At 33.0% G+C, this 230686-nt stretch carries 186 protein-coding genes, 3 tRNA genes, 3 rRNA genes and 4 pseudogenes (2 of these 196 running past the window's edge); 103 read left to right on the forward strand and 93 right to left on the reverse strand.

Features of this window, described 5'->3' with window-relative positions; all coding sequences use genetic code 11:
- The 4 genes from NLG42_RS19800 to NLG42_RS19815 form a co-directional block, all read left to right on the forward strand.
- Positions 1-362, forward strand: partial view of an IS3 family transposase gene (locus NLG42_RS19800; RefSeq protein ID WP_257682052.1) — the final stretch only. The gene continues 511 nt to the left of window position 1, outside the view; 362 of the gene's 873 nt are visible here — the last part of the coding sequence; its start codon lies off the left edge, out of view; its stop codon occupies positions 360-362.
- A 747-nt stretch (positions 363-1109) separates the two neighbouring features.
- A complete protein-coding gene (locus tag NLG42_RS19805; RefSeq protein WP_257682053.1) occupies positions 1110-2123 on the forward strand; it encodes a PDDEXK nuclease domain-containing protein in 1014 nt (337 codons plus the stop codon).
- A 417-nt stretch (positions 2124-2540) separates the two neighbouring features.
- Positions 2541-3707: an IS3 family transposase gene (locus tag NLG42_RS19810; protein ID WP_257682054.1), complete on the forward strand. Its 1167-nt coding sequence runs from the start codon at positions 2541-2543 to the stop codon at positions 3705-3707.
- Between the two features lie 82 nt (positions 3708-3789).
- Positions 3790-4401: an IS3 family transposase gene (locus tag NLG42_RS19815; protein ID WP_257682055.1), complete on the forward strand. Its 612-nt coding sequence runs from the start codon at positions 3790-3792 to the stop codon at positions 4399-4401.
- A 349-nt stretch (positions 4402-4750) separates the two neighbouring features.
- On the opposite strand, the gene NLG42_RS19820 is transcribed toward NLG42_RS19815, so the two are convergent.
- The 3 genes from NLG42_RS19820 to NLG42_RS19830 form a co-directional block, all read right to left on the reverse strand.
- Positions 4751-5416 (reverse strand): IS6 family transposase, encoded by a 666-nt coding sequence (locus NLG42_RS19820; RefSeq protein WP_257682056.1) that lies wholly within the window; start codon positions 5414-5416, stop codon positions 4751-4753.
- A 185-nt stretch (positions 5417-5601) separates the two neighbouring features.
- The gene (locus NLG42_RS19825) at positions 5602-5811 is read right to left on the reverse strand and encodes a hypothetical protein (protein ID WP_257682057.1); all 210 of its coding nucleotides are present in this window, start codon (positions 5809-5811) and stop codon (positions 5602-5604) included.
- A gap of 13 nt (positions 5812-5824) precedes the next feature.
- A complete protein-coding gene (locus NLG42_RS19830; RefSeq protein ID WP_257682058.1) occupies positions 5825-6799 on the reverse strand; it encodes a hypothetical protein in 975 nt (324 codons plus the stop codon).
- Positions 6800-6970: 171 nt separating this feature from the next.
- Here NLG42_RS19830 and NLG42_RS19835 point away from each other — a divergent pair, with 171 nt between their 5' ends.
- The 4 genes from NLG42_RS19835 to NLG42_RS19850 all read left to right on the forward strand — a co-directional run bounded on the left by NLG42_RS19835 (position 6971) and on the right by NLG42_RS19850 (position 12282).
- Positions 6971-7969: a sensor histidine kinase gene (locus NLG42_RS19835; protein WP_257682059.1), complete on the forward strand. Its 999-nt coding sequence runs from the start codon at positions 6971-6973 to the stop codon at positions 7967-7969.
- Positions 7942-8649: a LytR/AlgR family response regulator transcription factor gene (locus NLG42_RS19840; RefSeq protein ID WP_257682060.1), complete on the forward strand. Its 708-nt coding sequence runs from the start codon at positions 7942-7944 to the stop codon at positions 8647-8649. The genes NLG42_RS19835 and NLG42_RS19840 overlap by 28 nt, the downstream gene beginning before the upstream one ends.
- Positions 8650-9049: 400 nt before the next feature.
- Positions 9050-10144 (forward strand): Fic family protein, encoded by a 1095-nt coding sequence (locus tag NLG42_RS19845; protein ID WP_257682061.1) that lies wholly within the window; start codon positions 9050-9052, stop codon positions 10142-10144.
- A gap of 827 nt (positions 10145-10971) precedes the next feature.
- On the forward strand, positions 10972-12282 hold the full coding sequence (locus NLG42_RS19850) for a site-specific integrase (protein WP_257682062.1): 1311 nt from the start codon (positions 10972-10974) through the stop codon (positions 12280-12282).
- 45 nt (positions 12283-12327) lie between these two features.
- Here the strand turns inward: NLG42_RS19850 and NLG42_RS19855 are convergent, their stop codons facing one another.
- From NLG42_RS19855 to mobA, 5 genes are all read right to left on the reverse strand, one after another.
- Positions 12328-12648 (reverse strand): hypothetical protein, encoded by a 321-nt coding sequence (locus tag NLG42_RS19855; RefSeq protein ID WP_257682063.1) that lies wholly within the window; start codon positions 12646-12648, stop codon positions 12328-12330.
- The gene (locus NLG42_RS19860; RefSeq protein WP_257682064.1) at positions 12635-12910 is read right to left on the reverse strand and encodes a helix-turn-helix domain-containing protein; all 276 of its coding nucleotides are present in this window, start codon (positions 12908-12910) and stop codon (positions 12635-12637) included. Before NLG42_RS19860 ends, NLG42_RS19855 begins: the two co-directional genes overlap by 14 nt.
- Before the next feature lie 200 nt (positions 12911-13110).
- Positions 13111-13431 carry a hypothetical protein gene (locus NLG42_RS19865; protein WP_257682065.1) on the reverse strand — a complete coding sequence of 107 codons (321 nt, stop codon included), beginning with the start codon at positions 13429-13431 and terminating at the stop codon, positions 13111-13113.
- Positions 13432-13474: 43 nt separating this feature from the next.
- Positions 13475-13900 carry a hypothetical protein gene (locus NLG42_RS19870; protein WP_257682066.1) on the reverse strand — a complete coding sequence of 142 codons (426 nt, stop codon included), beginning with the start codon at positions 13898-13900 and terminating at the stop codon, positions 13475-13477.
- A 244-nt stretch (positions 13901-14144) separates the two neighbouring features.
- A complete protein-coding gene (gene mobA, locus NLG42_RS19875; protein ID WP_257682067.1) occupies positions 14145-14576 on the reverse strand; it encodes a conjugal transfer protein MobA in 432 nt (143 codons plus the stop codon).
- Between the two features lie 232 nt (positions 14577-14808).
- Here mobA and NLG42_RS24530 point away from each other — a divergent pair, with 232 nt between their 5' ends.
- A complete protein-coding gene (locus NLG42_RS24530) occupies positions 14809-14964 on the forward strand; it encodes a DUF6922 domain-containing protein (protein WP_413614443.1) in 156 nt (51 codons plus the stop codon).
- A gap of 844 nt (positions 14965-15808) precedes the next feature.
- Here the strand turns inward: NLG42_RS24530 and NLG42_RS19880 are convergent.
- Entirely contained in the window at positions 15809-15964 is a 156-nt protein-coding gene (locus NLG42_RS19880) for a hypothetical protein (RefSeq protein WP_257682068.1), read from the reverse strand.
- 787 nt (positions 15965-16751) lie between these two features.
- Between NLG42_RS19880 and NLG42_RS19885 the strand changes: the two genes are divergently transcribed.
- Positions 16752-18269 (forward strand): MauE/DoxX family redox-associated membrane protein, encoded by a 1518-nt coding sequence (locus tag NLG42_RS19885; RefSeq protein WP_257682069.1) that lies wholly within the window; start codon positions 16752-16754, stop codon positions 18267-18269.
- A gap of 76 nt (positions 18270-18345) precedes the next feature.
- Positions 18346-18633, forward strand: coding sequence for a DUF6520 family protein (locus NLG42_RS19890; RefSeq protein ID WP_257682070.1), 288 nt, complete (start codon positions 18346-18348; stop codon positions 18631-18633).
- Positions 18634-18681: 48 nt separating this feature from the next.
- On the opposite strand, the gene NLG42_RS19895 is transcribed toward NLG42_RS19890, so the two are convergent.
- The 3 genes from NLG42_RS19895 to NLG42_RS19905 are packed head-to-tail and all read right to left on the reverse strand — an operon-like array spanning position 18682 to position 25618.
- Complete coding sequence (locus NLG42_RS19895) at positions 18682-21165, reverse strand: S9 family peptidase (protein ID WP_257682071.1); 2484 nt, start codon at positions 21163-21165, stop codon at positions 18682-18684.
- 1 nt (position 21166) lies between these two features.
- Entirely contained in the window at positions 21167-22588 is a 1422-nt protein-coding gene (locus tag NLG42_RS19900; protein WP_257682072.1) for a RagB/SusD family nutrient uptake outer membrane protein, read from the reverse strand.
- A 9-nt stretch (positions 22589-22597) separates the two neighbouring features.
- The gene (locus tag NLG42_RS19905; protein WP_257682073.1) at positions 22598-25618 is read right to left on the reverse strand and encodes a SusC/RagA family TonB-linked outer membrane protein; all 3021 of its coding nucleotides are present in this window, start codon (positions 25616-25618) and stop codon (positions 22598-22600) included.
- Positions 25619-26311: 693 nt separating this feature from the next.
- On the opposite strand from NLG42_RS19905, the gene NLG42_RS19910 reads away from it, so the two are divergent.
- From NLG42_RS19910 to NLG42_RS19950, 10 genes and pseudogenes are all read left to right on the forward strand, one after another.
- Complete coding sequence (locus tag NLG42_RS19910) at positions 26312-26749, forward strand: transcriptional regulator (RefSeq protein WP_257682074.1); 438 nt, start codon at positions 26312-26314, stop codon at positions 26747-26749.
- Between the two features lie 190 nt (positions 26750-26939).
- Positions 26940-27083: pseudogene (locus NLG42_RS24535) on the forward strand (DUF7829 domain-containing protein); the annotation flags it as partial.
- Between the two features lie 52 nt (positions 27084-27135).
- On the forward strand, positions 27136-27456 hold the full coding sequence (locus NLG42_RS19915) for a hypothetical protein (RefSeq protein WP_257682075.1): 321 nt from the start codon (positions 27136-27138) through the stop codon (positions 27454-27456).
- A complete protein-coding gene (locus NLG42_RS19920; RefSeq protein ID WP_257682076.1) occupies positions 27449-28408 on the forward strand; it encodes an MvdC/MvdD family ATP grasp protein in 960 nt (319 codons plus the stop codon). Before NLG42_RS19915 ends, NLG42_RS19920 begins: the two co-directional genes overlap by 8 nt.
- Entirely contained in the window at positions 28405-29157 is a 753-nt protein-coding gene (locus NLG42_RS19925; RefSeq protein ID WP_257682077.1) for a hypothetical protein, read from the forward strand. The genes NLG42_RS19920 and NLG42_RS19925 overlap by 4 nt, the downstream gene beginning before the upstream one ends.
- Before the next feature lie 40 nt (positions 29158-29197).
- A complete protein-coding gene (locus NLG42_RS19930; protein WP_257682078.1) occupies positions 29198-30841 on the forward strand; it encodes a DUF4209 domain-containing protein in 1644 nt (547 codons plus the stop codon).
- Between the two features lie 42 nt (positions 30842-30883).
- Positions 30884-32059, forward strand: coding sequence for a ComEC/Rec2 family competence protein (locus NLG42_RS19935; RefSeq protein ID WP_257682079.1), 1176 nt, complete (start codon positions 30884-30886; stop codon positions 32057-32059).
- A complete protein-coding gene (locus NLG42_RS19940) occupies positions 32056-37227 on the forward strand; it encodes a serine protease (RefSeq protein WP_257682080.1) in 5172 nt (1723 codons plus the stop codon). The genes NLG42_RS19935 and NLG42_RS19940 overlap by 4 nt, the downstream gene beginning before the upstream one ends.
- Complete coding sequence (locus NLG42_RS19945) at positions 37220-37477, forward strand: hypothetical protein (protein WP_257682081.1); 258 nt, start codon at positions 37220-37222, stop codon at positions 37475-37477. Before NLG42_RS19940 ends, NLG42_RS19945 begins: the two co-directional genes overlap by 8 nt.
- Positions 37470-37724, forward strand: coding sequence for a hypothetical protein (locus tag NLG42_RS19950; RefSeq protein WP_257682082.1), 255 nt, complete (start codon positions 37470-37472; stop codon positions 37722-37724). The genes NLG42_RS19945 and NLG42_RS19950 overlap by 8 nt, the downstream gene beginning before the upstream one ends.
- Before the next feature lie 211 nt (positions 37725-37935).
- Here NLG42_RS19950 and NLG42_RS19955 read toward each other — a convergent pair whose 3' ends face one another.
- Positions 37936-38991: a nucleotidyltransferase family protein gene (locus NLG42_RS19955; RefSeq protein ID WP_257682083.1), complete on the reverse strand. Its 1056-nt coding sequence runs from the start codon at positions 38989-38991 to the stop codon at positions 37936-37938.
- A gap of 2 nt (positions 38992-38993) precedes the next feature.
- A complete protein-coding gene (locus NLG42_RS19960) occupies positions 38994-39260 on the reverse strand; it encodes a hypothetical protein (RefSeq protein ID WP_257682084.1) in 267 nt (88 codons plus the stop codon).
- Positions 39261-39501: 241 nt separating this feature from the next.
- On the opposite strand from NLG42_RS19960, the pseudogene NLG42_RS19965 reads away from it, so the two are divergent.
- Positions 39502-40676, forward strand: a pseudogene (locus tag NLG42_RS19965) (IS3 family transposase).
- On the opposite strand, the gene NLG42_RS19970 reads toward NLG42_RS19965, so the two are convergent.
- Genes NLG42_RS19970 through NLG42_RS19980 form a run of 3 tightly spaced genes read right to left on the reverse strand, consistent with a single transcriptional unit; the run spans position 40654 to position 43271 of the window.
- The gene (locus NLG42_RS19970; protein WP_257682086.1) at positions 40654-41967 is read right to left on the reverse strand and encodes a ThiF family adenylyltransferase; all 1314 of its coding nucleotides are present in this window, start codon (positions 41965-41967) and stop codon (positions 40654-40656) included. The pseudogene NLG42_RS19965 and the gene NLG42_RS19970 overlap by 23 nt on opposite strands.
- Positions 41968-42948 carry a nucleotidyltransferase family protein gene (locus NLG42_RS19975; RefSeq protein ID WP_257682087.1) on the reverse strand — a complete coding sequence of 327 codons (981 nt, stop codon included), beginning with the start codon at positions 42946-42948 and terminating at the stop codon, positions 41968-41970.
- A gap of 8 nt (positions 42949-42956) precedes the next feature.
- Positions 42957-43271, reverse strand: a complete 315-nt coding sequence (locus NLG42_RS19980; RefSeq protein WP_257682088.1) for a DUF3892 domain-containing protein — start codon at positions 43269-43271, stop codon at positions 42957-42959.
- A gap of 108 nt (positions 43272-43379) precedes the next feature.
- Between NLG42_RS19980 and NLG42_RS19985 the strand changes: the two genes are divergently transcribed.
- The 12 genes from NLG42_RS19985 to NLG42_RS20035 all read left to right on the forward strand — a co-directional run bounded on the left by NLG42_RS19985 (position 43380) and on the right by NLG42_RS20035 (position 54364).
- Complete coding sequence (locus NLG42_RS19985) at positions 43380-43982, forward strand: hypothetical protein (protein ID WP_257682089.1); 603 nt, start codon at positions 43380-43382, stop codon at positions 43980-43982.
- A complete protein-coding gene (locus NLG42_RS19990; RefSeq protein ID WP_257682090.1) occupies positions 43972-44376 on the forward strand; it encodes a hypothetical protein in 405 nt (134 codons plus the stop codon). Before NLG42_RS19985 ends, NLG42_RS19990 begins: the two co-directional genes overlap by 11 nt.
- The gene (locus NLG42_RS19995; RefSeq protein ID WP_257682091.1) at positions 44363-45172 is read left to right on the forward strand and encodes an ImmA/IrrE family metallo-endopeptidase; all 810 of its coding nucleotides are present in this window, start codon (positions 44363-44365) and stop codon (positions 45170-45172) included. The genes NLG42_RS19990 and NLG42_RS19995 overlap by 14 nt, the downstream gene beginning before the upstream one ends.
- 89 nt (positions 45173-45261) lie before the next feature.
- Positions 45262-46020, forward strand: a complete 759-nt coding sequence (locus NLG42_RS20000) for a restriction endonuclease (RefSeq protein WP_257682092.1) — start codon at positions 45262-45264, stop codon at positions 46018-46020.
- Positions 46021-46737: 717 nt separating this feature from the next.
- On the forward strand, positions 46738-47034 hold the full coding sequence (locus NLG42_RS20005; protein WP_257682093.1) for a DnaB-like helicase C-terminal domain-containing protein: 297 nt from the start codon (positions 46738-46740) through the stop codon (positions 47032-47034).
- Positions 47035-47280: 246 nt separating this feature from the next.
- Positions 47281-47592, forward strand: a complete 312-nt coding sequence (locus NLG42_RS24540; RefSeq protein ID WP_413614448.1) for a DnaB-like helicase C-terminal domain-containing protein — start codon at positions 47281-47283, stop codon at positions 47590-47592.
- Positions 47593-47939: 347 nt separating this feature from the next.
- Positions 47940-48839 carry a helix-turn-helix transcriptional regulator gene (locus NLG42_RS20010; protein WP_257682094.1) on the forward strand — a complete coding sequence of 300 codons (900 nt, stop codon included), beginning with the start codon at positions 47940-47942 and terminating at the stop codon, positions 48837-48839.
- Positions 48839-49312 (forward strand): exonuclease domain-containing protein, encoded by a 474-nt coding sequence (locus tag NLG42_RS20015; RefSeq protein WP_257682095.1) that lies wholly within the window; start codon positions 48839-48841, stop codon positions 49310-49312. The genes NLG42_RS20010 and NLG42_RS20015 overlap by 1 nt, the downstream gene beginning before the upstream one ends.
- Before the next feature lie 24 nt (positions 49313-49336).
- Complete coding sequence (locus NLG42_RS20020) at positions 49337-51064, forward strand: DUF262 domain-containing protein (protein ID WP_257682096.1); 1728 nt, start codon at positions 49337-49339, stop codon at positions 51062-51064.
- A gap of 1 nt (position 51065) precedes the next feature.
- Positions 51066-53135, forward strand: a complete 2070-nt coding sequence (locus tag NLG42_RS20025) for a DUF262 domain-containing protein (RefSeq protein ID WP_257682097.1) — start codon at positions 51066-51068, stop codon at positions 53133-53135.
- A gap of 197 nt (positions 53136-53332) precedes the next feature.
- Positions 53333-53554 carry a hypothetical protein gene (locus tag NLG42_RS20030; RefSeq protein WP_257682098.1) on the forward strand — a complete coding sequence of 74 codons (222 nt, stop codon included), beginning with the start codon at positions 53333-53335 and terminating at the stop codon, positions 53552-53554.
- Positions 53555-53638: 84 nt separating this feature from the next.
- Positions 53639-54364: a hypothetical protein gene (locus NLG42_RS20035; RefSeq protein ID WP_257682099.1), complete on the forward strand. Its 726-nt coding sequence runs from the start codon at positions 53639-53641 to the stop codon at positions 54362-54364.
- Positions 54365-54451: 87 nt separating this feature from the next.
- Here the strand turns inward: NLG42_RS20035 and NLG42_RS20040 are convergent, their stop codons facing one another.
- Complete coding sequence (locus tag NLG42_RS20040; RefSeq protein WP_257682100.1) at positions 54452-54703, reverse strand: hypothetical protein; 252 nt, start codon at positions 54701-54703, stop codon at positions 54452-54454.
- Positions 54704-54766: 63 nt separating this feature from the next.
- A complete protein-coding gene (locus tag NLG42_RS20045; RefSeq protein ID WP_257682101.1) occupies positions 54767-54982 on the reverse strand; it encodes a hypothetical protein in 216 nt (71 codons plus the stop codon).
- 142 nt (positions 54983-55124) lie between these two features.
- On the opposite strand from NLG42_RS20045, the gene NLG42_RS20050 reads away from it, so the two are divergent.
- The gene (locus NLG42_RS20050) at positions 55125-56036 is read left to right on the forward strand and encodes a helix-turn-helix transcriptional regulator (protein WP_257682102.1); all 912 of its coding nucleotides are present in this window, start codon (positions 55125-55127) and stop codon (positions 56034-56036) included.
- 285 nt (positions 56037-56321) lie between these two features.
- On the opposite strand, the gene NLG42_RS20055 is transcribed toward NLG42_RS20050, so the two are convergent.
- The 14 genes from NLG42_RS20055 to NLG42_RS20120 form a co-directional block, all read right to left on the reverse strand.
- Positions 56322-57350 carry a hypothetical protein gene (locus tag NLG42_RS20055; protein WP_257682103.1) on the reverse strand — a complete coding sequence of 343 codons (1029 nt, stop codon included), beginning with the start codon at positions 57348-57350 and terminating at the stop codon, positions 56322-56324.
- Between the two features lie 12 nt (positions 57351-57362).
- Entirely contained in the window at positions 57363-57791 is a 429-nt protein-coding gene (locus NLG42_RS20060) for a hypothetical protein (protein WP_257682104.1), read from the reverse strand.
- 72 nt (positions 57792-57863) lie between these two features.
- Entirely contained in the window at positions 57864-58307 is a 444-nt protein-coding gene (locus tag NLG42_RS20065) for a hypothetical protein (protein WP_257682105.1), read from the reverse strand.
- Between the two features lie 196 nt (positions 58308-58503).
- Complete coding sequence (locus NLG42_RS20070) at positions 58504-59748, reverse strand: hypothetical protein (RefSeq protein ID WP_257682106.1); 1245 nt, start codon at positions 59746-59748, stop codon at positions 58504-58506.
- Between the two features lie 2 nt (positions 59749-59750).
- Positions 59751-60068 carry a CFI-box-CTERM domain-containing protein gene (locus tag NLG42_RS20075; protein ID WP_257682107.1) on the reverse strand — a complete coding sequence of 106 codons (318 nt, stop codon included), beginning with the start codon at positions 60066-60068 and terminating at the stop codon, positions 59751-59753.
- 19 nt (positions 60069-60087) lie between these two features.
- Positions 60088-61262, reverse strand: a protein-coding gene (locus tag NLG42_RS20080) for an IS3 family transposase (RefSeq protein WP_257682085.1) whose coding sequence is annotated in 2 segments (ribosomal slippage) — positions 60088-60992 and positions 60992-61262 — 1176 coding nt in all. Because the reading frame shifts where the segments join, the coding sequence is not laid out codon by codon here.
- 23 nt (positions 61263-61285) lie between these two features.
- Positions 61286-62260 (reverse strand): leucine-rich repeat domain-containing protein, encoded by a 975-nt coding sequence (locus NLG42_RS20085; RefSeq protein WP_257682108.1) that lies wholly within the window; start codon positions 62258-62260, stop codon positions 61286-61288.
- Between the two features lie 18 nt (positions 62261-62278).
- Positions 62279-62455, reverse strand: a complete 177-nt coding sequence (locus NLG42_RS20090) for a hypothetical protein (protein WP_257682109.1) — start codon at positions 62453-62455, stop codon at positions 62279-62281.
- A gap of 3 nt (positions 62456-62458) precedes the next feature.
- A complete protein-coding gene (locus NLG42_RS20095) occupies positions 62459-62809 on the reverse strand; it encodes a hypothetical protein (protein WP_257682110.1) in 351 nt (116 codons plus the stop codon).
- An 11-nt stretch (positions 62810-62820) separates the two neighbouring features.
- Positions 62821-63915 (reverse strand): SPFH domain-containing protein, encoded by a 1095-nt coding sequence (locus NLG42_RS20100; RefSeq protein ID WP_257682111.1) that lies wholly within the window; start codon positions 63913-63915, stop codon positions 62821-62823.
- Positions 63916-64165: 250 nt separating this feature from the next.
- A complete protein-coding gene (locus NLG42_RS20105; protein ID WP_257682112.1) occupies positions 64166-67192 on the reverse strand; it encodes a sensor histidine kinase in 3027 nt (1008 codons plus the stop codon).
- Positions 67170-67925, reverse strand: a complete 756-nt coding sequence (locus NLG42_RS20110) for a LytR/AlgR family response regulator transcription factor (RefSeq protein ID WP_257682113.1) — start codon at positions 67923-67925, stop codon at positions 67170-67172. Before NLG42_RS20110 ends, NLG42_RS20105 begins: the two co-directional genes overlap by 23 nt.
- A gap of 124 nt (positions 67926-68049) precedes the next feature.
- Positions 68050-68469: a hypothetical protein gene (locus NLG42_RS20115; protein WP_257682114.1), complete on the reverse strand. Its 420-nt coding sequence runs from the start codon at positions 68467-68469 to the stop codon at positions 68050-68052.
- A 39-nt stretch (positions 68470-68508) separates the two neighbouring features.
- On the reverse strand, positions 68509-69426 hold the full coding sequence (locus NLG42_RS20120) for an FtsZ/tubulin family protein (RefSeq protein WP_257682115.1): 918 nt from the start codon (positions 69424-69426) through the stop codon (positions 68509-68511).
- Between the two features lie 890 nt (positions 69427-70316).
- On the opposite strand from NLG42_RS20120, the gene NLG42_RS20125 reads away from it, so the two are divergent.
- The 29 genes from NLG42_RS20125 to NLG42_RS20265 all read left to right on the forward strand — a co-directional run bounded on the left by NLG42_RS20125 (position 70317) and on the right by NLG42_RS20265 (position 88778).
- On the forward strand, positions 70317-71099 hold the full coding sequence (locus tag NLG42_RS20125) for a hypothetical protein (protein ID WP_257682116.1): 783 nt from the start codon (positions 70317-70319) through the stop codon (positions 71097-71099).
- 76 nt (positions 71100-71175) lie between these two features.
- Entirely contained in the window at positions 71176-71472 is a 297-nt protein-coding gene (locus NLG42_RS20130) for a helix-turn-helix domain-containing protein (RefSeq protein ID WP_257682117.1), read from the forward strand.
- A gap of 10 nt (positions 71473-71482) precedes the next feature.
- Positions 71483-71806, forward strand: a complete 324-nt coding sequence (locus NLG42_RS20135) for a hypothetical protein (protein ID WP_257682118.1) — start codon at positions 71483-71485, stop codon at positions 71804-71806.
- Positions 71803-72993 carry a primase-helicase family protein gene (locus tag NLG42_RS20140; protein ID WP_257682119.1) on the forward strand — a complete coding sequence of 397 codons (1191 nt, stop codon included), beginning with the start codon at positions 71803-71805 and terminating at the stop codon, positions 72991-72993. Before NLG42_RS20135 ends, NLG42_RS20140 begins: the two co-directional genes overlap by 4 nt.
- A gap of 544 nt (positions 72994-73537) precedes the next feature.
- Positions 73538-73714, forward strand: a complete 177-nt coding sequence (locus NLG42_RS20145; protein ID WP_257682120.1) for a hypothetical protein — start codon at positions 73538-73540, stop codon at positions 73712-73714.
- 19 nt (positions 73715-73733) lie between these two features.
- Positions 73734-74138: an OsmC family protein gene (locus tag NLG42_RS20150; protein ID WP_257682121.1), complete on the forward strand. Its 405-nt coding sequence runs from the start codon at positions 73734-73736 to the stop codon at positions 74136-74138.
- A gap of 6 nt (positions 74139-74144) precedes the next feature.
- The gene (locus NLG42_RS20155) at positions 74145-74807 is read left to right on the forward strand and encodes a peroxiredoxin-like family protein (RefSeq protein WP_257682122.1); all 663 of its coding nucleotides are present in this window, start codon (positions 74145-74147) and stop codon (positions 74805-74807) included.
- Between the two features lie 22 nt (positions 74808-74829).
- The gene (locus tag NLG42_RS20160) at positions 74830-75588 is read left to right on the forward strand and encodes an SDR family oxidoreductase (protein ID WP_257682123.1); all 759 of its coding nucleotides are present in this window, start codon (positions 74830-74832) and stop codon (positions 75586-75588) included.
- 59 nt (positions 75589-75647) lie between these two features.
- A complete protein-coding gene (locus NLG42_RS20165; RefSeq protein ID WP_257682124.1) occupies positions 75648-76328 on the forward strand; it encodes a Crp/Fnr family transcriptional regulator in 681 nt (226 codons plus the stop codon).
- A 93-nt stretch (positions 76329-76421) separates the two neighbouring features.
- Positions 76422-77201 carry a DUF1223 domain-containing protein gene (locus NLG42_RS20170; protein ID WP_257682125.1) on the forward strand — a complete coding sequence of 260 codons (780 nt, stop codon included), beginning with the start codon at positions 76422-76424 and terminating at the stop codon, positions 77199-77201.
- 12 nt (positions 77202-77213) lie between these two features.
- Positions 77214-77828 (forward strand): peptide-methionine (S)-S-oxide reductase MsrA, encoded by a 615-nt coding sequence (msrA, locus tag NLG42_RS20175; RefSeq protein ID WP_257682126.1) that lies wholly within the window; start codon positions 77214-77216, stop codon positions 77826-77828.
- A gap of 79 nt (positions 77829-77907) precedes the next feature.
- Positions 77908-78375 carry a GNAT family N-acetyltransferase gene (locus NLG42_RS20180; protein ID WP_257682127.1) on the forward strand — a complete coding sequence of 156 codons (468 nt, stop codon included), beginning with the start codon at positions 77908-77910 and terminating at the stop codon, positions 78373-78375.
- A gap of 28 nt (positions 78376-78403) precedes the next feature.
- Positions 78404-78865: a GNAT family N-acetyltransferase gene (locus NLG42_RS20185; protein WP_257682128.1), complete on the forward strand. Its 462-nt coding sequence runs from the start codon at positions 78404-78406 to the stop codon at positions 78863-78865.
- Between the two features lie 40 nt (positions 78866-78905).
- The gene (locus tag NLG42_RS20190) at positions 78906-79592 is read left to right on the forward strand and encodes a phosphopantothenoylcysteine decarboxylase (RefSeq protein ID WP_257682129.1); all 687 of its coding nucleotides are present in this window, start codon (positions 78906-78908) and stop codon (positions 79590-79592) included.
- A gap of 182 nt (positions 79593-79774) precedes the next feature.
- Positions 79775-80146 (forward strand): hypothetical protein, encoded by a 372-nt coding sequence (locus tag NLG42_RS20195; RefSeq protein WP_257682130.1) that lies wholly within the window; start codon positions 79775-79777, stop codon positions 80144-80146.
- A gap of 112 nt (positions 80147-80258) precedes the next feature.
- Complete coding sequence (locus tag NLG42_RS20200; RefSeq protein ID WP_257682131.1) at positions 80259-81173, forward strand: patatin-like phospholipase family protein; 915 nt, start codon at positions 80259-80261, stop codon at positions 81171-81173.
- Between the two features lie 65 nt (positions 81174-81238).
- A complete protein-coding gene (locus tag NLG42_RS20205; protein ID WP_257682132.1) occupies positions 81239-81916 on the forward strand; it encodes a hypothetical protein in 678 nt (225 codons plus the stop codon).
- Between the two features lie 6 nt (positions 81917-81922).
- A complete protein-coding gene (locus NLG42_RS20210; RefSeq protein ID WP_257682133.1) occupies positions 81923-82792 on the forward strand; it encodes an RNA-binding domain-containing protein in 870 nt (289 codons plus the stop codon).
- Positions 82793-82840: 48 nt separating this feature from the next.
- Complete coding sequence (locus NLG42_RS20215) at positions 82841-83596, forward strand: helix-turn-helix domain-containing protein (protein ID WP_257682134.1); 756 nt, start codon at positions 82841-82843, stop codon at positions 83594-83596.
- A 97-nt stretch (positions 83597-83693) separates the two neighbouring features.
- Complete coding sequence (locus tag NLG42_RS20220; RefSeq protein ID WP_257682135.1) at positions 83694-84089, forward strand: VOC family protein; 396 nt, start codon at positions 83694-83696, stop codon at positions 84087-84089.
- Entirely contained in the window at positions 84079-84354 is a 276-nt protein-coding gene (locus NLG42_RS20225; RefSeq protein WP_257682136.1) for a helix-hairpin-helix domain-containing protein, read from the forward strand. Before NLG42_RS20220 ends, NLG42_RS20225 begins: the two co-directional genes overlap by 11 nt.
- A 184-nt stretch (positions 84355-84538) precedes the next feature.
- Positions 84539-85075 carry a carboxymuconolactone decarboxylase family protein gene (locus tag NLG42_RS20230; protein ID WP_257682137.1) on the forward strand — a complete coding sequence of 179 codons (537 nt, stop codon included), beginning with the start codon at positions 84539-84541 and terminating at the stop codon, positions 85073-85075.
- Between the two features lie 91 nt (positions 85076-85166).
- The gene (locus tag NLG42_RS20235; RefSeq protein WP_257682138.1) at positions 85167-85547 is read left to right on the forward strand and encodes a nuclear transport factor 2 family protein; all 381 of its coding nucleotides are present in this window, start codon (positions 85167-85169) and stop codon (positions 85545-85547) included.
- A complete protein-coding gene (locus NLG42_RS20240) occupies positions 85548-86429 on the forward strand; it encodes a helix-turn-helix transcriptional regulator (protein ID WP_257682139.1) in 882 nt (293 codons plus the stop codon).
- A gap of 101 nt (positions 86430-86530) precedes the next feature.
- Positions 86531-86968 (forward strand): YHS domain-containing (seleno)protein, encoded by a 438-nt coding sequence (locus NLG42_RS20245; RefSeq protein WP_257682140.1) that lies wholly within the window; start codon positions 86531-86533, stop codon positions 86966-86968.
- Between the two features lie 28 nt (positions 86969-86996).
- Positions 86997-87458 carry a YHS domain-containing (seleno)protein gene (locus NLG42_RS20250; RefSeq protein ID WP_257682141.1) on the forward strand — a complete coding sequence of 154 codons (462 nt, stop codon included), beginning with the start codon at positions 86997-86999 and terminating at the stop codon, positions 87456-87458.
- Between the two features lie 3 nt (positions 87459-87461).
- Positions 87462-87851: a DoxX family protein gene (locus tag NLG42_RS20255; protein ID WP_257682142.1), complete on the forward strand. Its 390-nt coding sequence runs from the start codon at positions 87462-87464 to the stop codon at positions 87849-87851.
- Between the two features lie 3 nt (positions 87852-87854).
- Positions 87855-88340 (forward strand): DinB family protein, encoded by a 486-nt coding sequence (locus NLG42_RS20260; protein ID WP_257682143.1) that lies wholly within the window; start codon positions 87855-87857, stop codon positions 88338-88340.
- 12 nt (positions 88341-88352) lie between these two features.
- On the forward strand, positions 88353-88778 hold the full coding sequence (locus tag NLG42_RS20265) for a VOC family protein (RefSeq protein WP_257682144.1): 426 nt from the start codon (positions 88353-88355) through the stop codon (positions 88776-88778).
- A 700-nt stretch (positions 88779-89478) separates the two neighbouring features.
- Here NLG42_RS20265 and NLG42_RS20270 read toward each other — a convergent pair.
- Positions 89479-90795, reverse strand: a complete 1317-nt coding sequence (locus NLG42_RS20270) for a phage integrase SAM-like domain-containing protein (RefSeq protein ID WP_257682145.1) — start codon at positions 90793-90795, stop codon at positions 89479-89481.
- Between the two features lie 491 nt (positions 90796-91286).
- Between NLG42_RS20270 and NLG42_RS20275 the strand changes: the two genes are divergently transcribed.
- Entirely contained in the window at positions 91287-92510 is a 1224-nt protein-coding gene (locus tag NLG42_RS20275; protein ID WP_257682146.1) for a site-specific integrase, read from the forward strand.
- An 83-nt stretch (positions 92511-92593) separates the two neighbouring features.
- On the forward strand, positions 92594-93601 hold the full coding sequence (locus NLG42_RS20280; protein WP_257682147.1) for a PDDEXK nuclease domain-containing protein: 1008 nt from the start codon (positions 92594-92596) through the stop codon (positions 93599-93601).
- Between the two features lie 252 nt (positions 93602-93853).
- On the opposite strand, the gene NLG42_RS20285 is transcribed toward NLG42_RS20280, so the two are convergent.
- The 4 genes from NLG42_RS20285 to NLG42_RS20300 form a co-directional block, all read right to left on the reverse strand.
- Complete coding sequence (locus tag NLG42_RS20285; protein WP_257682148.1) at positions 93854-94993, reverse strand: MBL fold metallo-hydrolase; 1140 nt, start codon at positions 94991-94993, stop codon at positions 93854-93856.
- Positions 94994-95118: 125 nt separating this feature from the next.
- Entirely contained in the window at positions 95119-96435 is a 1317-nt protein-coding gene (locus NLG42_RS20290) for a patatin-like phospholipase family protein (RefSeq protein ID WP_257682149.1), read from the reverse strand.
- Positions 96428-98692, reverse strand: a complete 2265-nt coding sequence (locus NLG42_RS20295; RefSeq protein ID WP_257682150.1) for a ThiF family adenylyltransferase — start codon at positions 98690-98692, stop codon at positions 96428-96430. Before NLG42_RS20295 ends, NLG42_RS20290 begins: the two co-directional genes overlap by 8 nt.
- Complete coding sequence (locus NLG42_RS20300; protein ID WP_257682151.1) at positions 98692-99855, reverse strand: ComEC/Rec2 family competence protein; 1164 nt, start codon at positions 99853-99855, stop codon at positions 98692-98694. Before NLG42_RS20300 ends, NLG42_RS20295 begins: the two co-directional genes overlap by 1 nt.
- Positions 99856-100589: 734 nt before the next feature.
- Between NLG42_RS20300 and NLG42_RS20305 the strand changes: the two genes are divergently transcribed.
- The 3 genes from NLG42_RS20305 (at position 100590) to NLG42_RS20315 (ending at position 101813) form a co-directional block, all read left to right on the forward strand.
- Entirely contained in the window at positions 100590-101030 is a 441-nt protein-coding gene (locus NLG42_RS20305; RefSeq protein WP_307774285.1) for a Crp/Fnr family transcriptional regulator, read from the forward strand.
- 181 nt (positions 101031-101211) lie between these two features.
- Entirely contained in the window at positions 101212-101463 is a 252-nt protein-coding gene (locus NLG42_RS20310; protein WP_257682152.1) for an SDR family NAD(P)-dependent oxidoreductase, read from the forward strand.
- 262 nt (positions 101464-101725) lie between these two features.
- Positions 101726-101813 (forward strand) — tRNA-Ser (locus NLG42_RS20315).
- A gap of 170 nt (positions 101814-101983) precedes the next feature.
- Here NLG42_RS20315 and NLG42_RS20320 read toward each other — a convergent pair.
- A complete protein-coding gene (locus tag NLG42_RS20320; protein WP_257682153.1) occupies positions 101984-102268 on the reverse strand; it encodes a helix-turn-helix domain-containing protein in 285 nt (94 codons plus the stop codon).
- 41 nt (positions 102269-102309) lie between these two features.
- Positions 102310-102735: a hypothetical protein gene (locus NLG42_RS20325; protein ID WP_257682154.1), complete on the reverse strand. Its 426-nt coding sequence runs from the start codon at positions 102733-102735 to the stop codon at positions 102310-102312.
- A gap of 645 nt (positions 102736-103380) precedes the next feature.
- Here NLG42_RS20325 and NLG42_RS20330 point away from each other — a divergent pair.
- From NLG42_RS20330 to NLG42_RS20345, 4 genes are all read left to right on the forward strand, one after another.
- Entirely contained in the window at positions 103381-103944 is a 564-nt protein-coding gene (locus NLG42_RS20330) for a helix-turn-helix domain-containing protein (RefSeq protein ID WP_257682155.1), read from the forward strand.
- Positions 103941-105089 (forward strand): tyrosine-type recombinase/integrase, encoded by a 1149-nt coding sequence (locus NLG42_RS20335; protein ID WP_257682156.1) that lies wholly within the window; start codon positions 103941-103943, stop codon positions 105087-105089. Before NLG42_RS20330 ends, NLG42_RS20335 begins: the two co-directional genes overlap by 4 nt.
- 349 nt (positions 105090-105438) lie before the next feature.
- Positions 105439-105843 carry a hypothetical protein gene (locus tag NLG42_RS20340; protein ID WP_257682157.1) on the forward strand — a complete coding sequence of 135 codons (405 nt, stop codon included), beginning with the start codon at positions 105439-105441 and terminating at the stop codon, positions 105841-105843.
- Positions 105844-105887: 44 nt separating this feature from the next.
- The gene (locus tag NLG42_RS20345) at positions 105888-106826 is read left to right on the forward strand and encodes a hypothetical protein (protein WP_257682158.1); all 939 of its coding nucleotides are present in this window, start codon (positions 105888-105890) and stop codon (positions 106824-106826) included.
- A gap of 274 nt (positions 106827-107100) precedes the next feature.
- Here NLG42_RS20345 and NLG42_RS20350 read toward each other — a convergent pair.
- The 7 genes and pseudogenes from NLG42_RS20350 to NLG42_RS20380 all read right to left on the reverse strand — a co-directional run bounded on the left by NLG42_RS20350 (position 107101) and on the right by NLG42_RS20380 (position 114577).
- Positions 107101-108275: pseudogene (locus tag NLG42_RS20350) on the reverse strand (IS3 family transposase).
- A gap of 40 nt (positions 108276-108315) precedes the next feature.
- The gene (locus NLG42_RS20355; RefSeq protein ID WP_257682159.1) at positions 108316-109053 is read right to left on the reverse strand and encodes an IS3 family transposase; all 738 of its coding nucleotides are present in this window, start codon (positions 109051-109053) and stop codon (positions 108316-108318) included.
- Positions 109050-109349, reverse strand: coding sequence for a transposase (locus NLG42_RS20360; protein WP_257682160.1), 300 nt, complete (start codon positions 109347-109349; stop codon positions 109050-109052). The genes NLG42_RS20355 and NLG42_RS20360 overlap by 4 nt, the downstream gene beginning before the upstream one ends.
- A 278-nt stretch (positions 109350-109627) precedes the next feature.
- Positions 109628-110566, reverse strand: coding sequence for a hypothetical protein (locus NLG42_RS20365; protein ID WP_257682161.1), 939 nt, complete (start codon positions 110564-110566; stop codon positions 109628-109630).
- Positions 110567-110577: 11 nt separating this feature from the next.
- Entirely contained in the window at positions 110578-112167 is a 1590-nt protein-coding gene (locus NLG42_RS20370) for an efflux MFS transporter permease (protein ID WP_257682162.1), read from the reverse strand.
- 1 nt (position 112168) lies between these two features.
- The gene (locus NLG42_RS20375; protein WP_257682163.1) at positions 112169-113233 is read right to left on the reverse strand and encodes an HlyD family secretion protein; all 1065 of its coding nucleotides are present in this window, start codon (positions 113231-113233) and stop codon (positions 112169-112171) included.
- A 3-nt stretch (positions 113234-113236) separates the two neighbouring features.
- Positions 113237-114577, reverse strand: coding sequence for a TolC family protein (locus tag NLG42_RS20380; protein ID WP_257682164.1), 1341 nt, complete (start codon positions 114575-114577; stop codon positions 113237-113239).
- A gap of 221 nt (positions 114578-114798) precedes the next feature.
- Between NLG42_RS20380 and NLG42_RS20385 the strand changes: the two genes are divergently transcribed.
- The 5 genes from NLG42_RS20385 (at position 114799) to NLG42_RS20405 (ending at position 119075) form a co-directional block, all read left to right on the forward strand.
- Positions 114799-115584, forward strand: coding sequence for an AraC family transcriptional regulator (locus tag NLG42_RS20385; RefSeq protein WP_257682165.1), 786 nt, complete (start codon positions 114799-114801; stop codon positions 115582-115584).
- 1 nt (position 115585) lies between these two features.
- The gene (locus tag NLG42_RS20390) at positions 115586-115933 is read left to right on the forward strand and encodes a DUF488 domain-containing protein (protein ID WP_257682166.1); all 348 of its coding nucleotides are present in this window, start codon (positions 115586-115588) and stop codon (positions 115931-115933) included.
- 111 nt (positions 115934-116044) lie between these two features.
- Positions 116045-117219, forward strand: a protein-coding gene (locus NLG42_RS20395; protein WP_257681532.1) for an IS3 family transposase whose coding sequence is annotated in 2 segments (ribosomal slippage) — positions 116045-116315 and positions 116315-117219 — 1176 coding nt in all. Because the reading frame shifts where the segments join, the coding sequence is not laid out codon by codon here.
- A 163-nt stretch (positions 117220-117382) separates the two neighbouring features.
- Positions 117383-117985 (forward strand): hypothetical protein, encoded by a 603-nt coding sequence (locus NLG42_RS20400; protein ID WP_257682167.1) that lies wholly within the window; start codon positions 117383-117385, stop codon positions 117983-117985.
- Positions 117986-118730: 745 nt separating this feature from the next.
- On the forward strand, positions 118731-119075 hold the full coding sequence (locus NLG42_RS20405; protein WP_257682168.1) for a helix-turn-helix domain-containing protein: 345 nt from the start codon (positions 118731-118733) through the stop codon (positions 119073-119075).
- A 336-nt stretch (positions 119076-119411) separates the two neighbouring features.
- Here NLG42_RS20405 and NLG42_RS20410 read toward each other — a convergent pair whose 3' ends face one another.
- Positions 119412-119735, reverse strand: coding sequence for a helix-turn-helix domain-containing protein (locus NLG42_RS20410; protein ID WP_257682169.1), 324 nt, complete (start codon positions 119733-119735; stop codon positions 119412-119414).
- Positions 119736-120135: 400 nt separating this feature from the next.
- Between NLG42_RS20410 and NLG42_RS20415 the strand changes: the two genes are divergently transcribed.
- Both NLG42_RS20415 and NLG42_RS20420 read left to right on the forward strand, forming a co-directional pair.
- Positions 120136-120924, forward strand: coding sequence for a hypothetical protein (locus tag NLG42_RS20415; RefSeq protein ID WP_257682170.1), 789 nt, complete (start codon positions 120136-120138; stop codon positions 120922-120924).
- Positions 120925-121053: 129 nt separating this feature from the next.
- On the forward strand, positions 121054-122217 hold the full coding sequence (locus tag NLG42_RS20420) for a hypothetical protein (RefSeq protein ID WP_257682171.1): 1164 nt from the start codon (positions 121054-121056) through the stop codon (positions 122215-122217).
- A gap of 154 nt (positions 122218-122371) precedes the next feature.
- On the opposite strand, the gene NLG42_RS20425 is transcribed toward NLG42_RS20420, so the two are convergent.
- Entirely contained in the window at positions 122372-123325 is a 954-nt protein-coding gene (locus NLG42_RS20425; protein WP_257682172.1) for a hypothetical protein, read from the reverse strand.
- Between the two features lie 138 nt (positions 123326-123463).
- Here NLG42_RS20425 and NLG42_RS20430 point away from each other — a divergent pair, with 138 nt between their 5' ends.
- Both NLG42_RS20430 and NLG42_RS20435 read left to right on the forward strand, forming a co-directional pair.
- Entirely contained in the window at positions 123464-124417 is a 954-nt protein-coding gene (locus NLG42_RS20430; RefSeq protein ID WP_194616991.1) for an AAA family ATPase, read from the forward strand.
- 6 nt (positions 124418-124423) lie between these two features.
- Complete coding sequence (locus NLG42_RS20435) at positions 124424-126907, forward strand: S8 family peptidase (protein ID WP_257682173.1); 2484 nt, start codon at positions 124424-124426, stop codon at positions 126905-126907.
- 206 nt (positions 126908-127113) lie between these two features.
- Here the strand turns inward: NLG42_RS20435 and NLG42_RS20440 are convergent, their stop codons facing one another.
- The 8 genes and pseudogenes from NLG42_RS20440 to NLG42_RS20475 all read right to left on the reverse strand — a co-directional run bounded on the left by NLG42_RS20440 (position 127114) and on the right by NLG42_RS20475 (position 135289).
- Entirely contained in the window at positions 127114-127407 is a 294-nt protein-coding gene (locus NLG42_RS20440) for a sigma factor-like helix-turn-helix DNA-binding protein (protein WP_307774320.1), read from the reverse strand.
- A 234-nt stretch (positions 127408-127641) separates the two neighbouring features.
- Positions 127642-128816 (reverse strand): annotated as a pseudogene (locus NLG42_RS20445) (IS3 family transposase).
- 23 nt (positions 128817-128839) lie between these two features.
- Positions 128840-129256, reverse strand: a complete 417-nt coding sequence (locus NLG42_RS20450; RefSeq protein ID WP_257682174.1) for an ATP cone domain-containing protein — start codon at positions 129254-129256, stop codon at positions 128840-128842.
- Between the two features lie 811 nt (positions 129257-130067).
- A 5S ribosomal RNA gene (rrf, locus tag NLG42_RS20455) occupies positions 130068-130177 on the reverse strand.
- A gap of 150 nt (positions 130178-130327) precedes the next feature.
- A 23S ribosomal RNA gene (locus NLG42_RS20460) occupies positions 130328-133211 on the reverse strand.
- 191 nt (positions 133212-133402) lie between these two features.
- Positions 133403-133476, reverse strand: a tRNA-Ala gene (locus NLG42_RS20465).
- A 99-nt stretch (positions 133477-133575) separates the two neighbouring features.
- Positions 133576-133649, reverse strand: a tRNA-Ile gene (locus NLG42_RS20470).
- A gap of 126 nt (positions 133650-133775) precedes the next feature.
- A 16S ribosomal RNA gene (locus NLG42_RS20475) occupies positions 133776-135289 on the reverse strand.
- The 16S, 23S and 5S rRNA genes sit together here with 2 tRNA genes alongside, the layout of an rRNA operon.
- A gap of 1178 nt (positions 135290-136467) precedes the next feature.
- Here NLG42_RS20475 and NLG42_RS20480 point away from each other — a divergent pair.
- Entirely contained in the window at positions 136468-140067 is a 3600-nt protein-coding gene (locus tag NLG42_RS20480) for a heparin lyase I family protein (protein ID WP_257682175.1), read from the forward strand.
- 178 nt (positions 140068-140245) lie between these two features.
- On the opposite strand, the gene NLG42_RS20485 is transcribed toward NLG42_RS20480, so the two are convergent.
- The 6 genes from NLG42_RS20485 to NLG42_RS20510 all read right to left on the reverse strand — a co-directional run bounded on the left by NLG42_RS20485 (position 140246) and on the right by NLG42_RS20510 (position 152175).
- On the reverse strand, positions 140246-142252 hold the full coding sequence (locus tag NLG42_RS20485) for a glycosyl hydrolase family 95 catalytic domain-containing protein (RefSeq protein WP_257682176.1): 2007 nt from the start codon (positions 142250-142252) through the stop codon (positions 140246-140248).
- Positions 142253-142378: 126 nt separating this feature from the next.
- Positions 142379-144505: a glycoside hydrolase family 97 protein gene (locus NLG42_RS20490; protein ID WP_257682177.1), complete on the reverse strand. Its 2127-nt coding sequence runs from the start codon at positions 144503-144505 to the stop codon at positions 142379-142381.
- A gap of 424 nt (positions 144506-144929) precedes the next feature.
- Entirely contained in the window at positions 144930-146429 is a 1500-nt protein-coding gene (locus NLG42_RS20495; protein ID WP_257682178.1) for a SusD/RagB family nutrient-binding outer membrane lipoprotein, read from the reverse strand.
- Between the two features lie 2 nt (positions 146430-146431).
- Complete coding sequence (locus NLG42_RS20500; protein WP_257682179.1) at positions 146432-149977, reverse strand: SusC/RagA family TonB-linked outer membrane protein; 3546 nt, start codon at positions 149975-149977, stop codon at positions 146432-146434.
- 285 nt (positions 149978-150262) lie between these two features.
- On the reverse strand, positions 150263-151438 hold the full coding sequence (locus tag NLG42_RS20505) for a FecR family protein (RefSeq protein WP_257682180.1): 1176 nt from the start codon (positions 151436-151438) through the stop codon (positions 150263-150265).
- Between the two features lie 200 nt (positions 151439-151638).
- On the reverse strand, positions 151639-152175 hold the full coding sequence (locus tag NLG42_RS20510) for a sigma-70 family RNA polymerase sigma factor (RefSeq protein ID WP_089056098.1): 537 nt from the start codon (positions 152173-152175) through the stop codon (positions 151639-151641).
- Positions 152176-152936: 761 nt separating this feature from the next.
- On the opposite strand from NLG42_RS20510, the gene NLG42_RS20515 reads away from it, so the two are divergent.
- From NLG42_RS20515 to NLG42_RS20535, 5 genes are all read left to right on the forward strand, one after another.
- Complete coding sequence (locus NLG42_RS20515) at positions 152937-159020, forward strand: MBG domain-containing protein (RefSeq protein WP_257682181.1); 6084 nt, start codon at positions 152937-152939, stop codon at positions 159018-159020.
- An 18-nt stretch (positions 159021-159038) separates the two neighbouring features.
- Entirely contained in the window at positions 159039-160361 is a 1323-nt protein-coding gene (locus NLG42_RS20520) for an OmpA family protein (protein WP_257682182.1), read from the forward strand.
- A 548-nt stretch (positions 160362-160909) separates the two neighbouring features.
- Positions 160910-161434, forward strand: a complete 525-nt coding sequence (ilvN, locus tag NLG42_RS20525; RefSeq protein ID WP_257682183.1) for an acetolactate synthase small subunit — start codon at positions 160910-160912, stop codon at positions 161432-161434.
- Between the two features lie 25 nt (positions 161435-161459).
- Positions 161460-162752: a threonine ammonia-lyase IlvA gene (gene ilvA, locus NLG42_RS20530; protein WP_257682184.1), complete on the forward strand. Its 1293-nt coding sequence runs from the start codon at positions 161460-161462 to the stop codon at positions 162750-162752.
- 94 nt (positions 162753-162846) lie between these two features.
- A complete protein-coding gene (locus NLG42_RS20535) occupies positions 162847-163350 on the forward strand; it encodes a GNAT family N-acetyltransferase (protein WP_099718901.1) in 504 nt (167 codons plus the stop codon).
- Between the two features lie 119 nt (positions 163351-163469).
- Here the strand turns inward: NLG42_RS20535 and NLG42_RS20540 are convergent, their stop codons facing one another.
- The 22 genes from NLG42_RS20540 to NLG42_RS20645 all read right to left on the reverse strand — a co-directional run bounded on the left by NLG42_RS20540 (position 163470) and on the right by NLG42_RS20645 (position 199734).
- Positions 163470-165293 (reverse strand): alkaline phosphatase, encoded by a 1824-nt coding sequence (locus tag NLG42_RS20540; RefSeq protein WP_257682185.1) that lies wholly within the window; start codon positions 165291-165293, stop codon positions 163470-163472.
- A gap of 239 nt (positions 165294-165532) precedes the next feature.
- Positions 165533-167068 carry a RagB/SusD family nutrient uptake outer membrane protein gene (locus NLG42_RS20545; RefSeq protein ID WP_089056103.1) on the reverse strand — a complete coding sequence of 512 codons (1536 nt, stop codon included), beginning with the start codon at positions 167066-167068 and terminating at the stop codon, positions 165533-165535.
- A 19-nt stretch (positions 167069-167087) separates the two neighbouring features.
- Positions 167088-170474, reverse strand: a complete 3387-nt coding sequence (locus tag NLG42_RS20550) for a SusC/RagA family TonB-linked outer membrane protein (protein WP_257682186.1) — start codon at positions 170472-170474, stop codon at positions 167088-167090.
- A gap of 83 nt (positions 170475-170557) precedes the next feature.
- A complete protein-coding gene (locus NLG42_RS20555; RefSeq protein WP_257682187.1) occupies positions 170558-171481 on the reverse strand; it encodes a FecR family protein in 924 nt (307 codons plus the stop codon).
- Between the two features lie 112 nt (positions 171482-171593).
- Positions 171594-172151, reverse strand: a complete 558-nt coding sequence (locus tag NLG42_RS20560; protein WP_257682188.1) for an RNA polymerase sigma-70 factor — start codon at positions 172149-172151, stop codon at positions 171594-171596.
- Between the two features lie 507 nt (positions 172152-172658).
- Positions 172659-173168, reverse strand: a complete 510-nt coding sequence (locus tag NLG42_RS20565; RefSeq protein ID WP_257682189.1) for a hypothetical protein — start codon at positions 173166-173168, stop codon at positions 172659-172661.
- Between the two features lie 61 nt (positions 173169-173229).
- Positions 173230-175314, reverse strand: coding sequence for a hypothetical protein (locus NLG42_RS20570; RefSeq protein ID WP_257682190.1), 2085 nt, complete (start codon positions 175312-175314; stop codon positions 173230-173232).
- 199 nt (positions 175315-175513) lie between these two features.
- On the reverse strand, positions 175514-176746 hold the full coding sequence (locus NLG42_RS20575; protein ID WP_257682191.1) for a gliding motility-associated C-terminal domain-containing protein: 1233 nt from the start codon (positions 176744-176746) through the stop codon (positions 175514-175516).
- Positions 176747-176850: 104 nt separating this feature from the next.
- A complete protein-coding gene (locus NLG42_RS20580) occupies positions 176851-180987 on the reverse strand; it encodes a beta strand repeat-containing protein (RefSeq protein ID WP_257682192.1) in 4137 nt (1378 codons plus the stop codon).
- A gap of 328 nt (positions 180988-181315) precedes the next feature.
- Positions 181316-183574 (reverse strand): OmpA family protein, encoded by a 2259-nt coding sequence (locus NLG42_RS20585; RefSeq protein ID WP_257682193.1) that lies wholly within the window; start codon positions 183572-183574, stop codon positions 181316-181318.
- Positions 183575-183596: 22 nt separating this feature from the next.
- On the reverse strand, positions 183597-184532 hold the full coding sequence (locus NLG42_RS20590) for a PorP/SprF family type IX secretion system membrane protein (RefSeq protein WP_257682194.1): 936 nt from the start codon (positions 184530-184532) through the stop codon (positions 183597-183599).
- A gap of 251 nt (positions 184533-184783) precedes the next feature.
- On the reverse strand, positions 184784-185788 hold the full coding sequence (locus NLG42_RS20595) for a helix-turn-helix domain-containing protein (protein ID WP_099718920.1): 1005 nt from the start codon (positions 185786-185788) through the stop codon (positions 184784-184786).
- An 8-nt stretch (positions 185789-185796) separates the two neighbouring features.
- Positions 185797-186780 carry a helix-turn-helix transcriptional regulator gene (locus NLG42_RS20600; RefSeq protein WP_099718921.1) on the reverse strand — a complete coding sequence of 328 codons (984 nt, stop codon included), beginning with the start codon at positions 186778-186780 and terminating at the stop codon, positions 185797-185799.
- A gap of 39 nt (positions 186781-186819) precedes the next feature.
- Positions 186820-187056 (reverse strand): hypothetical protein, encoded by a 237-nt coding sequence (locus NLG42_RS20605; RefSeq protein ID WP_099718923.1) that lies wholly within the window; start codon positions 187054-187056, stop codon positions 186820-186822.
- A 263-nt stretch (positions 187057-187319) separates the two neighbouring features.
- Positions 187320-188309, reverse strand: a complete 990-nt coding sequence (locus tag NLG42_RS20610) for a helix-turn-helix domain-containing protein (protein WP_158234865.1) — start codon at positions 188307-188309, stop codon at positions 187320-187322.
- A gap of 9 nt (positions 188310-188318) precedes the next feature.
- Complete coding sequence (locus NLG42_RS20615) at positions 188319-189299, reverse strand: helix-turn-helix transcriptional regulator (protein WP_257682195.1); 981 nt, start codon at positions 189297-189299, stop codon at positions 188319-188321.
- Between the two features lie 126 nt (positions 189300-189425).
- Complete coding sequence (locus tag NLG42_RS20620; RefSeq protein WP_257682196.1) at positions 189426-190448, reverse strand: META domain-containing protein; 1023 nt, start codon at positions 190446-190448, stop codon at positions 189426-189428.
- 229 nt (positions 190449-190677) lie between these two features.
- Positions 190678-192450 (reverse strand): mechanosensitive ion channel family protein, encoded by a 1773-nt coding sequence (locus NLG42_RS20625; protein WP_257682197.1) that lies wholly within the window; start codon positions 192448-192450, stop codon positions 190678-190680.
- Positions 192451-192914: 464 nt separating this feature from the next.
- Positions 192915-194339, reverse strand: a complete 1425-nt coding sequence (locus NLG42_RS20630) for a SusD/RagB family nutrient-binding outer membrane lipoprotein (RefSeq protein ID WP_257682198.1) — start codon at positions 194337-194339, stop codon at positions 192915-192917.
- Between the two features lie 12 nt (positions 194340-194351).
- A complete protein-coding gene (locus tag NLG42_RS20635; protein WP_257682199.1) occupies positions 194352-197540 on the reverse strand; it encodes a SusC/RagA family TonB-linked outer membrane protein in 3189 nt (1062 codons plus the stop codon).
- Positions 197541-198349: 809 nt separating this feature from the next.
- Positions 198350-199042 carry an SIMPL domain-containing protein gene (locus tag NLG42_RS20640; protein WP_257682200.1) on the reverse strand — a complete coding sequence of 231 codons (693 nt, stop codon included), beginning with the start codon at positions 199040-199042 and terminating at the stop codon, positions 198350-198352.
- Between the two features lie 53 nt (positions 199043-199095).
- A complete protein-coding gene (locus NLG42_RS20645) occupies positions 199096-199734 on the reverse strand; it encodes a rhomboid family intramembrane serine protease (protein WP_089054401.1) in 639 nt (212 codons plus the stop codon).
- A gap of 112 nt (positions 199735-199846) precedes the next feature.
- On the opposite strand from NLG42_RS20645, the gene NLG42_RS20650 reads away from it, so the two are divergent.
- Positions 199847-200722, forward strand: coding sequence for a lysophospholipid acyltransferase family protein (locus NLG42_RS20650; RefSeq protein ID WP_089056122.1), 876 nt, complete (start codon positions 199847-199849; stop codon positions 200720-200722).
- 82 nt (positions 200723-200804) lie between these two features.
- Here the strand turns inward: NLG42_RS20650 and glmM are convergent, their stop codons facing one another.
- Positions 200805-202193: a phosphoglucosamine mutase gene (glmM, locus tag NLG42_RS20655; protein ID WP_089056123.1), complete on the reverse strand. Its 1389-nt coding sequence runs from the start codon at positions 202191-202193 to the stop codon at positions 200805-200807.
- Positions 202194-202475: 282 nt separating this feature from the next.
- On the opposite strand from glmM, the gene NLG42_RS20660 reads away from it, so the two are divergent.
- From NLG42_RS20660 to NLG42_RS20700, 9 genes are all read left to right on the forward strand, one after another.
- Complete coding sequence (locus tag NLG42_RS20660) at positions 202476-203060, forward strand: acyl carrier protein phosphodiesterase (protein ID WP_257682201.1); 585 nt, start codon at positions 202476-202478, stop codon at positions 203058-203060.
- A gap of 34 nt (positions 203061-203094) precedes the next feature.
- Positions 203095-204774 (forward strand): gamma-glutamyltransferase, encoded by a 1680-nt coding sequence (gene ggt, locus NLG42_RS20665; protein WP_257682202.1) that lies wholly within the window; start codon positions 203095-203097, stop codon positions 204772-204774.
- 86 nt (positions 204775-204860) lie between these two features.
- Positions 204861-206645 (forward strand): chloride channel protein, encoded by a 1785-nt coding sequence (locus NLG42_RS20670; protein ID WP_089056126.1) that lies wholly within the window; start codon positions 204861-204863, stop codon positions 206643-206645.
- 160 nt (positions 206646-206805) lie between these two features.
- Positions 206806-209637 carry an excinuclease ABC subunit UvrA gene (gene uvrA, locus NLG42_RS20675; RefSeq protein WP_257682203.1) on the forward strand — a complete coding sequence of 944 codons (2832 nt, stop codon included), beginning with the start codon at positions 206806-206808 and terminating at the stop codon, positions 209635-209637.
- Between the two features lie 102 nt (positions 209638-209739).
- Positions 209740-210648, forward strand: coding sequence for a hypothetical protein (locus tag NLG42_RS20680; protein WP_257682204.1), 909 nt, complete (start codon positions 209740-209742; stop codon positions 210646-210648).
- Between the two features lie 238 nt (positions 210649-210886).
- The gene (locus NLG42_RS20685; RefSeq protein WP_257682205.1) at positions 210887-211021 is read left to right on the forward strand and encodes a hypothetical protein; all 135 of its coding nucleotides are present in this window, start codon (positions 210887-210889) and stop codon (positions 211019-211021) included.
- Positions 211022-211031: 10 nt separating this feature from the next.
- A complete protein-coding gene (locus tag NLG42_RS20690; RefSeq protein WP_068845660.1) occupies positions 211032-211760 on the forward strand; it encodes an LOG family protein in 729 nt (242 codons plus the stop codon).
- A gap of 216 nt (positions 211761-211976) precedes the next feature.
- A complete protein-coding gene (locus NLG42_RS20695) occupies positions 211977-214727 on the forward strand; it encodes a gluzincin family metallopeptidase (RefSeq protein ID WP_257682206.1) in 2751 nt (916 codons plus the stop codon).
- Positions 214728-214914: 187 nt separating this feature from the next.
- On the forward strand, positions 214915-217326 hold the full coding sequence (locus NLG42_RS20700; protein ID WP_089056130.1) for an alpha-ketoacid dehydrogenase subunit alpha/beta: 2412 nt from the start codon (positions 214915-214917) through the stop codon (positions 217324-217326).
- Between the two features lie 341 nt (positions 217327-217667).
- Here the strand turns inward: NLG42_RS20700 and kdsB are convergent, their stop codons facing one another.
- The gene (gene kdsB, locus NLG42_RS20705; protein ID WP_257682207.1) at positions 217668-218402 is read right to left on the reverse strand and encodes a 3-deoxy-manno-octulosonate cytidylyltransferase; all 735 of its coding nucleotides are present in this window, start codon (positions 218400-218402) and stop codon (positions 217668-217670) included.
- 129 nt (positions 218403-218531) lie between these two features.
- On the opposite strand from kdsB, the gene NLG42_RS20710 reads away from it, so the two are divergent.
- The gene (locus NLG42_RS20710) at positions 218532-219866 is read left to right on the forward strand and encodes a PQQ-binding-like beta-propeller repeat protein (protein ID WP_257682208.1); all 1335 of its coding nucleotides are present in this window, start codon (positions 218532-218534) and stop codon (positions 219864-219866) included.
- A 191-nt stretch (positions 219867-220057) separates the two neighbouring features.
- Here the strand turns inward: NLG42_RS20710 and ygiD are convergent, their stop codons facing one another.
- A complete protein-coding gene (gene ygiD, locus NLG42_RS20715; protein ID WP_257682209.1) occupies positions 220058-220888 on the reverse strand; it encodes a 4,5-DOPA-extradiol-dioxygenase in 831 nt (276 codons plus the stop codon).
- A gap of 114 nt (positions 220889-221002) precedes the next feature.
- Positions 221003-222412, reverse strand: coding sequence for an ATP-dependent DNA helicase (locus NLG42_RS20720; protein WP_089056134.1), 1410 nt, complete (start codon positions 222410-222412; stop codon positions 221003-221005).
- Positions 222413-222972: 560 nt separating this feature from the next.
- Between NLG42_RS20720 and NLG42_RS20725 the strand changes: the two genes are divergently transcribed.
- Complete coding sequence (locus NLG42_RS20725) at positions 222973-223794, forward strand: DUF3822 family protein (protein WP_257682210.1); 822 nt, start codon at positions 222973-222975, stop codon at positions 223792-223794.
- A complete protein-coding gene (locus NLG42_RS20730) occupies positions 223791-224396 on the forward strand; it encodes an RsmD family RNA methyltransferase (RefSeq protein WP_257682211.1) in 606 nt (201 codons plus the stop codon). The genes NLG42_RS20725 and NLG42_RS20730 overlap by 4 nt, the downstream gene beginning before the upstream one ends.
- Positions 224397-224447: 51 nt before the next feature.
- Here the strand turns inward: NLG42_RS20730 and NLG42_RS20735 are convergent, their stop codons facing one another.
- Positions 224448-226562 carry an outer membrane beta-barrel family protein gene (locus NLG42_RS20735; RefSeq protein ID WP_257682212.1) on the reverse strand — a complete coding sequence of 705 codons (2115 nt, stop codon included), beginning with the start codon at positions 226560-226562 and terminating at the stop codon, positions 224448-224450.
- 135 nt (positions 226563-226697) lie between these two features.
- On the opposite strand from NLG42_RS20735, the gene NLG42_RS20740 reads away from it, so the two are divergent.
- Together NLG42_RS20740 and NLG42_RS20745 are read left to right on the forward strand one after the other, a co-directional pair.
- Positions 226698-228056 (forward strand): sensor histidine kinase, encoded by a 1359-nt coding sequence (locus tag NLG42_RS20740; RefSeq protein ID WP_257682213.1) that lies wholly within the window; start codon positions 226698-226700, stop codon positions 228054-228056.
- 10 nt (positions 228057-228066) lie between these two features.
- Positions 228067-228756, forward strand: a complete 690-nt coding sequence (locus NLG42_RS20745; protein ID WP_089056139.1) for a response regulator transcription factor — start codon at positions 228067-228069, stop codon at positions 228754-228756.
- A 32-nt stretch (positions 228757-228788) separates the two neighbouring features.
- Here NLG42_RS20745 and NLG42_RS20750 read toward each other — a convergent pair whose 3' ends face one another.
- The 3 genes from NLG42_RS20750 to NLG42_RS20760 form a co-directional block, all read right to left on the reverse strand.
- Positions 228789-229331, reverse strand: a complete 543-nt coding sequence (locus tag NLG42_RS20750) for a hypothetical protein (RefSeq protein ID WP_089056140.1) — start codon at positions 229329-229331, stop codon at positions 228789-228791.
- A 90-nt stretch (positions 229332-229421) separates the two neighbouring features.
- A complete protein-coding gene (locus NLG42_RS20755; protein ID WP_257682214.1) occupies positions 229422-230339 on the reverse strand; it encodes a ketopantoate reductase family protein in 918 nt (305 codons plus the stop codon).
- A gap of 115 nt (positions 230340-230454) precedes the next feature.
- A protein-coding gene (locus NLG42_RS20760) for a cation:dicarboxylate symporter family transporter (protein ID WP_099718953.1) crosses the window boundary here: on the reverse strand, positions 230455-230686 show its final stretch. It continues 1019 nt past the right edge of the window; only the last 232 of its 1251 coding nucleotides appear in the window; its start codon lies beyond the right edge, outside the window; it ends in the stop codon at positions 230455-230457.

Consider the following 230686-nt stretch of genomic DNA (forward strand, 5'->3'; position numbering starts at 1 on the left):
CCAGCATCACCTCTTTAACGAAAGCTCTTTTAAATCGTCCTTTGCAGAACAATCAGGACCTACTCTTTCACTCAGACCAAGGAAAGCAATATGCCTGCCGTGAATTTATTGCTTTATTAGCCACAAATAAAATAACCCAAAGCATGAGCCGAAAAGGAAACTGCTATGATAACGCGATAGCAGAGAGCTTCTTCAAGACATTAAAGGTAGAACTGGTATACCAAAATAAATATAAGACTAAAGAGAAAGCAGAAAAATCAATAACCGATTATATCGAGAGCTTTTACAACACCTGCAGAAGACATTCTGCACTCGGAAACTTAACCATCGAAGAGTTTCAGAATCAGCAGGCAATTAAATAATAGCTTTTCTTATGATGCTAGAGTTAAACTGGGCGCACAATCGATGCATTTAGATTTAACAAGAACTGATAATACTGTATTAAAACAATTTGAAGGCTCAAGTTAGAAACATTACTAAAATGAAACAAAATCCAATAATGCTAATTACGTTTCCAGAAAATAACTTTTCATTTTTTAAGCGCACTAAATACATTTGAAGTACAATTAAGATACAATCTAAAGTTTTACTTTAGCTAGCATATAGCTATCTATTTGTGCAAATGGTACTTGCACACTCTGATGCCTACTATTACTAAGAAGAGAGAGAAACTTAATTGTCGTGACACTGTCACGACAAATTCCTTATCTGTAGATAGGTCTATATCTTTTATAATTCTTAAAAGATTATTTTCTTCGGCGTATCTTCCTATATCTATTTTCCAATTGTGCCGACATTGTCGGCATATTTTATTTTTCGTATTCTGTAGCAGTAGCTGAGAGTTTTTTTTACGACGTAAACAAAATTAATTTACCATAACAACTATGCATCTTTAAAAGCAAAAATATCAGTGATTGATTATAACAAGAATCTAGAACACTTCCAAAAGACATTCTGCTCTTGAATACTAAAATTTTAAATATTTAAAAATCCGTTATTTAACAAAAAACGCACTACATTCATTTAGTAACAACCCGTTTGATTTTATCTGTTTTTATTACTTTTTTGTATGTTTGCAAACTACAACTAACTTCCTTACTTAAAAAAAAATGCTTCAAAACCAATCTGTAATCCCCGATATAAAAGCAATAATAGCGACTTCAAGAGAGAATGCAATTAGGGCTGTTGATAATGAAAGAACCAAAATGTATTGGACTATCGGGAAACGCATTTTCGAGGAAGAACAACAGGGAAAAGATAGAGCGGATTATGGAGCTTACTTAATTAAGTATCTCGCAGAAGAATTACAACCCGAGTATGGCAGTGGATTTTCGGTCAGACAATTGGAGCGATATCGTCAGTTTTACCGGACTTTTCCAATTGCGTCCGCAGTGCGGACGCAATTGAGCTGGACACAGTATAAACTCTTATTATCAATTGATAACCAAGAAAAAAGAGAGTTCTATATTGCTGAAAGTGTAAAAAACAATTGGACGTCTCGACAATTGGAACGTCAAATAAACAGCAGTTTATATGAACGTCTTTTAGCAAGTAGTGATAAAGAAAGTGTGTTGGCAGTTGCTAAAAATGAAAAGTTGCCTTCAGATGCCCGAGAGATTATAAAAGACCCAATGTATTTGGAATTCTTAGGCTTAAAGCGTGAAGCTGCTTATTACGAAAAGGACCTAGAACAAGCCATTATAACGCATCTTCAAGAATTCTTATTAGAAATAGGAAATGGCTTTTCTTTTGTTGCAAGACAAAAAAGAATTCATATTGATGGAGATGAGTTTTTTGTAGATCTGGTATTTTATAATAGATTACTTCAATGCTTTGTTTTAATAGAAATTAAAACACATAAGCTTACTCACCAGGATATCGGTCAACTACAGATGTATGTTAATTATTATGACCGAATCGAGAAAAATGAAAATGAAAACCCTACAATTGGAATATTACTTTGTGCTAATAAAAATGACGGTGTAGTTAAATTCACATTGCCAGAAAGCAACAAAAGCATTATCGCAAGCCAGTATCATTTATATCTTCCAACCGAGCAGCAATTACTGGAAGAAGTCAATAAAGAATTGGCAAATTTTCAAGAGGATAGAAAGGAAATCTAAGAAAGAAATTGACATTTAATTTTTTGGCAGAATCGTGGCACTTCATATTTTACAAAAGTAAAAAATCAGTGCTGACAAAGAATGCGGCATCAGGGTTCGAAACTTCAAAACATCCTAGAAACAAAAAAAGGACTAATTTCTCATTGATGTTTTTTTAATCTATACTATCTACTTAACAATATTTATAAAACGCCGGAAAACCACAGAATCTCACCTAATAGAAAAACTACAAAATCGAATACTTTGGGGTTTGTGATTTGAAAAGCTACAAAGAATAATTATCTCAAACATCAAAACACAAAAAAGACTCTTCAAGAAAAGAAAGTGTATCAATTGCAATCTTCAAATACTGCCCAAACAGAAACTAATTTACTACATTGTATTTCAATTAGTTAAAACAATAACACGTACTCAATTATGGCAGAAAAACGCAAAAAATACGATTGCATTTTCAAAATAGATGCCGTAAAGTTAAGTTTTGAGAGAAGTAGTCTTAAAGAATTTGCAGATGAGCTCGGAATATCGCCTTGCCTTCTAACCAGTTGGCGCAAGACATATCAGAGATTTGATGCGGGAAGTTTTCTGGGATCCGGTTACGCGAGAATCCATCCTGAGGACATATTTACCTATGGACTTGAAAAAAAAGCCAAAGAATCAGCGCTCCGGTATGAGATTTTAAAAAATGCATCTCCGCATCTTTGTAGTGGAAAATTAGCGCTTTATCAATTCATTAAAAGTAATGAAAAAAAGTATTCAATAGCCAAAATGTGCAAAGTGCTTAACGTATGTAACGGAACATATATTAGATGGAAATATAAAGGGATTCCAAAAAAACAGCAGCAGATAGCTCTGTTAAAAGAAAATATTGCAGCAATATTTTTACGTTATAAGAAATATTGTGGAAGAGCTAAAATTATAAAGGAACTAAGTGCTCAAGGCTATACAATATCTCCCAGAATGGTCAATACATATATGAAACAATTGGGATTGCGCAAGATTGCAAAAAGAAAATTTAAAGTAACAACCGATTCCAAACATACTCATTATACTTCTCCAAATGTTCTAAATAGAGCCTTTACAGTAAATTCCCCCTCTAAAATCTGGGTATCTGATATTACCTATATTCAAACTAAAAAAGGCTTTTTATACCTTACAATAATTATGGACTTATATGACAGGAAAATAATTGGCTGGAGTTTAGGTACCCGCCTCTCTACCTTGAAAACTACTTTAGCTGCCTGGGAGATGGCTATAGGTAACCGTACAGTTTCAAAAGGATTAATTTTTCACTCCGACAGAGGTGTTCAATATGCCAACAAAGCATTTACGAGTAAACTCAATTCTTACGAGTGCATAAGAAGTATGAGCCGTAAGGGCAATAGTATAGACAATGCAGTTTGCGAGAGTTTTTTCAATTCATTAAAAAGGGAACTAATCTATCGAAAAAGCGAACTGATTAATCAAAAAATCATGAGAGGGGAGATTTTTGAATTTATCGAAAATTGGTATAACAAAAAAAGAATGCATTCTGCATTGAATTATAAAACAATAGAGCAGTTTAATGCAAACAGAGATATGAAATAGCCAGGGTAGTTTTTTAAATTAAATATAAAATTTACTGGCTCTTCAACAATAAAAATGACATAGCTTCTCATAAAATTTAAATATGACTAAGAGAAAAACTCCAGAAAAATACGATTTTTCTTTCAAAGAAAAAGCAGTGCTTTTAAGTTACGAGAGACACGGTACAAGTTTAGCAAAACTAGAAAAGGAACTGGGCTTGTATACAGCCGCATTGAGCACGTGGCGTCGCGAATACGCAAAATTCAATACTAGCGATACCTCAGAAAATAACTACGTTAAGGTGAATATCGAAAGACAAAAAATTCAGGAGTTTGAAAAAAAAACTAAAAAATCAGATCTAAAATTTAAAATTTTGCAAAGTGCCGGAAAATATCTTTATCAAGGGAGACACATGGTTTTTTGTTTCATGGCAAGCAACGAAAAATCATATTCTATTAGATTAATGTGCGAAGTTTTAGATATTCACAGATGTACTTATAGACGATGGAAGAACGGATATATTACAGAGAGGCAAAAAAGAAAAAGTCTACTACAGAAAGAAATAACATATATATTCTTTGCTTTTAAAGAGCGTTATGGATGTCCGCGAATTACAATAGAACTCCAAAATGCTGGATATAAAATATCATGCACTACAGTGTATGAGTATATGAAAGAATTAGGATTGTCCAGCAAAGTAAAAAAAAATAAATAGCTTTATAAATAACTATTGAATATTAAGTTAAAGTGCAAAAAAATAAATTTACTAATTTTATTTTCAGTTAGTTAAACAAACAAAACCATAATTATATACTCAAATATTTAATTATATTTGAGTATACAAATAAGAATTTTGCTAAGTATTATTAAAGTATGTAATGCAAACGATGATGAAACCAGATAAAGACACATTTTATAAAAACAAAACAGATAAAAAAAAATTACCGCACATTAACATTGAAGAATTAATAAATGATGATACATGGGATTTATTCTTTAAGTTAATTTCTAAGGTTCTGTCGCATCTGCCAGAATCAAATATAAGAATTTAACCAATTTTAAAATTAAACTGCTAATTTACAGAATGATTTAAACATAGTTATCCCTGGACTAACCATTTGATTCTTTCTCAACATATGCACAACTTCAATTCCGCTCAATGTTCGTCTAGCCGATTCAAAACTTTTAAAGCCTAATCCGTTTTGTATGCGCCACTTGATAAAACGATGATCCTGTTCTACAATATTGTTGAGATATTTACACTGCCGGATTTTTATCTTTGAGAACGAACGTTTGTTATAGACTTTTACAGCTGCAGTATTAGAACCGCTTTTATCAATGTTTATAACTTTTGGCCGGCAGTTATTACTAATTGCTTTAATTAGAAAAGACTGAGCGCTCATTCTCTGTCTTTTTCTTGTCAAAAGAAAGTCTACTGTATTGCCCAATTTATCTACTGCTCTATATAAATAACACCAAACACCTTTAACTTTGATATAGGTCTCATCTAATCTCCAGCTCACCCCCACTTTGCCCTTTCTCTTCTTCATCTCTAACTCAAGAAAAGGCGCAAACTTATAAACCCAACGTTGGATTGTGGCATGATCAACAGAAACTCCTCGCATTTTCATGATCTCCTCAACATCCCGATAACTAACTGTAAATCTTAATTTGAAATATACGGCCTGAAGAATTATGTGTTTTGGGTAACAATGACCTTTAGTATTCATTTTTTGTTAGTTTTGAAAAACCAAAGTTAAAAGTATTCCAAATGCGACAGAACCATAAATGTTAGTTATACAATTTTTCAAAACTGTAAAATAACTATTGAATAAGAAATATAAGGTTACATCATCGAAAACTTATAACAATTTGCAAATATCTACAAAAATATTTTTAACGCAATCCAAAACTCTTAATGTAGTAGTAAACATTTATATCCCATCATATTTAGATTCTGAACAACATTTTCCACATCAAATTCTTTTGCCTCAATACGTAAAATTTTATCACAATCTTCTAAATCAAAATTAATTTTATAATCAGGAAATAGCTTTTTTAAAACAGTAATAATATCATCTGCCTCCTCTTGACTTTCAACATTTGTTTTCAAAATTTCAACCATAGTTTTTATTTTTTTAAAAAGGATTATAAGATAATCCGATTCTAAAATAGCCTTGAGCATCTTCTTTTTGATCATATATATAGTCGGTTGTTTTTTCTCCCTTTTCGGTAATACGAATACTGACTATATTTGAAACTCCAACTTTTGCCATTGCAAATATTTTTGCTGAAATACGATGTTCATATGTAATTCCTGATTTTAAGTCCAACTGATTCAACTCATAAATCCCTTTTAAACTAGGTGAGTTAATATCTAAATAAAAATTTTCAGAGTTCAACTCGGTTCCAAAAGAAACTCTGCCGTTTTCAAAGACCTCTCTTCTAAATAATAATCGTTGCGGAAGCACAAAATCAATATCCCATTTTGAATTATCAAATTTATGATTATATGAGAAAAGTGGTGTAAATGGAATAATTGAAGAAGGATCAATCATGGCCATCGCTCCAACGGTTATTGTTGTATTTTGAGTTTTTTTAAGTACTAAATTTGCAGATATAAATCCTTTAACACGTTCAAAATTATCCTGATTGGCATCTACAGAAACTGTGGCATTATAAATAACTGGCTTTTTAAATAATGTGGAGATAAAAGTGGTGCTTAATGCTCCCGCAAAATAATGGATCTCTTGATTCTCTCTCGTGTATGAAGTAGAAGAATTAATGTTATAAATATCTCCAAAATCATACGTTTCATACTTATAACGTAAAGAAGCTGTTAAAACAAAACGTCTGGATTTAGATGCATAAAAAGGCATGTTAAATGCAACTTTTACTCGATTATGATTTTCAATTCTACCACTTTCAAATGGTTTTCCAAATAATTTAGAATCAAAATTAGTAGGTGTAATATTATCATATTGGACATCAAAAGTTCTCGTTGTTGGGAATTTATCCATAACCGCTTTTCCAAAAGTTTTCAAATCTGTTTTTTCCTGAGCTAACGACGACAAAAAAGTGATTAAAAATAAAAAAGTGATTTTTGCTTTCATATGAACATAATACGTTTAAAAAATTATCTGAAATTTTAAACAAAAGTATATAGCATGAATCTAATATAATGCATAAATTATACCAACGGCTTATAATTTATACCAATGGCGTTCGTATAAATTTTATCAGTAAACAATTGAAAATTATAATATTCCTTTATTTTTGTCGTTATGAAAATTCTCAAAATTTACCAAAATTTTTTACTTAGAAACCTCATTATAAACACAATAGTATTTGGGATTATTTTTGTTAGTGTTATTAATGAATCTAAAAGTTTGAATATTGGCTACCTTAATCTTCTAACTAAAATATGTTTAGGCTATTTTCTTTGCATTATATGTGTTACCTTTTTCAATCTTTTCATCATTAAACCTTTTTTCTTCAAAAAAAAATTTAAGGTCTTTATTGTACTTTTTGTGACTTATTGGGTAAGCTTTTATTTTTTAATGAGTTGGTACTTTCCAATCGCCGGTTTAGAAAAATTCAGAATTTTTCCAGTGATATCTCTTGTTGTAAATGGAATTGCGTTCTACTTCTTCCATCTTGTAATTACAAAAAAAATTACTCAATCAGATAAAGAAATTATCAATTTTCAATCTGAATTATCTTTTTTAAAGCTGCAGTTGAATCCTCATTTTTTACTTAATGCTATGAATAATTTATACGGTGAATCATTGACTGATCCTGATAAGTTACCCGAAAGAATTTTAAATCTTTCAGATATGCTGCGATACCAAATTGAAGCAACCAAAAAAGATTATGTACTAATTGTTGATGAAATAAACTTTCTCGAAAAATATATTCAATACAATACTTTTAGAAATGAACGTCTTGAGATTACTCAAAACTATGAAGGCAATTTCGATAAAATTGAAATTCCACCTTTATTCTTTTTACCTTTAGTAGAAAATGCTGTTAAATTTTCTGGTGAGACTTCTAATCCTTTTATAATCCTTGATTTAAATTTAAAAGGCCAAAATCTATCGTTCAGTTTAAAAAACAATTGCTTAGAGACAGACTCTAAACTTTCTAGTACGGGAATAGGTATTGAAAATCTAAAAAGACGCCTGGAAGTATACAGCTTAAAACACGAATTGTATTTTAGAAAAGATAAAAACACTTTTAGCATTAAACTGAATATATGGAACTTACCTACCGCTGTCTCATAATTGATGATGAAACGCCTGCACATAAGGCGTTGGTATCACATATTTCAAAAACTAAAAATTTAGAGCATGCAGGAAGTGCCTTTAACGGTATGGAAGCCCTAAAAATGCTTAATGAAAATAGTTATGAAATTATCTTTTTAGACATAAATATGCTTGTTATTTCTGGAATTGAATTGATGGAAATGCAACCTAACCGGCCAATTACAATTGTGACTACGGCTTATTCTGACTTTGCATTGTCAGCTTATCAAAATGATGCTATAGACTATCTGCTAAAACCTATTTCTTTTGAAAAGTTTTCAAAAGCTATTGAAAAAGCTAAAGCCTACTATTCTGGAATTAATTTAAAAAAAGAAGAAGATTCTAATAGCGGATTTTTTTCGTATCGCGTAAACGGTCAAATTACTGAAACGCTTTTGTTGGATATAATCTATATTGAAAGCCTGGGGAACTATATAAAACTTTATACAACAAAGGAAAGTTTACCTGTAGTTATTTACGGATCGTTGTCAAGCATTAGCATTGAATTAGATAAAGTTCAATTTATTCAAGTTCACCGCTCTTATATTGTGAATACAAATAAAATTAAATCTGTATCGACAAAATCGTTAGTAATGAGCAATAATGAAATTATTCCCATTGGCAGAAAATATCAAATTCTGCTCAATCGCATTTTATAATTCTTTAAAACTGGAATTGCCTCCTAATCTGCCACAAAAAACGATGGCGCTTTTTAAATAAATTACACTGGACTGAATACCTTTTTTACCGCAAAAAGTTAAGGCAGTTTATTTTATATTTTTATCCAAAAAAATATTTAAATTTAATTTTAAAATAGAATGGAGTTGATACCTTTTTTGCGACTAAACGCTTAGGCAGTGTTTAGTATTGTAATACAGTCTGCACTTATTTTTTAATGAATATCATTTCATCAAGCCTAGAGTTAGATTATTTATTAGATACGCTGTGGAGGTTAAAAACACAATCACCGCAAAAATGCGGTTTAAATTTAAAATAATCACCGCACATTTTGTAAATGCGGTAAATAAACAATAAATTTACCGCAAAATTGCGGTGAATATGTACATACATCAGAAAAAAGAATGGCCAGTTTTTAAATGGAATTCAGAAGAAATTACAGTCATACTAGGAAAAGTCAGATACCGCCAAGGAAAAATCCTTGGACAGATGAAAGCACTTGGTTTTAAACTTCAGGAAGAGACTATGCTGCAAACATTAACTTTGGATGTTATAAAGTCAAGCGAAATAGAGGGCAAATTGTTAAATCATGATCAAGTACGTTCATCAATTGCTAGAAGATTAGGAATTGATATCGCTGGTACCATTAAGGCTGAACGAGATGTTGAAGGTGTTGTTGAGATGATGCTTGATGCAACTCAAAACTATTCAAACGATTTAACAGAAGATAGAATATTTGGATGGCACGCTTCACTTTTTCCAACAGGAAGGAGTGGTATGTATAAAATCATCGTTGGAGATTGGCGTAAAAATCTTATGCAGGTTACTTCAGGTCCTATGGGAAGAGAGATAGTCCATTTCGAAGCGCCATTACCAGACGTAGTAGATCAAGAAATGCAGGGCTTTTTAAAATGGTTAAATAGTACAGCTGAAATTGATCCTGTTTTAAAAGCTGCAATTGGCCATTTATGGTTTGTTACAATACATCCTTTTGATGATGGAAACGGAAGAATAGCCAGAGCAGTCGCCGATATGCTTCTGGCCCGAGCAGATCAAAGCAGACAGCGCTTTTATTCAATGTCTGCACAAATTCAAAAAGAAAGAAACGAATATTATAACATTCTTGAATCAACACAAAAAGGAGATTTGGATATTACACCCTGGCTGGATTGGTTTTTAAACTGCTTATTTCGTTCAATGGAAAGCACAGATATTACAATTGAGAAAATACTAGAGCGAGGACAGTTCTGGGAATCTCATAGAGATAAAACTTTTAACGTACGTCAGCAAAAAATGCTGCAGGCTCTTTTAGATTCATTCTTTGGAAATCTAAATGTATCTAAGTGGGCAAAAATGACAAAAACGTCAACAGATACTGCTTTAAGAGATATCAAAGATCTAATCGAAAAGGACATTTTAATACAAGAGGGAGCTGGAAGAAATACCAGCTATAAATTAAAAAATCACAATTTTTGATCGAAATCAAAAACAAAAAATTCAGCAGTTTCATAGCAATACTTATTTTTATCCATCTTTACTAATATTTTTTTTGAGTTCACCTATTTGGAGTAGATATCTTTTTTGCTACAAAAAGTAAAGACTGCTAAAGTTGTTTATTTTTTAGAAGAAATATCTTTTTATCACAAATAGCTACGTAAGTATGCTCTAATAATTTTTAAAACCAAACACAACTTAATTAAGTTAAATCACATACAGATCATCTATCGGCGAAAAAGAATTTATTTGTGTGGCGTTGATACCTTTTTTACTACTCTAGAATAATGCTTTAATCTCTTAAACCTAAATATTCAATATTTTTGATATATTTGTAATACAAAAAAGAATAATACTACTGACTATCAATTCATTAGCATTTGATTTTTGTGCATGATTTAAAATTGAAATAGTATAATTGATTGGGTGCAGAATCGGTGCATTAGGTTCAAGACATTTATAAAAACGTAGCAAAGACGGGATCTCAACACATAAAGTTCGAATCCTGCTCTCCCCACAAAAAGGGTAAAAGAAGTAAAAAGGTCACTTTTTCAATCTTTTCAAAAACCCGCAAAAAACGTGGTAAAACCTGCAAATCCTAGGATTCGCAGGTTTTTTTCTTTTATACTGCTTTTCAAATTTTTTAAAACCGCTCAAAATCTTTATGGCAAAATCGTGGCAAAAAAGTCCATGAGAAAATTTTGCCACAGATTTTGGAAAAATCCCTTATAAACAAAGGGGTTAACGAGGTTAACGACTTGTTTTTTTGATGCTATAATTCTACATTTATTAATCTAAAAAACTGAATTATGTTAGAGAACAGTTTTGGGATGGCATTTTTTTTAAAAACCGCCCACAAAGGAAGTAAAATTAGAGCAGTTCACCTTAGAATAACCGTAGACGGAATTACTAAGGAAACATCAACGAAGCGAAAATGGGACATCGAGCGATGGGACCAAAAAACAGAACGTGCAGTAGGCACTAAAGAAGATGCTAAATCTTTAAATTATTTTTTGGATTCATTGACTTTTAAGATCCATGAAATCAAAACACAAATTCTTTACAGTGGAAAACCATTAACTACTGAAAAAGTTATGGATTACGTATTAGGAAGAGTAACACCAAGAGTTAAAGTGCTCGAAGAATTTCAAAAACACAATGACGAAATGAAGGCGCTTCTTGGAAAAGGATACGCTAAAGGAACCCTTGACAGATTTACAATTACTAAAAACCATTTAACGAACTTCATTAAATTCAAGTTTAAAAGAGATGATATTGAATTTTCGGACTTGAATCTTGAGTTCGTTAAAGACTTCGAGTTTTACCTCAGATCAGTTCCTGACTGCAGCAACAATACCACACTTAAATACATTGCTAATTTCAAAAAAATTGTAATTCGTGCTATTGATAATGAACTTATCACTAAGGATCCATTTAAAAATTTTAAGGGCCGAAAAACTAAAATGGTGAAGAAACCAATTTCGACACAGGAATTATACGAATTGGAAAGACATTATTTTACTACTGATAGACTTGATGTAGTCAGAGATGTTTTTGTCTTCCAGTGTTACACAGGTCTTGCTTACATAGATGCATATCAATTGAAGAAAACTGATATTAAAAAAGGGATTGATGGGAATTTATGGATAATGTCCCAAAGACAGAAAACGAATTCTACCACGAATGTCCCCCTGCTTCCTCAGGCGCTGAAGATAATTGAGAAATATAAGGAACATCCTCTGTGCATTCAACGTGGAACCGTACTGCCGGTTTCTTCAAATCAGAAAATGAATGAGTATCTTAAAGAGATTGCAATCTTATGCGGATTTCCTTTTACTTTAAATACACATATAGCACGTCGAACCTTTGGAAGTACAGTCACACTAAACAACAACGTTCCTATAAATGTGGTTAAGGAGCTACTCGGCCATGCCTCAGTTAAGCAGACTGAAGCATATGCCATAACTGAGCAGGCAACGATTGGACGTGAAATGTCAATTCTGAATAAAAAGCTGAATAAAACCGCAACAAAAATATCTAAACCAGACTTAGCGGTTCTCAGCAGATTAGAGAAAGAAATTGAAGTAATTAAAAAGAAGTATAATGTAACTTCATCTTAAAGTTTGAATTCAACTTACAATTAAGTGTAAAAAAAATAGGTTATCTCAGAATTCTTGAGATAACCTATTTTCATTTATTTCAACTTCACTTTTATAGCCTGGGTGATAGGATGGACTATAATTAATATAGCCTAACTCCTGAAGTTGTTTAAAATATTTATGATACGTGGGTAGTGTATTGATGTGCGAGAGTTTCATAAGTTTACTTCGGCTCACTTTAATCCTTTTCCTCTCCCCTTGCCTGCATCCCAAACTTAGAATTGCTGCTAAAAGGGCTAAATGCCAAACGTTGAGTTTTGGATCATCCAAATAAATGGATAAGTGATCTATGATTTGTTCTTCCCCGTTATTATTAGTTTGATTCATCTTTGAAAAGTTTTAGCAAATCTTCTTTATTGTAGTAGTACGATCCGAGAACCTTTTTAAATCGGACTTTCTGTGTCATTCTTAGATTCTGAACTGAACCGGCAGAAATATCTAATAGCTTTCTGACAGCTTTACTTTTTAACCACTCAGGATCTGACGATTCTTTTTGCTGAGAATTCATTTCTTTAAACATAGTCTGTATATTATCCAATAATAAAAGACCAAACTGCCTTAAATCTTCCTTTGTTACAATTTCTTCCATAACATTTCTTTATTTACGGTTCTACATGAAAATAAATGCTCCTCATTCTATATTTATTTTTAGTTAGCACATAAAAATGGTATACGTATTCATTCAAATCACGCATGCACTTATGATATGTCTTCGGTGCCATTATCTTTGCAATCTTTTGAATTTCGATGCTGTAGCTGTAGGCCTGAATTGCATCTATCATTTCTTTCTCAATCCAGAACTGAACAAGAGCAGCAAACTGCAATATTTGTACTTCCAATCTTAAAATCTTTTTCAATTGACTCAAAAAATACCGATAAAAGTTTTAAGCTTTCCTTTACTTTCCTATTAAATACTTTTACCCTGTATTTTATAATAATGTTAGTGGACAGTTCGAAGATCTTTTTTAAATATTCATTTCTATAATATTCAGGCCTCAAGGCTTTCCCTTTGCTGATTTTTGAATCAATTGTTTGCAGTCTTAAAAGTACAGCCTCTATTAATTGTTCTACTCTCATAACAAAAGAGAGCTTTCTTTCTTTCTTCATCATTGGTGAGTTTTTTACTTATTATTAATTTTTTCTCCTTTCCATTCTACCAGCTCTCCAGCCTTCTCTTACGCTCCTGCATTACTGCAATAAATTCATTTAAAAATTTAATCTGTTTTACCTTATAGACATAGCCTTTACATTCGGAGAACTGTCTGCTGATTGACTTAATTTTTGACTGTCCTCCGTCATCGCCGGCATATGTGAAATTATTTTCGAGGAAAAGCTGAAACTTACTTCTATTATTTTTTTCATCTGCATTATCAAAAAACAAAAGACCTTCATCCATTAAGATATAAAAGAGCTGGGCAAAGTTAATTTTACTGTAACAGGATTTACATTTTTCTTTTGAAAAAACAGATTGCACTTTGTTGTCCATGTCAGTTTCGCTGACTAGATTTTCTAATAATCGTAACCTTTCATCAAATTTCAATATAACATTAAAGAATTCTATTTGCCCACCCTTTTTCATTGCTTCTAAAATTTAGTCATCATTCCTTAAATATGAACTGTGTCGTTTATTTGTATTCCTTGTCAGGACATACAATGGATTTCTACACTAATGCCAAATAGCATTGATGTAATTAAAACACCAATCTCATTAAAGTAGTAAAGCGAATTTAAAAAGTAAAACAATATCTCAGCTTTTTATTGTTTTCAAAGGAATATAATGACTTTATTTGGCATTGTTAGAAAATATAAAACATTCGCAATTCCTACTCCTTCAGGTGCTTTTCTTCAAATTCCTCAGTAAGTGATATGATTTTTTGGGTTAAAACGGCAAATTCTGCGGTCTTTTTTTCCAGTTTGTACAGATATGCCGAAGCTTTCTTTTCGGAAAATTTTTGATATAAAATCTTTACCACTTGATTGTAATTTACCCCGACCGCTCTAAACTGGCTGTAGAAAGAGGTCAGGCGCATATAATAATCTGTTGTCGCCTTATCAATCTTCACTGTTTTTATCCCTTTTTGAAAAACACACGCTGTAATAAAGTGCGCCATTACATGCATTTCTGATGTTTCAAAAAGAGTGAGGAAGCGGGCATTTTCTTCATCATTAAGACTGATAGAATAGCGGTGGACTGCTGGATCTATTTTGGCAGGTCTGCCTCCTTTATTCCGATTCTTTTTTTCTTCATTTTCCATGATTAATTGTATTACTTAAAACCAATATATCTGATAATCGGCAATTAAACTCCAATTTGGAAGTGTTTGGAAGTAATTGGAAGCATTTGGTTTATTTGTTTCTGGCCCAGTATTAAACCTTTAATATGGGATATAAAAGACGGAGATTTAAGAGGTAGGAATTTGAAAAAGAAGCTTAAAAATCGTATTTTGACTATATGGCGGTAGTTAAAAAAATAGCAGAGTTCGTAATATGGATCGGGTCTTTTTTTGGGATTTCGATATAAATGCTATGGACTTTGAGAAAGCCTGCAAAACTATTATTGCCCGTATCATAGAACATGGGGGACAAGATGAAATCGTGCGTTTTTATGGACATGAAAAAGTTATCAGAACTATTCTTGACTAAATCTATTTCCTTCCGAATTATGCCATTGACCGTGCTTTAAAATTCTTTCCCGAACTCCAAAAAGAAGAAATGTATTGCTATCTCAACCGCAAAGACAAACCCTATCACTGGATTTAATTCTGCTTCTGAAATTCATTTAAATACGATATTTTTTTATTTATATTTTTATCCAAAGAAAATAAAAAAAAGAAACCGAAGGTAGGACGGGCTTATCAGTCTTGCAAAAAGACTTCGGCATAATGTCTTGCTCGTTCCTCGCAAGCCACCCTTCGGGACTTATTCCGATTCCTTTTGGCCTGTCTGTATCCCGTCCTTTGAGATTGCTTTATTTTTCTTTTTTCCGTTTTTCTGTTTTCTTTGGAAAAGATAATTTTGTTGGTATTGTGCAGGTTTCACTTCTCTTTTTAAAGTTTGCCTGAAATAAAATCGCAAAGTTTCCGGAAAAACCATAAAACCATAAAACTATAAAAGCATATTTACATTTTTATGCTTTTAAAAGCACTTATACAAATAGGTAAATTCCTGTAGGCTTGCACACTTGCATATCTGAATGCCTGCAGGCCAACATACTTGCCTGCTTGCATTCCTGCAAACTTGCATATTTGTATACTTGAATGCCTGCATTTCATCATGCTTACTTACTTGCACACCTGCATAATTTAATCCCTGCATCTGCCCATTCCTGCTTACTTTTACTCATCCAAACTTGATTCCTTGCTTTTTAGTACAACACATAAGTTAATTATAGCGTAAATATCTTCCCGCAGTCTACCGGTTTCACAAAAACTGCTGTATGATCAGGATGTGTTATAAGCCTCTATACTTTGCATATTTCTAAAATAAATTAACGAACCATTGCAAAAAGGGCATCAAGCCCTTTCATTAAATCTATCTCTAAAAATATTACCACAAAGGTAATGGCAAGTTGTGTTTTGAGCTGCTTGAAATACTTTCCGCAGCTCAAAACCACTTGCCCTGCAGGGGCAGGAAAAAACTCCAAAGTCGTTTTTTTAATTAGTTGTATCGAATGTTTTCAGTGCTAGCTTTCCTCTTTATAAGTTCACTTGATTTTTTTAGTATCGATATCATATTAAACATTTCTTTTAGGTTTACGACGTTTTTTATACTCTATAATTCTAAGGTTATTTTTAGGTATTAAAGCAAAAAACTATTGCTTTTCGCCGTAAGACCTGTATTTGCTAGCCTTTTTATATGTTTTAGCTTTTTTAGAGGGCCTGTAAAATGGATCGTTTTTTGCAAATTTTGGATCGTTTTTGTTAACAATCCTTCTACAATATTGTTCTAATTTAGCTTTACAAAACACTAAATATGTGATATTTATCTAATTTTTAGCAGTACAAGCTAGGGTAAATTAGTATGCACTCACGCCATGTCAATTATGATTTACAGATTTGCCCGGATTTATATTCTGCTATTTGGATATACATCCATAAGCAAAACATTCAATTTTGAAAATTTGCTATTCAACTATAGCCACTAATGGCATTTTAATCCTTTTTTGGCAACTGATTATCCTGATTTTGCAAGACTTGATAATTTGTTTTACAGAACTTTACATTGTAATTTCTCAATTGCATTATAATAAAATTTGGACAACGTTATAAGTAAAAAATGGATCGTTTTTTACATCAATCCTTTGGCAGCGTTTTTCTAATTTAGACATATAAAACACTTATAAAGTGGATATTATAAAAAACAAATCTATTAGGGTATTCGATATGCTTTAAGTCAGATTATGAAACATTGTAAACGTTAAAAGTAATGACATGAAAACATCAATATCTTTTAAAAACACTATAGCCGACATAATCTGCCTGCTTTATATCCTGCTTTTTGTATATGCGGCTGTAAGCAAACTCCTTGAATTTCAAAATTTCCGCGTTCAATTGGGACAGTCACCTTTATTAAGTGCGTTTGCCGGATATATTGCATGGATGCTACCAATTCTTGAATTATTCATTGTATTGCTTATCGTTTCAAAAAGGTGGAGAATTATAGGTCTTTTTGGAGCGTTGTTCATGATGGCTATGTTTACAGCATACATTTTCATAATTTTAAATTACAGCCCATTTGTCCCTTGTTCCTGTGGAGGAATTTTGGAGAAAATGGGATGGGAGGAACATTTCATTTTTAATTGTGTTTTCATGATGCTGGCCGCAGCAGGTATCCTGATACTGCGCCGGGATGTGCCAAAGGCACATTTTATTTCAAAACCTGCTGCACTGGCCAGTGCCTTTTCTGTGACGATATTTTTCAGCATTGGTATTGTTGCCCTGCTGTTTATGTTATCAGAAGACATAATCCATTATCGAAATAATTTTATACGTCGGTTTCCGCACCACTTGGCCAAACAGCTAAATAGCTTAGACTTGCAATACAATTCCTATTACCTGGCCGGAGCCGAAAACGGAAAAATTTATTTGGGAAATGTGACTACACCCTTGCGTTTAATCGCTATTGATTCTTCTTTAATAAAAAAAGAAATCATAACCATTACGGTCGATCGTAATAAAAATCTGCTCAAGTCGCCTCAGATTCGCGTTGTCGGAAATTCTTTTTATCTCTCAGAAGGCAGCTCGTCATTGATATTCAGTGGGAATATTTCTAATTGGCATGCCACACTTCAGGTGAAGGACGGCACTCGCTTTTCACTATTGGAACCCGTCGATTCAACATTTGCCGGAATGAGATACTTCCATCCCCAAACGGGAGAGAACGTTTTAGGAACAGTTCGTCTGGACGGAGCCAGAAGTCGATACTTAGCCGAGTCACTTTTACAAAAGCAAATCGACGGGATATTCGATACCGATGGAATGCTCCGCTATGACCGCACGACCAGATCATTCATCTACGTCCATCTATACAAAAATGAGATTCTAGTTTGCGATTCGGAAATGAAACTTCGGTTTAGGTCGAAAACTATTGATACGGTCGGCCGTGCCAGTATACGCTTGACTAAAACTAATAAAGAGAATATAAGAACATTTGCAAGCCGCCCATTGGTAGTAAATAAGACTGCTGCAGTCTTTAATGGATTGCTATTTGTCAATTCCCAATTACCTGGCCAATACGAAGACGACTTAATGTGGAAGGCCTCCAGTATCATTGATGTATATGACCTCAGCAACGGAGCGTATCGATCCAGTTTTTATATTGATAATGTACAACGAAAAAAACTCGACAGTTTCATAATTCGAAATGGTTGCTTGTACGCTATGATAGGAAATCATCTCGTGAGCTATTCGTTAAAGAAAAATTTGCGAGCCGAGTCAAAGAAAATATAATTCCTACAGGCCTGTAGCAGGGATAAGGCTGAAAACCTGTAAAAAAGAGTAAGCCATAATTATTAAATTAATCATTATGAAATCAACATTTTTTAAATCGATGCTGTTGCCAATCGCGACAGTAGTGCTTGGTGTTGGAGGAGCGTTTACCACGACTTCCATGAGTAGCACCAAAACCTTGGCCGATCAAATCGGATTTTATGAACTTGACGAGGAAAATCCTTGTGTGCAATCCTCTATGTGTCAAACGGTTGACAATGGACAGATCTGTTCCGCAATTGTCTCTGGAACAAATCACACGCTTAAGGGCAAAACCACGCCTAATGCCTTGACGTGTCCTGTTACGCTTTGGAGAAAGCCATAAGGCCTATGTGAAATGCAATGCAGTCCCATGAGAGGACTGCATTGTTTTTTATTGCGGGTACATCCATTCTGATTTTGGATTGTCCATCAAATAGCATCCGAACCAATCAATTATTTTTCGCGTTAAATCTTCTTGGTTTCCTCTTTGCAAAATGACATGGCCTTCTTTAGGATATACAAGTAAAATATTTTCCTTATTGAGGCGTCTAAGTGCCAGATAAAGCTCAAAAGATTGTGCAGGCGTCACCTGCGTATCCTGTTCGCCGGTAAACTGCAAAAGCGGTGTTTTAATATTCGCAGCATGAAAGACTGGAGAGTTCAGCAAATAACCTTCCTTATTCTCGAAGAATGGATACCCCATCCGTCTTTGGTCGCTTTCAAAACGCCAATAACTCACGTTAGCGAAATTTTTATCTTCCGAAAAATATGAACTCATATAATCCGAGATTCCCGCACCCGAAACTGCACAGCGAAAAATATCCGTCTGCGTGACAGTAAAATTGGCTTCATATCCGCCAAACGAGTGGCCTATAAGACCAATACGGGAACGATCAACAGGATATAAATCACAAACGGCCGACGTCGCTGCGATCACGCACTCAGAAGCTGAGAATCCGGGCTGCCCAACCCGATACACGATGTCGGGTAAGAAAACAAAATATCCTTGTGAGGCAAGAAGAGAAATATTAAATCCGTAGCTGTTATGTAAAGTCGGATTTACAAATTCGTGCAACTGCCGATTTTGCAATTCGTAAAGGTGCACCACCATCGGGTACTTTTTACCTTCTTCAAAACCAAACGGATAGAACAATACTCCTTTCAGTTTTTGGCCACGGACTTCATATTCCATCACAGTGCTTTTCCCCCACGCATATTTATAGGCAAACGGATTGCTTCGGTAAACTTCCGATCTAAGACCGTTCACAAAAGATTCCAACTTGGGAGATTGATCAAAGCGCTCTGTCAAGAATGAGAAATTGCATGTTTCCGTTCCGAAACGTATCCCCGAAACTTTAAACTTATCGAACAACAATTGCCTATACTTTCCTTTTTCTAGTATGCCAAAACCAGTATAAGAATAATCTTCGTTGCGTATTGTCAGAACTATTCGGTCTTTATCAACTACCGTGGAATCATCCATTAGTCGAAAAAACATGCCAGTTTCATTTCCGTTCGTTATACGTCTTACTGATTTGTCATTACAATTCACTTGCCAGATATCACGATCGTCTGTAAACAGTAACGAATGTCCATCAGTAGTCCAAGCCAAAAATGTCATATTAGAAATTTCGTCCTTGATCTGGGCACTTATATTAAAACGCGTTGAAGTATTTGGATCAATAACGATCCAATTCCCTTTATGCCTATAAGAGATTAGTGAACCTTTTGGGCTTGTCCTTATCTCGTTTGGAGATCCGGATAACTGCCTTTCGAGTAAAGTCTGCCGGCCATTCTCAAGGTTCAATATAAAGCAATCACGATCTGGATAGTTTTTTGGAGACGGTGCATTTTCTATTCCACTATAGCAAACTGCATAACGATAATCTGCCGTAAAAGTGGTGTTCGGCAATTCATTGGTGCCAATCGGCATAATGCGATCAGTTGCCGGTTTCCACTTTACCCATAGCAAGTTATCGCCCAGATCCTTTCTTCGTGAATACAAAAAATTGTCAGCAGCATTCCATATTTGTGCGGTTCCTAAGTCTTGTTTTCCCCTCGAATACTTTGTTACAGTGAAGAAAACACCCCCGCCGTCAGGTGATATTTTGAGATATTCGCCATAAGGAACATTAATAGTCAATTCCTTTTCTAATTTGGTGCTCTGGTACATCTTTCTTTTAACACAATCATAGAAGTAGACAGCATTTGTCACGTTGTTTTCTCGATGTAAAAAAGCAACCGACAAACCATTTATTTGCCAGCTGAAATGTTCAAAAGATCCAAATCCCTTCGTTATTTCGATTGATTCCATTTTCTCAGACAGCTTGCAGATTTCAACGGTACTTTTTCCATCGGTTCTGCAATAAGCAATATTGCGGATTGCTGGATCAAAGCAATAAGAGACGATATCCGTAAGCTCCTTAATGGCATTTCCATGAAGATCCCGAATATCAATAGAAAGCCTTTTGTCTGGATTTTCCATGACCAATACAATGTTTTTTAGGCTCTTAGTAATCTCATATCTCCGAATATTTGATTCTTCCCACACCGATCCTTTATCCAGATTGAGAACCTGAAATATTTTTCCATCCTTCAGGCAACAAAACATATGGTCACCAATAAAACGTCCATTTCGCCCGTTGGGAATCGCCATTTTCTTTTTTCCGTCAATTTGGCTAACAAACAACGTGTCTGATCCCGATTCGTATGACATGGAGTAAGATGCCCATTTTCCGCTGCCAGACAATCCTTGATTGCGTAATGTCCCAAAACTGGCATAATCCTTTTCGTTTAAAATGGTTCTTGCTACCTGCCCATAAATCATGCAGGTATGCAAAAAACATAAAAAACTAATCCAAGCTAAATTTTTCATATTAGTAGCCTGTATTCTGTGGTGCGAGAGAAGGATTCAATAGCAATTCGTTTTGTGGAATTGGCCATAAAGCATCGGTTGCATTCCAACCCGGTTTTTGAGCGGAAAGGGTCGAGTCGATTGCACCGAATCGTTTCAAATCGAAAAAGCGGTGACCGAATTCCGAAAAAAGTTCCAATCTGCGTTGCAATAAAATATCTTCCAATAGTCCCTGCTGTGTAGTTGCAAGACTCGGGCCTATTCCCGCCGCCAATCGAATCACGTCCAGATCTTCTCGTGCCCCAGTCAATTCTCCCATTCGCGCTCGTGCTTCCGCCCTTATTAAATAGACTTCTGATAAACGCAGCACTATAGAATACTCGATAGCAGGCGAACCGCTGACAACTTTGTATTTATATGGATGAAACCAAGAGGAATTTCCGTCAGAGATTTCGCGTATCCAATTGGCGCGTCGCAGATCTCCTGTCGGAAAAGCATTAAGCAGATCCTCGCTCAAAGCCGAAACTGGCGGCGGTCCTGTTTCAAAAACAAAAGTGGTTGCCTCGATGCTGTTCGCGCCATCATAACCTGGACTGAATTGCCAAATCGTAGCATGGCTTTCCTTTAGAAAAGTATTTTCAAGGTTGTTCTCGAAAACATATAAGCCGGTTTGACTCAGAACTGCCGAGGTCTCATTTGAAGCAATTTCATATTGCCCTGCATACAAAGCAATCCGCGACAGCAAGGCATGGGCGGCAAAACTGTTAGGTCGGGTGCGTTCGCCTGATACGTATTCTTGGGGAAGCAATAAGATTGCCTGCTCCAGATCGGCAGAACACTCTTCAAAAACTTCGGCCACAGTAATACGGGTAACTTGGCTGTTCACAAGATATTCCGTTGTCTTAACATAAGGAATCGGCCCGTAAATATTGGCCATGTAAAAATGAAGCAACGCCCTAACGAAAAGCGCTTCACCTTTCAGTTGTCTTTTGTCACCATCAGGCAACATTTGGGAACCATCTACGCCCTCGATTAAGGTATTTGCTGAATAGATCTGGCTGTAGGTATCGTTCCATAATGTCTTAATAGTATTGGTTGAAGCCAAAAGACTGTTGTCGTAAGCGAGCTGCAAATCCTCTCCGCTGCCATACAAAATCATTTCATCTGTATAAAGACCGAGCATTTGCGAAATCCCCGATGAATATCCCGTCAGCAGTCCTGCATCCCTCATTTTGGAATAAATAGCGGTCATTGCAGCATTGGCGGTTGCTTTTTCTTCAAATACATTCCCACTGTTCAGCTGAGAGGTCGGCGGGTCGACTTCCAGGAAATTATCACAGGAGTTCAAGAGCAACAACGATGCGCTTACAAGCAGCAGTGTAATGATAAAGGGCAAAAAGCGACTGGCTTTGCTCATCCCTCTTTTTATAAAAATTGTTTCCATACTAAAAGTTTAAAAGGTTAATTGAAGTCCAGTACTCCAGACTTTCATTGGAGGCAAGTAGCCTATGCTCATAAATTCAGGGTCGTTGCCTTTATATGGCGTGAACGTGAGTATATTTTGAGCTTCCACAAAAACTCGGCATGTCCCAAATTTGAACACGGATTGTGGGATTTCATAAGTAAGAGATAAGTTTTTCAATCGAATATAAGAAGCGTCAACTACAACACCGTCGCTCTCCACATATTGATTGTAGGCGGCTACTGCTGCACTGTTACTCGTTACCGCATACATCTGATGCGAAGTTATATCACCTGGTTCTTGCCAGTGCTCTGAAACCATCGTTGGCTGGTTTGAAATAATTCCAGGCATACCGAACATCAATTCCGGACTCAGATTTTTTTGTTTTACGAATTGGAACAGGAAATCCAGTGACCAACGCTTGTAACGGAACTGATTTAGCAAGCCTCCGAAATATTTTGGGTTCATGTCCAGCACTACTTTCCTATCATCAGTAGCGCTAATGATCCCGTCACCGTTCATATCTTCAAATGTGTAAAGGCCTGTTTCAGGATTAACGCCTAATAAATGATATGCTTTCCTGATATTAAGTGGCTGTCCGATTAAATATTGGCTTGCATAGGTACTGCCTTCAAGATCTGGGAACTTCAACAATTTGTTCTTTTGGAATGTTAGATTTAAACTTATCGTCCAGCTGAAATTTGCATTTTGGAAATTTGCAGCCCGAAGCGTAAATTCCCATCCTTTGTTCTGTACGCTGGCATTGAGGTTTGCATTCAAAGAAGAAAAGCCCGTAGTGCCCGGTTGGGGGATTCCTGTCAGTTGGTTATCCGACCTGTTATTGTAAAATGCCCCCGTTAAAAAAACACGGTCTTTCAAAAAGCCAAGCTCCAATGCCATTTCAAACTTTTTGTTGGTCTCCCATGCAAAGTCTGGATTAAACAAACGAGAAGGACTAAGCCCTATGACACCGTCATAGACTATTCCTGAGGTGGTGTAGGTATCCAAATATTGGTAGTCTCCAATCTGGTCGTTCCCGGTTATTCCGTAACTCGAACGAAATTTTCCAAAACTCAACCATTTGTTATCCTTTAGGAAATTTTCATTAGTGAAGATCCACGCGATGCCGGCAGCCGCAAAATTTGCGTATTGCTTTCCGGGTCCAAATCGGCTCGATCCGTCACGGCGGCCTGTCAAATTGAGGATATATTTTTGTTGAAAATTATAATTGATACGTCCAAAAAATGCTTGGTAGCGATACTCAGTATTTTCGCTCAACGTATTCAAGACTTCGTTGGCCGAGGAAATATTATGGATTAAGCTATTGCTCGGAAAACCTATTGCATATTGAACGAATTGCTGCCCTGACTGGCTTTGGAAAGTACCTCCGGCTAATAAGTTTAGATTTCCTCCTCCAATCACCTTTTCGTAACTAATCTGGGGTTCCACAATCCATGATTGCCTGTCAGCACGGCTCGCGATCAATGTTGATTGATCAGGTCCTATACCCAGTGATGGGTTGAACCGCGTAGAGGGTATGGTTGTTGTTTCGTTTGTATAGAGTGAAGTAAGACCGAAGTTAGATCGTACCTCCAGTCCCGGTAAAATAGCATACAAAAGCATGCCGCTCATAATCCAATCGTTCGTCTTGGACTCGTATTTGTCCTCGAGGTTTCGCAACGGGTTGGTAAAAGTGCCGTTCTCCCAATTCAATGATCCGTCCTGGTTGAACAGTGCGGGCGCGTTAGGAGCAACACGTACCGCATTACGCATAAGATCATCTTGTGGCTGGTTATTGTTTTGGGTAGTGTAGCCGATGGCAAAATTGGACTTAAACTTCTTGTTCTCTGATTGGTGCGTCACATTCAGCCTAAATCCAGCCTTGGTGTAATCGAAATCTCGTATATAGATACTTTCCTGTTTGTTGAAACTGCCGCTTGCCAAATATTGTGTATTGGTATTTCCGCCGCTAAAAGAAGCGTCTACATTGGTGAATTCTGCCGTATGCCCTGCGAGCGTTTCCTGCCAATTGGTGTATCTCGTTTGGTCATATTTGTTAAGGTCATATGCATTTGCAGGAATGTTTCCATTTCCATTGACATAAGCCTGCTGACGCATCGCAAGATATTCCTCGGTATGCATGAGCTTCATAAAGTTGGTTACGCTTCCCAATCCGCCGGCTATTTTTGCCATGAACTGTGATTTGCCTTCTTTTCCACGTTTGGTGGTAATCAGCACCACACCATTTGCTCCACGGGATCCGTATATGGACGTTGCATCCGCATCTTTCAAGACTTCGATACTGTCAATCTGTTCTGGATTAATACTGTTAAGTGGGCTTTGAGACGCGCCCAGTACGGCTCCGTTGGCTCCGGTGCCTATTGGGTCTGAACTGTAGGGCACACCGTCAATTACATACAAGGGGTTGTTGGCACCAAACCGAAGGCTGTTCTGTCCGCGAATTTTGATATCGAAACCGCTACCGGGTGTACCATTGCTTTGGGTGATGCTCACTCCAGCCATTCGGCCCTGCATGGCGGCTAAAACATTTGTTACGGGTTGTTGGTCTATTTCTTTGGAGGTAATACGCGCAATACTACCTGTTCTGTCTTTGTCTTTAACCGAATAATACCCGGCGTTTATAGTTACTTCTTGAAGTTGAGTACTGTCTTCTGCTAATATCACACCGATAGAAGTCTGGTTTCCGACTCTAATTTCCTGTGTGGCATAGCCTAAAAATGAAAAGACAATTATATCAGTAGAGTTAGCCGTAATTGAAAAATTGCCTTTTTTATCTGTTACGGTTGAGGTAGCAGTTCCTTTAATTATGACCGTTACACTCGGAAGTGGCCCTAAGGCATCGGAAACAGTGCCAGTAATTTGCTGTTGTAACTGCTTCGTATAGCTTCCAAACGTTAGTTCGGTGGCATAAATTGGATTTGAAAGCAGTATTGCAAAAATAAAAATACAAAGACAGGAAGGCCTGCCTTTGTTTAATGAAAGATTTTTCATAAATTTAGAAAGGATTAAAATTGAACTAAAGTTTGTTTTTCTCTTGCCTTCTATGCTAGTATCCGACCACGAGTTATAGAAGGCTTTTCTTGTTAATTAGTTTGTCATAGGCATAGTTTGGTTTTGGTTACTTAATAATTAATTAGCTGTTGTGTGGGTTTAAAATCTGCGCTCTTGCAGGTAATTGTAGATGGCAAAGCTGATAGTATAATTACCTGCCCTTCCCCGACTAACTCAGCGGGATACCAGTACGGCAAGGCATCATCAATGGAAATTATATGTTATACATAGGCGAATGGCTAAAGGTTAAATAAACCAATACGATTCTTTTTATTATACTGAAGTAGCTTGAAAAGTTGAGAAAAAAAGGCGCGGGTACTCAACATATCCGCTTCCGAGGTACTGCTAAGAACCTTTTCACACGAATAAGTGAGCCCACGCCCTTTTATAGAGGCGTGAGCATTTACACTTAGTCATCTCGCGTGATTAAAAATTAGCAGTTTTCGGAAACGAGACTCCAAGCGAATGCTTCATATATTTTTTAAGAAGTATCGCAAATTTACACAATGATTACTTAATACCAAATATTAAGTAATTCATTTAATTATTTCCAAATATAATAAAAAATATACACATCTACAGGTGGATGTGTGTATTTTTTAAAAAAAGCGGTTCTTTCATCTTTTATAAAACATGCAAGAGGAAGTAATAGAAATAATAATTTCACAATTAGATTTTTATTTAATTGAAAAAGTAAGAGATATGAGAGTTAATGCAGTACCTTATATTTCTCAAGTATCTTTGTCTCAAAAACTGGATTTATCAGAAGGATTTGTAAGCAAAGTCGAAAATCTTAAAGAAAGATCCAAGTATAATATTCGCCTTGTGAATAGGATAGTTAATGTGTTTAATCTAAACTCTTATTCAGATCTATTTCCTTCAGAAATTATAAAGAATGACATTGTACGAATGAGGATAAAAGTCTTCAAGAACATAAAATCTCAGGGAATCAATAGTGAGAAAGAAATTTTAAAGAAATCTTACCAGATAATTTCTATAAATCCATTGAGTGAAAAGGATGTGATACTTTGGAAATCTAATAAATTAGATTATTTAACTATTATAAAGTAATTTCATATAGTCTCATAATTTTAGGTGAGTTTAAAGATGCTACAGTGGCATCTTTTTTTATAACAGGTATTTATACGGTAGTCACTTCATCATTAAATGAATTATTTTGCAGTTTTATGATAAAGGTTATGGAAAACCGTAAAGTATTGTAAGAATGGTTTTCTAGGTTTGTTGCTAATTCAAAAAATATAGTGTGTGGGATTTGGTAATGGAGTCTGACAAAAATGGTACATTTCAAAAAAAATTAAGCACGCTGCACAGCAATGTATCTGACCAGAACTATGACTTTGATAAAGTATTTAGATATCTTTATTCAGAACTTGAATATTTATAATAAAAACTGCTAGAACATAGATTTACTTAATAATTTTAAAACTAAACTAATTATGAGGCCCTTAATATTGGATTACTCGGTAGAACGTACAGGAGAATATAAAGCACTATTCAAATATGACGAGTCACTTTCTTTGAATGTGATACACTCAAACAATACTGTTATCCCATTTATTGATTTTCATAATGACAGTGTTAATTTAACCACCATAACGAAAGTCCTCAATGAAAATAACATAGAGAATGATGGCTACAACCAGTCACTTCTGGAGATGACCACCAAAACCAGAGTAATACAGGAAGCAGACGACACGCCAAGCAATATCCTTGAACTGACGACAAAAACTATGGTAAGACAGGAAAGCGATGATTAAAGTTTTATTGATTACCAATAAAGCGGATGTAACCACCGATTTTGTAGTTAAGAGATTAGCGGAACAAAGTATACATTTCTACAGACTTAACACCGAAGATTTACTGACTAAGAATGCTTTAAGTTTTAATTTTAAAGAAGATCAATTTACATTATCTGATAAGGCCACGGGTTTAAAAATAGATCTTTTAGAAATTCGGTCGGTTTATTATAGAAGGCCGTTGTCACCAGATTTTAGTACCGAAAGCTTAACTAAAGGGGAACAGGCATTTATCTTAAATGAAATCACTTATTGGATTGAAGGTCTCTATAAAATACTAAAAAACGCCTTCTGGATCAGTCCAGTATTTGCGATTAGGGAAGCCGAGTCCAAAATATTTCAATTACAAACAGCACAAAAATTGGGTTTTAAAATCCCTGATAGCCTTATCACGAATAACCCGGAAGAGGCTTTGGAATTTATTGGAACAACTTCGAAAATTATCAAACCCATCAAAACGGGTTTGATTGATGATGAAATTGGAAGTAAAGTAATATTTACATCGGTTTTTAGTAGTTCCGATGATATAGAAAGAATTAGAGCATGCCCAACATATTTTCAGGATTTTGTTGATAAAGTTGCTGATGTAAGGGTAACAGTAGTAGGAAACAAAGTTTTTCCTGCTTCAATTCTTTCACAGGAGTTTGCTGAAACAAAGGTAGATTGGAGGAATGGTGAAAATCTGAAATTGAAGTATGAAAAAATCACTCTGCCAAAACCCCTAGAAGACTTATGTGTAAAGCTAACCCATAACCTAGGCCTTAATTTCGGTGCAATTGATTTTGTCAAAGATAAAAACAATGATTTTATCTTTTTGGAGATCAATCCAAATGGACAGTGGGCATGGATTGAAAGACAACTGGATTACAATATTTCTCAGGAAATCTGTACTCTACTTACTAACGAAATATGAAACGAATTCGAGAATTTTTCTGGCCTTTATTGGACAAGGTAGAACCCAAAACGTTGAAGATATATACCTTAGAAGACATCAATGTGAACAACGAGAATATTGATAAGGTGCTTGATCTTACGCAAAGGACATTTGATGAAGAATTGAGCAGAAGTTCTTCGGTAGAAACAAAATCATCTTTGTTTATCGGTACACTGAGTGTTGTTACTTCGGTAGTAATTGCCGTGACCACTGCATTAATCAATAAGAACGATTTCAGCATATCTCTATTATCAATTGTAGTTCTGTTATTTGTTCTTATTGTATATATGATAAGAACAATATGGTTTTCTATTAAAGTATTAGAGAGAAGAAGCTTCCATACAATGCATCATAATAATTATCTTTTGGGAGACGAAAAAATTGAGTTCAGTAAAAAGTTGATTGTTCAATTAATAAACAAAACCAATCAGAACACTGACACAGCAAATTCTAAAGTGAATAACATGGTTATGGCTCAGGAATATTTTAAAAGGGCAATAATTGTATTGTTATTATATTCGGGATTGCTGTTGATATTTTTTATTGAAAAGTCCTCTAAAGAATCTGCTAACACATATTCAAGAATCGTAACCGCTGCAAATTCAATTTATATAAATTGTAGTTTACTTTGGTTGACGCTGCTTTTGTTGATGGCATCTCTATTGCTTAACGTCATTTTATACAGAAAGCTTAAAAAAATAAAAAGTGCTGATGAGTCACAAATATAAATATTCTGACAGCATATCAATACAAAATAAATAATGACTTATGTCTGAAATCATTAATAAACACTTTCTAGAAGATTATGATTTGGGAACTATCAGGAATAAATCAAAATTTTTGCTTCACTCAGAAAGTTTAGACGAAATAGATCGACTAATTATCTCTTACATTGACGTGATTTCTGGACTTAGTCTACTTGATTCGAACAGTAGTTCCAATAGTATATCTGAACACCGACCTGGTCAGCAAACATTAAATGTTATCGCTACTTGGGGAAATGATATTGCAAATCCTTACATAAGGGGATTTTTGTTTGACATACTTCAATGTAATAAAATAAACAAATTCGCTAATGCCAAATTCGCAATTGACGCATATTTGAAGATTTGTGAGGTACGCGACAATTTGAGTTCTAAAAGAGATTATTATATAAGAATTATTAATATCCTTAAAGGATTAGGCAAAGGCAATAAAGCACTTATACCTATTTATTTTGAAGCAATTAAAAATGATGTACTTAGCGCGGAAATTTTAAAAGAATGTTATTCTATAACAGAACTCGTCAAAGAAATGACTGCACTAAATCTGGAACCAATCCAATATGAACCCTTTATTCTTAAGATAGAAAACAGTATTGGGTCTTTTCTCGCAAAATCGGAATTTAAACATTATCGCGAGTGTCACCAGGTGCTTGCAGTGCTGAAAGAAGAAAATTCGATTTTTCATCGTACAGAAATAGCACGTGGATATATTATGGAGGCAAACGAGTTTGATCTCAAGGAAAATGCTTCCCAACACATAATCGCTGAGCTTTACAAAAAGGGGCTTAGGATTTTCAAACTCTTAAATTTAAAAAATGCAGAAACAAAACTGCTGGCCAATAAATTACTTGATATACAGAAAAAAGCCGCCGTTCAACTCAGCAGAATGACTATAAACCTTCCTATTTCCACAAATGTGGAAACAATAGAGTTTCCTGACTTTGACAATATTTATCAGGCTGTTTACTGGTTGATTGGACTTGATCTTGCTTCAAAGTCGGAATCTGTTGAAGAGTTTGAAAAAAGCAAAAATACATTTATGCATTTGCAGTTTCTTAGCTCAACTATGACAGACTCACAAGGAAACACAGTCGGTATTAGTGAGGATAATGAAAAGCGTATATATAAGGATACTTCCATGAGAAGAGAAATCATTTGTAAAATGATTTTAAAACCTCTTTATGACAAGTTTTGTGACAATTTTGCTATTTCAGAATTGGAAGTCTATGAATTGATTTCACATAGTAAATTTATACCTAAAGACCGATTGGGAATCTACACTCATGGTCTCTATAATGGCTTTTGTGGCAACTTTGTAGTGGCGGTCCACTTACTACTTCCCCAAATAGAAAGTGGCATTAGATTCATACTGAATAATAGAGGCATTATAACAACAAAACTTGTAGATGAGGTCCAAACAGAAAATGGTCTAACCACTAACCTAAACAATTTAAAAAACATCTTACATGAAGACCTAATATTTGATCTTGAAGGACTTCTAAATGAACCATTCGGTGAAAATTTAAGAAATGATGTATCTCACGGACTATGTGGGATTTCTAGGTTAGGTTTAGCTCCTGGTTTTTATACATGGTGGCTTGCTTTAAAATTAAGTTTAGAAATTGAGCAGTACATGCTTGATAAATAATAAATCTAGTAGATATTAAATAATCGATGTTAAATAAAATCTATGAAAATATCCATATTCCCAGCTTTTAATGGCGACTCTATACTTTTGGAAACCGAAATTTCAACTATACTTATTGATGGAGGTTATGTTGACACATATAAAAAACACATTAAACCCAAACTTAAAGAATTAGGAATAAAAGACAAAAAAATATCTCACTTAATTGTAACACATATTGATAATGATCATATCTCTGGAATCATAAAGTTAATCGAAGAAAATAAATTCGATGAACTTATTGTAGTTGAAAATGTTTGGCATAATTCATTTCAACATATTGTAGATATTGACGATGGTCTTGTTTTTAAGGGCAAGGACATTTCCGAATTATCTATAAATTATCTTCTAAAGAAAGGTAATGATTCAAAAGATAAAAATATATCTGCAGTTCAGGGTTCAACATTAGCTTCCTTTTTAAAAAAATATAATCATAAATGGAACTCCGAATTTGACAATAAGGCTATTTCTGTTGATTCTAAATCCGAAATTATTAATAACGATTTGACTTTTAAAATCCTCTCTCCAAATAATGAAAAACTAAGAGAATTAAAGAAATACTGGAAAAAAGAATTATATATAAAAGGGTTTTCTTCCGATGAAAATCTATCCGATTTCAATGAAGACGCTTTTGAATACATTTTATCTTTAGAAAAAGAGAAAAGAAAACTTCGTAAAAAAAATGTATCCGGTTCTTTCGATATCGAAAAATTACTGAATGATCCATTTATTGAAGACGATGCAGTCACAAATGGTAGTTCAATATCATTCATCATTGAATATGAAAATTTGAAAATTCTTTTTCTAGCGGATTCTCATCCATCAATCATTATTGAGAATTTAAATAAACATTTTAAAAAAGAAGAATTTCCAATTAAATTTGACTTAATAAAAGTAGCTCATCATGGCTGTAAAAACAATACAAGTCCAGAACTGCTTAATTACATCGACTCAGAAAATTTTATCTTTTCTACAAATGGTTTAAGTCATAACCATCCCGATGAAGAAACTATTGCTAGAATAATATCTAGAAAAACAGTATTTAAAAGGAATTTATATTTTAACTACCCGATACAAGCAATTGCCTCTTTTAAAAAAGATGATTTAATGAAAGAATATAATTTTACAATAATTGAAAGTGTTGAAGATAAACCAATAGAAATTAATTTTAGCAAATGAATAGAATAATAAATCCTCAGCAAATTCAAAGTTCAACAGTAAAAATTATTTATAAAAAAGAACAGGGAACTGGCTTTTTTGTAACCAAAAGCATTATTATAACAGCATATCATACGCTTTTGGATATGGTAATTGATGAAGACAGCATACAAATAATCCTTAATGATTATTCTATACAAAAATGTAGAGTATTATCGATTGATGAAGACAATGATATCTGCCTTTTAAGTTGTGAATATGAAAACCAATATTATTTACCATTAAATAAAATACCCATAAGAATAAATGAAAATTGGGAGTCTTACGGTTTTCCCTATCAAGGTGAGCAAGAAGGATTGCGAATATATGGCACAATAAATCAATTAGTTGAAAATCAAAAATATGATTTTACTATTAATTGTCATGATATAAATACTGATTACAGTTATGATGGACTTTCCGGCTCTTCAGTTGTTTCCGGAAATAAAGTTATAGGTGTCATATTAAAACAGCTAGATGATAAAATCGGTGTTATTTCTATATCCAAAATTATTGATTTATTGCAAAAACAAAACATACCTATCCAATTTGAGGAATCTATAAATGAAATTCCCAAACAACTTGAAGATGACATCAAAAACATCATCTCAAATTATGATGTTATTAATCGATTGGATGAGAGTATTAAAGAAAGTGGAAATTGGATTTTACTGGAAGGGAATCCTGGAACAGGAAAAACTTTTAATGTAGCTTCTTACACTTCTGAGGAAGAAAATGTTATTTTAGGTAAATACTTTACCAAAGTTCCTAATGATGACAAACCTAAAAGTTTAAGAGTATCTAAAGAATATTTTTTAAATTGGTTTGAAGAAACAATATCGTTAACACTGACTGGTAATATTCCGCCAAGAAGCAATGAAACCTTCAATAAAAGAATAGAATTATTAGGCTATTTATTCATAGAATTAGGTTCATATCTAGATAGAATAGAGAAAACTGGAGTGTTTTTTATTGATGGTATAGATGAGATAACCTACATAGAAGATTTTTTAGGGATTATACCGGAAAATATTCCAAATAATATCAAAATAGTATTCTCTTGTACATCTAAAGAAATATTGCCTAGCAATATAAAAAATAAAATTGATCCAAAACAAAGCATTTTGGTTACACCACTCGATCAAGGTCAATGTGAGTTTTATATTCAAAGAAACCTGAAAGACAAAATTAATTATGAAAGCATCCAGAAAATCGCTTTAAAATCAGAAGGACATCCTTTATATTTAAGCTATTTAATAGATTTCATAAAACTATCGGATATTGCTGAAGATGATGACGAGTTAAATAAATGGATCGATAGCATCCCTGTTATTAGCGGTGATATTGTAAATTACTACAATACAATTTGGGACAAGATTTATGAAGACAAAAATAAGTTGTGGATCTGTCTATTATTATCACAATTAAGACAAGCTATAGAAAAAGATGATTTTTTTGAAATTCTTACACCTGAAATAAGAAGTAATTTTTATTCCATTTTTCCGAAAATTAGTTATTTAATAAAAGGTAATGAGTTACTCGAAATTTATCACAACTCATTCAAAGACTTTATTTTAAACAAAATTCCTTTATTAAAGAAAGATTGCAACGATTTAATTGTGGGTTTCTGTGAGAAACAACCAGACAATAAGTATTCTATAACCAACAACCTTTATCACTATTCATTATCAAACTTTCCCGAGAAAGCAGTCTGTAATTGCGACCAATTATGGGCAGATAAAATGTCTATTCATCATATAGAACCAGATTTGATTGTCGCAGATATTAAGACTATAATTGGATTATCAATTGAGTTAGGACAAACAACAGAAGTAATTAGGCTGTTATTACTACTTCAAAGAATAGACTTCAGATATAATAGTGTCTTTGTAGAATACGCCCATGAAATCACATTAGCATTAATTGCTAATAAAAAATATAATCAAGCGATAAAATATATTGTAAGAAGAGACACATTGCTTATTAGTATTACAGACGCTATCCATTTTTTACAACATTTTTATGAAAATGAGGCTTATGAAGAAATAGATATTTTGACCAACGCATTAGATAGTGAGTATAGAAAATTAATGGATGAAGGCTTAAAAGGTAAAGGGGTAAGTTCTTCAACTTTTATTGTACAGGCACAAACAATAATATTAGACAGTAATAACAATCTTAAAAACTCTCAAGAAGGTTTACATGACTATCTAAACAGATTAAGAAAATTTTCAAAATATTCAGATGATCCAAATAATCATATTGACAATGAAAATTATCAAACTATACAGTTTGTAAGAGATTATTGTTGCGCTTGGTATAACGCATATTTGTTGAGAAAATTCAATATTAATATGGATATCGAAGGGATGATAAAAGTTCCCGGAATAAAAATAAATGAGACCTGGACCGGAATCTATGCTATATCATTGTTAATCTATAAAAAAGAGATAAATAATTTCAATTTAAAAAATCTTTATTCTAATGATAATGAGAAAACATTAATAAAAGACATTGAATTGTTAATTGAAAATTATGGATATCAAAAGGAGGAAAATGTTATTAGAAATATAATTTTAGCACTACTAAACAACACAGTAAGGCCAGATATATTAAAACCAATTATTAGTGAATATTTGTCTTTCAATAAAGCACTTGATATCAAAAATGAGAACGGTGTTGATTTTGAACATTTAAAATATAATGATTTATGTTTACATCATAACTGTTTAGGTTTTTTAGATGAAGATAATGATTTGGAGATTTCGCATAAATTTTGGAATCATACAAGTTGGGAAAATGATTTAATTAAATTAATAGAGGAAATACATTTTTTTGAAGGGAAATTATACTATTATAAATCTGCTAATCTACTAAAAGAAAAATCAGGTTTAATTAAAACCAAATTAGAATTAATAATAAAAAGTATTGGTTTTACATTTGATTATAGAAGTCATTGGGAAAGAGCTTATCAAATACCGGAACAAGTTTTTGCATTAGTATATTGTAAATTAATTAATTTAGTTCATGAGTTTGATTATGAAAGGCTAGAACTATTTTTAGAGTCTGTGATAATTAAGTCAACAGATCAATTAGGTCTATATACTGAAGGTTATCGAAAGGTATTAAATGAAATTATCAAATCATTAATACTAATCGAATATGATAAAGTGAAAATTTTGCCATTGGTGGAATTATGGCAGGACCATATTCTGCATGGTGTTCAAAACAGATGGGAAAGAACAGAAGAATTATTAAAAATTAATGAAATATATGGCATACTAGGTTTTGAGGATAAATCAAATAATGTTTTTCAAGAAATGCTAAATACTTCTATGGGGCCAAGTTGGTATAAAGAATCACAACTTACTCCAATTAACACAACTTTAAAAATTTTAAAATCCAAGCCAAGTAATGATGTTATTCGAAATTTTGCTTCTCTTTTGGATTATGCTTCCGGGGAAATGACATTTCAGCGATATGTAAAACATAACAAGGAAGATTTTATTAGTTCGTTAATAATAAATGATAGACTAAATGAAGCATTGGAATACTATAAATTTGAAGTTTTGCCAAATCCAAAGGTTATAATAAGAAATGCTGAAGTAAGCAATTTTGACGCCCCAAGAATTGGCGACGGATATTCTTTAGGAGCCCGAAACATAACAGAACAAAGTGGAATTTTGAGTGTATTGGAAAATGCAACTATAAATCCATATTTAAAATGGTCTTTATGTGAAATTTTCACTGTAAATGATGATATTTTCAGATACATAATAGACTATGGTAGGGAAATTGCCAATACACTAAATGAAATAGAAAAACTAGAAGATGGAAATATTAATTCCATAAGCAATAGTATTTCAGATTTAGTAGCCTCAAATTTTATAGAAAATGATGATAGGAGGAATTTACTGTTAGAAATTGGCAAACATCTATCAATCTCTAATGTTAAGAGACTTCAAGAAGATTTGCTAAATCATAATATACAGTGGGGGTTAAATGAAGATATTGAAAATAAGGATTCTATTGGGAAACCCAAAGAAAAAGGTAGCATTGATTTATTTAATGATGAAGTAAATAATGATGAAGTATTTAATAAGAATAAATTATTAAAGGAAGGATTAGAAGCTTTTGAAAAAGAAAGGAAAAGTATTTGGTTTAATAACTGGTCAAATAGTACTGATAAAGCAAAAGACAATATAAAATTACTTTTAGAAAATGATAAATCAGTAATGATAAATCTGAAAGAAAATATCTTAAAATTTGATAATGAATATTGGGTTATATGTAAAGAATTGATTTGGTTTCTTGAAAGCAAATTAGATGATTCTCAAATTTCTGAAATATACGAAACTGTGAATAAGCATTTTCACTACATAGTAAGACCAGATGATGAAGTAAAAGAAAAATATACTTGGCTTAATAATGATTTTAATAATCAAAATCCTGATGAATTAGTGACCAATTTTATCATTTGGCATTTAAATCATCCTGATAGCTACATTAAAAATAGGACCTCGGCTATTTTAGAACAATTAGCTATTTATTATTCCTCAGTAATTAAAAATTTGATAGATACTTGCATCTCTAACAAACCTGAACTTTCAACAGAAATATCTAGTCAAATTCTAGTAGAAATATCAAATAAAAATCCCAATTTAATTATTGATTTTCTAAATAAAAATCTTGATATGTTGGATGAAATTTCTAAAATTGAGCATTTTACGATAAAGAAAAATTTAATTGATGTTGCTGTAAATTTGAATAATAAAGGATATAATCAATTGCATTTAAAAATTCAAAGTACGATCCCAAAATCAATTTTACTTACAGGTGAAGTATTCTTAGAGGAAGATTATTTAGATTTGATTCAATATGAAATTGACGACCTAAATGAGGAATTATTATTAGATGAAAAATTTTGTTTAAAGCTGAATAAATTTATTGATGATTATTGTAATTCTTTAAAAAAAGCGGAAGTAGCCAAATCTGATAAATATCTCATACGAAGTTTTTATAGTGAAGAGGATTTCTCCGGAAGATATCAGTATTTGTTAAGACACGCACTTAATAATGCCATATCACATAGAGTCGATGAAAATAATATTGAATTAATTAACGAAATAATTAATGACCGTTATGTTTGAGAGTAGAAAAGGTAATAGAGATTCAAGAGCTGACTTTGAGAGAGAATTGAATATTTTGGGAGAAAATTTGAGAAATGGGAAGATGTTTTTTACAGAAGGTACAAGAAAGAGCACACGAGATTTAACAAAAGTTAGATTTTCGCCCAATAAAAGGGTCAATCTAAATACAATAACTGAAATGGTCAGGACTCTTGCTATGAGTGTTAATTTTGACAGAGAAAAAATTAATACAAACATTGAAAATGAATAAAAATAGATATGGAATGCCTCCACCAAAAACGAGATATGAAATGGAGCATAATTTAAGTTTAGTAATTGAGGATTTTATCGGAAAAATAGAATCCGATAATGAGGATCTAATCAAAAATGCAATGTGGGCTACTCATCGTCATCTAAAGGATGTTAAAAAGACCCCCAATGGAAGAATAAACATGATTACTTACAATGAACAAATTAGACTCCAAGCAAACATGTTAGAATGGATGAAAAATATGTAAATTTTACATCATTATTAACATTTATTCTAATCACTTTAATCTTAACTTTGTTTGATATGGCTTTTTTAAGTTTTTATCTAGTAACAAATGAATATATAGAACTAATTAATATTTATTATAATATTGCGCGCTACATTAATTTTGGATGGAATCTTTCAATTCAAAATGCTAATTAATAAGCAATCGTTGGGATTGAAGTTTCCATAAAAAATTATATAGTTGACTCCAAACTAGGAAAATAATCTATGATGTTTCGTTTATCAACTCTCCAATCATCTAGCATTTTAAAACAAAAACGACTAATATTGCTCTTTTTTTCAAATGTAAGTGTATTAGAAATAACATTGTTTGAATTTGCTGTATCAACAATTCTTATAAATTCAATATTTCGTGCAATAAAATAAATTACATTGGTTAAATCCTTCTCAATTTTATTTGTAATTGGTTTTGAGTCAAAAGATCTTTTAGCTAACCATTCTAAAAAAATAGATTTAATTTTTAAATTATTTTCAACCTTCCAAATTTTAAGTAATCTTACAATTCTTTGCTCTCTGTAATTTAACTTTAGAGATAACATTTGCTTTTCATGATTTGTCTTTTTATATGTTGGTTTTTCAAAAAAACCAATTTTATTGACAAATAACTGAACGTCATTTTTTCCATTTTCAATTAAACGAGTTGGAATTATATCTATTCTTTTAACCTCGTTTCCGAGTTGGATTCCGATTCCAATAGAATGTTTTTGTTCTCTTATTTCTTTAATTTCTTTGATTTTTAATTCGTCAAAGATATAATCAGAAATAGTATCATATACACTAGCAATAGAGCCAAAATCTTTTTTAAAACAAAGTTGAATATCTACATCAGAGCCATAAATAGATGTGCCCTTAATAACTGAACCAGTAATTTTAGGCTTCAATGCCAACTCCGATTTAAATTTTGACTGAAAGTTTGATTTTAATTGTTCCGCTTTGTTCAAAAGTAAGGTATTGTCATCTTTGTAATGATTCAATGTTTTATGGAGATAATTTGGGACACTATTAAATTCCAAAAGGACTTTATTCATCTTGTTATCACGTATAGCACCTAAAATTAATCCTCCAGTTCCGCCAACTAAGGCACCCTTACCTGCGGCAACAAAAAGTTGACTCCAATCAAATTCGCTGTTTTGGTCATTACTATTGAGTTGTTTAAATGCATTAATAATTGCATTTCCTACTCCAAATATTAAAGCCCCATTTTGAGCATATTTTTTTCCTTTATTCATCTTTATATCTTTTCATCAATTTCAAATCCAACAGCCTTTGCATAAGCGTTCAAGTCTATGGCTGCTACTGTTCCAATAGACTGTTGCAAATATCTTGTGAGTTGAAGAAAAAAAGTGACTAAGGAATTTTCTTTTTCACTAAATGTTGTGCTACTAAAAGTCCTTTCAAGGTAGTAATTTGTTATACGTTCCTCAAAATTTGTGTTTGATATATTTTCCTCACCATCATAATTCACATAAAAGCTCCCATAGTCTACTGCACATCCCATTTCAATACTTTGTAATCCAGTTAAACTTTTTAAATGTGATTCAATAGTAATATTATTCTTTGCATAGGTATTAGTACTAGCTAATATACCTCCAACTATTTTTGTCAGTGCTCTAGGATTTTGAGGTATTCCAGCATTAATTATACCAACCGATGTTCTCTTTAATTTCCTTACACTTTCAATTTGGATGTGCTAACTTAGCATGGAGTTCTAGTTAAGAACTAAATCTTAACTTTAGACCATGAAAGAGAATCGTAAAACTTATGACCGCAATTTCAAAGAGAAAGCAGTCCAATTAAGTTATGAAAGAGATAATATCTCACAATTAGCCAAGGAACTTGGAATAACAGCACCTTTGCTTTACAAATGGCGTCAGGATTACCAAGAATTTGGAACAGGAAGTTTTCCTGGGAAAGGAAAATTAAAACTTAGCCCTGAACAGGAAAAAATCCATGAGCTTGAAAAAAAATTAAAAGAAACAGAATTAGAACGTGATATTCTAAAAAAGGCTATAAGCATCTTTTCCAAGGGAGGTCGATGATTTATCTTTTCATAAAAGACCATGAAAAAATATATTCGATTGAAAAGATGTGCAAAGTTTTAAAAATAAGTCCAAGCAGCTACTATAATTGGAAGCGACAGATTCTATCAGAAAGACAGAGGAAGACTGCTCTGATTAAAGAAGAAATTACGTCAATATACTTTAATGCTAAACAACGATATGGAAGCCCAAGAATTACTCTGGAACTCCAAAGCCAAGGATATCAGATATCCAGAATAACTGTAGCTAAATACATGAAGCAGTTAGGATTGTACAGCAAATTGAGTAAAAAATTCAAAGTAACAACCAATTCAAAACATAATCATTTTGTTGTGCCAAATATCCTGAAAAGAGAATTTACAGTAACCGAACCAGCAAAGGCTTGGGTTTCAGATATCACCTATATACAGACAAAGGATGGATTTTTATATTTGACCATCATTTTAGATTTATTTGACAGAAAGATAGTCGGCTGGAGTTTAAGCAATGGACTAAGCACTAAACAAACTACAATGACGGCTTGGAAAATGGCAGTTAAGAATAGAACAATTGCAAATGATTTAATATTCCATTCTGACCGAGGAATCCAATATGCCAATAAAAAATTTACTAATGTATTGGATTCTTATAAAAATATCACAAGAAGTATGAGCCGTAAAGGAGACTGCTGGGATAATGCGGTTGCTGAAAGTTTTTTCAAATCTTTAAAAACGGAATTGGTTTATGGAAGTAAATTAATTTCTAGAGAACAGATGGAACTTGAAATTTTTGAATACATCGAAATTTGGTATAATAAAAAAAGAAGACATTCGGCTTTGAACTATAAAACAATTGAAGAATTTAACAAACTAACTAATTATAAAAATGTAGCTTAACTTTTTCTCCAGTTTTTGTTTGCATATCCATAGTACTGTTCAATCCTTGTGCTATTTTTGAATCAACATGAAACAATATTGGATTAATTATTCCGACTTTAACAAAAGGAGATATTAAGAACAATTCATTTGATAAATCATCTACTTTATTACAAATTCCTGACAAAAATGAGTATTCTGATCTACATACATTTTCAGGCTCTTTAATATCATAATCAACTACATCAATGCTTGTACAGCCACATCTTGTCAATGTCTTGGCAACCATACTACCTATTGCGCCTATCCCAATAATAAGTATTTTGCTTTTAGTAATATTTTCGGTTAATCTACCTCTTCCAAAGAAATAATCATAAGAACAATTTTTAGTAATACCCCATACAATATCTTCATCAATAAATCCTCCTTTCCATACTTTGTCTACTTTATAAGACTCAATTGGAAATTTTCCGATTTCTAAAATAGCAACCTGCCAATGTATTTCTTTATCTGATATCCTATAACCTATTAAAAAAGGAATTGGTTTTCCATTCAGTTTCAAATTGGTTTTCTGTACACTATAGAGGAAATTATGAAGATTTTGATTAACTAAACCTTCTAGATCTTCCCAATTGCTTATTATAAATTTACCCATCTTAGCAGGAGGATTATCTAAAAAAACATATATACCAAGGTCTTTGTTGGGTAATTGTTTTATAAAACTACTCCATTTGCACTCTGTAATCTTTTTACTTGAATAATCTCTGAATTGTTGAATAACATTATTAAAAATAATCTTTTCATGATACAGTCCGTTATTTATTTTTGAATACTCGAAAAAACCAAATTGCTGATTGCTGAAAATATAATCGACTTCAGTAAACAAAAAAGAAAAATGATTGCCCTTAAATTCTTTAGGCTGTAAAATTAAATGTTCATAATGCTTGTCGCTATCTTTATTTAAGTAATATTTCCAGATCCACCTTTTTAGTGAATTAATATCTATCTCAATTTTTTTCTTTAAATCTGTCTGGTGAGAGGTGTGCCTGCATATAGCTCCGTCTCCCATCACATGACCATATTCTAAATAATCGCTGTTGGAAAAAGTAATAGATTCTGTATCCATTCTTTTTAATGGGTACTCAGGATAAATCTTAACATCAAAAAACAAGCAATCGTCTGTTGACTCAACTGGAACTTTAATTTTTCCAACTATATTAAATTCTAAATCTGAACTAAATGAGGTCTCAATTGAAATCCCATTTAGTTCAGAAAAAATTTGCTGGATTGTATTTAGTCTTTTGTCTATCATTTAACCGAATCTTTCATTTTTTGGTGGATTAGAATAGAATCCGTTTCCTTTGTTTTCATATTTGTTATCACTTTCTTCTTCCTTAAGAAATTTTGAATTTTCAGGGAAATACGTTTTGATATTTTCATCGTTATTCTCAATTCTTTCAAGCATATTCTTCATGTCATCAGACAGAGTCTGTCTCTCTGTTGTCGTTAAAGTATCAATTAAATCATTAGAACCATTTCCTGGATCTTTCAATGTAAAACTTTCGCCAGTAACTTCGTCTCGGATATATTGCAATACGGTTTCTAGCTTACTCCATAAATTCCCCGACACATCTTTATTGTCAAAAGCTTTAATTGTAATCAATTCTAAAAAGAAGGATTTCGCAGGGTTATTATACTTGGTATTCTTCCAGATTTTAAGCAGACGGATGATCTTTCTAATGGAATCTTTTTCTTTTGTTGCTCTATCTTTAATATTCTTGATTTGGGCCTGCACATTGGTTTTAATTCTCTCGCTGCCTTGGTCAAAGTTTCCATATTTGTAGTAAACGTAGAGATTAAGGTTTTCATCATCTTTGTATTGATCTTGATTTAATTCACGCCCTGGTACAACATCAATTTTTACAACATCCCCGTCTTCATCTGCAAAAAACTCAATTCCAATAGAAACTTTTTGTTTTCTGACATTTGCCTCATCTTTGAATTTCTCATATAAAAAATCAAAAACATCTTCGTACATCTGCTTTAATGTGCCATTAGAACCAAACGCATTTCTTTTAAAAGGGCATACCATATCAAAATCAAATTTGGTATTCATAGCAGTATTTTTTGCATAGGAACCAGAATTAAAAGGAGAGTAAATATTATTTTCATACTTCTGCTCTAAAGCCTCTTTAACTTCTTTGTTTTTGTCTTTGTGCTTATTTAAAAGCTCCTCCTCTTTGGTAATTTGATGCGTTTTAATTACCGAATCTAAATGTAAACTCTTATCCATATTTATAATTATTTAATTGCTTTCATTGATATTAAATTGTCTAAATTATCTTTTGTTGTAGCATTTGCATCGCTCCTTAAATATTCTTTTCCAGCACTCTGAACATATGTTACCTTAGATTTAATACTCCATCCAGGATAACCCCATACTACCGTCTTAATAATATTCCCTTTTTTTAGTAATGCTATGGTATCTCCCTCTGAAGTTTTAACGCCCATGCTGAAGGAATCTCCATCATTTACCGGATGCAACATTACATGTGTAATATTGTCACTCGAATCTTTCCAAACACCAGATATTAAATAGTTTGCTGACTTGCTCATAATTTATTTTTTAAGTTAAACCTCTCGTATACATTGTAATGCTATATAAAATTCATAAATTGCCATTGCTATGGAAATTTTTTCTAAAATTTAAGCATTACTATATAAATGAAGTCAGATAATAGAAAAGTTGCAACTTTTGATGAGAAATGCAGAGCACTTCAGGAGGTTTATACTTCGGAATTTTATGCTATTCTTTTCAAACACGCTATCATAAGGCTTAAGACTGTTTTTGCAATCAAATACAATCATCAAAAGGGATTTAGAGGTATTATGATTGAAGACATGATTAATGATACAATCGAAGCCTTCTTAAGAGAAGGGGGGCGGAACTGGTATCTTGATAAGTTTCCTGATTTCCGAAAGCAGATAATAAGTGCATTAGATAGTGTCATTTCAAACACATTAAACGCTGAGCTTGATAAAGCAAATGAAACATTTGAAATTATGGATAATGATGTCGAAATGTCTTTTGACGATTCCGATTACCAATCATTATTATCTATATGCCATGATGAATTAACAGCTATGGGAGCGACAGATGATGAATTATTATTGTTTGAACCATATATAATTAATGGTATGAAACGAAACGATTTGTCAGAGTTATTAGGCATCGGGATCGATGAACTGACAAATATTAAAAAGCGATTAGATCGCAAGTTACCATTTATAAAAGAAAAATTGAAAGTGTTGAATTATGAAAAATAACTTCATCAAAAAGATAGACGAGGCAATTATCTCCCAAATTATTGACGGAGATTCTAGTAGCTATAATGAAATTCTTAAAGAGGAAGGTTTCGATATTAATGATATTGAAAATTATGCTCTTAAAAATTTCCGTAAACATTCATTTCTCTTAAAAGGTTACATTAATAAGCAGAGAGACAACGATTTATTAGAAAAAGCTTCTGCATTACTACAAAGTGCAATCGAGAAAAATATTGACAAACCAATTAGTTATTTAAAATCTTTAATTGCAAATAATCAATTTCAGGTACAATATAGAAATTTAGATAATCTAGGAATTGATGAGATTAAAGAAATTATTAAAGATCAAAATTTATTAGAACTACTGGAACAATTGGAAAATGATCAGAAATAGTAGAGGTTCAAATAGAGCTAAAGCGCTATTGGAAGAAATTGGCTTCGATGAAATTACTGATATTCCTTTGGATATTTTTGTTGCCGGACTTGGAGCAACATTAATAGAACAAAAATTGCCAAGTTCGGACGGTAAAATTATCAGAGGTAATTCCAAAACATTAATAAAAGTAAACTCCAATATTCAGTTTGAAGAGAGAAAAAGGTTTACTGTCGCCCATGAAATCGGACATTTTTTACTACATGACAAACTAGATTTAGAAATTCACGATGAAACATCCAATACACTAAACTGGTTTAATAATGCAGAGCAGCAAGCAAAAAAAGGAATTCAGGAATGGGAAGCTAACGATTTTGCATCAGAGCTTTTAATGCCAGAAGATATAATCCGGAAAGCTGCATTTAAAAAAAAATTCTCTCCAGATTTAGTAAAAGAATTATCAGAAAGATTCAAAACCAGTTTAACCTCAATTATTTATAGATTATTATCATTAAATATCTATCCCTTATTTGTTGTTTTTATTAATAATGGTCAAGTTAAATATTGGAGTAAGTCAGATGGTTATTGGATAAAGATTAAAGAAATTACTAAATTATCTCCTCCTGAAGATTCTGTTGCTCAAGAATATATTGATGCTAAATATGATTTTTTATATTCAGGAAAAGATAAAGCGCAATCAATATATAAATCTACATGGTTCGAATTAAAAGATGATGAGGATGATAGCGATTTTTTCGAATATTGTATTCCATATAAGCAACTTAAAACTATAATAAGTGTAGTTTGGGAAGAATAAAGCATATTATTGTTTCTAATCTTTTGTACAATTAAATCTAAATATTACAAATTGTTTATTGGAATACACTTGTTCAAAACTAGATTGATATGATGCATAAAATGACTATATACGAAAATGAACCAAAAACATGGAAAGATTTACAAAACAAAGTTGCGGAGATTTTAACTGTATGTGGCTATCTGTGTGAAACAGAAAAAGACATAATTACTGTGAGGGAAAAAGTTAATGTTGATGTGTATGCAGAAATAAACAACCAAGTGTCTGGAAGCGTAATTATTTGTGAATGTAAATTCTGGAAAAAAAAAGTTCCAAAACATGTTGTGCACTCCTTTCGTACAGTTATAAATGACTACGGAGCCAATTATGGACTTATAATTTCAAAGATGGGCTTTCAGAGTGGGGCATTTAATGCAATTAAAAACACCAATGTTCAATTAGTCAATTGGACTGAATTTGAAAATACTTTCAGGGCAGAGTGGATCAGAAAAAAATTAATTGCCATTTCCAAGACGACAAAATCTTTATATGATTATGTTGGTGTCGGTTTTATGGTGTTCTTTAAAGAACAACTTTCAAAACTTCCTCAAGATGAACTTGAAAAATATCACTACTTGACGGAAAAATATTTTAACCCCGTTTTTGCCTCAGCAAATATTGATTACAAAAATGAAGAGACCAAAGAATTTGACATAGAAATGTTTGATAATTTTCTCCCTCATTATATGAGAGAATTAAATATTAATTTTTGTACTTCATATGAAAATTATTTTCTTCATTTAGAAAAAATCTGTACCGAAGGATTGGTCGAATTTGACAAATTATTTGAAGAAGAATTACGTCGATAAAATTAAAATTTCACAAACAATGGAAGGTGAAAGTTATTGTTTTTACACTCAAAGAGCTTACCCAGGTAGATAAAACTTAGTCCATTACCATTATAACTTCAATCAGGCTTAGAACCGTATCATGTAATATTTTTGATTTGTAAATATTTTATTTATAGTTTCAAAAAAATTTCAAAATTGGTATTAAGCGTTGGATCCCTGTCCATGACTGTTCAGTATTAAATTAATTAACTCTAGAATTTTCCCAAATTCTCTGAGTGCACCTATATGTGCCCTTTTTCTGAAGGCGCTGTGAAGACTCATAAACATTGGTTTAAAACAAGGGTTCTGGATGATACTGCTCTACAAATAATACAAACCATCACTTTAAATTTTATGGCTAAATAGCGGCACATGGATATTTTTAAATTAGAAAATCCAGTAAACAAAAGCATGTAACGTTTAGTTCTAAACTTTATTAATCTAAACTCTTCTTCTGACAAATCTTAAAAATCAATTTCTATAATAAACATAGCTATAACAATAAGAAATGCTCCAATAAAAATTATTTAAATCAAAAATTACCTACAACAGTTATAATAGGTTCATTTTCTCATAAGCTGTTTTTTTAATCAAAAAAAAACAATCTTATAGAAACTCTTTTTTATATTTCCTTGAAAATTGCGGGCTTTTTACGACACATATTGACATATCAAATTATTTTCTTTGCTTAAAAAAATGAATTTTATAGAAAGAACTACCTTAAGTTCATTTAGCGAAGAGTTAAAAAAAAGAAGAGAAAATATTTCAAAAAGTCACAATCAAATCGATGGAATTTTGACTGGTTTCTATGAACTCGATAATTATACAATGGGATTTAAATCTGGTGATTTAATCTTAATCGGAGGAGTACTTGGAATGGGTAAAACTTCTTTTTTATTGAACTTGATTAAAAAAATAGTTTTTGAGAAAAAATACAATGCCCTTTTTTTTCATTACAAATTAATAATCAACAAGTTATCTCTAGCGTTTTAAGTCAGCAATCAAATATAGCTCAGAATAATTTAAGTCCGTTACATTCAAATGAGATAGTAAACATTCCTTTATATTTAAATGATTTCCCGCACTCACAGTCTCAGACATTGAAGAAACTTTATCATTTCTCCCACCTGACTTTACCAACATTATTATGTTAGATTCCTTAGAATTATTAAGTATGAATAAAAATGATAAAGTTGGCAAAATTTTAAATAAACGAGAATTGACTAAAGTTGTTTTTAAATTAAAAGATTAGCGTTAAAATTAAATATACCAATTGTAGTACTTTCAAATCTTAAGTTAGCCCGGAAAGAAAATGGAGAAAAACTATTTAAACGACCAACGTTATTAGATTTAAGAACTTATGCACCGATAGATACTTTTGCTGATTTAATTTTACTTCTGTACAGACCAGAATATTATAAAATTGAAGAATGGGATGATGATGAAAACACATCTGCAAATGGCGAAGCTGAAATTATTATTGCTAAAAACAATTATGGAAAGCTTGCTAATATTAGAATAAAATGGAATGTTTTTAAAGATTCCATCTGAAGTTTAAAAATAAGCAGAACGAAGATTATTCATCAAATTAGCTAGCTTTCTTAACAAATCCAATCTTCAAAAAAGTACTTAATTAACAATATATCCGTCAACAAATCTACCTTTCTGACTTTTTTTACATCATCATTTAAATTCAGGTAGTTTTACTTTAAAATCTAGATAGCGGAATTGCGAGATTTGCAGGTAGTAAGAATACAAGATATAATTATCAAAAAAAGTACTGTTTTACGGAAAACCGTTTTTTACTCAGTATCTTGTTTCTTATTTTCACACCTGCATCACTCTGCCACAAAATGACAGACTAGTGGTTTACTTTTGAAAAATAAAACCAATCAATTATGTCCAAATTAATATATTTCAAAAGATACCTTTATATCATAGATCGCTTAAGAAGCCACAACTGTGACTTCAAAGATTTACAAAAGCATATTATTCGTAAATTAGAAAATGAAGACATTGACACTAATTTTGAATATTCTGTTCGAACTTTTGAACGTGACAAAAAGGATATTCTGGATATTTTCGGAATTGTAATTAATTACAACCGAAAAGACAAAACCTATAGTATTGATGAAGAAGAAATAGAAGATCAATCGGTTACACGAATAATGGATGCTTTTTCTATTCATCATGCCTTGCAAGAAGGAAACAAGTTGTCCCCTAGTGTTTTTCTAGAAAAGAGAAAATCATCCGGTACGGAAAACATTCACGGTATTATTCATGCCATACAGAATCTTTATATTACAAAATTCACACACCAGAAGCATTGGGATAACTTTAGCACTAATCGTGAAGTTTATCCTATTGCTATAAAAGAATCTCATCAGCGATGGTATTTAATTGCTTTAGATAAAAAAGATGATAAAGTGAAAACTTTCGGACTTGATAGAATTTCAAATTTAAATGTTACAGACACTAAGTTTAAGCCGATTAAATATAATGTGGAAAAAGAATTTCAGCACGCCTTCGGTGTAGAAACTTATTCTCCAGCGGAAAAAGTAGTTCTCGAATTTGTTAACAAGCAAGGAAATTACATTAAAACCTTTCCTCTTCACGAATCTCAAAAGATTATAAAAGAGAATGACGATACGCTACTTATAGAAATTTACATACATACAACCAATGATATTGTAATGGAACTATTGAAATACGGAGCAGATGTAAAAGTCATCTCTCCTGCTAGGCTTCAAAATGAAATGAAAAATAGAATTTTACAAATGACAAATCTTTATATTTAATGAACACATTTACTGCGATAGATTTTGAAACTGCCACAGGTTATAGAAATAGTATTTGTCAAATCGGATTAGTTAGAATTGAAAATGGAATAACTTCTAAAGAAATAAATTTACTAGTTCAACCACCCGGAAATTTCTATTGGAATCAATTTAGCGACATTCATGGAATCTCATCAAAGAAAACAATTAACGCTCCTAATTTTAATCAAATCTGGCAAATCATAAAGCCATATATAGAGAATCAAAATGTAGTGGCTCATAATGGTTTTGGATTTGATTTTCCTGTTCTTGAAAAAACACTTCAACATTTTAATTTACCAATTCCTAACTATAATAAAATCTGTACTTATAAAATTTACAAATCAAACTTATCTAACTTGTGCAAGCAACATAACATTCTGCTAAACCATCACGATGCACTGAGTGATGCTAAGGCTTGTGCGGAGTTGTATTTAAGAAGTCTCAAAAATTAAAACACAATATAATAACTAGTATCTATGATTAATTTAACGGAAAAACCAATAGCTGAGTTGTTGGGAATGAATTTTCTTATCCCATCTTACCAGAGAGGTTATAGATGGACAAAACAACAAGTTCAAGATTTATTGGATGATATTAATTCGTTCACTCCTCTACCAATTAGTAATTCAAACAATAAAACATGGTATTGTTTACAGCCTATCGTTGTAAAAGAATGTGATGAAGAAACGAAAAAGAGAAACAATCTATCTGGAGTTTGGTACGAAGTAATTGATGGTCAACAGAGATTAACAACAATTTTTCTTATCATTCACTATGCAAATGAAATGTGGGTTGGAAAACAAAAAATTAGCGAATTTAACTTGAAATATGAAACTAGAGATAAAAGTTTTGAATTTCTCAAAAATCAAAAAATAGATGATTTGAAAAACAGTGCTGTAATCAACAATTCAAATATTGATTTTCATCATATCTCAAATGCTTATGATACGATTCACAAATGGGTTCTTAATTACAAAAACAAATTCAAAGTCGAATTTGACAATAATAATTTTCAGTCAAAATTCAAATCCGATTCTAAAGTAATATGGTATGAGGTTGCTTCTGATAAAGATTCTATTGAAATATTTACTCGTATCAATATGGGTAAGATTCCGCTAACTAATGCCGAATTAATTAAAGCTCTTTTCTTAAATAGTTCAAACTTCAAAGATTCTAACAGTGAAACAATTAGATTAAAACAATTAGAAATCGCCTCAGAATGGGACAGAATTGAATATGCTCTACAAAACGATGAACTTTGGTATTTTATCAATAACTCTGAAAATGAATTACCTACAAGAATTGATTATATTTTTCAACTTATGGAAAGTATTGAAGGAGCCCAAAACACAAAAGATAAAAACTCCACTTTCCGTTTTTTTGCAGAAAAATTTAAAACAAAATCTAAAGATGAAATTGATGCAAACTGGAAAGAAATTAAAAGAATCTTTCAAACAATTGAAGAATGGTTCTATGATAGAGAATTGTATCACAAAATTGGTTATTTAATTGCAACAAATACAAACATCAAAGACTTACTAAAGGACGTTAAAAACAAGAAAAAAGATGAATTCAAAATTTTTGTAGACTCTGAAATCCATAAGAAAGTAAATATTGATTTAGCTAATTTGGAATACAAAAACGGATCTGTAAGAAATATTTTATTACTGCACAATATTCAGACAATGCTGAATTTTAAAAAGGAAACAAGCAGATTTCCTTTTAATAGATTTAAGGATAAAAAAATTGGTTGGGATATAGAACATATACATGCAATTGCTACAGAGGTCAAAGTAAAAAAAGAAGAGCAAATAAATTGGCTAAAGCTTAATTACATTGCAACAGATGCTGATGACGACGTGAATAAAAAAATTAAGGACATTTTACAGAATGAGGCACCGGTAGAAGAATTTGATGAGATAATCAACTATGTTTTAGGAGAAGAAGATAACAACATAAGGAATCTTTGTTTATTGGATAGCGGAACGAATCGTTCTTATAAAAATGATTCTTTTAAAGAGAAAAGACGAAAAATTATCGAAAACGAAAAGAATGGTGTATTCATTCCTATTTGCACAAAAAATGTCTTCATGAAATATTATTCTAAAGAACTTAAAGATTTAGAAGTATGGAATGAAACTGATAGAGGATCATATTTCACGGATATTGATACTATAATTTTCCCACACAAAAAACAAAGCTAACATGAGCAACAATACACTAGAAAACGGAATAGGCTTTTGGCAACTTATTTCTAAAAATAAAATTGAAATCCCAATAATTCAGCGTGACTACGCGCAAGGGCGAAATGATGATAAAACTAAAATAATTAGAAATGTTTTTCTATCAAGTCTGATTGATACCTTAGAAAATAAAAAGACTTTAGAACTAGATTTTGTTTACGGAAATGTCAACGAGAAGGTTTTACAGCCACTTGATGGACAACAACGATTAACTACACTTTTTTTACTGCATTGGTATCTTTATTTAAAAACAGATAAATCGACTGAAAACAAAAATGCTTTGCTAAAATTCACTTATGAAACACGCACTTCGTCTAGAGAATTTTGCGCTGAATTAGTTGAAAATCATGATGATTTAGGAGAAGGAAAAAAAATCAGCGAAAAAATATCTGATTCTAATTGGTTCTTCTTATCATGGAAAAAAGATCCGACAATTAAAGCAATGCTGACAATGCTCGATGCTATTGAAGAAAAATTAGAAGTGAAAAGTGAAGATGAAATGGCCGCTTTTTTCAAAAATCTTACTTCTGAAAATCCTCCTATAACGTTCCTGTTTAAAGAACTTAAAGATATTGGCTTAACAGATGACCTTTATATTAAAATGAATGCTCGAGGTGTGCCTTTAACTGATTTTGAAAATTTTAAAGCACGTTTTGAAAAACATATAGACGATAATAAATGGGAATTACAAGAATCCAATCTTCTCGAAAAAACTTCGCACAAGATAGACACTTCTTGGACTGACTTATTTTGGAAACATAGAGGCACTGATAATTTAATTGATGATGAATTTATTAAATTCATAGCTGGTATAGCAATTATAAACTACGCCAAGAACAAAGAGTTTTTAGAAAATGAAAAAGAATTTAGCGAGGTAAAAAAAATACTGCTTGAGAAAAACAAAAACACAACGGATGAAGCTGTAAAAACTGAAATAATAGAACGTAGCATTCAGCGTCTTTTTAATAATCCGAATGCTGTAAGTCCAAAAGATTTCCCTACAAAAAATGCTTTTGAATACTTAAAAAACTGTTTAGATATCTATTCTAAAAACAAAAACGATGAAACTTTCCCTTCGGATCTTAACCTTTGGGATTATTGCAAAAAAGGAACTGTTGATATAAGTAGCGACACTAAAACAGAAAATAATTTATTCATAGAGTTTGTTAAGAATGGTGAAACAACCTATAAACAAAGGGTTTTATTCTTTGCACAAACAGTATATTTATTAAATGCAGATACAATTAATCAAGAGTTTTTCTCTCATTGGATGAGAGTAGTACGAAATATAACGCACAACGCAACAATTGACAGTGCTTCTGGTTTTGTAGGTGCTGTAAATCTTGTGAATGAATTATCAAAAGGATGCTTAAATATCTATGAATATTTAGTTCAAAATAAAATCGAATCCACTTTTTCAAGAACAGAAACTGCTGAAGAAATTTTGAAATCTTCAATTATTACAAATCCTTTAAATAATAAAGTTTCTATTTTCTCTATTGAGGACACTAAGTTCTTTAGAGGGAAAATCAAATTTGCTTTGCATTGTGTCGATTTTGAAACCAATCAAAGTGCTTTTGACGAAAATAAATTAAATGCACTGCACAAGGTAATTAATGAACATTTAAATTTTGATGATGTATCAGCAAAATTCAGGTCTGCTATGTTTACAGTAAAAAACAATGATTTTTATGAATATTGGCGCAGTTGGAGTTATGGAACAGATACTCATAAAAGGTGTTTAATTGAGAACACTTCAGATTTAAAATGGAATTTTACGCAGGGTTATTATGGCGACTATTTAAAAGAATTATTATTAAAACTGATTGACAAATCTTTAGATGAAATTATAAATGAATATTCGTTTCCTGAACAGATGCCTAATTGGAAGCGCAGATTAATTAAAGAGCCTGTCTTACAAGAAAAGTATGCTGAATCGCGTTATTTTGGTATTTCAAACGACAATAAGGCCTTTCTTTTTTACAATAGAAAACGACCAAATAGCCGTCAAGATTGCAAAAAAATTGAATAGCCATAATATCTAAAAAGGGAAAATGCAACATTCATTGTATAACGTTCAAATTAAAAAGAGGCTTATCGCCTCTTTTTTTACAGCTATTTTTTTCTTACCGTCACGTTTTGACATACTAGCCTAATTTCTTTGCCTTATGGGAAAGCCGAAAACCAAATTAGAGTAGGCAAAACTTAAAGCAAAATACTATGTCACAAATGATTACCAAGGGAGAAGAATTAATTAGAATCAATCCTACTAACAACAACAAGATTGAATACTCAACAACATCTGCCAGGTCATGGCATGTAAGATATTCTGGATCTTCTTACGGTAATTTTCAAGATTTAACAGACAATGGCAAAGAAATCCTTGCTACTACTTCAAAAGGTCTTTACTATTCAACTACAAATGGAAGAAGCTGGCATAAAAGAAGCTAAAAATATCTTCTGACTAATACAAACGACGCACTTTGACAGTGTGTCGTTTTATTTTTACATTGTATTCAACTAACAAGTTTTCTTATGATTCTCAATTATGATGAGCTATTAATCTGCATTAAAAAGATAGAAAAACAAATCGCTACTCTTAAACTTAAACAGCGTAACCTTATTCATGGTCTAAATTTTTCAAAAACACGAGAAATATTTGCGCAACAGCAACTTTTAGAATTGCAAGTCTTAAATTATATAACTTATTATCAGGAAAAGATAAAGAACAATCATTTAGAGAGTAAAATTTACAGCAATAAATTAGGCACCTTAAAAGAAAACTATCGGTCGCAAACAAATGTTATTGACTTTTTTTTCTGTTTAAAAGAATTGACAGCAGAATACAATGAATTTCTAAAAGACCTGAAGCATTTTTATAAACTAAATAGATCCGAAGATGTAAAATCGATAAAAGAAAAAATCAAAAATCATATTTCGCTTATGGAGGAAATTTTTCTAGAATTATCTCGCATAATCCTTTTGCCAAATTTAAACATTGATGATAATCAAATTAAGGATTTTAATTCGTACAACATGTTTTTTCATGAATATTATAATTCGAAACTACTCCAACTCGAAAAAGAATTGCATTCAAAACAAACAGAATTAAAATCATTTAAAACGCTTCTGAATTTTAAGATAGTAAAATCAATTAGGAGAGAAATAAAAGCTATTAAAGCTGAACTTGAAACAATTCATTCTACCAAAAATAATTTAAAATTTATAGATCAGATCAAATGGGAATATATAATTACGTAGACTTATCTAAAATTGATATATTAAATACAAAAGAAACCATAACTGCAAAAGGTTTCAGTTTTAAAAACTGAAACCTATCTTAGTGGCTTATGCTCCTGCTCCTAGCGTTTGAATAATACCAACTGTCCAAATGATTGGTTTCCATAAGACAATAAAACCAATAATGGATAATATTGAAAAAACTGTCCAAAAAGAAAAGCCATAAGCCAAAGTAAAATCAGGGAAGTAGCTCAAAAGAAAATAATAAACCCCAAATGGAATTGCAAGAAAAGCTACAACTACCCAAACAATACATTTTATAAGAAATACGACAATATTTAATAAAACTTGAAATAACATAAATTTTGATTTTTTTATGACTTACGTCTGGTTAATATGAGTTAATTTAAAATAATTTGTATTTTATTTTTTAGAGTTATCGGATGAAGGTTCATCTTCTAAAGCAGTGATTAGGCCTGTTACTAATAGAGAAAGCCCGACGCCAATAACGCCTCCCGTTTGCGGATTTTTGCCCAAATGATTTGCAATTGCCATTCCTGCAGCGGCTCCTGATGTCAAAATGGTACTTAAACTACTAAAGTCCATTTCTTGATTCTGTTTTTTAAAAAGATTTTTCATAATGATTGGTTTTAAAAATTTATGCTGCAATAGTAGATCAGCGGACTGTCAAATTGTGTCAGCAATAAATTATTTTGAAACCAAATCGACTGACAAGTTTTGTCATTATAAAACAATAAGTTTGTGATATAAAACAAACGGTATGAAAAAAAATCAGAGTTTAAACCTAACGCAATTAAGAAGAATCAGTTTATTACTGGCCTATTTAAAACGAAATCCATACAAAACCAAAAAAGATATTTTAGATTATTTTGAAGACATTGAAAGAAGCTTCAACGAGCGCACTTTGTACAGACTTAATGAAACGCTGTCTAATAATTTCGGAATTGAAATTGTATTTGATTATGCCAATAATGGATATTTTTTTGATGAAGAAAATAGCACTAACCCAGAATCATTCTTGAGTTTATTAGAAATTTTGACTACAGCCGAACTTTTTTCTACGAATTTCAAAGAAAAAAACAATGCCTTGTCTTTTGTAGAATTTGAAAACAAAGCCGCAATAGAGCATATTCCTAATTTCAAAATTGTTTTGGATGCTATACAGCAACAATTGCCCATAACTTTCAGACACAATAGTTTTTATCATTTAAAAGAAGAAGATTACAACTTAAAACCGTATTTCCTGAAACAATACCAAAACCGCTGGTATGTTATTGGAGAAACTGACAAAGGTTATCGAACATTTGGAATTGATCGACTGAATGATATTACAGTTGACACTAAAAAATTTAAGCGAAAAACAGAAGAGGCCATTGATAAATTTAGAAATGTAATTGGTTTGAATTATATAGATCATAAAATGGAAAAAATAAAACTGTCTTTTCACATTTCACAAAAACCATATATAGTATCACTTCCTTTGCACCATTCTCAAAAGGAAATTAACGTCGATAATCAAAAGTCTTTTGATATTGAACTAAGCATTCATCCCAATTTTGAATTCCGTCAACAGGTTTTAAAATATGGGAGTTTGGTTAAGATTTTAGAACCAAAATGGCTTGCGCTAGAGATTAAAGAGGAATTGAAAAAGGGGTTTGAAGGGTATTTATGAAATTATAAAGTTTAAAATAATTAAATTGCGTGACCTTTTTTATATAAATCGACTTCCATTTTGCACTTTTGAGCCATCCTGTTGTCCAAGTTTTTTTTGAAACCAATTTTTATGTTTGGAGCATTTGCATTTCAGAATGTTTTTGTAAAAAAAATCAGGATGGTCTAAATGTTTTTTTTGTGAAACTTAAAAATTTCGCACTTCATACATAACTTCCATCCTAATTTATTTGTTTACTATTTTGATAAAATTGTTACTGCAGTATATAGTTTTACGCTAGCTTCCTTAATCTTCAATTACTATTAAAGCAAACAGAAACGATAGCAATACTGTAGGTACGACTAATAAATTCCACCATCCTAATATTGCCCAATACATGATTATTAAAAATGTACAGACAGCTAATAAAAGAAATAAAATAATTTTTTTATTTCTTTTTCTTATATTTTCTTTTTCAATTCTAACCAGATTTTGATAAGCAGAATTATTATTGATCTTTAAGTAAGCAATACTTGATTGATCTAATTTTTTACTTTCACTTATAAACTCTTTTGATGTTAAAGGTATAAAAGGAAAAAATTGTGTATTTTCTATAAGGAACAAAAATGCAGCATTTATATGTTGTTTATTAATTTCAGTAATAAATTTTTCTTTTGATAATTTTGAACCAAAGACACCATTTTTACCATATAATAAATCCTGAAGAATTTCCTTTTCACTTATCCTACTAACCGAAATAAAATATTTTTTTTCGATCCAGCTATTATAAGTTACAATTAGATTTTCTGATAGTTTAATTATAAACAAACATTTATAACATATTTCAAATGCTAATTGTCTGCTACTATAATATAAAGTCTCATTGTCCTCAGAATTCTTGACATTAACAGATAAATCATTTTTTAAAATGGCTAAATGCTTATTAATATTTGCTTCACCCCATTTTAGTGCTATACGAGCAACACTAATCTTTGCTAAGGCAACTGCTTCCTTTTTCGCATTTAGTTTTTTTATCAAAATATTACCTTTTATATCAGCATACAGGTTTCCAACTGCACCAAATGTCGCACCTACTGCTGAAGTGGCTATTCCTGCTGCTCCAACGATTGCAGATCCAGCTATTTCATATTCATCTTTAGCTTTTTCGAAAATTTTACCTGAGGAGTTGAAAAGATTATCTGAAAAGGCATAAAAATTTTCTTCAACGTTATCTACTCTTCCTTTTATCTTATTTATCTGTCTTTCAATAGACTTGACATCATTATCAAAAGATATAAGTGTACTATAATGTTTATTAAGTTCTTCTAAATCCATGTATTAATATAATTAACAATTAAATACACTAATACTTATACTACCAAAAATATCAATTTGCTTATTTAACGTTGAGAGTAATTCAGAACGAAATTTTATTTGTTCGGGTTCCATTATATTAATGTCATAGGACAAAACTCTATCTGTCAATTTATCAATTCCTAACTGTAGTTTTTCTAACTGCTTTTGTGCATTGTTAATTTTAGCTAGATTATTTTCGGCATTTTTCATATACATTTGAAAAGAGTACTCCATCTGCTTTAAATCTTTATATATACTGGCTAAGCTTACAGCTGTGTTAGCAATTGTTTCTAATCCCTTTTGAGAGGTTGTCAATACCAATTCTGCGTTGTTTTCTATAAACCTAATACCTCTTTCATATCTTTCTACTGAAGTTGATAAATCTTCAGATTTGTAAATTTCAATATTTTTGCTTTTCATTTCTTTTTAATTAGTTTTAGGATTAGACTTTGTATTTAAATCAAAATTATTATTTCAAACTGTCAATTCCTGTCATTGCATTTTTTTCAGTAAACTCTTAACCATTCTTTCAATCGCAACATCCGCCTTTTTCAAGTTAGCTAATGTCAATTTTAAATCGATATTATTGTTAAGAATGTTTACTGGATTGTTTAGCCAATCTTCCATTTTCCGTTTACCTTTAGATTGATTAATACACCGTAATGTAACAGAAACATTTTCCGGACAGTTGACAACCTTTGCGATTTGATCATCTGTTAATACAGCTTTATATTTAGAATATAGTTCTTCCGAAGAGCGCAAATGTTCATAATCGTAAGGATCTCCACCTCGGAGTGTTTTGCCCGTGTATACATCAATATAAAGCGCCAATCCATCTCCACCTCTAATTAACGCCTCCTTTTGCATTGACGCTTTGGTTTTTGTAAAAATTAAATCTATGGCTAAACGGCTATAAGATCTGTTAGGGTCTATCATGTGACTCTATCATTTAGATTTCTTATTATACAGATTTGATTTGCTAAAATAGCATAAACTTTTAATTATATTAAATGAAAAATTTAACATAATTAAAAGTTTTATTAGTAAAGAAATATAGAAAAATCTATACAAAACAACAGATTCAATGCATTTATAAAACTAAAAAAAACACAACGAAAATTGGTCTTTTATTCTAAAAGTCTTTTACAAAGATTAAGGCAGATGATTCCCAATTTTTTCTGGATGAACTAAATGAATTGTTAAATGATTCATAGACTAGGCCATATTCTGAATCCTCAAAACTTGTCCAATAGCTCTCCTCTTTTAAATCAATTAAATTACTTTTATAAATTAATATAAAATCAGATTTAGAAGGCAATCTCCAATTTTTACTATCATTTACAATATATTCAAGACTTTTTTGCCTTGAAATTTCAAGTGAATTAACTCGATCTGTAATAATAACATCTGAACATAAAATACCGTGCTCTTTTGTATCATCTAAATAAATTATAGTGCCTCCATCATAAGTTTTACCTACACTTAAATATGAATTTTCATCCGAAATAACATCATCAATCAATTCAAAATCAGACTCCAAAACCCACATCCAGCCATTATGCATTTGACTATCATTGTAAACATATAGAAAGCCATTTTTCCTGTCGCTATAGTTTACAATCATATCTTTTGATTCACTTTTGAAGTAATATGAGGTTTTGTCACTGCTATTTGGTTCAAAATAAAAATATACTTTTTCCACATTTAGCTTAGCCTTTGGTAATGTATCATTTGGATACGCAACAAATTGAACCTCTGCATCCTGATTTGCATCATTTACTTCTTCAACACCAGAAGCTAAAGAATCTGACGCTACAGTACTTTGATTATTAGTATTTATTCTATTGTGACTTTTTGTCGAAATGGAATAAAATCCTAAACCAATAATCAGTAATAGAAATCCAATTACTATAAGCTTCTTAACGTTTGATTGTGTACCATTTTCATTTATTATATATTCCGATTCAAGGATAAACATTAAGGCTATTAATGTTCCAACTCCATTAATAACATAAAAGTATATTGCAAATTTTTCTCCAAAAAGCCCCTCGTTGAAAGCTCCGCTTGAACTATAGTATCCAAATAACAAATAACCCGATATCCAATTTTTATAAATATCAATAAAAAAATACAATAACGATAAAACTGAACCAATCCCTGCATAATATCTTTTGGATTTGACCATCGAAAAACCAAGTAATGATATCCATAATGGCAGCGTTAATATTAGACAAAATATAATAAAAACAACAATTCCTATTGCTATTAGTGCTCCAATCGCACCGCCTCCGCTATCGGCTTTTGGTACTAACCGCCAATGCCCTTTTTCAAAAAAAGAACCTTTAACCCATATAGCATCATATTTTTGATTACTCATAATTATTTTTTTAAAAATCGAGATAAATAAACTAATGGATTAACAATGAAAATGTAACTTAACTTCCTTAAAACAAAACTTTTTTCAATCGATTTTGCAGCAATTGCGCCGTAATGATAATACCACGCGACAAAAGCTTCACCCCATTTTTTTTCTAATATCCAGTTGTCTCTAAAATGCCTTAATTCCATAACTAATGGATGATTGTAGCTTCCCATTGCTGCAGTTGCAATAAAACATCCAGAGTTACTTTTCTTTCCAGTTTCTTCTGTTTTATAATAACGATAAGTTGTACCGACTTTGGAAGTATGGATATGCAAACAAAAACTGGAGAAAAAGTTAAGCTACATTTTTATAATTAGTTAGTTTGTTAAATTCTTCAATTGTTTTATAGTTCAAAGCCGAATGTCTTCTTTTTTTATTATACCAAATTTCGATGTATTCAAAAATTTCAAGTTCCATCTGTTCTCTAGAAATTAATTTACTTCCATAAACCAATTCCGTTTTTAAAGATTTGAAAAAACTTTCAGCAACCGCATTATCCCAGCAGTCTCCTTTACGGCTCATACTTCTTGTGATATTTTTATAAGAATCCAATACATTAGTAAATTTTTTATTGGCATATTGGATTCCTCGGTCAGAATGGAATATTAAATCATTTGCAATTGTTCTATTCTTAACTGCCATTTTCCAAGCCGTCATTGTAGTTTGTTTAGTGCTTAGTCCATTGCTTAAACTCCAGCCGACTATCTTTCTGTCAAATAAATCTAAAATGATGGTCAAATATAAAAATCCATCCTTTGTCTGTATATAGGTGATATCTGAAACCCAAGCCTTTGCTGGTTCGGTTACTGTAAATTCTCTTTTCAGGATATTTGGCACAACAAAATGATTATGTTTTGAATTGGTTGTTACTTTGAATTTTTTACTCAATTTGCTGTACAATCCTAACTGCTTCATGTATTTAGCTACAGTTATTCTGGATATCTGATATCCTTGGCTTTGGAGTTCCAGAGTAATTCTTGGGCTTCCATATCGTTGTTTAGCATTAAAGTATATTGACGTAATTTCTTCTTTAATCAGAGCAGTCTTCCTCTGTCTTTCTGATAGAATCTGTCGCTTCCAATTATAGTAGCTGCTTGGACTTATTTTTAAAACTTTGCACATCTTTTCAATCGAATATATTTTTTCATGGTCTTTTATGAAAAGATAAATCATCGACCTCCCTTGGAAAAGATGCTTATAGCCTTTTTTAGAATATCACGTTCTAATTCTGTTTCTTTTAATTTTTTTTCAAGCTCATGGATTTTTTCCTGTTCAGGGCTAAGTTTTAATTTTCCTTTCCCAGGAAAACTTCCTGTTCCAAATTCTTGGTAATCCTGACGCCATTTGTAAAGCAAAGGTGCTGTTATTCCAAGTTCCTTGGCTAATTGTGAGATATTATCTCTTTCATAACTTAATTGGACTGCTTTCTCTTTGAAATTGCGGTCATAAGTTTTACGATTCTCTTTCATGGTCTAAAGTTAAGATTTAGTTCTTAACTAGAACTCCATGCTAAGTTAGCACATCCAGTATGTTCATTAAAAAAATGTTCAAATCCTTTAGCTCTTAATTCATTACTTAGTTCTAATTTTTTATCTAATATTAAGAAACAAACATTATTAAATATGCTAGTATTCATTGAATTCAAACAACTTTGGTCAAATTCTAAACAACCACTTAGGTTAATTTCCAGCTTCAATATATTATTTTCATAATTGTTCAAAGTATTAATAACATTTTCACTAAACTTCTGTAATTTTTTATTGTTTGAGAGATTTATCGATATTTCGTATTTAGGAATACGCTTAATGTCAACTGAAATATCTATTTTATTAAAATCTATATTATCTGGAAGATATTCCCTAAACGAGAATTGCGGAATTTCTTCTAAAACAACAAGTTCATTTTCTGATAAATCGACTTCTGGCGTCCTTAATTTTGACAAGAACTTAGTACTTCTTAACTTATTATTTTTCAAGCTAATTCCAATTTCCACTGATAGCTCTTTTTTAATACCAGCAAAATCGTCTAAATTTGTTATTTGATTGTTTGACAAATTTAACATCTGCAGTTTCGTAAACCTTTCAATTCCATTGAGATTGGCAATTTTATTATCATTTAAAAAAAGCCCTTTAATTTCACTCAATTCATTATCCGAAAACCAAGAAGTAATTTCATCCAAAGACCTTAATTCTCTATTTATTAAAGAAAGAGCACCACCATAATCAACGACAGTTTCTTCTTTTTTATATTTTAAATTACCAGATTTAGTAAAATGTGGCACTTCTGTTTTTTCTGTCTTCCGTTGTGATATTTGAGGTTTTGTTTTAATACTGCTTTCATTACTTGTTGTGTTAGCCTTTAGTATCTTTTGTATAGCGTTTCCACAAAATGCGCAAAACATTGAATTCTTTCCCTCTGGTAAATGATTTGATGCCCCACACGAAGGGCAATTTATTGCTTCTGACATTTTAATTATTTTCTTGGATTATTTTTTTTCTAAATCTGAAATTATAGCATTATTGATTTTTATTTCTTCAAAATTACCTTCTATTCTTTTTTGGTTTTCAATAGTCTCTGGCTTTTCCATCAAACTAGATGTTTCCATTAACAAAAAGTTATTCCTAACTTTAAGCTTTTCTATTTTAGATCTTTCGGATTCCATAATTTACTTTTTGGTGTTAATAAATTTCAACCTTTTAGCGATTAAATAAAATGATATTTCAATAAAAAGGATTAAAGCGAACCCTATTAAATAATAATTGTCTTTCCATTTTTCAGGACTTAATGTCGCTAAAACTGTAGAAATTATTCCTAATAACAGAAAAACAAAAGAAAGACTTACTTTGAATCCATTATTAATTTGGCTTGATGAAATTTTGTATAAAAACAACGTATTTGTAAGTAATACTGCATCAACCAACAAACAATTTAAAGGTAAATAATCAGAAAGAAGCACACCAAAAATTGTGTTTACAAAAAATAAGAGTAAACCAAAAATTAAAATAAGTTTAGTCATAATTCAAAGATTTATAATATGGGTGGCGGAGGCGGAGCTTGAGAAAACAAACTTGATAATTCAGGTACATTGGTAATCAAAGTCCAATTTTCTAATCCTTCTTTCCAAATCAATGATTGCTTAGTTACTTTGACATCTGCAATTAATTGTTTAATATTTTCTACCCCTAAAGGGCCATTTTGCTGATTATTAATCAAAACAAAATATGGTGTTGGCAATGGAGGAAAAGTCTGTGAAGTGCTTAAATAATTGGAAACATTTCCTAACTGGTTCCCAATTCCAGTACCTAATCCCAAGCCTAAACCTGCTCCCATTAAATTTCCTGCTCCACCTTGGTTCTTCGCTACGTTATCTAACACATCAAAGTTTCTATCTATTTGATATAACTCTTTACCTGCAATTTTAACTTTAGCAACGAGGTCTTTAGCTTCTTTAAGTTTTATAACGCTAGGATCATCTAAAGGTGTATTTATAGAAATAATATAGAAATTTACTATTTCAAGTCCAAAACGTCGAAACTCTTCGGTTATTTTTTCTTGACAATAAAGAGACAGCTCTTCTATGTAAATGTTAATCTCTAAAATGGAAATACTTTCTGAAATAAGTTTTTTAGAGATAAGACTGACTAGAGACGAAATAATTTTTCCTTTAAAATACTTCTGAATTTTATCAGCATCATAAGAAGGTAAATTACCAACTAAGCTTTCGATAAATAATCGGGGATTAACTACTTTAAAGCCGTATTGTCCAAATGCCCGAACAGGGATAATAATTCCATATTTTGGGTCCTCCAGCAATATTGGAGAGATCGTCCCCCATTTATTATCTAACTTGCTAATCAGATTGACGTACCAAACTTCGGCTTCAAAAGGAGAATTACTGCCAAAAGGAAGATTGATAATTTTGTTTAGCAGTGGAATATTTTCGGTTTTAATAGTGTGGGTTCCACTTTTAAATTCGTCTAATATTTCTCCACCTCTAATAAAAATGGCATGCTGGGAAGGATTTACAATTACTTGTGTGCCAATTCTCAAATCCTGGGATGGAAACTTCCATACAAATTCATCTTCTTGTGCTTGGTATTTTACTACGTCTATTATTGCCATCTAATAATTATATTGTAAATCAAACCTACAATAAATTAATATTGAAAAAATAAAGAGTTAGTTATCGTACTGATTACTCAATTTAACGTAAAAAGTTTTAATTTATATAAAAACAAAACCTCTCAATTTAGTTATTTTACGTCTTTACTTCCATAGTTAACGAGGGTATTGAGCAATAATAACTCATCAGCAAACAATCAATCAAACACTACTACTAAAACTAGGTTTAAATTTTTAGCCGATATTAATTTTAGTTTATCTTAAGTTTCAATACGACCGTGGTTCCTTCGTTTGAATTTGAAGAAATAGTTATTGGATTTGAATTGTCCTTTTGGAACAAAGCGATACGTTCTTTGGCAAGATCAATACCTTTAGAAATATGAAGTTTATTTAGATTTTCTGAAAACATACCTTTTCCGTTATCGACAATTTTACAAATTAAGTAATTGTCTTGTTGTGCAAAGGAAATAACTAATTTTGGATCTACAGAACGAGAATCAAAGGCATGAACAAATACATTTTCGACAAAAGGCTGAATTAGCATTGGAGGGATCTCAGTTTCAAATAAATCCAGTTGTTCATCAATATTCAACTCAAATACAACTTGATTCTTAAAACGCATATTTTCCAACTTAATGTAGGATTGTAAATATTCGATTTCATCTGCTAATGCTATTCTTTGTACAGCTGAGTTATTAAGCGTCTGGCGAATTATTTTCGAAAATTCACCCATATACATCAATGCATCATCGGTGTTATTATCGATAATATAATTTTGGATAGAATTCATGGCATTAAAGATAAAATGAGGATTCATCTGGCTTTGCAATGCTTCCATTTTGGTTTCAGCTAAACGTTTTTGAACTTCACCTTTTGCACGTTCCTGATTTTTGATTTCGCGAATGCGATTAATATAAATCAAATAAACACAGATACTAACTAAAGCAAAACAACCCAACAAAAACCACCAAGTTTTCCAGAAAGGCGGTGTTATTTGGATTTTTAAAATATCATTTGAAGATAGTACTCCAGAAAATAAATCTTTAGTCTCCAATCTTAATTTATAGTTACCATTAGGCAAATAGGTAAGATTAATGTTTTTATCTTTTGTCCATTTGCTCCAATTAGAATTTGTAGATCCTATAACTTTATAACGATATTCTAACTTATTTGGATATTGCGTGTTTTGAGGTTCAAAAGCAATTGATATTGTATTTTCATTATACGGGAGCACAATTTTATCTGAATCATAAGTCAACCATTTAAAACGCTTTAAATCAAATGTTTCAAAATTGACTTCAATACCTGTTATCTTTATTTTCCTTAGGATAGTTTTCGTTAAAAGATAGTTTTTAAAATCAAATTCAAAATAACCGTTTTGAGTTCCCATTGTCAAAACTGTGCCTTTAATATTTGAGTAAGTAAAAGCTTTAGCAAATAATCCCTGTTCTTCATCAATAAAACGAATGGTTCCGTTTTGATATATATTCAGTCCTTTTTCCGTCCCAATAAACAAGTAGTCTTTATAACATTCCAAAAATAAAATTGAATTACCAATGAATTGTTTACGATCAATTTTCTTTATTATTTTAAAGTTTTTTGAAGCATCAATAATAAAAACATCTCCAAATGAATTTGCAATTACAAGTTCTTTTTTATCATTTATTTTAGCTTGAACCAGTTCATTTTCTTTCCAAATATTATTGAAGTAATAAGAATAAAATTTACCGTTTTTATAATCATACAATCCATTGCTTGATGAAGCTATATAATATTTATCTCCTAATGGCAGAATGGCAAAAGCTTCTTTAGGATTGTTCAAATTATTTGCTTGATATTCCTTAAAAGATGTGTTGCTTCTAAAATTATCCACAGTACAAAATCTTCCATAGGCTATCTGAAAAAGGATTTTATTTCTCTTTTCAAAATCAAATGCACTTATAGAATAAGGATAATAGCCTATAATCACTCCATCATGGTTTATTTCAAACAAACCAATTGTTGAATTTACATAAATTATTGAATCAATAATTTTAAGTCCTTTCAATTCAAATGCTTCTAAATTAGTTTTTGAAAAGGACGAAAAATATTCATACTTCTTTAAATGTGAATTTGTTCGAAAATTATATTTAGCAAAAGAGAAAAATTCTGAATTGCTGATTTCTCTTTTGATTTTATTCTCATTTATGAAAATCAGTCCCGTCTTATGTAATACTAATTTTTGATTTTGAATATTTGCAATAGATACAACATCTAATTTTGATTTATTATAGAAAGATGCAGGATAGTATTTAATCTGTTCTTTTAAATCAATTTGAAACAATCCTTTATTTATTGTTCCAACAAACAGATTATCGGTCTGTGAATCATAATACAAACTCCAAACTTCCGAACTGTCAACTCCGAAAGTCTGATTGAGATTAACAATTCTGTCATTAATGATTTTATAGATTCCACCTGTCGAAAAATTGATTCCATTCCCTGCAACATAAGTTATACCTCTTTTATCAGTGGTTAAATTCCAAAAAACACTACTGCCAAAATGAATGTTTGAATCTTTATTTGATAAATAATCTTTTATACTAATTTTACTTATCGCCTTATTAACAATATCACTATGACATATAAAAAGGCTATCATTTTTCTTATGGATTGAAAATATATCCGGCTGTCTATGATTTATTAATTTTATGCTTTTTGTTGCTAAATCTATTCGCCAAAAACCATCATTAAAAGTACCAAAATAGATTTTAGAATTTATTTCTACAAAATCCATGATTTGAAATAAATTTCTGCAACCCTTAATTTTCTTGTTTAAAATGATTTTATGTGTCTTAATATCCAAAACAGAAATTCCGAATTCTGTTCCTATAAAAAGAAAATCTTTATGAATAAATAATCGTCTAATTTTATCATGAATGAGTCCGGTTTTTTGATTTATGATTTTAAACTTTTTGCCATCATAAAAAGTCAAACCGCCACCATGACTGCCAAACCACATATTATGATTACGATCTTCTACAATAGCCCAACAGCTATTGTGTGCCAAACCATCTGAAGTATAATAATTTTTTACTATTCCATTTTGAATAGCTGCTAATCCATTTGTTGTTCCAGCCCACAAAATACCACGACTATCCTTGAATATTGAATAAACGCTATTATTTGGCAATCCATCAATTGCCGAAAAATTCTTTGACTGAAATTGTTGCGAAAAAGCTGTCTCAATAAGAAAAAGCAGAATAAATAAGAACTTATTTTTTTTGGATGATAGCATTTATAAATTCTTCTTTTTTTCTAACAGATACAGGCAAAGTTTCTCCATTGCTGAGTTCTACAAGGAGTTCGTTCGTTTTATTAAATCGGGTTACATAGTTCAAATTAACCAGATATGATTTGTGGATTCTTTGAAAAATAGAACTTGGAAGTAGTTCTTCTATATATTTCAAGGTTTTGGAGAGAACAATATTTCTCCCGTCAAGACAAACAATTTTGCAGTAATTACTATCAGCTTCGCAATACAAAATTGCATTGGTTTTAAGCAACTCAAATCCATTTTCTGTTGGTAATGCAATCCTGTTGAATTCTGAACCTCCAGTGTCAATGTTCTCTAAAAGCAATCTTAGTTTTTCTTCTTGTGATGATTTATTTTGTTTTTCTTCATATTTTTTGATGGTCTCCAATAAATCAATATAATTAATTGGTTTTAACAAATAATCCAACGCACTGCACTTTATAGCATCTATAGCAAACTCCGAGTGTGCCGTAGTAAAAATAACTTCAAACTTTACTTTATTCAATTCTTTAAAAAGCTGAAAACCATTTTTATTTGGCATTTGTACATCAAGAAAAACTAATTCTGGATTAAACTTATCAATAGACACGATAGCATCATCAACGCTTTCGCATTTATCAAGAATTAAAAATTTTTCGGGAAAGTAACGAGTCAAAAGCTTTTCTAAAAACTCCCTGGCGTTGTATTCATCATCAATAATAATCGTCCTAATCATTTGATAAATGTAGAGATATTTTGATTAATTCTAAAGATCGAATTAGTAAACGTACTTGAATTTAATTTAATCGTTTTATGCAATTCGTTTATCTTGCAAATGTTAAAATCAGCAAAATGGCTCGTCAACTCCAGCTTTCTCCCAAAACTTTAATTTTTAAATTGCTCAATTCATACAACCTTCTAATTTCTTCATTTCTAGATCGTCTAATGATTTCATTGTACCACTCCTTAAGACTTATCATTCTTATATACAAATCCTTAATAACGGATTCATCGTCATAAAGATGTAAAAAAACTATAAAATGTACATCCAAGTCATCTTTAAATACAAGATATCCCCTATTTACCCTTCCTACAGATAAAAGAATTACTATTTTTATATCTTCATTAAAGATCTCAATCGACCAGAGACTAACTAGTACTTTCAAATTTTTATGTTCTCTCCGGCAAACCAAATATACCAAAGCATTAATAAATTCTGGACTTTGCAGCAACCAATGCAATGTTTGGTATTCTTTTCTTTCATAAAATAAATCATTCATAACTAAACTTATAACAATTTTGATAAAATTAATTTGCGTTTAAGAAGCAATAATGACTATTGAAATTTCATCATTATCTGCAAAATCTTTTTCGATCGAAAATGTTATTTCGATTTCATTTCCAGAATTTTGCAAAACAGCATGTCTGATTACAGCTATTTCATAAAGTGTAATTTCAGTATTGCTGCAGCGAATATATATGAAAGCATTCCTAACACCATAAATATCTTCTCTATCAGACAAAGCATTTTTTAAAGCTCCAAATATTGCTTTTCTTTCTCTTAATTTGCCTTGACCTTCACCATAACCAAAATAAACAGATTTGCCTTTTTTTATCTTTTCTAAAATATTTTTTACGCTACCAGCATCATTGCTTGAAGAATCCATAAAAGCTAACATCCTCATAAATTGGCTTATATACCAGTCTGTTCCAAATTCGTTTTTATAACAATGATTAGTATAATTCCTTTCTATTTTATTGTTATCAATTACCAATACAAAATCAGCTTGGCATCTTAGTCCGGCAATTGCTTCATCTATAACTATATGTCGATCATCGGGCACAAATTCATATAAACTATGCACGACGGCGATAACAAACTGTTGCTTTTCTTTTGCAATTTCTACCATCACAGGAGTTGCTCCTATTCCTGTTCCTCCGTTGAAACCAGCAATAAAAATCGCCAACTTAGAATTTTTATCAAATAATTGCGCTATTTGTTCCCTGCTTTCTATTGCAGAAAGTTTCCCAAGCTCCATATTTCCTCCAGTTCCCGAGCCATCTGTTGTTATTGCACCTATTTGCAATATTCGGCAGCTTTGATTTTTTTTCAAAGATGTAGCATCAGTATTGCAAAAAAGGTATTCAGCATTTTCAAGATTACTATTTGCAATGGTTTCCAAAATATTTTGAGAGAAGCCGCCTACTCCGATAATTTTTATTTCTTTTGTATCCATTTGTTTTAAACACATTTATGACTAAACGTTGAAAATTATTAAATTGAATTTATACAAAAAAAGGAAGTTCAACTGCCATAGGGTGTCGTCGAGAAAAAAAAAGGCAAAAAAGAAACTTTTATAAAATGTCGTTCAGAATCATTTTTTACATGTCAATATTTTAGAGCTATGATCTATAAATAATAAGGCAGGCTTCTCAAATTCCTTAACAAATATCCTAAAATCCGGCACTTGAACTCAGTTGTTAAAAACGCTAATTACTGTTTTATGGCTAACACTTAGCTATAATATGCTAAAAGAAAGACTATATATCCTTAATGAACGTTTTAAAGAGAACGGCTTTAACTCAAGGAATCATAACTAAAGTACATATATACCTTGAAAATAATACACCGTTTTTCGAAATTCTCCGACTATTTCTCGATTTTTTTTCCTACATTTACAGAGGTTAAAATAACCCAATAATTTTAAGAGTGCCCTATTAGTACCCTTCTTTTTTTGACATAACATAACACCCAGTGTTTACTGGTGCTTACGATACAGGTGGCGGAGCCTCTTTCTCCGCAACACTAAACCGTAAACGACTTATAAATAAGTGTTTACGGTTTTTTTATTCTCTTCTTGTCCGACGGTTGTCCCAATTTCAAAAAAAATATTCAGTTTTTAAATTCTTTTTCTATTATTGTCCGATAATGAATTATTCAGTCAAATAGTAAGCTTGATTAATTTTAGTTTTATAAAATTGAAAATCTAAAAGTTTATTTTTGGGTCGAAAAGAACAAAATAGACACAAAAACAATCTACATAAAAAATTAATAATGGATTACGAAGATATAGAGAACAGAAAATTTGCAAACAAATTTAAGCTCGAAGAATTAATACTTTCAAATATGGAAAATCTTGTTTTGCACAATGTTTTTATTGAAGATGAAATTTTTATTGACAATGTGAAAACTGATTCAATAGAATTTGATACTATGATAACATTAGGAGCAAAAGAGTATCATATAAATCCAGACATTTTAAAAGAAATATATACTTCCATTCTTTTTTTTGTTGAAGTTGTAGCAACGGACACGCAATTTGATTTAAATAAGATTTTAACCAATTTAGAAGGTAGAATTGATAATATTGAAAAAATAAAATACTTAGAAAAAAAGCACAAGGATTTATATTCGCAAGTTAAAAATGAGTCGGAATATCTTGTTTATGCTAAAATAAAAGAGTTTAATGGGTTTGCAAATTGGCAGGAATTAATCTTTGATTGTCTTAGTGGAGAAATTACTTTTATTGAAAAGTATTTAACATCAGATATTGAAATGTCAGATGCTCCCAAAGAGATTTTAAGTTTATGGGTAAAATATTATACCATAAAGGCACAAATAGATTTTTGTAAAGAGCAAATTAATAAACTAAAAGACACTAAACAGAAATCAAATTCTGTTGATACTTCATTACAGGTTTTTCTACTTGAGGAAATCATAAACATAAAAGACTGGAGCAGCATTAGTGCAACAAAAAAAGGCGAAATACTTAGTCATTTACTAGGTAAAAATAAAGACAACATTAAAAAGATTTATCTTGAGTTTGATAAAAAAAGTTCTGAAAATTCAGAAAAATTTTTAAACGACAGAAAACAAGCAGATGAAATTATAAAAAAGCTATTAGGGTAACCATCAGGGTTACCCTAATAGTTTTAACCCCATTCGACTAAATTAAGTTTGCCCTATAATTTAAAATTTATAGGATATGAAAAACGTAATACAACTTGAAAACATCGATGCAACAGAATTCAAAAATGAAATCATTGATGGCGTTCTTTTAGCATTAAAAAACAATGCTGGCTCATTGCAACTGAATGAGCAAACAGACCAACTTCTTACCAGAGAAGAAACTGCAAAACTCCTTTCGGTTAGTTTAGTTACTTTATGGGACTGGACTAAAAAAGATATTATTCCTGCCTATCGCATTGGAAATAAAGTTCGCTATAAAAAAAGTGAGGTTTTAAAATCATTGAATCAAAAAAATCAATTTGGTCAACTTTAATACACTTTTTATGCAAACCAATAATCAAGCTTTAATTTCAGATGCTTTAAGTCATTTGAATTTCTTAAAAAACGATTTTGCTAGGTTACGAGTGGATTATAATAGAGACAATAATCTAGTTTACGCAACTGGAAAATACATTGAATCCTGCGAATTAATCGGGCAACTTATAAAGGGCTACGATAATCATAATTTCAAATTATTATCAAACAATATCAATAGCGTTTTATTAAAAGATTCTGAATTGCACGGTGTTCTAATCACAATCAGAAAAAACAAGCATTCCCATAACTTTGACCCTTCAAAAATGGCATCTATAATTTTTGAAATATGAAAGAGTATATCCGTGTGGGAACAGAATATTTTAAGGAAGTATTATGTCCTCTTATGAGTGGCGACAATATGAAATCATTGATAAAATGGAATAAAGCCACCATTATTGATGATTTTGGGAAAGACAGTTTGAAAGGAATAAAAAAATATGAAACTTTCTGTACGTTTCCGTCGCACATAAATTATCAAAGAGAGATTAATAATTTTTACAATAAGTATGAACCTCTTTCTTATTGTGTGAATGAAAAAGGAGATTGGGAAAATATAAAACTCTTTCTGCAACATCTTTTTGGTAAACAGTATGAATTAGCATTAGATTATTTAACAATTCTTTGGAAGTACCCCAGTCAAATCTTGCCGATATTATGTTTGGTAAGTGTAGAGCGAAACACAGGTAAAAGTACCTTTCTAAAACTCTTAAAACTGATTTTTGAAGGCAATATGACCATCAATAAAAATGAAGACTTTAGAAGTCGTTTTAATTCAGATTGGGCAGGGAAATTAATTGTGGCAGTTGACGAAGTTTTACTGGACAAAAAAGAAGACAGTGAGCGCATTAAAAACCTTTCAACTTCTAATCATTACAAACTAGAGGGCAAAGGAGTTGACAAAGCTGAAATCGAGTTTTTCGGTAAGTTTATTTTATGTTCAAATAATGAAGAAAACTTTATTAAGATTGACGATTTAGAAATTCGATACTGGGTAATTAAAGTCAATCCTTTTGCAAAAGAAAATCCAGACTTATTAGAGCAAATGAGAAAAGAAATTGCTTCATTCGCATATCATTTAACTCATAGGAAAATCGAAACCCAAAGAACAACCCGAATGTGGTTTACTAAAGAGCAGATTTATACCAAAGCATTAGATGTTTTAGTTCGTGGAAATAGAACTTCTATTGAAAAGGAAATAGAAGAGTTTTTAATTGACCAGTTCTACACTCTTGAATTAGATGAATTGTATTATACTACTAAAGATTTGCACGAACAATTAAACCTAGCCAATATCAGAGTAGGCAAAAATTATGTGTCTAAAATAATTACAGAGAATTTTAAACTTGAACCTAAAAATAGCAGCTACAATTTTTACAGTTTGGATTTATCAACAATGAATAACGGGAAATGGAGTGTTTATACTGAAAATCGAAAAGGAAGATTCTATACTTTCAAGAAAGAAGAATTTATTAAATAATTGTTGATTTGTTGACGGACAAGAAAAAAATCAATAAAAACAGTACTTTACAGGGCAACAGGGCATCAACAAGCTGTCAACAAAATATATTTCGGAGTATTGAGTTATTTTTTTGTTGACAGCGTGTTGAAAATTTGTTGAAGTCATAAACCTATTAAATAAAAGGCTCTACAAAGTGATTTCAACAAATCAACAAAAGTAACATCCTATCCCACTTAATTTTAATGTGTGGTAACAGGGTTACAAAACGATAACATTATTTCAGTATCAAAACCATTGCAATCATTTCAACTCTAATTGCAATGTTAGGGTAATGTTTTAATATGATTACATTATTATTTTAAAGGGTTTGAAAGGCATTGCAATACAATTGCAATTAAAAAATAGAAAAAAATTCTTAACAATCTCCGGTTCTGAAACTAGAAAGCAAATCTCATAAATTCTATAAATTTAAAGAATTGGTATTCCTATTTAGATTTACTAAATTTGACTTTCCTAACTTAAAAATTTATTTTGGGATATAACGATTATTTTCAAAAAAAATATGGAACAACATCAGGTACTAATTGAGCACATCAATAAAAGAGTTGAACTTAACCAAGATGAAATTCAAGATTTTATTTCTTGCTTTAAAATCACTAAAGTCAAAAAACGCCAGTTCATTATTCAGCCTGATTTTGTTGCCAAATACCGCAACTATGTTGTTGATGTGGCTTTTTAATTTCAAAATGGAAATCAAAATGGAAATCAAAATGGAAAATACATCTGTAAAATCACAATTTCAAGGCAACAATTATACAACGCTAATAAGTAATGGAAATCATCAAATTATTGCCGATGAACCCATAATTGATGGAGGTCAGGACAAAGGTTTAAATCCTTTTGAATTGATTTTAGCAGCTTTGGCAACTTGCACCACTGCTACTTTAAAAATGTATGCTGATAGAAAAGGTTGGGAAGTTCTTGAAATTAATATCTCGTTGAGCATGACTGAAAATATTGGAAGCCAATCAATCAGAACAGAAATTGAGATTAATGGTAGTATATCCGAAGAACAAAAAGCGAGATTATTAATAATAGCAAAAAAATGTCCAGTTCACAAACTTTTATCAATGGGCAATCAAATTAAAACAACACTAAATTAAAAAAACATGGAAACAATGAAAAATAAAAATCATTCACTAGAAGATCAATTAAAAGATTTCAAAAAAAACTGGTCATCAAAAGTTGATCAATCGGTTAGTGACACTTTTCAAAAAGGTATTGACGAATTGGTTGAAGCCAATTTTATTGCAAATGCAGTAAAAAAAGGTGATAAATCACCTAGTTTTTCACTAATGGATGCTTCAGGAAAAGCAGTTTCATTAGAAGAAAAATTAAAAAAAGGCAGAGTAATACTCACTTGGTATCGCGGCGGATGGTGTCCTTATTGTAATTTGACCTTAAGAAGTCTTCAAAGCCATAATGCTCAATTTAACGAGTTAAATGCACAATTAATTGCATTAACTCCAGAGTTACCAGACAATTCGTTAAGCACCAAAGAAAAAAACGAATTGACTTTTGATGTACTTAGTGACATTGATAATAAAGTAGCTAAAGAATTCGGTTTGGTTTTTAAAGTAACCGAGGAAGTAAATTCTTTTTATAAAAAATTTCATGATTTAAAAGATTTTAATGGTGGTTCTGGTGATGAATTACCATTAACAGCAACTTACATTATTGAACAAAATGGTGAAATAAGCTACAGCTTTATCGATGTTGACTACCGAAAAAGAGCTGAACCACAAGCAATAATTAACCAACTAAAAAAGTAATAGTAATTAAAAAAATAAAAAAATGTTCACACTAAAAAATTATAATGTCTTGATTACTGGTGGTAGTAAAGGCATAGGAAAAGCTACAGTTGAATTGTTTTTAAAATTAGGAGCCAATGTATTATTTACAGCTCGAAATCAAGAAGCAATTACTTCGCTTGAAAATGAATTACGAAAAGAATATCAAAATATAAATGGACTTGTAGCTGATGTAACCAATACCGATGATATTGAAAAAGTAAAAAAACATATTGAATCAACTTGGGGAAAATTAGATGTTTTAGTAAATAATGCTGGAACCAATTTAAGAAAACCAACAATCGAATATTCAGAAGAAGAATATCAATATGTTGTCGATACCAATATTAAAGCACCGTTTATGATTAGTAAAGCACTTTATCCGCTTTTGCAAAAATCATCTTTTCCATCAATTATCAACCTAGCATCCATTGCAGGTAGTTTAGATGTTAGAACTGGTTCACCTTATGGAATTTCAAAAGCTGGATTAATTCAACTCACAAGAAATTTGGCTGTTGAATGGGCAGACGATAAAATTCGTGTAAATGCAGTTTCGCCTTGGTTTACAGAAACTCCTTTAACCGAAGGATTATTAAAAGATGCTTCAAAAACTTCAAATGTTGTTGCAAGAACACCTCTAAAAAGAGTAGCACAACCAATTGAAATGGCAAGTGCAATTGCATTTTTAGCGATGCCTGCAGCATCTTATATCACAGGTCAAAATATAATAGTTGATGGCGGTATGACTGCAAATGCACTATAAAGTTAAGATTCGACTACATAAAAAACTAACCTATTTACAACAAACTAAAACCAGAAATCATGTACGAAGAATTAAAATATTGGTATTTAAGAGATCACAAACTATTTAGCGCATTAAATTCAGCTCAAATCAAACAACTATGCATAATTGTAGGTTTCAAGAAGGCTAAAAAAGGAGAAGTTATCTATTTTTCATCTTCTGAAGTACCCAGAATTTTTTTCTTAAAAACAGGAAATATCAAGATTGTTTCTATTGATGAAGACGGAAATGAAACTATAAAAGATATTATTCAAAGAGGTGATTTATTCGGAGAATTAGATTTAGCAAATGATGTAAATTCAAACGAGCAAGCTATTGCGCTTACAAATGAAGTGAGCATTTGTAGTTTCTTAATGTCGGATTTTGAGAATTTACTGTTACAAAATCCAAGTCTAGCTCTGACCTACACCAAATTTGTGGGATTAAAGATGAAAAAAATTAAAAATAGCTATTCTAATTTGGTTTCTAAAGACGCAAGAACAAGACTAGTAGGGTTTTTAAAAGATTGGGCTGAAAATGAAGGCGTTAAAAACAATAATCATTACTCAGTAGAAAACTATCTTACACAAACCGATATCGCTCAAATTATTTGTACATCAAGGCAAACGGCAACTATTTTATTAAATGACCTGGAGCATGAAGGATTAATTCACTACAATAGGAAAGAATTAATAATTGAAGACATCAGTAAATTAAAATAAAAGTTAATAAAATCCCAATTAACCTCATTTGTAAATTAAGCGACAATTAGACTTTATACCTCTTCATAAATTTGTCTTATAAAAATAAAAAATATGGAAAATTCAGTTTATAAAACGTTTATCAATACTTGCATTATAGTAATCTTTATCGGATTATCAAGTTTTACTTTAAAGAAAGTGATAGGAAATAAAGAACCCAAAGCAGAACAAAATGGTTTTGTAGTGCTAGAACTTTTTACCTCTCAAGGTTGCAGCAGTTGTCCGCCAGCCGATGAAGTTTTAGCGAAATATGCTACTCAAAACAATCCAAACATCATTCCATTGGCGTTTCATGTTGATTACTGGAACCGACTTGGGTGGAATGACCCATTTAGTAAATCAGAATTCACACAAAGACAAAGCAACTACGCAACTCAATTAAATGCACAAGGTAACTATACACCTCAAATAGTCATCAATGGCAAGCACGAATTAGTTGGCAGCAAAGAAACTGCTATTGAAAGTTTAGTGAATAAAGAATTAGCTGTAAAAAATCAGTTTCATATCAACATCAAAAAAACATCTATCAATGAAAACTTATTGGCTATAGAGTATGAAACTAATGCTACAGCTGCTAATACAATTATTAATCTAGCATTAGTAAAGAAAAAAGAATTCACAAGTATCAAACGAGGAGAAAATAGTGGTCTAAAACAAACGAGTTACAATATTGTTTTCGACTTTAAAACGATAAATAAATACACAAAAACGAATAATAAAATTAGTTTTCAATTCAATTCAGATAAAATACCATCCGATTATCTAGTGGTTGCATATCTTCAAAACTCAAATACCGGAGCCATTATTGGTGCAACAAAATCAGAAATTAATTAAACAAAAAACACAATGAAAAAAATAATTGCAATGTGCTTACTAACCAGTTTAAGTTTAGTAGCACAAAATAAAGAAGTTAAAAAGCAAACAAACAATCTTGAAACTATTACTATTGGCGGTGGATGTTACTGGTGTGTTGAAGCGGTATATGAAAACTTAATTGGAGTGAAATCAGTTGTTTCTGGTTTTGCAGGAGGAAAAACTAATAATCCAAGTTACGAAGAAGTGTCTTCAGGAAATACAGGTCATGCAGAAGTAGTTCAAATTACCTATGATAAAAGCATAACTAGTTTAGACGAAATATTTAAAGTGTTTTTCACCGTGCATGATCCAACAACACTCAACCGTCAAGGTGCTGATGTAGGAACACAATACCGTTCGGTAATATTGTATAAAAACGAAGCTCAAAAAACAGAAGCTAAAAGTATTATTGCAACATTGAATAAAGCAAAAGTATATGACAGTCCTATTGTAACAACTGTTGAACCGCTTACACAATTTTACAAAGCCGAAGCCTATCATCAAAACTATTACGAAAACAATAAAAATCAAAGATACTGTCAGTTAGTAATTCAACCCAAAATTGAAAAGTTTGAAAAAATATTCAAATCACGTTTAAAAAAATAAATTATAGTTGATTTGACATGTAGCTGACAAAATACTTTTTGGATTGATTTAACTTTGTTTGATAAAGAAAAAAAAGACAATGGAAACTAGACAAGCCACAATTGAAGATTTGGAAGGGCTTTTAAAATATGTATTTGAAATTAATCAACAGCATATAAATTTTAATCCCATCCGATTTTCAAAATTCCCAAATCATCGTCAATTATTGAAAGAGCATTTTGAAATAGAATTGCGTAACACCAAATCTATTATAATAGTACTGTTTTCTAAATCAGAAATTGTTGGGTATTCTTATACAAAATTAGAGGATGATAGCTTAGTTGATCTTTCATTACAAAGAGCTTGGTTACATGACATTTTTGTTGATGATAAAATGAGAGGTCAAAAAGGCGGACAATTGTTATTAGATGCTTCTAAAAAAGCTGCAAAAACATTAGGATCTCCAATTTTAATGTTGCAAGTGGCTAAACAAAATGATTCTGCCAGAAGAATATTTCAAAAAAATGGTTTTGAAGAAACCACTAACGAAATGATGTTAGTTCTATAAACATTTTATTTAAAAAATAATAAATCCGATGGAAATTAGAAAAGTCAATAAAGAAGATTTAAAAGGATTAAAAGAAGTATTAGATTCTAGTGAGTTATTCCCATCAGAATATCTTGATGATATGATAGCAGACTATTTTAATAATCCCGAAACAGAAGAAATATGGTTTGCTTACTTTGACAACAATAAACCAGTTGCAATGGGATATTGTGTGCCAGAAAAATTTACTAAAGGGACATATAATTTGTTAGCAATAGGTGTATCAAAAGACTTTCAAAGAAAAGGATTAGCAAGTAAAATGATGCATTATATTGAACAACTTATCAAACAAAAAGACGGCAGAATACTAATTGTAGAAACATCAAGTGACGATGCTCAAATTGGTGCAAGAAATTTTTATCCAAAAATTGGTTATACCCAAGTTGGTATCCTCAAAGACTTTTGGAAAGACGGAGAAGATAAAATAGTGTTTTGGAAAAAACTAAATTAATTAAAATCATATTAAAAAAACTCAATAAAAAACACAACCAATGGAAACCACACTCAAAAACAAAAAAATACTTATTACAGCCGGACCAACTAGAGAATATTTAGATCCTGTTCGTTACATAACCAATGAGTCTAGCGGCAAAATGGGCTATGCCATCGCAGAAACGCTTCATGAACTAGGTGCCGATGTTTATCTTATAAGTGGTCCAGTCAATTTAACCACAACTTTACCAAAAGAAAAAATAACGTATGTTAAAACGGCAAACGAAATGTATCAAGAATGCAAAAAGCATTTTTATAGTACCAATATTGCAATTTTTTGCGCTGCGGTTGCAGATTATACGCCAAAGATTACTTCTGAAATTAAAATAAAAAAGATTGATGACGAATGTTCTTTAGAGCTAAAGAAAAACATAGATATTGCTTATGAATTTGGAAAAGTAAAAACAAGATTTCAACAATCTATTGGCTTTGCTTTAGAAACCAATGATATATTGGCAAACTCAAAAGTAAAATTAGAGAAGAAAAATTTTGATTTAATAGTGATGAATTCACCCACAAACGACCAAGGCTTTGGTCATGACACCAATAAGGTTTCTATTTTAAGTAAAGATATGTTTATTGACACATTTGCTTTAAAATCTAAAAAAGAAGTGGCTGTTGATATAGCAAATGCTATTATGGATTATTCTCGTGCATTTCAAAATTTAGTTGACTTAAGTTTTTAGGCTAATAAGAATATGAAAAAGGTTGATTTTTGATTGGTTAGGATGATCATTAGAAAGTGCTTTTATGCGAGAGAGCAAAAGCACTTATCTGATGATTTTTCGAGAAAATAAAAATAAAATAAACTTGAAAATACATTTAAAAAAAGAGAAGTGTGTTTTCTACTAACTAAAAAATAAATAGTATGAAAATATTAAATTCAAAAATTCACGGAATAGTAGACTACTTATTTGTTCTATTCCTATTCGCTTCACCATCCATTTTTGGACTTCAAGAACGAGCAGAATTATTCACTTATTTATTAGGGACAATTCATTTATTAGTTACAATTTGTACAAATTTTGAGTATGGTGTAATTAAATTTATAAAGTTTAAGCATCACGGTTGGATTGAACTAGTAGTTTCGTTCGCACTTGTAGGAGTAGCATTTTATTTGGGCGAGATTGAAAATGAATTATCGCGAAATTTTTATTTCGGTTTAGCAATTTTGGTGTTTTTAACTTGGCTCTTAACTGACTACAAAAGTGAAACAGAAAATGATTTCTTTCGATATTGAAAATAGTAATTAAAAAAACAATAAAAATGATTGGTGGTTAGTCATCAGAAAGCACATTTGCACTCACTTGCAAAAGTGCTTTCGAAATGACTTTTACTTTAAATAAAATGTAATGAAAACATTAGTAATATCAGGTGGTGGTAGTAAAGGAGCATTTGCTGGTGGTATTGCAGAATATCTTATTAATGACTGTTGCACTAATTATGAAATGTTTGTAGGTTGTTCCACCGGCAGTTTGCTTTTACCTCATTTAGCATTAGGTAAAATTGATAAGATCAAACAAATTTATACTTCAGTAACTCAAGATAGTATTTTTAGTATTTGTCCTTTCAAAATTAAAAAAAACAAAAAAGGTTTTGAAACTAAAATAAATCACTTCAATACATTACGCACTTTTCTTAAAGGTAGTGCCACTTTTGGTGAGAGTGAAAATTTGCGAACTTTAATCAAAGAAAGTATTACCCAAGAAGAGTTTACTGCTCTTTCAACATTAAATAAGAAATTAATTTTTACCGTTTCTAATCTTACTTTAGACAAAACAGAATACATTCATTCAGACCAATGCAATTATGAAAATTTTTGTGATTGGGCTTGGGCTTCATGCAACTATACGCCTTTCATGAGTTTGTTTACTAAAAATGGATTTCAATATGCCGATGGAGGTTTTGGAAACTTTATTCCAATTCTCTATGCAATTGAAAATGGCGCAACAGATATTGATGTGATTATATTGGAAAATGAAGAACATACCAATACAAATCACAAAATAAATAACGCATTCTCGCTTATTTTCAGAACGTTTAAGTTCATGAACAGTCAAAATTATACCAAAGATATTGTGATTGGAAAATTAGTTGGCATGGACAAAAAAATAAACATCAACTTCTATTTCACTCCAAGACAATTAACTGATAATCCACTCCATTTTGATACCGAACAAATGACACAATGGTGGCAAGAAGGATATGAATTTGCAAAGTCAAAAACACCTATTAGCTTTTGTCATCTTCCAAATCAAACAGAATAATTTGTATGATACCTGATTATAAAATAAAATCATTGTTCTTACTAATAGTTTTCATTTCGTTGTCAATGAACGCCCAAGAAATTGTAAAAAACTTTTCTCCGATTACTTTTAACACAGAACAGATTCAAGAATTAAAAACAAAATTTGGGTACAACAAAATTATTCCAACGCAATATGAAACCCAAATTTTAATTGCACTTTCCTATTTCCCAGAACTTAAAAATACCAAAATCGAATTCCGATTAAAAAAAACCAACACACCACTTTCCTCCAAACCAAAACTAATTGGACTCTTGCAATCTGCAAAAAAAAGAAAATACATTATTACTATTAGCGAAGCAACCAATTCAAGGTTAGAACCAATACTACTAAAAAATTTAAACTTCAATGCACAGATTGGCGTTCTTGGTCACGAACTTTCTCATGTTTTCGATTACAGGAACAAAGGTTTTAGTAAAATGACAAATTTATTAATCATTGAAATATTTTCTAAAAAACAAGTTGATCGATTTGAAAACAGAACAGATCACATTTGTATCAATCACAAATTGGGTTATCAATTATTAGACTGGAGTAAATCGGTTAGAGAAAATTTAAAAATTGAGTATTGGCGCGGAGCAGATAATTTACAATACATGACCAAAAACGAGCGGTATCTAAATCCAGAAACAATTCTCAAAACTATTGAACAATCTCCTATATACAATGATAGAAAAGAGACTTCTTTTTCAACTGTTAAATAAATACAAATGATTACAAAATTTAAAGATGCTGCATTTTTCCAAAACTTCTCTGATGAGGAAATAATTGAAATTAGTAACATTTCTAAATATCAAAATTTTAATCCTGGCGAAATTGTTTTTTCAGAACTTACACCAGCCAATTCTTTATTTTTATTGACAAAAGGACACATTCATTTAATTTTTGATAATAAAAAAATAATCGATATTTCTCAAGGACAAGTTTTTGGAGATTGGGCAGTAGTTAACAATAATATGCGTTTGGCAACTGCCAAAGCAACAGCTACAACCGAAGTAATTGAAATTGATGCCAATGCCATCAAAAATTTTACAATCAACCCAAAAATAGCCTATAAAATTGTGAGCCAAATAGCCAATAATTTGGTTTCTCGATTAGTGGTTAGGTCACAAATTGCGTCGCATATTTTAATTGAAGAAGGAGAAACGCAGTTTATAGAATTTAAAAGCTCTTTGCGATGGAATACACATACCAATACTAAAGATGCCGATTTAGAATTAGCATCCATAAAAACATTAGCTGGTTTTCTTAATGCCAAAGGCGGCGTATTATTTATTGGAGTTCGCGATGATGGTTCTATATTAGGAATACAAAACGACAATTTTGAAAATGCCGATAAGATGATGCTACACCTCAACCATCTTATTGCTTCACGTTTGGGTAAAGATGCTACTTTGCAGATACATCTTTCTATAGTAAGCTTAAACAATCATTTAGTTTTACGTGCCGAATGTGATGCTAGCCATCAACCAATTTATGTTAAAACAGATAAAGATGAATTGTTCTATGTACGTGTTGGAAATTTAACTCAATCCTATTCTATTAAAAATGCTGTGGAGTATATAAAAGAACGTTTTTAAAATTTATAACTTGCACATAATATTTATAAATCCTCAAATTAATCATAAATGAGTAAAATTCTTTATAAAGAAATATCACCTGACAAATTACTCTCAGATTTTGTAAAACGCTTTTGGGCAGTTAGCAATTCATCAGAAGAAAATCAATATTGCACCATTTTACCCGATGGCTATTTTGACATTATAGTAACTGTTACGGACAACAAATTAAATAATGTTTCACTAACTGGTATCTACACGACAGATTTTGAAGTAGTTATTCCTGCTAAAACAGCTTTTTTTGGTGTTTCTTTTTTACCTCTCGCAACAGATTATATTTTAGATCAAAGTTTATCAATCCTACATAACAAGCATCAAAATTTACCTCTACATTTTCTAGGTTTCGAGAATGCTAATTTTGCCAATTTCCAACTTTGGACAGAAGAACTTTCTTTGCAATTTATTTCCAAAATCATAGACGGAAAAGTAGTTGATGAACGTAAGCAAAAATTATTCAATCTACTGTTTCAAACAAATGGTTCATTGACTATTCAAGAAATTGCAAACCAAATATTTTGGACACCACGACAAATAAATCGATACTTTAATGAAATATTTGGTCTTTCATTAAAAACATACTGCAACGTATTAAAATGCAAACAATCATTTGACGACATAAAAAAAGGTGAATTATTCCCTCAACAAAACTACACAGACCAGCCTCATTTTATAAGAGAAGTAAAAAAGCACACAGGAACAACACCAAAAGTTTTAGCTAAAAATAAAAACGACCGATTTATACAATTTTCGACCAGACCTACATAATACCTTTGCACAAAAAAAGACGATGAAGCAATTCCTTTTAATTTTAGCAATCAGTAGTGTTTTCAGTGTAAATGGTCAAACTCAAAAAAAAAGTAAAATGACAAATCAAATGAAATCTTTATCGCCAAACTTAATGGTAAACGATGTAAATCAAACTATTGACTTTTATGTCAATGTTTTAGGTTTTACAAAACTTGTAACAGTTCCCGAAAGTGGAAAACTTGACTGGGGAATGGTTCAAAATGGAACAGTTACTTTTATGTTTCAAGAGAGGAAAAACATTAAATCTGAATATCCTCAACTTGAAAAATTTGAAAAAGGTGGCGGTTTAACTTTTTACATCAATGTAGTAAATGTTCAAGAAGTTTTTGAAAGCTTGAAAGGGAAAGTGAAAATTGTGAAAGAAATGCACAAAACATTTTATGGAGCAACTGACTTTGCCATAGAAGACAACAATGGCTATATCTTAACTTTTTCCCAAAGTGCAAATTAAAACAACTTCACTTAAAGAATTAAGACAAATTCCAGGAGTCGGCAAGACAATTGCCAACGACCTCTGGAATATTGGTTTTAAGTCAGTTTCTGACCTAAAAAGACATGACCCTCAAATAATCTACGAACTTCATAATAAATTTAAAGGCTCTGTTCAAGACAGATGTATGCTTTATGTTTTCCGCTGTGCTGTTTATTATGCAAATACAGCCAAATCAAAACACAACACTGAAAAATTAAAATGGTGGAATTGGAAGGACAAATAAAAACAAAACGTTATAAAGGATTGAAAATAAGCAGTTAGAAATTAAGTAATCATTCGTATTAGAATACAATATTAATTATTAGGAAAATTGTCCATCTCCTTGCGAATATTATCCATTTTTTCTCTTTTGAAGCTGTTGCATCTTTGTACTGTCAATAATGACTATCAATTTTAAAAATATAAAAATGAGTACAACAACATTTACAGTTCCAACTAGAGCAGAAGTTTCAGAAAAAAATCAAGCAATTTTTGATAATTTACAAAAGGCGTTAGGGTTTGTTCCTAATTTGTATGCCACTATTGCCTATTCAAAAAACGGATTAGAGCGTTTTTTAGCCTATCAAAATGCCAAAACTTCTTTATCCAATAAAGAAAAAGAAGCAGTAAATTTAATCGTTAGTCAAGTTAATGAATGCGTTTACTGTCAGAGTGCGCATTTGGTTTTAGGAAAAATGAACGGTTTTACAGATGAACAATTGTTGGATATCCGAATTGGAAAATCTACAGATGCTAAATTGCATTCACTAGTTCAGTTGGCTGCAGAAATTACAAAAACAAGAGGAAATGCCAATTCAGATAGTGTCGATGCTTTCTTTGCTCAAGGCTATACAAATGAAAATTTGGTAGATTTGATTTTGCAAGTAAGCGACAAAACAGCAATGAATTACTTACATAATTTAACAAAAATTCCAGTAGATTTTCCTCTAGCAACAACAATATAATTTTTAATTTAGCAAACCAATTCCTAACGAGTTGGTTTGTTTTTTTACTATGGAAACAACCGAACAAAAACTACCACTACCACCATTTACAATGGAAACAGCACTTCAAAAAGTACAACTTGCCGAAGATGCATGGAACAGTAAGGATGTTGAACGAATTGCAAAAGCGTACACCATCGATACCGAATGGCGCAATAGAACAGAATTTATTGATGGTCGTGAAGAAGTGAAAGCATTTTTAACTCGTAAATTTCAAAACGAACTGCACTACAAACTCAAAAAAGAACTTTGGGGTTTTCGTGAAAATAGAATGGCTGTAAGATTTGAATACGAATATCAAAATCAAGATGGACAATGGTTTCGGGCTTACGGTAATGAATTATGGGAATTTGATGCGAATGGACTTATGCAAAAACGTTTTGCTAGTATTAATGATTTGGAAATTGAGGAAAGCGATAGAAATTTGAAATAAATGATAAATAAAAACACTTTTACATTAATCAATCCTCAAAATGGTAATTTAGCTTTCAAACTTTTTTCGTTTGATAATAACAACTTTTTTGACCACATTCAACGACTGAATTATTATAGTCTAATTTGGATAAAACAAGGACACGGCCAAGTGAAAGTTGATTTTTATGAATATGATTTTTCTGAAAATCAGTTGTTGGCTTTTGCACCTTATCAACCTTTTATGTTATCCAATGCTGCTGAAATTAAGGGAACTGCGATACATTTCCATCCTGATTTTTTTTGTATTATCAAACACCATCAAGAAGTAGCTTGCAATGGAGTATTATTCAATAATATTTATGAACCTCCTTATGTAAATCTTGATGAAATAGCACAAAGCACTTTCAATATGGCTTTGGAAAGTATCAAAATTGAAATGCAAAATTCGGATTTAGCACAATATGAATTATTAACCTCATATTTGAAAATAATTCTTATCACTGCATCAAGATTAAAAAAAGAACAACAACCAAAGGAAATAGTAAAAGCTGATAAAAACGAAACACCTTTTATTCTTCAGAATCTAAAAAATTATATTGAACTTCATTTTAAAACAAAACATTCTGCCAGTGAATATGCCGACTTGCTAAATATTACACCAAAAGCACTAGCCACAATTACAAAAAATCATTTCAATAAAACATTAACCAATCTAATTGCAGAGCGCATTATTATTGAAGCCAAACGCGAATTGTATTTAACGAATAAAGCCGTTAAAGAGATTGCTTTTGAATTGGGTTACAATGATGAGCATTATTTTAGCAGATTTTTCAAAAACAATGCTGATGTTTCGCCTCAAGTGTACCGTGAAACAGTCGGTTTTGCTAGGGGAATAAATTAAAATCCTATTACTTTATCCTGTTTGTATATTAGATGACATTTTGAGTTTTCATTCCGTTTTACTTTTGCTTTATCAAAATAGATAATTTAAAAATAAAAAAAATGAAGAAACAAATTTTAATTTTATTGATGGCTTTAGTATCAGCCACAACATTCGCACAAACTTCAAAAAGTGCCAAACATGTAAATGCAGAAAATGGTCTTGCAATACAAGGTTATGATCCTGTAGCGTATTTCGAAAGTAGTAAAGCCACAAAAGGCAGTAAGGAAATCTCTACAACCTATCAAGAAACAACTTATTATTTTTCTAATGAAAATAACAAAGCACTTTTCTTAAAAAATCCAACACAATACATTCCTCAATTTGGTGGTTATTGTGCTTATGGTATGTCAGAAGGATATGAGGCACCAATTAAACCAGAAGCTTTTACTATTGTTGACAACAAATTATATCTCAATTATAATTTAAAAGTAAAAGAAACTTGGCTTAAAGACAAGGAAAAAAGAATTCAGAAAGCCAATGAAAATTGGAACAAATAAAAAGTAACAACTATAAAAATTTAAAAAAATGAAAAAATTAGCACTAGTACTATTCGTAGCACTCATATCTGTTACAACATTTGCACAAACAGTAGCAAAAAGAACTAAAGAATTTAATTTAGAAAAAGGAGTCGCTATTAGTGGCTATGACCCTGTTGCCTATTTTACCCAAAAGAAAGCGATAAAAGGAAAATCTGCAATTGCATCGACATACGAAGGAGTCACTTATTATTTCGCATCACAAGCAGACAAAGATTTGTTTCTTAAAAACCCAAGCCAATACGAACCACAATATGGTGGATGGTGTTCATATGCCATGGGAGCAACTGGAGAAAAAGTAGAAATCGACCCAGAAACTTTCAAAATTGTTGATGGAAAATTAAACCTTTTTTACAATGCTTTTTTCAACAATACACTAAAAACATGGAACAAAGACGAAGCAAAACTTAAAGCCAAAGCAGACGCTAATTGGAAAAAATTTATAAAATAAAACATGAAAACAAACATTTTAACTTGGATAATTAAACTTACAGCAGTTGTTATCTTGTTGCAAACACTTTTCTTCAAATTTACAGGAGCTGAAGAAAGTATCTATATTTTCCAAACATTAGGTATCGAACCTTTTGGTAGAATAAGTTCTGGCGTAGTCGAGCTGATTGCTTCAATATTGATTCTAATTCCTAGAACAACTTTATTAGGTGCTTTATTAGCATTAGGCACTATGGTTGGTGCAATTATATCACATTTATTTGTATTGGGAATAGAGGTTAAAAATGATGGCGGATTGTTATTTATTCTAGCATCAATTACCTTTGCTTGTAGCATCTATTTAATATTGATGAACAAAAATAAAATCCCTGATTTATTAAAACTTAAAATATAATACATGATAATAAAATCTATAAATCATTGTCTACTTCAAGTGAAAGCATTACTCATTCAAATGGATGATAAAGATTATGCCATGCGTTGTTCTGAATTGAGTAACGCTAGCATTGGCGAACATACACGACATATAATAGAAATGTTTCAGTGTGTAGCCAATGAATATAAATCCGGAATAGTGAACTATGATAAAAGAGATCGAAATAAGTTAATTGAAACCGATAGTAATTTTGCAGCCGAGCAAATTGATGTATTGCTTGACACTATAGACAAACCGAATAAAGATTTTTTGTTGCAACAAAATGGAGTTGATGAAATAATCAGTATTAATACCAATTACTATCGTGAATTGGTTTATAACTTAGAACATTGCATTCATCATCAAGCACTCATAAAAATTGGCTTACTACTCAATTTTGACTACACAATTGATGAAAACTTTGGTGTTGCATTCTCAACTATCGAGTACAGAAATCGAAATAAATAATTTTTAAATCAAATGGAAAATATACAGATAGCATTAATTGCTATAGTAGTTGACGAGTATGATGATGCTGTTTTTTATTATACAAAAAAACTAAACTTTAAAGTCATTGAAGATAAGATCATTGAAGATAAGATCATTGAAGATAAAAAACGATGGGTAGTTTTGTCACCAAATGGATCTAAAAACTGTAATATTCTTTTAACCAAGGCTGTTAAGGAAGACGAAAAAGACAGAGTAGGAAATCAAATCGGTGGGGGTGCAATTATATCATTAGAGACGGATGATTTTCAAAGAGATTACATCAACTTAATGAGAAATAGTGTGCCAATTACTATAGAACCAACAATTAAAGAACCTTACGGCAAATTTTTAGCATTTGAGGACTTATATGGTAATATTTGGAACTTAACAGAGCCCTTAATACAACAAAAAGGCTAATGGGATTTAGAATAATTATTAATCAATAATATCTAAAGAAAATCCATAAAATGATTGCGCAAGAAAAATGAATGAAGTTTATAAAAATTACGCTTGCCATAATTTTATTCGCCAATAATTGATTTACAAATGAAAATTTAAATTGTCTTTGAGTAGCGTTTTTCAACCAAGCATCTATGTCAATTAGCCCCTCAAAATAGCCAAATATAAATGATATTGATAGTAAAAAAGCAACTCTTTCAGTTCCTTTATACATCGAAAAAGTTATAAAAATCAATAACCAAACTCTAAAGATTATCCGAAAATAAATCTTTATTAAATCAATATACCTAGCTGAAACAGTTAATTTTATTATCAAATAAAAAGTTAAAACGGAGATAAAAATTCGATTAATATCCCAAACAACTTCACCAATAATGGCATGCTTATAAAAAAGCAATGTCCAGAAACTGCATGTTAAAATTGTAACAAAAATTACAACTAAAAGGATTTTAAAAATGGTTTTTTTATCCACTGCTTATTCAAAGTTATTATTAATGAATTTTAAATTCAAATTTAAAAAATATAAATCAATCGATCAATCCCGTCTCTTATTTTGAAATAAAAACAACCCAAACAGTCATATTTTAATCGAATTTCAGCGTATTGCAATGGCTTCTAATATTAATTGCAATGGTATTGCAATGGATTTGACACTTGTTTATTTAGCAATTCTCATAACTGATTTCTTTTCTTGTTTTTGACTTTGTATGTTCCAATAAATCGCCATTTGTTGAGCATAATCTATTGGTGTTTTTCCAATGTAATTTAGAAACTCCTTTTCGGTACTATGTCCAGTTACGTTCAGTAGTAAACCTGTCGGAATATCTCCGTAATAATTCGTAGCAAATGAACGTCTGCAAATATGTGAAGTAACCAACTTCCATTTTGGAAAATCTCCATTTTCTTTTCGAGAAGTATCAGGGTTTATTATTGCGCCCGAAATTGTTTCATTCAATTTGGCTTCTTGGCAAACATCTTTAATGTATAAATTAAATTTAGCTTTTGAACTTTCAATGTTCTTGCTATAAAGAGGTGGGAAGTTTCCATTTCTTTTATCTAAAATTGCCCTTACTTTATCGTGTACAAGTATGGAAACTCTCTTTTTAGTTTTTTGTTGGACAAGTTCTATGAAATCTAAATTTCCTATTTGCTTAATATCTTGTTTTGTTAATTGTAATAAGTCTCCAACACGTTGCCCAATATAGCAACCTATCAAGAGCCAATCTCTTGCATCTTGTAAATGCGCCTGTTTCAATTCAACTTTTTCGATTTTCTTTAAGTCATTCCAATTAAGATAAATTTTATCTATTTGAACACTAAAACCTTTAATTTGTTGAAGTTGTGGACTAACGGTATAGCCTGACTTTTGAGCATCTAAACAAATGGTCTTTAAAAATTTAATATAACGCCCTGCCGTATTTCTGCCTAACTTTTCTACTTCAAGTAAATATTTGAGAAAATCATTTCTAAATTTTAAATCAATTTCAGATAGTTTATACTTGTGGCGTTTATACTCTTGGAACCCCTGTATTTTTAATTTTATTGTTTTGTACTTTGTAATTGTTGCTTTAGATGTTCCGAGTTCTCCAGTTCGGTCATTGGTTTTTAACTCCAATTTTTCGACATAGAGGTCGCAATAATTAAGAATAAAATTGCTATCTGTCTTTTCGGCTTTATTAAAATGGGTATTTAGACAATCATTTAGCCAGTCTTTATTAACTATATCTGAACCTGTACCACTTTTATTATATCTGCTAATTATATAGGATTCTAAAGTGTCTAATTCATTTTGCAAATTGTCTCTTTCAGAAAACTGGGAGACTTTCCGTATTTTACCACTTGCGTTATTAAAATATGCAGGATTGATAACTAACGGAATTGCCAGTTTAATATCAGTTTCTCTATTTGCAACAAATCGGATGTATATTTTTGATGGGTTATTATTTCCTCTAATCGAATATTTTATTGTAGCCATATTTTATATTTTAGTTGCAACAAATATATATAGTAGCATTATCATAAAAAAATATTTTGTCCGACATTTGTCCGACCAAAAGCGAATTTATACTAATTCAACCTAATTCAAATTAATTATATTTTTTATTAAAAACCCTTTAAATACTTAACTTGACAAGGTTTTTTGTTCTAATTCAGTTGTTTAGAGTTAATTAGCAATTAAGCTGTTTTGTTCCCTCTTTCTCCGCCAGTAGAAGTTTCAAAAGAAACTTTAAAAGTCAAAAGCCTTTAAACACTAGTGTTTAAAGGCTTTTTCGTTTTTACAAACTTTTCAAAAAGCACATGTTTTATCAAAGAATGGTGGCACAATTAGTAACCCAGTTTTTTTGAGATCTTTTTTCTCAAAATTGGACCACTAAAACAAAAGAATTCCCCAGGAATTCCCTGCTGTCAATGGGCTCTCTTAAAATTTTTAATTCAATTTGATTATTAATTTTAAAACTAGATAACATGTTAAAAACCATTTTTCTGCTAAAATCTGGCAGAGTTAACCGCGACGGAGAATGCTCTATTATTCTAAGACTTTCTTATAAAAGCAAAAAAATTACAATCGCCTCAGGAAAATTCATCTCGAAAGAAAGATGGATTCAGACAAACCACCTAAAAAATACACTGAAGGCGGAAAAAGAAAAGGTAATTAAAAGTTCTCTTGATCTTATGCAGCTTAATGCCGAAAAAAAGTTTACTGAACTCTTCAGGATTGATCCTGAAGTTGATCTGGAACTATTAAAAGCTGAACTTACCGGAAAAGTTCAAGTCGGCCAGCCACAAGGTCCAACCATAATTGAGATTATAGACAAATACAATGAATTCTTCACCAAAAGAGTTAACTCAGGAGAACGCGCGCCAGCTTCACTACAAAAGTACAAAAGGGCAAAAGACCTTCTTTTGAGTTTCATTAATAACAACTATAAAAAGGAAGATTTGCCAGCATCGGAGCTATCAAGCTCATTTGTGTTTAAACTGGAGCAGTTCCTTAAGTATGAGAGCAGTTTTAAAGAGCAGTCAGGTATCAAAAACAATTCAGTGGTAAAGTATATGAAAATGTATAAAACTGCCTGCAATTACGCCATTAAGATGGATTTGATCATAAAAAACCCATTCAATATTTATGACGGCAGGCTCAGCGTAAAAGATGCCGTTTTCCTGACACAGCAGGAACTGAATACAATTGAGAATAAAATATTTTCAACGCCACGTCTAGAAAAAGTTAAGGACATATTTCTTTTCAGCTGCTACACAGGATATGCGCCTGTCGATGCCTTGGAGCTGACCGAAAGAAACTTATCAGAAGATTCCACTGGAAACTTATGGATTATGACCAGCAGAGCAAAAACTGCCATCAGAGCCAATGTTCCTGTACTACCAACAGTTGAAAAAATTATTGCTAAATATAAAAACAAGCAGAAGGGTCTTATCCCGAAAATTTCCAACCAGAAAATGAATGCTTATCTTAAGGAAATCGCCGATGTCTGTGGCATAGACAAACATCTTACATGGTATGTGGCCAGGCATACCTTTGCCACCACTGTCACTTTAGGAAACGGAGTAAGACTAGAAAATGTATCTGCAATGATGGGACATACCAATACCAAGCAGACACAGCATTATGCAAAAGTTTTAGATGTAAACATAATGGAAGATATGGAAAAACTTAAATCCAAGTTTAGGTAAAATACTTTCAAGAAGAGTTTTTTTTGATTTGAAACCTCCTTTTAAAACTTAATCAACTACACCTAACTATTAAATTTAAAAAAATGCTAAAAAACCACTCCATAATTCCTGATATAAAAGCAATAATTGAGACTTCAAAAGAACGCGCAATTAGAGCTGTCGATAATGAAAGAACTACCATGTATTGGTCGATCGGAAAACGAATTTTCGAGGAAGAACAGCAGGGAAAAGAAAGAGCCGACTACGCCACTTACTTAATTCAATATCTTGCAGAAGAATTACAGCCCCAATACGGAACCGGCTTTTCATACCGCCAATTGAATTGGTATCGAAAATTTTACAGGACATTTCCAATTGTGTCCGCACTGCGGACACAATTGAGCTGGACACAATATAAACTCCTCCTATCCATTGATAATGAAGAAAAAAGAGAGTTCTATATTGCCGAAAGCGTTAAAAACAATTGGACATCACGCCAGCTGGAGCGCCAGATAAACAGCAGTCTATTTGAACGACTCTTAATAAGCAGTGATCAAGAAAGTGTACTGGCAATTGCACAAAATGAAAAACTACCTTCAGATGCCCGAGAAATTATAAAGGATCCAATGTATTTAGAATTCTTAGGCTTAAAACGCGAAGCTGCATACTATGAAAAAGATCTGGAAAAGGCAATTATCACTCATCTTCAGGAGTTCTTATTAGAAATTGGAAATGGATTTTCATTTGTTTCCAGACAAAAAAGAATACATATTGATGGAGATGAGTTTTTTGTAGATATGGTTTTGTACAATCGATTACTTCAGTGTTTTGTTTTGATAGAAATTAAAACGCACAAACTTACCCATCAGGATATTGGACAATTGCAGATGTATGTCAATTATTATGACCGCATTGAAAAAAACGACAGCGAAAATCCTACTATAGGAATATTGCTGTGTGCTGATAAGAATGACGGAGTAGTAAAATTCACATTACCTGAAAGCAACAAAAGTATTATTGCAAGCCAGTATCATTTATACCTTCCGACCGAGCAGCAGTTACTTGAAGAAGTCAAGAAAGAATTGGCAAATTTTGAAGAAGACAAAAAATGATTTTAGAAATAGTCTAAGAGAGTTCTAGGTTTCTGCCTTACAGATGAACTGAAGTAGATAGCTTTTAGGCTAATGTAACACAAATATCACTGATGTTTCACCTTTTTAAGTTTTGTTGCAAAAACACTCCCAGTATCACAGCAAAAATAGCATCAGCATAAAAACGGGATTCGACCTTTTTACTCGAATCCCGTTTTGAAAATAAGCGCCAGCCTAGATCGCAGCAAAATAATTTACCTGTCTTCAGCTCTACTACTCAACCATATTAAACATCTCTTCATCCTGATTACTAAACTGTATTAACCTGGAATCAGGCTCTTCAGTAACACTGAATGAAAATACATTATTCCGGACCAGTTCTCCCACCACAGTTGAGGACGGATGTCCGTAACTGTTATTGATTCCAAAGCTTTGTATGGCACACGTGAATCCCGCATCTTCCAGTATCCCTCTGTTAAAATTACCAATCGCCCCGTGATGAGGCACCTGCATTGTGCCTGTAGTAGGCAGGAACATCTTTAATTTTGTTTTTATATCCTCTACGATTCCAGTCGCATTTAGATTGATATCACCAAAATAGATACAGTTTCTGTACACGCGATCATAGTAAAAAGGATTATATCGATTGTTCACCACCGACCAAATTACTTTGCTATCGGCGTTTCCGGAAAACAACAGCAGTGAATTCTCATTCAGGTCTCCTTTAACCTTGTCATATGCTTTCCTGATATCTGCCTTATGGGCTGAAATTTTTTCAATGGTATCAATTTGGGACAGATCTAGTCCCAATTTCTGGAGTTCTGCCACAAACATCTCCTTTCTTGATTTGTATTTATAATTGAAAGGAATAAACAGCCAATCGATAGCTGCCGCTTTGTCTGCCATCAGCATCTTACCGCTAGGAATACTAACTTTTCTTCTGCCATTATAATCAGAAACCTGCTCTCCTTCCCCCGTAATCCCCTCGGAATTTTCACCTGGATTTTCAACAGCCTCAACTTCTATAATAGTGGTATCATTACCAAAATAACTTTCAGGCTCATCAATTAACTGGGTATCGGTAATTCCTGAATCCAAAAAATTACTCACCTTCTGCAGAACCTTAGCTTCGTCATCAAGCAGGGGCAGAACCACATTTTTTATTTTATACTTTTTTTTCAGATAATCGATACCGTTTATGTGGTCCGCATGAAAATGCGACAGGAACAAAATATCGATTTGGTGATTTTTGGCGAATGCGGCTCCCACCAAGGCTTCCAATTTTTTGCCAGTGAAAGTGGAAGAACCACAGTCAAACACAACTGTAAATACGGAATCCCCGGCGGTATTTTCGTGTACTTCAGTATAATATGCTCCCTGTCCTACTGGATGAAATATTCTTAATGTCTTCATGTATTTTCTTTTTTAATTGACTAAAAAACTTACTCTACACCAGCAGATTGACTCAAAACCGTCTTACAACTTATAAGGATTATTCTTATCCTGCGGGTGCTTTAAGCATTTAACTATTTTAGATACTAGTTCGCGAATAATACTGGGCAGTAAAGCTTCACCTGCAATTCGGTCAGACATGCTGCCTGCTTGGTAAGCGCGTCAATCTGCTTATCGGTCAGCGCCCTTAGATTAGTGGAAACAGCTCGCGCCGTGTTCAGCTCCTCCACGGATGGCATCTGCGCCTTTATTGCCTGATAATTGATCCTCTTTTCGAGTTTTTCCTGAATGGAATCCCAGTTCTTATTTTCCAGATCCTCGCTACTGATTTCATGCAACTGTATTACCTGCTCCAAAACAGCACCTTTTTTCAGGTTGCTCATAAAGCTGTTCAGGCACTCCTGCAAATCCCAGCCAAGCGACTGATAGGCTACTGATTTTTTATTGAATCTGTAGTTATCATAAACATGTTGGATCATCTGATAATTCTTAATCCTATTCATAAAGATATCACTGGTCCTGATCAACAGTTGCACAACATTGTTAAAAGAATTTATTTTTGGCATCATGTTTCCAGCATCACTTACTATGACTATATCACAGACATAAGAGCTGTTTCCATGGGTTAGCTTGTGTACACCCTGGTTGTCGTATACCCCGCCGTCTACCAGACAAGGTTTTACCCTGTGTGCATCCTCTTCTTTTTCAAAGTATTTTGAATCAATATAGATTGGTGTAAAAGCAAACGGCACACAGGTTGAGGAAGCCACTGCCAGGGAAATTGGAAATTCCTCCGGCTTAAATCTGATCGGATCCTGACCATCCTGGGGATATTCATAACTAGAATCACTCATCTTGTTTTTCGAAAACGTAAACGGTCTGCCCGTTTCAACATTCGTCGCATTAATAGCAATCACCGGCGTGCAGTTTAGGTCCTTTAGCGTTTTGCCCGCAAAAAACCATCTCGAATACAGGCCGTCAATGATGCGGCTGACAGGGAAAATCCTGAACTGGAATTTCAGCACCACAACAAATACAACCACCAGAAGCACTGTTGAAACCCAGGCATAAGAGGTAAAAGGCAAATAGAGGATGAAGAACAGAAGCGTAAGCAATGACAGCGCAATACAGATAAACCTGACGGAGCGAAAAATACCCCCAAGGATACTTTTCTTTACGATGCCGATTAGGCCCTTTTCAAATAATTCGAAATTTTTTCCTTCCAACCCATAGTAGGCGCCAGTGATGGAGCCTCCAGAGATGGTGGAGATGGTGTCGATTTTATCCAGAAGTTCCAATTCCCTTAATTTTCTTAGAGTGCCCAAATGATAGATCGTCGCCCTGTAGCCTCCTCCAGATAAACTCAATCCTATTTTATACTTTTTATTATTTTTCTCAATCATAAACAAATGGTATTATTCTGTGCGGGGTAACAATTACCGCGCAGGTGGGAATCGGCGTTCTGTCGTTAATCGTTTTCAATTTTTCAATCGTTTGCATGTCCTGGGAGCTCAGACGCTCCAGATTCATGGGATGCGAATGCCATTCTCCGATATATCCTATAATTTCGCCGGTTTGGTATTTAATCTTGTCAATAAACTCCGGAAGCCCAATTATTCCCCTGGTAAAAGCGGCAACAGTGCCGTGGCTGCCTTCCGGTTCACTGCTTGCCTCAAAAACATGTATGACTTTGGTCTTATAATTGGCAACACCAATTAACACTCCGCCGGTTTCAATTTGGCCTGCCTTTGAGCTCTGTTCCATAAGGTATTGGCATACTCCTGCAGCCAGCCTTAGCGTCCAACTGCTACCAGCCTCGCACTGCAGCACATCGAAAGCCTCAACCTCATAAGAATGGTTGGAAATCTCCGGCAGTCCCGAACTTCTGCGGAAAACATTCAGATACAGCAGGCCGCAATCCGACGAAGCTTTTCTTCCAACATTAGACAGCACCTGAGAAAAAGCAGCAGCATGAAAACTTATGACATCATCGGGCATTACCGTTGTTACCGAATTGCATCCCAGACCGATATTTAAGACCGTCGGTTCACGCTGCGCATCGTTACGGCGCCAAACATGTAGATTCGTATCTTTTGTCGCAAGGTAACAAGCGGTATAGGCCAGATCATCCATCCGCGGATTACGATCTATACCTTCCCTGTACAACAATCCTGTCTGTCCATCATCCACAAGCTCGCAGCGGTTGTAGCGCAGTGACCGGGGAAGTGTTCTCTGTACCAGATGTTGCATTACCTGCTGGCTGGCGGTGGTATCCACCACTGCATCGTATTTTTTGAACTCCTCGTCCTCAAACCGAGCAATCTCAAATTCATAGGCAGTCAGACCCGAGGTAGTATCAAGTTCGTAAAACTCCTTTACTTGATCAATGACCGAAGCTGCTTTGTTGTATCCGATAGAGCCAGAAAACAGACCATGGCGTGCTAAATTATGCTGCTCAAATCGATCATGGTCCACAGCACCGATATGTAATTTGCCTACCCTCGCGTCATGTAGCAGCATTTTTGATCCTAGGGATCCAGCGCCCACAAATAAGGTTTTCTCCTGCCTGGTCTCGTTGCTGAGCATCTGGGCCAACTGCGAACTATAGGGTTCAGTATGGGAACTCATTAGCACCTTCGCCTCATCAGACAAAGCTTCAATACCGCTGTCGGGAATGAATAACGTGTAGGTAAAGAACTCATACTCTCCAGGATATCCAATAAGCTTTTTAGGACGGCGTACCGCATGAACTATGGGAATTAATTTAGAAATATCCACTTTTGCTGTCTGCACTGCCAAAAGCATCGCTTCTATATTGATCCCCTTTAGGTGCAGATATGCCTTAAGTTGCCCATAATTTTCAGGCAGATTGGTACTGTAATAGTTCTCTTTTGCCTGCTCCGGATCCCAGACCAGCAGGGAAAACCGCGAAATCACCTTTGCGGTGTCTTCCGCGCTTCTGATGGCTCTTAGGGATCGAGCAACAGTCTTTTTAATGTCCGCTAATCCAACAAACGGTATTCCGGCTATCGATTTATATATGTAATGTTTACTGGTTTCAGACTGGTATATACAACTTAAAATCAAAGCCATTGAATAAGCCGGAACCAAACGCTCATTATTTTTCACGATATCCTTAAAGGTCTCGTATTTGTAGATATGTTTTCCAAATTTAGTCTTCTCAAGTCGTACCGGATCAAATTCATCATTATCATCAAGCAGTCTGCCTATTGCCGCCTTGTAGAACCATTGGTAGCCTACCAGCAGAAAATCCTGCATGGTAATGGTTGCAAACCACTGATTGAGGCTGTCCCTGACCAGACATAAAACCGCAGGTTTCTCATTTGGTGTATAATACAGGTGAGGCAGCATGCTTTTGGGAAAATCTTTTCTGTCCGACAGAATCGCAGGTGCCTGTTCCGGAAAACGGGCAAGCGATATCCGCACAAGTATAGGTTCCTGGACACGTATCAAGTTATCTAGCGCCCCCCGGGACGGCAGAGAAACTTGATACGTAGCCGCAACGGCTATATGGGCTGAATCCAGAGAAAATATTTTCAGATCATCTGCCTGAAAATACTCTCTTATCTGTAAAATTCCTTCTTTTACTTCTGATCGCAGTTCGCCATCATACAAAGCCAAATCTTCACTATGCAGCATTACCCCTGTGAAATTATGGTTCCCGCTGCTCCTGTTCCACCTGCAGATGTAGATGAGCCACTAACGGTTTTATTGGAAGCTCTGGCAGGTCCATTGGCCGTAATATCAAAAATAATAGGCTTTGGCTCGGACTCGCTCGGCTCAATATCGGTATTGAGAAACTTCTCTTTGGATTCCAGATATTTAAGATATACCTTCTTGGCGTCATAATGCGGTGGATTATCCTCATCATCAACGATCTTTTTACAAGACGCAATGATGAAAGCTCCTTCCTTGGCATACTCCAGTGCCTCTGTTGAGGTTTGAACGATCTCATCTTTATCAGTATCGTTAAAAAAGGTCCATGAACAGTGATGGGGAGCCAGAAAAAGATCCCAGTCCAACGCTTTTTCATTTACATCGTTTCCAAATCGTCTGGTACGTTCGATGATCTGTCCCCAGGTAGCATGATCCGAATCTCCCGCAAAAATAGCCTGACAACAGAAATCCGTACTCCAGGAGTACTGCTTGAATCTAGCCTGAAAAACAATACTGGCACAGTTCTTATCCTCGGCATCAAGATGTATCTTAAAAGGAGCATGAATAAAAATGGAGAACTTGTCCTGGTCTTTGTCATTGAAACGCGAAACAACATCACCTGGTTTGGAACGAAGGTCGTTCAGTGCCTCGTATTCGCCGTTGATGTCATAGCCAATAATGCGGATCCTGTTTCCGGGATTATCTTTATCGGGATTACCCTCACGGTGTAGCTTCAATCTTCTTTCAGCTTCCTGCTGATAGGCATCTTCATGCGGGTTCGAAAACTGTTCTGCAATCATAGGTGAAAACCACATGGCATCCATAATGATACGTCCGTCTTCACGATCTTGCTTGGAATACGATTTTGGATCACCCTGGTAAAAATTTTCCATAAAACCTAAACAGTGGTCCTTATCTCCGTGGGTGAGTATAAAAACGTCCAGATACGGATTGCCGTCTCTTCTTTGTATGGAATCCAGAAGATCTTTTTTGGCGTCAAATCGTGTTTTATCTGAATCGTCCTGAGACACAACGGTTATGTTGCAATCTACAATTATGGTTGTTTTGTCCTCCAGTGTAATGAGCGACATGTCGCCATTTTTTACCGGATAATATTTAATTTGAGGGTTCGAAGCTACTGGCATTTCTCAATGCTCCTTTCTGTTCTCAAATAAACTGCACATTCTGAAACGAAATTTTTAATTTTATTCATAATTCAAAAAAAATGGTTTGTTAGTTAATAATAATTCATTATTTTAAAACAAAACAATAGATAATCAAAATTTATTCGGTAGATTGGGCATTTTTTCTAAAATCATAAAACGTGCCACTTATTGGTCTCTGCCATTTCATCTTAACATTTCCTTTGTAAGCCGTTGTGTAATTTATCAGAACTATGACAAAATGTCGTAATTCTCTTTACTTCATTGAGAACTGCAATTTACAGCCGGCCTGAAATCTTACATTATGGTTGCATACAAATTCTCATTTTTAGTCTAACATAAATGATCTTTCAACCTTTTCTCCTTTTTCATAAGAGCTAATAAAGGGTAAACAGTGATAAACTTTCCTTGGAGCAATGGCAATATACTGTTACTATTACATATATTAAAAATAGAATGCAGCAAATTCACCGCTGTCATAATGTCTATTTTTATCTCTCTACAGAGATGTTAAAAGTGTTGTTTTTAAGAAATATATTCTAAAAAGATTTCAATACGGACAAACATTCTTAGTATAATTTTGGGGGACATTTAGCTCAGATATTTAATGTTATACCTCCCAAACGAAAGGTTATTTTTACTTTTTACCAAATGACAAAAACTGGATATATCACTTTTATTACATTTGTAACTATGACTGAAATGATAATTACATAATGCAATTTGGAAATTTGAACAACCAACAAATTGACTTCATTAATAGCAAAGCGATAGAATTGGAGCTTAGTAAAGAAGAATATTTTTCGGAAGCAGGTAAAATCGCCAAACAGGTAGGCTTTATTTTAGACGGCATCCTTCGAGTCTGCTATTATAATAACAAAGGAGAAGAAATCACGAAGTACTTTATAGATGAAAATAATTTTGTCGTGGATTTAGATAGTTTTGACAACAAAATTCCGTCGTCAGAGTATGTACAAGCCGTTACAGACAGCAGGGTCATTGTTTTTTCTGAACAAAACTGGCAAGAAATTACTAATACGATTGTTGGCTGGGAAAGTATCGTTAATAAAATCGTCAAAAAATCATTAATCCAAAAAATAGAAAGAAGAAGTCCTTTGGTTTCCGAAGATGCTACTACACGTTATTTGCATTTGTAAAAAAATTCCCTCAACTTATCAATCGTATTCCGCTTTCTTATTTGGCATCCTATTTGGGCGTTACACAATCATCATTAAGCCGTATAAGAAAAAGTATCAGGTAAAATACTTTTTGCCAAATGGCAAATACTTTCTTTTTTAAGTCAACAACCTTTGTATTGTTAAACTAAAAAAAAAGAATATGAAGACTGTATTAATCACAGGTGCTACAAGAAGTATTGGTTTAGAAACCGCTAAACAACTTATACAGAAAGGTCACTTTGTTTATCTGGGAAGCCGGAATCTTGAAAAAGGAGAAGAGACTGTAAAAGAGTTAAACAGTCAAGAACTGAAAACCGTAAGAGCCGTACAGATTGATGTAACCGACGTCGAATCAATTTTGGTTGCAAAGGACATTATAGAAAAGGAAAGCGAAAAACTGGATAGATTTTAAGCAATTAAAGCTGCTCCGTTATTCCTTTACAAAGTAAAGGAACAATCTGCTTTAACTACTCGGATAAACACCACCACTGAACGCCAAACATTGCCATACTTCAATCATCGGATGCTTTAATCACTTTATTTGCCATATCGTTGTCCACTTGTTAATAAGTATGTGATAGCATTTTTCTTCATAAATAGTATCAAAAAAATTTCTACAATCAAAAAAACATACTATATTTGCACCCGCAATCACAAAATGATTGTGTCTTACTGGAGGAATGGCAGAGCGGTCGAATGCGGCAGTCTTGAAAACTGTTGACTGTAACAGGTCCGGGGGTTCGAATCCCTCTTCCTCCGCCAGATGAAGTCCAAAAAATGACTTTAAAAAACTAAAAGCCTTTAAACACTCGTGTTTAAAGGCTTTTTCATTTGAAATGGTATCGAACCTTGATCAAAAAACAGTTACCTTCTTAGTTACCCTCTTTATTTTGATCTCTTTTTTAAATCTGGGTAACTGATTACATACTGAATTATGATCCATTGCTTTTAAGTATTCTATCTATCTTGCTGCTGTCATATAAAAAGATATCTCCCAGCTTTGTATAGGGAAGAATTCCGGTCTGTCTGTATTTTATAATAGTGTTATTGGACAGCCCAAACATCTTTTTTAAATCTTCGTTTCTGTAATATTCAGGTCTCAAGACTTTTCCCTGGCTGATTTTTGAATCAATTGTTTCCAGTCTTAAAAGTATAGGCTCTATTAATTGTTCTACTCTCATAACAAAAGAGAGCTTTCTTTCTTTTTTTGTCATCATTTAAGATTTAAATTTTATGCTAAACTTTTTTTATCCGGTTCTTACCAGCTCTCGATTCTTCTTTTCCTCTGCTGCAGTCTTGTGATAAGATCCTCTAAAAATATAATCTGCTTCTCTTTATAAGTGTAGCCCTTACATTCAGAAAACTGTCTGCTGATCGACTTGATTTTCGACTGCCCTTCTTCATCGCTAGCATATGTAAAATTATTTTCAATGAAGAGCTGGAATTTACTCCTATTGTTTTTTTCATCTCTCGCATCAAAAAACAATAACCCCTCATCCATTAAAATATAGAAAAGCTGGGCAAAATCTATTTTATTGTAAATGGATTTACATTTTTCTTTCGAAGAAACGAACTGCATTTTATTATCCTTGCCTCCTGCGCTGTACAGATTTTCTAACAAGCAAAGCCTTTCATCAAATTTTAAAACATCATTGAGCAACGTTGCTATCTTATCACCTTTCATCACATATAAATTTAATCATCACACTGTAAATGAAAATATATAATATTAAGTCTTTCAACCAGCGTCAAGATAGAAAGATCCGGATACAATCACTGTGCGGGAACATTTGTATAACAAATATATAAGACGGTTTTAAAATTAATTAGAAACTTGTAACTGTTGGAAGTGTTTGTCTCTTAATAGTGTAATCTTACACTTTAAAAGACAATCATTTAAATAACATTTGAAGAAGGGTGTACTTCGAAATTAAAAGCACAGCGAGGTTATTAATTATTAAAATAACAACATACGCTATTGACAAAATCAATATGATTTTTTTGAAGTACTTTGCTTTAAAATGGACCATAATTGGACCACCGCATTTGAAAACCCCAACAAAGTAAGGAAAGCTAATTTCTGCATCGGCAAATAGGCTTCACAAAACATCACAAAATAAAACAAAGAATCCCAGTTAAAATGTCATAAAACGGCATTTTAACTGGGATTTTTCTTTCTGCTTATATAGTTTTGTTTGTAGATAGTTTGTCCTTATTTGTACCACGATTGTACCACGAAAATATTTTTCCGAAAATGGATTTTTTTTTGGCCAAATCATGACACAATGAGACACACATAGACACAATGGGATACATACAGTAACATTCTATGAGTACGAACATCAAGATTAAGCGAATTTGCGAATTCTGTCAAAACGAATTCATCGCAAAAACAACAAAGACCCAATACTGTTCGCTAAAATGCAGCAGCAGGGCCTACAAAGCAAGGACAAGGCAGTCCAAAATCGATCAGAGCAACAAACAGACTGAGATTGCCAAAAATCCAATTCTTGAAGCGGTAAGGGTAAAAGATTTCCTCAGCATTAAACAGGCAGGTCTTCTTTTTGGAATAAGCAGAAGCACAATTTACAGACTCGTTAGCAGAGGACATTTGGACATCGGAAAGTTTGGCAAAAGAACAGTTATCCGAAGATGTGATCTTGACTCCTTTTTTGCAATTCCTGCTGAGGATTTACTTTTGAAACCAAAACAGCAATTTCCAGGTTTTGAAAATTCCTATACAATAACGCAGATTCAACAGAAGTTCAATATTTCTTCTGGCGCGCTATATAACTTGATTCAACGCCATGGAATTGCTAAATATGCGATTGGAAAATTTACCTATGTCGCCAAACAGGATATTGATATAATTTTTAATGCCGCGTCAAGATGAAAAATATAAATGTAACTCTTAGAAAAAGAACACTGCCAAGTGGAAAGATTACGCTATATCTTGATTTTTTTCCTGCGGTATATAATCCAAAAACTCGTGAATTTTCCCGAAGGGAATATTTAGGTTTATATATGGTTGCTAAACCAAAAAGTAATATTGAAAAAGAAATGAATTTAGAGAATTTCTGGAAAGCTGAAATTATCTGTGCAAATAGGCTTAATGAACTCAATAAGCAGCAAATATATACCCCATTTGAGCAGGAGCGGCTTCGTTTGATTGAGATCGGTAAAATGTCATTTCTAGAGTATCTAAAACTAACAGCCGAAAGTAAAATTGGTATTAACAGTGATATATGGAAGTCTGCAATTACCCACTTTGAAATGTTTCTTAAGAATGAAGATATATTGATGAATGAAATTGATGTTACAGTAATTGAAGATTTTAGGCACTATATCATGCGGGCAAAAAGTTTAAGAAAAAATAATAAACCTTTGGCTCAAAACACTGCCCTGTCCTATTTCAACAAAATCAAGGCCACTCTAAAAAAGGCATATAAAAAAGGATTATTACAAACTGATGTTAATGCTGCAGTTGAAAGTATCAAGGAACAGGAGTCCCAGAGAAATTTCCTAACTATGGAAGAAGCTTCAAAATTGTTTAGGACACCTTGCACGAAAGATGTTGTCAAACGCGTCAGCATGTTTTCTCTATTGACTGGAATTCGATATTCCGACATTTCTAAACTTACATGGGAAGAAGTGCAATACAGTAAGAATGAAGGTTATTATATAAGGTTTAAGCAGCAGAAAACTGACAGGCCCTTGACCCTACCTATTTCTGAGGAAGCGCTTGAATTCTTGGGTGAAAAGGGATTAGAGAAAGGGAAAATCTTTTTAAATTTAAAAAAATGGGATTTTGACCGCCTACTACCTATTTGGGTTAAAGATGCAGGTATTGAGAAACATATTACTTTTCACTGCTTTCGGCATACTTATGCTACATTACAAATGGCAGCAGGTACCGATATATTTACTGTCTCGAAAATGCTTGGCCACAAAAGTATAAAAACAACTCAGATATATACTAAAATCATTGACGAGAAAAAAAGGGAAACAACTAACAGGATAACATTCAGACTTGGATAGATGCTAATTAATATGGATTTAAGAAATTCAAAATAAATATGGAGTTAATATAAAAAAACCTCTAAATCTAATAGTGCAGAGGTTTGTAATTTATGTTCTTACGAACCTGTTTACGAACAACTTTATAAAAGATTTAAAGATAATTTCAATGAGATGATAATGATTACATTAAAAAGGTTAATTAATTGTACTAAAAAAAAATCTTATATTCGCTTGAAAAAGAGCTACCTTATAGCTCAAAGCCACCTTAAAAAGTTGTATTGATGCCCTTTTATTGCTGATATAACAAAGTTAGCAGTAATGCCACTGCACGACAGGAAACTATTTCAAATAATCCAAATTAAGTAAAATGAAAATAATAGCTTTAATCGGAAAAGATAAATGTGGAAAAACTGAAACATTAACTACCGTTTACTTTAAAATTCTTGATAATAAAGGAGATTCTACATGTAGAAAAACAGAAGGTAATCCAATATTTAAAGATTTCTCAGATATTGTAAAGTATAAAGGTTTAAGAGTCGCATTCTTTACGATGGGAGATTATTCCACTATAACAACAAAAATAATAAAAGAATATAATGCTCTAAATGTAGATGTTTTGATTCTCGCAAGTAATACTAAATTTGTAAAACCCATTGAACTAATAAAAAAGCATAATAATGAATTGATAAACAAAACAATTACAACAACTAATAAAAAAAATCAGAAAACAAAAAATGACTCAGATGCTAATAGGATTTTTGGTTTAATTTAAAATTTAATCTGTAATATCTGACTTAACCTTTAACTAAAAAATTTATGAAAATATTATTATCCATTACATTATTAACTTTTTCACTGATTTCATCAGCTCAACACGCATTGGGTAATTATGCCCCAGGAGGATATTATGATCAAATAGAATTGAAGAAAAAAGCTGAACAAGATTTAGCAACAAAAATGTATTTAAAAACTATTAAAGCTAAAGAGCGATTAGCTCATGGTAAGAGTTTAAGTAAATCTGAACAAGAAGCTTTAGATTGGACTGAAGCACAGATTAATAAACGTAAATCAGACAGTATTAAGAAAATTGATGACAAATTAGCAATTAACCTTGAAAAAGAAAAGTTGAAATTAGACCGTAAAATTTCTACTTTGAATAGATTGGTAGAAGAGTATGGTACAATCTACGTCACTTCAGATAGTTATAATTACGACTGGACTAAAGAAGACGAAGAATACTTAACCCCAGAAAACAAAGAAAAGATGGCAACTTACAATGCTAAAATAGCTAAAGAAAAGAATGAGAAAAAAAAATTCAACATTTCCTTTGTCGAAAATTTTAAAATTAAATATAAAGATCACGTGATTAAATGCTATAAAGAAAACAAGGACTACATCTTATATTCAACTGACATTAAAACTGAATACCTTAAAGAATATGAAAAAGCCTTGGGTTATAATTATTCTGCTGGATATGATTACCCAGATGAGAATATTAGAGAAGTTATGATAGAAATTATAGAAGATTTTAAGAATTCAAAAGAGTACAAAGATGGCGAAGCTAGAAAAGATTCTAGGATGAGAGAGGGTATATCAGAATTAAATAAGGCTCAAAAACAATATAATTATAATATGACTCATTTAGAGAAGTATTCAACTCCTGAATTGAGGAAGATGTATATTTATTTCAGTGATAAAAAAAGTTTTCAAACAGAAGCGGAATTGGTTAGAATTGAATTATTAAATAGGAAGTAAAAAGTTTGTCGAGGCAAGATAAACTTATACAGCACTACTGCTAATAAGTAAGACTTCTTGCTGGGTCTTGCAGACCGCATGAAGTTTCACTTATTGGGTACCACTTTATGCGTTATATTGTTAGTTTTCTCTCTGAGTTTTATAATTTAAAAATTCAATCAAGTTCTCTTTAAGATATTGTGATAAAATGCGAATTCATAAAGAAATTCTTCTTGTTTAGTATCTTCAATGGGATAAATTAATTTGGATATGCAAACAAAAACTGGAGAAAAAGTTAAGCTACATTTTTATAATTAGTTAGTTTATTAAATTCTTCAATTGTTTTATAGTTCAAAGCCGAATGTCTTCTTTTTTTATTATACCAAATTTCGATGTATTCAAAAATTTCAAGTTCCATCTGTTCTCTAGAAATCAATTTACTTCCATAAACCAATTCCGTTTTTAAAGATTTGAAAAAACTTTCAGCAACCGCATTATCCCAGCAGTCTCCTTTACGGCTCATACTTCTTGTGATATTTTTATAAGAATCCAATACATTAGTAAATTTTTTATTGGCATATTGGATTCCTCGGTCAGAATGGAATATTAATTCACTTGCAATTGTTCTGTTCTTTACTGCCATTTTCCAAGCCGTCATTGTAGTTTGTTTAGTGCTTAGTCCATTGCTTAAACTCCAGCCGACTATCTTTCTGTCAAATAAATCTAAAATGATGGTCAGATATAAAAATCCATCCTTTGTCTGTATATAGGTGATATCTGAAACCCAAGCCTTTGTTGGTTCGGTTACTGTAAATTCTCTTTTCAGGATATTTGGCACAACAAAATGATTATGTTTTGAATTGGTTGTTACTTTGAATTTTTTACTCAATTTGCTGTACAATCCTAACTGCTTCATGTATTTAGCTACAGTTATTCTGGATATCTGATATCCTTGGCTTTGGAGTTCCAGAGTAATTCTTGGGCTTCCATATCGTTGTTTAGCATTAAAGTATATTGACGTAATTTCTTCTTTAATCAGAGCAGTCTTCCTCTGTCTTTCTGATAGAATCTGTCGCTTCCAATTATAGTAGCTACTTGGACTTATTTTTAAAACTTTGCACATCTTTTCAATCGAATATATTTTTTCATGGTCTTTTATGAAAAGATAAATCATCGACCTCCCTTGGAAAAGATGCTTATAGCCTTTTTTAGAATATCACGTTCTAATTCTGTTTCTTTTAATTTTTTTTCAAGCTCATGGATTTTTTCCTGTTCAGGGCTAAGTTTTAATTTTCCTTTCCCAGGAAAACTTCCTGTTCCAAATTCTTGGTAATCCTGACGCCATTTGTAAAGCAAAGGTGCTGTTATTCCAAGTTCCTTGGCTAATTGTGAGATATTATCTCTTTCATAACTTAATTGGACTGCTTTCTCTTTAAAATTGCGGTCATAAGTTTTACGATTATCTTTCATGCTCTAAAGTTAAGATTTAGTTCTTAACTAGAACTCCATGCTAAGTTAGCACATCCAATTCCGTTTTTAAAGATTTGAAAAAACTTTCAGCAACCGCATTATCCCAGCAGTCTCCTTTACGGCTCATACTTCTTGTGATATTTTTATAAGAATCCAATACATTAGTAAATTTTTTATTGGCATATTGGATTCCTCGGTCAGAATGGAATATTAATTCACTTGCAATTGTTCTGTTCTTTACTGCCATTTTCCAAGCCGTCATTGTAGTTTGTTTAGTGCTTAGTCCATTGCTTAAACTCCAGCCGACTATCTTTCTGTCAAATAAATCTAAAATGATGGTCAGATATAAAAATCCATCCTTTGTCTGTATATAGGTGATATCTGAAACCCAAGCCTTTGTTGGTTCGGTTACTGTAAATTCTCTTTTCAGGATATTTGGCACAACAAAATGATTATGTTTTGAATTGGTTGTTACTTTGAATTTTTTACTCAATTTGCTGTACAATCCTAACTGCTTCATGTATTTAGCTACAGTTATTCTGGATATCTGATATCCTTGGCTTTGGAGTTCCAGAGTAATTCTTGGGCTTCCATATCGTTGTTTAGCATTAAAGTATATTGACGTAATTTCTTCTTTAATCAGAGCAGTCTTCCTCTGTCTTTCTGATAGAATCTGTCGCTTCCAATTATAGTAGCTGCTTGGACTTATTTTTAAAACTTTGCACATCTTTTCAATCGAATATATTTTTTCATGGTCTTTTATGAAAAGATAAATCATCGACCTCCCTTGGAAAAGATGCTTATAGCCTTTTTTAGAATATCACGTTCTAATTCTGTTTCTTTTAATTTTTTTTCAAGCTCATGGATTTTTTCCTGTTCAGGGCTAAGTTTTAATTTTCCTTTCCCAGGAAAACTTCCTGTTCCAAATTCTTGGTAATCCTGACGCCATTTGTAAAGCAAAGGTGCTGTTATTCCAAGTTCCTTGGCTAATTGTGAGATATTATCTCTTTCATAACTTAATTGGACTGCTTTCTCTTTAAAATTGCGGTCATAAGTTTTACGATTATCTTTCATGCTCTAAAGTTAAGATTTAGTTCTTAACTAGAACTCCATGCTAAGTTAGCACATCCAGATAAGTCCCTCCAAGGCTTCTGTTAAATCAGTATAAGGATTCATGTTTTAATTATTTTTTTTAGTTTCATATCTCTAAAAAGTCATCTAAACGGATTCTATTTAGAGGTAACTTAAAGGTAATCATTTTACTCGGGCTGAATTTTATACAGTCCAAAAAAGGCTCATTTGCACAAATATTTGACTGGATAATGTAAAATCAAAATACTTTTATGACCTCATTAGAATATTAAGTTTTGTAAAATCGGCAATTTTTCTTCTATATCTGCGATCATAAACAGTACCATTTTAGAAAAACCAGCCATTTGTATTCTTCTGGACAAACTTGAAGTCTGTATTACTTTTGATTTAATTTTTGAATGAAGCTTTAAAGGTTTTACAAAGAAATAATCATAAAGCCTATTATAATCGTAATCAGGATTCGATTTTATCTCCTGTATTTGTTCCCCGTACAGGGCTAATCTGTTCGTTAAGAGTTTTTCGACATCTTTGATTTGATTCATTAAATTATGATTTTCGAGATAAAAAATAAGCAGCGTCAGCAATTGATTCCATAATTCATTTTGCTGTTTTATATTGCTTTTTTGTAGTGTTACCACACAATTAAAAAAAAGTACTTCAAAAGATCCTTTCTGACTGATTTTTTGAAAATTGTTTATTTTCTCTACTTCTGAAAAGGCTATAACAAATAAAGATTGCGCTATATTGTAGGGAGAATACCCATTTGACAAAATAGTTCTTTGCATGTTATGATTACTTTTATCAATTAATTTCTGGAGTATCTGTTGATCAAAACTACTGTTGTGAAAACTTTGAAGATCGTTTAGTATAAGATTAAAAATCAAGTACTGATTTAAATTATCCAAAAAAATCCATTCTCTTCTTTGGCTATTGTTTTCAATGGTATTGGATTCGATAATAATGGAAATTATACCAGAATATTGAGCAAAAAAAACAGCAATAGCCCCTCTTAAATTAGACGAAAATAATGTTATGTCATCCTTACCATCATTTTCTACCACCAGCTCTTTGTCCAGCTTTAGCAATAAATGAATTAGTATTGAGAATTTTGAAGTTACCTGTGCCTTTTTTTTTCGAATCGTATTATAAATGATACAAAAAAGTATCGTTAAAAAGCCAATACTGTAAAGAGTCCACATGATATTAAATTTTAGAAAGGTGAAGGCTGATTTTTAGACAGCGTTAAAACGGTGCGGTTTATATACGGAAATAAAGCAACTACAATAAGGGTTACAATCAGCATTGCGCAAATCATCTCATAATAATCAATCGCATACCTAATGTGATTTTGCGCATTAATAGAATTAATTAATACTTTATTGGCGGCCTTTGCAGCGTAATGTGGGGTCGCTCCGTCTTGAATCAGTGCTGTTTTAAAATTATTTACAGATTGTTGGGCGACAGGGTTAAGATTAGAAATCTTATCCTGAAAAGTATTAAAGTGTTTACTTTTAGCATATAGCTCAAAGTAATTCATTAAACCAATACTGACATAAAAACCAAAACATCTCATAAACAAACACATTCCTGCCGACGTCACACTCAATCGCTCTGGCACAGAGGAAACCATGAAAATAATAGAAGGCGTCATTAAAGTTCCAACACCTAGTCCCTGCACGAGTAGTGGCGCATAAAAGTTATTTTCATTGGCTTGGGTGGTAAAAAGAAAAATCATCCAGGCATGATACAGCAGTAATAAGGAAAAACCGTAAATCCATAACAAACGTATCGGACGATGTTGCAATACAAAAACACCAGAAATAATCACACCAATTATGATTCCCAAAACATTAATTAAAGTGATCTGTCCAACATGAATAGGATCTAATTTTAAAACAGTCAAAAAATACGTTGTGGTAATCGAAAAAGCAAAACGACAGATGTAAAAAATTACAATTATAAGTGCTCCGATTTTGAAATTCCTGTATTTAAAAACCTCTAAATCAAAATAAGGACGCTTTAATCTGGTTTGTCTCACAATGAAAAGACCTCCGAAAATAACGATCGAAATTACACTCCAAAAAATGCGTTTATCCTCCAGCCAATAATATTCCTGACCATAAACCATGATATAACCTATAAGACAAATTGAAATGGCATAGAATAAAAAACTCGCCCAATCTAATTGATACAAAGGAAATTTAACATCCAGCCTGACATTGTTCATAAATAAAAGAAGGGCTATAAGACTCGGTAAATACGAAAACATGGCACATTTATATACAATATTAAAATCAAAGGAATCGATGATTTGTGCCGTTATAAAATTATTAAAAGGAATCATGCAAACCAGCATTCCAAAAAATATAGAGTACCCAATAACCCGTGCCCGCTCTGTTCTCAAACGTGCATAAATAAGTGCTAAGGATAAATTTACCGTCATTGTAAAAGCCATTCCCTGAATAAACCGGAAAATGAATAAAACAGTCATCTCTTTTGTACTGTAGCAGATATAAGAGCTTATTATCTGGATAATGGTAATTACTATAAAATATTCCTTTGCTGCCAGAAATTTAAAAAATCGTCTTTCCAGAGAAAAAAAACTAACATAACCGGCATAAAATAAAGCCACTGAAAAATACACGTCGTAAGTTTCGCTTCCTGTATTGCCAGCAGCGGCATTGATATTTGCCATGGGTAGAAAAAACAAAACCAAACTGGGAAGCAGTACAATAAAGAGTGTTATTTTGATCAACCACTCCGGAACCCATTTTTTAAATAAAAATCCTTTTGGAAGCATTTTAGTTTTGTTTTTTAGCAATTGAAACATTTACGTTCATTCCTGCTTTTAGTAAATCAGCTTCGTTTTTCGGGTTTGTAACACGTATTCTTACTGGAACTCTTTGCACAATTTTCACATAATTCCCAGTTGAATTATCCGGAGGAAGCAGCGAAAAACTAGAACCTGTAGCGGGCGAAAAAGAGATTATAACACCCCTGAAGGTTTTCTCCGGATACGCATCAGCTACAAAACAGGCCGTATCACCTAATTTCATCGAGCCTACTTGTGTTTCTTTATAATTAGCCACCACCCATTTATCGGTTTCTGCGTTAACAATATACGCTAATACTTGCCCGGCATCGATCATCTGGCCTTTCTCAACGGTTCTTCTCCCCATAAAACCATCATAAGATGCCGTAACTGCCGTATAAGTGACATCTAATTTATGACGATCCAACAACGCTTCAAGTCTTGTTATTTCAGCCTTAACAACTGCTTCTTGCGACTTTGCATCGTTTATTTCAGATAATGATGCCTGATATTTATCAGTAGTCGCCTGCCTTTCAGCTACAGCTATATTGTAGGCAGCTTCAATAGTTTCTAATTTCTGAGGTGTTGCTGATTCTGCCTGAACTAATTTTTTATATCGGGTATAGTCCAAATCTTCTTTTCTTAATTCAGCTTTAGCCACATTAATCTTTGATAGATTTACCTTGGCTGTTTTGTTAAGTGTTAACACTTTACTTTGCCAAACTTCAAGTTGGGCTTTTGCATTTAAGAGTGCCGCTTCTGTTTGCTGCTCTTGAATACGATATTCCCTGCTATCAATAATCAAAAGAGTATCCCCTTTTTTTACTGGCTGATTTTCTTCAAATTTAATTTCAGTGATAAATCCTCCTGCTCTGGAAATCACGGGATTTATATACTCCTGAACCTGAGCATCATTTGTTTTTTCATTTTTGTAAATATCCCATAAGGATGCAATACCCCAAATACTTAAAATGCATGTTATGCCTATTGCAATCCAACCTGTTATTTTGGTTATTAATTTGTCTGTAACGGTATACGTGTTTCTATTTTTCATTTTTTATAGTGTTCCTAAAACATTTTGAAGTTGATAGTATTGAATTTGTGCTGCTATTTTTGCTGAAGCGAAATCAAATTTGCTTTGCAATAATTGAATATCGGCATCCAGGAGATCTGTAATAAGTGCCGTTTGATTAAAGTAGTTTTGTTTTACAATCCTTGCATTCTCATCTGATTGAGCTACATCGTTCTTGGCTACATCAATTTTTATGAGTGATTCTTTAAAGCGCAGATAGTTTTCGTAAACCTGTTGTCGTATTTTATCATCGATGTCATGATGTTCTACTTCTTCCTTTTCTAAATTCAATTGAGCTACTCTTACTTTTGGTCTGTTGATATAAAGCTCTGAAATTGGTATCGATGCTCTCACTCCAAAAATTCCAAGAGTATAATTACTAGGAGAATAGGGATACAGAAAAATTTGAGGGTTGGCCAGATAAAATTCACCATACATTCCAATTTTTGGTTTTACATTGGCTTTAGTACTTTTGAGCTCTATTTTTCTTAAATTGACTGTCTTTTCTGAAATATGATAATCATATGATTTATTCTTTGCTACTTCCAAATAACTTTGATAAGATTGCAATTCAAATAATTCAGGATCTAGTTCCTGATACGGATTTACCAGTTCCAAATCAGGCAGCCCAATTAAAATATTGAGTTTTTGATTGGCAATGGCAATATCATTTTCAATTTTAACAAGCATCATTTTCTGATTGGATAATTTGAGTTCTACTCTCAGGACATCACTTTTTAAAATCACACCATTTTTATAAAGCGCTTTAATTTCCAGTAGTTGTTTTTCCTGATTAGCAATATCTTTGATCATGAGTTCTTTAAAAATATGACTCCTTTGCAAATTCAGATAATAGACTGCTCCTTGTAATTTGATTTGTGAAACCGTCATCTCTTTTTGCACTTTGGCAATTTCAAACAGCGTCTTTTTCTTATCTATTTTTAAGTTTAATTTATTTCCGTTGTAAATATTCAGGTACATATCTGTACTTACTTTATACAACCAGTGAATCACTTCATGTTGGGTCGGTTTACTAAAAAGGCCGTTTTCATAAACCGGAATATTGGTGGCATATTCATAATTTCCTTTTAGATTAATTTCAGGAAGACGCTCGATTTTGGTTTCTGAAATTTCTTCTTCAGCAATGTTTGATTCTAAGCTATTCAAGTGAATTTTCTTGCTGTTATCAATCACATTTTTCCACATCTGATCTATCGATAATGGAGTTGATTCAGGGCTTGGAATCAATTTGTTTTGGGAGAAAAGTAATGAGGATTGTAAGGTTAAAAAGAAGCAAATCAGTTTTTTTGATGTATCGACAAACATTATAATTTTATTTTAGACCACAAAGATATAATCCAAAAGCCTCTTACTATTTATACAAAATAGACGATTATTTAATCATTCAAGCCAATGTTAATTTTAGTTGTTATTCGACCGAAAAGTTCTTTTACTTTTGTTTGAAATAGCTTTTGCTCTAAGTAAAATTCCTATTATAAATTGCATTTTGTATATTTGATATAACCCTCAGTATAAACCATATTCTCATGAGCCTAATTGCTTCTTTACCTGAAATCGACAATTTATCATCCTCTGTTTTTGTGATGCATGAGCGCTTTGAAAAATTCATTCCGCACCACAGTCATACTAAAGGGCAATTGTCATATGTGGAAGGAGGATTAGCGTATCTGCAGATAAATGACCGGAATTATGTAATTCCCGCAAGGCATTATTTTTGGGTTCCTCAGGGATTAACACACATTTTAAAAATTGGGCATTCGGGAACCGTTTTGCGTTCCTTATTTTTTTATACCCATGATGATGACAAACATCCTTTTTATTCAGAGGTAGGCATCTATCCTATTAATGACCTGCTGATGGAAATGATTAAATATTCTGAGTCTTGGGATGGGCATATACTCCCGGGTGAGAGTCGTTATCTTTTTTTATCAGTCATTAAAAATATTCTCCCTGAAATAAGTGCCAAGAGACTTCCAATTGCATTGCCTTTTACAGAAAATGAGCGTATGAAGCCTATCTTAGAATGGATTCAGAACAATATATCAGATACCCATTCTCTGCATAGTATAGGCTCTCAGTTTGGATTAAGTGAGCGTACTTTATCTCGCTTGTTTCAGTCTACTTTAAACACTTCCTTTTTACAATACCTGAAATTACTCCGAATGGTAAAAGCTATCGAACTAATGTTACAAACCGACTTATCTATGAGCGAAATTGGATATACAGTTGGATATGGCAGTTTGCCTGCTTTTAGCAATACTTTTTACCAGTTAACCAATTTTAGACCATCCGATTTTAAAAAGAACTTTTAAGATGAAAACGATAACTATAAAAAGAGTTTACGACAACAAAACCGCTGATGGATCTTATCGGATATTGGTCGATAGATTGTGGCCACGCGGAGTAAGAAAAATAGACTTACAGATTGATGAGTGGGACAAAGAAATTACGCCTTCGCCCGAACTCAGAAAATGGTTTGACCACAAAGAAGAACGTTTTGAAGAATTTTCTAAGCTCTACATCCAGGAATTAATGGCTAAAACCGATGAAATAAACAGAGTAAGATCCATTGCAAAAAATGAGGATGTAACTTTACTATATGGGGCAAAAGATCCAGAGATAAATCACGCTATAATTTTGCAGCATTATTTATTGAAATAAAAAACGAGCATCTACTCCTTAATCATCCTTGAAATAAAGCTATAAAACGAACAATGGATGTGCTAACTTAGCATGGAGTTCTAGTTAAGAACTAAATCTTAACTTTAGAGCATGAAAGATAATCGTAAAACTTATGACCGCAATTTTAAAGAGAAAGCAGTCCAATTAAGTTATGAAAGAGATAATATCTCACAATTAGCCAAGGAACTTGGAATAACAGCACCTTTGCTTTACAAATGGCGTCAGGATTACCAAGAATTTGGAACAGGAAGTTTTCCTGGGAAAGGAAAATTAAAACTTAGCCCTGAACAGGAAAAAATCCATGAGCTTGAAAAAAAATTAAAAGAAACAGAATTAGAACGTGATATTCTAAAAAAGGCTATAAGCATCTTTTCCAAGGGAGGTCGATGATTTATCTTTTCATAAAAGACCATGAAAAAATATATTCGATTGAAAAGATGTGCAAAGTTTTAAAAATAAGTCCAAGCAGCTACTATAATTGGAAGCGACAGATTCTATCAGAAAGACAGAGGAAGACTGCTCTGATTAAAGAAGAAATTACGTCAATATACTTTAATGCTAAACAACGATATGGAAGCCCAAGAATTACTCTGGAACTCCAAAGCCAAGGATATCAGATATCCAGAATAACTGTAGCTAAATACATGAAGCAGTTAGGATTGTACAGCAAATTGAGTAAAAAATTCAAAGTAACAACCAATTCAAAACATAATCATTTTGTTGTGCCAAATATCCTGAAAAGAGAATTTACAGTAACCGAACCAACAAAGGCTTGGGTTTCAGATATCACCTATATACAGACAAAGGATGGATTTTTATATCTGACCATCATTTTAGATTTATTTGACAGAAAGATAGTCGGCTGGAGTTTAAGCAATGGACTAAGCACTAAACAAACTACAATGACGGCTTGGAAAATGGCAGTAAAGAACAGAACAATTGCAAGTGAATTAATATTCCATTCTGACCGAGGAATCCAATATGCCAATAAAAAATTTACTAATGTATTGGATTCTTATAAAAATATCACAAGAAGTATGAGCCGTAAAGGAGACTGCTGGGATAATGCGGTTGCTGAAAGTTTTTTCAAATCTTTAAAAACGGAATTGGTTTATGGAAGTAAATTGATTTCTAGAGAACAGATGGAACTTGAAATTTTTGAATACATCGAAATTTGGTATAATAAAAAAAGAAGACATTCGGCTTTGAACTATAAAACAATTGAAGAATTTAATAAACTAACTAATTATAAAAATGTAGCTTAACTTTTTCTCCAGTTTTTGTTTGCATATCCAAAAATTATATTCATACAAAAGTATACGATAAACTAAAGGCCTTTTTTGATGATTTATATGCTTATTATTATATATTTGATGATAATAAACCCACGAAGTTTATCAGTTACCATTTATTTTAGAAAATCTGTATATGAAAGAAAATTGGTTATTTATTAAAACTCCAGACCACTATGGAAAACCCGAAATAATAGAATTTAATCAAAATGAAATTAAACATTTTTGGGTTGAAAAAGGTAGAGATATATCTTTAGTAAAAATTGCCAAAGAAAATACAAATGAACAAATAAGCAAAGTAAAACTTAAACGTATAAATCTGAATCGGGTTCGATTTTTTCGCAATGGGAAAATTTACAAAGTCTTAAGTGATAATGAATCTGTAACAGAAGATTGCATATTCGAAAATGATTATGAAAAACTAAGTGCAACTGAAACCAAACTAACTGAAAATGAAATTCAGAAATTGAAATTTGAATTTAATTGGAATGGTGAAAAAATGAATATACGTTTTAATGAAGATTTGGATTCGCCAGTGATACAAGAAATAAACAAACGTTTAAACAAAGAAGGAAGTAGAATTTTACTTGAAAAACTAGATGACACTTTATTTCTTTCATTTTACTCAGATATTTATCATGACAAACTGATTCCGATAAAATATATTGATAGGAAAAAGATGATTTTATACGGTTTCCCAAAGGAGCCTTATGAAATTGTTTGCCCTATAATAGAATAAAAAAACATCTGGTAACTGAAAACACACAATTTCGTAATTCAAACAACTAGTAATAGCGTCATAACGTTAGTTAAAATTTCATATAACCAAATCAAATAATGCTCTTCAAAAAGAAAAAAGTCACACCTAAAGAATTTTCTAAAAAATTCAGAGATAAACCGATTTTTAGTCTCAGTTAAACAACAATAAATAGGCAGATAATACAATTTGTTTTGTGACAAAATCAATTGAAAAGTAGAAAATAAAAACAAAATTTTCAGAATTTTATGAAGCTCTAGCTTTGAGATAGAGTGGGGTCGAGCCTAAAAAAAAAAGATAATTTACAGTGTTTTTCTAAAAGTTTCGAACCTAAACTTGCTAGAACTTGGTTTTGCTGGTATTGTTTATTTCAATATTAGCATGTGCCACGATTCTGCCATAAAACTTAGACTTGTTATATATCTTAAAAATTGCTTAATTTTTTGTGGTAAAAAAGGTAGCCAGTCCAAACCTATATTGCCACGATTTTGCCATAAAAATCATATAACAACACATTTATGAAAAAAAAAGATATGTTAACTTATTGTAAGTGAATATTGTAATTCTTATTAATGGTGAAATTAAATAAAAAAAGCCAAACTTAGCTAATACAATTTTGCCTATCTATAAATTAATTCTCCATAAATTTACATATCTAATTTAATTTAGATGATATGAATTAAAATTAGAATCAAAGTCATTCAAAATCATTAAAATTTATTTAAGTATGGAATCATTTAAATTTGAAGATCTTCCCAATCTAATTGGAGAATTATTTGTAAAAATCGAAAATATTGAAAAACTTTTGCAAGAAAATATATTACATAGTACTACTGTAGTGGAAGATGAGCTTCTTACCGTTTCTGAAGCAGCAAAATTATTAAAATTGTCTGTAGCGACTGTTTATACTAAAGTTTGCAGGAATGAGATTCCTGCTAATAAGCAGGGAAAACGTCTGTACTTTTATCGTAAGGAATTACTGGAATGGATCAAATCTGGCCGTATTAGAACTATCTCTGAGATAAAGAAAGATGTTGAAACAAATTCAAATTTTAAACAATTAGGCAGGTGAATTTTTAAATATTATAATAGTACTTAAGTTTTAAACGTGGTTTCACATATTAAAATACTTGTTGCAATATTCCGATGCAGAAGTTAATATTCCATATTTTAAAAGGTTTCTCAACTTTAGTGGTACAATTATGGTCCAATTTAAAGCAAACTATCGAAAAATAAAACAAAGTATCCTTATTGAGATAACAAAAACCCATGGGAGTTGTTTAATACAAACATAATACAAATTTTGAATATACAAGGTATTGGAAGAGTATGATTTACAAATATGATTGTTGGTTGTGCTTTGGGAATGTTTAAAACTAGAAAAGGTCAAAAAAACTAAATGTTAAATTTATAATTTCGACCTTTTTTCAATATCATTTTTCATTTCTGTATAGGTTTTTACCCGACCCGATTTAATCCACTTCATTAACTCATGCCTGTAAAAATAAATACGTTTCCCTTTCTTATTAACTGGGATTTCCTTCCTACATACTTTACTATAGATTGTGGCTACAGATAGATTTAGAAGTTTTGATGCTTGTTCAACATTCAAAAGTTCATTTTTATTTTCTTCTGTAATAGATATTCTCAAAATAAGCTTTTCCAAGTGCTCTAGTTTATCATGAAGTTTGTTCATCATGATAGGTATTTGATCAAAAGTAAATGGTTTCATAGTATACTTTTATTAAACGTCATCTAAAAGTATACTTTAACTATATTGCTAGAAATTAGATGTCGTCAAATGGAATATTTTGGCTTTTAATTTCTAATGATTAAGATCTTAATTAAAAGAATCCTTATAATATCACATTTGTTTAATTGCTTTTATTAAATAAATGTAATTTTATATCATAAAAGATATATTTGTCAATAGCTCTTTCTTACGGATTGGTTATTAAATATAATAAAAATATGAAAGAAAGAATAATTGCCGAAATTAACAATAAAGTCAAAAAGATAGACTGGTCATGTCTGGCGGAAGATTGCCTTGAAAACTGCATTAATTCTCATTTTTTACAAAAAAAGGGATATTAAATAGGTTAAGTGAGAATGGCTTTCTAATCGAAGCCAGAATGATTGACCCAAATCACTGGGTCAAAAAAGGAAAGCCAATTGAATTTGTTCGTGTGGGACTCAACAAAGCTCTATCATTGGAGGTGTTTTGTAAGAAGCATGACAGTGAAATTTTCAAATCTATAGAGTCTTCCAATCCTGACTTTACATCTCTTAACAGTTTTTTATTGTTTAGCTACCGGGTTACTTGTGCCGAGCTGCGAAAAAAACAAATCAATTTTACCACTTATATAGAAGTGTTTCAAGACCAAAGATTAGACGATGAAGTAAATAAAGATGTGATTTTGCAATTATGCAATGGTCACTACCTTGGTATTGTAGAATTATTAAAGATAAAAGCGATTTTTGAAGAGGAGATTAAACAAAACACTTCTTCTTTTATTTACCACACTTATATATATGATAAAATAGATGTTTATGCTTCGGCTATTTTTAGTCCAATGGATAACAATATATCAAACTCTAGCCAATTGGAGGAATTAGAAAATGTATATATACATATTATTCCCAGAGAGGATGATACAATAATTTTAATTGGTTATCATAAAAATTATTCAACACCTTGGATTGAAAGCTATGTCCAATCATGGAATAATCTGGGTATTGAAGAGTTAGAATACAAACTGACAGATTTATTTGCGGCAAGGATTGAGAATTGGGGAATGTCTGAAAGGCTTTTTAAGGAAATAAAGGATGAAAACATGGAGAAGTATATTGAGTTCATTAAGACCCACGCAATGGATGTTTCCCAAGATCTACATGCAAATTTTAATCTATTCGAAAAATAAATGATTCTAACGACTAGTGCTGTGTTAAATAAATTATTGCACAATAGTAGGAAGGAATAAATCAAGTACTTTTTTATAACGGACATGGTATGGAAGCTTAAATAATTATCAAACTTAAAAAAAACAGGTATGACACCATCTGAAAAATACGTAGCTGATCTATGCGAAAAATCGTTTCTGCCATTTTGGAGTTTTCCCAATCCAATAGGAAAGAAAGGCAAAGAGCTTTGTGATGTCCTGATTATCTGCGGCAACATAGTTATTATAATTTCGGTTAAGGATATTAGGGTTTCCGAGCATAATGATGTGATGATTCAGTATGACAGATGGGTCAAAAAAGCCATATACGATTCCATTGATCAGATACACGGCGCCGAGAGATATCTTAGTACAGTTGAGGAAGTGCTTCTCAAAAACAGAGACATTGCAGTAAAGCTTCCAAGTGTAGAGTCGAGAATTACCCACAGGATCGCAATCGCTTTTGGAAGTCCTGAATCTTTTCCATTACCGACGGGAGAATTTGACAAGGGATATATTCACGTTTTCGATGAAAGATCGACTGCAACGATATTAAGCGAACTGGATACCATAGTAGATTTTACCAATTACCTGAGCGCTAAAAAGGATTTTTTATCTGATAAAACAATGTTGCTGCCAAGTGAAGTTGATTTTCTTGCCTATTATCTTCAGACAGGATTAGATTATGATCTTCCGCAGGGTACAGTCATTGCAGGAGAAGATCTTTGGAAAGATTATATTAGAACTTCTGAATATGTCAAATGGCAGGACGATATTACAGTTAGTTATATATGGGACTTTATAATTCAGCAAATTCACAAATCTCATATAACCGAGAGTACTTCCAAAGAAAAGAGGGAAGAAATGGAGGAAGCAATCAGAACAATCAATCTTGAGTCGCGGATGAACAGGATTGAACTCGGCAGTGTTCTGGAAAACACAATTAAAAACAAGTTGAAGGGGCGCATGTTGAAACCTTTAGATAATGCCGAACATACGTATGTTTTTATGCCTCTATCGGATAAAAACTGGGAAGAAAAGGAAATTGAACTGGAACTGAGATGTATGGTAGCGAGGTATGAAAATCCAACTGCAAAAAAGATTATTGGAATTTCAATGGGCAGCAATTCCAGTGGGGATAGCTGTTTTGACCTATTCACGTTTTATCTTCCTGAAATCGATGAGAATTTCGCAAAGTTGGTTCAGGAAATAAAAAATGAATATGGATATTTTGCAAATCCGGTTATTTCTCGTAGTAAGGATTTCAGAAAATAATGTTACGGTACTTAAACACATGAAAAAATTATATCGAGTTAATAATTTAGTTTATGAAAGATCATGATAACCATGCAAAGAGGGACGATAATTGAGAAGTTAGGCGCAGTTTTCAACTTCAAAAGGCCTGTTATATTTAATTAAAAATAATGGATTATTTCAGATCCTGCAGATAATACTTAAAATCAATAAGATCTTTTTCGATGCCGCAATACACCTTGGTATTATATAATTTATCCAATCCTAATTCTATAATTTCAAATTTTCGTTTTTTATCAGTAAAAAAAATATCAGATGCGAACAGACCATTTGTTATTCTCATTATGTCTATGTGATCACTTACGTTTTCCTGTTTATGCTTAACTGTCAGATATGCCCCTAATGAGAATCGTATATTCAATGTTGGGATTCTAGTAAAGCCATTTACTTTAAGTTCATTTAAAAACTGTGTGAAATGAATTTCCTTAAAAGAATGTCGGTGAGCCAACTGAAACAATAGCTGATCAATCCAATTGGGAAACTCATGTGTTCCATAATTATCGGGTCTTATGTAAATCTGTTTTTTCTTGATACAAAACTCCAGTCTTTCGATAAAATTTTCAACCTCGATGTTTTTTATTGCTTGTAAAAACTTATTTTCAACTTTCTTTTCAGTTTTTCCATCTGTAATTTTTCTAATGGCATTTTGAGATTGAACGTGGTAATTAATACTTTCATTAAAAACTTTATTAACTTCATTAATTTGCGAGTAGTTCTCATTGAAGCTTTTGAAAGTACCTGTTTCGAGAAAGGTATCTATAGTATGTCTGTTTCCTCTTATTAAGGAAGATATCAATTGTGAAGTTAAAAATATTTCATTTTTAAATATATAGTTGTCGGACAGTTTTCTAAAATACTCATCATGAATAACGGCATTATTAATTTCTTTTTTTGCAGTCTCAAGAACATGCTGATGAGACATAGGGCAGTAAAGGAGATTTTTAGAATAATTGAATTCAAGCAAGCTTCTAATTTCCTTCCAAGTATCATTAGTTTGGTCAATGAGATTGCTGACAACAAATTGATCGAGATATATGCAGGTTTTATTCTGTAGATCAATTTTTTTCATGGAAGATCGAAATTATTAGTATGATTGTTATATTATTTTCTGTACTTTAACATAACTCAAAGTAAATAAATAATTTAGAAATAAACTTACAAAATTAATTAAGATATATTTACAACCTTTTTTCATTACTTTTGCGATATGGCAACAGCGGAACAATTAAAATCATTATTGCAGTCTCATTATAAAAATGATAATGAGAGGTTCACTTCTATAGCACTTCAGGTAGCTGCGCATGAAGCCAGGCAAGGTCACATGTCTATTGCAAAAGAGATTAAAGAGTTAGTTGACAGATCAAAGACTGATGGTTTTAAAGTTATTAGGATAAATCCTGATTTAAGTGATTTAGTTCTTGTTTATTATCCTGAAAACAGGTTAAACGAGCTGATTCTTTCTACTGATATTTCAAATAAATTAAACCGAATAATAAGAGAATATAAACAGCGTGATAAAATTTTAAAACATGGTCTTCACAATCGAAGAAAAGTTTTATTGTCCGGACTTCCAGGTACTGGGAAAACGGCTACGGCCTCTGCTATATCAGCTGAATTAAAATTACCCTTATATGTTGTTATGATGGATAAGCTAATGACAAAATATATGGGTGAGACTGCTTCAAAGCTTAGGCAGATTTTTGATATGATGATATCCAACAGAGGGGTTTACTTATTTGATGAATTTGATGCAATTGGGGCAGAGAGAGGAAGAGATAATGAGGTGGGAGAAATGCGTCGGGTATTAAATTCATTTCTGCAGTTTATTGAACAGGACTCATCGGAAAGCATCATTTTTGGGGCTACCAATAATATAAAAATATTAGATTCTGCGTTATTCAGACGCTTTGATGATATCATAACTTACACTTTACCAACTAAGGCTGAAATTGAGGAACTAATTAAACTCAAGCTTAATAAATTCCTTGGTGACTTTGCTCTCAAATCTTCTGTTGACGCGGCAAATGGATTATCTCATGCAGAGATTACAAATGCCTGTAATGATGCACTGAAAGAAATTATACTTACCGATAAAAATTTAGTAACACAAAAATTATTAGTTCAAATGATGAAGGATAGAAAAATCAGTTATAATTTTTAGTAATTCATGAGTGAAAATTCTAAACCCCATCTATTTGTAAAAAATGTACATTCCTCAGAAAACTACACAACGCCGTCTGGCAGCAGGGGAGGCGATAAAGCTTTGCCTCCAAGGGAAAGAGCTACCCATGGTGAGGCGCTGCTTCGGTCTTTAAGTGAAATATGGCATTTACATGCTGAAGATGTAAGCTTAAGAAACGAGAAAGGCCTGCCGGTAAAAGATGGCGAGTATCTAACTTTTAAGAGTGCTGAAAAGGACAGTCTGAAGATTGATGCCTTAGATTCCAGCGGAGCAGTCTTGTTAAATTTAAGCGTTGATAAAGAAACAAAGCAGCAAACGGCAACTCTTTATATTCCAGAGGACCAGAAAGAAAAGCTGGTACAAAAAGTTGAAAATTATATAAGGAATGATACTAATGGAAAACCTGCAAATCAAGCTCTGGTTGAGAAAATAGAATTGATAAGCAGAACTTCTGTGGAGAATCTATGGAGCAGCTCGCTCGAGAGCATGCCCAAAGAAACGCCGTTGTGGTGTGAGCTATGGCTTGTTTCTGAAAATGTCGATTTAGATTATGTAGTTCCGTCGTTAAAGGAAATCTGTGTTTTTTTTGGCATTCAGATACTCGATGGGATTTTAAGTTTCCCACAACGCTCGATCATGGTTGTAAAGGCAAATTATGCCCAGCTCAATGAGCTTATAGCCTCTGTTGGTCTTATAGCTGAAATTCGTAAAACCGAGGAACTAAACAGTTTTTGGATTGAAGGCACCAATACTGAAAACAATGGGTGGATAGAGGACGCTTTAGGACTGGTAGATTTCACGAAAACCAATAATTTTATTACTATACTCGATACAGGGGTAAATAATGGTCCCAGACTTATTGAACCGGTTTTAGAAGATGTAGATCGACTTACTGCTGATCCCAACTGGGGTATTAATGACAGTTTGGGCCACGGGACAAATATGGCAGGAGTGGCTGTTTACGGAAATTTGAATTCAATCCTCGAGAATAGAGTCCCAATATCTATTCATCATCAATTAGAATCCATAAAAATTTTGCATCCCGCTTATCCAAATGAAAATAATAAATTACCATCAATAACTCTCGATGCCGTTAGTAGGATTATTTTAAATAACCCTGAACATAAGAGAATATTTTGCATGGCCGTTACAACTGGTTTTCAGGTAGATTTTGGAAAACCTTCGACCTATTCCTCAGTTTTAGACAGTATTATATTTGGAGATGACCCGGATGATAAAAAACTATTTGTTGTGAGTGCCGGCAATGTCAGGGAGGAATATAACTGGAAAAATTATCCAACCAGTAATTTAGACCTTTCGGTGGAGAGTCCTGCGCAGTCTTGGAATGCAATAAGTATTGGAGCTTATACAGAAAAGATACTGGAGAATATAAATACAGTAGCTCAGAAATTTCAATTGTCCCCTCACAGTACAACATCGTCATCATGGGATTCAAATTGGCCGATCAAACCAGAAGTAGTTTTTGAAGGAGGAAATTTAATTCGTCTTCAAAATGGAGATGTGGAAGGGCATGACAATTTAGAGGTTTTGACGGTCGCACACAACTCTTACAGAAATTATTTTACAACCATGAACGCGACAAGTTCAGCAACCGCTTTTGCCGCTAATTTTTTGGCTAAGATTAGAGATGTATATCCTGAGGCCTGGCAAGAAACTTTAAGAGCTTTGATGATTCATTCTTCATCCTGGACACAGGAAATGATTGCTCAGTTTAATATTGATGTCACTAAGGTCGGCGATGTTTTAAAACTTCTTAAAATTGTCGGTTACGGTGTTCCTAATCTTGCGAAAGCTATTGAATGTAAATCAAATTATCTGACTTTTATCTCGGAGCAGACTATCCAGCCTTATAAATTAGACGGAACTGTAAAAACAAATCAAATTCATTACTATGAATTTCCATGGCCAAAGGAAATTCTGGAGGACTTGGGAACTGCAGATGTTACTTTAAGAGTTACTTTGTCCTATTTTATTGAGCCTAATCCAGGGGATAGAGGGTATACAACCAAATATGCTTATCAATCAACTGCTTTGAAATTTTCTTTAATAAACCCGGGAGAAGATTTTGGTAACTTCAAATTGAGAACCAATAAAATAGAACAGGATGATTTAAAAGATTTTTTAGGAGTAGAAAAATTAGATTCTGGGGACTATGATAAAACTACAGGTACACATAGATGGGCACTTGGAGCTGATACTGTTTTTAAAGGGTCAATACACAGTAATTATTGGAGAGGATCTGCTGCTGAGATCGCAGCTTGTAATAAATTAGCGGTTTTTCCTCTTGCATCAGGCTGGTGGAAAGAATTAAAAAAGCATGAAAAATATGATTCCTCACTACGTTATTCTTTGATAGTGTCAATTGAGACTCCTGAGAATACAGCAGATATATATACAGAAATTGCCAATCAGATAACTGTGGGCACCCCTGTAGTGGTAACGGTATAAGCAAGTAATCTTTAAATGCAGATTTTATGTAAGTCTACATAAATCTGATATTAGAATATGGAAAGAATTAATAGTTGGTAATAAGCCGGTTTTCTTTGTGATGAGCATCATCACGTTTTGAAATCAAATATGTATTTATTGTAAAGACAATTTAAAAGAAGAGGGGGAAGTAGTTTAGGAGATGTCAATTTTAAATTTTAATCTTATTAGTTTTGTGAGAAAAAATAGCTAGCACTTACAATAATAAGATTAATATGTCTGGATAATTGAATACGAATAAATTTTAAAGCTTGTACCATATGTTTCTTTACTGTCAAAGGAGATAGGTCTAAGAGTTCAGCAATTTTTTGATATGACATGCCTTCTTCTTTGGCCATTTTATATATTTTTTGCTGCTGTGGAGGAAGCTTTTTGATGATTTGTTCTAAAAGAGTAGTGTATTGGAAAAACCGGTCAATTTGACCACCATTTTCCGGAGTAAATTGACCACCTAATTCTATCTAACTTATTGTAAGGAATTATATAATGTATTGATAAACTATGATATACGAATATGATTGCTGATTGTGCTTTCAGAATGTTTAAAACTAAAAAAGGTCAAAAAAACTAAATGTTAAATTTAGAATTTTGACCTTTTTTCAATATCATTTTTCATTTCTGTATAGGTTTTTACCCGACCCTATTTAATACATTCCATTAACTCATGGATATGCAAACAAAAACTGGAGAAAAAGTTAAGCTACATTTTTATAATTAGTTAGTTTATTAAATTCTTCAATTGTTTTATAGTTCAAAGCCGAATGTCTTCTTTTTTTATTATACCAAATTTCGATGTATTCAAAAATTTCAAGTTCCATCTGTTCTCTAGAAATCAATTTACTTCCATAAACCAATTCCGTTTTTAAAGATTTGAAAAAACTTTCAGCAACCGCATTATCCCAGCAGTCTCCTTTACGGCTCATACTTCTTGTGATATTTTTATAAGAATCCAATACATTAGTAAATTTTTTATTGGCATATTGGATTCCTCGGTCAGAATGGAATATTAATTCACTTGCAATTGTTCTGTTCTTTACTGCCATTTTCCAAGCCGTCATTGTAGTTTGTTTAGTGCTTAGTCCATTGCTTAAACTCCAGCCGACTATCTTTCTGTCAAATAAATCTAAAATGATGGTCAGATATAAAAATCCATCCTTTGTCTGTATATAGGTGATATCTGAAACCCAAGCCTTTGTTGGTTCGGTTACTGTAAATTCTCTTTTCAGGATATTTGGCACAACAAAATGATTATGTTTTGAATTGGTTGTTACTTTGAATTTTTTACTCAATTTGCTGTACAATCCTAACTGCTTCATGTATTTAGCTACAGTTATTCTGGATATCTGATATCCTTGGCTTTGGAGTTCCAGAGTAATTCTTGGGCTTCCATATCGTTGTTTAGCATTAAAGTATATTGACGTAATTTCTTCTTTAATCAGAGCAGTCTTCCTCTGTCTTTCTGATAGAATCTGTCGCTTCCAATTATAGTAGCTGCTTGGACTTATTTTTAAAACTTTGCACATCTTTTCAATCGAATATATTTTTTCATGGTCTTTTATGAAAAGATAAATCATCGACCTCCCTTGGAAAAGATGCTTATAGCCTTTTTTAGAATATCACGTTCTAATTCTGTTTCTTTTAATTTTTTTTCAAGCTCATGGATTTTTTCCTGTTCAGGGCTAAGTTTTAATTTTCCTTTCCCAGGAAAACTTCCTGTTCCAAATTCTTGGTAATCCTGACGCCATTTGTAAAGCAAAGGTGCTGTTATTCCAAGTTCCTTGGCTAATTGTGAGATATTATCTCTTTCATAACTTAATTGGACTGCTTTCTCTTTAAAATTGCGGTCATAAGTTTTACGATTATCTTTCATGCTCTAAAGTTAAGATTTAGTTCTTAACTAGAACTCCATGCTAAGTTAGCACATCCAATGATAGCAATGTCAATTTCATGCGACACACATTTTCCTTGCAGTGTTAAATTTATTTTCGTCTTAAATCCATTTGCTGCATACAATCTGGAAATGAATTTTTCAAAGAAAAAACCTGCTGGGCCAAGCATTTGCAAAGCCAGTCTAATATTATAGCGAGCTGCATGTCCACTTGATGCTTTTTTTAAAATAGCAAAGGCCAATTTATATATTTCTTTGGTAGTTATGCCATCATACATTTGCCTTTCTATTTCAGCTAAAGATTCCTTTATGAGATCGGCACTAGCTCCAGACTTTCTAAGAGAAAGTTCTAGTTTTTCTTTGTCAAAAGGTACTTTATATCCTGAGTGTTTAGTTATTTTCATCATAGCTAAGGGATTCATTTATTTGAAAGAAAACTAAGTAACAGCATCATTTTTCACTAGAAAGATTAAATCTTACTACTAAATTCTAATAATCAACATTTTATGTATTCAATTTACTATAAATATACCATAATTATACTGTAGTTCCTACTGGATAAGCAAACAAAAAGTAGTTGATTTCTAGAATACTACCATCATAGATTTTATAGAGTTCTATACCTTTTCATACAAACAAAGAAGAGCTATTTCATTGATACATAAAAGAGATAAATTAACAAGCTTCATAATTTCTTTTCGATCCAACAAAAGTAGCTTCTTCCCTAAAATAAAAGCCACAGAATAACTTTTTTCATCCGAAGATAATCTTGTTCATAAAAAACAAAAAACAGCTTTAAAACTGCTAAAAGCAAAAACTGCAATTTAACTAATACAATTAAGGGCATTTCCCTTCGGGCCGGGCTGTCCGCTGTATCTTTTGCAAAGAGCTTTCAGAGGAAAAAAGATCTTTATACTCCTGCAAAAGGATGCCGCTTCCATCCCTAACGCAAACAAATTACAAGATCTCTTTAAGTCTTCCGTCGGATTCTATCAATAAAAAAGATAAACTCAAGTTCGTATTTTCGACTGCCGAGATACAATATGTATTTCAAAGCACTGATTTCTAAAACCACTATAAACCAAAAAATCCCCATCAAATAAATAATGTGGATTCTCAAAAGAAAGGCGATGACCCCGATGGCTGTCGGGGCTCCCGCAATACACCATACCTTTTGGGTATTTGCGTAAAAACAAAAAATCCTCATCAAATAAATGATGAGGATTCTTAAAAGAAAGGCGACGACATACTCTCCCACATAACTGCAGTACCATCTGCGCAGGCGGGCTTAACTACTCTGTTCGGGATGGGAAGAGGTGAGCCCCGCCGCAATAACCACCTTAAGAAGTTATAATTGCTTTGGGCAACTTTTAATTGTTAATTATAAATTATTAATTATCAATTAAATAATATCTTAACATACTGAGATAAAGAAAAGTACTTTTATTTACTATTTTAGAAAGTTTCTTCCCCGCCGAAGCGGGGAAAAGGGTGTACATAAGCTTACGGATTATTAGTACTACTCGACTATGACATTACTGCCTTTACATCTATAGCCTATCAACGTGGTCATCTTCCACGATCCTTAAAAGAAATCTCATCTTGTGGTGGGTTTCGCGCTTATATGCTTTCAGCGCTTATCCCTTCCCAACGTAGCTACTCTGCGGTGCCCCTGGCGGGACAACAGATACACTAGAGGTTAGTCCAATTCGGTCCTCTCGTACTAGAATCAGATCCACTCAAATTTCTTGCGCCCACAGTAGATAGAGACCGAACTGTCTCACGACGTTCTGAACCCAGCTCGCGTGCCACTTTAATGGGCGAACAGCCCAACCCTTGGGACCTTCTCCAGCCCCAGGATGTGACGAGCCGACATCGAGGTGCCAAACCCCCCCGTCGATATGAGCTCTTGGGGGAGATCAGCCTGTTATCCCCGGCGTACCTTTTATCCTTTGAGCGATGGCCCTTCCATGCGGAACCACCGGATCACTATGCTCTACTTTCGTACCTGATCGACCTGTATGTCTCTCAGTCAAGCTCCCTTATGCCATTGCACTCTACGCACGGTTACCAAGCGTACTGAGGGAACCTTTAGAAGCCTCCGTTACTCTTTTGGAGGCGACCACCCCAGTCAAACTACCCACCAAGCAATGTCCCCCACAACGCGGGGTTAGGCCTCAGATAAACAAAGGGTTGTATTTCAACAATGACTCCACAACGCCTGGCGACGCCGCTTCATAGTCTCCAACCTATCCTACACATCATTTATCCAAGGTCAATACTAAGCTATAGTAAAGGTGCACAGGGTCTTTTCGTCCCACTGCGGGTAAACGGCATCTTCACCGTTACTACAATTTCACCGAGCTCATGGCTGAGACAGTGTCCAGATCGTTACACCATTCGTGCAGGTCGGAACTTACCCGACAAGGAATTTCGCTACCTTAGGACCGTTATAGTTACGGCCGCCGTTTACTGGGGCTTCAATTCAATGCTTCTCCGAAGATAACATCTCCTCTTAACCTTCCAGCACCGGGCAGGTGTCAGGCCCTATACTTCATCTTACGATTTTGCAGAGCCCTGTGTTTTTGATAAACAGTCGCCTGGACCTCTTCACTGCGGCCAGCATTGCTGCTGGCGACCTTTCTCCCGAAGTTACAGGTCTATTTTGCCTAATTCCTTAGCCATGAATCTCTCGAGCACCTTAGGATTCTCTCCTCAACTACCTGTGTCGGTTTACGGTACTGGTACTAATTACCTGAAGTTTAGAGGTTTTTCTTGGAAGCCCTTAGGCGCACTATCTCTTTGTCCGAAGACTCCGAGTACTATCGTATTTCACCATTCTCTACGGATTTGCCTATAGAGAATATAGCTAGGTACTTCAACGAACTATTCCGTCAGTTCGCGGCGCTTTCATCACTCCGTCACCCCATCACAGTAATTAGTAGTACGGGAATATTAACCCGTTAGCCATCGACTGTCCCTTTCGGGTTCGCCTTAGGACCAGACTAACCCACAGCTGATTAGCATAGCTGTGGAAACCTTAGTTTTTCGGTGTGCGGGTTTCTCGCCCGCATTATCGTTACTTATGCCTACATTTTCTTTTCTAACCAGTCCAGCATACCTTACGATACACCTTCAACCCTGTTAGAATGCTCCCCTACCACTTAGAGTAAACTCTAAATCCATAGCTTCGGTAATATGCTTATGCCCGATTATTATCCATGCTCGTCCGCTCGACTAGTGAGCTGTTACGCACTCTTTAAATGAATGGCTGCTTCCAAGCCAACATCCTAGCTGTCTGGGCAGACAAACCTCGTTCTTTCAACTTAGCATATATTTGGGGACCTTAGCTGATGGTCTGGGTTCTTTCCCTCTCGGACTTGGACCTTAGCACCCAAGCCCTCACTGTTAGTGAACATTATATAGCATTCGGAGTTTGTCAGGAATTGGTAGGCGGTGAAGCCCCCGCATCCAATCAGTAGCTCTACCTCTATATAACTTTATAACTAACGCTGCACCTAAATGCATTTCGGGGAGTACGAGCTATTTCCGAGTTTGATTGGCCTTTCACCCCTACCCACAGGTCATCCGAAGACTTTTCAACGTCAACCGGTTCGGTCCTCCACTGTGTGTTACCACAGCTTCAACCTGCCCATGGGTAGATCACACGGTTTCGCGTCTAACACTACTGACTAAAGCGCCCTATTCAGACTCGCTTTCGCTACGGATCCGTGACTTAATCACTTAACCTTGCCAGCAACGTTAACTCGTAGGCTCATTATGCAAAAGGCACGCCGTCACCCCACGAAAGGGCTCCGACCGCTTGTAAGCGTATGGTTTCAGGATCTATTTCACTCCGTTATTCACGGTTCTTTTCACCTTTCCCTCACGGTACTGGTTCACTATCGGTCTCTCAGGAGTATTTAGCCTTAGCGGATGGTCCCGCCAAATTCAGACAGGGTTTCACGTGCCCCGCCCTACTCAGGATACCACTATCTATTACATTTATTACCCATACGAGGCTATCACTCTCTATGGCCCGACTTTCCAGTCAGTTCTGGTTCTGCATGCATAAAATGTCGTGGTCCTACAACCCCAACATTGCCGTAACAACATTGGTTTGGGCTAATCCGCGTTCGCTCGCCACTACTTACGGAATCACTTTTGTTTTCTTCTCCTCCGCCTACTTAGATGTTTCAGTTCAGCGGGTTTGCCCACCTATCGGTGTACTATGTCTTCAACATAGTGGGTTGCCCCATTCAGGTATCTGCGGATCAATCGGTGTGTGCCCGTCCCCGCAGCTTTTCGCAGCTTATCACGCCTTTCATCGCCTCTGAGAGCCTAGGCATCCCCCATACGCCCTTATTTTGCTTATTGTACCAATCATAAAATTAATTATGACCGTTTTTTTTTGTCTTTTATTATTCGTATTACTACTATAACAAAAAACGCTTTCTACTTTTTATTATTTTCTTATCTCAATATGTCAATGAACTTTATTTCGTTTAATCGTTAAACCGTAAATTCGGTTAACCGCTTAAACAAATCAACGATTAAACGTTGAATTGTGGAGAATAACGGAGTCGAACCGTTGACCTCCTGCGTGCAAGGCAGGCGCTCTAGCCAGCTGAGCTAATCCCCCATTTTAATTAAAAATCAAAAATCGTGAATTAAAAATTATGAACTTTTTGATTCTTAATCTTTCAACTTCTAAAATTTCCTTGTAATTAAGTTAAAAGAGTAGTCCCGGGCAGACTCGAACTGCCGACCCCTACATTATCAGTGTAGTACTCTAACCAGCTGAGCTACGAGACTCTGTTTTACTTAATTTTCATTTTTTTTTAAATTAACAGCAAGAGTAATACAATCTCCAATTCAGAATCCTATAAATAATCATCTTGTTTCCTCAACGTGTGCAAGCACTAACATTTGAGGCTCTAGAAAGGAGGTGTTCCAGCCGCACCTTCCGGTACGGCTACCTTGTTACGACTTAGCCCTAGTTACCAGTTTTACCCTAGGCAGCTCCTTGCGGTCACCGACTTCAGGCACCCCCAGCTTCCATGGCTTGACGGGCGGTGTGTACAAGGCCCGGGAACGTATTCACCGGATCATGGCTGATATCCGATTACTAGCGATTCCAGCTTCACGGAGTCGAGTTGCAGACTCCGATCCGAACTGTGACCGGTTTTATAGATTCGCTCCTGGTCGCCCAGTGGCTGCTCTCTGTACCGGCCATTGTAGCACGTGTGTAGCCCAAGGCGTAAGGGCCGTGATGATTTGACGTCATCCCCACCTTCCTCACAGTTTGCACTGGCAGTCTTGTTAGAGTTCCCGACATGACTCGCTGGCAACTAACAACAGGGGTTGCGCTCGTTATAGGACTTAACCTGACACCTCACGGCACGAGCTGACGACAACCATGCAGCACCTTGTAAATTGTCTTGCGAAAGATCTGTTTCCAAACCGGTCAATCTACATTTAAGCCTTGGTAAGGTTCCTCGCGTATCATCGAATTAAACCACATGCTCCACCGCTTGTGCGGGCCCCCGTCAATTCCTTTGAGTTTCATTCTTGCGAACGTACTCCCCAGGTGGGATACTTATCACTTTCGCTTAGCCACTGAGATTGCTCCCAACAGCTAGTATCCATCGTTTACGGCGTGGACTACCAGGGTATCTAATCCTGTTCGCTCCCCACGCTTTCGTCCATCAGCGTCAATCAATTAGTAGTAACCTGCCTTCGCAATTGGTATTCCATGTAATCTCTAAGCATTTCACCGCTACACTACATATTCTAGTTACTTCCTAATAATTCAAGTTCAGCAGTATCAATGGCCGTTCCACCGTTGAGCGATGGGCTTTCACCACTGACTTACTAAACCGCCTACGGACCCTTTAAACCCAATGATTCCGGATAACGCTTGGATCCTCCGTATTACCGCGGCTGCTGGCACGGAGTTAGCCGATCCTTATTCTTACGATACCGTCAAGCTGCTTCACGAAGCAGTGTTTCTTCTCGTACAAAAGCAGTTTACAATCCATAGGACCGTCATCCTGCACGCGGCATGGCTGGATCAGGCTTGCGCCCATTGTCCAATATTCCTCACTGCTGCCTCCCGTAGGAGTCTGGTCCGTGTCTCAGTACCAGTGTGGGGGATCTCCCTCTCAGGACCCCTACCCATCGTTGCCTTGGTAAGCCGTTACCTTACCAACTAGCTAATGGGACGCATGCTCATCTTTTACCGTTGTGACTTTAATAGTACTACCATGCGGTAGAGCTATACTATGAGGTATTAATCCAAATTTCTCTGGGCTATCCCTCTGTAAAAGGTAGATTGCATACGCGTTACGCACCCGTGCGCCGGTCTCTATATCCGAAGACATATACCCCTCGACTTGCATGTGTTAAGCCTGCCGCTAGCGTTCATCCTGAGCCAGGATCAAACTCTTCATCGTATATTTTAATATTATATTGCGATGATGATCTATCGGTTCTTTTCGAATCTTACGATTCTATTACTCTTATTCTTTTGTTTTGAAATCTCTTTCAAAACGGCTGTCAATTCAATATGTCTACGAACGTGTATTTCAATTTTGTTTCGCTTGTGTTGCAAAGCGGGTGCAAAAGTAGATAGTTTATCCGCATTTACAATACTTTTTCTTCATTTTTTTTCACTTTTTTTAGCAAGTTTCACTTAACTTACTGATAATACAAAACTTAAAAACAAAAACAACTACTAATTAGTGTAGGATTATTCTTTAAATTATTATTTTAAAGCAAAAAACAAACAGCCAAACGTATCGATCTTATAAGATTCACATTATACTTTGAGTAATCATCATATATATAAGTACAGCAAAGAAATAATAATACTCTCTTTTATTTGAATTATACAAAGTGTTTCTCAAAACCACTTCGCAATTCTGAAAGCTTTCGGGAGTGACTTTGCGCCAATTTACAAATACGCGATTTAAAACGAATACCTCATAAAGTTGCAGTCTTTAAAACTAAATGTCTTCGATGCATTTTTTAGATAGAAGGAAGAAAACAATATCAAGAATAATCATTGACATTTTTAATAATAGTATAAAAAGCTCTCTTCATAGTTTATTTTTAAAACTTCATTAAATACCTTATCAATCTTACTTGAATAAAATTAGGTCTTTCAATATAAAGTTCGCTGATTAAAAACTCCATTACAGAATACTTGTAACAGTAAATTCTCCTTGTAAAACTTCATAAAAGTAAACATTTACACAAAATCAAAACATTTATAGAAGAATTTGAAATACGATGTTCATCCTCACCTCTAACTTAGCTTTATAAAAATCTCATCAAAACTAAATAATGGTATAAACATTTACTCAATGAAAAAAAACTTATAACTCTTTCTTACTATTCCTGCTTAATGAAACTTAGAGACAAAATTGTTCTTTCTTAGAATATCCCGTTTTGCTTATTTAAATAATTATAAAATTAAATAACTAAGCCTAAAATAAATTGTAACCCACTAAATTAAAAATGAACATTAAAACACATTAATTAAAAACCACAAGCTTTTTTTCTAAGCTGGCTGCTAAAGTCTAATTAAAAAAACTGCTGATTTACTAACTCAACCAAAAACCGTTTAATTATGAAAAAAAGTTTACTTGCTTTACTTTGTGTCTTTTCTTTACTAGAAACAAAAGCACAAGATTCTAGTTGGGTATATAACTTTGGGGTTACCGCCTCAGGTCCATATACATCTACAACTTATAGTTCTACTTATTTGCCCGCACCAATGGCTGGCGGCGGCAATGCCAGCGTAAAAGCTTCGTCGGCTACTGAAGGCGCTGTTGAACTCACCTCATCTAATTTTGCGGGAGGCGCTGGAGCCGAACTTAAAATGAATGGCGGCACTACTGTAACGGGTGCTAAATTTGCTCTAGCTCCTTTTACAGCTTCTAATGTCGCTGCTTTCGAATGCAAAATCAATATCAGCTCAGGAACTAATGGCAGGTTCTTATTATATTTTGGTAATGGCAGTAATTTCAACAATAGCAGCGGAATAAGTTTACCGCAAACATTTGCTGCCTTGAGATTATCGCCTGCGGCCACTACTGTCAACCTCGATTGGCTCTCGTCGACTGCAAGTCCAAACTATACAATAAACGGACTTTCTCAAACAACAATTAACAAAAACCAAGTTTATATTCTGAAGTTTTTTATGAACAACAGTAATAGCACTGCATCATACGTAACTGGAAGCGGTGCAAGCATGACAACGCATAATCTTTTGGCGGGTACTTATGATATTTGGATTGATACTATAAAAGTACTTACTAATGCAGACCCCGGAACAGGTTTACTCCCGCAGGGAACTAACATCAGCGGAATGAATTTGTTGAATGTGGGCGCAGGATCATCGGCTCCTATATTGTATATTGATGATATCAGTTATTCTAATTTTTTAACCGCTGCGCCTCCAACACCTCCTGCAACGATTACCAATACGCTGGTTAGTATTGATTACGAAAGTGGAACAGAAAATTCTGGTGTTTCAAATTTAACGACAACGCATGCCACCGCCGATGATGCAGAATACATAGTAAGTCCTGGTCGTACTGGAAACTATGCTATTGCTCACCGCGTAACGATAGGAGACGAAGGTTATTTTTCTGACAACCATTGGCGCAGCGAAGCAGCTACTGCTCAAATGTTTGCTGACGGAAAATACTACCCTGGAGATGAACGTCGTTTTGAAGTTAGTCTTCAACTGAAAGATTGGGAACCTTATACAGCGGGTATGGCTCAAAGCGGGGATATTATTTTTCAAGGCAAACAAAGTGGAGGTGAAAACCCTGCTTGGTATCTTAGTGCGAAACGCAATAGTATTACTTTCCGTATACCCAATGATAATATTGAGCCATCTATTATAGGCGATTTTCGTCCATACATCAATCAGTGGATCGACTTTAGAATTGACGCAAAAATGACGACTGATGCGACTGGATATTATAAGGTTTATTACAGGTTACCGGGGCAAACTGATTATACTTTGGCTTGGCAGATAAGTAATTTCAGAACTTTTAATCAGGATGTTCCCGAAACTAACCCTTCTGGATACTTAAAATGGGGATTGTACCGCCCTGGACAGTCTATTACTACTGATCCGCCCAATGTAGCAACACGTATTATTTATCATGATAATATAAAGATTTTTGAACTTAATAATAACAGTGCACCGATACAAATTTGGGGTAATACTTTTACCAGTACTCCCGTTGACTTTACCTCACCTATTACCACAGGAAATACAACAAATCCTAATATCACCAGCGATGGAAATGCAACACCCAATTTTTATTATGGCACTAGTGACGGACTTAATACCGCAGGTCAAATTGGCGGTCGTGTTTTACTAAATGGATGGACTAATAAAACTACTGCTTCAGATCCTGCTACAGCTCTCAATCTTAATCAATATTTTGAGTTCAAACTGCAGCCTAATAGCGGCTACAAAATAGATTTTACTAACCTCAAATTTACAGCGAGAAAAGGAAATGCAGCTGATCCGAGCACATATGTTATGAGATCTAGTGCAGATGGTTTTACAAGCGACATCACAGCACCTCAAACCTTTACTGGAACTGCTGCTACACTGCTAACCTATGACTTAAGTCCTTTATCTAATATTAAAACTCCAATCACATTTCGTTTATACTGGTACGGATCTAACAAAACCTCTGGAAATTCTTTAGTTGGTATCGATGATTTTTCGTTCAATGGTCAAGTTAAGCCAACATTTTATCTTCCTGCAAAGTCTAATATTATCACAAGTACTAATGCAGGTTTATCTACGTACACAGCCCAAACCAATGAATTTGATATAACTGCATTGAACAATTGCGATACGACTACTTACAGCTATTTACTTACTGGAGCAACTTCGGCTAGTGGCAGCGGTTCATTAGCAAATAAAGTTTTTAATAAAGGTAATACCACTGTTACCTGGACAGCAACTGATGGATGCAGCAGTAGTTCTGCTTCTTTTATGATTACTGTTGATGATACAGAAAAGCCAATCTTCACGCTACCAACAGCAATAACGATCAGCAATGATGAAAATCAATGTGGGGCGGCATTAGTATTACCGCAGCCAGTGGTTACTGATAATTGTTCTGTAGCAAGTATTACCAATAATGCACCAGCAATATTTCCTCAAGGCACAACAACTGTAGTTTGGACTGCAGTCGATGAAAATGGCAATACGGCTTCGACTACACAAACCGTTACTGTAATTGACACAAAAGCTCCAACAGTAAATTCAATTGCTTCTGTTGTTCTTTGTTACGAATCAAACGGCAACTATACTATTCCATCAGCAGCGGCATTCGATAATTGTACTATTAATACTGTTACTTACGAAATTACTGGCGCGACCACAAGAACCGGAAGCGGATTGGATGCAAGCGGAAACTATAACGTGGGAACATCTCATATAACATGGACAGTTACTGATAACGCAGGAAATAGCAGCACAAACACGACAACTGTAACCATTAATAGCGCACTCTCCGCTAATATTCCTGATGTTTATGCTGTAAATCCTGGTGGAAATGCTAATACAATTTATTTAGGATATGGTGCTTCTTCATTAACACTGACCGCTGCAGCTTCAAACGGAACTGCACCTTTTACTTATTTATGGAGTAATGGAGCAACAACAAACAGTATTTCAGTAAATCCTTCAACAGTAGGAAATCACGATTACAGTTTAACCATCACTGATGCACTAGCCTGCCAAGTCACTATAACAAAACAAATAATAGTAACTGATGTTCGTTGTGCCGACAAAAAAGTAACAGTATGTCATACCAATAATAAAAGTCTTTGTATTTCAACTAATGCTGTTGCGGCACATTTAGCACATGGCTGTTCTCTTGGTTCATGCGAAAACACACCAACTTTAAGTAACACTTCTTTTAAAATTGCAGAACAACAAATCGATGATTTTATAGTTAGCGGATCTCCAAATCCAACAAAAACCGAATTCCAAATAAACATCACGGGAGGAGATGAAAAACAAAACATTCTTATTAATGTATTTGATCTTTTAGGAAGAAAAATAGATACTTTGAAATCAAGTTACGCATCAGTCATAGCGTTAAAAAGTAATCTAAGCCCGGGAACATATCTTGTAGAAATACGTAATGGAAGTAATGCCAAAACAATTAAGCTTGTAAAACAATAAGGTTAAAGACTAAATCGTAAACTTTATAAAAAAAGCCATTCGATCAAATTAAGAAAGGGATAATAGATGTACTAATTTAATACATCCGTTATCCCTTTCTTCTTCCAAAAAACAAAAACAAAACTAAATCTTGATGCCGCTAAATCAAAGGAAATTGCGACACCAATCTTAATCTTACTTATTTTATTATGATCGTTTTATTCTCAGTTCCAACACCAATTATCTTTAAAGATTTCCATTTTTCAGGAAGTAAGCCTTTGTTGAATTTCAATCCATTATCTGTTTGTTCTACACCTCCAAAACCATAAATAACAGCTTGCAGCATTGCTCCTGCTCCAGTAGCAAAATACGGATTGTTACTATTAGCAGATTCTGAGAATACTCCGAATGGCGGACGACTGTTAGGCAAATACGATTTTACAAAATATTCATATGCTTTTTTTCTATCTCCTAAGCGCGAATACAAAACAGAGAACACGCCAAAAGTCATTGCCGGCCCATCTTTTAAATCAACTTTTGCAGCGTAGTAATCTAAATCTGCTTTAATTTGTTTGTCATCATTTACAACGTGTAAAGGATATGCTAACAAATTCACATCAGCCTGTTTTGTCGCTTGACCTTTGTATCCTTTATAATTTTGAGTAATTCCATTTTCATTATGAATTTTCAATTTCTTTGAAACTTCAATCCATTTTGGATTAATCGGCTCATTCAATATCTCTGCAGCTTTTATCGTGTTTTTTAATGATTCCATCGCAGCTCCATTTGTAAAAGCATTATCATCAACGTTCAAAGCATATTCATCTGCTCCAACCACATTTAAAATCGAATAACTATCATCTTCATTTTTAACCACTCTGCTAATCCAAAAATCAGCAGTTTCTTTCATTACATTCCATTCTTCACGTAACCATTTTTTATCTTGGGTCAAGGCATAATAATTCCAAAAAGCAATAGAAACATCAGCGGTAATATGTTGTTCAAAAATACCCATTGAAGCACTTGTTGGTGTAGCTTCTTCTCCAGTATCATCAGATTCCCAAGGATACATTGCTCCCTTATAACCATAAATAAATGCTTTCAGTTTTGCTTTCTGCAATCTATCAGATCTATAGTCTAAACAAGATTTTGCCAATTCTGGCTGTAATGCTAAAAGCGATGGATACATCCAAAGTTCTGTGTCCCAAAAAATATGTCCATTGTATCCTTGAGAAGATAATCCCATAGGCGAAATACTTTGTCTGCTTCCTTCGCGTATAAAAGAATACAAGTTATACAAGGCGAATCTAACTCTTTGCTGTGCGTCTAAATCACCTTCTATTTGAATATCACCTGTCTCCCACAAATCAGCCCATGCTTTTTTATGTTTAGAAAGCAAGTTATCAATTCCATCTGAAAAAGCATAGATAGCCTGACGTTCGGACTCATTTACTGGGTCTAAAATATCTTTAGAATTACAAATTCCTCCCGCAATTACAAAACGATATTTTTTCCCTTTCTCTATTTTTTTTGAAAAGCCCGCTTCTGATCCTTTTTGTGACACTACTTCTGCAGTACCATCAAAAAGAAAAGTAGTAGAAGCTGAAACAGTCCATTTACCTGTATTTGTCTGAGCAATAGTTCTAAAAAGAGGTATTCCATAGTTCTTTTTCTTCATCACTCTAAACTCACTTTTGACTATCTTCAATTCCTCTGGAACATTCATATAATTAGATGCGCTTATTTCAATATCTCGCATCGGTACAATCTCAACAACGGCCATTGCTGAATAAGGTAATACTCGATTAGCCAAAATAGTATACTTAATTTGGGCTAAATCTTTAAATTGAAACGAAGTGGTACTTGTTCCTTCTTTCATAGAAACTTGTTGACTCCAATGATCAATATTAGTACCATCGACCATTTGATTATCAATTGACAAGCGCAGATTTAAAAACTCAATCCCTCTTACAACTTTACTAATTCCGTTTTTAGGATTAGGCTCATAAACGCCATTTAGGATGATTTCTTTTGTTTTTAAAGGTGTATCATCTGTGACAATTCCAATCTTACCATTTGCCATTGCAACTCCAAAATAATTCTCCCTCGAGTTAGCAGTCAAGTTCCATTCGTCTCCTTTTGTTTGTGCAAAAGCAGCAAAATTCACAAATAATAATACCGTCAAAAATTTTATATTCAAATTCATATTCTTGATTTTTAATTTATAGTTAACCTAGTTCATTAAATGTAACTTAATAATTACTTCTATTTAAGTTTCAGATTTAAGTTCTTATTCATCGCTAAAAGAACTTATAAAATCCTAAACTGCTTTTTACTTTTTGTCTTCAAGTATACTTATCGCATAACCACCTCCAGATGCACTTAATTGAGAAAGTTTTGATTTATTTGTAACTGTTATTTTTCGAATAGTGTAAGCTTGCGGATTTGTTTTGTAATTCGCCTCTTTTCCATCAGCATAAATAGTAGCGGTGTATTTTTTTCCTTTTTCTAAAAAAGCAAAATTAATATTGGAAGTTCGAGGTTCAATTCCATTTACATTTCCTATAAACCAGTTATTAGTTCCTTTTGCTTTACGGGCAACTGTTATATATTGACCCGGTTCAGCTTCTAAGTAATTACTTTCACTCCAATCTACTGCAACATCTTTAATGAACTGGAAAGCATCTGAAAATCTATTATAATTTTCAGGTAAATCGGCAGCCATTTGCAAGGGACTGTAAATAGTTACATATAATGCAAGTTGATTTGAGAGAGTACAGTTAGCGTGTGACTTATTGCGTGGATTAATTTTGCTTATATCCATTTCAAAAATCCCTGGAGTATAATCCATTGGTCCGCCAATTAATCGAGTAAAAGGTATTATTGTTACATGATTTGGTTTCGATCCGCCAAAAGCTTCACACTCTCCTCCTCTTGCAGACTCGTTTCCAATTAAATTAGGATAAGTTCTGCAAATACCCGTTGGTCTCACCGCTTCATGCGCATTCACCATAATTTTATATTCCGCCGCTTTTTCTACAGCATATTGATAATGATTCACAATCCATTGATTATAATGGTTTTCTCCTCTTGGAAGAATACTGCCTACATAACCGCTCTTTACAGCATCATACCCATTATCTTTCATAAACTGATAAGCTTTGTCCATGTGACGTTCATAGTTACGAACAGATCCAGATGTTTCATGATGCATCATCATTTTTATTCCTTTTGATTTTGCATATTCATGTATTCCTTTTACGTCAAAATCAGGATATGGAGTTACAAAATCAAAAACGTAATCTTTGGAGCGGCCAAGCCAATCTTCCCAACCTTCATTCCAGCCTTCAACTAAAACAGCATCGAAACCATTTGTTGCAGCAAAATCAATATATTTCTTGACATTCTCATTATTAGCTGCGTGTTTCCCATTTGGTTTTACTTTCGAATAATCTGTAATACCTAGTTGTACGGATGGTAATTCATCGGTATATCTCCATGAACTTTTTCCTGTAATCATTTCCCACCAAACACCAACATATTTAATAGGTTTAATCCACGAAGTATCTTCTATTTTACAAGGTTCATTTAAATTCAAAGTCATCTTAGATGCTAAAATTTCTCTGGCATCATCACTCACAATAATGGTACGCCAAGGCGAATTTGCGGGAGCTTGCATGTATCCTTTATCGCCGTTTGCATCTGGAGTCAGCCAAGATTCAAATACCATGTTTTTGTCATCCAAATTCAAATGCATGCAAGAATAATTAATTAATGCAGCTTCATGTAGGTTGATATACAAACCCTCTTTAGTTTTTAACATCAACGACGTTTGTACTCCAGTTAAAGAAAAGGGAGGCTGAGATAAATTTCTATTTTTTGCTTTTACAAAAAGTTCTCTGATTTCAGATAACTTCGAAGTGGTATAATCGTATTCTTGAGTATCATAATCGCCCGGCATCCAAAAAGCGGTATGATCTCCTGTCATTGCAAATTGCGTTCTTTCTTCTTTTATAACAAAATAGGTAAGATTCTTTTGGACTGGAAATTCATAACGAAAACCTAATCCATCATTAAACAATCGAAAACGAATGACAATCTGCCTATCAGTTTCCTTTTGAATTAATGTTACCGCAAGTTCATTATATTGATTTCGAATTGATGATACTTCTCCCCAAACTGGCTGCCAAGTTTCATCAAATGAAGAAGTCTTTTTATCCAGTATTGTAAAATCATTCAATAACGATTTTTTAATATTTTTATCTTCTTTAAGTTCAATTCCGAGTTTACTAGGCTTTACAACTGTTTTTCCTTTATAGATTAAATTATAAGTTGGAGTTCCATCATTTTGTAATGCAAACTCCATACTAAAATTTCCGTTAGGAGATTTCAACTGTTGTGAATTAGTAATTTGGAATCCTATAATAAAAAACAGAGCCGCGAAAAGTATGTTTTTCATACTGTTTTATTTGAATTAACCTGTTGGGTACAATTACTTCCAACACATAGAAACATAGCTTTTATAGTCGAAAATTAGGAGTTTCTCTTTTTTTAAACACATCCCGTCCCGAAGTTTCGGGATCGGGACTGGCTATGCGAAAGACACGAGTTTCTTTTTGTCTCCTTTTTTAGGTATAAATCTATGTTTCTATGTGTTGGATTTTTTGCAATTACACCCAACGGGTTTGAATTAATATTGTTTTATTTGAATTGTTTTCCCGAAATGGTTTTATACGGCAAAAAAGAATAACCCCAATTACAAAAAATAAATGGGGTTATTTTTTTTAGACAAAAACCAAAATTTTTATCTTTTATAATCTCAATTTGAATTAGTATTCAATCTTCGATTATCAAATTAACTAAGAAAACATACTCTATCAGGATTAAAATTTATCCCAAAATATTTTAGTGTTCATCAAGTCACCACCAATATCGCTGGCAGCTTTACTATAATTGGTTTCATTTTTTGTCTGCTCAGCACTAGGATAAAGATAACGCACTGGAACAGTCAAAATACCTCTGTTTACAGCTGCTTTAGGTGATTTTAAAATTGGAAAATCTAATCTTCGATAAGATGTCCAAGCTTCAAATCCTCTGTTATAAAGTGCAAACCACGATTGATTACCAATTTTTTCTTTATAAGTTGCTCCACTTTGAACATTTGTGTAAGCAACTTTAGGACTTGCAAGATAAGTTGTGATAGCGGTCGCAGTTACTCCCCAATCTAACATTGAAGCGGTTATAGCAGCGTCATAATACGTTTTAGCTTTCACAGAACCACCTGGAATTAAATTTTTCTCAGCTGCTTCAGCCAATAAAAATTGCAATTCAGAATAGTCAAATAAAGTACCTGGAAAAACAGGATTGTTTAATGTTGCCGTTATGTGTGAATAAGTTGAAAAAACATTGGCTTCACCATAAGTTCCTCCTATAAAAGTACGTCCTGCTGGAAGCGCCGGAGCCGGCGCTGTTGCATTTACAAAATACTTTGTCATTCTTGGATCTCCTCCAGGAACTACAGCATCCATTGCGGCAACAAACGGTTCAGCCGGAATAAAATCGTTTCTATTGCTGGTTACTAAAGTATTGTATAATGGATTTTGATTGCCGGTAGTAGTTAAATAATTCAATTTGGTATTATCGGCATTACTTGCTAATGGACCAGCAGCAAGTGCTGCCTGAACAGTAGTCGCCGCAAACGCAGGATCAACATCTGAAATATTTACGGCTAATTTGATGATTAATGAATTAGCAAATTTTGCCCATTTTGCAGTACTTGCGGCATTTCCTCCATAAACAATATCTGCACTCCCAAAGTTAGCATTAGCAGAGTTTGCTTTCAGTATAGCAGAATCTTCAATTAATCTTGCGATAAGATCCATGTAAATAGTTTTAGCGTCATCGTAGGCTGGCAAAGGAAATTTCTTAATATCAAGAGCTTGAGAATAAGGCACATTTCCAAAGGTATCCACCAACATGCTGTAACTATAAACTTCTAAGATATCGATAAGTGCAAGTTTATTTTGCTTAACTGCAATATCAGCCGCAGCGGTTGAAGTGGGTGTGTTCTTAATCATTGTTTTTGCAGCAGAAAAGTCTCTTAACACATCTCTGTAAAACACTGTGAAACGTGCATCTGGAATATCTGGAATAACATATTGACTTGTAGAAGGAATCGTAGTTGATGCCCATTGCTGTGAAAATAATCTAAAAACCTGACTAGTTGTAACAACCTGATCAACTAGTGCTTTCTGAGCGCCCGTAAATAAATATTCAGGTTGTGTACTGCTTGGTTTTTTAGGATCAGTATTCATATCTGTAATATCTGAACTGCATGAAAAAGATATGCTTACAATAGATATTAATAAAAGTATTTTTTTCATCATTAAAATTTTAAAGTAAGGTTAAAACCAATGTTTCTAGTTGAAGGAAGTGAACCTCCAGAATAACCTGAAGATAAATTACCTGCACTAACTCCACTCTCTGGATCTGCATCAGGAAGATTTTTACTGATTATCCATAAATTAGATCCAATTAATGAAACTCTTAAATCAGTCAATTTCATTTTAGACACAAACTGCGACGGGAATGTATAGCCAAGACTTACTTCTCTCAATTTAACATAACTTGCATCATAAATATAGGCGCTTTCTGGATTGGCTTTATAGCCGTAAATACTTCCTGCAACTTCTGGACGCGGTGTTCTAGTCGTATTTGGTGTACCATCTTTATTCACTCCAGGAAGTATAAGTCCACCGCCATTTGCAAGTGTATTTCTTATTGGATTTCCTAATTCATTATATCCTGCCGTCGATTCGTATAAACCTGTATGCTGACCATATGCCTGATCTAGAGAGTAAAGATCACCACCATGCTGCACATCGATTAAGAAACCAAACGAAACTTGCTTGTAGGTAAATTTATTACGAAGTCCACCAATCCAATCAGGAGTAATATTTCCAATAACATTGTTTGTTGTAGTTGTCATTACATAAAGACCATTCTCTGTAACTTTTTGTCCGTCTGCGGCATACACATAGTCTTTACCAACTATATCTCCATAAGGATGACCAACTTTTGCAACTATACCAATTCCTTGAAATCCACCTATTGAAAGAGTTTCAATTCCTGATGCTAATGACACAAGTGTATTCTCATTTTTAGACCAGTTTACAAAAATATCCCAATTAAAATCCTTTGTTTGTATTGGAGTCACATTAAACTGCACCTCGATACCTTTGTTTTCAACTGACCCTGCATTTACATATCTTGAAGAGTTACCAGTTGCAGTAGAATAATCTACAGGAAATATCTGATCATTACTTAAACTCTTATAAACACTCACGTCAAATCCAACTCTTTTGTGTAAAAACTGCATTTCTAAACCAAGCTCTTGAGAGGTAGTTTTAACAGGGCGCAAATCAGGATTATTACTTCTATTTGGTATTGAGTAAATTTGATTTGAACCAAATGGATTACTTTTATCATAAACATCATTTAATGAATACAAATCAATATTTCCTTGCGGATTCTCTGCATAACTTGCTCTTAACTTTCCAAAAGACAACCAATCTGCTTTAACATGATTTGTAAAAACATAACTCGCAGAAGTAGAGAATGTATTTAATGAGTTATTCCCTTTTGGTAAAGTAGAAAATGCATCATTTCGAACAGTTCCTTCTAAATACAAGAAATCTTTATATCCTAAAGAAACAGAAGCGTAAGAACTGTTTACGGCCGAATTATTCTCTGTTTCTAACGGAAACGGTGAAGGGTTTACTGAATTTGATAATGCAAAAATATCTGGAATAATTAATCCTCCATCAGTTGAAGCAAGAGTTGAATTACTTTTTGTTCTCAAAGTATTTACCCCTGCCAAAGCATTAACAGAAAAGTCATCTCCAATTTTTTTATTAAAAGTTAGGATAAACTGATAGTTTTGCTCAGAAAACGAACCAACATATTTTTGGTATCCTGAAGGAACATTTGCTCTGCTTAAACCAAATGATCCATTGATAGATCCTGTAGCTTTTCTTTCTTCACGTAACTCTGAGTAACTATCAATACTTGCTTTTCCAGAAGCTGATAACCAATCTGTAAATTTGTAATCCAATTGTCCATAACCAATAAAACGGTTTCTTTCATCAGATTGGTAATTTTTATATCGAGTAAAGTATGGATTATCCATAGTTTTTGGAGCCGTATTTCCATTAGCAGGATCTCCCATAAGCCAAGATATATTTTGTCCTCCTGAATTTTCAAAAACCTCTTTTTGTGATTTAAGGTCAGCATTTGTACCCCACCACTGACGAAACCAACCTGTAATATTATCTCCTGTGTATCCAGAACTATTTCTACCAATTGTACTTTGTGTCATATAATTTGCAAAAACACTTGTAGATAATTTATCTGTAAACTTGTGATTTAACTTTATACTTGCATTGTTTTTCTTTAATTCACTATTTGGCAAAATACCAGTCTCTTTAAAATTATTGTAATTTAAAATAAAGTTGGTTTTGTCATTAGCGTCTTCAAGAGATACTGAATTATTGAATGTTGTAGCGGTTTGAAAAAACGAAATTGGACCATTTTTAGCTGCCTGCCATGGTGATTTCTGTCCGTATTTTGAAGAATATGGGCTATATGATTCCCATGTATAAACAGAAAGATTTGGATCAAAAGCCACACCATAAGAAGCGTCATCAGTTGTAGTTACAACTTGATTACCATTTTTATCTATCGTAAAAAAGGCTCCTGTTGGTCCTACTGGAACTCCTTTTGGATTACCTGCTGCATCATAACTTGGGCCGTAACCTTGTCCGTATTTATTTTGGTAAACAGGAAAAGTTTTCTTGTCAACAGAACCCACACTAAATTCACTTGAAATAGTAATTCCCATACCTTTCGTAGCTTTACCTTTTTTGGTGCTGATCATGATTACACCATTACCTGCCTGCCATCCATATAAAGCAGAAGCCGCAGCTCCTTTTAACACGTTTATCGACTCGATATCATCCGGATTAATATCCATAGCCGCATTACCATAGTCATAAGTATTTCTTGCTCCTTGCGAAGCTGTACTTGAATTTACTGTTGAATTATTAATAGGAATACCATCAATTACAATAAGCATTTGATTGTTTCCTGTAAGACTTTTTACTCCTCTTGAAATTACATTTGTAGAACCTCCGAAGTTTGTATTTTTTCTTATATACACCCCTGCAGCTTTTCCAGAAAGATCATTAAGAAAGTTCCCGCTTGCAATTCCTGCCGTTAAATCGGTTCCTTTAACTTCTTGCGAAGCATAACCTAGTGCTTTTTTCTCTCTCTTTATGCCTAAAGCCGTTACCACAATATTATCCAGTTCTGTAGTATTCTCCTTTAATTGTACATTTACAACTACTGAGCTCGCTGGTTTTTCTTGCGATACCATTCCGATATAACTAAATTCTAGTATGGCATTATTATTTGCTACTTCTATAACAAATTTACCATTGAAGTCAGTTTGAGTGCTGTTCTTAGTTCCTTTTTCAGTAACATTTGCCCCAGGTATAGGTATTCCCGCAAAGTCAGTCACTGTTCCTGTTATCTTAACTTTTTGCAAAACCGAAACAACACTTTTAGGCTTTTCTTTAATAATTACGGTGTTATTTTTACCTATTACAATATCTATGTTTGCATTTGCAAGACTCTGTTTTAAAAGATCATTAGTTTTTATAGTACCTTTTTTTAAAGTTACCAAAGGAAGTCCTTTAAAAATACCCTCTTCATAAAAAAACTTATAATCTGTTTGATCCATAATCAAGTCGAAAACTTCATCAATAGACATTTTTTTATTCTCTTTCACCTCAATTTTTGATTGTTGTGACAAAACATTTTCGGGAGTCAGGGCAAAAAGTGTTGTGCAAAATAAGAAGATGAATGTTCGCATAATATTCATTAATAGCCCCTTTCTAAAGTAAAAATGGGGATGCTTAAAATTAATTTTCATAAATTTGTCATTATTTTTTAGTTAAAAATTTTAATTAATTGATAATTTGATAAGGGGATAGAGTTAGTACTTTGGTCGGTTAAACTCTATCCTTCTTTTTTTACTTCATAGGCGATATTTTTATTTTGGTTATAATTAGTTAGTAATTTGATTTTATTATTTTCTTCTTTATTCTATTCAAAAACATGCTCTTTTTTAGATAATTAATACTCGTATCTAAAGGTTTTATTTGATCATTAAAGTTTTGTTTTTAATTTCATAACTGTCAATTGTAGTCGATTTCATGATCGAAAGAATCTCTTCAAGAGATTGTTTTTTATCAAGACTTCCTTTAAACTGTACATTTTCAAGATTTTTATTTACAAAAAACACGTCGACATCATACCATCTTGATATTACTTTCATAATTTCTTTCAGCGGTTTTCCTTTAAAACTAAAGACACCGTCTTTCCAAGATATTTCATTATTGGCATCCACGGTTTTAATTATCGAAGTGTTATTTTTAAGATCTAGATTTAGTTGCTGATTCGGAATTAATCGTAATTTTTTATTCCCTGTTTCAACATTCACTTTTCCATTTACCAGCGTCGTATAAATATTAGATTCGTCGTTATACGCTTTTATATTAAACTCAGTTCCAACAACCTCAACTTTCTGATTCTTGTTATAAACCTGAAAATGAGCTCCTTTATGTTCGGTACTTTTTGACACCTCAAAATAGGCTTCACCATACACCAATTCTACATCTCTTGATGCTCCTTCGATAAATGCTACAGGGAATTTTAATTGAGAGGCCGAATTCAACCACACTTTTGTGCCATCTGATAATTTTATAACAAATTGACCGCCTCTAGGAATTGTTAAATAATTATAAACCAGTTTTGATGGATTTTGTTTACTGTCTTTATAAATAATCTCGCCGCCATTAATGTGCGCATTTTGAGTTTTAATTGGAGTTCCTTTTTCTAATGCTATCTTCGAACCATCACCTAAAGTCAAAGTTGCTTTATCCGTTCCTGGTTTAATATTTTCAATATCATTCTTTACAACAACTGCAGGAATTTCAGTTGACTTGTTAAATATTTTATCCTTGTATAAAAAAGTTACAGCCAGCAAACTTGTCACCACAGCGGCGGCGGCGTATTTAAACAAAGGTTTTTTACTTAATCTAAAAACAGGTTTTTTATTCTTTTCTTGATACTTAGCTTCTAATTTTTCCCATGCTTTTTCTGTATCAATTTCTGAATAGGAGTCAATTTTATCTACTAATTTTTTAATCTTAATTTCTTTTACGACCGAATTTTCTTTTGCAAATTCTTTTAATTCTAGTCTCTCAGAATCGGTTAAGACCTTTAATTTTTTCTTGATTAGCAGTTTGGAAATTTGAAAAATATCTATCATCCTATTGTTGATTTATTATAGAACAACTGATATCCCAAAAGGTAGTATTGAAAAATTACTTTTTTTTCAAAAATTTTAAAAAAAATAATTTTCATTTAATATTCTGATTCATTTGTATCCTTTAATTAAGAGATTAAATCCTTCTTAGTAAACTAATTAAGACCTAAAAAAACTTTTGAAATAAGTAGTTTTAAAAAACATTAAACCAATAAAAAATAAATTATTGATTCTAAATCTCTAAACTGATCTCTTAGTATTTTATACGATTGGCTTTTTAATGTTTTAACCGTTTGAAGTTGTATTCCTAATTCTTCTGCAATTTCAGCATTCTTGAGTCCTTTAAGACTTAGCTTTATAATTTCTTTTTTTCTATCAGGTAAAATCTCAATTGCCTTATACAGTTGACACACTATATCTTCTTCAAGAATTTGCTTTAAGAACAAATCATCATCTTCCAAAGACTTAATAGTATTTTCAGCATATTTATTTTTTACAAGATTATGCTTAATAACATTATAACATTTATTACGAACGGCCTTGTATAGAAAAACTTTTAAATGCAGCTCATCTTGAAATGCATTCTCTTTTTCCCATATACCTATAAAAATATCCTGAACCAAATCCTCACATTCATCAATGCTCAGAAAGCGATTTGCAAACTGAACAAGTGATCTATAGTATTGATCAAATATTTTCCTAATATAAAGTTCGCTGGTATTATTTTCTTCCGTAACCAATGCTTATTCTTCAATAATTGATTATAATTAGGCAAATTAAATAAATTTAATTTAATATTTCCTAATTAAATAGCGTAATCATATCAAGTGAAGACATTGATTAATATTGATTAGAATGAAACAGCTCTATTTATCTTACAATTACTTTAGATATAAAAATATTTGTTTCTCCTAGTAAGATATTAGAAGATTTTTTATTCCTATTTATTTTTAAAGAAAAAGCTCCATTGTGAATGCAAGATTTCAAATCTATTACAGCACTTTTACAAAACATTCTAGAAAACGATAAAATTAAAAGAATAGACTTTCCTTATAGACCAAAGTATAAAAACTTTACCTCATTTTTTCTTGATAGTTTTACTATTAAATCCTATTTTCAACTAAAACACTAATATACTATCAGTTACACATAAAAATGTCCCCCATTTGTCCCCCCTTTATTTTTCTTAAAAAACCTATTTAAGACTAGTTTTGTGATCTTGTTATAGGCATAAAAACCATAAAGGTTTCTGAATTATTATAGAATATATAAATGGAGTTGTAAAGTCTTTTTATTTCTGTTCATCTTACTATTTTATTGATTATAAAAATTTACTGCCACAATAAAAACACGTAGAACTACCCGATATTTAAGAATTTATTTACAATAATTTAGCTTATCATTAAAACTAAACCTCATTTTTAATTTAAACTAAATCTTTAATCATTAACACAAACTGATTTTAATAATAAAACATGAAAACCTCAAACACCGTTATAATATGAAAAAAAATTACTTTCTACTCTTTTTATTATTATTTACGAAGCTGCTTTTTGCACAAACATCAATAGAAGCATTTGAAACGGAATCAGTTGGTTCTACCAGCTTTACAGATAATGGAGTTATTTTTAACATTATTTCTCATAGCAGCAAATTTGCAATAGCAAATTTCGCTGGTGCAGGCTGGAATGGAACAGCAAGCGACAACCAATACATAGACAATACTGCATCTGTGGGGACAAACGCCTCTTTTAGCATTAAAACAACTTCAAATTTATTTAAAACCAATCGATTTTGGATTCTTCTAGCTAATAATTCAGTAAATCTAATAGTCTCAGGCTCTTTAACAATAACTGGAAAATTGAACGGTATAACTAAATTTACACAGACTAAAACCACTGGTTTTAATACTAGTTTTGGTACTGATAATGGCAATACTTTAATAGATTTAACCAATTTAAATGGTCAAAACTATTCTAATATTGTAATAGATGAGCTTCAAATTACAACTGGAGGAGCATATACCTATGCTGCACTTGATGCTTTTACCTGGGTAAAAGATAGTGGTATTATATTACCATGTTTGACCTTTTCAGGTCAGCCTTCTAACAGTAGAATTTGTGCTGGTTCTAATACTACTTTTTCTGCTTCAGCAAGTGATGCCAGCAGCTATCAATGGCAGGTAAATACAGGATCTGGATTTACCAACGTCTCAAATGGTGGACCTTATTCTGGTGCTGCAACACAAACACTTATCATAAGTGGTGCAATTCCTGAAATGAACGGATATCAATATCGGGTGGTTGCATCGGGATCATGCGGACCAAGTGCAACATCGAGTACAGCAGCTTTAAATGTTGATTCTGCTCCTGCAATAACGGCACAACCAAACGTGAGTACAATTTGCACAGGAGCCAATACTACTTTTTCAGTCTCTGCATCAAATGCAACAGCATATCAATGGCAGGTAGATCAAGGAGCTGGATTTACCAACGTCTCAAATGGTGCACCTTATTCTGGTGCTACTACGGCTACTCTAACTATTACTGGCGCAACAGCCGCAATGAATGGATATGTTTATAGAGTTGTGGCAACAGGATTATGCAGCCCCGCTGCTACTTCTAGTCCTGCTCCATTAACTTTTTATTCTGCTCCTGCAATAACGGCACAACCAAACTTGAGTACAATTTGCACAGGATCCAATACTACTTTTTCAGTCTCTGCATCAAATGCAGCAGCATATCAATGGCAGCTAGATCAAGGAGCTGGATTTATCAACGTCTCAAATAGTGGACCTTATTCTGGTGCTACTACGGCTACTCTAACTATTACTGGCGCAACAGCCGCAATGAATGGATATGTTTATAGAGCTGTCGTAACAGGAATATGTACTCCTAATGCAGTTTCAAGTAATGCTAAACTGACTGTTAACCCTAATCCTAGTATTATAACACAGCCAACTTCTATTAATGGAGGTATTTGTGCAGGAGCCAATACTACTTTTTCAGTCTCTGCATCAAATGCAACAGCATATCAATGGCAGGTAGATCAAGGAGCTGGATTTAACAACGTCTCAAATGGCGCACCTTATTCTGGTGCTACTACAGCTACTCTAACTATTACTGGCGCAACAGCCGCAATGAATGGATATATTTATAGAGCTGTGGCAACAGGCATATGCAGCCCCAATGCTACTTCTAATGCTGCTGCATTATATGTTAATTCTGCTCCTGCAATAACAGCACAACCAGGCAATAGTGCAATTTGCACAGGAACCAATACTACTTTTACAGTCTCTGCATCAAATGCAACAGCATATCAATGGCAGGTAGATCAAGGAGCTGGATTTAACAACGTCTCTAACGGCGCACCTTATTCTGGTGCTACTACAGCTACTCTAACTATTACTGGCGCAACAACCGCAATGAATGGATACATTTATAGAGCTGTGGTAACAGGATTATGTACTCCTAATGCCGTTTCAAGTAATGCTAAACTGACTGTTATCCCTAATCCTAGTATTATAACACAACCAACTTCTAGTCAAGGAGGTATTTGTGCAGGAACCAATACTACTTATTCAGTCTCTGCATCAAATGTAATATTCTATCAATGGCAGGTAGATACTGGTTTTGGGTTTACCGACGTCACAAATACTGCACCGTATTCTGGCGCTAATACGTCTACTCTAACTATCACTGGCACAACAGCCGAAATGAATGGATATACTTACAGAGCTGTGGCAGTAGGAACATGTAATCTTGCTGCTGTTTCAAATAATGTTATATTAGCTGTTAATCATATTAATGTAGCGCTAACAAAAGTTGATGTAAAATGTTACGGAGATTTAACTGGACAAGCAACGGCAACTGCAACTAATGGAACTGGATCCTATACCTATTCTTGGTCACCTTCGGGAGGAACTGCTGCTACAGCATCTGGATTAGCTGCTGGAACTTACACTGTAACAGTTACAGATGGAAACAAATGTGAAACCAAAGAAAGTATTACCATTACACAGCCAGCATCTGGCCTTTCAGCCACTACAGCATCAACTGGAGTAAGTTGTTTTGGCGGATCTAATGGTACTGCAAGTGTTAATGTATCAGGAGGAAGCCCTGGCTACTTTTATTCATGGGCACCATTAGGCGGTGTAACACAATCTATTTCGGGCAGACCTGCTGGAGATTATACGTGTACAATTACAGATGCTAATGGTTGTACTTTAGTTAAAACTGTTGAAATTAAAGGCCCTGCAGCATTATCTGGGACATATACAAAAACTGATGTTTCGTGCAACGGAGGATCAAATGGTTTTGCAACTGTAACTGCAACTGGAGGAGTTGGAGGATATAAGTACTCTTGGTCACCTACTGGTGGAAGTGCTCGTACAGCATCAGGGCTTGCTCAGGGAACTTATACTGTTACAATTACAGACGCTAATTTATGTTCTACTACTATTACTGTAACAATAGATCAGCCAGATCTTTTAGACGCAACTACATCACAAACTAATGTTCTTTGTAATGGAGGCGCAACTGGTACAGCAACAGTAACAGCTTCAGGAGGAAAACCAAATTCATATACTTATATATGGTCTCCAACTGGTGGGACTGCCGCTACAGCTACTGGGCTTGCTACTGGAAACTACAGCTGTTTAATTACAGATGGTAACGGTTGTTTTATTACAAAAACTTTTAATATCACTGAGCCCGCCGCAGCTTTATCGGCTACAACAAGCCAAATAAATGCAACTTGTTCAACAGGCGGTCAGGCTTCTGTGTCTCCTAACGGTGGTACTCTTCCATATTCTTACTCATGGTCAAATGGTGCCACTACACAAATTGTAACTGGTTTAGCAGCAGGAAATCACAGTGCTGTAGTTACAGATGCAAATGGATGTAAAATAACTAAAGTCTTTAATATTACTACAACCAACACATTAACTGCTGTAACAAGTCAAAGTAATATTTTATGTAATGGCGCTAACACAGGTTCTGCTTCGGTAATTCCATCTGGAGCACCAGGTCCTTTTACTTACGTTTGGGCGCCATCTGGCGGAAATAACGCTACTGCAAACAAACTTACAGCAGGTAATTATTCTGTAACAATAACTGCCGCAAATGGTTGTTCTATTGTAAAAACCTTTACTATTACAGAACCTTCTGCTTTAGTAGTTACACCATCTCAAACTAATTTAATATGCAACGGTGCAGCTACAGGATCTGCCTCTGTAGATGTTACAGGCGGAACTGGTTCTTATACATATAATTGGGCTCCTGCTGGAGGCACTGCCAAAACAGCAACAAGACTTACTGCTGGTACCTATACCGTAACTATTACTGATGCTAATTTATGTGAAACCACACAATCATTTACAATTACAGAACCTAACCCTATTAAGATAACTATTAATTCTAAAAATGTTAGTTGTAATGGAGAATCTAACGGATCTGCAACGGCAGCCGTAATTGGAGGAACCGGCACATATACTTATGCATGGTCACCATCTGGCGGTACTGCAGCAACTGCATCAGGACTTAGTCCAGGAAATTATAGCGTTACGGTTACTGATGCTAATAATTGTACAACAACTGAAAGTGTCTTAATAACAGAACCAAATACATTAACTGCTTCTATTGGAGCTCAAATTGACGCTTCTTGCAATGGATCTAACAACGGATCGGCAACTGTAGCCGTATCAGGAGGTTTTGGTACCTATACATACTCATGGTCACCATCTGGAGGTACTGCTGCAACAGCAACAGGTCTTAGTCCGGGAACTTATACAGCAACAGTAACGGATACAAACAATTGTACCGCAAAACAAAGTTTTACAATTGGAGAACCTACAGCATTAAAAGTTACAAGTACTCAACAAAATGTTACTTGTTATAACGGTAATAACGGAGAGGCAAATGTTACGATTTCAGGAGGAATTGCTCCCTATTCTTATAAATGGAGTAACTCTGACAGTACGACTAAAACGGCACAAAATCTTGTAAAAGGTGACTATGTTTGTACCATAACAGATAGTAATAATTGCAGTATAAATCAGAATTTTACAATTACAGAACCTGCAGCATTAAAAGTTACAAGTACTCAAAAAAATGTTACTTGTTATAATGGTGATAATGGAGAAGCAAGTGTTACGATTTCAGGAGGAATTGCTCCCTATTCTTATAAATGGAGTAACTCTGACAATACGAATCAAACGGCACAAAATCTTGTAAAAGGTGATTATGTTTGTACCATAACAGATAGCAACAATTGTAGTGTAAATCAGAATTTTACAATTACACAGCCTTCAAATCCAATAGGTTTAATTACCTCTATCCCAACTGAGTTTACTACTTCTAGTGTTACTCTAACCGTAAATGCCAGTCAAAATGGAATTGATGGTGATCTAGGTGAATGTACTTCAGAAATAGGAATTGTATTCGCTGCTGCTTCTAATCCTAAAATCACTGATTCTAAAATTATTTTAGGCAGTAATCCTGGAACATTTACAAAAACTGTAGAAGGCTTGTTAGTAAACACAGTATATTATGTTCGAGCCTACGCTGTTGGTAAATTTGGCTATGTAAACTACGGAAATGAAATAAGTTTTACCACTCAAAAAAATATTCTAAAAGTTGTAGCTGCTCCGGATCAAACAAAAGTATATGGAAGCGCAGAACCAAAACTAACTTACGTGGCAACTGGATTTGCTAATGGAGATAACAACTCAATTATTACAGGTTTACTTTCTAGAACTGCAGGTGAAAACACCGGAAACTATCCTATAACAATTGGAAGTTTAAGTGCAGGATCGAACTATACAATTGATTTTAAAACTTCTGATTTTAAAATTACTAAAGCAAATCAGGTAATTGAGTGGAATCAAGAATTGGATTTTGGATGCAACACGACAGACCAAGTACAACTTACGGCTTCTTCAGATAGCGGACTTCCAGTATCTTACGAAATCGAAAATTCATCAATTGCCAATATTCAAGGTGATGTCTTAAAAATTAATCGTGCTGGAACAACATCAATCAAAGTTTCTCAAGAAGGAGATCAAAATCACAATCCAGCTGTACAAATTACAAAATTGATCGAAGTAGATCAGTCTGGAAATATAAGCCAATATTGGGAGGATACTTTGTTATTTGATAATTCAGATAAAAACTATTCAGCATTTCAATGGTATAAAAACGGAGTACTTATTCCAGGAGCAAACAGTCAGTATTATAGCGAAAAACCTCTAAAAGGTATTTATTCCGTACAAGCTAAAGATAAAGATGGAAATGTTATCAAATTCTGTCCATTGACAATTGATGGGCAAACTTTTTCAAAAGCTATCAAACTTTATCCTAATCCAGTTCAAAGCTTAAGAGAATTAACTATTGAATCTGACTATTCAGCAGAAGAATTAAAAGACTCACGTATTAATATTTTTGACTTATCTGGAAAATTAGTAACTACAATAAATAATGTTAGTCCAAAGGTGATTGTTACGGCACCTTCATCATCGGGAATTTATGTAGTCGTTTTGTCATTGGCAAACGGTCAGCATAAAACAATTAATTTATTGGTACGTTAAAAATCAAAAACTTAGAAAATGAAAATTCAATATAAACTAACAATACTATTTTTAACCTTATTTAGTTCTGCTATTAGAGCACAAGAATTTAATATTAAAATTAATGGCGGTCCATCTGGAATTCTTTACGAAAGCACGTTGGGCGACGCAAAACTTAAAACTGGATTTGGAATAGGCTTAGGTTACACGTATTACATAAGCAAACATTGGGGAATTACAACAGGTCTAGAAGGACAATACAGTCAGAATTCGTTTAAATTAAACGAAGGAACAACATTTACTTCGTATGAAGTAGATGATCAAGGATCGGCTTTTGAATACCGCGTAAGTCCAAAGAATTATGCCGAAGATCAAAATTTCTTCTCGGTTGTCGTACCTATCCTTTTGCAGTACAGAACGGATATATCAACTAAAACAGGTTTCTATTTAGGAGTTGGAGCAAAAGCTTTATTTCCAGGAAAACTAAAATCCAACGTTAGTGCTTCTGAGATTCAGATTTCAGGATATTATCCAGATTTAGATCTTGTTATCGACAATTTACCGTCACACGGTTTTGGAAAAATAACTAATTGGAAAGGCAGTACTCGTACAAGTCTTGCAAACTCTATTTTATTGAGTGCTGAGAGCGGCTTAAGCTTCAAATTAAAAGACAACTTGAACCTTTATACTGGAGTTTACTTCGATTACGGATTAAACAAGCTAGCCAAAAGTAATTCAGATTCTAACTTGGTAACTTATAGTGCTAAGGATGTGAATATGATTGAACCTAATGGTGTCATTAAGAATGAAAAAGTAGTGCAAAAAAGCAATTATTTAGCGGCAGGAATTCAAGTTAAATTAGGTTTTTCAATTAAAAAGAAAAATCAATTACCGGCACCAGTTCAAAATACGCCGTCAGCGGTACAAACAACAGAACCTGCAAAAGTAGAGCAAAAAACAGAAGCTGCGGTAGTTGAAACTGCTCCAGAAAAGAAAGAAGTAATTACTGCCGAAAATATAATTTTAATTGAACAGCCTGTAGGTTTTACGACCGTTGGAAACACTGATTTGTCTCCTAATGTAATACCTCGTCTTGACGAGATAGCAGTAATTCTGAAAAAAGATAAAACCGCTGTATTAGAAGTAACGGGCTACACTTGTAACATTGGAAGCAATGAAAGAAATCAAGAAATAGGAATGTTAAGAGCTAAATCTGTTGCAGATTATCTTCAAGGAAAAGGCATTGAAAACAATCGAATACATTTAAAATCGAAAGGACAAACAGATCCATTAGTACCTAACACTTCTGAAGAAAATAGAATTAAAAACAGAAGAGTTTCAATGGAAGTAATTCAGAATTGATTTATCATTTCTTTTCTTATTTCAGATAAAAAAACGAATCATGCTAAAAATAAATAGTGCAAAGTTCCTTTTTTACAATGAAAAGAAAGTTCTATAATTGTTTCGTTTACTATTTTTTAATCTTTAGAAATTTTAAAAAAAAATAAAAAAAGTAAAACCCGTATATTTTTTTATACTACATTTGCGCTTTACAAATAAAAAATGAGCACGCAAACTAACATCTTTATTATTATCAATTCTATTATTATCATTTGATTGTAGTAAAGGGATTTTATATAAAGAAGTATATCATAATACAATTTTAAAACCTCCCTAAACCGGGAGGTTTTTTTATTTAAAACAAACATGAAAAATTTAACAGCAATAATTATTATCGCAATTATCATTATTTGTCTCTCATGACGAGTTAGGATTATATTGTGTAATACGAAACCTTTCTCCGTCAAACGAGAAAGGTTTTTTTTTGCGCTGAAAAGAAACAATTCCGAAGATCTTATAAAAAACTACTAAATAAAAATTCAACTAAATAAAACAGCAGCACAAACAAAATGGAAGAGAAATATACCTTGACAGTTTATACCGAAAATCAACTAGAGCTAATCAATAAAATCGCCATAATGTTTTTAAGAAAGAAAATTAATTTGGTGAACCTGAATATCTCAGAATGTGAAATTGATAAAATGCATCGGTTTACAATTGTTATTCGTACAACATCGGAAATCGTGCAAAACTTGGTACATCAAATAGAAAAAATCATCGATGTATTTAGATGTTACTGTAATACTGACGAGGAAATTTTTTCTGCACAAACAGCATTGTACAAACTGCCAACAGATATGATGATAAACAATGAAAGTCTTGATCTTTTATTTAAAAAATATAATGCCGCTTTTTTATCTATCGAAAAAAAATACACTGTATTTGAAGTTACGGCACAGGAAAATGAAATAGATAATTTAACGACTATTCTTAATCAATATGAACTTGTCGAATTTGTAAAAAGTTCAAAAATTACTTTGATTAAAGGCAGCGAAGGATTTGCAAAGGAATTATCGGAGATGGAAAACTACTAAGTTGAAAAAACAATACCACGCCAAGATGAATTTATTTAAAGAAATACAGCTCGCTCAGAAACAATTAGCTGCTGTAATTGTCCCTACTCCTTTATTAGAAAACTTAAGTCTCTCGAAGCATTATAATGCCGTTGTTTTATTAAAACGTGAAGATCTTCAAGCGGGTTATTCTTTTAAAATTAGAGGAGTTTATAATAAAATTAATTCTTTATCTGTTACAGAGAAAGAGCGCGGAATTGTTTGTGCCAGCGACGGAAATCATGCACAGGGAGTTGCCTATTGCTGTGAGTTATTAAAAATAATGGGGAAAATATATCTGCCCAAAAATACCTCTAAACAAAGACTAGAACAAATTCAGAAATTTGGAAAAGAGTACATCAAAATAATCCTAACCGGCGATTATTTTGAAGAAGCTTATTCGATTGCTTTGGGAGATGCTTCGATACATCGCAAAGCCTTTATACATCCTTTTGACGATTTAAAAGTAATCGCTGGTCAAGCAACTGCGGGACTGGAAATTCTTGAGGACTGTCAAAATCCTATTGATTATGTTTTTGTTCCTTTAGAAGGAAGTGGTTTAGCAGCAGGAATTTCGTCAGCATTTAAAATGTTAAGTCCGAATACTAAAATTATTGGAGTCACAACTCAAGAAAATCCATCACTTGAAATTACAAATGAAAACGATCCTTCTTTTGATGTTACAAAATCCTATTTAAATAATGCATCTATTAAAAAACAAGACGATCTGACTTCTAACATCTGTAAAGAAAACCTAGACGATCTGATAAAAATTTCAGAAGGAAAAATCTGTTCTACAATTTTAAAATTAGCCAATAATAAAGATACGAATATAGAACATGAAGGTGTATTAAGTATTGCTGCGCTAGATTTTTATGCTGACAAAATAAAAGGAAAAAACGTGGTTTGTATAATAAACGGCGGTTTAAAAAATATAGAAAAAGAGGCCGAGATAAAAGAACGCTCTTTATTATATGACGGTTTGGTACATTATTTTATGATTCAATCTCCACAGCGAAGCGAAATATTGAAGGATTTTATAAGTAACATCCTTGGTCCTGACGATGAAATTACACATTTTCAATTTGTTCAAAAAGAGAACTTTGACGCACAATCTGTATTTATACGATTAGAAACAAAAGAACCAAATAATATTGAAGCAATAAAAACCAAAATGCAGGCGAAAGAATTTCAATTTCAAAACCTCAACGATCGAAATGATTTATTTAGTTCGAATATTAATTTGGAAAACATTTTATGGGAAGAAAAACAGGATAATACTGCTTCCTCTTATGTTTGAAGATTTATTTTAAATTTATACTTTCGTTTTTCTTTCCATAATCACATATATACAATCTCTAAAAATAGTAATTGAGTTTAAAGTAAAATAGATAATGATAGTTGTTGAGACCAAAAGAACCTGCATAAAACAAATTGAGCAAAATGATCTAGAAGCTTTGTATTCTATTTGCGGTAATAATGAATTAATGAAATTTGTAGGAGACAGCAAACCTTTGTCAATAGAGCAGACACAAAAATGGATTGATGTGTCTATTTCAAATTATAAATCGAAAGGTTTTGGTATGTATGGAGTCTTTTTTAAGGATAATAATCAATTTATTGGCTACTGCGGCTTAGTCCATTCAGAAGATGTAAATGATAATGAACTGATTTATGCTTTAATGAAAGAATATTGGGGACTTGGTTTAGCTACAGAACTGGCAGATGCGATTATTAAATATGGCTTTGAAACTTTAAAACTTAAAACAATTTACGCATCTATAGATCCGGCAAACACAGCGTCAGAAAAAGTATTATTAAAAAGCGGATTCAAGGAAGTTTTTAAACAAAATGACGAATTTGGAATGGAAACCAGTTATTTTTTAATTCAATACTAATTAGATATTATTTGAAGATAAAATTGACCTTATCTCTATCAATAAAAAACAAAAACCAGTGACGTAAAATTCACTGGTTTTATTTTTTATTAAACTATTCAAAACGAAGTTAGCAACATCTATTTGATACTTAGCGCTTTTATTATTCGGCTGTAAATTTCGGTATTTTGATAAACACCCATAAAATTTTGTGCTCCTGCACCGTATGCAAAAACTGGAACTGGAACTGCTGTATGATCATTTGTACTGAAACTTCCATGCACATAACCTTTCTCAATACTTCCGTCGATTAACGAAAGTCCGCCGGTTTCATGATCAGCTGTTACAATTAATAATGTTTCGGGATTATTATCTACAAATTCCATTGCCTGCCCTACTAATTTATCAAAATCAAGCATTTCGCGAACTACATATTCTACATTGTTTCTGTGTCCACCGTAATCAATCTGTGCTCCTTCCGCCATTATAAAAAATGGATTTTTTGATTTTAATAAAGTACTTGTAGCTTTTGCAAAAGATTTAGTCAGGAAATCTCCTCGTCCGTCTTTCATAGAAACTACTGCAGCATCATCTAAAACAATAAATTTGCTGTTTTTAATTGTATCTAAACTGTTGAATTTATCTAAAAAAGTATATCCTCTTTCAGTCAATATTTTAGATAAATCTTTTCCATCCTTTCTAGATTTAAATTCATTTTTGCCGCCTCCAATTAAAATATCTGAAGGATTTGCTAAGAAATCATTTGCAATAGGTTCGCTGTAACTTCTTTCTGGCTGATGTGCATAAAATGCTGCCGGCGTTGCATCTGTAATATTTCCTGCAGAAATAACAGCTGTTTTATAATTTCTTGCTGCTAATTGCTGTGTGATTAATTCTAATGGTTTTCCGTTTTCATCAACACTTATAAATCTATTATTGGTTTTATGTCCCGTTGCCATTGCAGTTGCTCCTGCAGCCGAATCTGTAATATAACTATTTGAAGCTTTGGTTATAGAAAGCCCTTGTGTTGGAATATTAAAAAGACTTAACTTCCCTTTGTTCGCTGTATAACCCGCATAAATTTGCGTCAAACCCATTCCGTCACCAATTAAAAGAATCACGTTTTTAGGTTTCTTTTTAGTAAAAGCCGAAGTGTTTTTAGGAACATAAGCTTCGTGAAATTCCGTATTTTGATAAAATGTTGATTTAATGTTATTGATAAAATGCGTCAATTCTGAAACGTTATCTGTACCAATAAAATCAACTTTTAAATTCATTAAAGTCATCCAAGTATTTACATTGTCCTGCGTTCCCCAGAATCTTATTTTTTTATTTTGGCTGTGTACTTTTTTAATTGTTGACTGAATTTTTTCTAAATCATCCTGTGTCAAAACACCTTTTCCATTCCAAACTGTGAACTCTTTCAAATCTTCACTAATCATTTCTACACGTGCCAATTGTTCAGCAGTATAATTTTCATTCAGTCTTCCGTCAAAATAAATAAACTCTGGATAATTGGCATATTGTGATGGCAGCGGTCGGTTTCCTGAAATTACGACTTTTATATTTTTGTTTGAAATGATTTCTGGAAAAGCCTTTAATTGCTGCTCGATTAATTTTAATGTCGAATCGGCATCAGATTTTATATCGATCATTAAGATTAATGGTTTACCGCTTTGATAAACTTTCCCTTCTAAACTTTTTAGTTTTGAAGATAACGGTTCTAGATATAAACTTTTAAGGGTATTGTGCATCACAATTTCTTTTGAAGTATGCGATACAAAAAGTTCATTGTTTACTAAAAAAACATCGGCTTCAATAACACCGGTTTCGTTAGAATAAGCTCCATAAAATGGCAGTGCACCGGCATAATCATTATGCGAATGTATGTTTGATGAACTGTATTCCTGTGCTTGAGCAAAGAGGAAAAAGGAAAGGCAAAAAAGGGTGAATATTTTTTTCATTGAAAATGTTTTTATTCCTTTAAAGTCGTAGGTAACTTTATTAGAAATTAAGTTGTTGTAATTTGAAAGCGCATTTTTTATATCTCCTGGGAATAACAAGTTTTACTTAAATACAAACCAGTCTCTTTGGGAAAAGACTGGTTTACACTATTTAAAATTTGATTGTGCTTTTTTACAAACTGCAGACTACACAACAAGCCTGCAGTGTAAAAAAAAACTAATCAAAATGAAACTACTAATTACCAGCCTTGATTTTGGGTCAGTGCTCCTTTACTTACTGCGATTTCATCTGGCGGTATTGGCCAAACATGGTGTATCGCAGGATTAAAATTACGTGCAGGATAAATTACACTTCCGTTATAATGGTGCAGCGGTTTCGCATAAGTTTCTTTTGCATCGCCCCAACGTACTAAATCGAAATGACGATCTGTCCATTCTCCGGCTAATTCACAACGTCTTTCTCTTTTTAAGTCAACCATCGTAGCTCCAGCGATATCTCCAAGTCCCGCACGATGACGAATCAAATTGATTTCTGTATCTGCATTTTGACCTTTCATTAATTTGGCTTCTGCAAGCATTAAAAGTACATCTGCATATCGTAAAAGCGGAACGTTAAGTGCTGTTGAAGGTTTATCTCCATTTGCATTTACATAACGAATATCAATTCCGCCCGATGTTGTTTTTGGATAACTAAACGGCTCCATATATTTTTTAAACTGATAACCTGTTCTATTACTAGAACTTACAATGTTTTTTCCTTCATTAAAAGTAACTACTTCTCCAAAATAAGTGAATTTATCTCCTTTTTGTAAAATAGTTGCACTGCGTCTTTTATCTGTTGGAACATAAGTATCAAACAATTCTTTTGTTGGATAAAAATTTCCCCATCCATTGTAAACTCCCCATCCTTTATCTTCCAAACAAACGCCTGGAAAAATAGAACCTAAAGAAGTATTTTCAGAACTTGAAGTCACTGACCAGATATATTCTGTAGACCAGTTATTTTTAATTTTAAATACATCTTCAAAATTATCAAGCAGTTTGTGTTTACCGCTTGCAACAATCATATTGGCATATTTTATAGCGTTATCCCAATCTTTTGCATACAAATACGTACGAACTAAATAACCCCAAGCTGCTGTTTTGTGTGCGCGACCATAATTGTCTGGTGTTAACTCATTAAAATAAGGCAATAAATCTGCCGCTTTTATAAGATCTGCTGCAATGTAAGCGTAGTTTTCGGCTACATTTTTAGCACGCGGCACATATACGTTCGTTGGATTTTCTCGGTCCTGAATTGGTATTCCTGCACGATCATCTCCGTAATGATAAGCCAGTTCTAAATGCATTACGGCATGATTGAAATAAGCTTCACCCAACATTCCGTTTTTTGTTTTCTCATCCAAAGCAATATTCGGAATATTACGAATTACATCGTTACAACGTTTCATAACTTCATAATGCAGTCTCCAGATATCTTTTGTGTCAGACTCCGCTCCATCAACAATAAAGTTTTTTATACGTTCTGCGTTTTGTCTTGGTTTTGTTCCTATATCATCACTGGCATTGTTAAGCCAGAAAAAACCACGACCGTACATATTATCATTAGAATACAAATCATAAATCGCATTTACACCCGCTTTTGCATCTGCCGGAGTTTTCCAAAAATTTCCGCTTGACGGTGCTCCTTGCGGTACAAGATCAAGTTCGCTTTCGCAAGCTGAAGTGCTTACTAGCAGCACAAAACTTAATAATAAAAGACTTAAATTTTTCATTTTGTTATTTTTATTTTTTTTAAAAAGTAGCGTTTAGACCAGTCATGTAAATTCGAGAAAGTGGATATTTCCCTAAGTCCATTCCGAAATTTCTAAGTCCAACTTCTGGATCCATTCCTGAATAGTTTGTAATGGTAAATAAGTTTTGTCCTGAAACAAAGAATCTTAGTTTAGCTTTTCCGTTTAACCAATTTTCTTTGATTGTATAACCAATAGAAAGATTTCTTAGTCTTAAGAAAGAAGCATCTTCAATATAAAAATCAGAAATACGACCGAAGTTATTGTTATTGTCTGTCGATGACAATACTGGTATATTTGTGTTTGTATTAGTTGGTGACCAAGCATTTTTAGATTCCGCTAATAAATTGTAACCTGGGAAAGAACCGTTTAAACCTGTATGTTTTACAGCATTGAAAACACTATTTCCAGCAGCTCCGCTTAAAAAGATATTCATATCGAAACCTTTATATCTAAAGTTGGTGTTTAAACTGAAAGTGGTTTTAGGAAACGGACTTCCAAGCACTACTCTATCGCTGTTATTAATTACTCCGTCGCCGTTTACATCTTTAAATTTCATATCGCCGGCAACAGCATTTGGCTGATAAGCAACATTGTTAGAGTTTACATACGCTTTTGCTTCGGCATTACTTTGAAATAATCCGTCTGTAGCATATCCGTAAAATGCACCAACCGGACTTCCTACCTGATAAATATTCGCTAAAGGCAAACTACGAACTCGGCTTAAGTTTAAAGGTTCCAGAGAAGTTAAATCCTCTTTAATAGAAACAATTTTATTACTTAAAAATGCTGCATTTGCTGTAATATCAAATTTAAATTCTCCTCTTGTTTTTTGATAAGTCAAACTTGCTTCGATACCTTTATTTTCAACATCTCCAGAGTTTACAATTCTTCCTAACGGAGTTCCTGAAACACCCGGCAGCTGATCGCGAACTAACATGTCTTTGTTTGTTTTTACGTAAGCATCAACAGATCCTAATAAAGTATTATTGAACATGGTGAAATCTAAACCTAAATTGGTTTGCTCTGAGCTTTCCCATCTTAAATTTGGGTTTGATAATTCGCTTTCAGCATAACCGTAATTAATAGTTGGAGTTGCTCCTATTAAAGCTTGAGTCTGCGTTAAAGGCACACTAAACTGATATGGTCCAAGGTTTCCTAAATTTCCAATTTGTCCCCAGCTTGCACGTAATTTTAAGTTGCTCACAGTTGAACTGATACCTTTCATAAATCCTTCTTCAGATATTAACCATCCTGCAGAAACTGACGGATATACTTTCCAACGGTTTTCTGATAATAGTTTTGAAGTTCCGTCACGACGAACGATTCCTGAAATTAAGTACTTTTGATTGAAGTCGTAATTAATCCTTCCCACATAAGATGAGATAATTTCATCAGATAAACCTGCTCCTGTTTGTTGAATTAATTTTGCATTTAGCAAGTAACGCTGTGATGGATCTTCGCTGTCAAAACCCGTTCCTTCAACCGTATAAAAATCTCTTTTTGTTTCTTGATACGTATATCCTGCTAAAGCTTTAAGATTGTGTTTTCCAAATGATTTTTCGTAAGAAACAGTTTGCTCACTTAGTAAATCAGTTGTCGTAGCTGCTTTTTTTGTCAAACGGTTAAAGTCGAAGATCTTTCCTGGTTCTGTAATTTTTGTCGAAAAATCAGTTGCGTTATCCTGAATTCTAGTATACCCCCAATTCGATTTAACTTTTAAACCTGGTACAATTTCCCATTCTGCATAAGGATTTATCAAAATTGTAGAAACAGGATTTCTGTTGTCTAGTCTTTTTAAATAAGCTACAGGGTTTATTACGTCTCCGTAAGAACCAATATATTTTTCTGGAACTCCTCCAAATTGTCCAGAACCGTCTTCTCTGTAAATAGTTGCATTTGGCGGGTAAAATACTGCTGCCAAAATAGCTCCTGTATAAGCATTTGCTGTATTAGCCGTTTGCCCATCTGTTAATGAATATGATAAATTTTCTCCAATTGTAAAATTGTCTGCCAGTTTAAAAGATGTATTTGCTCTAACAGTATAACGTTCTCCGTAGGTATTTAGTAAAACACCTTCATTTTTTCTATAACTTCCTGAAAGAAAGAAATTAGATTTTTCTGTTTTTCCATTGATAGAAAGTGACAGATCTTGAATTTCTCCTGTGCGGAAAATTTCGTCCATCCAGTTTGTTTTTGTCGTTCTTGCTGTAGGTTCAAAAGCAGGATCAAAAGCAGGAATTCTAGGTAAACCAGCATTATCTCTAGCAGTATTCATAGCATCTGCATATTCTGCAGCATTTAAAACATCCAGTTTTTTAGCCACATTCTGAAAACCGCCCTGATAATTTACATTCACATTAATACGGTCTGAAATTCCTTTTTTAGAGGTAATTAAGATTACACCTCCAGATGCTCTTGCACCATAAATCGCTGCCGAAGCGGCATCTTTCAAAACGCTGATCGAAGCAATATCATTTGGATTTAACGTATTTAATGATCCGCTGTAAATAATTCCGTCTAAAACAATTAATGGAGTTTCAGCGTTCAAAGAACCAATTCCACGAATATTAATTGTTGGTGAAGCAGTTGGATCACCTCCATCATTAATAACGGTAACACCGGCAACAGTTCCTTGTAATAATTCAGCAGCATTATTGTACGTTCTGCTTGAAGTTTCTTTCATCGAAACTGAACCTACTGCTCCAAGAACTTCTTTCTTTTTAACACTTCCATATCCCATTACAACTACTTCCTGAAGCTGTTTTACATCAGCCGCTAATTTTACTGTAATAGTTTCGCTTTTGGATACTTTAACTTCTTTATTGATGTAACCAACGTATGAAAAGACTAATAACGCTTCAGCTGCATTAATTTCCATTTTAAAAGTTCCATCAAAATCTGTTGTTGCTGTTGCGTTTGAATTTTTATCTTTAATTCCCACACCCGGCAATGGCATATTATCGTCTCCGCTGAAAACTGTTCCAGAAACAATAATTTTATTTTGATCTACAGCTGCCGTTTTTTGTGTTTTTTTGATAACGATATTGTTGTTTACAATTTCATATCTAAGCAAAAAATTACTGCAGATTTTATCTAATGCTTGTTCTAGTGTAACGTTAGAAAGTTTTAAACTAATTTTTTGATTGGCATTAATTTGATTGCTTTCGTACATAAAATGTACATCGACTTGATTTTCAATTTTTTGAAAAACATTTTTTATACTTTCATTTTCTACCTTTAATGTTACTCTTTTATTTGTATTGTTATTGCCTGCATTTGCCGCAAAACCTGCAAAAAACAAGGCAATAAGCAGAATTGCTTTTAACCAAGCGGTTATTATAATACTTTGAAACTTTACGACGCATCGCATTCGTTTTTCATTCATGACTTGTTGTTTTAGTTGTTTTTGGATTTTTTGTTTCTACGTAGTTTATTTTTAAATCTGATTATTAGTCAGACATTTTCTTTTTACTCAATCTTATATACTCCAGATTCTACTTTGTATTCGGCATTTATAATATTGCACACTAATGCCATTACTTCATTTGCTGAAAGCTCTTTGAAATAACCGTTTATCTTAAGTGTATTTAGATTCTTATTTTTAACTTCTATCGGAATATTATAATTCCTATTTATGGTTGCAATAACTTCTGGTAAAGGCGTTTCTTCAAAAACCATTATGTTTTTTCGCCATAACGAAATCGTATTTACCGGCACATCTTTAAAAGCTTGCAGTTTGTTACTTTTTGATTTAAAAATCACTTTTTGTCCTGGAGTTACATAAACATTTTCATCTGTAATGGTCGATTTCACATTTACTCTTCCGGTTAAAACTGCAACTTCTTGTGTTGTGTGATCGGGATATGCTTGAACATTGAAACTGGTTCCGAGTACTTTTGTATCCATTTTATTGGTATGAATTATAAATGGATGTTCTTTGTCTTTTGCGACATCAAAAAAAGCTTCGCCTGTTAAGTAAACTTCGCGTGTGCCTCCATTAAATTCTGTTGGATATTTTAAAAGACTTCCTGCATTCAGCCATATTTGAGTTCCGTCTGCCAAAGTTATTTTGGCACGTTCACCCAACTTTGTAGCATATTGTTTGGTTTCTCCGTTTGATTTTGAGGTGTAATAAAAAAAACTAGATATACTTATTAATAAAGTTAATGATGCTGCAATTGCCCAGTTTCTATTTTGAAGTGAAATTACTTTTGGCGTTTTCTTAATGTGTCTTAATTCTCTTTTTAACTTAGAACGATCTGATACAATAAGTTCATTTTCTTCAGATAAATTCTCTGGATGATCGTACCAATTGTTCCATAATTCCTCTCCTTTTATAGATGGTTTTCCTTTTAAAAACTGTTTTATATCTTGATGTAATTTTTCAGGCATTATAATGTCTTTGTCTCTTTAATAGTATGTCTTTGAAATAGAAATTTCGGGTAGGCGCCTTAGGTTACGCTTCTGTTAAGAAAATCTAAGTTTGTTAATGGTTAGAAAATCTTCAGTTGAACTCTCCTAAATAGGAACGCATGAATTTCAATGCATACGTAATATGATATTTTACGGTATCAATCGACACGTTGAGTTCGTCGGCAATTTCTTTATTGGAATAGTTTTTTATTCGGCTTAGAATAAAAACTTCTTTAGATTTTTTTGGAAGCAGTGCTGCGGCTTTATCTACTGCTTGCTGTAATTCGTCGTAGTAAATCGAATCTTCGGTTGTATTGTTACTGTTGTACAAATTGGTACTGCTGTCTGCAACTTCTTTTATATATTGATCTGTAATGGTATGCGATTTTATATAATCTAAAGTCATGTATCGAACTGAAGTATAGATATATGCGGCAAATTTCTTTTGAATTAATAAGGTTTTGCGACGCTCCCAAATAGTGGTAAAAACTTCTTGAACGATTTCTTCTGAAATAGGGATTGATTTCATTCTGACATAAACAAACCGAACGAGTAAATCGCGATAACGAAAATACAATTCATCAAACGCTTTGTCTTTTCCTTGTTTCAATAAATCAACAAGTTCTTCATCAGTAAACTTTTTATACATAACCATTCGTTTTTGCATTATCAGTCAAATAAAAATGGTTTCTACAGACGCTAAACTGAATTGTTTTTTGGGGAAGTATTCCAATTTTTAAAAATGACATTTACTACAGTATTTTGTTTTATAATATGTCTGTAAAATTAGAAATGAGGGTAGGTCGACAAGGTTACGGTTATATTAATAAAACAACCTGATTATAAAACATTGTATTAACATTTGATATTCTAAATGTTAGTTGGGGAAGAGATGGAAAATATAAAAGGGCTGTGTTTTTTCAAAAGAAAAGTATTGTCTTACAAGACAATAAAATCGTTGTCTATTTTGAATAAAATAAAAATGAAGATCGTACTTTAATCTTCATTAAATTACTGATCTTCATTTGTATGTTCAAAAAATTACACAACAAAAAAATCCCCTAAGATTAGGGGATTTTATACTAACTAAACTGATTTTTATAGATCAAACTATGTTGTACAAATCACAACAAATTCTATATACTTTTATACTTTTCTATTTCCAGAATGTCCATTCGGTTCCATTATAGACGCAAACCATTTTTTTCTTGGTGCCATAACAGATAGTACCAGCCATAGGTTTTACGATGGTAAGATGCGGAGAAACCATTCTTGGCAATATCAAAGCTTTGTTTGAAGATTCTAAAACAAGAACCCCATCTACGCTGCTGCTTTCCGCACCAATAACAGTTCCTTTTGTCGCAGCTTCGGGTACTGACTCTTGAATAGACAAATCGACTGCGCCAGTGCGTCTAGATAAATCAACCCAATTGGTATCGTTAAAATAAACTACTTTTTTCTTATTGGCATCAAACAGCATTACACCGCCCGTTAAGGCTGTACCTGTAGGCAATGTTGTTACCCACGGTAATACAATACCAGATTTACCGCCTACATTAAAATCGACAATTCCTGAACCTTCGGGAGCCGTTTTTCCTATAACGGCTTGTGCATTTGCTGAGAATACAATAAAAAATACACCTATTATAAATTTGATTTTTTTCATGATAATTCGTCTTTATTGTTCAATTAAATTTTATTCCTTTTACAAGAATAAATCTATTTTTTTAATCTGGACAAGCTTGCTGAGACATTGCTTTCCAAGATGTACCGTTATATAATTTAATAACTTTTGCTACTATATCATAAACAATCATTCCTTCTACTGGCGCTGTAATTGCTGTTTCTGGAGATGCCATTCTAGTTAATACTAAACCTTTTTCTTTTGATTCTAAAATCAAAGTTCCTGTTCTAGAATTTGCGTAATCTCGAGGCGCTGCAGTTCTATCTAGTGTAGATATAATTGTTTTAATAGCTTCTGTTGTACCTGTAGTAAGAGCAGGTTTGTAACAAACGGCACAAGTTGCATCAAACGTAACATTTAGTGTTGCACTTGGAGACGAACATCCATAAAGATCAGAGAAAAACGATACGGTGTATGTTCCAGCCGTACTCACATCTGTTGGATCTGGCACTATTACTCCTGATGCATTTTTCCATTGTATTACGGCACCAAGCGGCGGCTCAGAAGTTAGGTAACTGTTTAGGTTAAACGAAGTTCCTAAACAAGGTTTTGCAGTAGTCGTGCTCAAAACGGGTGCATCATCTCCTGCCTCACAGGCAAAAATTAAAGCATTTTCACTATTAAAAGTACCTGGAGTTGTGCCAAAGTTTATTGAAATACCAATACCATTATCTGTCGCTGCAGCAGAATTAATTAAATTGCCGAAAGTCATGTACTTATCTACACTTCTATTCAATTGATCCTTAAGAAGATTGTAATGTGCCGAATGATAACCAGACCACTCTACACCACTTCTATATTGAAAGGCTTCATATGATAAGGAAGCTTGTTTAAATACTCCCATTACTAAATTCGGAGCTGTTCCTCTAACAAATCCCGGTCCGTTATCTCCACCGCTTAAATAAGTATCCCAGCCGTGCGCTAACTGCACTTTATCGGTATTACCTTGCGGTATGGTAACCTTGTAATCTATAGTTACAAATGGATCAGGATAATTGTAAATATATTTTACATCTAGCAAGTAAGTCAATCCGTTTTTTTCCGCTTTCATTTTAATCGTATTCTCAAAATGTCCGGGAGTCGATTCGATAAGCGACTGCTGCGTACTGGTAATAGGAACAAGATTTTTATCTCCTACAGACCCTGTAGGATTCAAAGACCCACTTTTAAAAATATCCCTTCCAATAGAAAGCGCCAAACCGTGTGTCGTGCCGGGTACTTCAAACGGTTTTGTCGTACCTTCATATAAATTTGAACTAATACTGTATATTTGATTGATGTTTTTTCTTTTAATCTGCATATTTCCTGCACAAAAAATATTAAGCCTAATTCCATCATCGCGGTTTGTACCTCCAGGTGCGTTAATAACGGTTTGTCCAAAATAACCAATAATTGTGCTAATATTTGTAAAACGATACAATTGCCCGCTTGCCGGACGATTAATAGTAGGTTTTATAAAAGATTCTGAAGTTCCAGGATTGGCTCCAAAATCAGTAAGCCATAATTGTGCTGCTTTTTCACCGTACATTTGTTCTCTACCATAATAAAAACCAATTGCTGTCTCATAATTTTTTGGCATAGCAACTCCTTCATCATAAATGTATTCTATAATATTAGTTCCTTCATACAGTTTTACCTGAAAACTTACTGACTTGGAAGGGCTATAATACCATCTCCAAGAATGCCACTCTGCCGTAAGTACTCTATTAGGAGCACTACCGCTTGTTTTGTAAGAGAAAGTACCACCAGAACCCTGAAGATCAGCCATTAAAGGTGCCAAAATTAAGGAAGTACCTTCAGGAGCTGTATGTGCCCTGCTACCTGTTTTGAAAGTAAGAGTACCATTTGAACTTGCATAAAAAGTATTATGTTCTTCTCGACCCGAATTAAACGTAAATCCAATAGGTAATGCACCACTGACACCTTCGTCAGAAACAAGAGTCGGTACTTTTGTACCTCCAACTAAAGCTATAAATTCACTACTTTCAGCTTGAAATGTTATGTCGCTTGTTACACGTGCTAGTTGTTTTTCCTGTGCTGTAACCGCTGCAGGAAATCCTAACAAAAGAGTAAAGAGTATAAAAAAACAAAATCCAATTGTATTGCTTTTGTTAACATTTTGTATCATATAAAAATATTTAAATAATTCATACTTTGCTCATTGTATTTAATCCTATACTGATTTAAGGATTTAAATACGGGCAAATTTACAGCGGCTGTGTCTCTTGAAACTGCCATCTAAAATCATAAAATCAATATATAAAGACACAACCCTATTATAAATAAGGCGTGCATTTAGATTTTTAAAACATTAAAACCAGCCCCGATTAATCGTTATTGATATACAAATAGCCTGCTTTATCTTTATAATCGCCATTGTAGGTTTTATATTTTATCACATAAAAATAGGTTCCTGTTGGCAATCCATCGTTTTTAGCTACAGTAGTTCTTCCATCAGATATTCCTCTAAACCAATTTCCGTTGGCACCATAGTTTACTGTTTCGAATACCTTTACTCCATAACGATTGAATATCTGCAAAGAGTTCTCCGAGAAATTTTCTAATCCTTCAATGTTGAAGTAATCATTTAATCCGTCGCCATTAGGAGATATTGCATTGTAAACCACAATATCATTTTGGGTAATGGTTTTAATTTTTGCGAGTGTAAAAATTCCCGTTTTGTTAATTGCCGCCGTAATGGTTTCGTTTTGATTATCAACTGCCGATGCGTAGTGCACCCATTTTGATTGCGACTCATCCCAACTTACAATAGCCAGACTGTAACCAGGATCTTCATTCGTTAATTCGCTTGGTGTTGTACTGCTGTTCGACTTTAATGTTAAAGCCAAATCTATTGCTGCTTGATTACTTTCAACCTTCCAATATTCTTTGGCGTTTATTAAGGTTATCAAGTCTTCTTTTTGTGTGTGAGGATGCAATTGGTTCGAATTTTCAAGAACATATCTACTTTTAAAGAAGTCCTTTGATACGCTGCTTTGACCGAAAGCAGAGGGTCTAAAATAACCTCCGTCTCCTATAGGAAACTGAAATTCATTTTTCCCTATGCACTCTACATAACCATCAACATAACTCTCGTCATTTGTATTTTTATGTATTGCATTTGCTTCAAAAAGAACTATACCTCCTGATGTAGCATTAGAAACAATTCCTTTAGAAAAGTCAGAGAATCCGTAAATACTAATTTCTGTAGATAATAAAAATGCAGGCTGAATCATTCGATTATCAAACCTAACATTATTGAACTCACTTAGCTCCTTACCAGAAATCACTTGAGCACCTGTGAAACCTTTAAAATAAGTTAACCCAGAAGCTTCTTTTGGACTAAAAGTTACTAATCCATCATTATTATAATTTGAATAAACAGTAAATTGTCCATCATTAATAAAATCTCCCGTAGACTTGTTATCAAAATCAGCTACTGTAGCAAGCTCAGTTCCCGGCAAAATTGCTATTTCTCCTATATTTGTGGTTTGTGCACTAAGTTTGCCAATAGTAAAAAATAATGTTGCAGTAACTATTTTTAAAATAAATTTGGTCATACTTTTTAATTTAAAGTGTTAGTCTTAAACATGACAAATTATACTAAAAACGATATAAAACACCTCAGTTATTCTATTCATAAAAGAGGTGTTTATTCTTTGTTTTAGTTTGAACTCACAGGAGCTTGATTGCTTGAAGTTGTGTTTTCTTCGATTAGTTTTTCTAATCTTTCTAAACGCTCGTTCATTTTTGCAATCTCTTTGTCTTTTGCAATAATTGCATTGTTTTGCTCAATGATATGCAAGTAGATCTCTTCTGTTTTTTCCAATAATTGGATTGATAATTCAGACATATTGAATGAATATCCTTCAGAAGTTCTTTCCAATTCATTGATCGGAGTAATCCCTGGAAGGTGTTTATGAGTTTTAATATACTGCTCGATTTCTGCTAATCCCTTAAATTTATAATCTGCTTTAATATCAGAGTATCCTTGGAAGTAATCTTCAAAAACGTAATCGGCATATGTACTATTAACTGTTGTAATAGAACCATTTATTCTCAGTTTTTCACCTGCTTTACCAGATGGAGTATCAAATCCAATACCTACCCAGCCTTGTGTATAAATATTCTCTGTATTTGTAGTTGCACCCGCTTTTGTTGTTGAACTAAACCAAGGCTCTTTTACGGCAGCGCTCAAATTAACTGATGTTACAAAATTATTCTCATCTTTATAATCTAATGTACCAGTTGTACCATTTACAGCAAGCGACGTTAGTGTTTGAGCAGCACCAACTAAGTCAACAAGTTTAATCACATTAGGCGCACCTTTTTCTGCTTGATAACTAAGTGTTTTCCCTGCTGCATCGTAAGTAAGTGAAGTCAAAGTTTCATTTCCTTTTACGATTTCATTGATATTCACTGTTTGTGTCGCACCAGACGCATCTGTATAAGTAAATTCGTTGGTCGTAGAATTGAACGATACTGTACCTTCTGACTTAGTAATAAAAGTATTCAGAACATTTGTTACTTCAGGATTGTTTATAATTGTTTGGAAATTGTCTGCAACATCTCCTACTACATTAATCGTTACAGGCTCAGCAGTTGTTTCATTTTTATATGTATATACACCCTTGCCTTTGTTCAATATTTCTGTAATAGTTTCAGCATCTCCAACTAAATCAACGAGGTTAATTACGTTAGGAGCACCTTTTTCTGCTTGATAACTAAGTGTTTTCCCTGCTGCATCGTAAATAAGTGAAGTCAAAGTTTCGTTTCCTTTTACGATTTCATTGATATTCACTGTTTGTGTCGCACCAGATGCATCTGTATAAGTAAATTCGTTGGTCGTAGAATTGAACGATACTGTACCTTCTGACTTAGTAATAAAAGTATTCAGAACATTTGTTACTTCAGGATTGTTTATAATTGTTTGGAAATTATCTGCAACATCTCCTACTACATTAATCGTTACAGGCTCAGCAGTTGTTTCATTTTTATATGTATATACACCCTTGCCTTTGTTCACTATTTCTGTAATAGTTTCAGCATCTCCAACTAAATCAACGAGGTTTATTACGTTAGGAGCACCTTTTTCTGCTTGATAACTAAGTATTTTCCCTGCTGCATCGTAAGTAAGTGAAGTCAATGTTTCGTTTCCTTTTACGATTTCATTGATATTCACTGTTTGTGTCGCACCAGATGCATCTGTATAAGTAAATTCGTTGGTCGTAGAATTGAACGATACTGTACCTTCTGACTTAGTAATAAAAGTATTCAGAACATTTGTTACTTCAGGATTGTTTATAATTGTTTGGAAATTGTCTGCAACATCTCCTACTACATTAATCGTTACAGGCTCAGCAGTTGTTTCATTTTTATATGTATATACACCCTTGCCTTTGTTCACTATTTCTGTAATAGTTTCAGCATCTCCAACTAAATCAACGAGGTTAATTACGTTAGGAGCACCTTTTTCTGCTTGATAGCTAAGTGTTTTCCCTGCTGCATCGTAAATAAGTGAAGTCAAAGTTTCGTTTCCTTTTACGATTTCATTGATATTCACTGTTTGTGTCGCACCAGATGCATCTGTATAAGTAAATTCGTTGGTCGTAGAATTGAACGATACTGTACCTTCTGACTTAGTAATAAAAGTATTCAGAACATTTGTTACTTCAGGATTGTTTATAATTGTTTGGAAATTGTCTGCAACATCTCCTACTACATTAATCGTTACAGGCTCAGCAGTTGTTTCATTTTTATATGTATATACACCCTTGCCTTTGTTCACTATTTCTGTAATAGTTTCAGCATCTCCAACTAAATCAACGAGGTTAATTACGTTAGGCGCACCTTTTTCTGCTTGATAACTAAGTGTTTTCCCTGCTGCATCGTAAATAAGTGAAGTCAATGTTTCGTTTCCTTTTACGATTTCATTGATATTCACTGTTTGTGTCGCACCAGATGCATCTGTATAAGTAAATTCGTTGGTCGTAGAATTGAACGATACTGTACCTTCTGACTTAGTAATAAAAGTATTCAGAACATTTGTTACTTCAGGATTGTTTATAATTGTTTGGAAATTGTCTGCAACATCTCCTACTACATTAATCGTTACAGGCTCAGCAGTTGTTTCATTTTTATATGTATATACACCCTTGCCTTTGTTCAATATTTCTGTAATAGTTTCAGCATCTCCAACTAAATCAACGAGGTTAATTACGTTAGGAGCACCTTTTTCTGCTTGATAGCTAAGTGTTTTCCCTGCTGCATCGTAAATAAGTGAAGTCAAAGTTTCGTTTCCTTTTACGATTTCATTGATATTCACTGTTTGTGTCGCACCAGATGCATCTGTATAAGTAAATTCGTTGGTCGTAGAATTGAACGATACTGTACCTTCTGACTTAGTAATAAAAGTATTCAGAACATTTGTTACTTCAGGATTGTTTATAATTGTTTGGAAATTGTCTGCAACATCTCCTACTACATTAATCGTTACAGGCTCAGCAGTTGTTTCATTTTTATATGTATATACACCCTTGCCTTTGTTCACTATTTCTGTAATAGTTTCAGCATCTCCAACTAAATCAACGAGGTTAATTACGTTAGGAGCACCTTTTTCTGCTTGATAACTAAGTGTTTTCCCTGCTGCATCGTAAATAAGTGAAGTCAAAGTTTCGTTTCCTTTTACGATTTCATTGATATTCACTGTTTGTGTCGCACCAGATGCATCTGTATAAGTAAATTCGTTGGTCGTAGAATTGAACGATACTGTACCTTCTGACTTAGTAATAAAAGTATTCAGAACATTTGTTACTTCAGGATTGTTTATAATTGTTTGGAAATTGTCTGCAACATCTCCTACTACATTAATCGTTACAGGCTCAGCAGTTGTTTCATTTTTATATGTATATACACCCTTGCCTTTGTTCACTATTTCTGTAATAGTTTCAGCATCTCCAACTAAATCAACGAGGTTAATTACGTTAGGCGCACCTTTTTCTGCTTGATAACTAAGTGTTTTCCCTGCTGCATCGTAAATAAGTGAAGTCAATGTTTCTTTTGAACCTACAACGTTTGTAAGTTCTGTTACGAACTTTTCATTACTTATAATAGCACCAGCATTGTTAATTACATCAGCTACAACATCGATTGTAGTTTCAGCTTTATCTTCGTTAGTATAAAGGTACTTTCCATCATTGGCAGCATTTTTCTCTAATGTTGTTACGGTTTCTTTTGAATCTACAAATTGCGTAAGTTCTGTTACAAACTTTTCATTCTTTATAATCGTATGGGCATTATTAATAACATCAGCTACAACATCGATTGTAGTTTCAGCTTTACCTTCGTTAGTATAAACATACTTTCCGTCGTTAGCGGCATCTTTCTTTAATGTTGTTATTGTCTCGAAATTTTTTAAATCCAATGGTTGATTATTACCAGAATCATCAACAAATACAAACTCTTTTGTTACGGCATTATAAATAACAGTTCCTTTGTTAGATTCGATTTCACCGGCAATAACAATTCTATTCCATCTGTTATCATACCAATAGTAATATCCAGGTTTAATATCTGCAGCTGTACCAGTATTAAACACTAATAAACTGTTTACATTACCATTTGTAATTGTGGCAGCATCTGTCAAACTTTTTAATTGAACTCTAGGAATCAGCACCCCTTTATCGTTGGCCACAACTTCTAACTGAGAAGAAGGATTCGGCATAGTAGTTCCTATACCTACCTGGGAATACGCTGAGTAACTAGCTAGGACAAAAAACAATGGAAGTAATTTATTCTTCATAAGATTTAATAATTATGAGTTATCTTTTTATTTAAAATCACTGTTAAAATTAAAACCAGCCAATCTTTTCATTAACTGTTAAATTTTAAATTCTTGGCAAAATTATAGCCTAAGTATTTTTCAGAACTACCACATAAACTTTTAAAATCAATACAAAAAGTTACAAATCACTAAAACACCATAAACAATTACACATCAAATAGTTATCTCCATAAAAAACCTCTAAAATCTTCCATAAAAACGAAAATATATTCAACAAAAAAGAGCTTGAACTTACTTAAAAGTCAAACTCTTTTTCTTACCAACTTACCAACTACCAAATCTAAATTTATTCGTTTTGCTCTTTTATTACAATAATAAATTCTGAACGTCTGTTAAGCTCATGCTCTGCTTCTGTACATTTTACATCATTACTGCATTTATTAATAAGCTGTGATTCTCCATATCCATCTCCCCAAACTCGATCTTGATCAATTCCGCCTTCTAAAACAATATAATCTACGGTGGTTTTTGCTCTGTTTTTAGAAAGTCTCATATTAAAGTCATCTTTACCTCTGCTGTCTGTATGAGATTTTACCAAAATAGAAATACTTGGTCGGGTTTTTAATAAATTAATTACTTTATTCAATTCTAATTTTGATGATTTTCGAAGCGTATAACCACCATAATCAAAATAAATAGGATTAAGTTTTAATTTCTCTGTAAGGTTATCTCCTTCTTTAAGAGTTAATACCTGATTACCAACAACAACTTCCAGTTCATTAAATAGTACTGCTTGTATTTCTTTCTTTTCACCTATTTTAATTCCCTTTACAATTATTTTTTCGGTTGTATACCCTTTCTTTTTAAACTCGAAAGTGTAATTTTTAAGCGGCTCGAGATCAACTGAAAATTTTCCTGATTCATCGCTGTATATCTTTTTTATTTTTTCTTTTAAATCATTAAAAACGGATACCTCAACTTGATGTAGTAATTGACCAGATATACTGTCTTTTACAGTTCCAAAATAAATTGGCTTCAAGTTAAAAGGAAATTCTATTGATTTTGTCTCTAAAAATGTATACAAATCATCTTCTCCAGCTCCTCCTTTTCTATTAGAAGAGAAAAACCCTTTTTTCGAATCACTGTCTATACTATATGCAAAATCATCACTTGTAGAGTTTACAGGTTCTCCAACATTTACAACAACATATTTACCGTTACCGTCTTTTACTGCAGCAAAAGTATCTAAGCCGCCTAAACCTGGATGTCCATCAGAAGAGAAGTACAACACACCGCTGTCGTCTACAAAAGGAAAAGTTTCTCGTCCGTAAGTATTTACTTCTTCCCCTAAAGAATCTGCTTTATTTGCAAAACCTCCTCCTTTTTTTCTGTTTACGACATATAAATCAGTGTCGTTCATTTTCTTTTTTCTATTAGAAACAAAAAACAACTCATCGTTATTAGCACTCAAAGCAGGATGTGCAGAAGAGGTTCCTTCAACATTTATCGGATAAGGAAGCTCCTTAACATTACCCCATTTATTGTTGATTTTTTGGGCTTGAAAGATTTTCAGGTTAGAAATTGCTTTCTTATTATTTGTCTTATTTTTTATCTTATCATAAACTACCAATCTGGTAAAATACATCGTTAAACCATCATTTGTAATTACTGGTGTACTTTGATGGTATTTCGAGCTAACATCTCCTGATAATTTTTTCTCATTATGCAAATTTCCTTCTTCATCAATTTGAGCGGTATATAATTTCAGAAACGATTTTTCGCTCCAATTATGTTTGCGATTAAAAAAACCAGAATCCTTAGCTGTAGCATAAATTACATCTTTATACTTAGGCAAATTTTCTAAGGCTACTATCTGGTTATAATCTTTATTAGAAGCTATTTCCTTTTCGCTTATGATAAATTTTTCTTGACCATTATTTTTATCCTGAATTAAAAACTCTCCCGTAGCTCCAAGTTTATTACCATCGTCACTTCGTCTTTTTTCAGCATTTTCTCTAATCATTCGATCTTTCTCTGACCGTTCTGCTTGAACTAAATCCTTATTATATCGAATTGCTTCTTCATTTGGTACTAATGCCGCTCCAAAATCTGAAAATGGCGAATTTGTTCGCGCCTGCATCAAATTATCATATCGATTTGATTGTGCCGCAATTTCTTTCAAATACGTTGCTGGATCCCATTTTTTAGCTTCATCAGCTTTCCCTATTTTCTTATAATAAGCACTCATTACGGCTAATCCTTCCTCATGCTGATCATTTGCTCTCAAGCATACAGAATATCTATGATAGTATTCTGAAGGAGCAGATGCAACATCTTCCATCATTTTGGTATACCATTGTAATGCACTGTAATAGTCTGCATTAAAAAAATAGGTGTCTCCTAAACGAGCATATATTTCTTTAGAATCATATCCTTTACTCACTAATTGCTCGTATAGTTTTCCTGCTTTTACAAATGAAAAATTTTCGTATTCTGCATTTGCCTTTGCCAGCTTTTTATCTTGCGTTTGCTGTTTTTGCGAAAAACAAACTGTATTACTCAAACAAAAAAGCAACACAAATACTTTATGTATTTTTATTCTCATAATTAATTTTAATTAGTTTTGGTTAGAAAAATCTTGGTGACATCATTCTAGATTTTGAGCCGCCTAATACTTCAAATCTTAAAAAGATTTCATGTGATCCTGAATTATAATTTGCCAGTTTGGTTGTTTCTGCATCATAGGAATATCCTATAAACCAAGAATCTGAAATCTGGAATCCTGCAAGTGCACTTAACGATGCACTCCAACGATAAGCAAGTCCTACTGTAAATTTTTCATTGAATAAAAAGTTCGCAGAAATATCTGTTTGTAATGGAGCTCCTTGAACCGCTTTGGTTAATAAGGATGGCTTAAATTTTAGATTATAATCTAAATCAAAAACATATCCTGCCATTAAATAATAATGCATACGCTCTTTTACAACAAAACTCTGCGATTCATTTTTAGCAGATTTATCGTAATGACTGTTTTCTAACATATTAGGAATCGAAAGCCCTATATATGATCTGTCTGAATGAAAATATACTCCTACTCCAACATTGGGAGAGAATTTATTATCTACGTTATTTTGAAATCTCGGGTCTGAAGGATCGTAAATATTCAATTTAGTAAAATCAACATCTAATAAGTTTGCTGTTCCTTTTAATCCAAATGATAATTTATAAAAGGGTGAGGTATCTATAGAATAGGAAAGATCTACTGAGATGTTATTTTCTGTCATTGGCCCAATTCGATCATTGATTACTGATAATCCTAGTCCCATATTCTCATTAATGGGTGAATTAACAGATAGTGTATTAGTAACTGGAGCGCCTTCCAGTCCCGCCCATTGTGTTCTATGCAATCCAAAAACACTTATTGTACCTCTTGAACCTGCATAAGCAGGATTGATATTAATAGTGTTGTACATATATTGGGTATATTGAGCGTCTTGCTGCCCAAACATAAGGCTCGAATAACAACATAATATAGTTACTATAAATAAATTTATTTTTTTCATTTTACTCTTATTTTTAGAAATATGAGCAAAATTATAGCAACATAGTTTTTTGGTACTGCCACATAAATTCATAAAATCATCATGAAAAGGTTTACCGCATAAACAATTACAAACCAGTTACATCAAAACGAAATGGAAGTTTCTATTGACTTCGTTTTTATTCTAAAATCTAAGTGACTGTTTATTTTAAAATAAAAAACCCGACCGCTTTACGCAATCGGGAAATCTAAAAAAAAAAGCAATCAAATATATTACCATGTTTTACTTTTAAAAACAGAGCTGGGTATATCTCCATAGTGTTTTTTATAAAGTGATGAAAAGTACGCTGTTTTATGATAGCCAAGTTCAAAAGCGATATCACTAATCGTTTTAAACTCGCCGCTTTTTAATAATTTATTTGCAAGCACTAATTTTTCTTTCTTGAAAAAAGACACAGCACTCATGCCAAATACATTTTCATATAAGATTCTGTATTTTGAAATAGACATATTAGCAATCTCCGAAAGAATTTTTACTCCAGGAAAAGGTGCTAAAAGATTGGACATTAAAAAATCTTGTGTTTTCATTATTGCTTTTAAATCTTTTTCTAAAAACAATCCAGTATTAGACATATCAATTTTTAACCGTTCTAGAAAATAACCAAAAAGTTTAAACGCAGTACTTTTCAGCAAAAATTCATAATTTGAATCATTCATGCTTTGCTGCTTTAAATTATGAAGTTCTACTTTACTTCGGCTGTCTATATGTCCGTAGTAAAACATTTCTCTTTTTTTGTTATCAAAAATGTTCTTGAAATCTTTTTCTAAAACTGCACCGTGAAAATAATTTTTAATATATGTTTTTCGAATATACAATCGTAATGAATACGCTCTTTCCCCAACTGCTGAGACATAAGAACTTTGAAGGCGGCTGTCTATAATAGCAAAACCTAATTTTGATTTATATCCCGTATTATGTTTAACATTATCTATAAAATGTTTATTTAAATTATCGCTCATATCATAATAAACAATCCAAAAATCTTCCTCAGAAGGCATTCTTGTCAAACGCATCGGCTCGTTTAATGTTAAATCAACGATAAGCACAGAAACATCTGGAGAAAGCTCAATAAAGTACCCAGAACCACTTACCTTTTTCTCAGGAAAATGAATTATTTTATTGTCGATTATTGTACATCCTAAGCCGCCAATAAAATCTTTCTCCCCTTTTAATGTTAACGATGCAGTATGTTTAAATTCAGGTATTGTTAAATCCATAATTTCTATTACAGTAAACTTTGATATTCTTTTGGGAAAACTCCATACATCTGATGAAATCGTTTTGACAAATAAGAGACATTGGCATAATTTAATTTATGCGCCACTTCATTAACCGTAAACTTTCCTGTTTCTAATAATTCTTTAGCTTTATTTAATTTATTATTATAGAAATAGGTTCCCGGATTTACACCCGAAATTTTTACAAAAAGCTTTTTATATTTTGAAGGAGACATTCCAATTTGCTCTGCTAGAAAATTAATACCAGGAAAAGGTTCGTCGATATTATTTTGCAGCATTGCTTTAGAGGCAATAATATTCTTTACATCAACATTAAATGTTTTTTCAATAATGCTCTTTTTAGTTTGAAGCTGTTTTAAATAACTAGAAGTTAATCCGTACACAAGTCCTTTAAAATATATTTCGTACAAAGAATTGTCGTAGGCAATTTTTCTAAAATCATTAATTAAAATTAAACTTTCAATATTCATTCGATCTAAACGAAATGTTGCATTTCTTTTATTATCAAGAATGTTGTCAATCACCGTCGATGCTGTTTTACTTATTTTAGAGAAATACTCCTTTATATTATCTTTATCAAATAAAATACAGACCACATATATTCGAGTTCCTTTTTGCACAGTGTAATCCATATCAACTTTAGAGTCAACAATAGATAAATTATGTTTTAATTTTCCTATCGAAGCTGCTTCTTCATTAAGCATAAAATCAACATCTATATTAGTAAGGTAAAAATACAGTCCTATAAAATTGGTGTTTTTATTACGATATTTTAATCGCGTAGTTTCTTTATAAGTTGTATCAATCAGCATTGCTTTAATACCTTCTTCTATAGGCAGAATAAAATGTGTTCCTTTATAAAATTCATTATTTCCTTTAATGAAATTTCCTTCGATAGAACCTCCCATTGCTTTTGCAAGAACCTCTATCCAATTGTGCGATGTATTGTAGTGATGTGTAATTGTTTTCAAAATAAAACGAGACTTTAAATGTTTTTCAAATGCTGCTGCTTAATCCTCTTTATACTTAAAAGTAAATTCCAGATTCGAACATTCGAGTACATAACTTCTGTTTTTCTTTAAAATAGAATCCTTTATAAACAGTTTTTCATAAACGCCAAAAGCTTCATGTTCTTTTGCAGACAAATCATCGTGACAAGTCCAGTTTTCTAATACATCTTTGTAAACCAAATGTCCATTTACCATGTATTGTTTATGATCTGTAAGTGGTATTATTTTTACGCTCATCTTTTAGATTTAAAAAGCAGCACTGCTTTTATCATAACTCCTTATAAAAACAGCATTTTCTTAAAATTATTAAGTAACAGTACTACTGAAAATAGATGGCAAAAATAATGTGACCTCAGCTTTTTGAACTACCACACATAATTATAAAATCAACATTATAAGCTACATATACTATATTCTTTGCTGTTTTTAAAGCAAAAAAAATCCCGATTACAGCCAGTAATCGGGAAAAAGTAAAGTTTAAAATGTTTAATTTTAGTGCTCTATTTACGCACTGTATTAGGCAGCACACCAAAGTAATCTCTATAAATAGAAGAGAAATAAGTGGTTTTATTATATCCTAACTCATAAGCAACATCGCTGATTAATTTAAAACTGCCGCTTTCTAATAACTCTTTTGCGAGGAGCAGTTTTTCAATCTTAAAAAACAACGGCGGACTCATTCCAAATATACTGTTGTATAAAGCTCTAAATTTTGTGGGCGACATATTGGCGATATTGGCTAGGAATTCGATCCCTGGAAACGGAATTAAAAGATTGGATAATAAATGCTGCTGACTTAACATAACTGCTTCAATATCTTTCTCTAAATGAGTTGCCATACTGGGCATTTTAGTGTTTAATCTTTCTATTAAATATCCAAGTAAATTATATGCAGCTCCTTTTAGCAAAAATTCATAATTAGGATTATCAATTTCCCGCTGTTTTAAAGCATTCAATACTACTTTGCTTCTGCTGTCTATGTGACCGTAAAAGAACATTTTCTTTTTTTTATCATCAAAAACATCTTTAAAATCCTTTTCAAATTCGGTATCTTTAAAAAATGTTTTTAAATAAGATTTTCTAATAAACAATCTTAAGGTATAGAATCGTTCTCCCACTGTTGAGAGATAACTACTTTTGATTTTATTATCTACAATCGCGAAACTTAATTTGGATTTATATCCTATTTTATGATTTACATCGTCTATTACATGCTTACTAACACTGTCGCTCAAGTCATAATATACAATCCAGAAATCATCCTCAGAAGGAATACGTGTAAATCGAAGTGGTGTATTCATAATTGAATCGACAATAACCACTGAAAAATTTGGGTTAATTTCTAAGAAACAGCTTGAACCGCTTGCAACTTCTTCTGGGAAATACATGTTTTCATTAACAATTGTACATCCTAAATCATCAACAAATTTTTGCCTCCATTCAGGTGTTAAGTAATATGTATGCTTAAATTCTGGAAGTACTTCGCTCATAACCATTTTTTATAATAAACTTTGATACTCTTTCGGGAAAACGCCATACTTGCTATTAAATCGTTTAGCAAAATAGGAAATATTAGCATAATTTAATTTATCAGAAACCTCACTTACAGTATATTGTCCTGTTTCTAATAATTCTTTGGCACGTTCTAACTTACTGTCCGAAAAAAAAGTTCCCGGACTGAATCCAGTAATTTTTGTAAACAGCTTTTTATATTTAGATGGTGACATATGTACTTGCTCAGCCAAAAATTCTATACCAGGAAAAATCTCTTCAATAATCTTTAGCAATAAAGCTTTTGAAGCAATAATACCTTTTATGTCATCGCCTATTACTTTACTAATAATGATTTTTTTCTCTAATAATTGCTCTAGATAATCGCCAATTAAATTATAAACAAGTCCTCTAAAATAAAACTCAAATAAGAAGCTGTCATAGGGTATTTTTCTAAAATCATTTAATAAAATAGAACTCTCAGTACTCATTCTTCCCATACTGATAATTGTATTCTTTTTGGTATTAAAAACATCTTTAGTTACCAATCTAAGTTTTGGCATCTTATCCATATATTCTTTTAATGCCGTTTTATCGATAAAAACACAGATAACATATGTTCTCGTTCCCTCATTTACCACATAATCTGTATCTAAAGAACTATCCGTTATCGCCAAATTATAATCAAATTTACCTACTACAGAAGTTTCATCATCTGCTATAAAATCGATATTATGATTAGTCATATAAAAATTCAATCCTACAAATCTTTTTAAATCATTTTTATATTTCAATAATACTTGTTCTTTGTACGTAGTATCAATGAGCATTGCCGAAATTCTTTCCTCTAATATTAAAACGAAATGCGTACCAGTATAGGTTTCATTATCTCCTTTTATAAAGTCACCATGAACAGTTCCTCCCATAGCTTCCGCTACTACGTCAATCCATTTGTTATCACTAGAGTATACATGTTCAATAACTTTCATAATAAAAAGATTTACTATAAAATTACTAAATTATTCAATAAAAAAACCAGTAAATTAACTTCACTGGTTTTCTAATTATTCTTTGTAAATCTTTAATCTATTTTAAGATGATTTTACTGCATTAGTTTATTTTGTAATTCCAAACATCATAACTAATCTATCATTAAGATAAAAGTTCAAAGTTTGATCTGCTACATCAAAACGCAGGTCTTTACTGTTTAGGTAAGACAATATTTTTTGTTCTGTTTTGTTACCTTCTTCTCCAATACAAGCCATTGCTGTAACGGCAACATTATTAAAAGAAATACGATCGTCATTACTTTCATAAGTTCCAGCGAAATTGTTACAGCCTGTATTTCCGCTTACTTTCTTTTCCGCTGGATTAAATTTAATAGAAGCTTTACCGTAATCCTGTCCAACATTTTCAAGTGCGATTAGTTTCCAATTGTTTTTACCAATAAAACTCCAAAGTTCATTTTGAGTTGGAATAGAAAATTCCATAACAATCTTATTCTTTGAATTTTTGAACTGTACTTTATTGTTTTTCTTTACAATTTTGAACTTTTTATTTGTTATCGCCGCACTAAAATCTTGTTCCAATTTCATGCTTTCAGGATCACAAGCCATTAAAGTTCCAAAAGGAGCAGCTGTTTTGATCTGATTTTTTGAAGAAAGCTTTGTAAACTTTACATTGAAGTTATTACATCCATTTTTACCGCTGATTGTACCAGTTTCATTATTGATCGTAATAAATGCTTTTCCGTTGTTTATCTTTTTACCATTCAATTGCGTTAAAATCATTTTGGTATCATAAATTCCTTTTTCCTTGTTTACAGGAGTTTTCGAAATAATCTTTTCTAATTTATAAAGGTATGAAGAAGCATCAGCAGGAATAGGTTCTTGCCTTTTTGTTCTTTTTACCAATAACTCATATCGATTTCCTTTTTCAAAATTAAAACCTTCAATATGATTATAAAAAAGCTGCCATTCTTTATCATTGTCATACCTTACCTGAAGACATTCCATAGGACTAACACCTTGACATGGCACTTTATTTTCTTTCACAAACATTTTTAAACTTTCCTGACCATATGTAAATGTTGATAATAACACTACCACAAAAACATACATACTTTTTAATCTTTTCATTGTTTTAATTTTTAGAATACTGATTATGCATTCTGATTATTCATGTTTTTTCTGCAGGCATGAATTGTGCCATTTTAAAATATAGAATGCTTTTAACTTTTTTTTATCACCAATTAATCCCTCTTTTTCTTTAACAATTAAACTACTACATACTGATAATCAATCAATTTAATCAATTAGACCAATAATCTTACGTTTTATTTTATTTAAGATTATTATAATAGTATTTTTATTCTTCTTTTGGACTAAAACTGCCATCGTCTGGATATTTGAGACTGTCTTTTATTTCTTCGACACGTTTAGGATCAAATTTAGGCAGCTGTAATTCATTATTCTCTTTCCATTTTTTAACGGTTTCCGAAATTGCTGCTGCCTTGTCGCTTGACATCGGTGTATCGCGAGCCATATAAAGTGTTTGAGATGGATAAGCCAAAGATGTTCCGCTTTGTTCTATTATATCCAACATTCGTAATAATATATCTTCCTGCACTTCCTGCGATATTTCAAAAGTTACGGCTTCTATGTATGCGGTAATCTCAACTTTCAAAGCATCAGCAGTAATACCTGTAAAGCGTACGATAGGCGGAGAATTTAGCACCGCAGGATGAGCGTACAATAAAGATCTAAGTTCTACCAATAAATAACGCATTTGATCAGGCGTTGTTTCCATTCTAAAAGTAAATATCGGATTGAAGATAAAACGATCACGATGAGCATAATTTTCTATTTTACTCGCTGATAACTGCCCGTTTGGAATCGTTACAATTGTACGTGCAGAAGTACGAAGCGTAGTCGAACGCATTCCGATCGATTCTACAGTGCCTTTAATATCATCAACTCGGCAATAATCTCCAACTCTCAACGGCTGATCTGCAATAAGGCTGACACTGCCTACAAAATTTTCTATTGTTTTTTGCGCTCCTAATGCCAACGCGATACCTCCAATTCCTAATGCTGCAAGTCCAGCGGTAACATCTACCCCAATAATACCAAGTATTGCAATAATACCAATTATAACGATGGCTACTTTTGTGGTACGACTTAAAAACAAAACAGCAGAAACGGCAGAAATACGACCGCTTCTATTCATTCTGCTGCGTGTATACATACTCACAAAGTCAGTCATTCTCCAAAGCAGAATCAAGAAAGCTAGAATTCCAATTGTCAATATAATAATACTAAAGCGCTGACGAACTACTATAGAAATTCCCATGCGCTGTGTAAATGCGACAAATAAAATCACCGTAAGATACATATGAATTGGCAGTGAAAAAGCTTCTATAACGGCGTCGCCCTTCTCGCTTGCAGCTTTTTTCCAAAATTTTTGCACTAGAAAACCAATTACAAAAACCAGCAGTCTGGCAAGCAAATAACATACTAAAGTCATGATTACCACAACCGCCCAATGACCAACGGGAACATTTCCTAGTTTTCGCTCTTTTAAAACATCAGGTAATACCCTGTCTAAAAAAGTTTTTTCTCCAGAAATATCTGCTGAAGCAATTGCTTCAACCGTTTCTGCAGAAAAAAGCCATAATGACGGCTGACTGTCATCGGATTGGTTTTCTAAATAAAGCTGTATTGCTGTTCTGTCTGTAGATATACTTCCCACGAGATCAACACCAGTTGCCAAATCATCGTCTATACGTCCAATTTCTTTACTGCTGATGATTGAAGATGGCGAGAAAGTTCCTCCCTGATCTAACAACTGCTGGAAAGTTTTTGCTATACGTATTCTTTCGGCAGTTTTGCGATAGGAACGTTTACTTAGCACCAGATATTGACTGGCACGTAAATAATTTTGGTCGCCAAGAGCCTTAATAAATCCGTTAACGGTTCCTTGCGGCGTCCTTCTTCCAAGTGAATCTTCTGGAATTTTCGCTGGTTCTTCAGTTGCTGCTTTACTCGTTCCTAATAACTGAGCTGTTCCAGTATTTGGTTTTAACAATACTATCAAAAACAACAACGAATAAGACAGTAAACGCTTTACATTTATAATCATGTTCTTATTTATTTTACCGATTTAAAATACTAAAAATAAGAAATATAGCAGATAAAAGGAATCTTTTTGATAAGAAAAAAGAAAACTGTCTTGTAATAATAAAAGCTTAGAAATAGATAAAATTCAAATTAAGCCCTTTGAATATGGCGTCAAAATCATGATATACAAGACTATAAAATATTTAAAACATATCCTATTCGTAGATCTTAAAGCCAAAAAAAAGTCCTAATTCTCATTAGGACTTTTACAAACTGATCACATTGGATCAGGATAGTGATCTATTTGATTTTTTTATTTCAACAGAAAGTAATATCCTATTGAATTACAATTATTCTCAACACAAAAAAACATAGCTTTTACAACCAAAAAATAGACGTTTTACTTTTTAATCTAATATCTATGTCTCTATGTGATAATTATTTTATCATTACACTAAAATGTGAACACTCTTTTTACAGTCTCGTTTATTTTGCATCAAACCATAATTTTGTTGTAAGCAAATCTTTTCCTTGAGCAGAAACTGCTGTTTGATAATTAGATCCGTTCAAAGACTGCTCTGTTCCTGGATAGAAGAAACGAGACGGAATTTGTCCATCCAAAACTGTAGATGGTCCTGCTTTCAACACAGGATAATCTAGTCTTCTCCATTCTGTAAAAGCATCAAGACCTTGTCCGTAAAATGCAATCCATTTTTGCGTGCCAATCGATTTAGCATAATTCGAAGCATCATACTTTACAGACGCCTGATTAAGATAATTAGAAATAGCAGTCGCATCTGTAATTCCAAATTGATTGAACGACGCTGTAATTGCATTTTTATAAAGCTGCTCCGCGTCTCCCGAAATATAACCGCGTGCTGCTGCTTCTGCAAGATTAAATAATACTTCTGAATAAGAAACAATTACGGCTGGCGATGATGAAGTCAGGAAATAAGTTCCCGGCTTTGATGTCTTCGCAAAACCTTGAGAATTGGCATCACTATTCGTTAATCCATTACCTGCTCCCACATATTTAACTACACTTTTATCTGTTGGCAATTGTGCATAAACAGGTAAACGCGGATCAGATAACTCTGTTAATTTATCAACCAATGTTTTCGAAACACGAAAATCATCACGCGTTTCAAACCAAGCTGAAGCAGGATTCTGCTGAGGCGAACTCGTATAGGTAAATTTAAAAGTATCGTTATTGCTGCTCAATACTCCCGCAGCATCTGTAGTTGCATCAATCGCAGCCTGTTTAGCCAAAGCTGGTTCTTTATCTGAAATTCTCAATGCGATACGCAAACGAAGCGAATTTACCAGTTTTTTCCATTTTGTTATATCTCCTTTGTAAGCCAAATCGCCTGTCACAGTACCGTTTGTTGTACTTAAAAATGACTGAGCTTGTTTTAAATCTTCAAGCAATCCTGTATACACTTCTTTTTGTGTGTTATAAGCAGGCGTTACTTTTAAACCCGCTTCTTTGTAAGGAATACTTCCATAAGCATCTGTCAATAATAAAAATGTCCATGAACGCAGGGTTAATGCAATCCCTTTATAATTGGAATTTGCCTGTTGATCAGAAAACTTCAAAATCGTATTCAAATCTGTAATCAAAGTGGCATAACCCGTATTCCATAAAGAAGTAAAAGAAGTATTAGACACATCGTATCTGTCTGGCTCAGTATATTGAATTTTAGCCCAATGCTGCACAAATAACAAAGACGAATTAAAGTTTGTATTATCTCCCCAATACAAATCAGCTCCTTGTTTTAATGTTCCAGTTAACAAATAAGGTGCTAAAGGAGTTTCGGTCGCATTTGGATTTTTATTAATATCATCCAAAGTATCGCTGCAAGACACGAACGTCAATGCAAATAGCGTTATATATGATAGTTTTTTAAGCATGATTTCGTGTTTTTAAAATTTAAGATTAACATTAAGACTGTAACTTCTTGTTGTTGGTAAAGCTAAACTCTCCAACCCTTGAGCATTTCCAGTATTGAAAGCTGTTTCAGGATCAATATTTGGCGCATCTTTATAGATAAAGAATAGATTACGACCTACAGCAGTTATACTTGCAGCTTCTAATCCCAGCTTCTTAACGAATGATTTATTTAAATTGTAAGCTAGTTTTACTTCTCTTAATTTTACAAAAGTTGAGCTGTAGACATAGGCTTCACTAATATTGTATGATGCTTTATAGTATTCCTGTGCACTAATCACTTGATTGTTTGCAGTTCCATCAGCATACACTCCCTTAAAGATCATTCCATCATCATATACCGTTACTCCGCTTGGAGCAGTTCCGCCAGCTACTAATGTTTTCGGATTTGCAGTGTTATTACCTGGATAATAGTAACTTAATCCGCCATTTGCAGCATCACGACCCGGAAGAGTTTGTGCTAATACACCTGTATAATTACCCGTTCTATTAGTTCCTGAAAAAAGCTCTCCTCCTACACTCGCATCAACAAGAAATGAAAGTTCGATATTCTTGTAAGTCAATGTGTTTGTCACACCCGCAAGATAATCTGGAGTATAATGTCCTAGTACTTTCTTTTGCGGATCAGCTTTTGGTAATCCGTTTGCTCCTACTACAATATTTCCACTTGCATCACGCTGATATGCTGTACCGTAAAGTGCTCCATAAGCCTGCCCAACAGATGCTAATACATCAACACCTCCAGAACTTCCAATGGTATAATTTTGAATTTGTTTATCATAATCAAGAATTTCAACTTTGCTGATATTCTTAGAATAATTCACACCAACATTCCATTTAAAATCTTGCGTTTGAATAGTAGTTCCGTCCAATTGAATTTCTATACCACGATTGTTTATTTTTCCTGCATTGATTAATTGCGAATTATAACCGCTTGAAGCTGTAGTTTTTATTTCTAAAATTTGGTCAAAACTATTTGTATTATAGTAAGCTGCATCAAAATGCAATCTGTTTTTCCAGAACGAAGCTTCTACACCAACTTCAGTTGAACGAGTTGTTTCTGGTTTCAAATTCTCATTCAGTTTTTTCTGTGAAGATGTCTGAATAGGATTTCCGTCGAATGCAGTTTGGAAATTATAAACTGTAGACAATTGATACGGATCTGCATCATTACCAACTTCAGACCAGCCGCCGCGTAGTTTTAAGAAATCAAGCGTATTGCTTTTCAAATTCAAAGCTTCAGACAACACTAAACTACCATTGATAGACGGATAAAAATACGAACGGTTGCTGCTCGGTAATGTTGATGACCAATCATTACGAGCCGTAACATTTACAAAAGCATAATTTTTATATCCAAATTGTGCCGAAGCATATGCACTATATACTCTTAATTTTGATAATGTATTGTATGACGTTAATGGGTCTCTTGAATTGTTTAATGTATATAAATCAGGAACCGCTAAACGTGGTGCTTTTTGATAATTGTTTGCATCACTGTGATTACGAATATTGAATCCGGCAAGAGCATCCAAACTAAAATCATCGCTAAGTTTTTTAGTATATGTAAAAATACCTTCCGTATTGCTTTCGCTTACTGTGTAAGCATCTTCGGCATATGATCCAAAAGGAGTTCCATTTGTACCATATTTAATTTGGTATTTTCTGCGATCGTTATAATAATCAACTCCTGTGCGGAATTTAAAATTAAGTCCGTCTGCAAGTTTTGCATCCAAATGGATATCTCCTATTAAACGATTACGCTGTTGACTAGTTGTATTGTAATAAGCATTCCAGTATGGATTACTGTAGTAACTGTTATTCCAATTTACGTCTCTATTATTTCTAAGCTGATTAATATCAACCTGACGACCGAACCAAAGAAACTGCAGCATTACACCAGCAGCACGTGCTCCCATTGGACCACCTGGTAAAGCAGGAGCATCTGTAACAATATAATTTCCTGTTACTCCTACTTTTACATTTTTAGATATTTGATAATTAGTGTTAATCGTAAAGTTCGTTTTATTTACTTCACTATTTGGTACCGTACCATTTTGTTTTTGATTGTTTATTCCTAAACGGAAATCCGATTTATCATCTGATCTGGCAACAGAAATACTATTATCAAAAGTAAGCCCTGTATTAAAAAAGTCTCTCACATTATCCGGATTAGCGACAAAAGGAACTGCCTGACCATTAGAGTAAAATTGAGGAATAAGACGTCCGTCTAACTTAGGTCCCCAGCTTTCATCAACACCATCGTTAATTCCGCCTCCTTTACCATCTACATAACTAAATTTTCCGTTTGAACCTTGTCCGAATGAATTTTGAAAACTAGGTAAAGTAGCAACTTGTGAAATTGTTATACCCGAGCTAACACTTATCCCAAGTCCTTTTTGACTTTTTCCAGATTTTGTAGTAATAAGAACAACACCATGTGCTGCACGAGATCCATAAAGCGCTGCCGCGTTAGGTCCTTTCAATACCGTCAATGTTTCAATATCCTGAGGGTTTAAATCTGAAATTGCATTTTTAAAATCACGAGTTGCTCCTCCAGAGTTCAACTGCGAGTTATCTACAGGAACACCATCTACAACAAATAACGGCTGATTATTTCCTGCGATAGAAGTTTCTCCACGAATAATAATACGTGAAGATCCCATATCTCCTTGTGAATTTGTAATACGAACACCTGCCAATTTTCCAGCAAGACTATTTAAAAAGTTCGTTTCTTTTGTATCTGCTATATCCTTGTTCTTAAGTGACTGCGTAGTATATCCTAAAGATTTCTTTTCTTTTGTAATTCCTAGAGCCGTAACTACAACTTCTGACAGCACATTTTGCTCTTCGGTAAGATCAATAATAACTGAATTTTGATTAACTACAACTTCCCTTTTTTTATACCCCAAATAGCTAACTACTAAAGTATAAGGAAACTTTTGTCCTGTTTGGAAGAAGAATTTTCCATCTAAATCTGTTACAACGCCATGCGTAGTGCCTTTAATGTTTATTGAAGCGCCAATAACCGGCTCTTTTGTAATGGCATCGATTACTGTTCCTTCAAGTTTAGATTGGATTAGAGGTTTTGTCTCTTGTGCATTAATCCCTATGGAAATCAACAAAATACACAACCATGTATATCTATTTAATATTTTTTTCATTACTTTGTTTTAGTTTAATAAATAAGGTGAGCCGAAAACGGATTTACTCCATTATCGCTTTCCTTTTAAGAGATGAACAATTTCTTTAAGCTTCGCCATTTCAGCTGCAACAGAAATGGTTTTTTATTTGCTGCACATTCGCTTTTTCATTTTTTTTATTTTGGATTACTATTATTTGAACTGATTTCACAAGAACTCGGCCCTAAAACTAAGGCTGTATCTTGATTAAAAAATTGGTATGAATTTGAGATTGAAGAATTGTTAATCGTGATAACCTTAAAACAGAAACTGTTTATTGGTTCTCTGCATATTCAAAAATGAAATATATTTGATAATCTTTAATCTTTGGGTGCCTCTTGCATTTTTAAACTCTACTAATTTGATAGAACAAAAGTATATTTTAAAATAGTAAACCCAAAATTTTAATTGCTTTTTTTACAAAAGAAATGTTAACTCTATTGAACAAGAATATTTAACTCACTAAACACAAGCAATTTAAGGCGTTTCATATTTTCTTATTGAGTGTAAGATTTTTTTTAAACCAACAGTCTAAAATTAGAAATAGCAGTAGGTTTTAAAGGAATTATCAAAATAATAAAACGTATTAAAACAAAAAAACCTCCAAAATGATCATTTTGGAGGTTCAGTATTTCTAAAATTTTAATTAGGAGTTATGACTTAGCAAACAAGAATAAGATAAAACTTATTAGAAGGAATCTAAAATCAAGATCAAAAAAATCAGGCAAAAAAAAAATCCAAATCCCAATTTTACATTGGAATTTGGATTTTATATTGATCTTTTATAAGTCTTAGTCTAAAACAAAACTCACGCTGACATTTGCTGTAACTTCGATTTCTCCAATTGCTAAAGTTTCATTTGAAGCACCTGCAGAATCCATTGCTTCTGCTGATTTCATTGCTGCATACATTGGTCTTGGGTAATACACCTGAGAGTTATCAGAAATTGTATAAGCTTTACCCACTTTTTGTCCTAAAACAGAAACATAATCTTCTGCTTTTGCTTTAGCATCTTTCATCGCAAGTTTACGAGCTTCTGATTGAAGTTGTACTAATTTAGAAGTTTCAAAAGAAACTTTGTCTAAACGATTAATTCCCTGCTGTACCAAACCTTCCATTAATTCATCATATTTTGATAAATCTTTCAATACAATTTCAACAGTTTGTGTTGCATTATAACTAGTTTTCTTTTTCTCGTAGTCGTATTGCGGATTTAGCGCCACTTGTTTTGTTTTGAAATCAGCTGTTGGCACATTCATTTTTTTGATGAATTTTAAAACAGCATCCATTTTTTCGTCATTTTGCTTTTTAACATCTTTAGCATTATTCCCTTTTGTTTCAACAGTAGCTGAAATACAAACCTGATCAGGGGCTACTTTTACTTTTCCTTCACCGTTTACATTGATTTGAGGAATTTGCTTTGTTTCTTGAGCGTAAGACATAGTCATAAACATGATTGTTAAAAATAATACTGCTTTCTTCATTTTTGTTATATTTAAGTTATTTGAAATTGATCTTTCAAAAGTTGTGCCAGTCCTTACAGCTTGCCCATTTTTGCCATACCAAAAAGTATCAAAATAGGAATTGCCAACAAAATAACCATTAAACTATGATCTACAATTAATGAAGGTTCTTTTATCAATGTAATTACATAACCGCCTATGGCACCGCCAAAATGCGCCGTATGTCCAATATTGTCATTTTTGGCACGCATTCCATAAATCGAATACAATAAATATAGAATTCCAAAAAGATACGCCGGCATTGGAATAACAAAAAATATTCCCAGCATCATATCTGGCTGCAATAAAATAGCTGAATATAAAACTCCAGTAACCGCACCCGAAGCTCCTACTGCGCGATAATTATAATCGTTTTTATGAAACAGCATCGTAAGCAGACTGCCAAAAATCAAACTTCCAAAATAAACTAAAACAAAAGAAAAGGTTCCAAGCCATTGCAAAACAACCGGCGCAAAAAACCAAAGTGTAAGCATATTAAAAATTAAATGCATCATATCGACATGCAAAAAACCAGATGACAGCATTCGTATCTGTTCTCCAGCTCTAATACTTCCTACATGAAATTCGTATTTTCTAAAAAAAGAAAGGTCATTAAATCCTTTATAGCTAATTAGTACATTCGCTACAATAATTCCAATCAAAATGGTATTCATAAACAATATTTAATATGAAATGTAAATATAGTCATTCTCAGAGATAACTCCGTCACAAACCAAAATATCGATGGTTATTCATTTTTAAATTATATTTGTAAAAAAATATTACATGCAATTTATCGTTTATATACTGGCCTATCCTTTACTTTGGCTTATCTCTATACTTCCTTTTCGACTATTTTATTTACTATCAGATTGTATCTTCTTTTTGATATACTATGTTGTAGGTTACAGACGAAAAGTGGTTAAAGCAAATTTAGCACTTACTTTACCGCATTTGAGCGATGAAGAACGAAAAAAAATCGAGAAAAAATTCTATCAGCATATGTGTGATATGTTTCTCGAGATGATTAAAACAATGAGTATTTCTGCTGATGAAATGGAAAAAAGATTTACGGTAACTAATCTTGATCTCGTTCATGAATATGCTGAAAGAGGGAAAAGTGTTATTTTGGTAGCTTCGCATTATGCCAGCTACGAATGGCTTTTAACTATTAATCGTAAAATTGCTTTTCAGGGAGTTGCCGTTTATAAAAAAGTTGCCAATCCTTATTTTGATAAATTGGTGCGAAAAATACGTTCTAAATACGATACAGAATTAGTTGAAACAAAAAAGGCAATTCCAACGATGGCACAAAATCAGCGTGACGGAATTTTAAGCATGTACGGTTTAGCAAGTGATCAATCGCCAAAATTGGATCGTATTTTTCATTCCATGAAATTTATGGGAATTGAAGTTCCTGTACATACCGGCGCCGAAATGCTGGCCAAAAAATATGATTTAAGCGTAATTTTTGTAAAGGTAAATAAAATAGCCAGAGGCTATTATGAAGCTACTTTTGTATCACTTGCTGATAATCCAAACGACTATGAAAATTTTGAAATAACTGAAAAGTATTTGAAAGAAGTTGAAAAACAAATATATGAAGCTCCTGAATATTATTTATGGACGCATAAAAGATGGAAACACAGAATTGAGAAATAATTCTAAATACATCTCAAATTAAAGCATAAAAAAACACCTCTTTCTAAATAAATGAAAGAGGTGTTTTTTTTATACTCCGAAATTAAATTCCAGCGATTTCTTTTATTTCATCAATAATTCGAAGAGCTAAAACATCAGCTTCTTTTTGTGAAGGCGCTTCAGTATAAATTCGGATAATTGGTTCTGTATTCGATTTTCTTAAATGTACCCATTCCGTTGCAAAATCAATCTTTACACCGTCGATTGTAGAAATATCTTCATTTTTATATTTCTCAGTCATAGCAGTCAAAATCGCATCAACATCAATCTGCGGTGTCAATTCAATTTTATTTTTACTCATATAATACTCCGGATAAGAAGCTCTCAATGCCGAAACAGATATTTTTTTGTTTGCCAAATGAGTTAAAAACAAAGCAACTCCAACCAAACTATCTCTTCCGTAATGCAATTCAGGATAAATAATTCCGCCATTACCTTCACCGCCAATAATTGCGTTATTTTTTTTCATTAATTCAACCACATTCACTTCACCTACAGCACTTGCTTCATAGTTTCCATTATGTGCTTTTGTCACATCGCGTAAAGCACGAGACGATGACATATTCGAAACTGTATTTCCAGGAGTTTTACTCAAAACATAATCAGCACAAGCGACCAAAGTATATTCTTCACCAAACATTTCACCATCTTCACTGATAAAAGCCAAACGATCAACATCTGGATCAACTACAACACCTAAATGCGCTTTTTCTTTCACCACTAATTCTGAAATATCAGTCAAATGTTCTTTTAAAGGCTCCGGATTATGAGGAAAATGTCCGTTTGGTTCACAGTATAATTTTACTACTTCCACTCCCATTAATTCTAATAGTTTTGGAATAATAATTCCTCCAGATGAATTTACTCCATCGACAACTACTTTAAATTTTGCCGCTTTTACAGCTTCAACATCAACCAAAGGCAAATTTAAAACCTCGTCGATATGAATATCCATGTAAGCATCATTTGGTGTAATCTCGCCTAAATTATCAACATCCGAAAAATCGAAAGCTTCAGCTTCAGCAATTTCAAGAATTTTTGCTCCTTCTGCTCCGCTTAAAAACTCACCTTTTTCATTCAATAATTTTAAAGCATTCCATTGTTTTGGATTATGAGAAGCCGTTAAAATAATTCCGCCGTCTGCCTTTTCAAGCGGAACAGCTACTTCAACAGTTGGTGTAGTCGAAAGACCAAGATCGATCACATTAATTCCTAAACCTATTAAAGTATTTACAACAAGATTATGAATCATTGGTCCAGAAATTCTGGCATCGCGACCAATTACAACAGTTAATTTTTCTTTTGAAGTATTGTTTTTTAGAAAAGTACCGTAAGCCGATGCAAATTTTACTGCATCAACAGGAGTCAGGTTATCTCCTACTTTTCCTCCAATTGTTCCTCGTATTCCTGAAATCGATTTTATTAAAGTCATTTTTCTGCGTTATGGTTATTTTATTACAAATATAGAAAAGTTACTAAGGTTCTAAGTTGCCAATATGCTAAGATTTTTTAAATACTATAAAATTTTAGTAAAATAACATCTCAAATTAATAAGCGCAGTTAATGTCGCAGGCTCTTAAGAAGCCAAGGTTTCTAAAGTGATATAACCTTATCATAAAATGTCGGACAATTTTATAACAAAATCATTTAAAAAAGTTTTTATACTTTTACAAGAGCGAACTTAGCGCCTTAGAACCTTAGCACCTCACAAAAAATGAACTTCCTAGCCCACATATATCTTTCTGGCGAAAATGATTTAATCAAAATTGGCAATTTTATGGCCGATGGCATTCGTGGGAAACAGTTTGAGCATTTTCCTGAAGATGTACAAAAAGGAATTCTTCTGCATAGATTTATCGATACTTATACAGATTCTCATGATACATTCAGGCAAAGTACTAAAAGACTGCATGAAAAGTACCATCATTATTCGGGAGTAATTGTTGATATTGTATACGATCATTTTTTAGCTAAAAATTGGAACAATTATTCAGATGAAAAACTGGAAGATTTCACCAATAGATTTTACAACTCACTTCATACCAACTATGACATTCTAACTGAAAAAACACAGGGTTTAATGCCTTATATGATTGAGCGAAATTGGCTTTTAAGCTATAAAACCGTTGACGGCATTCATCAGATTTTAACTCAAATGGATCGAAGATCAAAAAATGTGTCTAAAATGCAGTTTGCAAGTGAAGAATTAGTAGAATTTTATACCGAATTTGAACAGGAATTCACTAGTTTTTTTGAAGAGATTCAGCAGCAGGCAAAACAAAAATTACTTTCATTATAAAATCAAATTGATCTTATAAAACTCTTATTAAATCATGAAAAAAATCACCTTTATACTCTATTTCATTTCTATTTGCAGTTTTGCGCAAACTTCAAAACAAACGGGATTAGTCGTTTCAAAAGCTATGGTAGTTTCTGCTCGCGAAGAAGCTTCAAAAATTGGCGCAGCAATTATGAAAAAAGGAGGAAACGCTTTTGATGCTATGGCCGCAACTGAACTTGCGCTGGCAGTTGCATATCCGTATGCTGGAAATATTGGCGGAGGAGGTTTTATGGTTTACCGCAAAGCAAATGGTGAAGTTGGAAGCTTGGATTATCGCGAAAAAGCACCTCTCGCTGCAACAAAAGATATGTTTCTAGACAAAGATGGAAATGTTGTAAAAGGCAAAAGTACCGAAACTGCTTTAGCAATCGGTGTACCAGGAACTATAGCCGGAGTATTTGCTGTACATAAAAAACTAGGTTCTCTGCCTATATCTGAAATTTTAAAGCCAGTAATTGCTTTAGCAGAAAAAGGTGTCGTAGTAACTCAAAAACAACAAAAACAGCTTGAAGCTTATCATGATGCCATTGTAAAAGCAAATGGACCAAATACGCTTATGGCGAAAGAATTTAAAGAAAAGGATACCATCAAATATCCTGCACTTGCTAATACGCTGAAACGAATTTTAAAAAATGGAAAAGACGAGTTCTATAAAGGAAAAACGGCCCAAATATTAGTAGATTATATTCAGAAAAACGGCGGTATTATCACACTTAAAGATTTAGCAAGTTATGAAGCGAAATGGAGAAAGCCATTGCAATTTAATTATAAAGAATTAAAAATTACTTCAATGTCACCGCCAAGCAGCGGCGGAATTTGTCTGGCACAAATTATGAAAATGATTGCTCCTTATGACTTGTCAAAAATGGGACACAATTCTGAGAAGGCCATTCAGGTAATTGTAGAAGCCGAAAGAAGAGCTTATGCTGATAGAAGTCAATTTTTAGGAGATCCTGATTTTGTAAAAATACCTGTTAAGGAACTTTTAGCTGATTCGTATTTAAAAGAGCGTATGTCGACTTTTAGTTTTGACAAAGCTAGTTTATCATCAGAAATAAGAGAAGGAGAAATTAAGTACAGCGAAAGCACCGAGACGACACACTACTCTATTGTAGATCAATTTGGGAATGCTGTTGCTGCAACCACAACTATAAACGATGGCTTTGGATCAAAATACTATTGCGACGAATTAGGCTTTTTCTTAAATAATGAAATGGATGATTTTAGTGCAAAACCTGGATCACCAAATATGTTTGGATTAGTTGGAAATGATGCCAATAGTATTGCACCGCAAAAACGAATGCTGAGTTCAATGACTCCAACCATTGTTGAGAAAAACGGAAAATTATTTATGGTTGTAGGAACGCCTGGCGGTTCTACTATTATCACTTCTGTATTGCAAACTATTCTGAATGTTTACGAGTTTGGTTTGGGTATGCAAGAGGCTGTAAATGCACCACGTTTTCATCATCAATGGCTTCCAGATATTGTTACTTTTGAGCCTCACACTTTCAGCACAAAAGCATTCGAAAACTTAACTGCTAAAGGTTATCTGATTAATGAAAAAACAACTCCTGTAATTGGCAAAGTTGATGCTATTTTGGTTTTACCAAATAAAAAACTTGAAGGAGGCGCAGATTTTAGAGGAGATGATAAAGCCGCTGGTTTTTAGCCTGAAAAAGATTTAAGCAGAAAGATTATGCAAATTTGAATGTTTAAAACTAAATTTGCACCTCACCTGAAATTTTAAAAAAAACAATGATAAAAAGACTTTTTCGAAGACTAGAAAGTATAATTGCTTTGTCGCAATCTGTTATGACACCAAAGCAGTTCATTTTTTTATCAAGTGTTTTGGTAGGTATTTCATGTGCATTTGCGGTAATTGTTTTAAAAACATTTGCCCATAGTGTCTTTTCGTTTGCGACATACATCAACGGAACTTTAAAACTTAGTTTCATCAATAGTATACTGCCTATAATTGGTATTTTGCTGACCGTTTTTGTAATCAACAAAGTTCTAAATGGAACAATCCAAAAAGGAACATCACAAATTTTATATGCGGTTGCCAAAAAAGCGAGTATTATTCCGAAAAAACAAATGTATGCCCAAATTATTACCAGCTCGTTAACAGTTGGTTTAGGAGGTTCTGCGGGTTTAGAAAGCCCTATTGTTGTAACTGGTGCTGCTTTTGGTTCTAATTATGCTCAAAATTACAAGTTAGCATACAAAGACCGAACTTTACTAATTGGCTGTGGTGTTGCGGCGGGAATTGCAGCCGCATTTAACGCACCAATTGCCGGAGTTCTTTTTGCTATTGAAGTTTTATTAGTAGATGTAAGTATTTCTGCCTTTACTCCTATTATGATTTCGGCGGCTACTGGAGCTTTAGTTTCTGCAATTGTATTAGACGAAAGCATTTTACTATCTTTTAAAAAACAAGAAACATTCGACTTTCATAATATTCCTTTTTATATCATTTTGGGATTATTAACAGGTTTTATGGCTGTTTATTATTCTCGAAATTTTCAAAAAATAGAACATTATTTTGCCGAACTAAAAATTGGACCGTACAAAAAAGCCTTAATAGGTTCTTCTATCTTAGCACTTTTAATCTTTATTTTCCCAACTCTGTTTGGTGAAGGTTATGAAAGCATCAAAACTTTATCAGAAACCGATCCAGGAAAACTGTTAGACAACACTTTGTTTGAGAGTTTTAGAAACAATCAATGGGTTTTTCTTTTGTTTGTAGGCTGCACTATGATGGTAAAAGTATTCGCTTCTGGACTTACAATTGGAAGCGGCGGTAATGGAGGAAACTTTGCACCTTCATTATTCTTAGGCTCTTATTTAGGATATTTCTTTTCAAAATTTATAAGTTTAATCGGTTTATCACATTTACCAATCAGCAACTTTACAATGGTTGGAATGGCTGGTATTTTGAGCGGTTTATTTCATGCACCATTAACTGCAATTTTCTTGATTGCCGAAATAACTGGAGGTTACGGACTAATGATTCCGCTTATGATCGTATCCTCTATTAGTTTTGCCATTTCTAAACGTTTTGAAAAATACTCGCTTGACGTAAAAAATTTAGCAAAAAAAGGACATGCCTTTACCAGCAATAAAGATTCTAACATTCTTTCTACTTTAGACATTGATTCTATTATACAATGTGATTATTTAACCGTGCATCCTGAAGACCATTTAAGCAAATTAGTGGATCTAATTTCACATTCAAATCAAGTCGTTTTTGCAGTTGTAAACAATGAAAAAGAACTCGTAGGAATTGTACATTTTAATGATATTCGCGAAATTATATTTAATGCTTATCGTGTAAAATATACTTTGATTAAAGATGTAATGAAAACACCTCCGGCAACAATTTCATCTTATGACAGTATGGAAATTGTAATGAGCAAATTCGAGAAATCTAAATCAGCATTTTTACCCGTTTTGCGAAATGATAAATACTTTGGCTTCATTTCAAAATCGATAGCACTCGAGGCTTATAGAACAAAATTAAGATCTATGACTATAGAATAAGCTTAATATCAAATACGTTAAAAAAATAATATATGAATCCGACAAAACGAAAACGCTAGTTTACACCAGCGTTTTTTTGTTACTAATTGTAACATAAAGTTTTGCTGTCGAGCACAAAAAGAACAAATCAAAGTGGTAACTTTGCGTTTTGCTCAAAATTATGCTAGATAAAGACAACACTATTGAAGTTCTTGGTGCAAGAGTTCATAATCTAAAAAATATCGATATTTCTATTCCGCGTGAAAAACTTGTTGTTATAACAGGACTTTCTGGTTCGGGTAAATCTTCGTTGGCATTTGACACCATTTATGCTGAAGGACAGCGTCGTTATGTCGAAACCTTTTCGGCTTACGCTCGTCAATTTCTTGGAGGATTAGAGCGTCCCGATGTTGATAAAATTGACGGACTTTCGCCAGTTATTGCAATTGAACAAAAAACAACCAGTAAAAGTCCGCGTTCAACCGTGGGAACGATTACTGAAATATACGATTTTCTTCGACTTCTTTATGCTCGTGGCGCCGATGCTTACAGTTACAACACTGGTGAGAAAATGGTTTCTTATTCTGATGAGCAAATTAAAGACTTGATTATTCAGGATTTTAACGGAAAACGAATTAATATCCTAGCACCAATTATTAGAGCCAGAAAAGGACATTATGCTGAATTATTTCAGCAAATTACCAAACAAGGATTCTTAAAAGTTCGTGTAAATGGCGAAGTACAGGATTTAGTTTCAGGCATGAAATTAGATCGTTACAAAACGCACGATATTGAAATTGTTGTAGACAGAATGGTTATCGAAAATACAGAAGACAATCAGAAACGATTAGCTGAAAGTATTAATACTGCGATGCATCATGGCGAAAACGTATTGATGATTTTAGATCAAGATACAAATGAAGTTCGTTATTTCAGCAGGAATTTGATGTGTCCTTCAACTGGAATCTCGTACCAAAATCCAGAACCAAATTTATTCTCCTTTAACTCGCCAAAAGGTGCTTGTCCGCATTGTAACGGATTAGGAACTGTTCATGAAATCAACGTTAAAAAGATTATTCCAAATCCGAAATTATCAATTAAAAGCGGTGGTTTTGCTCCACTTGGCGAATATAAATCTTCTTGGATCTTTAAGCAGTTAGAAACTATTGGAGAAAAATTTGGATTTAAAATCACTGATCCAATCGAAAAAATTCCCGAAGAAGCCATGACAATGATTCTTTATGGCGGAAAAGATAAATTTACTATAAACTCAAAAGATCTTGGCGTTACGCGAGATTATAAAATTGATTTTGAAGGAATTTCAAACTTCATCAAAAATCAATATGACGAAAGCGCAACGACCAGCATAAAACGTTGGGCAAAAGATTTTATGGACGAAATAAATTGTCCGGTTTGCGAAGGCTCACGTTTAAAAAAAGAAGCACAATTTTTCAGAGTTAATGAAAAGAACATTACCGAATTGTGTAATATGGATATTTCTGATTTAACAGCTTGGTTTCAAGACTTAAACAGCCATTTATCCGAAAAACAACTTTTAATTGCTTCTGAAGTTGTAAAAGAAATCAAAGACCGATTAAACTTCTTGATGAATGTTGGTTTGAATTATCTGGCTCTAAGCCGAAGTTCAAAATCACTTTCTGGTGGAGAAGCACAGCGTATTCGATTAGCAACACAAATTGGTTCACAATTGGTTGGAGTTCTATACATTTTGGACGAACCAAGTATTGGTTTACACCAAAGAGATAATGAAAAACTAATCAAATCACTTGAACAATTACGTGACATTGGAAACTCAGTTATCGTAGTAGAACATGATAAAGACATGATCGAAACGGCTGATTATGTTATTGATATTGGTCCGAAGGCTGGAAAATATGGCGGAGAGATTATCAGTATTGGAACTCCGGCAGAAACTCTAAAATCAAACACTATTACCGCTCAATATTTAAACGGTAAAATGAAGCTGGAAATTCCGAAAAAGCGTCGTGAAGGAAACGGAAAGCTTTTAAAACTGACTGGAGCAACAGGAAATAATCTAAAAAATGTTTCGATCGAAATACCTTTAGGTCAATTAACTTGCGTTACAGGAGTTTCAGGAAGTGGAAAATCGACTTTAATCAATGAAACCCTTTATCCTATTTTAAATGCGTATTATTTTAACGGCGTAAAAAAACCACAGCCATATAAAAAAATTGAAGGATTAGAACATATTGATAAAGTCATAGATATCGACCAAAGTCCGATTGGAAGAACGCCACGTTCAAATCCAGCTACATACACTGAGGTTTTTACAGAAATCAGAAACTTGTTTACCATGACTTCCGAAAGTATGATTCGCGGTTATAAAGCAGGACGTTTCAGTTTTAACGTAAAAGGCGGACGCTGTGAAACCTGTGAAGGTTCTGGCGTAAGAACTATCGAAATGAACTTTTTACCTGATGTTTATGTAGAATGTGAAACCTGTCAAGGTAAACGTTTTAATAGAGAAACGCTGGAAATTAGATATAAAGGAAAATCTATTTCGGATGTTTTGGATATGACCGTTGATGAAGCTGTTCCGTTCTTTGAAAACATTCCGAAGATTTATAGAAAAGTAAAAACCATTCAGGATGTTGGTTTAGGATATATCACACTCGGGCAGCAAAGCACAACACTTTCCGGCGGTGAAGCACAGCGTATTAAATTGGCTGGAGAATTATCTAAAAAAGATACAGGAAATACGTTTTATATTCTAGATGAACCTACAACCGGTTTGCATTTTGAAGATATTCGAGTTTTGATGGACGTTATCAATAAATTGGTTGATAAAGGAAATACGATTCTAGTAATCGAACACAATATGGATGTTATAAAACTTGCGGATTATATTATTGATATTGGTCCCGAAGGAGGAAAAGGCGGCGGACAACTGGTTGCCAAAGGAACTCCAGAAGAAGTGGCTAAAAATAAAAAAAGTTATACGGCTAAGTTTTTGAAAAAAGAGTTAGAGTAAAAAAAAGAATCTTTGTCAAAGTTTAAAACTTTGACAAAGATTCTTTCTATTGTTCTATTTTAATACTAATTATTTTATATTTTAGTTTTAAAAATATAGAAGATGAAATCAATTTTATTATTCATTACAATATTATTATTCTCATTCACCACTTATTCTCAATCAAAAAAAGACAGTCTTAATAAAATTGTCCGTGAACGAATTAAAAACATTCAGGAAACACAATCTGACAATCCTTATTTCACAAAACAAGAAATTGAAGAGGAATATGTAAACGAAAACAATACTTTTCAAGCTTTAGCGCAACCAGCGGAAAACAATGATTTAGCTAATTACTTTAAGATATATTTAGAATCAAACCTTTTAAAAAAGATTGATTTCTCTACAATTAAATCTTCTTACTTATACAAAAACATTTCAAATAGTAAATTTAACTATACCATTCGATTAACTTTTGAAATAAATAAAAAAAAGAAGGCTTCTAATTTTCACATCAATACAGGAAATAAAGAATTAAATAGAAAAGTTATTGAAATTTTTAAAAATTATCCTTTAGAAAAATTAGCCCTTTCAGAAGCTGACAAGCGTGGGAAAATCAGTATCCAACTATTTGCAAAAGAGAATAAAAACATCATAATAAAAGCAAGTACATTTGCTGTTGTTGATCAATTACCGGTTGTAAAAGGCTGCGAAAATCTTCAAACGAACTGGGAAATCAGTAACTGTTTGTATGACAAACTAAACAATTATATTATACAAAACATTTCACTTAAAACCATTAGTGAACAGAATCTGAGAGGCGAAATCACTTTTAGTCCACGATTTTCTATTAATACAGAAGGAAGGATTATTAAAGTTAATTGTATAGCTCCAAATAGCATTTTAAAAGATGAGATTGATCGCGCAATAATGTCATTTGACCAAATATTGACTCCAGGAACTAGAAACAATAAACCCATAAATACGTATTGTAACACTTACAGAACACTAACCATTAAAGATCTGAAATAAAAACAACGATTAACAAGCTCTTTATTTCTTTTCGGTTACTTCACGCTTAAAGTTCATCTAGCTTTAATTCTTTGATAATGAACTAAAAACAAAAAATCCATATTTTTACTATGCTAGTTTTAGATTATAAACTTGCTTTTTTGTAACAATTCTGAAAAAAAGAGTTAATTTAGTAACCGCTTTTTTTCAAAATTTCAAGCATTTGAAGAAAGATGTTTCGATTAAACTAACTGTTTATATGAAACCAACTGCCTTAGCCCTGATGGGAGCGGCATCCTTTTGTGCCGGGGTTTGGCACAAAAGATATAGCGGACAGCAGGAACGAGCTCCTTCCTTTGACCGCACAGACAAAACAAATAGAATAATAAATTAAAATACCTAAAATGAGATTAGAAGATTTTGATAATGACGAGGACAAAGTAATTCAAGACCGTTTGAAACAAAAAACGTGGAATGAAATTAGAACAAATGACAGCTGGGCGATTTTTAAAATCATGGCCGAATTTGTAAATGGTTATGAAAGCATGGGACGAATTGGTCCGTGCGTATCTATTTTTGGTTCGGCGAGAACAAAACCAGACGATAAATATTATTTATTAGCTGAGAAAATTGCTTATAAAATTAGTAAAGCCGGCTATGGCGTAATTACTGGCGGAGGACCTGGAATTATGGAAGCTGGAAACAAAGGCGCACATTTAGGTGGAGGAACTTCGGTTGGTTTAAATATCGAATTACCGTTTGAGCAGCATTTTAACCCTTATATTGATCATGATAAAAACCTGAATTTCGATTATTTCTTTGTGAGAAAAGTTATGTTCGTAAAATATTCGCAAGGTTTTGTGGTTATGCCAGGAGGTTTTGGAACTTTGGACGAAATGTTTGAAGCGATCACTTTGATTCAAACTAAAAAAATTGGAAAATTCCCAATTATTCTAGTTGGAGTAGAATTTTGGTCTGGTTTGATCGAATGGGTAAAAACTGTTTTGGTTGAGAAAATGCATACCGTAAGCCCTGAAGATTTGAACTTATTTAAAATCGTAGACACTGAAGATGAAGTTGTTGACGTTTTAGATAAATTCTATAAGAAATACGATTTGAGTCCAAACTTTTAATGTTTGAACCCTATATTATTACAAAAATGAGAAGCTGTTTTTTAAAACAGCTTTTTTTATGTTATTTTTACATAAAACCAAAACAACAGAACACACGTACATTAAAGATAAAGTCCTAAATTTTACGCCAAATTCTTGAAATCATTATTTAAAATTATAATCCTCATTTTTGTTTTATTCAGTTCAATAAAGCAATACGGTCAACATCAATCTAAGATGGAAGTTGCGGTAAATCTTGAACTTAAAACACTAAATATCAAGCAGGATATTACGTATCGCAATACTTCTAACGATACTTTAGTTTCTATTGTTTTGAATGACTGGAACAATGCATTTTCAGACAAAAACACTCCGCTTGCCAAACGCTTTTCTGATGAATTTTACAGAGGTTTTCATGTGGCTAAAACTACGGAAAGAGGAAATACAACGATTTTAAATCTAACAGACTCTGATTTTATGGCGCTTGAATGGGAACGAACCGCCAAGAATCCAGATTTTATTGTTGTCAGGTTAAACCGAAAGCTGCGTCCAGGAGAACAAATTGATCTTCATATAACTTATATTGCAAAAATTCCGAGCAACAAATTTACACACTACGGTTTTGATCAAAATGGCGGAATGATTTTAAAAAACTGGTTCTTAAGTCCTGCCCGATTTGAAAATCACCGTTTTACAAAATACAATAATTTCAATCTCGATGATATTGCAAATGCTGTTACAGATTATCAAGTTGAAATAAAAATACCAGCCAATTACTCGATTACGACCGATTTAAATTCGGTTTCGAAAGACGCTTCAAACCCTTTATTCAGTACTTATTCTTACGCTGGAAGCAATAGAATCGATTTCAATTTAATAATCGAAAAGCAAAATAATTTCAGAAGTTACAGTAATGGTTCTTTAGAAGTTCTTTCGGATTTAAACAATAAAAAAATCAGCGAGATTCAAAAAGCAATTGTCATCAATAGAGTTACGGCTTTTGCAAATGATTTTATTGGTAAATACCCGCATGAAAAAATCACTGTTTCGCAGGCCGATTATGATCGAAATCCATTTTACGGACTCAATCAGCTTCCTTCCTTTATAAGTCCGTTTACAGATGAGTTTATGTTCGAAATTACCTTTTTCAAAACCTATCTCAACAATTATCTAAAAAATAGTCTTCGTATTGATCCCAGAAAAGACAATTGGATTTATGACGGAATCCAAATTTACGCGATGATAAAGTACATGGAAGAAAACCACTTGGACCAGAAAATGCTGGGCAAACTTTCTGAAATGAAACTTTTTAACAGTTACAACATTACCAATTTAACTTTTAATGAGCAATACAGCTATTACTATATGCTGATGGCGCGTAAAAATCTAGATCAACCTCTTGGCGATCCTAAAAACACTTTAATAAAATTTAACGAACAAATTGCTAGTAAATACAGAGCTGGTTTGAGTTTAAGTTATTTAGATGATTACTTAAGCCATAATATTGTGCCTGAAAGTGTACAGGAATTTTACAATCTGAATAAACAAGAGCAAACAAACCGATATGATTTTGAAAAAATACTAATTGATAAAAGCCCCAAAAAAATTGATTGGTTTTTTAAAACAATTATCGACTCTCGTGATATTATTGATTATAAATTTTCAAGTGTTTCAAGAACAGCTGACAGCATAACATTTTCGGTAAAAAATAGAACAGGCATTTATGCTCCTATTCCTATTTTCGGACTTAAAAAAAACGAAGTCGTTTTTAAACAATGGATTGAACCGCAAAAAAACGATTCCGTTTATCATTTTGATCGTAAAAATGCCGACAAAATCGTTATAAACTACGAAAATGAAGTTCCTGAGTTTAACCAGAGAAATAACTGGAAATCGCTAAAAACTTTAGCAATTACCAATCGACCAATAAAATTTAATTTTGCGAAAGATCTAGAAGATCCCTATTACAATCAAATATTATATATCCCGACACTATCGTACAACTTATATGATGGTTTTACGCCGGGAATACGTTTTCATAATAAAACCATTCTTGACAAACCCTTTACATTCGACATTACTCCTGCTTACTCTATTAAAGCTGGAACTCTCTCAGGATCGTCTGCTTTGGTGTGGAGTCAAAATTATCGCCATACAACCTTGTACAACATTCGCTATTCAATTAGTCAAAACTATTATCATTACGCTCCAGACGCCACTTATTTACGTTTGAATCCGATGGTTCAATTTAGAATTCGCGAAGAAAACTTTAGAGATAATAGAAAACAACTCTTTATGTTTAGACAAGTAATTGTAAATCGAGAAGCAAGTACTTACATTACCGACAATTCTAAACCTAATTACTCTATTTTTAATGCTCGTTATTCTAATACTAAAACGGAATTAATCGATCATTTCAGCTTCATGACAGACCTTCAGTTTGCAGGTGATTTTGGAAAAGTGGGCGGTGAAATTGAATATCGAAGATTGTTTGAGAACAACCATAAGTTAAACGTAAGATTATATGCAGGAAGTTTTTTATACAACACAACAAATTCAGATTATTTTAGTTTTGGTTTAGACAGACCTACAGATTATCTTTTTGATTATAACTTTTTCGGAAGATCTGAAACCACGGGCTTTTTCAGCCAGCAATATGTTATGGCCGAAGGAGGTTTTAAATCTAAGCTAGAACCTGCATATGCTAACCAATGGATGACAACTCTTAATGCCAGCTATGCAATCTGGAACTGGATAGAAGTTTATGGAGATGTAGGTTTCTTGAAAAATAAGCATCAAAGTGAGTATTTTGCTTATGACAGCGGTATTCGGTTAAATTTAGTTCCAGACTATTTTGAATTATTTTTTCCCGTTTACTCTAATAATGGCTGGGAAATCACTCAAAATAAATACAATGAAAAAATTCGATTCGTAATCACCTTTTCGCCAAAAACATTAGTTAATCTTTTCACCCGAAAATGGTTTTAATTGAATTAATTTTAAACAAAAACATAAATAATTATCATTAAAATAACGAAAACAATAAAAATAACATAAATAAAATACGTAGTTTTTTGAATTTAAATACAGATAATTAAATTATATTTATTTTAAAGAATTATGATTATTAATTGTTTTTAAGTAATTTCGCAGTCTAAACATGACCCACAAGATTATGATAAAAGAAAAAAGCAATACTACATTAACGTTTGAAGATTTCAAAACTGAAGTATTGAACGACTACAGAATTGCAGTTACCAGTCGTGAATGTAGCCTTTTAGGTCGTAAAGAAGTTTTAACAGGAAAAGCCAAATTTGGAATTTTTGGAGACGGAAAAGAAGTCCCTCAGCTTGCAATGGCCAAAGCCTTTAAAAATGGTGATTTCCGTTCTGGATATTACCGCGATCAAACTTTTATGATGGCCATTGGAGAATTAACTCCGCAGCAATTTTTTGCTGGTTTATATGGTCATACAGATTTAGATTTTGATCCAATGTCTGCAGGAAGACAAATGGGCGGACATTTTGTTACGCACAGTTTAAACGAAGACGGATCATGGAAAAACCTGACTAAGCAAAAAAATTCAAGCTCAGATATATCACCTACAGCTGGACAAATGCCAAGATTATTGGGATTAGCTCAGGCTTCAAAAATTTACAGAAATGTTGACGGTATTACCATCAAAGATAATTTCTCTGTAAATGGAAATGAAGTGGCTTGGGGAACTATTGGAAACGCAAGTACATCTGAAGGTTTGTTTTTTGAAACCATAAATGCTGCAGGAGTACTGCAAGTTCCTATGGTAATGAGTGTTTGGGATGACGAATATGGTATTTCTGTTCATGCCAGACATCAAACTACAAAAGAAAATATCTCTGAAATCTTAAAAGGATATCAGCGTGATGAAGATTCTAAAGGATATGAAATTTTTAGAGTAAAAGGCTGGGATTATGCTGAATTAGTTTCAACATACGAAAGAGCAGGTGCTATTGCTCGTGAAGAACATATTCCGGTTCTAATTCACGTTAACGAATTAACACAGCCGCAAGGACACTCTACATCAGGTTCTCATGAACGTTATAAAAATGGAGAAAGATTAGCTTGGGAAAGAGACTTCGATTGTATTCGTCAGATGCGTTTATGGATGATTGCCATCAATATTGCATCACCAGAAGAACTAGCTGAAATCGATTTTGAATTGAAAAAAGAAGTCCTAGAAGCTAAAAAAGAAGCTTGGAATTCTTTCATCAATCCAATTATTGAAGATCAAAAAAATCTTTTGGCTTTATTGGAACAAATTGCTGAAGCAAGCATCAACCATAAAGACAGAATTAGGAAATACATTTCAGAATTAAGTGCGATAAAAGCGCCTTTAAAAAAGGAGATTTTAGTTTTTGCAAGAAAGATTCTTCGCTTTGTTGAAGTACCAAACAGCAAAATGCTTTTATCAAACTGGATTACTAATTATATAGGAGTTACTCAGAAAAAATTCAGCAGCAATTTGCATTCTGAATCTGAGCAAAATGTATTCTCAGTACAAAAAGTACTGCCTGAATACGCAGAAAATGCAAAAGCAGATTCTGACGGCCGAATGATTCTACGTGATAATTTCGATGCATTATTCTCTAAATATCCAGAAACTTTGATTTTTGGTGAAGATGTTGGAAACATTGGTGATGTTAACCAAGGTCTTGAAGGCATGCAGGAAAAATACGGAGAACTTCGTGTTGCCGATGTCGGAATTCGTGAAGCAACTATCCTTGGACAAGGAATTGGTATGGCTTTAAGAGGCTTACGCCCAATTGCCGAAATTCAATATTTAGATTATCTGTTGTATGCTATACAAATCATGAGTGATGATTTGGCGACCTTACAATATAGAACTGTTGGAAAACAAAAAGCACCATTAATCATCAGAACCCGCGGACACCGTTTAGAAGGTATTTGGCATTCTGGTTCTCCTATGGGAATGATTATAAATGCTATTCGTGGAATTCATGTTTTAGTTCCTAGAGACATGACACAAGCTGCAGGATTTTACAATACTCTTTTAGAGTGCGATGAACCAGCTTTAGTAATTGAATGTCTTAACGGTTACCGTTTAAAAGAAAAAACACCTTTGAACTTTGGTGAATTCAAAACACCAATTGGTGTTGTTGAAACCTTAAAAGAAGGTTCTGATATTACTTTAGTTTCTTACGGATCAACTTTAAGATTGGTACAACAAGTTGCAACAGAATTATTAGACTTAGGAATTGACTGTGAAGTAATCGATGTGCAATCCTTACTTCCGTTTGATATCAATAAAGACATTGTAAAAAGTATCGCTAAAACAAACCGTCTATTAATAATTGACGAAGACGTTCCAGGCGGAGCTTCAGCTTTTATTCTACAACAAATTTTAGAAGAGCAAGACGCTTACAATTATCTTGACAGCAAACCACAAACACTTGCTGCAAAAGCACACAGACCTGCTTACGGAACTGATGGCGATTATTTCTCTAAACCTTCTGCCGAAGATATTTTTGAGAAAGTATACAGCATGATGAACGAAGTTAATCCTTCTAAATATCCTAGTTTGTACTAAGAATTTTAGAACGTTTTAGATAAAAAAAAGCTCCAAGTATTTGGAGTTTTTTTTATACACAAAGTTTGTCATTTCGATCCCGAAGCCTCGGGAGAGAAATCACACTCGGAATTCGACAAAGATATTCTTTATCCAAAGTAACCGCCGAGTATGTCATTTCGACGAAGGAGAAATCCTCACAAGCAGCTCAACAAAGATTGGAGATTAACTGCACAGAGTTTCTTACGAAGATTTCTCCTTCGTCGAAATGACAAAAAACGCGCATATTAAATTAGAAATCCATTTAAATCCGCGCTTTCGCGAAAGCGAATCTGTTTAATCAGCGTTCAAACTAGGAGCAATTAAATATCCTTCAGAATAGCTCTCGCCTTCTCTAAATCTTCTGCAGTATCTATCCCAATTCCAATATGTGTTGTTTCAACCATTTTAATACGTTTTCCGAATTCTAAATAACGTAATTGCTCCAACTTCTCAGAAGCTTCTAAAGATTTCATAGGAAGACTGTAAAAGTCTAATAACGCTTGTTTTCTAAACGCGTAAATTCCGATGTGCTGAAAATAACGAACTCCAGCCTCTTTATCTCTTGGATACGGAATTACTGATCTAGAAAAATACAATGCAAACTGTGATTGATCTACCACCACTTTTACATTATTTGGATTATTAATTTCATCTTCATCTGTAATTTCACGCATTAACGAAGCCAAATCAACTTTTTTGTCCGCATCTTTTTTAAATACTGACAAAACCTGCTCTAATGGCGCTGCTTCCGTAAAAGGCTCATCACCTTGTACATTTACAACAATATCAACATCAAGATTGGCTACAGCTTCTGCAATTCGGTCACTTCCAGATTCATGTTCTTTAATACTCATAATTGCTTTTCCGCCTTGAGAAACGATTTCATCAAATATCAAATCAGAATCGGTTACTACAAAAACATCATCAAATAATTTTGTCGAAACCGCAGCTTCGTATGTTCGTAGAATTACTGTTTTGCCTCCCAAATCCTGCATAAGCTTTGCAGGAAAACGTGTCGATGCATATCGCGCCGGAATTACCGCTATTATTTTCATTGTAAATCTTTTTTAGTAAAACAAATGTAACTATTCAAACCTAAGATAAAAAACATAATTACCACAGATCGTTATAAAACTGATTGCCAATGTTTTAAAAAATAAAGTATATTTATCAGAAAAAAAAGTATGAGAAAATCGTCGATTCTGGTTCTGTTTTTATTGAATTTAACTTTTATTAATTCGGCTTTAAGCCAAAAAAATAATGCTGCTCCACTAAATGCATTTGCAAATAACATCTTTGACGGCAATGGTTATCAGCCGCTGACAACTCTAAAATGGAAGTTTAAAACCGAAGGTAAAATCTTCTCTTCACCCATTACCAAAAGCGGAATTGTTTATATTGGCAGCGAAGATGGCTTTTTATATGCAATTGAAGAAAAGTCAGGAAATCTAAAGTGGAAATTTAAAACAGATGGCGCGATTCACAGTTCACCCAGCATTTTTGAGAATACTGTTTTCTTTGGAAGTTTTGACGGCAATTATTACGCAGTAAACACTAAAACAGGAAAACAAATTTGGAAATTCAAAACGGGCGGAGAACACTGGATGGGAGAAAAAGGCGGCGGTGGAATGAAACCTGAAACACAATACATGGAGGATTTATGGAGTTTTTACCTATCATCGCCAGTTGTATATCAAAATAAAAAAACAGCTCAAGTTATCTTTGGAAGCAGCGACGGAAACATCTATTCGCTTGATACAAAAACCGGAAATGTAAACTGGAAGTTTAAAACTAATGGTCCTGTTCATGGAACTCCTGTTATAGATAAAAACAAAGTTTTCGTTGGCGGCTGGGATGCTGTTCTATACGCATTGAATGCAGAAACCGGAAAAGAAATATGGCATTTTGCTACTTCCACTAAAATAGGTTTTAAAGGTATACAATCGTCTGTGGCAGTTTCTGACGGAAAAGTATATTTTGGAGCGCGTGATCCTCACTTCTTTTCACTTGATGCCGAAACGGGAAAACTAATCTGGAAATATGATGCTGAAAATTCTTGGATTCTAAGCACTGCTGTCATCACAAATGGAACTATTTATGTAGGAACTTCTGATACCTATGTTTTATTGGCACTTGACGCAAAAACCGGCGCTGAAAAATACAGATTCAAGACAAATGGCTATGTTTATAACTCACCTGTAATAGCAGGAAATACGGTTTATTTTGGTGATTTCACTGGAAATTTCTTCTCACTGGATTTGCTTTCTAACGGACAAAAATCAAATACTATAAGTACTGACAATCGTAAACAATATGCAAACTCTATTTTAAAAAATGATCTTTTAGATTTTGGATATGCAGGTCAAAACGAAGATCTGTCTTATTACGACAACAACAAAAAAGTAATGGCTCAATTTTACAAATTAGGATCAATTCTTTCTTCACCATCTATCAATAATAGTACAATTTATTTTGGAAGTGCAGATGGATATTTATATGCATACAATCTAGAAAAATAGACTACTTTGTAACCGGATCTGCGAAACGCATTTTACCGCAAAGTACGCAAAGTTGTTTTATTCGCAAGGTTATATCAAACGCAAAAGTTCGCAAAGCTATATTGATAAAGCTTTGCGAACTTTTACACTTTATAAGCGTAATCCAAACAAAATAACTTTGCGTACTTTGCGGTAAAATTTCTAATCAATTTTTAAATAATTTTTACTGAGGTCATACTCAATGAACCTGCTAAAAGTTTATCATTGAATAAACTCAATTCTTCTGATTTTTCTTTTAATCCTAAGGTGTACAATAAAGGCAAATAATGTTCTGGCGTTGGAACTGCCAATTGAATTGCTTGATTCATTTTTTCGAAATCTATTAAGGGCTGAAAATTCCCGTCTAATAAATAATTATTCACCGTTTCTCGAGCTTCAATTGCCCAATCGTAACCATAATTATCTTTATCAAAGTTTCTAAAATCAACCATTCTAAGATTGTGCACAATATTTCCGCTCCCAATAATCAAAACACCTTTACGACGCAGTGACTGCAGTTTTTGTGCTAATTCAAAATGATATTGACCTGATTTAGTATAATCAATACTCAACTGAATTACAGGAACATTTGCTTCTGGATATAAATGCTTTATTACACTCCAAGCACCATGATCTAACCCCCAATGTTCATCTAAATCTACTTGAACCGGATCTAAGATTCTTTTGGTTTCTAACGCTAATTCAGGGCTTCCCTTCGCAGGATATTGAACATCAAATAAAGCCTGTGGAAAACCTCCAAAATCATGAATTGTTCTTGGCATTTGCATCGAAGTAACTTTGGTTCCTTTAGTAAACCAATGTGCCGAAACGCATAAAATAGCATTGGGCTGCGGTAATGTTTTTGCCAAATTGCGAAAACCAGTCACAAACTGATTTTCTTCAATTGCATTCATAGGACTTCCATGTCCTAAAAACAGAACCGGCATTTTATCCGTATTCGAAAACGTTGACGAAATCGAATGTAAGTCGTTTAGTGTTGTCATTGTAAAATATTATTTGCCACAGATTAAAAGGATTAAAATGATTTCAAAAAAAAAACTTTAGCACGTCATTTATTATAAAATCTGTGAAAATCATTTTAATCTGCGGCTAAAAAATTATTCCTCAAAACTCTCGTCTTTAAATCCTATCAAATATAACTTATTTTTAGCACGTGTCATAGCCGTATACAACCATCTAATATAATCGCGATCGATACCATTTGGCAAATAAGGCTGTTCTATAAAAACAGTATTCCATTGTCCTCCCTGTGATTTGTGACACGTTATAGCATAAGAGAATTTCACCTGTAAAGCATTGAAATATTCGTTTTCTTTTACTCTTTGAAATCTCTTATACTTTGTTGTTTCGTCTTCATAATCTTTCATCACTTCTTCATACAAACGATTTGATTCTTCGTAAGTCAATGATGGAGATTCACTTTTTATAGTATCCAAAAGTAACACCGTTTCAAAAGGTTTCTGATCTGGATAATCGACCATTCTTATTTTTACTCTTGCAAAAGTAAATCCGTACAATTCCTTAATTCCAAACATTTCGAGAACCTCAATAATATCGCCATTTGCAATAAAACCAGCTTCATCTGTTTCTTTAAGCCAGAAATAATTATTCTTAACTACCATCAAAAAATCACCTACAGAAAGTTCACTTTCTTTGAACAAAATCCGAGTTCGAATTTGTTCATTGTATTGATTGGCTCTTTTATTAGATCGCACAATAAAAGCAGTATCTTCAATACTATAATTACTATAAGCTGTATTTATCGCATCTTGAATATCATATCCATCTGTAAGACGCACGATATCTTTAAACTTTTTTACATTGAATCTAAACTCGGTAATAAAGCTTTCCTTCAACAGCTCACGTAATTCAGTTGCATTGAACAAAATTCCCGAACTTTCTTCCTGACGCATTACCTCATCTAGTTCAATATGTTCAATTTCTTTATCGTAATGAATTCCGAGTGTTTGAATATCTAACGCTGGACTTATATCTAAATTTACTGGTGGAAGCTGTGCTGTATCTCCTAAAAGAATCATTTTACAATTAGTTCCAGAATAAACGTAATTAATCAAATCATCAAGAAGTGAACCGCTGTCTAAAGTGCTGTCTGAAATCATCGAAGCCTCATCAACTATAAAAATGGTGTTTTTATGTTTATTAAGTTGTTTTGTAAAAGCAACTCCTCCACCCGACGATTTTTTAGGAAAATATATTTTTTTATGAATAGTAAAAGCCGGCGTATTCGAATAATTAGCAATTACTTTTGCAGCACGTCCAGTTGGTGCAAGCAAAACAAACTTTTTATTTATGTCGCCAAGATTGTTTACAATTGTCGAAATCACCGTTGTTTTTCCGGTTCCCGCATATCCTTTTAATACAAAAATGGTATCGTTAACTGGTTCGGTTAAAAAAATAGCAATTTTTTGAAAAAAAATATCCTGTTTGTATGTGGGTGCAAATGGAAATCTTTTTTGTAAAATGCCGTAAAACAATGCTGAATTCATAAGGAAAATTTGAAATACAAAGGTCGCCTTTTTTAATGGCAATGGCAATAATTTGAAACCATATAAGTGATATAAGCTATTCAACTCGTTGAGGATATTTATCTTTAACACATAGTCTTGATAACTATCGGGATAGACTCTGACTTAACAAAAAAGGCATTTCACTTAACAAAAATGCACAAAGCATGCTTATGTGAAAGAAATGTGTTTCTTTTTGTATTCTTTTTAAACTATAAAATCTATGTTTCTATGTGTTTAAACAAATATCTAGATATTACACACAATGAGCGAAGTAATTTTAAAATACCATATAAAACGCTTCCTTTTGATGCTGATAGTGCTTAAATGATCTCAATAATAAAAAAAATATCCTCTAAGCTTAAATACCTTATATCGTTTATTGGTTAAACTCTAAAAAAATAACACAACGATAAAACTTTAGTAACTTCCTTGTAATATTGTTTTTTGAAATTGCAATTATAATTGTTCCTTTTTAATTTGTAAGTTTGTAGTCGCCTTAAATTCTTTCTTGTAAAACAGGTAACGAATTGTAAATCAATATGTCATTACAAAACACTAACATTATTTCCAAAAATTATAAAAAACTTTCGATTCAGGTTTCACTGAATGGATTTTCATTTTGCTGTTTTGATACTTTAAATAATACCATTACTTCGTTTAACGACGTACAATTTGATACTTCTCAAAAACAAAATAAAATCGAGGACTTATTTTCAGCTTCATTTAAAAATTATCCTGAATTAAAAGAAACCTACGATGATATTCTAGTCATTCATAACAACAATCTTTCGACTTTTGTACCAACTGCTTTATTTGACGAGAATTATCTAGGCAGTTATTTACAGTACAGTACAAAAGTATTTGAATCTGATTTTTTTACTTTCGATAAAATCTCAAATTACGAAATGAACTCTGTTTATATCCCGTACATAAATATCAATAATTTTCTAATTGATAATGTCGGATCTTTTGAGTACAAACACGTAAATAGTATTCTAGTCGAAAAAATTCTTGAAGGTTCAAGAAATAATGACGAGAAAAAAATGGTGGTAAACTTTAACCTAAATCATTTTGAGGTTATAGTAGTTCAAAACCAAAAACTATTATTATTTAACTCTTTTGAATATCAAACTCCAGAAGATTTTATTTATTATTTGCTTTTTACAGCCGAACAAACCAATTTAAATCCAGAACTTTTTCAACTGGAATTGTTAGGCACAATAAACCAAAACGATCCATTTTATGCGATTGCATACAAATATATTCGTAATGTATCTTTCTTAGACGTAAGCACATTACAAGAAAAAAACAATTATACAACTGCTCAGAATCAAAAACATTATATCTTATTTCAATCATGAGAATTATTTCAGGAAAATACAAAGGACGCCGCATTTTTCCGCCAAAAAACCTTCCTGTAAGACCTACGACTGATATGAGTAAAGAAGCATTATTTAATGTTTTGAATAATCATTTTAGTTTTGAGGGCTTAAAGGTTTTAGATTTATTTTCGGGAACCGGAAATATCAGCTACGAATTTGCATCACGCGGAAGCGCACCAATTACCTCTATTGATGGTGATTTTGGATGCGTGAAATTTATTAAACAAGTTTCGTCAGAATATGATTTTGACATTGCGGCTACCAAAAGCGATGTTTTTAAATTTCTCGAGAACTGTAAAACATCTTATGATATTATTTTTGCCGATCCTCCTTATGGATTAGATCAAAACACTTTTGAAAAAATTGTTTTAACGGTTTTCGAAAGAGATTTGCTTCACGAAGACGGCATGATGATTATCGAACATTCAAAGTACACCAAACTAGATCATTTGAGTAATTTTTCATTTCAAAAAAGTTACGGAGGTTCTTTCTTTAGTTTCTTCGAATTAAATTCGACAGATGACGATGAGGAATTACCAGGTGATACTCCAATAAAAATTACGGAAGAAGACGAAGGATAATTTTCTTTTTACAGCATAAAAAAACCTTGAATTTTCAAGGTTTTTTCTTTTTTATTTAACTCTGCTTTCGTTCTCATCAATACTTTTTCCTTTAAACTCACTTTCTTTCACTTTTCCAAAAGAGTACTTTAACGCAATCGAAATTTCATGAGAATCCACTACATATCGTGCTTTCGAACTGACAGCATTAATGGTAAAATTCTCCGTTCTAATCGTGTTTTTAAAAATATTATTCCAGCTTAAAGTACAACTCCATTTCTTAAAAAAGGTTTTCGAAACTGCCATATCAACAACAAACATTGGATTTCTTTCAAAAACACCAACTTTCTGTTTTGTCAATCCCCAAAAATTCAACACAAAATTATATTCCTTTGGAAGCTTAAATTCATTATTGGAGTAATAATAAAAATAGGGTTTCGCAGTCATAAATACTGCAGAAGCATCTTCGATTTTCTCTAAAATAAAAATCAGTGAATTATTCGTTGTCCAAAACTTATAAGTAAAAGGCAATTCAAAATCAAGATTAAAACCAGTTTCTTTATCAAAATTCACATCTTTAAAAGTCATTGTATTATTCTGTTCATCAAACGTAAAACTGTTATAAACTGGATTTGTATTTTTATAATAACTCAATTTAACCGTTTTATCGTGATACTGAAAAGTCGAGGAAATTTCATTGATCATTGTGGGATCTAAAAATATATTTCTGGCATACAAAAAATATGGATTTATATATGTAGCTCCCTGACTTAAAGACGAATAATTGGGTCTTGCTATACTTTTTGAATAGTTTACACTAATACTTTTTGTGCTGTCAATTGGAAATGTGAATTGTGCTTTTGGAAAGAATTTCGTGTAATTTTTATCAACCAAAGGCAATAAATCACTTTTAAACTTTCCGTTGACATTCGTATTTTCAACTCTGACTCCAAATGAAAAATCAACCTTTTTAATCTTTCCTGAAAACTGACTGTATCCTGCCAAATTCTGTTCTTTGAAATCATAATTACTTATTTCATCAACACCCGTTTTATAATAAAAAATATCAATATCCGATTTTGAATCTGCTGATGAATACAATCCTCCAATTTCTAATTTCAGATCATTTTTAAACTTTTTCTCTGTATCAATTCTTCCCGAAAAAACATTCACTTTAAAATTTTGATCACGATTTTGAGACATCTCAAATTGCGTATTATTAAAATTATCTTGCACATTACTCCACGATTTTTGATCGAAATTCGAATATTGAAAACCACTAAAAATAAGCATATCAATTGCTTTAATTTTCTTAGAATAATTCAAAAATGCGTTTGCAAAATTCTTGTCTCCCTCATTATCACTGTAAGTAATAACATTATTCTGTACATCTTTATTTTTATTATCTGTAATTGTATTTATAGGAAAAGTATCCGTCTGCAGTTTACTATTGATACTAAACGAGAAATAATCATCTTCGTTTATTTTATAAAACACACCGCCGCCAAAAATAAATTGTTTTCTTTTTGTTTGAGCTGTTACATCATATTTGGAAGCTATTTCTGCATTTGGAATTTGGTAATCGATACTGTGATTTTCCCAAGGATTTAAACGATTATAATTGAAGTTTGCTTTCCATTCTAATTTATTCTTTTTAAAACTAGAATTAAATCCGAGGTAATTATTAAACTGTTTTTTAAAAGATGCCGTTTCAGAAATATCGGTTCTAAAACTATCTTTTTTACTAAACTTTCTTGTAATCAAAATCACAGATCTTCCTTCCGCTTCATATTTTGCAGATGGATTTTGAATAATTTCGATAGTTTTAATATCGGCTGGAGCCAAAGCATTCAAATCATTCATTCCCACTTTTTGATTGTCAATATAAATCAGCGGACTTCCTTTGCCTACAACTGTAATAGTTTCTTTATCTGGACTCACTAAAACGGTTGGTAATTTTGCCAGCAAATCGACTGTATTTGGAATTGAATTGTAAATAGAATTTGCAACGTCAACTTTTATATTTCCGTTTGAGTTTGTAAAAGTCTTTTTATTCTGATTGACAACAACTTCGTTCAATTGATTTGAAATAGAGTCTTTTGGAGTTTCACTCTGTGCATTTGCAGCAAATGAAAGACAAAAAAGCAAAAGTGCAATAAGGAGTTTTAATGGCAAATAAAGGTTCATTTTTAGTTTTTTTGTTTTGAGATGATGCAAAAATGCTTCTAAAAAAGAGTTATCAAGGTTAATTGAAGGTTAATGCTGAGTTAATGGCTGGAATATCTCACAAAAGCAGTATTTTTGAAGTGAATTTTTAAGTTTATGAAGCAAAGAATCAATTTATTAATAACGCTTTCGGTTGTCGCACTACTTGTCTTGTCGACAGTACAATGTTATTTGGTAAAAACTGCTTACGATTATAAAGTGGCGCAGTTTCATACACAGATCAAGAATGAGATTGCAGCAATTACAAATAATTACAGTGACATTGACGCTGCTTTAGTTTCAAAAAAAGAAGCGCTTTACAAGAATTTATCGGAACAATATATTAAAGGCAAAAATTCTAAAATTGATATTAAAAAAGGCATTTTAGAAAGCAAATCTAATGATGCGTTAACACAGAAAATTCAACGAAAGTTTGAAAGAGATTTACCCAATTTCAAAATTGATTTTGCTATTGTTCTAAATAAATTTATCCTTTACAAAAACGCTAAAAAAAGAGATACAATTTTCTCTGAAAAGCCTTTTATACAAAATAAATTATACGGAAATCTGGCATCTTTAAATCATGCTTTTTTAGTTCGAAATTATGTTGGAACTACAAACGGAACTTTTGAAAATCAAGAATATAAATTACTTACCGAAGATTCGATGTATGTTTCGGTTATCGATTGGGAATTGATTATTTTAAAACGAATGGCTTTTATTCTCGCTTTATCATTATTGTCAATTCTTACACTAATTTCACTTTTTGTAATTGCACTTAAAGCTTTAATTAAACAGAAAAAGGTAAGTGATGTAAAAACAGATTTCATCAATAATATTACACACGAACTTAAAACTCCTTTAGCAACTTTGGGTATTTCAACCAAAATTTTGGAACAAAAAAATATTCGTGACAACGATGAGAATTTCAATTCAATTGTCAATACAATTTCACGTCAGAACAATCGTCTTCAAAATTTGATTGATCAAGTTATGGCAAATTCTTTGGCTGAAAATGAAATCGAATTGCAAAAGGAAAAAATTGAAACTGAGAATTTCCTTCAGATAATTGTCGATGATTTTAAAATTGCTTTTCCAAAAATCAACCTTAAAACTGATTTTCAAACTCAGAAAACGATTTTAGTTCTGGATAAATTTCATTTAACAACAGCTCTTTTAAATGTTTTAGAAAATGCGGTAAAATATGGATCGAACACGATTACTGTAAGAACAAAAATCGTAGAAAATCAGTTTTCTATCTGTTTTGAAGATGACGGAATTGGAATTGCAAAAAACAAACAATCACTTCTTTTTGATAAATTTTATCGTGTAGAACAAGGAAATCTTCACAATACAAAAGGCTTGGGTTTAGGATTATATTATGTTGATCAAATCGTAAAAGCGCATCAGGGCTCTGTTAACGTTATTAGTGATTTAGGAAAAGGAACTCAGTTTACAATTTTATTAAAAGTTTAATTACCATATTTTGAAAAAATTACTTTTAGCTGAAGACGATTTTGACTTTGCAGCGATTTTAAAACAATATTTAGAGCTTCATCAATTTGAAGTAACCTGGGCAGAAAATGGCGAAATAGCTTTAGATCATTTTAAAAACCAGACTTTCGATATTTGTATTCTTGATGTCATGATGCCCAAATTGGATGGGTTTTCTTTGGCTGAAAAAATGATTACAATAAATCCCGAGACTCCTTTTATTTTTCTAACTGCAAGAAAGTTAAAAGAAGACAAAATCATTGGATTAAAACTTGGCGCTGACGACTATATAGCAAAACCTTTTGAAGTCGACGAGCTGATTCTGCGTCTGCAGAACATATTGAAGAGACTCGAGCAAAAGAGAAGTCTAGAAGGAAATAATACAATTGAAATTGGTTCGTATATTTTTGATAACGAGCGTTTAACTCTTAATAATAGAAATCACGTTCAACAGCTCACTGAAAAAGAAGCTTCACTTATTGAATATTTATATCTGAACCATAATCAGCTGTTAAAAAGAGAACAAATTTTAATGTCTGTTTGGAAAAAAGACGATTATTTTTCTGGACGAAGCATGGATGTTTTTATCAGCAGACTTAGAAAATATTTTAATTCAGATCCAAAAATCAGTATTGAAAGCGTTCGAAGTATTGGCTTAGAGTTTAAAATAGAAAAACCTTGATAAAATCAAGGTTTTTCTATTTTAAACGAGCTTTATTTTCCAATTACCCAGCCTAAGGTGAAATTTATGATTGGAACAAATTCCGTGTCATATTCGTCAAAATTCACTCCCGGCCCAGCATTAAATTCTAAATTAAATCTTCCTTTATACGTACGCTGTAATCCCCAAAGGGCGCCAAGTGTAAACGAAGAAGAAGCTTCTCTATAATTATCATTTGTAGAAATCGAACCAAAACTATAAACTGCATTTGCGGCTAAATAATTCCCTGAATTTCTTGCTGTTCTTTTTCCTTTTTCTGCTCTTTTTTCAAGATTATAATAATGACGAAACTGTTCATTAATAGTAGGATAAATGGCAAAATTCGAATTGTTTGAATTGGCTTGAAAACCTAAACCTAAACTTGCTTCAGAATACAAGGTGTTTTTAGAGTTAAATCCGTGCTCATAAACAAATCCCGGAAGCAATAAATTAATTTTAAACTGATGTTTTGCTACTGCAGTTGGAGCATCGTCTTGCGCATTAACTGCATTTATAAAAAGAACAGAAAGTAATAGAAATAGGTAATTTTTCTTCATTGGTTATTTTAAATTGGTTTGGGCAAAAATAACATTAAAAACATACCACAGCTTAAAAAAGTAAATTATTTTCTTACAGATATAATCGTATTATTTAATTAAAATAGCAGCAATCTTTTCGTAAAGAGGCGTTTTTACACCATATTTTCTTCCTTCATTAACAACAAACTGTGTGAGCGAAACTGCTTCCGTATTTTTACCTGCAATTAAATCTCTATGCATAGATGATGTTGCTTCTCTTGGAGATTTCTCTAACTTTACAATAGTTTGCGCAACAATATCTTCTGGTAATTTTAGACCTTTTGCCTGCGCCACATCTTCGATTTCATGAAGCAGTTCAATATAAATTACTTTAGATTCTAAATTATGCAGTATCTCACCAATATTCTGATTTAAATAAGAAGTTACCGAGGCTAATGCCGAAATAAAAATAAACTTCTCCCAAACCGTTTCTTCAATATTTGCAACTAAGTAACTTTCTATTTTTGCTTTTTTGAAGATGTTTTGCAACTCTTCTAGTTTTGAAAATGGTGCGGTTTTAGAGCCAAAAAATAACTTTTCGTAAAAGCCAATTTTCCGAATTGTTCCGGGTGAAAAGATCATCGAGATAATATAAACACAACCTTGTAAAACTTCATTTTCGGGAAATATATTTTGGATTCTTTCCTGCGCGTCTACTCCATTATACAATGGTAAAATCACCGTTTCCTTCTTAATAGATTTTTTCAAAGACGTTAAACTTTCTTCAATATCATACGTTTTGGTTGCACAAATTAAATAATCTAATTCGCCAATTTCGTCAGGATTATTTGAAACTAAACTAGGAAAAACAATTGTTTCAGAATCATCTGTTACAATTTTCAATCCGTTTTCTGTAATCGCTTTTTGAGTTTCACCGCGTGCAATAAAAACCACTTCAACATCTTCAGACTTATAATATTCTTTCGCTAAAAGTCCACCAAAATAGCCGCCAACGCCGCCAAGTCCTAAAATTCCAATTCTTTTCATAGTCTTTTTTATCACTAATTACACCAATTATCACGCATATTTCTGTCATTTCGAGGAACGAGAAATCACACTTTTAATTCGACAAAGAAAACCGTTTCTCACCTGAGCACTTATATTATTCTTCCAAAACAGGATTCAAATCAAGCTCTGTAAAATCTCTTTCGGTTTTCGAAATTATAATTGTAGCTACCGTATTTCCAATTAAGTTGGTAATGGCTCTGGCTTCACTCATAAACTTGTCAACTCCTAATAGAAACGCTAAACCTTCAACTGGTATTTTATGAAGTGCTGTTAAAGTAGAGGCTAAAACAATAAATCCGCTTCCGGTAACACCTGCGGCACCTTTT

This window comes from Flavobacterium plurextorum (assembly GCF_024638035.1).
Lineage (GTDB): Bacteria > Bacteroidota > Bacteroidia > Flavobacteriales > Flavobacteriaceae > Flavobacterium > Flavobacterium plurextorum.

Excerpts from the sequence above, each read along its gene's own strand:
- NLG42_RS19805 (WP_257682053.1), top strand. The coding sequence starts at position 1,110 with ATGCTTCAAAACCAATCTGTAATCCCCGATATAAAAGCAATAATAGCG.
- NLG42_RS19810 (WP_257682054.1), top strand. The coding sequence starts at position 2,541 with ATGGCAGAAAAACGCAAAAAATACGATTGCATTTTCAAAATAGATGCC.
- NLG42_RS19815 (WP_257682055.1), top strand. The coding sequence starts at position 3,790 with ATGACTAAGAGAAAAACTCCAGAAAAATACGATTTTTCTTTCAAAGAA.
- NLG42_RS19820 (WP_257682056.1), bottom strand. The coding sequence starts at position 5,416 with ATGAATACTAAAGGTCATTGTTACCCAAAACACATAATTCTTCAGGCC.
- NLG42_RS19825 (WP_257682057.1), bottom strand. The coding sequence starts at position 5,811 with ATGGTTGAAATTTTGAAAACAAATGTTGAAAGTCAAGAGGAGGCAGAT.
- NLG42_RS19830 (WP_257682058.1), bottom strand. The coding sequence starts at position 6,799 with ATGAAAGCAAAAATCACTTTTTTATTTTTAATCACTTTTTTGTCGTCG.
- NLG42_RS19835 (WP_257682059.1), top strand. The coding sequence starts at position 6,971 with ATGAAAATTCTCAAAATTTACCAAAATTTTTTACTTAGAAACCTCATT.
- NLG42_RS19840 (WP_257682060.1), top strand. The coding sequence starts at position 7,942 with ATGGAACTTACCTACCGCTGTCTCATAATTGATGATGAAACGCCTGCA.
- NLG42_RS19845 (WP_257682061.1), top strand. The coding sequence starts at position 9,050 with ATGTACATACATCAGAAAAAAGAATGGCCAGTTTTTAAATGGAATTCA.
- NLG42_RS19850 (WP_257682062.1), top strand. The coding sequence starts at position 10,972 with ATGTTAGAGAACAGTTTTGGGATGGCATTTTTTTTAAAAACCGCCCAC.
- NLG42_RS19855 (WP_257682063.1), bottom strand. The coding sequence starts at position 12,648 with ATGAATCAAACTAATAATAACGGGGAAGAACAAATCATAGATCACTTA.
- NLG42_RS19860 (WP_257682064.1), bottom strand. The coding sequence starts at position 12,910 with ATGGAAGAAATTGTAACAAAGGAAGATTTAAGGCAGTTTGGTCTTTTA.
- NLG42_RS19865 (WP_257682065.1), bottom strand. The coding sequence starts at position 13,431 with ATGATGAAGAAAGAAAGAAAGCTCTCTTTTGTTATGAGAGTAGAACAA.
- NLG42_RS19870 (WP_257682066.1), bottom strand. The coding sequence starts at position 13,900 with ATGAAAAAGGGTGGGCAAATAGAATTCTTTAATGTTATATTGAAATTT.
- mobA (WP_257682067.1), bottom strand. The coding sequence starts at position 14,576 with ATGGAAAATGAAGAAAAAAAGAATCGGAATAAAGGAGGCAGACCTGCC.
- NLG42_RS24530 (WP_413614443.1), top strand. The coding sequence starts at position 14,809 with ATGGATCGGGTCTTTTTTTGGGATTTCGATATAAATGCTATGGACTTT.
- NLG42_RS19885 (WP_257682069.1), top strand. The coding sequence starts at position 16,752 with ATGAAAACATCAATATCTTTTAAAAACACTATAGCCGACATAATCTGC.
- NLG42_RS19890 (WP_257682070.1), top strand. The coding sequence starts at position 18,346 with ATGAAATCAACATTTTTTAAATCGATGCTGTTGCCAATCGCGACAGTA.
- NLG42_RS19895 (WP_257682071.1), bottom strand. The coding sequence starts at position 21,165 with ATGAAAAATTTAGCTTGGATTAGTTTTTTATGTTTTTTGCATACCTGC.
- NLG42_RS19900 (WP_257682072.1), bottom strand. The coding sequence starts at position 22,588 with ATGGAAACAATTTTTATAAAAAGAGGGATGAGCAAAGCCAGTCGCTTT.
- NLG42_RS19905 (WP_257682073.1), bottom strand. The coding sequence starts at position 25,618 with ATGAAAAATCTTTCATTAAACAAAGGCAGGCCTTCCTGTCTTTGTATT.
- NLG42_RS19910 (WP_257682074.1), top strand. The coding sequence starts at position 26,312 with ATGCAAGAGGAAGTAATAGAAATAATAATTTCACAATTAGATTTTTAT.
- NLG42_RS19915 (WP_257682075.1), top strand. The coding sequence starts at position 27,136 with ATGAGGCCCTTAATATTGGATTACTCGGTAGAACGTACAGGAGAATAT.
- NLG42_RS19920 (WP_257682076.1), top strand. The coding sequence starts at position 27,449 with ATGATTAAAGTTTTATTGATTACCAATAAAGCGGATGTAACCACCGAT.
- NLG42_RS19925 (WP_257682077.1), top strand. The coding sequence starts at position 28,405 with ATGAAACGAATTCGAGAATTTTTCTGGCCTTTATTGGACAAGGTAGAA.
- NLG42_RS19930 (WP_257682078.1), top strand. The coding sequence starts at position 29,198 with ATGTCTGAAATCATTAATAAACACTTTCTAGAAGATTATGATTTGGGA.
- NLG42_RS19935 (WP_257682079.1), top strand. The coding sequence starts at position 30,884 with ATGAAAATATCCATATTCCCAGCTTTTAATGGCGACTCTATACTTTTG.
- NLG42_RS19940 (WP_257682080.1), top strand. The coding sequence starts at position 32,056 with ATGAATAGAATAATAAATCCTCAGCAAATTCAAAGTTCAACAGTAAAA.
- NLG42_RS19945 (WP_257682081.1), top strand. The coding sequence starts at position 37,220 with ATGTTTGAGAGTAGAAAAGGTAATAGAGATTCAAGAGCTGACTTTGAG.
- NLG42_RS19950 (WP_257682082.1), top strand. The coding sequence starts at position 37,470 with ATGAATAAAAATAGATATGGAATGCCTCCACCAAAAACGAGATATGAA.
- NLG42_RS19955 (WP_257682083.1), bottom strand. The coding sequence starts at position 38,991 with ATGAATAAAGGAAAAAAATATGCTCAAAATGGGGCTTTAATATTTGGA.
- NLG42_RS19960 (WP_257682084.1), bottom strand. The coding sequence starts at position 39,260 with ATGGGATGTGCAGTAGACTATGGGAGCTTTTATGTGAATTATGATGGT.
- NLG42_RS19970 (WP_257682086.1), bottom strand. The coding sequence starts at position 41,967 with ATGATAGACAAAAGACTAAATACAATCCAGCAAATTTTTTCTGAACTA.
- NLG42_RS19975 (WP_257682087.1), bottom strand. The coding sequence starts at position 42,948 with ATGGATAAGAGTTTACATTTAGATTCGGTAATTAAAACGCATCAAATT.
- NLG42_RS19980 (WP_257682088.1), bottom strand. The coding sequence starts at position 43,271 with ATGAGCAAGTCAGCAAACTATTTAATATCTGGTGTTTGGAAAGATTCG.
- NLG42_RS19985 (WP_257682089.1), top strand. The coding sequence starts at position 43,380 with ATGAAGTCAGATAATAGAAAAGTTGCAACTTTTGATGAGAAATGCAGA.
- NLG42_RS19990 (WP_257682090.1), top strand. The coding sequence starts at position 43,972 with ATGAAAAATAACTTCATCAAAAAGATAGACGAGGCAATTATCTCCCAA.
- NLG42_RS19995 (WP_257682091.1), top strand. The coding sequence starts at position 44,363 with ATGATCAGAAATAGTAGAGGTTCAAATAGAGCTAAAGCGCTATTGGAA.
- NLG42_RS20000 (WP_257682092.1), top strand. The coding sequence starts at position 45,262 with ATGATGCATAAAATGACTATATACGAAAATGAACCAAAAACATGGAAA.
- NLG42_RS20005 (WP_257682093.1), top strand. The coding sequence starts at position 46,738 with ATGAATTTTATAGAAAGAACTACCTTAAGTTCATTTAGCGAAGAGTTA.
- NLG42_RS20010 (WP_257682094.1), top strand. The coding sequence starts at position 47,940 with ATGTCCAAATTAATATATTTCAAAAGATACCTTTATATCATAGATCGC.
- NLG42_RS20015 (WP_257682095.1), top strand. The coding sequence starts at position 48,839 with ATGAACACATTTACTGCGATAGATTTTGAAACTGCCACAGGTTATAGA.
- NLG42_RS20020 (WP_257682096.1), top strand. The coding sequence starts at position 49,337 with ATGATTAATTTAACGGAAAAACCAATAGCTGAGTTGTTGGGAATGAAT.
- NLG42_RS20025 (WP_257682097.1), top strand. The coding sequence starts at position 51,066 with ATGAGCAACAATACACTAGAAAACGGAATAGGCTTTTGGCAACTTATT.
- NLG42_RS20030 (WP_257682098.1), top strand. The coding sequence starts at position 53,333 with ATGATTACCAAGGGAGAAGAATTAATTAGAATCAATCCTACTAACAAC.
- NLG42_RS20035 (WP_257682099.1), top strand. The coding sequence starts at position 53,639 with ATGATTCTCAATTATGATGAGCTATTAATCTGCATTAAAAAGATAGAA.
- NLG42_RS20040 (WP_257682100.1), bottom strand. The coding sequence starts at position 54,703 with ATGTTATTTCAAGTTTTATTAAATATTGTCGTATTTCTTATAAAATGT.
- NLG42_RS20045 (WP_257682101.1), bottom strand. The coding sequence starts at position 54,982 with ATGAAAAATCTTTTTAAAAAACAGAATCAAGAAATGGACTTTAGTAGT.
- NLG42_RS20050 (WP_257682102.1), top strand. The coding sequence starts at position 55,125 with ATGAAAAAAAATCAGAGTTTAAACCTAACGCAATTAAGAAGAATCAGT.
- NLG42_RS20055 (WP_257682103.1), bottom strand. The coding sequence starts at position 57,350 with ATGGATTTAGAAGAACTTAATAAACATTATAGTACACTTATATCTTTT.
- NLG42_RS20060 (WP_257682104.1), bottom strand. The coding sequence starts at position 57,791 with ATGAAAAGCAAAAATATTGAAATTTACAAATCTGAAGATTTATCAACT.
- NLG42_RS20065 (WP_257682105.1), bottom strand. The coding sequence starts at position 58,307 with ATGATAGACCCTAACAGATCTTATAGCCGTTTAGCCATAGATTTAATT.
- NLG42_RS20070 (WP_257682106.1), bottom strand. The coding sequence starts at position 59,748 with ATGAGTAATCAAAAATATGATGCTATATGGGTTAAAGGTTCTTTTTTT.
- NLG42_RS20085 (WP_257682108.1), bottom strand. The coding sequence starts at position 62,260 with ATGTCAGAAGCAATAAATTGCCCTTCGTGTGGGGCATCAAATCATTTA.
- NLG42_RS20090 (WP_257682109.1), bottom strand. The coding sequence starts at position 62,455 with ATGGAATCCGAAAGATCTAAAATAGAAAAGCTTAAAGTTAGGAATAAC.
- NLG42_RS20095 (WP_257682110.1), bottom strand. The coding sequence starts at position 62,809 with ATGACTAAACTTATTTTAATTTTTGGTTTACTCTTATTTTTTGTAAAC.
- NLG42_RS20100 (WP_257682111.1), bottom strand. The coding sequence starts at position 63,915 with ATGGCAATAATAGACGTAGTAAAATACCAAGCACAAGAAGATGAATTT.
- NLG42_RS20105 (WP_257682112.1), bottom strand. The coding sequence starts at position 67,192 with ATGCTATCATCCAAAAAAAATAAGTTCTTATTTATTCTGCTTTTTCTT.
- NLG42_RS20110 (WP_257682113.1), bottom strand. The coding sequence starts at position 67,925 with ATGATTAGGACGATTATTATTGATGATGAATACAACGCCAGGGAGTTT.
- NLG42_RS20115 (WP_257682114.1), bottom strand. The coding sequence starts at position 68,469 with ATGAATGATTTATTTTATGAAAGAAAAGAATACCAAACATTGCATTGG.
- NLG42_RS20120 (WP_257682115.1), bottom strand. The coding sequence starts at position 69,426 with ATGGATACAAAAGAAATAAAAATTATCGGAGTAGGCGGCTTCTCTCAA.
- NLG42_RS20125 (WP_257682116.1), top strand. The coding sequence starts at position 70,317 with ATGGAAAATCTTGTTTTGCACAATGTTTTTATTGAAGATGAAATTTTT.
- NLG42_RS20130 (WP_257682117.1), top strand. The coding sequence starts at position 71,176 with ATGAAAAACGTAATACAACTTGAAAACATCGATGCAACAGAATTCAAA.
- NLG42_RS20135 (WP_257682118.1), top strand. The coding sequence starts at position 71,483 with ATGCAAACCAATAATCAAGCTTTAATTTCAGATGCTTTAAGTCATTTG.
- NLG42_RS20140 (WP_257682119.1), top strand. The coding sequence starts at position 71,803 with ATGAAAGAGTATATCCGTGTGGGAACAGAATATTTTAAGGAAGTATTA.
- NLG42_RS20145 (WP_257682120.1), top strand. The coding sequence starts at position 73,538 with ATGGAACAACATCAGGTACTAATTGAGCACATCAATAAAAGAGTTGAA.
- NLG42_RS20150 (WP_257682121.1), top strand. The coding sequence starts at position 73,734 with ATGGAAATCAAAATGGAAAATACATCTGTAAAATCACAATTTCAAGGC.
- NLG42_RS20155 (WP_257682122.1), top strand. The coding sequence starts at position 74,145 with ATGGAAACAATGAAAAATAAAAATCATTCACTAGAAGATCAATTAAAA.
- NLG42_RS20160 (WP_257682123.1), top strand. The coding sequence starts at position 74,830 with ATGTTCACACTAAAAAATTATAATGTCTTGATTACTGGTGGTAGTAAA.
- NLG42_RS20165 (WP_257682124.1), top strand. The coding sequence starts at position 75,648 with ATGTACGAAGAATTAAAATATTGGTATTTAAGAGATCACAAACTATTT.
- NLG42_RS20170 (WP_257682125.1), top strand. The coding sequence starts at position 76,422 with ATGGAAAATTCAGTTTATAAAACGTTTATCAATACTTGCATTATAGTA.
- msrA (WP_257682126.1), top strand. The coding sequence starts at position 77,214 with ATGAAAAAAATAATTGCAATGTGCTTACTAACCAGTTTAAGTTTAGTA.
- NLG42_RS20180 (WP_257682127.1), top strand. The coding sequence starts at position 77,908 with ATGGAAACTAGACAAGCCACAATTGAAGATTTGGAAGGGCTTTTAAAA.
- NLG42_RS20185 (WP_257682128.1), top strand. The coding sequence starts at position 78,404 with ATGGAAATTAGAAAAGTCAATAAAGAAGATTTAAAAGGATTAAAAGAA.
- NLG42_RS20190 (WP_257682129.1), top strand. The coding sequence starts at position 78,906 with ATGGAAACCACACTCAAAAACAAAAAAATACTTATTACAGCCGGACCA.
- NLG42_RS20195 (WP_257682130.1), top strand. The coding sequence starts at position 79,775 with ATGAAAATATTAAATTCAAAAATTCACGGAATAGTAGACTACTTATTT.
- NLG42_RS20200 (WP_257682131.1), top strand. The coding sequence starts at position 80,259 with ATGAAAACATTAGTAATATCAGGTGGTGGTAGTAAAGGAGCATTTGCT.
- NLG42_RS20205 (WP_257682132.1), top strand. The coding sequence starts at position 81,239 with ATGAACGCCCAAGAAATTGTAAAAAACTTTTCTCCGATTACTTTTAAC.
- NLG42_RS20210 (WP_257682133.1), top strand. The coding sequence starts at position 81,923 with ATGATTACAAAATTTAAAGATGCTGCATTTTTCCAAAACTTCTCTGAT.
- NLG42_RS20215 (WP_257682134.1), top strand. The coding sequence starts at position 82,841 with ATGAGTAAAATTCTTTATAAAGAAATATCACCTGACAAATTACTCTCA.
- NLG42_RS20220 (WP_257682135.1), top strand. The coding sequence starts at position 83,694 with ATGACAAATCAAATGAAATCTTTATCGCCAAACTTAATGGTAAACGAT.
- NLG42_RS20230 (WP_257682137.1), top strand. The coding sequence starts at position 84,539 with ATGAGTACAACAACATTTACAGTTCCAACTAGAGCAGAAGTTTCAGAA.
- NLG42_RS20235 (WP_257682138.1), top strand. The coding sequence starts at position 85,167 with ATGGAAACAGCACTTCAAAAAGTACAACTTGCCGAAGATGCATGGAAC.
- NLG42_RS20240 (WP_257682139.1), top strand. The coding sequence starts at position 85,548 with ATGATAAATAAAAACACTTTTACATTAATCAATCCTCAAAATGGTAAT.
- NLG42_RS20245 (WP_257682140.1), top strand. The coding sequence starts at position 86,531 with ATGAAGAAACAAATTTTAATTTTATTGATGGCTTTAGTATCAGCCACA.
- NLG42_RS20250 (WP_257682141.1), top strand. The coding sequence starts at position 86,997 with ATGAAAAAATTAGCACTAGTACTATTCGTAGCACTCATATCTGTTACA.
- NLG42_RS20255 (WP_257682142.1), top strand. The coding sequence starts at position 87,462 with ATGAAAACAAACATTTTAACTTGGATAATTAAACTTACAGCAGTTGTT.
- NLG42_RS20260 (WP_257682143.1), top strand. The coding sequence starts at position 87,855 with ATGATAATAAAATCTATAAATCATTGTCTACTTCAAGTGAAAGCATTA.
- NLG42_RS20265 (WP_257682144.1), top strand. The coding sequence starts at position 88,353 with ATGGAAAATATACAGATAGCATTAATTGCTATAGTAGTTGACGAGTAT.
- NLG42_RS20270 (WP_257682145.1), bottom strand. The coding sequence starts at position 90,795 with ATGGCTACAATAAAATATTCGATTAGAGGAAATAATAACCCATCAAAA.
- NLG42_RS20275 (WP_257682146.1), top strand. The coding sequence starts at position 91,287 with ATGTTAAAAACCATTTTTCTGCTAAAATCTGGCAGAGTTAACCGCGAC.
- NLG42_RS20280 (WP_257682147.1), top strand. The coding sequence starts at position 92,594 with ATGCTAAAAAACCACTCCATAATTCCTGATATAAAAGCAATAATTGAG.
- NLG42_RS20285 (WP_257682148.1), bottom strand. The coding sequence starts at position 94,993 with ATGAAGACATTAAGAATATTTCATCCAGTAGGACAGGGAGCATATTAT.
- NLG42_RS20290 (WP_257682149.1), bottom strand. The coding sequence starts at position 96,435 with ATGATTGAGAAAAATAATAAAAAGTATAAAATAGGATTGAGTTTATCT.
- NLG42_RS20295 (WP_257682150.1), bottom strand. The coding sequence starts at position 98,692 with ATGCTGCATAGTGAAGATTTGGCTTTGTATGATGGCGAACTGCGATCA.
- NLG42_RS20300 (WP_257682151.1), bottom strand. The coding sequence starts at position 99,855 with ATGCCAGTAGCTTCGAACCCTCAAATTAAATATTATCCGGTAAAAAAT.
- NLG42_RS20305 (WP_307774285.1), top strand. The coding sequence starts at position 100,590 with ATGCAATTTGGAAATTTGAACAACCAACAAATTGACTTCATTAATAGC.
- NLG42_RS20310 (WP_257682152.1), top strand. The coding sequence starts at position 101,212 with ATGAAGACTGTATTAATCACAGGTGCTACAAGAAGTATTGGTTTAGAA.
- NLG42_RS20320 (WP_257682153.1), bottom strand. The coding sequence starts at position 102,268 with ATGATGACAAAAAAAGAAAGAAAGCTCTCTTTTGTTATGAGAGTAGAA.
- NLG42_RS20325 (WP_257682154.1), bottom strand. The coding sequence starts at position 102,735 with ATGAAAGGTGATAAGATAGCAACGTTGCTCAATGATGTTTTAAAATTT.
- NLG42_RS20330 (WP_257682155.1), top strand. The coding sequence starts at position 103,381 with ATGAGTACGAACATCAAGATTAAGCGAATTTGCGAATTCTGTCAAAAC.
- NLG42_RS20335 (WP_257682156.1), top strand. The coding sequence starts at position 103,941 with ATGAAAAATATAAATGTAACTCTTAGAAAAAGAACACTGCCAAGTGGA.
- NLG42_RS20340 (WP_257682157.1), top strand. The coding sequence starts at position 105,439 with ATGAAAATAATAGCTTTAATCGGAAAAGATAAATGTGGAAAAACTGAA.
- NLG42_RS20345 (WP_257682158.1), top strand. The coding sequence starts at position 105,888 with ATGAAAATATTATTATCCATTACATTATTAACTTTTTCACTGATTTCA.
- NLG42_RS20355 (WP_257682159.1), bottom strand. The coding sequence starts at position 109,053 with ATGATTTATCTTTTCATAAAAGACCATGAAAAAATATATTCGATTGAA.
- NLG42_RS20360 (WP_257682160.1), bottom strand. The coding sequence starts at position 109,349 with ATGAAAGATAATCGTAAAACTTATGACCGCAATTTTAAAGAGAAAGCA.
- NLG42_RS20365 (WP_257682161.1), bottom strand. The coding sequence starts at position 110,566 with ATGTGGACTCTTTACAGTATTGGCTTTTTAACGATACTTTTTTGTATC.
- NLG42_RS20370 (WP_257682162.1), bottom strand. The coding sequence starts at position 112,167 with ATGCTTCCAAAAGGATTTTTATTTAAAAAATGGGTTCCGGAGTGGTTG.
- NLG42_RS20375 (WP_257682163.1), bottom strand. The coding sequence starts at position 113,233 with ATGAAAAATAGAAACACGTATACCGTTACAGACAAATTAATAACCAAA.
- NLG42_RS20380 (WP_257682164.1), bottom strand. The coding sequence starts at position 114,577 with ATGTTTGTCGATACATCAAAAAAACTGATTTGCTTCTTTTTAACCTTA.
- NLG42_RS20385 (WP_257682165.1), top strand. The coding sequence starts at position 114,799 with ATGAGCCTAATTGCTTCTTTACCTGAAATCGACAATTTATCATCCTCT.
- NLG42_RS20390 (WP_257682166.1), top strand. The coding sequence starts at position 115,586 with ATGAAAACGATAACTATAAAAAGAGTTTACGACAACAAAACCGCTGAT.
- NLG42_RS20400 (WP_257682167.1), top strand. The coding sequence starts at position 117,383 with ATGAAAGAAAATTGGTTATTTATTAAAACTCCAGACCACTATGGAAAA.
- NLG42_RS20405 (WP_257682168.1), top strand. The coding sequence starts at position 118,731 with ATGGAATCATTTAAATTTGAAGATCTTCCCAATCTAATTGGAGAATTA.
- NLG42_RS20410 (WP_257682169.1), bottom strand. The coding sequence starts at position 119,735 with ATGAAACCATTTACTTTTGATCAAATACCTATCATGATGAACAAACTT.
- NLG42_RS20415 (WP_257682170.1), top strand. The coding sequence starts at position 120,136 with ATGATTGACCCAAATCACTGGGTCAAAAAAGGAAAGCCAATTGAATTT.
- NLG42_RS20420 (WP_257682171.1), top strand. The coding sequence starts at position 121,054 with ATGACACCATCTGAAAAATACGTAGCTGATCTATGCGAAAAATCGTTT.
- NLG42_RS20425 (WP_257682172.1), bottom strand. The coding sequence starts at position 123,325 with ATGAAAAAAATTGATCTACAGAATAAAACCTGCATATATCTCGATCAA.
- NLG42_RS20430 (WP_194616991.1), top strand. The coding sequence starts at position 123,464 with ATGGCAACAGCGGAACAATTAAAATCATTATTGCAGTCTCATTATAAA.
- NLG42_RS20435 (WP_257682173.1), top strand. The coding sequence starts at position 124,424 with ATGAGTGAAAATTCTAAACCCCATCTATTTGTAAAAAATGTACATTCC.
- NLG42_RS20450 (WP_257682174.1), bottom strand. The coding sequence starts at position 129,256 with ATGAATCCCTTAGCTATGATGAAAATAACTAAACACTCAGGATATAAA.
- NLG42_RS20480 (WP_257682175.1), top strand. The coding sequence starts at position 136,468 with ATGAAAAAAAGTTTACTTGCTTTACTTTGTGTCTTTTCTTTACTAGAA.
- NLG42_RS20485 (WP_257682176.1), bottom strand. The coding sequence starts at position 142,252 with ATGAATTTGAATATAAAATTTTTGACGGTATTATTATTTGTGAATTTT.
- NLG42_RS20490 (WP_257682177.1), bottom strand. The coding sequence starts at position 144,505 with ATGAAAAACATACTTTTCGCGGCTCTGTTTTTTATTATAGGATTCCAA.
- NLG42_RS20495 (WP_257682178.1), bottom strand. The coding sequence starts at position 146,429 with ATGAAAAAAATACTTTTATTAATATCTATTGTAAGCATATCTTTTTCA.
- NLG42_RS20500 (WP_257682179.1), bottom strand. The coding sequence starts at position 149,977 with ATGCGAACATTCATCTTCTTATTTTGCACAACACTTTTTGCCCTGACT.
- NLG42_RS20505 (WP_257682180.1), bottom strand. The coding sequence starts at position 151,438 with ATGATAGATATTTTTCAAATTTCCAAACTGCTAATCAAGAAAAAATTA.
- NLG42_RS20515 (WP_257682181.1), top strand. The coding sequence starts at position 152,937 with ATGAAAAAAAATTACTTTCTACTCTTTTTATTATTATTTACGAAGCTG.
- NLG42_RS20520 (WP_257682182.1), top strand. The coding sequence starts at position 159,039 with ATGAAAATTCAATATAAACTAACAATACTATTTTTAACCTTATTTAGT.
- ilvN (WP_257682183.1), top strand. The coding sequence starts at position 160,910 with ATGGAAGAGAAATATACCTTGACAGTTTATACCGAAAATCAACTAGAG.
- ilvA (WP_257682184.1), top strand. The coding sequence starts at position 161,460 with ATGAATTTATTTAAAGAAATACAGCTCGCTCAGAAACAATTAGCTGCT.
- NLG42_RS20535 (WP_099718901.1), top strand. The coding sequence starts at position 162,847 with ATGATAGTTGTTGAGACCAAAAGAACCTGCATAAAACAAATTGAGCAA.
- NLG42_RS20540 (WP_257682185.1), bottom strand. The coding sequence starts at position 165,293 with ATGAAAAAAATATTCACCCTTTTTTGCCTTTCCTTTTTCCTCTTTGCT.
- NLG42_RS20545 (WP_089056103.1), bottom strand. The coding sequence starts at position 167,068 with ATGAAAAATTTAAGTCTTTTATTATTAAGTTTTGTGCTGCTAGTAAGC.
- NLG42_RS20550 (WP_257682186.1), bottom strand. The coding sequence starts at position 170,474 with ATGAATGAAAAACGAATGCGATGCGTCGTAAAGTTTCAAAGTATTATA.
- NLG42_RS20555 (WP_257682187.1), bottom strand. The coding sequence starts at position 171,481 with ATGCCTGAAAAATTACATCAAGATATAAAACAGTTTTTAAAAGGAAAA.
- NLG42_RS20560 (WP_257682188.1), bottom strand. The coding sequence starts at position 172,151 with ATGTATAAAAAGTTTACTGATGAAGAACTTGTTGATTTATTGAAACAA.
- NLG42_RS20565 (WP_257682189.1), bottom strand. The coding sequence starts at position 173,168 with ATGAAAAAAATCAAATTTATAATAGGTGTATTTTTTATTGTATTCTCA.
- NLG42_RS20570 (WP_257682190.1), bottom strand. The coding sequence starts at position 175,314 with ATGATACAAAATGTTAACAAAAGCAATACAATTGGATTTTGTTTTTTT.
- NLG42_RS20575 (WP_257682191.1), bottom strand. The coding sequence starts at position 176,746 with ATGACCAAATTTATTTTAAAAATAGTTACTGCAACATTATTTTTTACT.
- NLG42_RS20580 (WP_257682192.1), bottom strand. The coding sequence starts at position 180,987 with ATGAAGAATAAATTACTTCCATTGTTTTTTGTCCTAGCTAGTTACTCA.
- NLG42_RS20585 (WP_257682193.1), bottom strand. The coding sequence starts at position 183,574 with ATGAGAATAAAAATACATAAAGTATTTGTGTTGCTTTTTTGTTTGAGT.
- NLG42_RS20590 (WP_257682194.1), bottom strand. The coding sequence starts at position 184,532 with ATGAAAAAAATAAATTTATTTATAGTAACTATATTATGTTGTTATTCG.
- NLG42_RS20595 (WP_099718920.1), bottom strand. The coding sequence starts at position 185,788 with ATGGATTTAACAATACCTGAATTTAAACATACTGCATCGTTAACATTA.
- NLG42_RS20605 (WP_099718923.1), bottom strand. The coding sequence starts at position 187,056 with ATGAGCGTAAAAATAATACCACTTACAGATCATAAACAATACATGGTA.
- NLG42_RS20610 (WP_158234865.1), bottom strand. The coding sequence starts at position 188,309 with ATGAGCGAAGTACTTCCAGAATTTAAGCATACATATTACTTAACACCT.
- NLG42_RS20615 (WP_257682195.1), bottom strand. The coding sequence starts at position 189,299 with ATGAAAGTTATTGAACATGTATACTCTAGTGATAACAAATGGATTGAC.
- NLG42_RS20620 (WP_257682196.1), bottom strand. The coding sequence starts at position 190,448 with ATGAAAAGATTAAAAAGTATGTATGTTTTTGTGGTAGTGTTATTATCA.
- NLG42_RS20625 (WP_257682197.1), bottom strand. The coding sequence starts at position 192,450 with ATGATTATAAATGTAAAGCGTTTACTGTCTTATTCGTTGTTGTTTTTG.
- NLG42_RS20630 (WP_257682198.1), bottom strand. The coding sequence starts at position 194,339 with ATGCTTAAAAAACTATCATATATAACGCTATTTGCATTGACGTTCGTG.
- NLG42_RS20635 (WP_257682199.1), bottom strand. The coding sequence starts at position 197,540 with ATGAAAAAAATATTAAATAGATATACATGGTTGTGTATTTTGTTGATT.
- NLG42_RS20640 (WP_257682200.1), bottom strand. The coding sequence starts at position 199,042 with ATGAAGAAAGCAGTATTATTTTTAACAATCATGTTTATGACTATGTCT.
- NLG42_RS20645 (WP_089054401.1), bottom strand. The coding sequence starts at position 199,734 with ATGAATACCATTTTGATTGGAATTATTGTAGCGAATGTACTAATTAGC.
- NLG42_RS20650 (WP_089056122.1), top strand. The coding sequence starts at position 199,847 with ATGCAATTTATCGTTTATATACTGGCCTATCCTTTACTTTGGCTTATC.
- glmM (WP_089056123.1), bottom strand. The coding sequence starts at position 202,193 with ATGACTTTAATAAAATCGATTTCAGGAATACGAGGAACAATTGGAGGA.
- NLG42_RS20660 (WP_257682201.1), top strand. The coding sequence starts at position 202,476 with ATGAACTTCCTAGCCCACATATATCTTTCTGGCGAAAATGATTTAATC.
- ggt (WP_257682202.1), top strand. The coding sequence starts at position 203,095 with ATGAAAAAAATCACCTTTATACTCTATTTCATTTCTATTTGCAGTTTT.
- NLG42_RS20670 (WP_089056126.1), top strand. The coding sequence starts at position 204,861 with ATGATAAAAAGACTTTTTCGAAGACTAGAAAGTATAATTGCTTTGTCG.
- uvrA (WP_257682203.1), top strand. The coding sequence starts at position 206,806 with ATGCTAGATAAAGACAACACTATTGAAGTTCTTGGTGCAAGAGTTCAT.
- NLG42_RS20680 (WP_257682204.1), top strand. The coding sequence starts at position 209,740 with ATGAAATCAATTTTATTATTCATTACAATATTATTATTCTCATTCACC.
- NLG42_RS20685 (WP_257682205.1), top strand. The coding sequence starts at position 210,887 with ATGAAACCAACTGCCTTAGCCCTGATGGGAGCGGCATCCTTTTGTGCC.
- NLG42_RS20690 (WP_068845660.1), top strand. The coding sequence starts at position 211,032 with ATGAGATTAGAAGATTTTGATAATGACGAGGACAAAGTAATTCAAGAC.
- NLG42_RS20695 (WP_257682206.1), top strand. The coding sequence starts at position 211,977 with ATGGAAGTTGCGGTAAATCTTGAACTTAAAACACTAAATATCAAGCAG.
- NLG42_RS20700 (WP_089056130.1), top strand. The coding sequence starts at position 214,915 with ATGATAAAAGAAAAAAGCAATACTACATTAACGTTTGAAGATTTCAAA.
- kdsB (WP_257682207.1), bottom strand. The coding sequence starts at position 218,402 with ATGAAAATAATAGCGGTAATTCCGGCGCGATATGCATCGACACGTTTT.
- NLG42_RS20710 (WP_257682208.1), top strand. The coding sequence starts at position 218,532 with ATGAGAAAATCGTCGATTCTGGTTCTGTTTTTATTGAATTTAACTTTT.
- ygiD (WP_257682209.1), bottom strand. The coding sequence starts at position 220,888 with ATGACAACACTAAACGACTTACATTCGATTTCGTCAACGTTTTCGAAT.
- NLG42_RS20720 (WP_089056134.1), bottom strand. The coding sequence starts at position 222,412 with ATGAATTCAGCATTGTTTTACGGCATTTTACAAAAAAGATTTCCATTT.
- NLG42_RS20725 (WP_257682210.1), top strand. The coding sequence starts at position 222,973 with ATGTCATTACAAAACACTAACATTATTTCCAAAAATTATAAAAAACTT.
- NLG42_RS20730 (WP_257682211.1), top strand. The coding sequence starts at position 223,791 with ATGAGAATTATTTCAGGAAAATACAAAGGACGCCGCATTTTTCCGCCA.
- NLG42_RS20735 (WP_257682212.1), bottom strand. The coding sequence starts at position 226,562 with ATGAACCTTTATTTGCCATTAAAACTCCTTATTGCACTTTTGCTTTTT.
- NLG42_RS20740 (WP_257682213.1), top strand. The coding sequence starts at position 226,698 with ATGAAGCAAAGAATCAATTTATTAATAACGCTTTCGGTTGTCGCACTA.
- NLG42_RS20750 (WP_089056140.1), bottom strand. The coding sequence starts at position 229,331 with ATGAAGAAAAATTACCTATTTCTATTACTTTCTGTTCTTTTTATAAAT.
- NLG42_RS20755 (WP_257682214.1), bottom strand. The coding sequence starts at position 230,339 with ATGAAAAGAATTGGAATTTTAGGACTTGGCGGCGTTGGCGGCTATTTT.